The sequence below is a fragment of the Pantoea sp. EKM21T genome, from assembly GCF_011800405.1.
In the GTDB taxonomy this organism is placed as follows: domain Bacteria; phylum Pseudomonadota; class Gammaproteobacteria; order Enterobacterales; family Enterobacteriaceae; genus Pantoea; species Pantoea agglomerans.
The window spans coordinates 401,087-592,347 of the sequence record NZ_JAALFV010000002.1; the positions used below are offsets into that span (position 1 = coordinate 401,087).

Annotated in this window: 175 protein-coding genes, 2 tRNA genes, 2 pseudogenes and 1 other annotated feature (1 of these 180 cut by a window edge); of the genes and pseudogenes, 91 read left to right on the forward strand and 88 right to left on the reverse strand. The window is 54.7% G+C overall.

Features of this window, described 5'->3' with window-relative positions; genetic code table 11:
* The 4 genes from HFD87_RS05405 to HFD87_RS05420 all read left to right on the forward strand — a co-directional run.
* Positions 1–1,188, forward strand: the 3' portion of a protein-coding gene (locus HFD87_RS05405; protein ID WP_167423044.1) for an MFS transporter. 66 nt of this gene lie to the left of the window's left edge; 1,188 of the gene's 1,254 nt are visible here — the last part of the coding sequence; the start codon falls outside the window, past its left edge; it ends in the stop codon at positions 1,186–1,188.
* A gap of 167 nt (positions 1,189–1,355) precedes the next feature.
* Entirely contained in the window at positions 1,356–1,616 is a 261-nt protein-coding gene (locus tag HFD87_RS05410; RefSeq protein ID WP_031592383.1) for a hypothetical protein, read from the forward strand.
* Between the two features lie 112 nt (positions 1,617–1,728).
* Positions 1,729–2,271 (forward strand): cytochrome b561, encoded by a 543-nt coding sequence (cybB, locus tag HFD87_RS05415; protein ID WP_010244777.1) that lies wholly within the window; start codon positions 1,729–1,731, stop codon positions 2,269–2,271.
* Between the two features lie 174 nt (positions 2,272–2,445).
* On the forward strand, positions 2,446–3,630 hold the full coding sequence (locus HFD87_RS05420) for a sugar transporter (protein ID WP_167423045.1): 1,185 nt from the start codon (positions 2,446–2,448) through the stop codon (positions 3,628–3,630).
* 61 nt (positions 3,631–3,691) lie between these two features.
* On the opposite strand, the gene HFD87_RS05425 is transcribed toward HFD87_RS05420, so the two are convergent.
* Positions 3,692–3,949 (reverse strand): YdgH/BhsA/McbA-like domain containing protein, encoded by a 258-nt coding sequence (locus HFD87_RS05425; RefSeq protein ID WP_010670183.1) that lies wholly within the window; start codon positions 3,947–3,949, stop codon positions 3,692–3,694.
* A 39-nt stretch (positions 3,950–3,988) separates the two neighbouring features.
* Positions 3,989–4,246, reverse strand: coding sequence for a DUF1471 domain-containing protein (locus HFD87_RS05430; RefSeq protein ID WP_031592385.1), 258 nt, complete (start codon positions 4,244–4,246; stop codon positions 3,989–3,991).
* Positions 4,247–4,553: 307 nt separating this feature from the next.
* Between HFD87_RS05430 and HFD87_RS05435 the strand changes: the two genes are divergently transcribed.
* The gene (locus HFD87_RS05435) at positions 4,554–5,204 is read left to right on the forward strand and encodes a TetR/AcrR family transcriptional regulator (protein WP_167423046.1); all 651 of its coding nucleotides are present in this window, start codon (positions 4,554–4,556) and stop codon (positions 5,202–5,204) included.
* 47 nt (positions 5,205–5,251) lie between these two features.
* Here the strand turns inward: HFD87_RS05435 and rhaM are convergent, their stop codons facing one another.
* The 4 genes from rhaM to rhaB are packed head-to-tail and all read right to left on the reverse strand — an operon-like array spanning position 5,252 to position 9,130.
* Positions 5,252–5,566, reverse strand: a complete 315-nt coding sequence (gene rhaM / locus HFD87_RS05440; RefSeq protein ID WP_010670186.1) for an L-rhamnose mutarotase — start codon at positions 5,564–5,566, stop codon at positions 5,252–5,254.
* Positions 5,556–6,398, reverse strand: a complete 843-nt coding sequence (gene rhaD, locus HFD87_RS05445; RefSeq protein WP_167423047.1) for a rhamnulose-1-phosphate aldolase — start codon at positions 6,396–6,398, stop codon at positions 5,556–5,558. The genes rhaM and rhaD overlap by 11 nt, the downstream gene beginning before the upstream one ends.
* 10 nt (positions 6,399–6,408) lie before the next feature.
* Entirely contained in the window at positions 6,409–7,665 is a 1,257-nt protein-coding gene (locus tag HFD87_RS05450) for an L-rhamnose isomerase (RefSeq protein ID WP_167423048.1), read from the reverse strand.
* Entirely contained in the window at positions 7,658–9,130 is a 1,473-nt protein-coding gene (rhaB, locus tag HFD87_RS05455; protein WP_167423049.1) for a rhamnulokinase, read from the reverse strand. Before rhaB ends, HFD87_RS05450 begins: the two co-directional genes overlap by 8 nt.
* Positions 9,131–9,421: 291 nt before the next feature.
* Between rhaB and rhaS the strand changes: the two genes are divergently transcribed.
* Together rhaS and rhaR are read left to right on the forward strand one after the other, a co-directional pair.
* Positions 9,422–10,243: an HTH-type transcriptional activator RhaS gene (rhaS, locus tag HFD87_RS05460; RefSeq protein ID WP_029519526.1), complete on the forward strand. Its 822-nt coding sequence runs from the start codon at positions 9,422–9,424 to the stop codon at positions 10,241–10,243.
* An 11-nt stretch (positions 10,244–10,254) separates the two neighbouring features.
* Positions 10,255–11,118 (forward strand): HTH-type transcriptional activator RhaR, encoded by an 864-nt coding sequence (gene rhaR / locus HFD87_RS05465; RefSeq protein WP_167423050.1) that lies wholly within the window; start codon positions 10,255–10,257, stop codon positions 11,116–11,118.
* A gap of 173 nt (positions 11,119–11,291) precedes the next feature.
* On the opposite strand, the gene rhaT is transcribed toward rhaR, so the two are convergent.
* A complete protein-coding gene (gene rhaT / locus HFD87_RS05470) occupies positions 11,292–12,326 on the reverse strand; it encodes an L-rhamnose/proton symporter RhaT (RefSeq protein ID WP_033787799.1) in 1,035 nt (344 codons plus the stop codon).
* A gap of 359 nt (positions 12,327–12,685) precedes the next feature.
* On the opposite strand from rhaT, the gene HFD87_RS05475 reads away from it, so the two are divergent.
* Entirely contained in the window at positions 12,686–13,009 is a 324-nt protein-coding gene (locus HFD87_RS05475; protein WP_167423051.1) for a hypothetical protein, read from the forward strand.
* Between the two features lie 43 nt (positions 13,010–13,052).
* Entirely contained in the window at positions 13,053–13,151 is a 99-nt protein-coding gene (locus tag HFD87_RS05480) for a YoaK family small membrane protein (RefSeq protein ID WP_008925225.1), read from the forward strand.
* Positions 13,152–13,154: 3 nt separating this feature from the next.
* On the opposite strand, the gene HFD87_RS05485 is transcribed toward HFD87_RS05480, so the two are convergent.
* Positions 13,155–13,421: a DksA/TraR family C4-type zinc finger protein gene (locus HFD87_RS05485; protein ID WP_010244737.1), complete on the reverse strand. Its 267-nt coding sequence runs from the start codon at positions 13,419–13,421 to the stop codon at positions 13,155–13,157.
* Between the two features lie 196 nt (positions 13,422–13,617).
* Between HFD87_RS05485 and aldA the strand changes: the two genes are divergently transcribed.
* Entirely contained in the window at positions 13,618–15,054 is a 1,437-nt protein-coding gene (gene aldA / locus HFD87_RS05490; protein ID WP_167423052.1) for an aldehyde dehydrogenase, read from the forward strand.
* A gap of 75 nt (positions 15,055–15,129) precedes the next feature.
* On the opposite strand, the gene HFD87_RS05495 is transcribed toward aldA, so the two are convergent.
* A complete protein-coding gene (locus tag HFD87_RS05495; RefSeq protein WP_010244731.1) occupies positions 15,130–16,398 on the reverse strand; it encodes an MFS transporter in 1,269 nt (422 codons plus the stop codon).
* Positions 16,395–17,816, reverse strand: coding sequence for a M20 family metallopeptidase (locus HFD87_RS05500; RefSeq protein ID WP_167423053.1), 1,422 nt, complete (start codon positions 17,814–17,816; stop codon positions 16,395–16,397). Before HFD87_RS05500 ends, HFD87_RS05495 begins: the two co-directional genes overlap by 4 nt.
* A gap of 140 nt (positions 17,817–17,956) precedes the next feature.
* Between HFD87_RS05500 and HFD87_RS05505 the strand changes: the two genes are divergently transcribed.
* A complete protein-coding gene (locus HFD87_RS05505; protein WP_167423054.1) occupies positions 17,957–18,871 on the forward strand; it encodes a LysR family transcriptional regulator in 915 nt (304 codons plus the stop codon).
* Positions 18,872–19,220: 349 nt separating this feature from the next.
* Here HFD87_RS05505 and HFD87_RS05510 read toward each other — a convergent pair whose 3' ends face one another.
* Positions 19,221–20,816 carry an ABC transporter substrate-binding protein gene (locus HFD87_RS05510; RefSeq protein ID WP_167423055.1) on the reverse strand — a complete coding sequence of 532 codons (1,596 nt, stop codon included), beginning with the start codon at positions 20,814–20,816 and terminating at the stop codon, positions 19,221–19,223.
* Between the two features lie 127 nt (positions 20,817–20,943).
* Here HFD87_RS05510 and pepT point away from each other — a divergent pair, with 127 nt between their 5' ends.
* The gene (pepT, locus tag HFD87_RS05515; protein ID WP_111533828.1) at positions 20,944–22,170 is read left to right on the forward strand and encodes a peptidase T; all 1,227 of its coding nucleotides are present in this window, start codon (positions 20,944–20,946) and stop codon (positions 22,168–22,170) included.
* A gap of 36 nt (positions 22,171–22,206) precedes the next feature.
* Here pepT and HFD87_RS05520 read toward each other — a convergent pair whose 3' ends face one another.
* Both HFD87_RS05520 and HFD87_RS05525 read right to left on the reverse strand, forming a co-directional pair.
* Entirely contained in the window at positions 22,207–22,983 is a 777-nt protein-coding gene (locus HFD87_RS05520) for a transporter substrate-binding domain-containing protein (protein WP_010670199.1), read from the reverse strand.
* A gap of 65 nt (positions 22,984–23,048) precedes the next feature.
* Positions 23,049–24,215 carry a methionine aminotransferase gene (locus HFD87_RS05525; RefSeq protein WP_167423056.1) on the reverse strand — a complete coding sequence of 389 codons (1,167 nt, stop codon included), beginning with the start codon at positions 24,213–24,215 and terminating at the stop codon, positions 23,049–23,051.
* A gap of 125 nt (positions 24,216–24,340) precedes the next feature.
* On the opposite strand from HFD87_RS05525, the gene HFD87_RS05530 reads away from it, so the two are divergent.
* A complete protein-coding gene (locus HFD87_RS05530; protein WP_167423057.1) occupies positions 24,341–25,222 on the forward strand; it encodes a LysR substrate-binding domain-containing protein in 882 nt (293 codons plus the stop codon).
* On the opposite strand, the gene HFD87_RS05535 is transcribed toward HFD87_RS05530, so the two are convergent.
* From HFD87_RS05535 to HFD87_RS05550, 4 genes are all read right to left on the reverse strand, one after another.
* Positions 25,180–26,844, reverse strand: a complete 1,665-nt coding sequence (locus HFD87_RS05535; protein WP_167423058.1) for a methyl-accepting chemotaxis protein — start codon at positions 26,842–26,844, stop codon at positions 25,180–25,182. The genes HFD87_RS05530 and HFD87_RS05535 overlap by 43 nt on opposite strands.
* Before the next feature lie 217 nt (positions 26,845–27,061).
* Positions 27,062–28,582, reverse strand: coding sequence for a carboxylesterase/lipase family protein (locus HFD87_RS05540; RefSeq protein ID WP_163798505.1), 1,521 nt, complete (start codon positions 28,580–28,582; stop codon positions 27,062–27,064).
* A gap of 431 nt (positions 28,583–29,013) precedes the next feature.
* Positions 29,014–30,357, reverse strand: coding sequence for a VOC family protein (locus HFD87_RS05545; protein ID WP_167423059.1), 1,344 nt, complete (start codon positions 30,355–30,357; stop codon positions 29,014–29,016).
* 67 nt (positions 30,358–30,424) lie between these two features.
* On the reverse strand, positions 30,425–31,759 hold the full coding sequence (locus tag HFD87_RS05550; protein WP_159226449.1) for an aromatic acid/H+ symport family MFS transporter: 1,335 nt from the start codon (positions 31,757–31,759) through the stop codon (positions 30,425–30,427).
* 322 nt (positions 31,760–32,081) lie between these two features.
* Between HFD87_RS05550 and HFD87_RS05555 the strand changes: the two genes are divergently transcribed.
* Entirely contained in the window at positions 32,082–33,002 is a 921-nt protein-coding gene (locus HFD87_RS05555) for a LysR substrate-binding domain-containing protein (protein ID WP_010670205.1), read from the forward strand.
* Here the strand turns inward: HFD87_RS05555 and smrA are convergent.
* Positions 32,999–33,565: a DNA endonuclease SmrA gene (gene smrA / locus HFD87_RS05560; protein ID WP_045140320.1), complete on the reverse strand. Its 567-nt coding sequence runs from the start codon at positions 33,563–33,565 to the stop codon at positions 32,999–33,001. The genes HFD87_RS05555 and smrA overlap by 4 nt on opposite strands.
* Positions 33,566–33,882: 317 nt before the next feature.
* Between smrA and HFD87_RS05565 the strand changes: the two genes are divergently transcribed.
* The gene (locus HFD87_RS05565; protein WP_010244686.1) at positions 33,883–34,635 is read left to right on the forward strand and encodes an FNR family transcription factor; all 753 of its coding nucleotides are present in this window, start codon (positions 33,883–33,885) and stop codon (positions 34,633–34,635) included.
* Positions 34,636–34,752: 117 nt separating this feature from the next.
* A complete protein-coding gene (gene uspE, locus HFD87_RS05570; protein WP_167423060.1) occupies positions 34,753–35,709 on the forward strand; it encodes a universal stress protein UspE in 957 nt (318 codons plus the stop codon).
* Between the two features lie 46 nt (positions 35,710–35,755).
* Here the strand turns inward: uspE and pntB are convergent, their stop codons facing one another.
* Together pntB and pntA are read right to left on the reverse strand one after the other, a co-directional pair.
* Positions 35,756–37,144, reverse strand: a complete 1,389-nt coding sequence (gene pntB / locus HFD87_RS05575; protein ID WP_163798511.1) for a Re/Si-specific NAD(P)(+) transhydrogenase subunit beta — start codon at positions 37,142–37,144, stop codon at positions 35,756–35,758.
* 3 nt (positions 37,145–37,147) lie between these two features.
* Positions 37,148–38,680, reverse strand: a complete 1,533-nt coding sequence (gene pntA, locus HFD87_RS05580) for a Re/Si-specific NAD(P)(+) transhydrogenase subunit alpha (protein ID WP_167423061.1) — start codon at positions 38,678–38,680, stop codon at positions 37,148–37,150.
* Positions 38,681–39,220: 540 nt separating this feature from the next.
* Between pntA and ydgH the strand changes: the two genes are divergently transcribed.
* Together ydgH and HFD87_RS05590 are read left to right on the forward strand one after the other, a co-directional pair.
* Positions 39,221–40,174, forward strand: a complete 954-nt coding sequence (gene ydgH, locus HFD87_RS05585; RefSeq protein ID WP_010244673.1) for a DUF1471 family protein YdgH — start codon at positions 39,221–39,223, stop codon at positions 40,172–40,174.
* 206 nt (positions 40,175–40,380) lie between these two features.
* Positions 40,381–41,772, forward strand: coding sequence for a basic amino acid/polyamine antiporter (locus HFD87_RS05590; RefSeq protein WP_010244671.1), 1,392 nt, complete (start codon positions 40,381–40,383; stop codon positions 41,770–41,772).
* Between the two features lie 127 nt (positions 41,773–41,899).
* On the opposite strand, the gene HFD87_RS05595 is transcribed toward HFD87_RS05590, so the two are convergent.
* Entirely contained in the window at positions 41,900–42,313 is a 414-nt protein-coding gene (locus HFD87_RS05595; RefSeq protein WP_010244668.1) for a hypothetical protein, read from the reverse strand.
* Between the two features lie 178 nt (positions 42,314–42,491).
* Here HFD87_RS05595 and rstA point away from each other — a divergent pair, with 178 nt between their 5' ends.
* The 5 genes from rstA (at position 42,492) to HFD87_RS05620 (ending at position 47,739) form a co-directional block, all read left to right on the forward strand.
* A complete protein-coding gene (gene rstA, locus HFD87_RS05600; RefSeq protein ID WP_010244666.1) occupies positions 42,492–43,217 on the forward strand; it encodes a two-component system response regulator RstA in 726 nt (241 codons plus the stop codon).
* On the forward strand, positions 43,214–44,515 hold the full coding sequence (gene rstB / locus HFD87_RS05605) for a two-component system sensor histidine kinase RstB (RefSeq protein WP_064691342.1): 1,302 nt from the start codon (positions 43,214–43,216) through the stop codon (positions 44,513–44,515). Before rstA ends, rstB begins: the two co-directional genes overlap by 4 nt.
* A 19-nt stretch (positions 44,516–44,534) precedes the next feature.
* Positions 44,535–46,022, forward strand: a complete 1,488-nt coding sequence (locus HFD87_RS05610; RefSeq protein WP_039392257.1) for a carboxypeptidase M32 — start codon at positions 44,535–44,537, stop codon at positions 46,020–46,022.
* A 159-nt stretch (positions 46,023–46,181) separates the two neighbouring features.
* Entirely contained in the window at positions 46,182–46,652 is a 471-nt protein-coding gene (gene asr, locus HFD87_RS05615; protein WP_167423062.1) for an acid resistance repetitive basic protein Asr, read from the forward strand.
* A 277-nt stretch (positions 46,653–46,929) separates the two neighbouring features.
* Entirely contained in the window at positions 46,930–47,739 is an 810-nt protein-coding gene (locus HFD87_RS05620; RefSeq protein ID WP_010244655.1) for a serine protease, read from the forward strand.
* A 58-nt stretch (positions 47,740–47,797) separates the two neighbouring features.
* Here the strand turns inward: HFD87_RS05620 and hrpA are convergent, their stop codons facing one another.
* Positions 47,798–51,700 carry an ATP-dependent RNA helicase HrpA gene (gene hrpA / locus HFD87_RS05625; protein ID WP_167423063.1) on the reverse strand — a complete coding sequence of 1,301 codons (3,903 nt, stop codon included), beginning with the start codon at positions 51,698–51,700 and terminating at the stop codon, positions 47,798–47,800.
* Positions 51,701–51,958: 258 nt separating this feature from the next.
* Here hrpA and azoR point away from each other — a divergent pair, with 258 nt between their 5' ends.
* Complete coding sequence (gene azoR, locus HFD87_RS05630) at positions 51,959–52,558, forward strand: FMN-dependent NADH-azoreductase (RefSeq protein ID WP_010244651.1); 600 nt, start codon at positions 51,959–51,961, stop codon at positions 52,556–52,558.
* A 64-nt stretch (positions 52,559–52,622) separates the two neighbouring features.
* Here the strand turns inward: azoR and HFD87_RS05635 are convergent, their stop codons facing one another.
* From HFD87_RS05635 to HFD87_RS05645, 3 genes are read right to left on the reverse strand one after another with little or no spacing between them, the layout of a single operon-like run.
* On the reverse strand, positions 52,623–52,961 hold the full coding sequence (locus tag HFD87_RS05635) for a YdbL family protein (protein WP_010244649.1): 339 nt from the start codon (positions 52,959–52,961) through the stop codon (positions 52,623–52,625).
* 11 nt (positions 52,962–52,972) lie between these two features.
* On the reverse strand, positions 52,973–53,161 hold the full coding sequence (locus HFD87_RS05640; RefSeq protein ID WP_009090058.1) for a YnbE family lipoprotein: 189 nt from the start codon (positions 53,159–53,161) through the stop codon (positions 52,973–52,975).
* Entirely contained in the window at positions 53,158–55,788 is a 2,631-nt protein-coding gene (locus tag HFD87_RS05645; RefSeq protein ID WP_010670213.1) for a YdbH family protein, read from the reverse strand. The genes HFD87_RS05640 and HFD87_RS05645 overlap by 4 nt, the downstream gene beginning before the upstream one ends.
* Positions 55,789–55,934: 146 nt before the next feature.
* On the opposite strand from HFD87_RS05645, the gene HFD87_RS05650 reads away from it, so the two are divergent.
* Positions 55,935–56,927, forward strand: coding sequence for a 2-hydroxyacid dehydrogenase (locus HFD87_RS05650; RefSeq protein ID WP_167423064.1), 993 nt, complete (start codon positions 55,935–55,937; stop codon positions 56,925–56,927).
* A gap of 31 nt (positions 56,928–56,958) precedes the next feature.
* Here HFD87_RS05650 and HFD87_RS05655 read toward each other — a convergent pair whose 3' ends face one another.
* A complete protein-coding gene (locus HFD87_RS05655) occupies positions 56,959–57,234 on the reverse strand; it encodes a DUF333 domain-containing protein (protein ID WP_003853763.1) in 276 nt (91 codons plus the stop codon).
* Between the two features lie 184 nt (positions 57,235–57,418).
* Between HFD87_RS05655 and HFD87_RS05660 the strand changes: the two genes are divergently transcribed.
* The 4 genes from HFD87_RS05660 (at position 57,419) to ttcA (ending at position 60,640) form a co-directional block, all read left to right on the forward strand.
* Positions 57,419–58,075 (forward strand): MgtC/SapB family protein, encoded by a 657-nt coding sequence (locus tag HFD87_RS05660; protein WP_010244641.1) that lies wholly within the window; start codon positions 57,419–57,421, stop codon positions 58,073–58,075.
* A 213-nt stretch (positions 58,076–58,288) separates the two neighbouring features.
* A complete protein-coding gene (locus HFD87_RS05665) occupies positions 58,289–58,549 on the forward strand; it encodes a hypothetical protein (protein ID WP_163851597.1) in 261 nt (86 codons plus the stop codon).
* 690 nt (positions 58,550–59,239) lie between these two features.
* Complete coding sequence (locus tag HFD87_RS05670; RefSeq protein WP_167423065.1) at positions 59,240–59,398, forward strand: hypothetical protein; 159 nt, start codon at positions 59,240–59,242, stop codon at positions 59,396–59,398.
* 306 nt (positions 59,399–59,704) lie between these two features.
* Entirely contained in the window at positions 59,705–60,640 is a 936-nt protein-coding gene (gene ttcA, locus HFD87_RS05675; RefSeq protein ID WP_033779113.1) for a tRNA 2-thiocytidine(32) synthetase TtcA, read from the forward strand.
* Between the two features lie 486 nt (positions 60,641–61,126).
* On the opposite strand, the gene zntB is transcribed toward ttcA, so the two are convergent.
* Together zntB and HFD87_RS05685 are read right to left on the reverse strand one after the other, a co-directional pair.
* Positions 61,127–62,110 (reverse strand): zinc transporter ZntB, encoded by a 984-nt coding sequence (gene zntB / locus HFD87_RS05680; protein WP_033771851.1) that lies wholly within the window; start codon positions 62,108–62,110, stop codon positions 61,127–61,129.
* A gap of 117 nt (positions 62,111–62,227) precedes the next feature.
* Positions 62,228–63,847, reverse strand: a complete 1,620-nt coding sequence (locus tag HFD87_RS05685) for an ABC transporter substrate-binding protein (protein ID WP_010670219.1) — start codon at positions 63,845–63,847, stop codon at positions 62,228–62,230.
* A gap of 152 nt (positions 63,848–63,999) precedes the next feature.
* Here HFD87_RS05685 and mpaA point away from each other — a divergent pair, with 152 nt between their 5' ends.
* A complete protein-coding gene (gene mpaA / locus HFD87_RS05690; RefSeq protein ID WP_167423066.1) occupies positions 64,000–64,707 on the forward strand; it encodes a murein tripeptide amidase MpaA in 708 nt (235 codons plus the stop codon).
* Here mpaA and ycjG read toward each other — a convergent pair.
* Positions 64,682–65,665: an L-Ala-D/L-Glu epimerase gene (gene ycjG / locus HFD87_RS05695; protein ID WP_167423067.1), complete on the reverse strand. Its 984-nt coding sequence runs from the start codon at positions 65,663–65,665 to the stop codon at positions 64,682–64,684. The genes mpaA and ycjG overlap by 26 nt on opposite strands.
* A gap of 146 nt (positions 65,666–65,811) precedes the next feature.
* On the opposite strand from ycjG, the gene tpx reads away from it, so the two are divergent.
* Positions 65,812–66,315, forward strand: coding sequence for a thiol peroxidase (gene tpx / locus HFD87_RS05700; RefSeq protein WP_010244619.1), 504 nt, complete (start codon positions 65,812–65,814; stop codon positions 66,313–66,315).
* 367 nt (positions 66,316–66,682) lie between these two features.
* Here tpx and tyrR read toward each other — a convergent pair whose 3' ends face one another.
* Complete coding sequence (gene tyrR, locus HFD87_RS05705) at positions 66,683–68,248, reverse strand: transcriptional regulator TyrR (RefSeq protein ID WP_010244616.1); 1,566 nt, start codon at positions 68,246–68,248, stop codon at positions 66,683–66,685.
* Positions 68,249–68,477: 229 nt separating this feature from the next.
* On the opposite strand from tyrR, the gene HFD87_RS05710 reads away from it, so the two are divergent.
* The 3 genes from HFD87_RS05710 to HFD87_RS05720 are packed head-to-tail and all read left to right on the forward strand — an operon-like array spanning position 68,478 to position 71,252.
* Positions 68,478–68,834, forward strand: coding sequence for a GtrA family protein (locus HFD87_RS05710; RefSeq protein WP_033769136.1), 357 nt, complete (start codon positions 68,478–68,480; stop codon positions 68,832–68,834).
* Positions 68,834–69,784, forward strand: coding sequence for a glycosyltransferase family 2 protein (locus HFD87_RS05715; RefSeq protein ID WP_010244610.1), 951 nt, complete (start codon positions 68,834–68,836; stop codon positions 69,782–69,784). Before HFD87_RS05710 ends, HFD87_RS05715 begins: the two co-directional genes overlap by 1 nt.
* A gap of 49 nt (positions 69,785–69,833) precedes the next feature.
* A complete protein-coding gene (locus HFD87_RS05720; protein WP_167423068.1) occupies positions 69,834–71,252 on the forward strand; it encodes a hypothetical protein in 1,419 nt (472 codons plus the stop codon).
* Between the two features lie 43 nt (positions 71,253–71,295).
* Here the strand turns inward: HFD87_RS05720 and HFD87_RS05725 are convergent, their stop codons facing one another.
* From HFD87_RS05725 to pspA, 6 genes are all read right to left on the reverse strand, one after another.
* Entirely contained in the window at positions 71,296–72,357 is a 1,062-nt protein-coding gene (locus tag HFD87_RS05725) for a YcjF family protein (RefSeq protein WP_031591541.1), read from the reverse strand.
* On the reverse strand, positions 72,354–73,751 hold the full coding sequence (locus HFD87_RS05730; protein WP_010244602.1) for a YcjX family protein: 1,398 nt from the start codon (positions 73,749–73,751) through the stop codon (positions 72,354–72,356). Before HFD87_RS05730 ends, HFD87_RS05725 begins: the two co-directional genes overlap by 4 nt.
* Positions 73,732–73,980 carry a phage shock protein PspD gene (gene pspD / locus HFD87_RS05735; protein ID WP_010244599.1) on the reverse strand — a complete coding sequence of 83 codons (249 nt, stop codon included), beginning with the start codon at positions 73,978–73,980 and terminating at the stop codon, positions 73,732–73,734. Before pspD ends, HFD87_RS05730 begins: the two co-directional genes overlap by 20 nt.
* Positions 73,981–74,041: 61 nt before the next feature.
* Positions 74,042–74,392, reverse strand: a complete 351-nt coding sequence (gene pspC / locus HFD87_RS05740) for an envelope stress response membrane protein PspC (RefSeq protein ID WP_010244595.1) — start codon at positions 74,390–74,392, stop codon at positions 74,042–74,044.
* Complete coding sequence (gene pspB, locus HFD87_RS05745; protein ID WP_010244592.1) at positions 74,389–74,616, reverse strand: envelope stress response membrane protein PspB; 228 nt, start codon at positions 74,614–74,616, stop codon at positions 74,389–74,391. Before pspB ends, pspC begins: the two co-directional genes overlap by 4 nt.
* A gap of 35 nt (positions 74,617–74,651) precedes the next feature.
* A complete protein-coding gene (gene pspA, locus HFD87_RS05750; protein WP_010244588.1) occupies positions 74,652–75,317 on the reverse strand; it encodes a phage shock protein PspA in 666 nt (221 codons plus the stop codon).
* A gap of 164 nt (positions 75,318–75,481) precedes the next feature.
* Here pspA and pspF point away from each other — a divergent pair, with 164 nt between their 5' ends.
* On the forward strand, positions 75,482–76,483 hold the full coding sequence (gene pspF / locus HFD87_RS05755; protein ID WP_010244584.1) for a phage shock protein operon transcriptional activator: 1,002 nt from the start codon (positions 75,482–75,484) through the stop codon (positions 76,481–76,483).
* Positions 76,484–76,575: 92 nt separating this feature from the next.
* Here pspF and HFD87_RS05760 read toward each other — a convergent pair whose 3' ends face one another.
* Positions 76,576–77,811, reverse strand: a complete 1,236-nt coding sequence (locus HFD87_RS05760) for an MFS transporter (protein WP_045140314.1) — start codon at positions 77,809–77,811, stop codon at positions 76,576–76,578.
* Between the two features lie 151 nt (positions 77,812–77,962).
* Positions 77,963–78,148, reverse strand: coding sequence for a hypothetical protein (locus tag HFD87_RS05765; protein ID WP_033779101.1), 186 nt, complete (start codon positions 78,146–78,148; stop codon positions 77,963–77,965).
* A gap of 171 nt (positions 78,149–78,319) precedes the next feature.
* Here HFD87_RS05765 and sapA point away from each other — a divergent pair, with 171 nt between their 5' ends.
* The 4 genes from sapA to HFD87_RS05785 all read left to right on the forward strand — a co-directional run bounded on the left by sapA (position 78,320) and on the right by HFD87_RS05785 (position 82,453).
* Positions 78,320–79,942: an ABC transporter substrate-binding protein SapA gene (sapA, locus tag HFD87_RS05770; protein ID WP_031292936.1), complete on the forward strand. Its 1,623-nt coding sequence runs from the start codon at positions 78,320–78,322 to the stop codon at positions 79,940–79,942.
* Positions 79,943–80,908 carry a putrescine export ABC transporter permease SapB gene (sapB, locus tag HFD87_RS05775; protein ID WP_010244573.1) on the forward strand — a complete coding sequence of 322 codons (966 nt, stop codon included), beginning with the start codon at positions 79,943–79,945 and terminating at the stop codon, positions 80,906–80,908.
* A 152-nt stretch (positions 80,909–81,060) separates the two neighbouring features.
* A complete protein-coding gene (locus tag HFD87_RS05780; RefSeq protein ID WP_010244571.1) occupies positions 81,061–81,267 on the forward strand; it encodes a hypothetical protein in 207 nt (68 codons plus the stop codon).
* 295 nt (positions 81,268–81,562) lie between these two features.
* Positions 81,563–82,453, forward strand: a complete 891-nt coding sequence (locus HFD87_RS05785; RefSeq protein ID WP_167423069.1) for a hypothetical protein — start codon at positions 81,563–81,565, stop codon at positions 82,451–82,453.
* Between the two features lie 201 nt (positions 82,454–82,654).
* Here the strand turns inward: HFD87_RS05785 and HFD87_RS05790 are convergent, their stop codons facing one another.
* Together HFD87_RS05790 and HFD87_RS05795 are read right to left on the reverse strand one after the other, a co-directional pair.
* Entirely contained in the window at positions 82,655–83,065 is a 411-nt protein-coding gene (locus tag HFD87_RS05790; protein ID WP_061901409.1) for a helix-turn-helix domain-containing protein, read from the reverse strand.
* A 304-nt stretch (positions 83,066–83,369) separates the two neighbouring features.
* The gene (locus HFD87_RS05795) at positions 83,370–83,558 is read right to left on the reverse strand and encodes a hypothetical protein (RefSeq protein ID WP_167423070.1); all 189 of its coding nucleotides are present in this window, start codon (positions 83,556–83,558) and stop codon (positions 83,370–83,372) included.
* Between the two features lie 90 nt (positions 83,559–83,648).
* On the opposite strand from HFD87_RS05795, the gene HFD87_RS05800 reads away from it, so the two are divergent.
* A complete protein-coding gene (locus HFD87_RS05800) occupies positions 83,649–83,852 on the forward strand; it encodes a hypothetical protein (RefSeq protein ID WP_010244562.1) in 204 nt (67 codons plus the stop codon).
* A gap of 68 nt (positions 83,853–83,920) precedes the next feature.
* Here the strand turns inward: HFD87_RS05800 and HFD87_RS05805 are convergent.
* A pseudogene (locus HFD87_RS05805) lies at positions 83,921–84,210 on the reverse strand (Arm DNA-binding domain-containing protein); the annotation flags it as partial.
* A gap of 173 nt (positions 84,211–84,383) precedes the next feature.
* Between HFD87_RS05805 and sapC the strand changes: the two are divergent.
* The 5 genes from sapC (at position 84,384) to HFD87_RS05830 (ending at position 89,335) form a co-directional block, all read left to right on the forward strand.
* Positions 84,384–85,274 carry a putrescine export ABC transporter permease SapC gene (gene sapC / locus HFD87_RS05810; RefSeq protein ID WP_010244556.1) on the forward strand — a complete coding sequence of 297 codons (891 nt, stop codon included), beginning with the start codon at positions 84,384–84,386 and terminating at the stop codon, positions 85,272–85,274.
* Positions 85,275–86,270, forward strand: coding sequence for a putrescine export ABC transporter ATP-binding protein SapD (gene sapD, locus HFD87_RS05815; RefSeq protein WP_010244553.1), 996 nt, complete (start codon positions 85,275–85,277; stop codon positions 86,268–86,270). It abuts the gene before it with no gap.
* A 1-nt stretch (position 86,271) separates the two neighbouring features.
* Entirely contained in the window at positions 86,272–87,075 is an 804-nt protein-coding gene (gene sapF, locus HFD87_RS05820) for a putrescine export ABC transporter ATP-binding protein SapF (RefSeq protein ID WP_010244550.1), read from the forward strand.
* Between the two features lie 141 nt (positions 87,076–87,216).
* Positions 87,217–88,005, forward strand: a complete 789-nt coding sequence (fabI, locus tag HFD87_RS05825) for an enoyl-ACP reductase FabI (RefSeq protein WP_010244547.1) — start codon at positions 87,217–87,219, stop codon at positions 88,003–88,005.
* Between the two features lie 217 nt (positions 88,006–88,222).
* Entirely contained in the window at positions 88,223–89,335 is a 1,113-nt protein-coding gene (locus HFD87_RS05830) for a hypothetical protein (RefSeq protein ID WP_061703913.1), read from the forward strand.
* Between the two features lie 5 nt (positions 89,336–89,340).
* Here the strand turns inward: HFD87_RS05830 and HFD87_RS05835 are convergent, their stop codons facing one another.
* The 4 genes from HFD87_RS05835 to HFD87_RS05850 all read right to left on the reverse strand — a co-directional run bounded on the left by HFD87_RS05835 (position 89,341) and on the right by HFD87_RS05850 (position 94,629).
* Entirely contained in the window at positions 89,341–90,237 is an 897-nt protein-coding gene (locus tag HFD87_RS05835; protein ID WP_167423100.1) for a LysR family transcriptional regulator, read from the reverse strand.
* A 191-nt stretch (positions 90,238–90,428) separates the two neighbouring features.
* Positions 90,429–91,160: a YoaK family protein gene (locus HFD87_RS05840; RefSeq protein WP_167423071.1), complete on the reverse strand. Its 732-nt coding sequence runs from the start codon at positions 91,158–91,160 to the stop codon at positions 90,429–90,431.
* A 151-nt stretch (positions 91,161–91,311) separates the two neighbouring features.
* Positions 91,312–92,856, reverse strand: a complete 1,545-nt coding sequence (locus HFD87_RS05845) for a methyl-accepting chemotaxis protein (RefSeq protein WP_033757823.1) — start codon at positions 92,854–92,856, stop codon at positions 91,312–91,314.
* Positions 92,857–93,042: 186 nt separating this feature from the next.
* Positions 93,043–94,629 carry a PTS transporter subunit EIIC gene (locus tag HFD87_RS05850; RefSeq protein ID WP_163851713.1) on the reverse strand — a complete coding sequence of 529 codons (1,587 nt, stop codon included), beginning with the start codon at positions 94,627–94,629 and terminating at the stop codon, positions 93,043–93,045.
* Between the two features lie 261 nt (positions 94,630–94,890).
* Between HFD87_RS05850 and HFD87_RS05855 the strand changes: the two genes are divergently transcribed.
* The 5 genes from HFD87_RS05855 (at position 94,891) to pdeR (ending at position 103,940) form a co-directional block, all read left to right on the forward strand.
* Positions 94,891–97,194, forward strand: a complete 2,304-nt coding sequence (locus HFD87_RS05855) for an FdhF/YdeP family oxidoreductase (protein ID WP_167423072.1) — start codon at positions 94,891–94,893, stop codon at positions 97,192–97,194.
* A 112-nt stretch (positions 97,195–97,306) separates the two neighbouring features.
* On the forward strand, positions 97,307–99,241 hold the full coding sequence (locus HFD87_RS05860) for an exoribonuclease II (protein WP_064691362.1): 1,935 nt from the start codon (positions 97,307–97,309) through the stop codon (positions 99,239–99,241).
* 201 nt (positions 99,242–99,442) lie between these two features.
* Positions 99,443–101,512, forward strand: coding sequence for a carbon starvation CstA family protein (locus tag HFD87_RS05865; RefSeq protein WP_010244523.1), 2,070 nt, complete (start codon positions 99,443–99,445; stop codon positions 101,510–101,512).
* Complete coding sequence (locus tag HFD87_RS05870) at positions 101,505–101,795, forward strand: YbdD/YjiX family protein (protein ID WP_010670244.1); 291 nt, start codon at positions 101,505–101,507, stop codon at positions 101,793–101,795. The genes HFD87_RS05865 and HFD87_RS05870 overlap by 8 nt, the downstream gene beginning before the upstream one ends.
* Before the next feature lie 159 nt (positions 101,796–101,954).
* Positions 101,955–103,940: a cyclic di-GMP phosphodiesterase gene (gene pdeR, locus HFD87_RS05875; RefSeq protein WP_010244518.1), complete on the forward strand. Its 1,986-nt coding sequence runs from the start codon at positions 101,955–101,957 to the stop codon at positions 103,938–103,940.
* Between the two features lie 12 nt (positions 103,941–103,952).
* Here the strand turns inward: pdeR and HFD87_RS05880 are convergent, their stop codons facing one another.
* The 3 genes from HFD87_RS05880 to araD form a co-directional block, all read right to left on the reverse strand.
* Positions 103,953–104,819, reverse strand: coding sequence for a crotonase/enoyl-CoA hydratase family protein (locus HFD87_RS05880; protein WP_003853843.1), 867 nt, complete (start codon positions 104,817–104,819; stop codon positions 103,953–103,955).
* A gap of 144 nt (positions 104,820–104,963) precedes the next feature.
* The gene (gene kdgT / locus HFD87_RS05885; protein WP_010244511.1) at positions 104,964–105,947 is read right to left on the reverse strand and encodes a 2-keto-3-deoxygluconate transporter; all 984 of its coding nucleotides are present in this window, start codon (positions 105,945–105,947) and stop codon (positions 104,964–104,966) included.
* Positions 105,948–106,165: 218 nt separating this feature from the next.
* On the reverse strand, positions 106,166–106,864 hold the full coding sequence (araD, locus tag HFD87_RS05890; protein ID WP_167423073.1) for an L-ribulose-5-phosphate 4-epimerase: 699 nt from the start codon (positions 106,862–106,864) through the stop codon (positions 106,166–106,168).
* Positions 106,865–107,211: 347 nt separating this feature from the next.
* Here araD and osmB point away from each other — a divergent pair, with 347 nt between their 5' ends.
* Positions 107,212–107,427 (forward strand): osmotically-inducible lipoprotein OsmB, encoded by a 216-nt coding sequence (gene osmB, locus HFD87_RS05895; RefSeq protein ID WP_003853848.1) that lies wholly within the window; start codon positions 107,212–107,214, stop codon positions 107,425–107,427.
* Between the two features lie 77 nt (positions 107,428–107,504).
* On the opposite strand, the gene yciH is transcribed toward osmB, so the two are convergent.
* The 5 genes from yciH to pgpB form a co-directional block, all read right to left on the reverse strand.
* Positions 107,505–107,828 carry a stress response translation initiation inhibitor YciH gene (gene yciH / locus HFD87_RS05900; protein WP_010244495.1) on the reverse strand — a complete coding sequence of 108 codons (324 nt, stop codon included), beginning with the start codon at positions 107,826–107,828 and terminating at the stop codon, positions 107,505–107,507.
* Positions 107,828–108,547 (reverse strand): orotidine-5'-phosphate decarboxylase, encoded by a 720-nt coding sequence (gene pyrF, locus HFD87_RS05905; protein WP_022625580.1) that lies wholly within the window; start codon positions 108,545–108,547, stop codon positions 107,828–107,830. Before pyrF ends, yciH begins: the two co-directional genes overlap by 1 nt.
* A 198-nt stretch (positions 108,548–108,745) precedes the next feature.
* A complete protein-coding gene (gene lapB, locus HFD87_RS05910) occupies positions 108,746–109,915 on the reverse strand; it encodes a lipopolysaccharide assembly protein LapB (protein WP_010244490.1) in 1,170 nt (389 codons plus the stop codon).
* Between the two features lie 6 nt (positions 109,916–109,921).
* Complete coding sequence (locus tag HFD87_RS05915; protein WP_010670247.1) at positions 109,922–110,230, reverse strand: LapA family protein; 309 nt, start codon at positions 110,228–110,230, stop codon at positions 109,922–109,924.
* 134 nt (positions 110,231–110,364) lie between these two features.
* A complete protein-coding gene (gene pgpB / locus HFD87_RS05920) occupies positions 110,365–111,123 on the reverse strand; it encodes a phosphatidylglycerophosphatase B (RefSeq protein WP_033769163.1) in 759 nt (252 codons plus the stop codon).
* A gap of 227 nt (positions 111,124–111,350) precedes the next feature.
* On the opposite strand from pgpB, the gene ribA reads away from it, so the two are divergent.
* The gene (gene ribA, locus HFD87_RS05925) at positions 111,351–111,944 is read left to right on the forward strand and encodes a GTP cyclohydrolase II (protein WP_010244482.1); all 594 of its coding nucleotides are present in this window, start codon (positions 111,351–111,353) and stop codon (positions 111,942–111,944) included.
* A 343-nt stretch (positions 111,945–112,287) separates the two neighbouring features.
* Here the strand turns inward: ribA and acnA are convergent, their stop codons facing one another.
* From acnA to topA, 4 genes are all read right to left on the reverse strand, one after another.
* Positions 112,288–114,969, reverse strand: a complete 2,682-nt coding sequence (gene acnA, locus HFD87_RS05930; protein WP_010670248.1) for an aconitate hydratase AcnA — start codon at positions 114,967–114,969, stop codon at positions 112,288–112,290.
* A 601-nt stretch (positions 114,970–115,570) separates the two neighbouring features.
* Positions 115,571–115,729 (reverse strand): YmiA family putative membrane protein, encoded by a 159-nt coding sequence (locus HFD87_RS05935; protein WP_071778593.1) that lies wholly within the window; start codon positions 115,727–115,729, stop codon positions 115,571–115,573.
* Positions 115,730–116,225: 496 nt separating this feature from the next.
* A complete protein-coding gene (cysB, locus tag HFD87_RS05940) occupies positions 116,226–117,200 on the reverse strand; it encodes an HTH-type transcriptional regulator CysB (protein WP_003853865.1) in 975 nt (324 codons plus the stop codon).
* 184 nt (positions 117,201–117,384) lie between these two features.
* Positions 117,385–120,009 (reverse strand): type I DNA topoisomerase, encoded by a 2,625-nt coding sequence (gene topA, locus HFD87_RS05945; protein WP_010244475.1) that lies wholly within the window; start codon positions 120,007–120,009, stop codon positions 117,385–117,387.
* Between the two features lie 371 nt (positions 120,010–120,380).
* Between topA and HFD87_RS05950 the strand changes: the two genes are divergently transcribed.
* Positions 120,381–120,629 (forward strand): YciN family protein, encoded by a 249-nt coding sequence (locus tag HFD87_RS05950; RefSeq protein WP_167423074.1) that lies wholly within the window; start codon positions 120,381–120,383, stop codon positions 120,627–120,629.
* A gap of 31 nt (positions 120,630–120,660) precedes the next feature.
* Here HFD87_RS05950 and sohB read toward each other — a convergent pair whose 3' ends face one another.
* Positions 120,661–121,707 (reverse strand): protease SohB, encoded by a 1,047-nt coding sequence (gene sohB, locus HFD87_RS05955; RefSeq protein ID WP_010244469.1) that lies wholly within the window; start codon positions 121,705–121,707, stop codon positions 120,661–120,663.
* 173 nt (positions 121,708–121,880) lie between these two features.
* Between sohB and HFD87_RS05960 the strand changes: the two genes are divergently transcribed.
* Positions 121,881–122,642 carry a YciK family oxidoreductase gene (locus tag HFD87_RS05960; protein ID WP_010670249.1) on the forward strand — a complete coding sequence of 254 codons (762 nt, stop codon included), beginning with the start codon at positions 121,881–121,883 and terminating at the stop codon, positions 122,640–122,642.
* Positions 122,642–123,232, forward strand: coding sequence for a cob(I)yrinic acid a,c-diamide adenosyltransferase (cobO, locus tag HFD87_RS05965; RefSeq protein WP_010670250.1), 591 nt, complete (start codon positions 122,642–122,644; stop codon positions 123,230–123,232). The genes HFD87_RS05960 and cobO overlap by 1 nt, the downstream gene beginning before the upstream one ends.
* Before the next feature lie 54 nt (positions 123,233–123,286).
* Here cobO and rluB read toward each other — a convergent pair whose 3' ends face one another.
* Positions 123,287–124,177 (reverse strand): 23S rRNA pseudouridine(2605) synthase RluB, encoded by an 891-nt coding sequence (rluB, locus tag HFD87_RS05970; protein ID WP_010670251.1) that lies wholly within the window; start codon positions 124,175–124,177, stop codon positions 123,287–123,289.
* 779 nt (positions 124,178–124,956) lie between these two features.
* Between rluB and HFD87_RS05975 the strand changes: the two genes are divergently transcribed.
* Positions 124,957–125,604, forward strand: a complete 648-nt coding sequence (locus tag HFD87_RS05975) for a hypothetical protein (RefSeq protein WP_010244455.1) — start codon at positions 124,957–124,959, stop codon at positions 125,602–125,604.
* A gap of 10 nt (positions 125,605–125,614) precedes the next feature.
* On the opposite strand, the gene HFD87_RS05980 is transcribed toward HFD87_RS05975, so the two are convergent.
* Together HFD87_RS05980 and HFD87_RS05985 are read right to left on the reverse strand one after the other, a co-directional pair.
* Complete coding sequence (locus HFD87_RS05980; RefSeq protein ID WP_003853883.1) at positions 125,615–126,235, reverse strand: L-threonylcarbamoyladenylate synthase; 621 nt, start codon at positions 126,233–126,235, stop codon at positions 125,615–125,617.
* A 12-nt stretch (positions 126,236–126,247) separates the two neighbouring features.
* The gene (locus HFD87_RS05985) at positions 126,248–127,165 is read right to left on the reverse strand and encodes a PHP domain-containing protein (protein WP_167423101.1); all 918 of its coding nucleotides are present in this window, start codon (positions 127,163–127,165) and stop codon (positions 126,248–126,250) included.
* A gap of 120 nt (positions 127,166–127,285) precedes the next feature.
* Positions 127,286–127,387: a sequence feature (Trp leader region), on the forward strand.
* A 23-nt stretch (positions 127,388–127,410) separates the two neighbouring features.
* Between HFD87_RS05985 and HFD87_RS05990 the strand changes: the two genes are divergently transcribed.
* The 6 genes and pseudogenes from HFD87_RS05990 (at position 127,411) to HFD87_RS06020 (ending at position 134,438) form a co-directional block, all read left to right on the forward strand.
* Complete coding sequence (locus tag HFD87_RS05990) at positions 127,411–128,976, forward strand: anthranilate synthase component 1 (protein WP_010670253.1); 1,566 nt, start codon at positions 127,411–127,413, stop codon at positions 128,974–128,976.
* Positions 128,976–130,570: pseudogene (gene trpD / locus HFD87_RS22930) on the forward strand (bifunctional anthranilate synthase glutamate amidotransferase component TrpG/anthranilate phosphoribosyltransferase TrpD). Before HFD87_RS05990 ends, trpD begins: the two are co-directional and overlap by 1 nt.
* 2 nt (positions 130,571–130,572) lie before the next feature.
* Positions 130,573–131,934 (forward strand): bifunctional indole-3-glycerol-phosphate synthase TrpC/phosphoribosylanthranilate isomerase TrpF, encoded by a 1,362-nt coding sequence (trpCF, locus tag HFD87_RS06005; protein WP_122888824.1) that lies wholly within the window; start codon positions 130,573–130,575, stop codon positions 131,932–131,934.
* A gap of 46 nt (positions 131,935–131,980) precedes the next feature.
* Complete coding sequence (gene trpB, locus HFD87_RS06010) at positions 131,981–133,171, forward strand: tryptophan synthase subunit beta (RefSeq protein WP_010244436.1); 1,191 nt, start codon at positions 131,981–131,983, stop codon at positions 133,169–133,171.
* Complete coding sequence (gene trpA / locus HFD87_RS06015) at positions 133,171–133,974, forward strand: tryptophan synthase subunit alpha (protein WP_010670255.1); 804 nt, start codon at positions 133,171–133,173, stop codon at positions 133,972–133,974. The genes trpB and trpA overlap by 1 nt, the downstream gene beginning before the upstream one ends.
* Before the next feature lie 149 nt (positions 133,975–134,123).
* Positions 134,124–134,438 (forward strand): BON domain-containing protein, encoded by a 315-nt coding sequence (locus HFD87_RS06020; protein ID WP_010244430.1) that lies wholly within the window; start codon positions 134,124–134,126, stop codon positions 134,436–134,438.
* 56 nt (positions 134,439–134,494) lie between these two features.
* On the opposite strand, the gene ompW is transcribed toward HFD87_RS06020, so the two are convergent.
* Positions 134,495–135,130 (reverse strand): outer membrane protein OmpW, encoded by a 636-nt coding sequence (gene ompW, locus HFD87_RS06025; protein ID WP_029519099.1) that lies wholly within the window; start codon positions 135,128–135,130, stop codon positions 134,495–134,497.
* Between the two features lie 249 nt (positions 135,131–135,379).
* On the opposite strand from ompW, the gene HFD87_RS06030 reads away from it, so the two are divergent.
* Genes HFD87_RS06030 through yciA form a run of 4 tightly spaced genes read left to right on the forward strand, consistent with a single transcriptional unit; the run spans position 135,380 to position 137,630 of the window.
* The gene (locus HFD87_RS06030; RefSeq protein ID WP_167423075.1) at positions 135,380–135,796 is read left to right on the forward strand and encodes a YkgJ family cysteine cluster protein; all 417 of its coding nucleotides are present in this window, start codon (positions 135,380–135,382) and stop codon (positions 135,794–135,796) included.
* Positions 135,797–135,823: 27 nt separating this feature from the next.
* Complete coding sequence (locus HFD87_RS06035; protein WP_010244420.1) at positions 135,824–136,558, forward strand: YciC family protein; 735 nt, start codon at positions 135,824–135,826, stop codon at positions 136,556–136,558.
* 51 nt (positions 136,559–136,609) lie between these two features.
* Positions 136,610–137,149, forward strand: coding sequence for a septation protein A (locus tag HFD87_RS06040; protein ID WP_010244416.1), 540 nt, complete (start codon positions 136,610–136,612; stop codon positions 137,147–137,149).
* A 58-nt stretch (positions 137,150–137,207) separates the two neighbouring features.
* Positions 137,208–137,630 (forward strand): acyl-CoA thioester hydrolase YciA, encoded by a 423-nt coding sequence (gene yciA, locus HFD87_RS06045; protein ID WP_010244413.1) that lies wholly within the window; start codon positions 137,208–137,210, stop codon positions 137,628–137,630.
* Positions 137,631–137,666: 36 nt separating this feature from the next.
* On the opposite strand, the gene tonB is transcribed toward yciA, so the two are convergent.
* Positions 137,667–138,434, reverse strand: coding sequence for a TonB system transport protein TonB (tonB, locus tag HFD87_RS06050; RefSeq protein WP_167423076.1), 768 nt, complete (start codon positions 138,432–138,434; stop codon positions 137,667–137,669).
* Between the two features lie 197 nt (positions 138,435–138,631).
* On the opposite strand from tonB, the gene HFD87_RS06055 reads away from it, so the two are divergent.
* Positions 138,632–138,928, forward strand: a complete 297-nt coding sequence (locus HFD87_RS06055; protein WP_010244407.1) for a YciI family protein — start codon at positions 138,632–138,634, stop codon at positions 138,926–138,928.
* Between the two features lie 77 nt (positions 138,929–139,005).
* Entirely contained in the window at positions 139,006–139,191 is a 186-nt protein-coding gene (locus HFD87_RS06060; RefSeq protein WP_010670260.1) for a hypothetical protein, read from the forward strand.
* 226 nt (positions 139,192–139,417) lie between these two features.
* Here the strand turns inward: HFD87_RS06060 and ycgZ are convergent, their stop codons facing one another.
* A complete protein-coding gene (gene ycgZ, locus HFD87_RS06065; RefSeq protein ID WP_010244401.1) occupies positions 139,418–139,660 on the reverse strand; it encodes a regulatory protein YcgZ in 243 nt (80 codons plus the stop codon).
* A 448-nt stretch (positions 139,661–140,108) separates the two neighbouring features.
* Here ycgZ and HFD87_RS06070 point away from each other — a divergent pair, with 448 nt between their 5' ends.
* Positions 140,109–140,336 (forward strand): hypothetical protein, encoded by a 228-nt coding sequence (locus HFD87_RS06070; protein WP_223565405.1) that lies wholly within the window; start codon positions 140,109–140,111, stop codon positions 140,334–140,336.
* 54 nt (positions 140,337–140,390) lie between these two features.
* Here HFD87_RS06070 and HFD87_RS06075 read toward each other — a convergent pair whose 3' ends face one another.
* Positions 140,391–140,564 carry a YciY family protein gene (locus tag HFD87_RS06075; protein ID WP_003853917.1) on the reverse strand — a complete coding sequence of 58 codons (174 nt, stop codon included), beginning with the start codon at positions 140,562–140,564 and terminating at the stop codon, positions 140,391–140,393.
* Positions 140,565–140,734: 170 nt separating this feature from the next.
* On the opposite strand from HFD87_RS06075, the gene cls reads away from it, so the two are divergent.
* Both cls and HFD87_RS06085 read left to right on the forward strand, forming a co-directional pair.
* Positions 140,735–142,195: a cardiolipin synthase gene (gene cls, locus HFD87_RS06080; RefSeq protein ID WP_010244396.1), complete on the forward strand. Its 1,461-nt coding sequence runs from the start codon at positions 140,735–140,737 to the stop codon at positions 142,193–142,195.
* A gap of 45 nt (positions 142,196–142,240) precedes the next feature.
* On the forward strand, positions 142,241–142,564 hold the full coding sequence (locus HFD87_RS06085; protein ID WP_003853921.1) for an HI1450 family dsDNA-mimic protein: 324 nt from the start codon (positions 142,241–142,243) through the stop codon (positions 142,562–142,564).
* Positions 142,565–142,612: 48 nt separating this feature from the next.
* Here the strand turns inward: HFD87_RS06085 and oppF are convergent, their stop codons facing one another.
* From oppF to HFD87_RS06120, 7 genes are all read right to left on the reverse strand, one after another.
* Positions 142,613–143,614: a murein tripeptide/oligopeptide ABC transporter ATP binding protein OppF gene (gene oppF, locus HFD87_RS06090; protein WP_010244389.1), complete on the reverse strand. Its 1,002-nt coding sequence runs from the start codon at positions 143,612–143,614 to the stop codon at positions 142,613–142,615.
* A complete protein-coding gene (locus tag HFD87_RS06095; protein WP_010244386.1) occupies positions 143,611–144,624 on the reverse strand; it encodes an ABC transporter ATP-binding protein in 1,014 nt (337 codons plus the stop codon). Before HFD87_RS06095 ends, oppF begins: the two co-directional genes overlap by 4 nt.
* 11 nt (positions 144,625–144,635) lie before the next feature.
* The gene (gene oppC, locus HFD87_RS06100) at positions 144,636–145,544 is read right to left on the reverse strand and encodes an oligopeptide ABC transporter permease OppC (RefSeq protein ID WP_010244382.1); all 909 of its coding nucleotides are present in this window, start codon (positions 145,542–145,544) and stop codon (positions 144,636–144,638) included.
* Between the two features lie 14 nt (positions 145,545–145,558).
* Positions 145,559–146,479: an oligopeptide ABC transporter permease OppB gene (gene oppB / locus HFD87_RS06105; protein ID WP_010244379.1), complete on the reverse strand. Its 921-nt coding sequence runs from the start codon at positions 146,477–146,479 to the stop codon at positions 145,559–145,561.
* 92 nt (positions 146,480–146,571) lie between these two features.
* The gene (gene oppA / locus HFD87_RS06110; RefSeq protein ID WP_033757856.1) at positions 146,572–148,212 is read right to left on the reverse strand and encodes an oligopeptide ABC transporter substrate-binding protein OppA; all 1,641 of its coding nucleotides are present in this window, start codon (positions 148,210–148,212) and stop codon (positions 146,572–146,574) included.
* 156 nt (positions 148,213–148,368) lie between these two features.
* Complete coding sequence (locus HFD87_RS06115) at positions 148,369–149,994, reverse strand: ABC transporter substrate-binding protein (RefSeq protein ID WP_167423077.1); 1,626 nt, start codon at positions 149,992–149,994, stop codon at positions 148,369–148,371.
* Between the two features lie 582 nt (positions 149,995–150,576).
* On the reverse strand, positions 150,577–151,224 hold the full coding sequence (locus HFD87_RS06120; protein ID WP_167423078.1) for a YchE family NAAT transporter: 648 nt from the start codon (positions 151,222–151,224) through the stop codon (positions 150,577–150,579).
* Positions 151,225–151,684: 460 nt separating this feature from the next.
* Between HFD87_RS06120 and adhE the strand changes: the two genes are divergently transcribed.
* Entirely contained in the window at positions 151,685–154,372 is a 2,688-nt protein-coding gene (gene adhE / locus HFD87_RS06125; RefSeq protein WP_167423079.1) for a bifunctional acetaldehyde-CoA/alcohol dehydrogenase, read from the forward strand.
* A gap of 68 nt (positions 154,373–154,440) precedes the next feature.
* Here the strand turns inward: adhE and tdk are convergent, their stop codons facing one another.
* Positions 154,441–155,061 carry a thymidine kinase gene (gene tdk, locus HFD87_RS06130; protein ID WP_167423080.1) on the reverse strand — a complete coding sequence of 207 codons (621 nt, stop codon included), beginning with the start codon at positions 155,059–155,061 and terminating at the stop codon, positions 154,441–154,443.
* A gap of 409 nt (positions 155,062–155,470) precedes the next feature.
* Here tdk and hns point away from each other — a divergent pair, with 409 nt between their 5' ends.
* Positions 155,471–155,878: a histone-like nucleoid-structuring protein H-NS gene (hns, locus tag HFD87_RS06135; RefSeq protein WP_010244359.1), complete on the forward strand. Its 408-nt coding sequence runs from the start codon at positions 155,471–155,473 to the stop codon at positions 155,876–155,878.
* Between the two features lie 86 nt (positions 155,879–155,964).
* Here the strand turns inward: hns and HFD87_RS06140 are convergent, their stop codons facing one another.
* From HFD87_RS06140 to rssA, 5 genes are all read right to left on the reverse strand, one after another.
* Positions 155,965–156,972, reverse strand: coding sequence for an NAD-dependent epimerase (locus HFD87_RS06140; protein ID WP_010244357.1), 1,008 nt, complete (start codon positions 156,970–156,972; stop codon positions 155,965–155,967).
* A gap of 14 nt (positions 156,973–156,986) precedes the next feature.
* The gene (locus tag HFD87_RS06145; RefSeq protein WP_003852248.1) at positions 156,987–158,327 is read right to left on the reverse strand and encodes a UDP-glucose/GDP-mannose dehydrogenase family protein; all 1,341 of its coding nucleotides are present in this window, start codon (positions 158,325–158,327) and stop codon (positions 156,987–156,989) included.
* 22 nt (positions 158,328–158,349) lie between these two features.
* Positions 158,350–159,258 (reverse strand): UTP--glucose-1-phosphate uridylyltransferase GalU, encoded by a 909-nt coding sequence (galU, locus tag HFD87_RS06150; protein WP_008925296.1) that lies wholly within the window; start codon positions 159,256–159,258, stop codon positions 158,350–158,352.
* Positions 159,259–159,451: 193 nt separating this feature from the next.
* Positions 159,452–160,468 carry a two-component system response regulator RssB gene (gene rssB, locus HFD87_RS06155; protein ID WP_010244345.1) on the reverse strand — a complete coding sequence of 339 codons (1,017 nt, stop codon included), beginning with the start codon at positions 160,466–160,468 and terminating at the stop codon, positions 159,452–159,454.
* A 99-nt stretch (positions 160,469–160,567) separates the two neighbouring features.
* Positions 160,568–161,473 (reverse strand): patatin-like phospholipase RssA, encoded by a 906-nt coding sequence (gene rssA, locus HFD87_RS06160; protein WP_010244341.1) that lies wholly within the window; start codon positions 161,471–161,473, stop codon positions 160,568–160,570.
* A 96-nt stretch (positions 161,474–161,569) separates the two neighbouring features.
* Here rssA and HFD87_RS06165 point away from each other — a divergent pair, with 96 nt between their 5' ends.
* The 5 genes from HFD87_RS06165 (at position 161,570) to xthA (ending at position 164,247) form a co-directional block, all read left to right on the forward strand.
* Positions 161,570–162,025, forward strand: a complete 456-nt coding sequence (locus tag HFD87_RS06165) for a YchJ family protein (RefSeq protein ID WP_029519106.1) — start codon at positions 161,570–161,572, stop codon at positions 162,023–162,025.
* A 56-nt stretch (positions 162,026–162,081) separates the two neighbouring features.
* Complete coding sequence (gene purU / locus HFD87_RS06170; protein ID WP_003852258.1) at positions 162,082–162,930, forward strand: formyltetrahydrofolate deformylase; 849 nt, start codon at positions 162,082–162,084, stop codon at positions 162,928–162,930.
* Positions 162,931–163,074: 144 nt separating this feature from the next.
* A tRNA-Tyr gene (locus tag HFD87_RS06175) sits at positions 163,075–163,159 on the forward strand.
* 38 nt (positions 163,160–163,197) lie between these two features.
* Positions 163,198–163,282: transfer RNA gene (locus HFD87_RS06180), tRNA-Tyr, on the forward strand.
* 158 nt (positions 163,283–163,440) lie between these two features.
* Complete coding sequence (gene xthA, locus HFD87_RS06185) at positions 163,441–164,247, forward strand: exodeoxyribonuclease III (RefSeq protein ID WP_010260640.1); 807 nt, start codon at positions 163,441–163,443, stop codon at positions 164,245–164,247.
* Between the two features lie 33 nt (positions 164,248–164,280).
* Here the strand turns inward: xthA and HFD87_RS06190 are convergent, their stop codons facing one another.
* From HFD87_RS06190 to HFD87_RS06200, 3 genes are all read right to left on the reverse strand, one after another.
* A complete protein-coding gene (locus HFD87_RS06190; protein WP_010260638.1) occupies positions 164,281–164,592 on the reverse strand; it encodes a DUF1496 domain-containing protein in 312 nt (103 codons plus the stop codon).
* On the reverse strand, positions 164,589–166,505 hold the full coding sequence (locus tag HFD87_RS06195) for a DNA topoisomerase III (RefSeq protein ID WP_010260636.1): 1,917 nt from the start codon (positions 166,503–166,505) through the stop codon (positions 164,589–164,591). The genes HFD87_RS06190 and HFD87_RS06195 overlap by 4 nt, the downstream gene beginning before the upstream one ends.
* A gap of 196 nt (positions 166,506–166,701) precedes the next feature.
* Positions 166,702–167,253 carry an NAD(P)H nitroreductase gene (locus HFD87_RS06200; RefSeq protein WP_010260634.1) on the reverse strand — a complete coding sequence of 184 codons (552 nt, stop codon included), beginning with the start codon at positions 167,251–167,253 and terminating at the stop codon, positions 166,702–166,704.
* Between the two features lie 173 nt (positions 167,254–167,426).
* Between HFD87_RS06200 and sppA the strand changes: the two genes are divergently transcribed.
* From sppA to pncA, 3 genes are all read left to right on the forward strand, one after another.
* The gene (sppA, locus tag HFD87_RS06205) at positions 167,427–169,289 is read left to right on the forward strand and encodes a signal peptide peptidase SppA (RefSeq protein ID WP_010260631.1); all 1,863 of its coding nucleotides are present in this window, start codon (positions 167,427–167,429) and stop codon (positions 169,287–169,289) included.
* Positions 169,290–169,374: 85 nt separating this feature from the next.
* A complete protein-coding gene (ansA, locus tag HFD87_RS06210; RefSeq protein ID WP_167423081.1) occupies positions 169,375–170,388 on the forward strand; it encodes an asparaginase in 1,014 nt (337 codons plus the stop codon).
* A gap of 16 nt (positions 170,389–170,404) precedes the next feature.
* The gene (gene pncA / locus HFD87_RS06215) at positions 170,405–171,013 is read left to right on the forward strand and encodes a bifunctional nicotinamidase/pyrazinamidase (RefSeq protein WP_010260626.1); all 609 of its coding nucleotides are present in this window, start codon (positions 170,405–170,407) and stop codon (positions 171,011–171,013) included.
* A 29-nt stretch (positions 171,014–171,042) separates the two neighbouring features.
* Here the strand turns inward: pncA and HFD87_RS06220 are convergent, their stop codons facing one another.
* Positions 171,043–171,324: a YeaC family protein gene (locus tag HFD87_RS06220; protein WP_167423082.1), complete on the reverse strand. Its 282-nt coding sequence runs from the start codon at positions 171,322–171,324 to the stop codon at positions 171,043–171,045.
* Positions 171,325–171,329: 5 nt separating this feature from the next.
* A complete protein-coding gene (gene msrB, locus HFD87_RS06225) occupies positions 171,330–171,740 on the reverse strand; it encodes a peptide-methionine (R)-S-oxide reductase MsrB (RefSeq protein WP_010260618.1) in 411 nt (136 codons plus the stop codon).
* 341 nt (positions 171,741–172,081) lie between these two features.
* On the opposite strand from msrB, the gene gapA reads away from it, so the two are divergent.
* Both gapA and HFD87_RS06235 read left to right on the forward strand, forming a co-directional pair.
* A complete protein-coding gene (gapA, locus tag HFD87_RS06230) occupies positions 172,082–173,080 on the forward strand; it encodes a glyceraldehyde-3-phosphate dehydrogenase (protein WP_003852747.1) in 999 nt (332 codons plus the stop codon).
* Between the two features lie 74 nt (positions 173,081–173,154).
* A complete protein-coding gene (locus tag HFD87_RS06235) occupies positions 173,155–174,054 on the forward strand; it encodes a D-hexose-6-phosphate mutarotase (RefSeq protein ID WP_122888819.1) in 900 nt (299 codons plus the stop codon).
* Here the strand turns inward: HFD87_RS06235 and HFD87_RS06240 are convergent.
* Together HFD87_RS06240 and HFD87_RS06245 are read right to left on the reverse strand one after the other, a co-directional pair.
* Entirely contained in the window at positions 174,051–174,902 is an 852-nt protein-coding gene (locus HFD87_RS06240) for an aldo/keto reductase (RefSeq protein WP_022625560.1), read from the reverse strand. The two genes, HFD87_RS06235 and HFD87_RS06240, sit on opposite strands and share 4 nt — an antisense overlap.
* A 72-nt stretch (positions 174,903–174,974) precedes the next feature.
* Positions 174,975–175,724, reverse strand: a complete 750-nt coding sequence (locus HFD87_RS06245) for a MipA/OmpV family protein (protein WP_010260609.1) — start codon at positions 175,722–175,724, stop codon at positions 174,975–174,977.
* A 420-nt stretch (positions 175,725–176,144) separates the two neighbouring features.
* Between HFD87_RS06245 and yeaG the strand changes: the two genes are divergently transcribed.
* The 6 genes from yeaG to HFD87_RS06275 all read left to right on the forward strand — a co-directional run bounded on the left by yeaG (position 176,145) and on the right by HFD87_RS06275 (position 184,895).
* Positions 176,145–178,079 carry a protein kinase YeaG gene (yeaG, locus tag HFD87_RS06250; protein WP_010260606.1) on the forward strand — a complete coding sequence of 645 codons (1,935 nt, stop codon included), beginning with the start codon at positions 176,145–176,147 and terminating at the stop codon, positions 178,077–178,079.
* 89 nt (positions 178,080–178,168) lie between these two features.
* Positions 178,169–179,443: a YeaH/YhbH family protein gene (locus HFD87_RS06255; protein ID WP_167423083.1), complete on the forward strand. Its 1,275-nt coding sequence runs from the start codon at positions 178,169–178,171 to the stop codon at positions 179,441–179,443.
* Positions 179,444–179,691: 248 nt separating this feature from the next.
* Complete coding sequence (locus HFD87_RS06260) at positions 179,692–181,419, forward strand: potassium/proton antiporter (RefSeq protein WP_132498747.1); 1,728 nt, start codon at positions 179,692–179,694, stop codon at positions 181,417–181,419.
* Positions 181,420–181,497: 78 nt separating this feature from the next.
* A complete protein-coding gene (locus HFD87_RS06265; protein WP_010260598.1) occupies positions 181,498–181,731 on the forward strand; it encodes a DUF1480 family protein in 234 nt (77 codons plus the stop codon).
* Between the two features lie 376 nt (positions 181,732–182,107).
* Positions 182,108–183,574, forward strand: a complete 1,467-nt coding sequence (gene wbaP, locus HFD87_RS06270) for an undecaprenyl-phosphate galactose phosphotransferase WbaP (protein WP_029519111.1) — start codon at positions 182,108–182,110, stop codon at positions 183,572–183,574.
* A 127-nt stretch (positions 183,575–183,701) separates the two neighbouring features.
* Positions 183,702–184,895: a multidrug effflux MFS transporter gene (locus tag HFD87_RS06275; protein ID WP_167423084.1), complete on the forward strand. Its 1,194-nt coding sequence runs from the start codon at positions 183,702–183,704 to the stop codon at positions 184,893–184,895.
* On the opposite strand, the gene dadX is transcribed toward HFD87_RS06275, so the two are convergent.
* Together dadX and HFD87_RS06285 are read right to left on the reverse strand one after the other, a co-directional pair.
* Positions 184,888–185,958 (reverse strand): catabolic alanine racemase DadX, encoded by a 1,071-nt coding sequence (gene dadX, locus HFD87_RS06280; RefSeq protein WP_167423085.1) that lies wholly within the window; start codon positions 185,956–185,958, stop codon positions 184,888–184,890. The two genes, HFD87_RS06275 and dadX, sit on opposite strands and share 8 nt — an antisense overlap.
* A gap of 19 nt (positions 185,959–185,977) precedes the next feature.
* Entirely contained in the window at positions 185,978–187,279 is a 1,302-nt protein-coding gene (locus tag HFD87_RS06285; protein WP_167423086.1) for a D-amino acid dehydrogenase, read from the reverse strand.
* A gap of 504 nt (positions 187,280–187,783) precedes the next feature.
* On the opposite strand from HFD87_RS06285, the gene HFD87_RS06290 reads away from it, so the two are divergent.
* Positions 187,784–189,319, forward strand: a complete 1,536-nt coding sequence (locus HFD87_RS06290) for a SpoVR family protein (protein ID WP_022625556.1) — start codon at positions 187,784–187,786, stop codon at positions 189,317–189,319.
* Positions 189,320–189,360: 41 nt separating this feature from the next.
* Here the strand turns inward: HFD87_RS06290 and fadR are convergent, their stop codons facing one another.
* Positions 189,361–190,080 (reverse strand): fatty acid metabolism transcriptional regulator FadR, encoded by a 720-nt coding sequence (gene fadR / locus HFD87_RS06295; RefSeq protein ID WP_010670276.1) that lies wholly within the window; start codon positions 190,078–190,080, stop codon positions 189,361–189,363.
* Between the two features lie 483 nt (positions 190,081–190,563).
* Here fadR and dsbB point away from each other — a divergent pair, with 483 nt between their 5' ends.
* Complete coding sequence (dsbB, locus tag HFD87_RS06300; RefSeq protein WP_163636953.1) at positions 190,564–191,094, forward strand: disulfide bond formation protein DsbB; 531 nt, start codon at positions 190,564–190,566, stop codon at positions 191,092–191,094.
* The last annotated feature ends 167 nt before the right edge of the window (positions 191,095–191,261 follow it).

A 191,261-nucleotide genomic window follows, 5' to 3' on the forward strand; every position in this document is an offset into this window, starting at 1 on the left:
GCCGCTTCAGGTCATATCCGCCGGGATTCGCCACAGTTTATGCGCGTGACGCTGGCGCTTTTCTCCGCCGGGCTGGCGACCTTTGCCCTGCTCTACTGTGTGCAGCCGATTCTGCCGGTGCTGTCACAGCAGTTTGGTATCTCTCCGGCAACCAGCAGCCTGTCGCTCTCCATCTCGACCGGCCTGATGGCGTTGGGCCTGCTGGTCACCGGGCCGCTCTCTGATGCTATTGGTCGTAAATCGGTGATGGTCACAGCCCTGATGCTGGCCGCCATCTGCACGCTGGTCTCGGCCACCATGACCAGCTGGCACGGCATTCTGATTATGCGGGCGCTGATGGGGTTGTCGCTGAGTGGCGTGGCGGCGGTCGGCATGACCTACCTCAGCGAGGAGATGGATGCACGGGTCGTCGCCTTTTCCATGGGGTTATATATCAGCGGTAACTCGATAGGCGGGATGAGCGGTCGACTGCTGAGCGGCGTGCTGACTGACCTCTTCTCATGGCGACTCGCCGTGGCGGTAATCGGCTGTTTTTCGCTGGCCTCGGCGCTGATGTTCTGGAAGATTCTGCCTGCGTCGCGCCATTTCCGGCCCATTACGCTGCGTCCGCGTAATCTGCTGATTAACTTCCGGCTGCACTGGCGCGATCCGGGCCTGCCCTGGCTGTTTGCCGAAGGATTCCTGCTGATGGGAGCCTTTGTCACCCTGTTTAACTATATTGGCTACCGTTTACTGGATGCGCCCTGGCATCTCAGCCAGGCCGTGGTCGGACTGTTATCAGTGGTCTACCTCACCGGCTCATGGAGTTCGCCTAAAGCGGGCACGCTGACCAACCGGTTGGGTCGGGGTCCTGTGATGCTGGGTGCTACCGCCATCATGCTGCTGGGTTTGCTGATTACCGCCTTCAACTCCCTCTGGCTGATCCTGCCAGGGATGATGCTGTTCACCGCCGGTTTTTTTGCCGCCCATGCGGTTGCCAGCGGCTGGATTGGCCCCCGGGCGCGCCGGGCACGAGGCCAGGCCTCTTCGCTCTATCTGTTCAGCTACTACGTGGGTTCCAGCGTCGCGGGTACGCTGGGTGGCGTGTTCTGGCATAACTTTGGCTGGAGCGGGATTACGCTGTTTATCAGCGTGCTGCTGATCCTGGCGTTACTGGTTGCCTGGCGTCTGCACAGTAAAAAACTCTGAGAATGTCTTCTCATGCCAGGCCTGGCTTCTCCTGCGGGCCTGGCGGTTTATCACAATAAACGCGCTATTCAGAGCCACAGCAAACAAAATGCAGGTTTCCCGCTATAATCGTTTTTATTGTAATAATTCATCTGCTTTGCCTTTTAACACGGCAACAAGGAACGCCTGTGGCTCTCTACTACTACGTCAATAAACAATCAGGATATAACAATAATCATGTGGTTCATGCCGCAGGCTGCCCCCATCTTCCCGACATCGATAACCGTATGTTTCTGGGCAGTTTTTACCATGTGAATGCCGCCATCCTGCAGGCTAAAAAATATTATGCTGGCGCAATCGGCTGTGAAAACTGTTGTCCACTCAAAAATGTTGACCAGCAGGCCACCCAGCTCAGCGTGGCCCTGAAGCACACACCGTCTTCGCGTTAATCTGATCCACCTGGTAAGGTGGAAAAAATTTTTCCCGCTGCGCTAATTTGTTAAGAATTACCGCTGTTTTCCGTTATGTTAATCTTTCTGATTCTCTTTAATGGAATGCACAATGCGGGATAAGTTTGCGCGCGCTCAGATAGCCCTTCACTGGCTCACCTTTTTACTGGTGGTGACGGCCTACGCCACCATTGAACTGCGCGGTTTTGCACAGCGCGGATCCTGGCAGGGTTATGCCATGATCATTACCCATTTCAGCGCCGGCGCGACCATCCTGGTATTGATGCTTGCCCGCCTCTTTTTACGCACCCGGCATCGCACACCGCCCATTACTCCCGCTCCGCCGCGCTGGCAAACCGGGCTGGCACATCTGACTCATACCCTGCTCTATGCCCTGTTTATCACTCTGCCGATCCTCGGCCTGACATCGCGTTATCTTAAAGGTCGGGAATGGTGGCTGTTTGGCATCAGCATGCCGGTTGCGCCTGAACCTGACTTTGATATGGCGGATATGCTGATTGGCTGGCATGAAACCCTGGCACCGCTGGGTTACTGGCTGATCGGACTGCATGCTGCTGCCGCACTGTTCCATCACTATCTGCTTAAAGACAATACTCTGCTGCGAATGATGCCCGCCCGGCGTCGCGGTCAATAACCTCAGGCTATCGCCCTGTGATGGGGCGATAAAAAAATTTCAGCATTAAAAGGCGTTTATAAGGTTTCTCTTCCCGCTTTATTCACTACAATGGTCAGTAATTTGTGACGCAGGTCACTTTCGCTGGATGTTTCTGCCGCATCCGATTCGCTGTACTGACTGACTTGACTCCTCATGCAACCAACTACTGTTTCACGTAAAACTGCCTGGCTACGCGTGGTATTGCTGGCCATCGCCGCCTTTGTATTTAATACCACCGAATTTGTGCCGGTTGGCCTGTTATCTGACATCGCTGCTGACTTTTCAATGCAGACGGCTGACGTCGGGATCATGCTGACCATCTATGCCTGGGTGGTTGCACTGCTCTCACTGCCGCTGATGCTGCTGACCCGCAATATTGAGCGACGACTGCTGCTGGGTGTGCTGTTCCTGATCTTTATCGTCAGCCACGTTCTTTCTACCGTTGCCTGGGATTTCCGTTCGCTGATGGTGTCACGCGTGGGTATCGCCTTGTCTCACGCGGTGTTCTGGTCGATCACCGCCTCGCTGGCGATTCGCGTCGCTCCGGCCGGTAAGAAAACTCAGGCGCTAAGTATGCTGGCAACCGGTACCGCGCTGGCGATGGTGCTGGGCGTGCCGATTGGCCGTGTGGTGGGTCAGTATCTTGGCTGGCGTACGACCTTCGGCGCGATTGGCCTTTCGGCACTGGTGCTGATGATTATGCTGGTGCGCATCCTGCCGCGTCTGCCGAGTGAACATACCGGCTCGCTGAGCAGTGTGCCGATGCTGTTTCGCCGTCCGGCGCTGGTCAGCATGTATCTGCTGGTGACGCTGGTCGTTACCGCGCATTACACCGCTTACAGCTATATCGAGCCCTTTATGCAAACCGTGGCCCATTCCAGTGGCAACTTCACTACCCTGCTACTGCTGCTGTTTGGCTCTGCGGGCATTGTGGGTAGCGTACTGTTCAGCACACTCGGTAATAAGTTTCCCTCCGGACTGCTGATTGCGGCCATCGCCCTGATCACCCTGTGCATGGGCCTGCTGATTTTTGCTGCCGTTCGCCCTGCGGCTATCTCAACGCTATGCGTTGTCTGGGGAATGTCGATGATGATGATCGGACTGGGTATGCAGGTGCGGGTGCTGTCGCTGGCACCGGATGCCACGGATGTGGCGATGTCGCTGATGTCCGGTATCTACAATATCGGTATCGGCGCGGGTGCGCTGCTGGGTAATCAGGTCAGCCTGCATCTGAGCATGGCGGAAGTCGGCAATGTCGGCGGGATGATTGGCCTGGTGGCGTTACTCTGGTGTGTTTATATCTTCCGTCGTTATCCACAGTTACGCAGTAACGGATAATAAAAAAGGCTTCAGATAAGCGGGTTATCTGAAGCCTGTTCAGGGTTATTTACCGATCACTTTATCTATAAAGAACGGCTGTGCCATGCAGGTTGTTGCTGCCAGAGGTCGAAGTGATGCGGAAAGACTTTGCTCCTGCATCGCTGGCCTTTTCTGACAGCTGCTGCTCCAGCGAAAGCAGATTAGTACTGCCCGTTGCGCTGATAACACCGATTTTTTGCTGATCCAGCGGTGTGCTGCTGACCTGCTGGGCCGCTACGCTGGCAAATGACAGACCGCTTAGCACAGCCGCCACGACCATCATATTGATACTTTTCATAACGAACCCCTTCTCACTTATTCTGTTGAAAAACAAAAATTACTGATAAATCACAGCCGTGCCGTGCAGTTTGTTCTGGCCGCTGGTTGAGGTGATGCGGAACGATTTCGCACCCGCTTCATCCGCTTTAGCACTCAGCTGCGCTTCAACAGAAGACAGATTGGTGCCGCCCAGTACAGAGATGGTGCCAACTGGCTGCTGATTAACAGGTTCGCTGGTCACCAGGTCAGCGGCAGATGCGCCAAAAGTCAGAGTAGTCAGTGCCAGCGCTGCCAGGGTGGTTTTGATGTTTTTCATAATAATCTCTCTATTCAATATTGAAATTCGGTTGGTCTGAATGGGTTGTCACTATTTAATTAATGACCGTTAAACAAATGATAGACCCCGATACGGTTTGTCGTCAACATTTATTTAATGAGCGTTATTTTATTCGCGAAGTGGCGTGATTATGGGCTTCAGCCTCTTTTCTGACTTAACCTAAGGGGCTGTAATAATGCGCTGGCGCACAAAATGGCAACCCCTGCCGGCGACATCCACGCCAGGCCTTGCACATTTTTATAATGATCGGTAATTTAATAGGGTGTTTTACTGTCAGTGAGGGTGTATGAGTCAGGTTCAGGATTGCGATGTAAAGAAATGCCGCGGCCGACCAAAAGTGTTCGATCGCGAAGCAGCGCTCGATAAAGCTCTGACCCTGTTCTGGACGCACGGTTACGAGGGAACTTCTCTGGCCGATCTGGTGGCCGCAACCGGCGCGAAAGCGCCAACCCTCTACGCCGAGTTTGTTAATAAAGAGGGGTTGTTTCGCGCGGCGATGGAGCGCTATGTGGAGAAGTTCAGTGCATGGCGTGAAGCGGCATTGGGCGATGACCAGTTACCGGTGGATCGGGCTATTGAAGCCTATTTCCGCGCCACCGCGGCCTGTTTTACCGAACGCGACTCTCCCGGCGGCTGTTTCTTTATCTGCACCTCAACCGCCCTGTCTGCGGCTTCAGCAGAGATTGCCACCATGCTGCAACAGCAGCATCAGTCGCAGGAGCATGTGTTAAAGGATTTTCTGCTGGCGCGTCAGCAGCGTGGTGAACTGAGTGCGTCAGTAAACATTCCAGCGCTGTCACGTTATCTGAGTTGTATGCTGCAGGGCATGTCGGTGCGGGCGCGTGAAGGCGTTGAGCGTGACGATCTGGAGAGCATTATTGATACGCTGATGGCGATGTGGCCGACACTCACCGGCCTGTGTCAGGCTAAGCATTGAAAATATCAGGGCGGCGATGCCGCCCTTTTCATCTTTTATTCCCGATTTTATTCCAGAAAGAAAACCGGTTTTAACGGCTCACTGATCGGGCTGTTATCTGCATTCGACGGCATCAGATCTTTCATTGATGCCCACCAGCGCTGACAGACCTCCGTTTCTGCCACCGCGTTCCAGCGCTCCTCAGATTCAATCTCAACACTGGCGAACAGCAGATGCCGCTCGGCGTCCAGCCAGATGGCATAGTTGTGCGCGCCGTGCGCTTTCAGGGTTTCGGCCAGTTCAGGCCAGATCGGTGAGTGACGACGCTCATACTCTGCATGGCAATAAGGATTCACCTGCATCACAAAGGCTTTACGCAGCATTAGCAGGCCCTGCATCCAGCGCCGGTTGCCACGGCTTCACACCAAAGCGCTCACCCAATGCAACCAGCTGTTCTGTGGTGATACTCTGACGAATACCGCCCATCGACAGCACTTTGACGATCACTTCTGACGATTTCTCCGCCGTATCAATCAGACCAAAAGTCTCATCGAGTGTCGGGCCCGTGCCAAAGACACCGTGGAATGGCCACATCACCAGGGTATGTGACTGCATCTGTCCGGCGGTCGCGGTGCCGATTTCATCGGTGCCGGGTACCATCCAGGGTAAAACACCCACACCGTCCGGGAACACCACCAGACATTCGGTACTCCCTTCCCACAGCAGGCGGGTAAAGCGGGCGGAATCCATCTCAACCACATAGCTTAAGGCCATAAAGTTGGTGGCGTGACAGTGCATGATCACCCGGTCTGCACCCTTGCTGACCGCTTTACGCACCGCATGAGACTGAAAGTGTGACGCCAGTTCAGAGGTGGGCAAACCGCCATTCGACAGGCCCCAGTGAATTTTATAAGAGAGCCCTTTGTCATCGATCTGCAGCAGTGCCAGACAATCCGCCGGATCAAGCTGGACATTACGCATGAATTTTCCTGACCCGGTCACCAAAAACCAGTCGTTCGCCAGCGCCGGCGCGGGTTGTGTCAGCTCAATACAGCGCGGTTGCAGGCAGAAATCAGCGGCAAAAGGTTTAACCTCCTCTTCCAGCAGACGCAGGCTGACGTTGCCGCCGTTACGTTCGTCCCAGCCCTTCAGCCACATATCGCTGGTTGCTTTGACCATTCCCTTAACAAACCCGGAAGAAAGAATGCTTTGCATAGTGAAATCCTTAACGTTGGCTCAAAATCTGTTGTTCATAATGGCGGACGTCGCCTAACCAGCTGGCATCAGCCGGGACGTCATGGCGCAGGCACCAGGCTTCCCATACCGCCTGCCACGGCAATGATTTTTGCTCTTCCAGCAGCGTCAGCCGCGCGGTGTAATCACCCTCGTTCTCGGCCTGGCGCAGACGATCGGTTGGCTCCAGCAGAGCACGCAGCAGCGCTTTTTTAGTGTTACGGGTGCCGATAACCCAGGCGGCAATCCGGTTGATAGAGGCGTCGAAGAAATCGAGTCCGATATGCACTTTGTCGAACAGTTGATGGCGGACGATCTCGCTGGCGATCGCCTGAGTTTCATCATCCAGCAGCACCACATGGTCGCTGTCCCAGCGCACCGGGCGGCTGACGTGCAGCAGCAGACGCGGCACATAGAGCATCGCGGCAGAAATTTTGTCGGAGATCACTTCGGTGGGATGAAAATGTCCCGCATCCAGGCATAGTGCCGTCTGGCGGCTGGCGGCGTAACCAAGATAAAACTCATTGGAGCCCACGGTGTAGCTCTCTGCGCCAATGCCAAACAGCTTGCTCTCAACCGCGTCGATATGGTGCTGCGGGTTCAGTTTTTCTGAGATGACCTCATCCAGTGCGCTCATCAGACGCTGACGCGGGGCCAGGCGATCCACGGTAATATCTTTCATGCCGTCCGGCACCCAGATATTCATCACTGACGGCGTGCCAAGCTGCTCACCAAACGAAGCGGAGATGCGGCGACTCGCTTTGCAGTGATCGATCCAGAACTGACGCACGGTTTTATCACTGTGCGACAGCGTAAAACCGTCGGCACTCATCGGATGCGAGAAGCAGCTGGGGTTAAAATCCAGCCCTAAGTTGTGCTCTTTCGCCCAGGCGACCCAGTTGGTGAAATGGGCAGGTTCAATCGCATCCCGATCGACTGGCTTGTCACTTTCCAGATAGATAGCGTGCAGGTTCAGACGTTTTGCGCCTGGGATCAGAGACATCGCCTTGTCGATATCGCTGCGCAATTCACTGGCATTGCGTGCCCGCCCCGGATAGTTGCCGGTCGCCTGGATGCCGCCAGTCAATGCGCCCTGTGGGTTCTCAAAGCCCCGGACATCGTCCCCCTGCCAGCAGTGCATCGAGACAGGAATGCCGTCCAGCTGGCGAATGGCCTGTTCAACATCAACTCCATTGTCAGCGTAGCGTTGTTTAGCCAGTTCAAAAGCCTGTTCAATCTGCTTAGTCATAAGCGGGTTCCTTAGCGGGTTGACTCAGCGTCGCGAAGCGTGCCTGACTGGCACTGAAGACGCTGTGAGTTTGCGGTTCGAATTTTTCCAGTGGGAAGTTGTTGATGACGCTGCAGCGGAAATCAGCCACATCGATCAGTTCGCCAAGTGCAATCAGCTGGCAACCAACGTTACCCAGCGTGGAGGCTTCAACCGGACCTGCCAGCACCGGAATCTGGCAGGCATCGGCACAGAGCTGGTTAAGAAAACGGTTCTGACTGCCGCCCCCTACCACGTGAAGCTGGCTGAAAGGTTTGCCTCGCAGCTCTGCCAGCTCCTGGATCACCTCGCGATAGAGCAGTGCCAGGCTGTCAAATATGCAGCGGGCCAGCGCGGCGGCAGATTGTGGCACCGGCATTCCCTGCTCTGCGCAGGCGTTCTGAATTTCGTTAACCATGCTGTCGGGATTGATGAAGCGCGCATCGTTGGGACTAATCAGTGAAACACAGGCGGGCTGGCGGGCCGTCTGATCAATCAGTGCGCTGAGATCGTCAATCTGCAGTTCGCCGCAGATGCGCTGCAACAGCCATAAGCCCATAATATTTTTCAGTACGCGGTAGCCTTCTGCGCCGCCCTCATTGGTGATATTGGCGCGTAATGCGCCATCGCAGGCATAAGGCTGCAAACTTTCAAAGCCCATCAGCGACCAGGTTCCGGAACTGATATAGGCCGCATCGTCCTGCATCAGCGGCGTTGCCAGAACCGCGCTGGCGGTGTCGTGGGTGGCGACGGCAATCACCGGGACCGGGACACCCGCGCTATTGACCCAGTGGCCGACGGTGTTGCCCGATGCCTGCGGCTGACCGAACCATTCAGGAGCAACGCCCGCCCAGGCGAGCAGCTCACGATCCCATTCGCCGCTGTGAATATTGAGCATTTGCGTGGTGGTGGCGTTGGTGTATTCCCAGTTGAGATTACCGGTCAGGCGATAATGCAGGTAGTCCGGCATCATCAGCGCATGCGCCACGCGGGCCTGCCAGTCGGGCTGCTGCTGATGCAGGGCACGCATCTGATAGAGCGTATTGAATGGCAGAAACTGAATGCCGGTTCGGGCGTAGATGGCACTGCGGCTCAGTTCGTGCTGCGCCTGCTCCATCAGGCCGTGGGTGCGCGCATCGCGGTAGCTGACCGCCTCACCCACCGGCTCGCCCTCTGCATCCAGCAGCACCATATCAACGCCCCAGGTGTCGATACCGATACTGTCTGGCACGATCTTCTCTTCATCTAACTGAGCCAGCCCGGCGCGTATCTCCTGCTCAAGCATCGTCAGATCCCAGCAGTCATAACCGGCACGACGCTGGCGCTTATTTTTAAAGCGCCGGACCTCACGAAGCGCGAGCTGGCGCTGCGTAGCATCCCAGCTTGCGAGCATGACGCGCCCGCTGGATGCCCCGAGATCAATAGCAACAATGTTTCTCCTGGTCATGGCGACTTTTCCCTGTGATTGAGTGGTCACAGAGTAAAAACCTGGCCGGTTAAAGACCTTCCCCGGAGTGCCAGCGGCTGATAAGCCCTGGCAGACTTGCAAAGAACTTCGTGAGAGAGATCACAGAGGCGAAAGGCAGGAGGATGTGACCCCTGCCGCAAATCTGTTAACTGCTGAGGATTTCTTGAAAAATCAGCATGATTCCTGCTGAGTCAGGCTGAAAATTCAAGGTAAGGTTAGAGCGTGCTGATTAGACTGCGTTACGGTTTTGTTAAGCAGCGAGAGATGACCATGACCATATTGCACAGTGCGGATTTTTTCCCCGAAGGCGATTACGCCATTGCGATTGAACCCCGCGTACCCCAGGCCGCCTTCCCGGAACATCATCATGATTTCCATGAAATTGTGCTGGTTGAGCAAGGCTCTGGCATTCATGTGTTTAATGGTCAGCCACAAACGCTGTGCGCCGGTTGCGTCTGCTTTGTGCGCGATCACGATCGTCATCTTTATGAGCAGACCGACAACCTTTGTCTGACCAACGTGCTTTATCGCAGCCCCGGCGCGTTTCGCTTTCTCTCCGGGTTACAGGCTTTACTGCCCTGCGATCAGGACGGGCAATATGCTTCCCACTGGCGCATCAATCAAAAGGTGATGACGCAGGCGCTGAGTGTGGCGGCGCAGATGCAGCCGGATGATACCTGGTCGATGGAAAAACAGGCGCGTCAGGAACAGCTCTTTTTACAGTTGCTGGTGCTGTTGCGTGAGGCGTGCATTGACGGACAGAGTCAGGATCAGGAGGCGCGGCTGCATCGTCTGCTCGACTGGCTGGGTGAGCATTACAGTGATGAGATTATCTGGGATGAACTGGCTGACCGCTTCTCCCTGTCGCTGCGTACCCTGCATCGGCAAATGAAGCAGCAAACCGGTAGCACGCCGCAGCGCTACCTGAACCGTGTGCGGCTGTTGCAGGCCCGTCATCTGCTGCGTCACAGTGATATGCGAATTACCGATATCGCCTTCCAGTGTGGATTTGGGGACAGCAACCATTTCTCAACCCTGTTCAGGCGCGAATTTGGCTGCGCACCGCGAGCGGAGCGCCAGCAGATGATGTAAAGGAGCCAATCATGGCATTGATACTCAGTCGGGATGACTATTTTCCCGCCACTACTCTACCGGTGGCGGTCGCCGAAATGATGCCACAACCCTCTTTCCCGCCGCATCGACACGAGTTCAGTGAAATCGTGATTGTCTGGCGCGGCAATGGCCTGCACGTCCTCAACGATCGGCCCTGGCTGATTACCTGTGGCGACGTTTTTTATATCCGCGACAGTGACTGCCACAGCTACGACAGCGTTAACGATCTGGTGCTGGATAACATCCTCTACTGTCCTGACCGCTTTGGTCTTGCTCTTGACTGGAATCAGCTGCTGCCGCAACAGGGACCGGATGCGCCAGGCGGCTGGCGGCTGACCACGCGAGGGATGGCGCTGGCCCGGGGAGTGATCAGCCAGCTGGAGCGTGAAAGCCGCAAAAGCGACCCCCTTTCAGTTCAGCTCTCGGAGGCGCTGTTTTTACAGCTGGCGCTGATTCTGCGCCGCCACGGCTACGCGGCCGACCGCCCCTGGGCGTTGCCGGAGGGGGAACAGCTCGATCTGCTGATGTCAGCGTTACAGGGTGCGATTGCCCGCCCCTTTGATCTCGCGGAGTTTTGTCAGCAGAACCAGCTCAGCGAACGGGCGCTGAGGCAGCTTTTCCGTCAGCAGACCGGGATGACCATCGGTCATTACCTGCGTCAGCTGCAGCTCTGTCAGGCAAAATATCTGCTGCGCACCCAGGATTGTCTGATTAGTGAGGTTGCCGCCCGCTGCGGCTTTGATGACAGTAACTATTTTTCGGTGGTTTTCACCCGTGACACCGGTTTACCTCCCAGCGCCTGGCGACAGCAATTTATCGCGCCACGCCAGGCACTGAAAAGTGCCGAGTCTTAATAAAACGGGCCTGCATAGCAGGCCCGTTGAGGTAACAGAGAAAAGCTGTTCCACATTGCCGGGAAACAGTGCCTGCGAATTAAACTAATGTGTTGTTGTAAGTAAAACCCCGACGGAGTGAGCCATCAGTCTGGCAGGCCCCGCCTGCATAAAGACAGAGTCACTATTCGCGATCAGGCCGCCATGCCAAGTCCCACAATATTGGCGGCAATGATAATCACCACACAGCCGATTGATAACACGCTGACCGGGCGGCGTCCCGCAGACTTCCACTCCTTCATCAGCAGCCCCACAAGACCACCACACAGGACGTATAGACTCATGTGCAGCATCCAGCTGACATAGTCATACTGCGCCGGGATTCTGGCATGGCCCCAGGCATAGAAGAAGAACTGCAGATACCACATGGTGCCGCCGAGCACCGCAAACGCGGTATTAGCAATCAGCAGCGACTTCCCGACCGAGAAGTCTTTACGCACCGACAGCTCTGGCCGGGTGGCCAGCCGCCAGAAACAGAAGGCCAGATTAACCAGAGCGCCGCCGCCCATAATGATTACGTAGCTGGGCAGAGCTACATACAGCGGATCGATGCCCAGATTAGCGGCGGCCTGATGCATGGGTTTAGCCGCATCCATGGCAAAGGACATACCCGCCGAGAAGATGCCGCACATCACCGCCAGCACCAGTCCTTTTCTGAGATTAAACTCTTCTGCGTTAATCCCCAGCGCCCGCTCCTTTAACAGCCCGGCACGCGACACAATCCCGACGCCAATCAGTGCCACCAGTACGCCCAGCAAGGTTAACCGGCCACCCGCCGACGCGAAGAGCTCACCAAAGCGCCCCTGCAGAAGCGGTGTCATCAGCGTGCCGACCACCAGGGTAATGCCAATCGCGATACCGATTCCCATCGACATGCCGAGATAACGCATGGTCAGGCCGTAGTTGATATTGCCTATGCCCCACATCGCGCCAAACAGAAATACCGGCGTCAGTTGCGAAAGCGAGAAGCTGCTGTAATAGGCCATAAAATCTGGCAGTAAAATGGCACTTACCGCCCACGGCAGGATCAGCCACGACATCAGGCCACCGATCGACCACATGGTTTCCCATGACCATCTTTTCACCTGTTTAAAAGGCGCGTAGAAACACGCGGCGCTGGCAGCTCCGACAAAATGCCAGAAGATACCCGCAATAATGGCACTGTTCATTGTTATTCCCCGGTTAGGTTGAGGCCTGTCGGAAACCTGTCTGCTTCCGCTCAGCAGGCAGTCTACGTTCAGCAGGAATTCCTCAGCCTTTGGATAAATGCCGGAAGCCACAGTGAAGTGGCAATATTTACCCGTTGTGCCCATCAGGGATCACAATTTCACCGTTGTCAGAAAACCGGACGATTAGTTAAGTAAGTAACTTATTATTCAATGTTTTTTTCATTTTTGCTGTGTGGCGCAGCACAATTCTGATCTGACTGCCATTCACAAGGGAAGGTTGGCAAATGTGCAAAGAAGCCTTTCATTAACGCGGGCAAGGTCGTATAAACTGGGGAAAATTGATCGGATCAGGGAATGGGATGACGACAAAGTGGTTAACGCTGTTTCTTTCGCAGTCAGTCAGCCAGGTAATGCTGGATGATCTGCGCGCGATATTACCTGCAGATGCGATAAAGGTGTTTGTGAATGGCCTGGATGAAACCCACTATGCCACCCTTGAGTGTGTGCAGGCGGATCAGCATTGCGCCCTGATCTCCTCAGCGATAGTGGTCTGGCGTCAGCTCGGACATGTTCACCATATTCTCTATAAAAAAGGTGAGGTGTTGCGGGAGGAAAATGATGCAACGCAGTTCCAGCTGTTCACTCTGCTGAAAACCCACCGCGCCGTATTGCAGATCTCATGATAAGATCGCAGCCCCTGAAATCGCTGTTTGCAGCAGGTAAATTATGAGAATTGGAATTCTGTTTCCGATCGCCATCATTGTGGCGGGCGTGGGCTTTCTGGCGTGGTTTATTGGCAGTGGCCTGGCGATGCCAGGCTCCTGAAGGTCAGCGCAACTGACTGTCTTTACTGCCCCGACGGTTATATAAACTGCTGGTCTGCTGCTGCTTGTCGATTTTTTCCTGACACGCCACACAATAGTGCACGCCTTTAAGCGCCTGACGACGCGCTTCGGGAATCGGCTCGCCGCAGAGCTCACATTCGGTGGCGCTTTCGCCCTGTCCGATCGACTGTCTTACCCGCTCAATGCCGTCATTGACGGTGCTATCGATCTGTTCCTGTACTGCGCCTTCTGACGCCCATCCATTTGCCATGATTTAACCCCTTTATTACCACTTCACTCCTTTAAATCTACAACATATTGACGTTTTTGCCGCAGAACTCACCGATATCTGTGATTGGCTGCCAGCCGCTCCCGGCAGCTGGCAATCAGCTAAAGGTAGCCCTGAGCAATCTGTTTCACCCTGCTATCACATTACTGCAACGTATCGATAGCGGAGAGCTAAGCGAATGACAACACATCATCAACATTTCATTAATGGCGAATTTGTAGCCCATCAGGGTGACCGTTGGATTGAAGTGATCAATCCGTCCACGGAGGCGTTGCTGTCCCGTATTCCCCAGGGCAGTCGTCAGGATGCCAGCCTTGCCATCAGCGCCGCAGAAGTGGCTCAGCCTGGATGGGAAGAGCTGCCTGCAGTAGAGCGCGGCGTCTGGCTGCACAAAATTGCCACCGCCATCCGCCAGCGTGAGCCTGAACTGACGGCAACCATTGTGGCTGAGGGTGGAAAAACCCAGGGGCTGGCGAAGACCGAAGTGATGTTCACCGCCGACTACCTCGACTACATGGCGGAGTGGGCGCGTCGCTATGAAGGTGAGATCATCAACAGTGACCGCCCCAACGAAAATATCTTCCTGTTCAAAAAAGCGATCGGCGTCACTACCGGAATACTGCCGTGGAATTTCCCCTTCTTCCTCATTGCCCGCAAAGCGGCACCGGCCCTGATCACCGGAAACACCATCGTGATCAAACCCAGTGAGCTGACACCGAATAATGCGGCACTTTTTGCCGACATCATACAAAAGCTAGGCCTGCCTGCTGGCGTCATTAACTTTGTTTATGGTCTGGGACCGGAAGTGGGACAGGAGCTGGCAGCAAATCCTAAGGTCGGTCTGGTGAGTCTGACCGGAAGCGTCGGTGCGGGCATTGCCACCATGGAAGCCGCGGCTAAAAATGTCACCAAAGTGTCGCTGGAACTGGGTGGCAAAGCCCCTGCCATCGTGATGGATGATGCCGACCTCGAGCTGGCTGTGCGGGCGGTCGTCAGCTCGCGGATCATTAACAGCGGACAGGTCTGCAATTGCGTAGAGCGGCTCTATGTGCAGGAAGGCATTTACGATCGTTTTATCAGCGCACTGACCGCCGCGTTTCAGCAGGTGACATTTGGCGACCCGGCCGAACGCAGCGATATCGATATGGGTCCGCTGATTAATGCCGCAGCACGGGATCGGGTGGAGCAGAAGGTGGCAGAGGCCGTCGCCGCAGGGGCGAAAGTGGTTCTGGGCGGCAAGCGCGCCGGAGACAGAGGCTTCTTTTTCCAACCCACCTTGCTGACTGAGGTGCGCCAGGAGATGGCGATTATGCAGGAGGAGATTTTTGGCCCGGTTCTGCCGGTGATGAGTTTTAAAACGCTTGACGAGGCGATTACGCTGGCCAACGACTGCGAGTATGGGCTGACCTCCTCGATTTATACGCAGAATCTGAATACCACCATGACCGCGCTGCGAAAGCTGAAGTTCGGCGAAACCTATGTTAACCGTGAAAACTTCGAAGCAATGCAGGGATTTCATGCCGGGTGGCGTAAATCGGGTGTCGGCGGTGCCGATGGAAAACATGGTCTGGAGGAGTATCTGCAGACCCATGTTGCCTATTTACAGTTCAGTTAATCACCGGCTCGATCTTACCGCCTCCCGTACCTGACGTTGTCAGTACCAGATTGGGCCAGTAATCGGCCCACTCTTTTATGCCACCCGCTTACTGCAGCGCAGCAGCGCGATACCACTCAGCACCGCCACGGCCATCAGGTAGTATCCAGGCGCCAGACTGCTGCCGGTGGCGGCTATCAGCATGCTGCAAATCAGCGGTGCAAACCCGCCAAATACCGTCACGGCCACGTTGTAGCTGATCGCCATGCCGCTGGCGCGCGTGGTCGCCGGGAAGAGATCGGCCATCACCGACGGCACCGTGGAGAAATAGACCGACTTGAGTAGCGCCATCCACGCCACCAGCAGGATCAGCGTGGTGGGCGTAGTGTGATCGACCATCCATTTGAAGGCGGGATAGATGGTGACCATCAACAGCAGCAGCGATCCCCACATCAGCGGCAATCGGCCAATCCGCTCCGCCCACAATCCCATTATGGGCGTCACCACCGTCAGGATAATCCCTGCGACCAGCGTGGCGGTGAAGGCCACCGACCCCGGCAGATGCAGCGTTTTGGTGGCGTAGGTCGGAATGTAATTGAGCATGTAGTTGACCGCGGTCGAGATCACCATCACCCCAATCGCCAGGGTGATCAGCGCTTTCTGCCGCCCGAACAGCGTTTTCAGCGGTGCGGCTTCCTTCTCCTGCGTCGCAAAGCTGGCGGGCTCCTGCACGTGACGGCGAATGTAGATCCCCAGCGGTCCAATCAGTAAGCCGAAGGCAAACGGGATACGCCAGCCCCACGCCTGAATCTCGCTTTCGCTCAGCCAGTGTGTCAGCCCCAGGCCGAACGCCGATGCCATCAGAGTACTGGCGCCCTGTGTGGCGAACTGCCAGCTGGCGATAAAGGCTTTGCGCTCGGGAAAGTGCTCTACCAGGAAAGCGGTGGAACTGCCAAACTCGCCCCCGGCAGAGAAGCCCTGAATCAGGCGCGCCAGGATAATCAGCAGCGGCGCCGCCAGACCAATAGTGGCGTAACCCGGCATAAAGGTAATGATCGCCCCGCCCAGCATCATCAGATTGATTGAGAGCAGCAGCGCTTTTTTACGGCCATGACGGTCGGCATAGTTGCCCAGCACGATGGCACCCAGCGGACGGATCAGGAATGAGATGCCGAAGCTGCCGAATGTCAGCAGTAGCGACACCGACGGATCGCTGACCGGAAAGAAGACGTGCGCGATGTAGCTGGCGAAGAAGCCATACACCGCGATGTCGAACCACTCCAGCGCGTTACCAATGCAGGTAGCGAACAGCGTTTTGTGCAGGCTCGGTTTCACCTGCGGAGTACTCTGTGCGATGCTGCTCATTGTTCACCTCTCCGCCACTGATGGTGGCGCGACATCAGTTGTTCGCCCTCTTCACCCAGTTGCCAGAAAAGGCGGGTCATGATCGCCAGCCCTTCACGTGCAACAGAGGTGAGCATGTGTTCGTTAACGCCGTGCTGGCCGCAGGCCGGATAGGAATGGGGCACCCACAGCGTCGGGAGGCCGAGGATATCGGCAAATACCTCATTGGGCAGTGAACCGCCGAGATTGGGCAACAGCGCCGTTTTTTTACCGCTGCTGCGGGCCAGCGTGTCCAGCGCCCAGGCCACCAGCGGATCCTGCGGATCGAGTCGCGTTGCAGGTGAACCGCGCATAAACTCTACGCTGACGTTATCGAAGCCGTGCTGATGCAGGTGACTTTCGACATGCCGGACCAGATTTTCCCAGTCGGTGCCGACCACAAATCGCAGCTGACACACCGCCGTGGCGCTGCCGGGAATGGCGTTCATCGGGCGCGCCGGGTTACCGGTTTCAAACGCCAGCACCTCCAGCGTGTTCCAGCCATAAAGACGCTCCGCAGGCGTCAGACCCTGCTCGCCCCAGCCGTCGGCCAGCGCCGGATCGCCCGGCATTCCGCCCACCTCAATATCACTGAGGATGGCGCGCACCGCATCGGTCAGGGAGTCCGGTTTCAGCGCGGCGACCTGCAAAACACCCTTTGCATTCACCAGGCAGGCGAGCGCATTCGCCAGCTGGGTGCCGGGATTACTCAGCAGTCCGCCCCAGTTGCCGGAGTGATAGGCGTAGTCGCGCGCCCTGATAGTCAGACGAAAGTTCGCCGCGCCACGCGAACCCAGGAACAGTGTCGGCCGCACCGCGTTCAGTCGCGGGCCATCAGAGGCGATAAAGAGGTCGGCCTGTAACAGCGCCCGCTGCTGCTGACAAATCTCCGCCAGCCCCGGTGAACTGATCTCTTCACCCATTTCAAACAAAATTTTGCAGTTGAAGCCCAGTGCGCCACCGCGTGCCTGCCACACCTGCTCCAGCGCCGCGAGATTGATGCAGTGCTGGCCTTTGTTGTCCGCACTGCCGCGCCCATACAGGCGGTCATCTTCAGCCGTGAGTTGCCACGGTGATAAACCGTCGCGCCAGTTCTCATCGTCGCCGAACACCACATCGCCGTGGCCATAGCAGAGCAGCGTCGGTCTGGAGGGATCTTCAATGAGCGTGGCGATCAGAAACGGCGGGCTGCCGGGCTGCGGATTCTCAAACGGGTGCAGCGTAAAGCCCATCGCCGCCAGCTGCGGGCCGATCTCCTGCTGCAGATAGTTCTCAAGCTCCACCTGCCTGCTGGCGTGCTGGCTTTCGGTCACGCAGGAAATTCGTCGTGCCAGCAGCTGCTGAAACTCGCCACTGTCGAAATAGTGCATCGCCTGGTCAACGGTCTGTTGCTCTGTCATGTTTGCCCTGTCTGTTCTTTTTATCGTGCTTTATCTTTGACAAACTTCTCTCTTTGCCACAATTATTAATTTATCGAGTGAGCCTTGCTTTTAAAGCAAGCCACGCCTGCCCTTTTATGATGCGTTTTGCCGGAGTGACCATGTTAAGCAGTGAGATCCGCTATTTCCTGGCGGTCGTACAGTGCGGATCGCTCAGCGCCGCCAGCGAGCAACTCTTTGTGGCGGTGTCGGCGATTAGTCGCCAGATCCAGCGCCTGGAAACCCAGGTGGGTGTGCCGCTGTTTGAGCGGCATGCACGCGGCATGGTATTGAACGAAGCGGGTGAAATATTCGCGCATCATGTGCGCAAGAGTCAGCTCGATATGGAATATGCGCTGGCGGAGATTAAAGGGCTGAAAGCAATACGGCGCAGCCTGATCCGCATTGCCTGCACCGACGGAATGGCGTTCAGTCTGCTGCCGGGTCTGCTGGCGGAGTTTCGTCAGGCCAATCCCGGCGTGCTGTTTGCGCTTAATGTGACGCACTCGCAGGGCGTGGCGGCATGCGTCAGAGCTGGGGAATGCGATGTTGCGCTGCAGTTCAGTCTGCAACCGGAGCGCAGCGTTGAGGTGATCGGCTCGTGGCCGGCGCCGGTGTTACTGGCGATGCATCAGTCACATCCGCTGGCATCGCGTCAGGTGACGCTGGCCGATCTGCATGGCTGGCCGCTGGCGTTGCCAGGTCAGCATACTACCGTGCGGCAGTTGTTTGACCTCTCCTGTCAGATGAACGACTGCGTGGTCGAGCCGGTGCTGACCTGCGACTATTTCGCTACGCTCTACCACTTTTTGCTGCATACCCCGCAGGCAGTAACCATTTGCAGTGCGTTTACCCTGTTATTTGAGCGCGACACGCAAAATCTGGTGTTGCGTTCGATGGGGGTGGATCAGCTGAGTCAGCGTACGTTGCAGCTTCAGACGGTGTCCGGCCGCCAGCGGAATGCGGCGCTGACGCTGTTTCTGCAGTTTTTGCAACAGCGGCTGACGGAGATGGATCAGCAGGTGAGGATGGGATGAGTGATACAGGCTTAAAGGAGTTTGGTTGTTAAAGTCTGCGCTGGATGGCTGTCAGATAGTGCTGGCTTAGGGAACACGACCCGATCGGAAAGTCGCAACAGCCGCCATCCATGGCATGCCCGGCCCGCGCGATTACGCACCTCATCCCTGAGGTGCGCCCGTAGCCGGGCCAACGCGTTGCGTTGTTCAAAAACGCTCCCGGCGTTTTTATCCGGGCGGCGGGACGCTTTCCTCTTCTGCTCGTGTTCCCTTCGCGTTGAGCTTTATCATTGCGGTCATATAAACGCTGACTTTAGTGCATAAACTTAGCCCCACTCGGAAGTGGGGCTCTGGTTTTAGCGGCAATCACTTACTGCTTAATATCAACCTGATAGAAGATGTGTTTGCCGAACGGATCGACCTGATAGCCGCTGACCGACTTGCGCACCGGCTCAAAGATGGTGGAGTGCGCAATCATCACCGCAGGCATCTGGTCATGCATCATCTGCTGTGCCTGCAGATAAAGCGCGGTGCGTTTGCCCTGATCCGGCTCGGCGCGGGCTTCCGTGATTAACTTCTCGAACGGCTGATAGCACCATTTTGAGGAGTTGGAACCGCCCTGTGCAGAAGTACAGCTGTAAAGCGGGCCAAAGAAGTTGTCCGGATCGCCGGTGGCGGTGGTCCAGCCCATCAGCGCCGCCTGATGCTCGCCGCTGCGCACGCGTTTCAGGTATTCGCCCCACTCATAGCTGACGATATTGGCTTTGATGCCCACTTTAGCCCAGTCCGACTGAATCATCTCCGCCATGCGGCGCGCATTCGGGTTGTAAGGCCGCTGAACCGGCATCGCCCAGAGCGCAATTTCGGTACCCGGTTTCACACCCGCCTGTTGCAGCAGGGCTTTGGCCTTCTCTGGATCGTAGTCGTAATCTTTCAGATCTTTGTCGGCGCTCCAGACGCCCGGTGGCAGGATATTTTTCGCAACCGTGCCGGTGCCTTTAAAAATCGCCTCGATTATTGCCGATTTGTTGATCGCCATCGCCAGCGCCTGACGCACTTTAACGTTATCGGTTGGCGCTTTAGTGGTGTTAAACGCCAGGAAGCCGGTATTCAGACCCGCCTTTTTTTCCAGGGTGATATCCGGGTTAGCGCGCATCTTTTCAAGATCGGCGGGATTAGGGAAAGGCATTACCTGACACTCATTCTTCTCCAGCTTGGCATAACGCACGGAGGCATCCGGCGTGATGCTGAACACCAGCCGATCGAGTTTCGCCTTGCCCTGCCAGTAGTCCGGGAACGCTTTGTAGAGAATGCGGGAATCTTTCTGATACTGCACCAGCTCAAACGGTCCGGTGCCGATCGGGTTCATATCGACCTTCTCCGGCGTCCCCGCTTTCAGCATCGCGTCTGCATATTCCGCCGAGTGGATCGAGGCGAAGTACCAGGCGAGATCGGCAAGGAACGGCGCTTCCGGATGGGACAGCGTAAAACGTACTGTGTGGTCATCGACCCGGTCGATACTTTTAATCAGCGTGGAGAGCTCCAGGCTTTCGAAGTTGGAATAGGTGCCGCCAGAGACATTGTGGTAGGGATTTTTAGGGTCCATCTGGCGCATAAACGAGAAGATCACATCGTCGGCGTTGAAGTCGCGGCTGGGTTTGAAGGCTTTATTGCTCTGAAACTTCACGTTCTTGCGCAGATGGAAGGTGTAAACCGTGCCATCCGGGCTGATTTCCCAGCGTTCTGCCAGGCTGGGCACCAGGTTGGTGGTGCCAGGCGTGAAGTCCACCAGCCGGTTAAAGACCGGCACCGCACTGGCGTCAACGCTGGTCCCCGAGGTATAGAGCTGCGGGTTAAAGTTCTCTGGCGATCCCTCAGAACAGAAGACCAGCGTTTTGGCGTTAACGCTGCCAGCCAGCGCTATCCCAGCCGTAACAAGCGCTAAGGTGGCTATCTTGATTTTCATTATTATCCTCGCTTTGTATTGACTTCCGGTGATCACAATATCTAAATGAATCATTCAGATGCTTCATTGATAGCACGATTCGGCACCATAACGAACCCCGCCGGTGGCTGACTAATAAGGAATAGTGATGACAGACAAACTTGAGTCGCAGCTCACAGAACGTTTTTTCCGTTACCTCGCCATCAGCAGTCAGAGCGATGCCAAATCCACCACCCTGCCCAGCACGCCGAGCCAGCACGCCATGGCGGAACTGCTGGCGGATGAGCTGCGCGCGTCAGGGCTGGATGAGGTGGTGATTGATGAACATGCCACGGTGACGGCGGTGAAACGCGGCAACCGGCCTGACGCGCCGCGCATCGGGTTTATTACGCATATCGATACCGTTGATGTCGGTTTGTCGCCCGATATCCACCCGCAGATCCTCACCTGGCAGGGCGAAGATCTCTGTCTGAATGCAGAGCAGGATATCTGGCTGCGCCGCGATGAACATCCGGAGATCGCGCCCTACGTCGGTCAGCAGGTGATCTTCAGCGACGGCACCAGCGTGCTGGGCGCGGACAACAAAGCGGCGGTCACCGTGGTGATGACGCTGATGCAGAACCTTAACGGCGACCACGGCGACATCGTGGTGGCCTTTGTGCCGGACGAAGAGATTGGGCTGCGCGGCGCGAAAGCGCTGGATCTGGAAACGCGCTTTAATGTTGATTTCGCCTGGACCATCGACTGCTGCGAACTGGGCGAAGTGGTGTATGAAAACTTCAATGCTGCCGCTGCAGAAATTGTGTTTACCGGTGTACCCGCCCATCCGATGTCGGGCAAAGGGGTGCTGGTCAATCCGCTGCTGATGGCGCATGACTATATCAGCCTGTTTGATCGGCAGCAGACCCCGGAGCATACCGAAGGCCGTGAAGGCTATATCTGGTTCAATGAGATTCAGGCCAACGCCAGCAAGGCGACGCTGAAGGCCTCAATCCGTGATTTTGATCTGACCAGCTTTGCGGCACGTAAGCAGCAGTTGCAGCAGGCAGCAGAGGATCTGGCGGCGCGTTACCCCACCGGCAAGGTGAGCGTGGGTATCAGCGATACTTACAGCAATATCAGCAATGCCCTGGGTGAAGATCGTCGGGCGATTGACCTGATCTTCAGTGCCTTTGCCGCGCTGGAGATTGAGCCGAAGGTGATTCCGATGCGTGGCGGTACAGACGGTGCCGCGCTGTCAGCCAAAGGTCTGCTGACGCCGAACTTCTTTACCGGCGCGCACAACTTCCATTCACGCTTCGAGTTTCTGCCGGTAACGTCGTTTGTGAAGTCTTATCAGGTGGCGGAAAAACTCTGTTATCTGGCGGCGAAATAAGCGGAGGAATCGGGCGCAGAACGCGCCCGATTGCGATTATGGCTTCGCGCTGACATCAATGCCTGGGAAATATTTTTCAGCCAGCTTTTTGATGGTGCCATCACCCTGCACTTTAGCAATCGCCGCATCCAGTGACTGCTTCAGCTGCGCGTCATCTTTGCGCAGGCCGTAGCCGATGCCTGAACCAAGAATCGCGTCATCTTCGACTGGCTTGCCAACAAAACCAAAACCTTTGCCCTGCGGTTTATCGAGGAAGCCAGACTGACCGGCAGCGGACATCACCAGTGTGCCATCCAGGCGGCCCGCGACCATGTCGTTGTAAACCTGGTTTTGATCCTGATACGAGGTCACGGTCACACCCTGCGGCTCCCAGTGCTTCTTGGCATAGGTTTCCTGGATGGATCCCTGTAATACACCGATGTTCTTGCCCTTCAGACCTTCGGCGGTCGGTGCCAGATTTTCACCGGTCTTCGCCACTAACATGGTCGGAATACGGTAGATCGGCTGCGTAAACGCAATGCTTCTGGCGCGCGCTTCGGTGATGTTCATCGCCGAGTTAATGGCGTCGAACTTTTTCGCCTGCAGTGCCGGGATCAGCGCATCAAAACTGCTCTCAACCCAGTGGCAGCTGAAGTTGCCCGCCTTACAGATGGCATTGCCCAGCTCGATATCAAAGCCTTCCAGTTCCCCTTTAGCATTGCGGCTTTCAAAAGGCGGATATTGTGACTCCACGCCGTAGCGTAAATCCTGTGCCAGTGCCTGTACCGATGTCATCATGCCCAGAGCGAGAAAAAGCGCGTTCAGTTTCTTCATTATGTCATTTACCCCGAAAAGTCCTGGTTACCTGTTCCCCGAGCTGCCTCACGCGGTGGCGTGAATCAGCGAGAAAAAGCACATAGCGCAGCCGCGCCAGCCTCAAGTGTCGCCTCGTCTTTAGCAAAAGAGAGCCGAATCAGTTTGTTATCTGTGCCATCCATATAAAACGCCGACAGCGGTATGGTCGCCACACCGTGATCGACGATAAGACGTTTTACCATTTCACTGTCCGGTTCGTCACTGAAATGTCCATAGCTGGCGAGCATAAAGAACGAACCAGCACTCGGCAGCAGCCGGAACGGGGAGTTCTGCATAAGGGCAATCAGCCGATCGCGCTTCTGCTGATAGAAGGCACTGAGCGACAGATAGTTCTCTGGCGTCTGCAGATAGTGTGCGAAACCGACCTGCATCGGCGTATCGGCGGCGTACATCATAAACTGATGCACTTTCACCAGCTCAGTCATCAGCTCTGCCGGTGCCAGACAGTAGCCTACCCGCCAGCCGGTGACGTGGAAGGTTTTGCCAAACGAAGAGACAATGACGCTGCGGGCTGCCAGCTCCGGATTCGTCGCCATCCCACAATGCGGGCGGCCATCAAACAGAATATGCTCGTAAACCTCATCGGAGAGCACCACGATATCGGTGTTGCGGATTAAGGCTGCCAGCTGATTCAGGTCGTCGGAGGTCAGCACCTGCGCGCTGGGGTTGTGCGGCGTATTAATAATGATCATCCGGGTGCGCGGCGTGATTGCTGCCCGCAGCTGATCCCAGTCGATAGCAAACGACGGCACCTGCAACTTCAGGCCAATCGGTCTACCGCCCTGCAACCGCACCACCGGCGCGTAGCTGTCAAACGCCGGTTCAAAGAAGATCACCTCATCGCCCTGATGAACCAGCGCGGTGATCGCCATATAGAGCCCCTGGCTGGCGCTGCCGGTGATCAGCACTTCACTGGTGGCATCATATTGTTGTCCATAGAGCGCCTGTACTTTGCTGGCAAGCGCGTCGCGTAAGGCGGGCAAGCCCATCATAGCGGCATACTGATTATGTCCTTCCTGCATCGCGCGGCTGACTGAGTCGACCAGCGCCGGATCACAGGGGAAACTGGGCGCGCCCTGCGACAGGTTAATCGCCTGATGCTGCGCCGAAAGCTGGCCAATCACGCTGAAAATAGTGGTGCCGACGTCCGGCAATTTTGAGTGGATAGCGACAGGCGTTTTCAGGGACATACTCTCTCCGTCAGGGGCATAACCGCTCAGATGCGGTAAATAGCTATTCAACGGGCTGCGACTTGAGTCGGCAAGCGAAATGTCGTCATAATAGCCATGAAAAAAATGCATAGCTGAGGTTCACCGTGTCACGCTTATCGCTGCCGCTTAATGGCATTCACGCCTTTCTGGTGACCGCCCGACATCTCAATCTGACCCACGCTGCCCGCGAACTTTGCCTGACGCAGGGCGCCGTCAGTCGTAAGATTGCCGCCCTGGAGCAGTGGCTGGGCGTGACGCTGTTTGACCGCCACGCGCGCGGTCTGCGCCTGACCCCTCAGGGCGCGGCGCTGCTGCCTGACTTACAGCAGGGTTTTGAGCTGATGGTTCAGGCCAGCGAGAAGGTCCGCCGCAGTCAGGTCAGCATTCGCCTGAAGGCGCCAACCTGTGCGATGCGCTGGCTGGTGCCCCGGCTGATGGCGCTGGAACATCAGCGACCTGAACTGCATGTAGCTCTGACCACCACGCTGGATCATGCTGCGCAGCTTGAGAACTTCGATGTGGCGATTGTCTATGGTAAGCCGCACCCTGACGGAATTTGCCTGTTCAGTGAGTCGCTGACGCCAGTGATGGCAGCCGATCAACTCCGCCCGGACTCCCCGGCGGCACTGGCCACAATGACTTTCTTGCATCCCACGGCAGATACGCGTGACTGGCAGTGCTGGCTGCAGGCGCAGCAGGTGACGCTGCACATGAAGCGGAACCAGCATTTTGCCACCATGGACTTAGCGATCAGTGCAGCGATTCAGGGGTTTGGTGTGGCGATGGCCGACAGCAATCTGGTGGAGAGTGATATAGCCAGCGGCAGGCTGATTAAGCCGTTCGCTGGCGAGGTAGAAACCGGTGCGGTTTACAGTTTACTGCAACGGCCCGCGCAGGATGCGCCACCGTTCCTGGCGGAGCTGGTGGCGTGGCTGTGCAGGGATCAGAAGGTGACCCAGTCGCCGTTATCCGCCGGTTTAGCCTGAGGCGCATTCAGCACGGTTGCTTTCGGCGCGGCAGGTTTATTCGTGATGACCGGTGCGGTCTGGCGGTTGCTGGAGAGACGGAACTTCGACACAGAAGCCTGCAGCGCTTCCGTCTGCAATGCCAGTGCGCTCGCCGCGGCAGAAACCTCTTCAACCAGTGAGGCGTTCTGCTGGGTCACGCTATCCATTTCGGTAACCGCGGCACCGACCTGAGAGATGCCTTTGCTCTGCTCTTCCGAGGCGGAGGCAATCTGTTTCATGATCGCATCAACATCCTGCACCGATTTCAGAATATTGTTCATGGTGCCGCCGGTGGTGCTGACCAGCTCGGCGCCTTTACCTACACGCTGAACCGAATCTTCAATCAGCGTCGCAATCTCTTTCGCGGCGTTGGCGCTGCGCTGTGCAAGGTTACGCACTTCAGAGGCAACGACCGCAAAACCCCGACCCTGTTCGCCGGCACGTGCCGCTTCGACGGCGGCGTTCAGCGCCAGAATATTGGTCTGGAAAGCGATACCGTTTATCACGTTAGTGATTTCAGCGATTTTCTTCGAGCTGCCGGAGATGCCATCCATAGTGCTGACGACTTCACTGACCAGCTGACCGCCACGTTGTGCCGTAGTGGTGGCAGTTTCTGCCAGCAGGCTGGCCTGGCGGGCATTATCGGCGTTGAATTTTACCGTGGCCGTCAACTGCTCCATGCTGGCCGCAGTCTGTTCGAGCGCAGCGGCCTGCTCTTCGGTACGTGAAGAGAGGTCGTTGTTACCGGCAGAAATCTCTGCGGCACCGCGCGAGATATTCTCGGTGCCGCTGCGAATGGCGCTGACCGCTTCACGCAGGCTGTCCTGCATGGCGCTCAGCAGCGGCACCAGTTTACCGACGCAGTTGCGACCGAAATCGGATACCGGCTGACTCAGATCGCCCGTGGCAATGACCGCGAAGTGCGTACGAATGCTTTCCAGCGGACGGACCAGCATCGCCACCAGATAACGGTCGGTGAACAGCAGAATAAACAGTCCGATAATTACCGTGATGGTAATAATCGTTTTGGTCATCGCGGTAAGGTGATCCACTTCAACCCGGGTTGCATCCAGCTTTTCAGCTGCGCTCTGGCTGAATTTCTCTGCGCTGATGCCAAAGGCACGGCTGAGTGGCGGCGTGACGTTATTTGCCTGCTGGCGATAAACATCAGGTGTTGCCTGGCGGGCCAGCTGCAACTGTGGAGTCACGCCCTCATCCAGCAACTTTTGCCAGGTCTGAATTACGCCATCCACCACTTCCGGGTTCATCGGACCGGGTGCCAGCTGTTTAAAGCGAGCCAGTTGCTGGGTCATACCATCCAGCGCCTGCTGTACCGGAGCATAAGCCTCGTCGGTCAGCGCTTTACCCGCCGCTTTGCCTTCCATCACGCGGGATAAGCGCGTAATAACACGAAAATATTGATCGTTGCCTTTGCTCAGCACCGTCATTTGCTCAACCAGATGACGGTCCACATCATTCCCTTCGCTGAGCGCGCCCAGAGAGTGAATGCTATACAGCCCGACGCCGCTCCACAGTAAACAAAACAGTCCCAGAATCGTGAGCATCACTGCGCGAATGGTAAAATTTTTGAGCATTCCCATACCAAAATCCTATACACGTTGACCCGCAAGCGTCGGGCATAGGTTGTTTATCGGCATGCGATTGTGAAGATGTAACTGTTTTGTTACCTAATATTTTACAGCGTCCATATTACAGATTTGTGTTTATGATTTTTTAATTCAATAGCTTAGCCTTTAAAAAGCAGAGTAATTCCATTCGCGCAATTTGATGGTTAGCAGGCTAACCATGACCCATCGCTTAAAGCCTGACCATACGAGTCATTAATAGCCGGAAAAGCCGCATACGAGCGCGCATAAAGTTTCGCTTCAAAACCAGCCCGCTCTTCCGATCATCACCGAGTGACATTGTCACGTCAGAGCCTGGGTGCCAGGCTGGCCACACGACTTCCCCCTCCAGCTGATGCTTGTATTCCGTAGCATCACGGGCAAAGGTAAACCAGTACTCGCTGACCCGTGCCGCAAATGCCCGATCGGCCTCACTGAAGGGTCGTTCTTCGTTGGGATCCGGCATCTGACTCAGCGTGTTCAGCACATAAGGCACTTCGTTGCCGTGCCAGGTGCCGTGCGGATAGAGGTCACGGGCATGTTCAGAGACATAATCAAACCAGTAGCGCCAGCCTGGCATTCCGGCATTGTGCTGCGCCCGCATCACCAGCCACGGCACCAGGCTGAATGCCATATCGCGCGCCACGGCACGTCCCAGCCGCTGATCGTCATGAATGTCATACATCCATTTAAGCGTCCGGTAAGTGAGACGATTTTTATCGCGTAACTGATGCAACACCGCGGTGGCATCCACGCCAAAATATTCCAGCACGCTGGCTTCATCGCTGTTGCTGCCCGCCATCAGCGGCAGACGGTGCTGTTTTGCAGCCATAAAGGTTTTCAGCATCGGCTCAGGCAGAACAGCATCACCCGCAATCGGCACCGGCGGAATCGCCAGCGGCCCTTCCAGCGACCAGAAGGCATCGGCAGGCAGTGCGCGCAGGTCATCAGCGCTGGTATCGGGCGGCAGACCGAAATGGCGGGCCACCGCCATTCCCTGCTGACGCGCTTTTTTCAGCGGCGTATCAGGCAGGCTGTAGGCGCTCTGCACAATCCCTTTATGAAACAGCCCTTCGGCCAGTGGCGAACAGCAGAGTGACAGCACGCTGCGTGCGCCTGAGGATTCACCGAAAAGTGTCACATTGCGGCGGTCGCCGCCAAAGGCAGGAATGTTGCGCTGCACCCACTGCAGTGCGGCAATCTGATCCAGCAGGCCAAAATTGTTGACCGTGCTGGCAACAGGGTATTCAGCATCCAGGGCCGGATGAGAGAAGAAACCGAGATGGCCTAGCCGGTAGTTGAGCGTCACCACCACCGCGCCGCGTGAAGCCATCGGCTTGCCGTTGTAAGGTGCCAGCCCGCCAGCACCAATGGTGTAGCCACCACCGTGCAGCCATACCATCACCGGCAGGGGTTTCACGGGCGCGACATCGGGCGTCCAGACATTAAGGTAGAGGCAGTCTTCGCTGAACTCACCCGGATCGCCACCGCCCACGGCCTGGCAGTAAGTGCGATTTTGCCAGCCGGAAGCCCCAAACGCGGTGGCGTCGCGCACCTGCTGCCAGGGCGTAACCGGCTGTGGCGGACGCCAGCGCAGTGCGCCAAGCGGTGCCGCCGCATAAGGTATGCCTTTGAATACGAAAAGGTCATCGTCCATGCATCCACGCAACTCCCCCTCAGCAGTCATGATCCTCAGACCTGTTTCGTTTTTCATTCCTGTTTCCCTGTTCAAACGTCCCTCCATTATTTGCAGGCCCGCCAGCATTGTCCAGGTACGGAAGGGATTTGCAGAATATGCCGAAGCGTGAGGGGCAGGCGTGAACATGCTCATCAACAGGTTCAGAGAGTCAGTTAGGGTTATGATTCAACGTTGTTTATCTTTTCGCAATTGGTCAATGACGCTGCCAGCGCCGGAGTGGCGCGTCGTTGCTCTGTTATCACGTGCGGTTGTGCGGCTGTTAATCAGTCAGCCTGCTAATAGATTAAGATACTCACGCGGGTAAACCTGCGCTGAGCGGTAAAGCGTTGTTTTTCCCCAGTCCTGTCAGCATATTACCCGCGTTGCCCCACTTCAGGTCCACTGGCCTTAGCAGGGCGGGTGCGGAGAAAGCGTTGCGGGCAACGCGCCTGTTGCCTGCAGAGGCGTCAGTCTGGCCGTAAGCCACACTGTGCCAGCGAGCGCTGCTGGCGCTCTTCGTATAGCGCCATCTCATCCAGCACGACAGCGCCCAGCGCGGCTTCAAATGCCTGGCGGCTCGCCTGTCCCGCCGAACGAACCTGCGCCCGATCGCCGAGGTTGGACTGGAAAATGCCCGCCGCGCTGACGGGCAGAAAATCTTCGTAGATGATAGGGTCTGCCAGCACACGACCTTCTTCGATGAGGGTCTCCAGCGATTCACCCTGAGCCGGCGGCGTCGCGATGCCCTTTTCACTCAGGCGATAATGGAACCAGGCCAGCTCCTGCTGGCGCAGCGTGGTTTCGTCGTCGGGGAAGTCACGGAAAATTGCCGCCAGATGTTGCTGATGCTGCTGATTATCCTGACCGCTGCCCGCCTCGCTGAGTAGCCGATCGTAGAGCGCACGGCCCTGAGGCGTCAGCGCCACGCCGCGCTGCTCAATTTCACCGAAGCGTGCAGTATGGGTTCCCTGATGCCCATCCTGAAAGATGATCGGCTCTTCCAGCGCTTTAAAGCTGGTCTGACGTAACAGGATCGGTACCTGACGACGCGGCGGTCCCTCGATCAGGGTTTTCGGATCGATACCGCGCGACGGCATCAGTTGCTGTACGCGGTCAATATCGAGCGTGCGCGGCGTGAGATGGTTGATGTGGCAGCCGGGAAAGCAGACCACGTCAGCGATCAGCCGATGCTGCTGGTTCAGCGCCTGATAGGTCTGACTGTCCACGCTGCTGTGGGCATGCCAGCGGAAGGTTTCCAGTGCTTCGGTAACAAACTCAGTGGCCTGCTCGTCGGTTAATCCGCCCTGCTGCTGCTGCAGTTCCAAAAGCGCCCGGCAACGGGGGGTGAAAATGTCGCGCGCGGCAAGAATCTCCGACGCCTTTTCACGCAGCGCGTGGTCGTCGATCAGTTCAGGGCGTAACAGCGAGGTAAAGACCCGAAAGGGATTGCGGCGCAACGCCGCATCGGTGATCGGCCGGAACGCCGTGGAGTGCACCGGCACACCAGCCTGAGAGAGATCGTAATAGCCAACCGGGTGCATTCCCATCACCGCAAACAGCTGCCGCAGTGTGGCTAATTCGTCTGCCGTGCCCACACGGATCGCACCGTGACGTTCCAGGTTGAGTCGGTCGATCTCATCGGCTGCGGTGAGACGATCTTTCAGCGCGATATCCGCTTCCAGCGCGCGGTCGTTGACGGTCGCCACCAGTTGCATCAGCGTGCCATATTGTGGCACTTCCTGCTGATACATAGCTGACATCGCCTGAGAGAAACGGGTGCGGATGAGATCCGCACTGAGAAAGTTGTCCATCTTATCCACCTGACACCGTTAGCGTTGCTGCTAATGTAATGCAACACGCTGGCCTCAGCGGAAAAAATCACGAATCTGTGATCGGCTTAAAGCCGTAGCGGTTTTTTAACAGCAGCATCAGGGTGGTGATCACAGCCGGTATTGCCAGCAGCAGAAAGATAACGCTGAAAGACCATCCAAGAGACATCATCTCTGCGCCAACAAAGGCGCTTAAAATCGCGCCGATGCGGCCCACTCCATGCATCCAGCTGGAACCGGTAGCGCGGGCGTGGGTAGGATAATAGCTGGCGGATAAGGCATTCATACCAGTATTGGCCCCGTTGAAACAGAAGCCACTGCAAAAGGCGATCGCACTCATCATACCCACTTCCGCGGGTGAAAAGCCCAGTGCCACAATAAACAGCCCGCCGCAGCCGTAGATCGCCGCCAGGGCTAGGTTAGCGTTGAAGCGATCCATCATCCAGCCCGCAAACAGGGAGCCCAGCGTCCCGCCCGCCTGATACATCGCGGTGATAATCGCCGCTTCGGTCACTGACATGCCCAGGGTGTTGACCAGCGACGGCAGCCAGCTGCCAATCAGGTAAACCATGAACAGCCCCATAAAGTAGCCGCCCCACAGCATGGTGCTGCCAAACAGATAGCGGCGTGAAAGTACGGTGCCTATCGCGCCGCTCACCGGCACGGTGGCCTCAGGCGCGTGAAACGCACAGTCGGGCGCGGTTTTGCCCGGCATCATCCGGTCGAGGATGGCGTGAATGCGGGCAGCCGGTGCGCCACGGCTGATAAGAAATCGCACCGACTCCGGCAGGCCGCGGATCAGTAATGGCAACACCAGCAGCGGCAGAATACCGCCCAGCAGCAGCACGGAGTGCCAGTCATAGCGCGGTAGCAGCCAGGAGGCAGCAAATCCCCCGCTGGCGGCACCAAAGGTAAAGCCGCAGAACACCACCGTGATGATAAAAGCCCGCCGCCGCTCAGGTGCATATTCCGCCACCAGCGTGCCGATGTTGGGCATCGCCGCACCCAGTCCCAGTCCGGTAAGGAAACGGAACAGCATCATCTGCTCAATGTTTTGTGACAGCGCCGTTGCCAGCGTCCAGAGACCGAAAAAGAAGACGCTGAGGATAATCATCATGCGACGGCCATAGCGGTCAGCCAGCGGTCCTGCCACCATGGCACCCAGCGCCAGCCCGATTAACGCTGCGCTGATGACGACCCCGAGCTGATGATTACTCACCCCCCATGCGGCTTTCAGTGTCGGCGCAATAAATCCCATGATCGCAATGTCCATGCCATCGAGTGCCACCACGATAAAACAGAGCGCAATGAGCCGCTTTTGCCAGTGGCTCAGCCCCTGCTGGTTGATAAGCTGGCGGACATCTACCGCCTCGACGCTGGTCAATGAACACTCCTCTGGAGTAACGAAATCTGACATCAGTTTAAGTAAAAAAAACGGCGCTAATGATAGCCGATCGTTAACCTTAAGCGGTCAGATTTTTATATGATATTGAGAATTATTCAACTTTAAGCCGTTAAGTTATTGATATACCGTAGTCAGAGGATGGCGTATTTCAGCGGCATACCCGGCTGAGCGCTTTTTAATCAGAGAGTTAAAGGGTAGCACGGTCATTTCGACTCGTTTGTTAAAATAAATTTGCAGCAAAGTTAACAGAATTCATTTTAAACAGTTGCCTGAAGCCGGTCATTCTCATTAAGTTTAGGATATGGAAAAAAATATCCTTTTCAATCAGCGCATTCGCTTGCGCCATCTACATACCTTTGTTGCGGTTGCGCAGCAAGGCACACTGGGCCGGGCGGCAGAGACGCTTAGCCTCAGCCAGCCTGCCCTCTCCAAGACCCTGAATGAGCTGGAGGAGCTGACTGGCGTTCGTCTGTTTGAACGTGGCCGGCTGGGCGCGCAGCTGACCACCATGGGAGAGCAGTTTTTGACCCATGCGGTGCGGGTACTCGACGCGCTAAACCATGCCGGTCAGAGTTTTAATGAGCAGCCGGGCGATGCGCCGGTGATTATCCGGCTGGGGGCATTGACCACTGCTGCGATGGGGATGCTGCCACGCATCCTGGATCGTTTTCATCAATTGCAGCCCAACACCACCATTCAGGTGGCGACACTTCACAATAATGTGTTGCTGGCAGGCTTGCGCGGCGGTGAATTCGATATCGGCATTGGCCGGATGGCGGACAGCGCCATGATGACCGGGCTGACCTATGAATTGCTGTTTCTGGAATCGCTCAAGCTGGTGGTCAGGCCGGAACACCCGCTGTTAAGTGACAACGTCACGCTTTCGCGTGCTATGCAGTGGCCGGTGGTGATATCGCCCGAGGGCACGGCTCCGCGCCGGATTGCACAGCAGATGCTGGATGAACAGGGCTGCACCCTTCCGCCTCACTGCATTGAGACCTCTTCGACTTCACTGGCACGCCAGCTGGCTCTTCGCTACGACTACATCTGGTTCGTCCCTTCCGGGGCGATTAAAGAGGATCTGAGCCACAACGCGGTTTGTGCGCTGCCGATCGCCTCTTCCGGGCCGGGCGAACCGGTGGGCATCATTACCCGCACCGGCGCAGAATTGAGCCTGAGTGCTGAAGTGCTGATGTCTACCATCCGTAAGTTTCACAGTTAGCGGCTGCGTTTCGCATGCCGCTCGCGGTTTTCAAGCCGGGCTTTATCGGTTTTGCGCAATCCGACATAAAGCGCCCCGGCCCCGCCATGCCGGGTCTGGGCCACACAAAAGGTCTGTACGTCATCAAACTGCTTTAGCCAGCGCGCCAGATAGCTGCGCACAATGTTGGCATGCGATTCATCATCACGACCTTTGCCGTGGATGATCAGCAGATTGCGCATTCCCTGTTTGTGCGCCTGCATCATAAAGTTAAAGAGCGCCTGACGACAGGTTTCGACCGGTTGCCGCAACAGGTTGAGGCTGGCATCCAGCTGATACTCTCCTCTGCGCAGTTTATCCAGAATCCCCTGCTGAATGCCGTCGGCTTTGTATTCCAGCGGGGTATTGAGTGAAACGATCTCCAGATCGCCCCGGGTCAGGAAATTCTCCTCCTCCGATTCACCTGGCGGTTTTCGTGGCGCCTTCGTTGAGGGTGCTTTAAGCCACAAGGTAGTGGTGGTGTCTTTTAACGGCGTGACATCGCCCATGGCATCCCGAAAGAGATCATTATCATCAAGGTTCATGGTTTTCTCACACCTGGTTAAAATTGATGGAATGTGCAAATCACGCTTTACCCGTTAGCGTAGCAAAAGCTGGAATCACCGGCCCACCCCACTTTTTCGAAAGTCATTGCCAGTGCAGAAGCGTGTGACAGATCACATAAGCGGAAAGTTTTCTTGACAGTCGGCCCTGTCGGGATTCTGAGAAGCCCGTCACATCAGCGTTTGTCGTTGTGTGCTTAGTCCATAATATTTGTAAGTGTAAAACTGCTCGGATGAGTTCCCTTCAGCACAAAAAATGTTAAAATTGACCCCAGTCAATAATCGTCGAGCAAACCATTATGATCCCTGAAAAACGCAGCATTCGTCGTATTCAGTCGGGCGGTTGTGCCATTCACTGCCAGGATTGCAGCATCAGTCAGCTCTGCATCCCCTTTACGCTAAATGAACATGAGCTGGATCAGCTCGACAATATCATTGAGCGTAAAAAACCCATTCAGAAAGGGCAAACGCTTTTCAAAGCAGGCGATGAACTCAAGTCTCTGTATGCGATTCGCTCCGGCACCATTAAAAGCTACACCATCACTGAACAGGGTGATGAGCAGATCACCGGTTTCCATCTGGCGGGCGATTTAGTCGGCTTTGACGCGATTATGGGCTCCAGCCATCCCAGCTTTGCGCAGGCGCTGGAAACGGCAATGGTGTGTGAGATCCCTTTTGAAACGCTTGATGATTTGTCGGGCAAAATGCCGGCCCTGCGTCAGCAGATGATGCGTCTGATGAGCGGTGAAATCAAAGGCGATCAGGACATGATCCTGCTGCTGTCGAAGAAAAATGCTGAAGAGCGCCTGGCGGCGTTTATCTGGAATCTTTCCCGTCGCTTTGGCCAGCGCGGCTTTTCACAGCGCGAATTCCGCCTCACCATGACGCGTGGCGATATCGGTAATTACCTGGGCCTGACGGTTGAAACCATCAGCCGCCTGCTGGGGCGTTTTCAGAAGTCCGGTATGCTGGCGGTGAAAGGCAAGTACATCACGATTGAAAACCATGCCCTGCTGGAAGAGCTCGCGGGTCAGAGCCACCAGGCCGCCTGATCCTCAGCCGGATCAATAAATCTTATTTTGTTGATCCGGCAGTAACTTTTTCACTTCTTCCGCTGTGCAACATAGGCTATCTTTATTCCAGTCGCTCTGGTTTAAGGAGAACGCCTCATGTCCCAGTACCAAAATGTTCTGGTCGCCATTGATGCCCAGCAAGACGATCAGCCCGCGCTGCGACGTGCGGTCTATCTGAATCAACGTCTTGGCGGAAGAATCAAAGCCTTCCTGCCTATCTATGACTTCTCATATGAGATGACCACCCTGCTTTCGCCGGATGAGCGCGCGTCGATGCGCCAGGGCGTGATCAGCCAGCGTACCGAATGGATCCGCGAGCAGGCCCGCGCTTACCTTGATGCCGGTGTCGAAATTGACATCAAAGTGATCTGGCACAACCGTCCCTATGAAGCCATTATTCAGGAAGTGCTCGCCCATCAGCATGACCTGTTGCTGAAGATGGCGCATCAGCACGATCGCCTTGAGTCAGTAATTTTCACTCCAACCGACTGGCACCTGCTGCGTAAATGCCCGTGTCCGGTGTGGATGGTCAAAGATCAGCCGTGGCCGGAAGGCGGTAAAGCGATTGTCGCGGTCAATCTTGCCAGCGAAGAGCCGCATCACGATGGCCTGAATCAGAAGCTGATTCGTGAAACGGTGATACTGGCGGAAAAGGTGAATCAGACCGAAGTGCATCTGGTCGGCGCCTACCCGATTACCCCTATCAATATTGCTATCGAACTGCCCGATTTTGATCCCAGCGTCTATAACGACGCGATCCGTGGTCAGCATCTGGTGGCAATGAAAGCGCTACGGCAGAAGTTCTCGATTGGTGAAGAGTTCACCCATGTGGCTAAAGGCCTGCCGGAAGAGGTCATCCCCGATCTGGCGGCACATCTGGGAGCTGGTGTGGTGGTGCTGGGAACGATTGGACGCACCGGCCTGTCGGCAGCATTCCTCGGCAATACGGCGGAACAGGTGATTGATCATCTGCGTTGCGATCTGCTGGCGCTTAAGCCGGACGATTTCAAATCGCCGATTGACCTGGATGAGGAAGAGGATGAGGAAGATTAATCCTCCCCATAAACAGAGAGGGCGGCTGATTAGCCGCCCTTTTTTATTACAGCGCTTTAAGAATCGCTTCCACGCTGGCTTTGGCATCGCCAAACAGCATCTGGCTATTCTCTTTGAAGAACAGCGGATTCTGCACCCCGGCATAGCCGGTGTTCATTGAGCGTTTGAACACTATCACGTTGTGCGCCTTCCACACTTCCAGCACCGGCATGCCCGCAATCGGACTGCGGGGATCATCCTGCGCCGCCGGGTTGACCGTGTCGTTAGCGCCAATGACCAGCACCGTGTCGGTCTCACTGAAATCGTCATTGATTTCATCCATTTCCAGCACCACGTCATAAGGCACTTTCGCCTCTGCCAGCAGCACGTTCATGTGACCCGGCAGACGCCCCGCCACCGGATGGATACCGAAGCGCACTTTGATGCCAAGCGCACGCAGTCGGGCAGTCATTTCCGCGACCGGATACTGCGCCTGCGCTACCGCCATGCCGTAGCCTGGGGTGATAATCACCGAGCTGGATGCCTTGAGCATCTCGGCGGTCTCTTCAGCCGTAATCTCCCGATGCTCGCCCGCTTCCTGACTTTCATCGCCACTGCTGGCTTCAGTACCAAAGCCGCCCGCGATCACGCTGATAAACGAACGGTTCATCGCTTTACACATAATGTAGGAGAGGATCGCACCGGATGACCCCACCAGCGCACCGGTCACAATCAGCAGATCGTTGCTCAACATGAAACCAGCGGCGGCGGCGGCCCAGCCTGAATAGGAGTTAAGCATCGAGACCACGACCGGCATATCCGCGCCGCCAATCGACGCGACCAGATGCCAGCCAAACGCCAGCGCAATCACCGTCATCAGCAAGAGTGCAAACACCTGCACAGCCGTGCTGCTGGTGTTAACAAACCACAGCAGCAGCAGGAACGAAACCACCAGCGCCAGCAGATTCAGCTTGTGACGATGCGGTAACGCTAACGGCCGTGAAGAGATTTTGCCGCACAGTTTGCCAAACGCCACCAGCGAGCCGGTGAAGGTGACGGCACCGATAAAGATACCGATAAACACTTCGCTGAGATGGATATTCTCCATCACCGCTGGCAGGCCAGGCGCATGGTCGATATAGCTGTTGATGCCCACCAGCACTGCGGCCAGGCCAACAAAGCTGTGCAGAATCGCCACCAGCTCTGGCATTTCCGTCATTTCGACTTTCTTCGCCAGACGAATGCCGATAGCGCCGCCGATGACCATCGCCAGCAGGATCCAGACCACATTACCGCTGTCCGGGCCAAATATGGTGGCGATCAGCGCAATCGCCATACCGCTGATACCGAAAATATTACCCCGCTTAGAGGTCTCATGACGCGAAAGACCAGCAAGGCTACAGATGAACAGAATCGCAGCCACAATATAGGCTGCAGTGACTAATCCGCCAGACATGTGTTACCCCTTACGAAACATTTTCAGCATGCGCTGGGTGACGGTGAAGCCACCAAAGATATTGATGCTGGCAATCAGCACGGCAATAAAGGAGATAAAGGTGACCCAGCCACCGTGGCCCATCTGCAAGACCGCACCGATAACAATGATGCCGGAAATGGCATTGGTTACGGACATCAGCGGTGTATGCAGCGCATGACTGACGTTCCAGACCACGTAATACCCCACCACGCAGGCGAGCGCGAACACGGTAAAATGGGAGAGGAAGTCGGCCGGTGCCACGTTTGCCAGGCTGCCAAACAGCACGATAGCCAGGGCGATCAGCAGATATTTACGCCACGGTGAAACGGGCTTCGCCTCAATCTTTTCTGACGGCTTCGCGGCGGCAGCGGCAGCCTGTGGCGCGGCGGAGACCTGAATCGGCGGGGCTGGCCAGGTCACTTCGCCATCGCGTACCACGGTGACACCACGCACCACCACATCTTCGAAATCGACCTGGATTTCGCCATTTTTCTCTTTACACAGCAGCTTGATCAGATTGACCAGATTGGTGCCGTAGAGCTGGGAGGATTGTGTCGCCAGACGGCTGGGCAGATCGGTGTAACCGATGATTTTCACACCATTCGGCGTGACGGTAACCTGATCAGCGACGGTCAGCGCACAGTTGCCGCCGGTCTGCGCCGCCAGATCAACAATGACGCTGCCCGGCTTCATGCTGGCGACCATCTCTTCGGTGATCAGTTTCGGAGCCGGTTTGCCTGGGATCAGCGCCGTGGTGACAATGATGTCCACGTCTCTGGCCTGACTGGCAAACAGCGCCATCTCAGCTTTGATGAAAGCCTCGGACATGACCTTGGCATAGCCGTCGCCGCTGCCCGCTTCCTCTTCAAAGTCGAGCTCAAGGAATTCGGCGCCCATACTCTGCACCTGCTCTTTGACTTCGGGACGGGTATCAAACGCCCGGACAATCGCGCCCAGGCTGCCCGCTGCGCCAATCGCGGCCAGCCCGGCAACACCGGCCCCAATCACCATCACTTTTGCCGGTGGCACTTTACCGGCTGCCGTGATCTGACCGGTAAAGAAGCGACCAAATTCATGGGCGGCTTCGACAATGGCGCGATAACCGGCAATGTTCGCCATAGAGCTCAGGGCATCCAGCGACTGCGCTCGTGAGATACGCGGCACTGAATCCATTGCCATTACCGTGACCTGACGTGCGGCCAGCTTTGACAGCAGATCGGGATTCTGTGCGGGCCAGATAAAACTGACCAGCGTGCTGCCCGCACGCGTCAGCGCAATCTCTTCGTCATCCGGCGCATTCACCTTCAGCACGATATCGGACTGCCAGACCTGCTCTCTGTCGCTGAGTGTGGCACCGGCTGCGATATAGCTTTCATCATCGAAGCTGGCGCGTTTACCGGCGTCATGCTCAAGGGTGACGCTGAAACCCAGCTTGATGAGTTGTTCCACGGTCTTAGGCGTGGCGGCCACGCGCGACTCGTTTGGCAACCTTTCCTTGGGTATTCCAATTAACATAGTGTTTCCTTTCATCGGTTAAAGGATGATGGCCCGAACCTGCACCACGAGAGCGCGACTGAAACGCGATTTCAGCCGCTTTTGGACGAAACGCAGGTATTTCAAAGTGTTTATAACCTACTGAAAATGTGACGAGCGATCTACAGCGACCACGCAGAGTGATGACATTCACCCAATTATGCAGTGTTCTGTTAAGAAACCTGCGTTATCCCACTGCAAAATAGTCTCAAAGGCAGATAATCTGCCAGAGATAATTGTACCAGGACGAATTAATCAACAACAAAAACCTTTATTTAACAATGCATTAACTATTTTATCGCTAATAGTTACCGCTTTTAGTGGTAACTGTCACTAAAACTGGCCATAACTGCGTTTGATGACAAACAAATGAAAAAATCATGGTTGAATAACGCGATCTGACACAAAAAATCGCTGCGACAGTCTGTTTATAACATGCAATAATCAGCGGCTATTCTGTTATACATCAAGAGTCCAGCACGTTTTCGTACTCATTTTTGCGTAAGGCGAAGGATTATTTTTATGAAGCTGAAGAACACTATTCTGGCGACCACTCTGTTGTCCCTGCTGGCAGCCAACGCATTCGCTGCGCAGGAACTTACGCCAGAAAAAGCGGCCGCGTTGAAGCCATTCGAACGTATTAATATCACCGGCCGTTTCAACGCAATTGGCGACGCTGCCGATGCGGTATCAAAACGTGCAGATCAGATGGGCGCGGCCTCTTATTACATCCAGGCGATCAACGACAGCAACGGTAACAGCGGTAACTGGCGCGTTACGGCTGACCTCTATAAAGCCGATGCCCCGGCAGCCACAGAGTCAACGACTTACCGTCGTTTCAACGGCGTAAACGAACTGCCAAAAGCAGAAGCGTATAAACTCGAACCCTTCGATACCGTTTCGGTCAGCGGCTTCTTTGCCAGCCAGCCGGATGTAAACGACGCAATTTCGAAAGCCGCAAAACAGAAAGGCGCAGCCTCCTTCTTTATCGTTCGCCAGATCGATGCCAACAGCGGCGGCAATCAGTATGTCACCGCCTATGTCTATAAAGCGGATGCTAAAGAGCGCGCGGTGCAGACACCAAATGCGATTCCTGCCGATTCAGAAGCGGGTAAAGCCGCACTGGCAACCGGTGGCGCTGCGGCGGCTAACGTAGAAATTCCAGGCGTTGCCTCGTCTGAAACGCCAAGCAACAAAGTGGGTCGTTTCTTCGAAACCCAAAGCTCTACCGGCAAGCGCTATACCGTTAATCTGCCAAACGGCAAATCGGTGCAGGAAGTGAATGCCATTACTGCTGCGCAGATGCAGCCGTTCGATACCGTAACCTTCACCGGTCACTTCGGTACGCCAACTGAGATTTCAGAAGAAGTGGCGAAGCGTGCGGCGGACAAAGGTGCCAAGTTCTACCACGTTACCCGTCAGTGGCAGAACCAGAGTGGCGGTAACCTGACCGTCACGGCTGACCTGTTTAAGTAATCCTTCTCAGGGCGGCGCCTGCCGCCCTGCTGTTTGCATAATTCCTGCGCTGTTTTGCATAGTCACGCATTGCCATCCCCTGCCACACTCCGTAAAATCCTCCGCCTGTTTTACCGGATATTGTCCCTGTATTGTGCCTTTGGTGTGACATAACCCAGCGACAGAATTCGATTTACCCAGCCATATATGCTAGCGGGAAGGTTGTTTTGGAGAAAAAATTAGGTCTCGGTGCGCTGACGGCGCTGGTGCTCAGCTCTATGCTGGGCGCAGGCGTGTTCAGTCTGCCGCAAAATATGGCTGCAGTGGCCGGTCCGGCGGCGCTGCTGCTGGGCTGGCTGATTACCGGCGTCGGTATCATCTTTCTGTCGCTGGCGATGCTGCTGCTGACCCGCCTTAAACCCGAATTGGATGGCGGCATCTTTACCTATGCCCGTGCCGGTTTCGGCGAGCTGATGGGCTTCTGCTCCGCGTGGGGCTACTGGCTGTGCGCCGTGATCGCCAACGTCTCCTATCTGGTGATTGTCTTCTCTGCCCTGAGCTTCTTCACCGATACGCCGGACCGGATTATCTTTGGCGATGGCAACACCTGGCAGGCGATGCTGGGTGCCTCCGTGCTGTTGTGGCTGGTTCACTGGCTGGTGCTGCGCGGCGTTCAGACCGCTGCCAGCATTAATCTGATGGCGACGCTCGGCAAGCTGGTGCCGCTGCTGCTGTTTATTGTGCTGGCGGTGATGGCGTTCAACTATGATCGCTTCCGCTTTGACTTTTCCGGCATCACGCTGGGGCAACCGCTATGGGAGCAGGTCAAGCAGACCATGCTGATTACCCTGTGGGTCTTTATTGGCGTCGAGGGGGCGGTGGTGGTTTCTGCACGCGCGCGCCAGAAAAAGGATGTGGGCCGGGCTACACTATTCGCCGTGCTGGCAGCGTTGCTGGTCTATCTGCTGGTGACACTGCTGTCGCTTGGCGTGGTTCCACGTGCTGAACTGGCTCAGATGCGTAACCCCTCCATGGCGGGATTGATGACCCGACTGATGGGCAACTGGGGCGATGCGGTGATTGCGGTGGGTCTGGTTATCTCGGTGTGCGGTGCCTATTTGAGCTGGACGATTATGGCCGCTGAAGTGCCGCTGATTGCCGCGCAACAGGGTGCATTTCCACGCAGTATCGCCCGACAAAACCGCCATAACGCGCCAGCCGCCTCACTGTGGCTGACCAACGGCAGTATTCAGCTCTGCCTGATCCTGATTGCCCTGACTGGTGCAAATTACAACAACCTGCTGACCATCGCCTCTGAGATGATTCTGGTGCCCTATCTGCTGGTGGGGTTATATCTGATCAAAGTGGTACGCGGACAGCATAAACCGCTGGCGATGGCGACCGGTATCGGTGCCAGCCTTTATGGCATCTGGCTGCTTTACGCCTCGGGGCCATTGCACCTGATGATGTCTGTGGTGCTCTATACACCGGGCCTGCTGCTGTTTCTGTTTGCACGACGCGGTGGCCGCGCAGAGTTTGCGCTGACTTCGCTGGAGCGGATTGCAATGGGATTGCTGATTGCCGCGACGCTGCCCGCCGTGTGGCAGCTGACGACTTAGCGCCTGGCCCGGCAGGCGTAATGGCTGCAGGCAGTGCGAACCCGGCCAGCGCGGAGCAACCAGGCGTACAGACAGTACGTGAGGATGGTGAGCACTGCCCAGGTTCAGAGCCTGATGGGAGAGGCTATCAGTGCGACTGCACAGGTATTGAGACACACAGCAGGTCATCCTGCTGTGTCAGATTCAGCGGCCTGGAATATTCATGATGGATCGCATCCAGCTGCTCCGCCGAAAGCGGATAAGGAAGCTGAATATCGAAGCGACTAATCTGCTGTTGTTCCGCAAGGGTAATCAGGCGTGCGATATTAATTTCGTCGCTGACCTGAGTAGAAATGATTTGTAATGCTAATTCTTTTAACGGGTCGTCACTGCCCTGTAAGCGGTGTGCCGATTTACGTGTCACCATGCCAAATATCGGCATCACACCATAAATAGCATCGACGAAGCTCCAGCGTTTTTTGCAGGAAGCGGAGAGAAAGTCACTGTAATTGAAGCAGATGCGGTCGGGGTATATGGCTGATGCCAGCTCTTTATCAGACACACTAACGCTCCTCATGATAATCATCAATATCCCAAACCTGGCGCAAAAAGGCCGCGCTAATGATTGCACATTTTGCCGGTTATATACCAGCAAGCCACGGATATTTCGTGCGGTAACGTAGAGCTCAGGACCAGGAAAAGATATGCTTCCGTCCATCCCAGTCTCTGCTTTGTGAACTATGAACAAAATTGTTTATGTAGAAGATGAACCCGAAGTGGGCTCACTGATTGCGGCCTATCTGGGTCGTCATGATATTGAGGTGATTGTCGAGATGCGCGGCGACCGTGCTGAAGCGGTCATTGCCGAACAGCAGCCCGATCTGGTGATGCTGGATATCATGTTGCCAGGCAAAGATGGCATGACTATCTGCCGTGACCTGCGGGCAAACTGGCAGGGGCCGATCGTGCTGCTCACCTCACTGGACAGCGACATGAACCATATTCTGGCCCTGGAGATGGGTGCGCAGGATTACATTCTGAAAACCACGCCGCCGGCGGTACTGCTGGCCCGCCTGCGCCTTCATCTGCGTCAGTCGCAGCAGGGACAGCCGGACGATGCACCCAGCGCACCCGCCGCCAACCGTATGCTGCGTTTTGGCTCGCTGACCATCGATGCGCTGAACCGCCAGGTCACGCTGTTTGACGAGCAGATCGCCCTTTCCACCGCGGATTTCGATCTGCTGTGGGTACTCGCCAGCCATGCGGGCCAGACGCTTAACCGTGATGCGCTGCTGAAAACGTTGCGCGGGGTCAGCTATGACGGCCTTGACCGCAGCATCGACGTGGCCATCTCCCGGTTGCGCAAAAAGCTGCACGACAGCGCCACCGAGCCATTCCGCATTAAAACCATTCGTAACAAAGGCTATCTTTTTGCGCCCCAGGCCTGGGATACCCGCGGACTATGAGAAAGCTTTTTATTCAGTTTTATCTGCTGCTGTTTGTCTGCTTTCTGGTGATGGCGCTGCTGGTGGGACTGGTCTACAAGTTCACCGCTGAACGTGCGGGCCGCCAGTCGATGAATGACCTGATGGCCAGTTCGCTCTACCTGATCCGCAGCGAACTGCGCGAGATCCCGCCGCGTGACTGGAATAAAACCATCAAGAGTCTCGATCTCGGCCTGTCGTTCGATCTGCACATCGAGCCGATGAACAAATATCAGCTTGATGAAGGCAACATGCGTCGGTTGCGCGCCGGAGAGATCGTGGCGCTCGACGATCAATACACCTTTTTGCAGCACATTCCGCGCAGCCACTACGTGTTGTCAGTCGGGCCGATTCCCTATCTCTTCTATCTGCATCAGATGCGACTGCTGGATATTGCCCTGCTGATCTTTATAGGTATGTCACTGGCGCTGCCGGTGTTTATCTGGCTGCGCCCCCACTGGCAGGAGATGCAGCGACTGGAAAAAGCGGCTCAGCGCTTTGGCCGTGGCGAGCTGGACGTGCGCACCCATTTCGACAGCACCTCCAGCCTGTTCCGGCTCGGCATCGCCTTTAATCAGATGGCTGAGAACATCAATACGCTGGTTGCCAGTAAGAAGCAGTTGATTGACGGTATTGCGCATGAGCTGCGCACACCGCTGGTGCGCCTGCGTTACCGGCTGGAGATGAGCGACAACCTCACGGATGGCGAACGGGTGGCGCTGAATCGCGATATCGGCCAGCTTGAAAGCCTGATTGAGGAGCTGCTGACCTATGCGCGTCTTGACCGGCCGCGCGTCGATCTCAATCTGAAATCGCTGGATTTGGCCAACTGGCTGCGCGAGCGGCTTGACGATTTCCGCACTATCAATCCCGACGTGCGGCTCGACCTTGAGCTGCCGCAGCGTGAAAACATCGGCATTTCTGATACCCGCCTGATGGAGCGGGTACTGGATAACCTGGTCAACAATGCACTGCGTTATGCGCAACAGCGGCTGCGCGTCAGTTTGTGGTTCGACGGTCCGATAGGATGTCTGCAGGTGGAAGATGACGGTCCCGGCATTCCGCCTGAAGAGCGTGAACGGGTTTTCGAACCCTTTGTCCGGCTGGACCCCAGCCGCGATCGCGCTACAGGCGGCTGCGGACTGGGACTTGCGATTGTGCACTCTATTGCCCAGGCGCTGAGCGGCAATGTGACTATTGAATCCAGTCCGCTGGGCGGCGCCAGCGTTCGCTTTTGCTGGCCGGTTGATCTAACCTTGCGGGAAATTCCGCTGCGTTAAAAACCACAAGGAGTCTTACGTGACCTCAGCGTATCAACAACTTACCAAGACGTTCCAGCGCCTTTCCCGTTTCAGCCACGTCACGGCCATCGCCGGATGTGACATGCAAACCACCATGCCGCCGGGCGGCAGTCAGGCGCGTGGTGAAGCGCTGGCCGAAATGAGCGTGTTGCAGCACCAGATCCTCACTGCCCCTCAGGTTGGTGAGTGGCTCAGGGCCGCAGAGCAGCAGTCACTCAACGATGTTGAGCGGGCCAATCTTAACGAGATGCAGCGCGCTTACCAGCAGGCCACCCTGCTGCCTGATGATTTTGTTGAAGCCAAATCAATCGCCGGCTCGGTATGTGAACATGCATGGCGCACTCAGCGTCCCGCCAACGACTGGCAGGGCTTCGCCGCCAATCTCAAAGAGGTGGTGCGTCTGAGCCGCGAAGAGGCCCAGCGCCGCGCCGACGCCACTGGCTGCTCGCGTTACGATGCGCTGCTGGATCTTTATGAACCGGGGATGACCCGCGCCCGGCTGGATGAAACCTTTGGCGAACTGAAAACCTGGCTGCCCGATCTGTTACAGCAGGTCGTGGAAAAACAGGCGCAACAGACCGTTGTCACGCCGCAGGGACCGTTCGCCCTGCCTGCTCAGCGTCAGCTCGGCCTGAGCATCATGGAAACGCTGGGTTTCGACTTTAACCATGGCCGGCTGGATATCAGTGCGCATCCCTTCTGCGGTGGCGTGCCGGAAGATGTGCGCATTACCACCCGTTACAACGAGAATGAGTTTCTCAGCGCCCTGATGGGCGTGATCCACGAAACCGGCCACGCCCGCTATGAGCAAAATCTGCCGCAGCAGTGGCGCGGGCAGCCGGTGGCGCTGGCGCGCTCCACCGCTATCCACGAATCACAAAGCCTGTTTATGGAGATGCAACTCGGTCGCAGCCGCGAATTCCTGCAGCGCATTCTGCCGCAGGTGATCGCCACCTTTGGCGATCAGCCTGCCCTGCAGGCGGATAATTTTGTACGCCTGACCCAGCAGGTTAAGCCTGGCCTGATCCGGGTTGACGCCGATGAGCTCAGCTATCCGGCGCATGTTATTCTGCGTTATGAAATCGAGCAGGCCCTGATTGAAGGTGAGATTGAGGTTGAGGATATTCCGGCGCTGTGGGATGAGAAAATGATGCAGTCGCTGGGTCTGGATACCCGGGGTAACTACCGCGATGGCTGTATGCAGGATATCCACTGGACCGACGGCGCCTTTGGCTACTTCCCGACCTATACGCTGGGCGCGATGTACGCCGCACAGCTGTTCCGCTCGGTACATCTTGCGATTCCTCAGCTCAGCGAGCTGATTCAGCACGGTGAGCTGCAGCCGGTATTCGACTGGCTGCAACAGAACATCTGGCAGCACGGCAGCCGTTTCTCTACCGATCAGCTGCTGATCAACGCCACCGGCGAAGCGCTGAATCCGGCTTTCTTCCGCCAGCACCTTGAACAACGTTACCTGAATAGCTAAGCTCTCGGGCGGTCAGCTGACCGCCCTTTCCTGCCTTTGTACAATCGGTTACACGCCGATACCAAACACCCACGGACACCGTTCATTGATATCCCTATAGTCTCTTCACCGGCCCCGCAGTGGGCTACACATGAAAAAATAGTCTTCGAGGGATTTGCAATGAAAAAATTATTTGCACTGGTTGTCGCCGCTGCTATGGGTATGTCTTCTGTTGCTTTCGCTGCTGACACCACAGCTGCTCCAGCTGCTGCGCCAGCCGCAACAACCACTACTACCGCTGCAGCACCGGCTAAAACCGTTCACAAAACTGCGCACAAGAAACACCATAAAGCGGCTCAGAAAGCGCAGGCTGCTAAGAAACACCACAAAAAAGCCGTGAAAAAAGATGCCGCGCAGAAAGCGCAGGCTGCAAAAAAAGTTCACCACAAAAAAGTAGCTAAACCTGCTGCACAGAAAGCCCAGGCCGCTAAAAAAGTTCACCACAAAAAAGCCACTCAGCCAGCCGCTCAGAAAGCCCAGGCTGCTAAAAAAGTTCACCACAAAAAAGTAGCTAAACCAGCTGCACAGAAAGCTCAGGCTGCTAAAAAAGTTCACCACAAAAAAGTTGTGAAACCAGCAGCTAAAAACTAAGGTCGCCTTCAGCGCACGGCCACGAGATGATGATTAAAAACACCCGGTTCTGCCGGGTGTTTCTTTACTGGAGTGGATGATATGGTGCGTCGCTATCGCTTCGAAATTATTCTGCTGGTGATGATCCTGTGTGGCATTGTTGCAGCAAGCTTTTTTGTTTAACCGCTGTAGCGTACTGATTAACCAATAAAACTCCCTTTTTCAACGCTCACCGACTATAGTTACCGTACTTACGTAATAACAATAACGTTAATTTTTTCTCGCCATTGAGATTTCTATGCGCCTGGCTACCCTGTTAATGGTTGGACTCTTCAGCTTTGCCACCACGGTTCATGCCGATGATGACGATGACTCGCCTACTCCTGCTGAAATTAAGATGCTGTTTTTCGGTAAGGATCATCGCCAGGCAATCACCGATATTACCGCTGCCCCCTGGGATGCCATTGGTCAGCTGGAAACCGAAAGCGGCAACCTCTGTACTGCCACACTCATCTCTCCGCATCTGGCGCTGACCGCCGGACACTGTCTGCTTGCCCCGCCGGGTAATTTCGATAAGCCGGTTGCGCTGCGATTTATGGCCAGCGATAAAGGCTGGCGCTACGAGCTTCATGATATTGATGCGCGGGTTGAACCCTCGCTGGCGTCAAAGTTAAAAGCGGATGGTGAAGGCTGGATCGTGCCGAGCAGTGCAGCCCCCTATGATTACGGCATCGTGATTTTACGCAATCCGCCCTCAGCGATTACGCCTATTCCGCTGTTCGATGGCTCACGCAGCGAACTCACTGCGGCGCTGAAGCTGACCGGACGAAAAGTGACGCAGGCAGGCTATCCGGCTGATCATCTGGACACGCTTTACTCCCACAGCGATTGCCTGATCACCGGCTGGGCGCAGCGCGCCGTGTTGTCGCATCAGTGTGACACCCTGCCAGGTGACAGTGGTTCGCCACTGCTGCTCAATAGCGATAAAGGCTGGCAGTTAATCGCGGTACAAAGCTCAGCACCGGCAGCGAAAGATCGCTACCTGGCTGATAACCGTGCGATTTCGGTCACCTCGTTTAAAGATAAGCTGGAATCCCTGGCTCAGTAGCCCGCACTCTCACTCGCCATCATCGGATGCGCGCCGGTTACGGCGCGCATCCCGGCACTTAACCCGCTATCTGCTCCATCATCTGCAGAATACGCTTATCTGAGATGGGATAAGGCGTACCCAGCTGCTGAGCAAAGTAACTGATACGCAGCTCTTCGATCATCCAGCGGATATTTTGCACCTCTTCATCATCCTGACGCTGCGGCGGCAACTTGTTGCGCCACGCCTGATAAGCCTGTTCCACTGCCTGTACTTTTAACATCCGCGCACGATCGCTGTGCGGATCGGCAGGCAGTTTTTCCAGTCGGCGCTCAATCCCATGCAGATAACGCAGCGTATCGGCCAGTCGCTGCCAGCCGTTGCCGGTGACAAAGCCGCGATAAACCAGGCCACTTAACTGCGCTTTGATGTCAGATAACGCCAGCGCCATGGTCATATCGACCCGGCCCTTCAGACGCTTATTAATGTTGAAGACTGCCGTCAGGATCTGCTCGACCTGCTTCGCGATGGTCACCACGGTTTCATTGAGTTCGCCGCGCACTTTGTCACGCAACTGCTCAAACGAGGTTTGATCCCAGGCCGGACCGCCCGCTTCCCCCATCAGCTTGTCGATGCCACAGGCGATGCAGTCGTCAATCAGCTCCAGCACTTTGCCATAAGGGTTAAAGTAGAGTCCGAGCTTGGCTTTGTTCGGCAGCTTCTCGTGCAGATATTTAACCGGTGACGGCACATTCAGCAGCAGCAGGCGACGCTGACCGCGCCACATCATTTTTTGCTGCTCCTGCTCGCTGTCAAACAGACGAATGGCGACGCTCTCTTTCTCGTCGACCAGCGCAGGCCAGGCTTTAACCTGGTAGCTGCCGCGCTTCTGTTCATAACTGCGTGGCAGATCGCCAAAACTCCAGATATGCAGCCCACTCTGCTCCAGCCCGTCATCCGCCACTTTCGACAGCGTTTCCTGCACTTTGTCTTTCAGCTGTGCCTTAAGCGCAGTGAGATCTTTGCCTTCCAGTAGCTTACGATTGTGCTCGTCGACTACCCGGAACGTCATTTTCAGATGATCGGGCACCTGTTCCCACTGCCAGTTTTCCCGCTCCAGCGTGACGCCGGTCATGCGGCGGAATTCCCGCGCCAGCGCATCAGGCAGCGGCATCTCCATCGCTTTCACCCTTCCTAAAAACGCCTCGGCGTAGTTGGGCGCCGGCACCAGGTTACGGCGCAGCGGCTTGGGCAGAGACTTAATCAGTGCGATGATCAGTTCACGGCGCACACCGGGGATCTGCCACTCAAAACCGCTATCCTCTACCTGGTTCAGCAGCGGCAGCGGAATATGTACCGTCACGCCATCCGCATCTGCGCCCGGCTCAAACTGATAACTCAGCTTAAGTTTGAGGTTGCCCTGATGCCAGAAGTTGGGGTAGTCGAGCTGACTGACTTTATCCGCGCCCTCTTTGATCAGCATCTGCTTGTCGAAATTCAGCAGTTCTGCGTTTTCGCGACTGGCCTGTTTCCACCAGCTGTCGAAATGCTTCGCCGAGACCACCTCTTTGCCAATGCGCTGGTCATAAAAAGCAAACAGCGTTTCGTCATCGACCAGAATGTCGCGACGACGGGATTTGTGTTCCAGATCTTCCACTTCGCTGCGCAGCTTCTGGTTTGCGCGGAAGAAGGCGTGTCGGGTCTGCCAGTCGCCCTCCACCAGCGCGTGACGAATAAACAGTTCACGGCTCAGGGTGGGATCGATGCTGCCATAGTTAACTTTACGGGCGGCGACAATCGGCAGGCCATAGAGCGTGACTTTTTCGGTGGCCATCACCGCGCCCTGCGATTTCTCCCAGTGCGGTTCACTGTAGCTACGCTTGATCAGATGCTGTGCCAGCGGCTCAATCCACTCCGGTTCAATACGGCCCGCCGTGCGGCCCCACAGGCGGCTGGTCTCGACCAGTTCCGCCACCATGGTCCACTTCGGCGGCTTTTTAAACAGCCCGGAGCCAGGGAAGATCGCGAAACGGGTATTGCGCGCGCCGGTATACTCCTGCTTATCGGTGTCTTTCTGCCCGATATGCGACAGCAGACCGCTTAACAGCGCGCAGTGGACGGGCTGCAGCTCAGCCGGTTCACTGTTAACCGGAATGCCAAGTTCACGCACCACCTGCCGCAGCTGGGTGTAGATATCCTGCCATTCCCGCACGCGCAGATAGTTAAGGAAATCGCTTTTGCACTGGCGGCGGAAAACATTCCCGGACAGCGCTTTCTGCTGCTCCGCCAGGTAGTTCCAGAGATTCACATAGGCGAGGAAGTCGGAGTCTTTGTCGGCAAAGCGCCGGTGCTTCTCATCGGACGCCTGTTTTTTATCTGCCGGACGCTCACGCGGGTCCTGAATCGACAGGCCTGCGGTGATAATCATCACTTCGCGCACGCAGCCAAATTTCTGCGCTTCCAGCACCATCCGCGCCAGGCGGGGATCCACCGGCAGCTGCGCCAGCTGACGCCCGGAACCGGTAAGCTTATAGTGACCGGTCTCTTCGTTCAGGGTCAGCGCGCCCAGCTCTTCCAGCAGGCGGACGCCATCCTGGATATTGCGCTTATCGGGCGCTTCCACAAACGGGAAGGCGGCGATATCGCCGAGGCCCAGCGAGGTCATCTGCAGGATCACTGACGCCAGGTTGGTGCGCAGGATTTCAGGATCGGTAAAGGCCGGACGACTCAGGAAGTCATCTTCCGCGTAGAGACGGATACAGATACCGTCTGAAACGCGGCCGCAACGCCCTTTACGCTGGTTGGCAGACGCCTGTGATATCGGTTCAATCGGCAGGCGCTGCACTTTGGTACGGAAACTGTAACGACTGATACGCGCCGTACCGGGATCGATCACATATTTAATCCCAGGCACCGTCAGTGAGGTTTCCGCGACGTTGGTCGCCAGCACGATACGACGGCCACTGTGCGACTGAAACACCCGGTTCTGTTCGGCGTTCGACAGCCGTGCATAGAGCGGCAGCACTTCGGTGTGTGGCAGATCGCGTTTGTTCAGCGCGTCGGCGGTATCACGTATTTCACGCTCACCACTCATGAAGATCAGGATATCGCCCCGACTTTCCCGGCCCAGCTCATCTACGGCATCAAAAATCGCCTGCAGCTGGTCACGATCGCTGTCATCCGCCTCTTCGATCACCGGCCGATAGCGCACTTCAACCGGATAGGTCCGGCCTGAGACTTCAATCACCGGCGCATTATTGAAATGACGCGAGAAACGCTGTGGATCGATGGTGGCGGAAGTGATAATCACTTTCAGATCGGGGCGACGCGGCAGCAGCTCACGCAGATAACCGAGCAGGAAATCGATATTCAGGCTGCGTTCGTGCGCTTCATCAATAATGATGGTGTCATATTGCATCAGCAGACGATCCTGCTGGATCTCCGCCAGCAGAATCCCGTCGGTCATCAGCTTAATCTGCGTCAGGTCGCTGACCTGGTCGTTAAACCGTACTTTATAGCCGACGCAGCCGCCCAGCGAAGTGCTGAGCTCATCGGCAATGCGATTCGCCACGGTACGTGCGGCCAGACGGCGCGGCTGCGTATGACCAATCAGACCCGTCACACCACGCCCCAGCGCCAGACAGATTTTCGGCAGCTGCGTGGTTTTACCCGAGCCGGTTTCACCGGCGACAATCACTACCTGGTGATCGCGAATCGCCTCAGCAATATCCTGCTGCTTCTGACTGACCGGCAGATTGTCCGGGAAGGTAATGGCTGGCGTGGCCGCACGGCGCTGGGCCACGCGCTGTTCGGCTGCAATAAAGTCCTGCTCAAGCTCGCTGGCAATGCCCTGCTGTGCCTCAGGATTTTTAGCTTTTCTGGCACCCTGTAAACGGCGCTGTAACCGCTGGCGATCGCGCAGCATTACACCGTCGAGGCGTGACCAGAGCGCTGCCAGTGGGGAAGTATCGGGAGATGACATAATAGTGACGTACCTTACTCAGACGGTGTCGCTGCCTGAAGCAGCGCCCTGCAAGCCGGGATAACCAGCTGATTCAATAAAAAATAATTGCGCGCATCATAGCACATTCTGAACTGTTCCGGCGGCTGGCCCCGGTTACGCTTATTCAATAAATTCGAACATGGGTCTCGAAATATTGCGCTTTCACCGCGCCATCGATAACCGTAGAGTGTAAACCATTGAGCGGAAAGTCTTCCGCGTAACAGACAGGAAACCACCATGAGCAAAGTTTTAGTTCTGAAATCAAGCATTCTTGCAGGCTACTCACAATCAAGCCAGCTCGCTGACTTCTACATCGAACAGGCAAAGGCCCAGGGTAAAGAGGTTACCGTACGTGACCTGGCGGCTAACCCGATCCCGGTACTGGATGGCGAGTTAGTGGGTGCAATGCGTCCCTCTGATACCCCGCTGTCACCTCGTCAGCAGGAGGCTCTGGACCTGTCTGATGAACTGATTGCAGAACTGCAGGCTCATGATGAAGTGGTGATTGCCGCGCCAATGTACAACTTCAACATCCCTACGCAGCTGAAAAACTATTTCGACCTGATTGCCCGTGCTGGCGTGACGTTCCGCTACACAGAAGCAGGCCCGGAAGGTCTGGTTAAAGGCAAAACGGCAGTCGTTATCTCCAGCCGTGGCGGCATCCACAAAGATACCCCTACTGACCTGCTGACCCCTTACGTCAAGCTGTTCCTGGGCTTCATCGGCATCACTGACGTTGAGTTCGTGTTTGCTGAAGGCATCGCTTACGGTCCGGAAGTGGCCAGCAAAGCGACCGCTGAAGCGAAAGACGCTATCAAGCAGATCGTGACGGCATAAGTCTCACTCATCTCAGGATGACGCTGTAAAAGACCGGGCCATGCGCCCGGTTTTTTTTCGCCGGTTACTGACTGCTCTCTGCCGTTTTTCTCAGCCACTGACCGTTAATGCCGCGCACATATTCCCCCGCTGCCGCACGGCTCACCAGCTTCTGTCCGGCAATACTGGCGACATCGGCCGTGGAGAGATTATTCTGTTCTGCCAGTCGCTGATACTCCTGCTGACGTCCGGCATTAATACGCTGCACCAGTGCCAGCGTTTCACTATCCTGCGCACGTGCCGCCAGATAGCCGGAGAGCGTTTCACCTGCCCGCCCCGATTGCCGCGCCTGATCCAGCGTCAGTGCCCAGGCAGGCTGCGCCATCGTCAGGGCGAGGAACAGCACCGCGCTTATGCGTTTCATCGTTGCTCTCCTCAGAACAGACCGCTCTGGTTTTTCAATAGCGCTTCCACGTCTTTATCGACTTTGATGTGGATCTCATGTTCGATTTTCACGTTCATGTTGATGGTGATGGGATCTTTAGGTGCCGTGACTTCAATGCGCGGCACGCAGCCGATGCTCAGCAGTCCGGCTGCCAGAACCAGTAGTGCCCTCAGGCTCATGGTGAAGTGTCCTTGTTGGATGGCAAATTCGCATGTTGCTCTAACCAGGATTGCAAATTATCGCCAAAGCGCAGGCTGCGCCAGAGCTGAAACAGGTTTTCCTGATGATGATAGTTGAGATTAACTGTCTGACGACGGTTACTGAACTGGCTGACGCCCTGCACCTGCGCCTCCATGGTGAGGTCGCCAAGATTATCCAGATTGATCGTGGCCCAGCTGCGGGAGACTTCCATATAGCGTAACCAGTCCAGCGCGGCGCCCGTCGCCACGTTATTGCGGGTAATCGCATCCGCCATATCTTTATCCAGCCGGAAGGTCAGCGGACCGCTGTTGGCAATCCACCCTTTCTCCACCAGCCAGTGTGGATTATTGAGCCACAGCGGCAGCTCACCGTTGACCTTGCCCGACATGGCAAACTGTTTAGGTTTCAGCGCCGTCACCAGCTCGCTGAGGCTGATATTGCGCAGCGACACCCGGGCTGGCTCATGCTGTGGCATGCGCAAAGCGGGCAGCGTAATTTGTCCGCCCAGCAGATCAAGGCTGACATCCTGCAACGTCAGCGGCGCCTGTTCGGACCACGGCCAGTTACCCTGCAGGTCAGCGCGAATATTCTGCATCGCAAACTGGTTCTTAACCTCGGCAATGCGCAGTGATACCGGGCCATGCTGACCAAATTGCCATTGCTGCTCATGGAATCTGAACGGCAGCGAGAAGTCGATACCGTTAACCTGGCTGTCAGGCGTCCAGATGCTGCCCTGTTTTACCGTCCAGTGGCCTCCCGCCTGGAAACCCTGTTCACTTGCGGCGGAAAAAGCGACCTGTGCCTGCAAACGGCCGCCCTGGATCTGCATTTTCATGTCGGGGCTGAGCAACGGCTGAAACACCGTCAGCGACTGTGCCGGCCACCAGGCCTGGCCGCGCAGCCGTTCGCCATCCCAGCGGCCGTTAACCCGCAGCGGGCCAACCTTGCCCGCCTGTAAACTGCCTCGCCAGATAAAATAGCCTGGATCACGACCTTTAGCCTCAAAGTCGAGCGTGGAGTCTGCCAGATGTCCGCCATAGCTGAAGCGGGTCTCTCCTGCCTGCAGGCGGAAATGCCCATTGAACGCCGGATGCGCCGCATCACGCTGCCAGTTTACCGGTTTAGTTAGTGTCAGACGCGGTTTTGCAACGTTGACACTGCCATACGCCAGCTGATTAAAACCGGTGGACAAGGTATCCAGATGGATCAGGGTGTCGTGCCAGCCGCCCGTGCCTTTAACATCCCAGCGCGCCTGCAGCGGCAGCATCTCGCCACCTCCCCAGTAGCGCCAGTTCCATTCGCCCTTATCGGGCCAGAAATCATTGGCGCGGCCATCGAGATGCAACCGGAAGCGGCCAAAACTGGCATCGTGCGCATTCAGAATGGCCTGCAGGCGGCCATCAATACCCTGCGAGGAGAGTCGTACGCCCGCCAGCGGCCAGCGCGCTTCGTCCACTTCCAGCGTTGACAGCAACCGGCCCCGCAGGCGCAGCAGCGATTTAGGTTGCAGCACCAGTTGAGGATCGAGGATCGAGCCGCTGAGCACGCCCGGAATGGAGCCGTAAAGTTGCAGGTCGGCCAGCTTGCTTTCGCCGGTTAGCTGAAACGGCAGGTTGCTGTTGGTCAGGCTGAGGTTGCCGGGACCAACGCCGAGCACCACGTTACCCTTGCCGCCGCGTCCCTGGGTCAGCAGGTTAACGCGACCGCTAATCTGGCTACTTTCAAGGCCAGACTGCCAGTTATCCAGCGTCAGGTTAACAAACCCTGATAGCGGCTGAGCCTCCAGCGGCCAGAAGTATTCGCCCTTTTCAATCCGAATCTGATCGCGGCTGATCTGCCACGGCAGTCTGAGAAGCGGCCTGGTTACTTCGGCCATCGCCACGCGTAGCTCGCCCTGCTGCTGCTGCCAGTTAAGCGTCAGCTTCAGGGGATGCGGCAGCGCGTCCAGCGCCAGCTGTCCGGTCACCTCGCCGTTCACCGGCAGATCAGTGGCAAAGGTGGGTAACGCCAGATGACCACTCAGCGTGACGGGTTCAGGAAGTGCAGGATGGGTGAGCGTCAGGCGACTGATAGCGAGCTGCTGACCGGTCAGCGTTGCCGCCAGCTGCAGATTATCGCCCTGATAACTGAGTTGCTGACGATCTTTTTCCAGCGTCAGATCCAGCGCGCCCGCATACGTCTGCCACGGCGTAACGATTAATTTGCCCAGATGAACGTCGGCGCCAGGCAGCATTGCCTGCCATTCGGCCAGCGTTTTGGGGGCTGCCGTGCTGCCATCACTGGCCGGTAATTTTTGCAGGCAGGTGCTATCCAGCGTCAGCTCTGACGCATTCAGTTTCCAGCGCGACTGATGCCAGCCCAGCGATACCCCCTTTACCGTTGCCAGGGAGCAATCCCCTGCGAGATAACGAAGTTGTGGCAACCACAGGCCACCTTCCCGCCAGCGCGGTGCGCCCGACAGCTCAATGCGGGTATCTTCAGGTAGCCAGATGCCGACCAGCCGCGGCAGCCATTGCGTTACAGTCAAGATCAGGCCGAGCAGCAGCAGAATCAGCGCCAGAATGGCGGCCAGCCGTCGCCGGAACATCCGTGGCATAAAAGCCATAATCCTTTTCCTTACAGTATCCTGACAACGATGATGGCATGTAATCTGCCAGAGGTGAAGGTCTGCGCCGGACACAAGTCAGCTGTTTCAGCAAAGTCAGTCAGAAAACGTTATCCTTGCTCTATCACCTCTGCAGGAGCACAACGATGAAAATCGCGGTTTACAGCACCAAACATTACGATCAGAAATACCTTGAGCAGGTCAATCAGCAGTTCGGCTTTGAACTGGTGTTTTTTGACTTTTTACTCTCTGAAAGCACCGCCAAAACCGCTGTGGGTTGCGATGCCGTCTGTATCTTTGTAAACGATGACGGCAGTCGCCCGGTGCTGGAAGAGCTGGCCGGGCTGGGTGTGAAATATATCGCGCTGCGCTGTGCCGGTTTCAATAATGTTGATCTGGCTGCTGCAAAAGAGCTGGGTCTGGAAGTGGTGCGCGTGCCGGCCTACTCACCGGAAGCGGTCGCTGAACATACTATCGGCCTGATGATGACCCTGAATCGCCGTATTCATCGCGCTTATCAGCGTACCCGTGACGCAAACTTTTCGCTCGACGGCCTGACCGGTTTTAACATGCATAACAAAACCGCGGGTGTTATCGGTACCGGTAAAATCGGGATCGCGACGATGCGGATTCTGAAAGGTTTTGGTATGCGGCTGCTGGCGTATGATCCCTACCCGAGTGAGCAGGCGCTGGAACTGGGCGCGGAATATGTCGATCTGAAGACGCTGTTTGCTGAATCCCACGTCATTACCCTGCACTGTCCGCTGACGCCGGAGAATCATCATCTGCTCAACGCCGACGCGTTTAAACAGATGCGCGATGGGGTGATGGTTATCAATACCAGTCGGGGTGGTCTGATTGATTCACAGGCGGCGATTGACGCGCTGAAACAGCAGAAAATCGGCGCGCTCGGCATGGATGTTTATGAGAATGAACGTGATCTGTTCTTTGAAGATAAGTCGAATGATGTGATTCAGGACGATGTGTTCCGCCGTCTGTCGGCGTGCCATAACGTGTTGTTCACCGGCCATCAGGCGTTTTTAACCGCCGAAGCGCTGACCGCCATTTCTGAAACGACACTGAATAATCTCAGCCAGTTCGACCGGGGTGAAAACTGCCCGAACCGGCTCTCTGCCTGACTGTGCGGGCCGGAGCAATCCGGCCTGATCATCAGCGCGCGCAATTCCCGCCAATTAACGCCTGCTCATCACAGCGACGGCCATTGACTAACTGACACATCCCCACTCTTGAGCCATCCAGCTGATGCGAAAATGCCAGCGTTCCGCCCGCATTCGAACAGGTGCTTTCTGCAAGGGAAGACATCACCACCCGTGGCTGGATGTGGGCGGCGGTGGCTTGTTGCGGTGGCTCGTTATCATCACTGTTGCTGCTGCAGGCAGAGAGTAATAACGCGGCACCGGCCAGCAAAAAGGTGGCTGCTTTCATCAGTCGGACTCCGGGAAGTGGGGGAAAAGGCTGGCTCAGCATATGTCAGGCAGCACAACGGGTCGAGAGGTGAAACAGCTTTTTACAAAATTCTCCGGCGTCATTTGCAAGCAGAATTATCTTGTTTACCTGTTATCGCTGAACTGTCACCCTTTTTCGGCCCTTATTAATTCGGAGTAAAGCCATGTTAATGGATATGTTAATTCGCATAGCGCTGGCCGGTATTCTCGGCGGCCTGATCGGCATGGAGCGCCAGATGCGGGCCAAAGAAGCGGGACTGCGTACCCATATTCTGGTCGGTATCGGCAGTGCGATGTTTATGCTGGTATCGAAATATGGCTTCGCCGATATGCTCAATAGTGACCATGTGGCACTGGATCCCAGCCGTATTGCTGCCCAGGTAGTCAGCGGCATGGGTTTCCTTGGCGCAGGCACCATTATGATTCAGAAGCAGGTGGTGAAAGGCTTAACCACGGCGGCGGGATTATGGGTGACTGCGGCGATTGGTCTGGTGATTGGCAGCGGCATGTATGAGATCGGCATTTATGGCACGGTGCTGGCGCTGGTGGTGCTGGAAGTCTTCCGCCGCCTGAGCCATTTTCTCATCGGTAAACATCATACGCTGCTGGTTTTTCTTAAGCCCAAAAGTGTGCCGCTGGTGCTGCTGGTCATGCAGCGGGAAGGCATTCGCTACGGCAATGTGACGGTGATTAACCGGGATGAGGAGAGTGGTCTGTGTGAGCTCAGTGTTCAGGTGACGCTGTCCCGAAAGTCAAACGATGCTCACCTCTACGATAAGGTCATGGAGATCAAAGGAGTTCAGTCGCTGGAGATGATGTAAATCCCTCTACATAAAGATCATTCCTGCTGAACACAGGCCGTTCAGCGCCAGGACGTTGCAGAAGGGAGTTATCAGTATGCACTGCCTTCTGCCCTCTCCATCAGATTCATCTATTATCATCATCATGCAGCCTGACCTGAGATATAGAGCCCGCCGGGAATTAATGTCATAATCCGTGATTGTTTATTAAGGTAACCATTTATCCGGTGAAAAATGCGCCAGAACTCTGACCATCGTGACGAAACCCTGTCCGCTTCTGTACGTAAAAGTAGCTGGCCAGTACTGAGCATGCTTATCTTTACGCTGATTGCGGGCGCTATGGCCATCATGATGATCCTGGATCATCGTAATTCCGTAAATAATGCGCTTGAGACCGGACAGTGTCTGCTGGGGGAAGGCGCTGAAAGTTTGCTGGAAGTGCTCAGACATTTTTTACATCATGCTTATCGCTGGATTTTTAAAGCCTGTGGCTAGCAATAATAAATTCAGTGCAGCAGGAAATGCAGTAATCCATGTCGGTTTACCAGCAACAAAACGCCGCAATACATGACTGCAACATAGCAGAGTAAAAAGAGTATCAGCGTCAATATAAATCGGACACCATAATTTTTTATATCGTGAGTGTTTACCGGATGTCTCATCGAATTTAAAGTTTGCTCCGTCCTTATTCACATATATAGCCAGCAATTTAACGATTTGTTACGCTGCCCGCATTACCATGATGTGCGGAACGATGAAGTCACAGCTGGTCTCTCAGGAAAAACAGTTATGAGTGTAAAAATTAAAGCCGCCCTTTTTAACTTTCACATTCACTTTAATGGCTTTAATTTCACCCGTCTGCTTTGAAAAGCAACAGATTTGGACGTGGCGATATGTGCCAGTAAAATCGATTCAGATTTAATGGGATACAAAAAAACACTGATGCCTGTGCATCTTACGCATTCCCAATTATAACCCGGCAGTGTCAACGCATATTCAACAGCAGTGTTTTTCAGATTCAGGCGTTAATGAAATTAACAGTACATCAGGATATTTAACTCCCTGCGAATTTATAGCAACAATTCGAAGGAAAATTTCAAATCAGATAAGCATAAACAGGACTCCGTTTATGCATGATTGATTAATAGCGGTGCATGCTCTTTTTTTTGTTAACTGGTCGCTCTGATGAAATATCTGTTAATTATCTCAATCATTTTTATGACTGCGGGTTGTGCGGCAAAAAAAGAGAATGCGCGGGCTGATGCTTACCAGGCATTACTGCCATCCTGTTCTGCGCACAATGATGAAATCGATTGCCAGTGGAAAGATGTGCCAGCCAGCTGACATCGTATAGTTGAACGCTATCCGTGACACATCAGCCCGCAATTTTTGGGTAATGACCTGGTAAGGCCTGCCCTCATTTTTCACTGAGTACCGCCGCATCGATTTATGTCGCTGCCCCCTTAACGGGTAGTCTCTGCCGGACTCCCCGGGCGGCTATCCGCTGATTACTTCACTCCAGTACTGGCATTCGCGGCAACAATCCGTACCATACGCTGCATATTCGTGACACCGCAGTGAAGTGTCTGGCTGAACGCGCACGGCAATTTGCCCTTTAGCTACGCTTTCTGGATTTTGAGATAGGTAAAAATGCAATATAATCAAACGGTTGACAAGAAAGAACAGTACAACCTCAATAAACTGCAAAAACGTCTGCGTCGTAACGTCGGCGAAGCCATTGCAGATTTTAATATGATTGAAGAAGGCGACCGCATCATGGTCTGCCTGTCGGGCGGCAAAGACAGCTACACCATGCTGGAAATTTTGCGCAGTCTGCAAAAAAGTGCGCCGGTCAACTTCAGTCTTATTGCCGTTAACCTCGACCAGAAACAGCCGGGCTTCCCTGAGCATATCCTGCCGGAATATCTTGAGTCGCAGGGCGTTGAGTATCGGATTATCGAAGAAGATACCTACTCCATCGTCAAAGATAAGATCCCGGAAGGCAAAACCACCTGCTCACTCTGCTCGCGCCTGCGCCGTGGCATTCTCTATCGCGTCGCAACTGAGCTGGGCTGTACTAAAATTGCGCTGGGCCACCATCGCGATGACATTCTGCAGACGCTGTTCCTGAACATGTTTTACGGCGGAAAAATGAAAGGCATGCCGCCAAAGCTGATGAGCGACGATGGCAAGCAGATTGTGATCCGTCCGCTGGCTTACTGCCGCGAGAAAGATATCATCCGCTTCTCAGAAGCGCGTCAGTTCCCGATTATTCCGTGTAACCTCTGCGGTTCTCAGCCGAACCTGCAGCGTCAGGTGGTGGCCGATATGCTGCGAGACTGGGATAAGCGCTATCCTGGCCGTATCGAAACCATGTTCAGCGCGATGCAGAATGTGGTGCCGTCACATATGGCGGATATCAACCTGTTCGATTTTAAAGGCATTAAGCATGGCGATGCGGTGGTTGACGGCGGGGATCTCGCCTTTGACCGGGAATCTCTGCCGCTGCAGCCAATTGGCTGGCGGGCTGATGAAGAGGATGCCCCGGATACCAGCGCGCGTCTGGATGTGATTCAGATTAAATAAGTGCTGGAAAGGTTAAGGGCGTGCTGCTGGCAGCACGCCCTTTTTTTATATGTTGCGATGCGGTGGTGGATCCATTATCGGCGGAAATTCCGGATCTGTCGGCGGATCAGGCTGGGGTTGTGGTTGAGGAATAGGCTCAGGAATCGGGATCGGATCCGTGGGGATCGGCTCGCTGTTAAGAATCGCGCTCATGCCGTACTCCTTTTGTTGCGAATGGACTTTAAGCTTAGGTAAGGAACGGCGTTACAGCCAGGCGGGCAAAAAAAAAGCCGGCACACGGGCCGGCATGTTTCGAATTAAATGTGCTATGCATTAATTCTAAATTAGGAAGTAAGACAATATGGAGCGCAACGCCCATCGCTTGACGTTGCATTCACCTGCGGGAGAGAGTTTGCGTCAGCAGCGACAATGGGTTCTTGATGTCGATCAGCTTTTGCGTCCTTAACTGGATTTTCAGCGCAGATAACCGATACGCTACGCATAACGCTAGAGCCAGCGCCGCTTGCGCAGGTACCCCGCTACCCCCACGGCCAGTGCCACCAGCAGCAGACAGAAGATAGAGAAACCGTATCGCCATTCGCCGCCTGGAATACCGCCCAGGTTGACGCCAAACAGGCCGGTCAGGAAGGTGGCTGGCAGAAAAATCATCGCCATCAGTGACATGGTATAGGTACGTCGGTTCATCGACTCCGCCATCGCAGAAGCAACCTCATCAGCCAGAATCGCGGTACGCGCCACCCCCGCATCCAGATCATCCAGCCCGCGTCCCAGCCGATCGGCGATTTCCTGCATCCGGCGCCGTTCGCTGTCATCCATCCAGGCCAGTTTTTCACTGGCCAGCCGCGCATAGACATCCCGCTGCGGTGCCATATACCGCCGCATCACAATCAGCTGTTTACGCAGCAGGCCGAGTTCGCCTCGTGCCGGCATCCGCTGGTCAAGCAGCGCATCTTCCAGCTCAATGATTTTGTCATGTAAATCTTCGATAAACTCGCTGGTGTGATCGGTCAGGGCATCACAGATATCGACCAGCCAGCTGCCGCAGTCAATCGGGCCATTACCATTCTGCAAATCCGTGAGGACTTCATCGACGGCAGAAACTTTACGCCGCCGGGTCGAGACGATGAGCTTATCGTTGATAAATACCCGCATCACCACCAGCTGGTCGCGACGCGCATCGCTGTTGTGGTTGACGCTGCGCAGCACGATCATAAAGCCGTCGCCCAGCCGGCTGACGCGTGGACGCATACTGTCGCCCGCTAAGGCGTCACGCACGGCATCAGGGATCTGTGTCGTCGACTGCAGCCATTCCGCGCTCTTACGGTGGGTATAGTTCAGATGGAGCCAGCAGGGCTGCTCACACTGGATGACTTCATCTTCAGCAATCGGGATCATCCCGCCCTTGCCATCCAGCTGGCAGGAAATTATGGCATCTGAAACCTGTAACGCTTTTCCTTCAATTACGTCCACACCGTCGCCTCACCACTAAAATCAATACGATACAGTCTAGCGTGACGGTGTTGAGTTGCAATCTCCGGGCTGTGTAGAAAGATGTCAGAGGGTGGCCGGTTGACCGGCCACCTGCACTTAGTGCTTTTCAATCCACAGTTCGCGACTGTAGGCGACATCTTCAGGGTTAGTGATGGGATAGCCTTTGACCCAGGGTTTAATCAGGCGGCCATTGGTGTACTGATAGATGGGGGCGATCGGAGCCTGCTCAGCCAGGATCTGCTCAGCACGATTGTAATCGCTGTTACGTACCTGATCGCTGGTCTCCCGGCTGGCTTTGGCGATAACCGCATCATAATCCGCGTTGTTAAAGCGCGCGATGTTGCTGCTGTTGCCCGACGTCAGCAGATTCAGGAAAGTGGAGGGTTCATTGTAGTCACCGACCCACGAGGCGCGGATCACATCGAAGTTTCCGCTGTTACGGCTGTCGATATAGGTTTTCCACTCCTGGTTCTCCAGCGTGACATCCACACCGAGGTTCTTTTTCCACATCGAGGCCACTGCAATCGCAATCTTCTGGTGGCTCTCAGAGGTGTTGTAGAGCAGTTTGAGTTTCAGCGGCTTGCCGGGACCGTAACCGGCAGCAGCGAGCAGCGATTTGGCCTGTGCATTCAGGCTGTTCTGATCGTGCTGTTGCATGAACGTGGGCAGTGGCTTAAAGCCTGCTGTCACATCTGGCGTAAAGTGCCACGCCGGTTTCTCACCGGTTCCCAGCACTTTTTCAGCAATCACTTTCCGGTCGATAGACCAGGAGAGCGCTTTGCGAACCCGCACATCGGCCGTCGGCCCTTTCTGCGTGTTAAACGCGTAGTAATAGGTGCCTAACTGGTCAGGTGTGTAGACCTCTCCGGGCAGGGTTTTCTTCAGTAGTGCATACATGTTTTTCGGGAAGGATTCGGTGATATCAATATCGTTGGATCGATAACGTTTAGTGGCGCTCGACTCTTCATTAATCGGCACGAAAGTCACTTTCGTCAGCACCGAATGGGCATCATCCCAGTAGTGAGGATTACGTGTCAGTACGATTTTTTCGTTCACTACGCGTTCGCTAAGCTGATAGGCCCCGTTGCCCACCAGTTTGCCGGGTGACGTCCAGCTGTCACCCTGTTGCGCAATAATTTTCTGCGGCACCGGGAAAAGCGCCACGTTAGCCACCAGCGCCGGGAACCACGGCACCGGACGATCCAGCGTCACCTTCAGCTGGTTTTTACTCTGTGCGACCACACCCAGCTTGTCGGGCGTCATTTCGCCTTTGGTTATCGCTGCCGCATTTTGAATACCGCTTAAGCCCGCGAACCAGGCAAAGGCTGAACTGTTTTTCGGATCGACCAGGCGCTGCCAGCTGTAGACAAAATCCTGAGCCGTGACCGGATCACCGTTCGACCAGCGCGCGTTATTACGCAGCGTAAAGACCCAGGTTTTGTTATCACTGCTGCTCCAGCTCTGCGCAACACCCGGCACGATTTTGCCCTGCGCATCCTGATTGGTCAGCCCTTCAAACAGATCGCGTATCACCTGAATTTCAGGCAGTCCTACCGCTTTAAGCGGATCGAGCGAAGCGGGTTCATCTTTAATATGGCGAACGATCTGCTGCTGTTCAGCCAGCTGTGCGCCAGCGGGTGGATTCGCCGCGATGGCGGGTGTGATGATGCTGCTCAGGCTGATTGCTGCCAGCGTCATGCGAAAGGTCTTGACCATTATCACTCCTTTACCCCAAAGAAGCGCTGCATCAGTCTGTTGCCGATGCAACTTGTGCAGGGCACTTTAGCGCAAATGGCTGACAGATAAATAGCTATTTTCCGCGCACGGCTTTTCCGCTACTTTTAGTAAAACCCTTTGAGGAAATAACTATGTCGCCACTCCATCCACGTCCCCTGCGCGGCAAACTGGACGTCCCCTATCAGCAGTATGGCCGCTCAGTGCTGGGCGCGCCGCTGCTCTGGTTTCCGGCGCCGCTGGGCGATCCCGAGAGCGGGTTGATTCTGGCGGGCACTCACGGTGATGAGAATGCGGCCATCGCCACCCTCTCCGCCGCATTACGGACGCTGCCTGATGGAATCCGTCGGCACCACGTGGTGTTGGCGGTCAATCCTGATGGCTGTCAGCTCGGACTGCGCGCGAACGCAAACGGCGTCGATCTCAACCGCAACTTTCCGGCGGCGAACTGGCAGTCAGGCGAGACGGTGTATCGCTGGAACAGCGCTGCCGATGAGCGTGATGTGGCGCTCTCGAGCGGAACTCATCCGGCTTCTGAACCGGAAACCCAGGCGCTCTGTGCGCTGATTCATCAGCTGAAACCACGCTGGATCGTCTCATGGCATGAACCGCTGGGCTGTATCGACGACCCGCATCAGGCAGAGATTGGTGGCTGGCTGGCCAGCCACACCGGCCTTCCGCGAGTCAGCAGCGTTGGTTATGACACGCCAGGCTCATTCGGCAGCTGGTGTAAAGATCTCAGCCTGCCCTGCGTCACTGCTGAAATGCCGGTGATTTCAGTGGATGAAGCCACTGAAACCTACCTGGAGATGATGGTTAATCTGCTGCGCTGGCAGCAATGATCAGCTGACCGTTGCGCACTTTAATCGCCGGTTCTGCATCCACCGCCAGCCAGGTCGGCCCGTCGAGATCGGCAAAGCGAGTCTGCGGCACCAGTGGCAGTGCGGCGCGTATAGCCCGCGAGGTGCAGAGCATGCAGCCGAGCATGACCGCAAACCCCTGCTGCTGAGCCGCATCGGCCAGCGCCAGCGCCTCGGTCAGCCCGCCCGCTTTATCCAGCTTGATATTGACCATCTCATAACGGCCTCGCAGCGACGCCAGGCTGTCACGGGTGTGACAGCTCTCATCGGCGCAGATCGGTAATGGATGGATAAAGTTCTCCAGCGCCGCATCCTCACCCGCTGGCAGGGGCTGTTCCAGCATCGCCACATTGATGTCCGCCAGCAGCTGACAGCGCGCCGCCAGACCTTCGGCGTGCCAGGATTCATTGGCATCCACAATCAGGGTCGCGTCCGGCACGGCGGCGCGAATCGCCATCAGCCGTTCGGTAATGAAATTATTATCCAGCTTAATCTTCAGTAGTGTTGCCCCATGCTGCCACAGCGCCAGCGCGCTGCTGGCCATCGCCTCGGGAGTATCAATGCTGACGGTCTGCGCGGTCACCACATCCTCCGGTGCAGTCACGCCACTAAGCTGCCAGAGGCTGCTCTGCTGCTGATGTGCGGCGAGATCCCACAGAGCGCTGTCAATGGCGTTGCGCGCCGCCCCGGCGGGCAGCGCCTGTTGTAACGCCTCGCGCGTCATGCCCTGTTGCAGCGCGGGCAGCAGCGCGGCGATTTGCGCCAGTACCGACGCCTCGCTTTCACCATAGCGCGCATAAGGCGTCGCTTCGCCAACGCCTTTTACTCCGTCTTCCTCAATTTCAACCACCACCACTTTGACTTCAGTCCGGGTTCCACGGGCAATGACAAACGGCGTATGCAACGGCCAGGCTTCGGGATAACTTTTTACCGTTCTCATTTCCACTCCACAATGTGCGACGCAGTGGCAGACCGCCACGTTAAATTCCACAATTGAACTCGTAAACCCTTAACATTTATGTCATAAACAACGGCTATCTTTAGCCGTTTTGTGTCAGATCTTTTTTATCATTAAAAGGAATCACTATGTCTCAGACTGTTCATTTTCAGGGTAATGCCGTACCGGTTGCTGGTCAGTTTCCTCAGGCTGGCGATAAAGCCAAAGCTTTCACGCTGGTAGCGAAAAACCTGGTCAACGTCGCGCTCTCTGAGTATGCAGGAAAACGCAAAATTCTGAACATTTTCCCGAGTGTTGATACCGGTGTCTGTGCTTCATCGGTGCGCAAATTCAATCAGGCCGCGAGCGAACTGAATAACACCGTGGTATTATGCATCTCTGCCGATCTGCCGTTTGCCCAGTCGCGCTTCTGTGGCGCAGAAAACCTGAACAACGTGGTGACGTTGTCGACGCTGCGCGGCTCGGAGTTTAAATATGATTATGGCGTGGAAATTGCCGATGGTGCGCTGGAAGGTCTGACCGCACGTGCCGTAATTGTGCTGGATGAGAACGATAAAGTGATCTACAGCCAGCTGGTTGATGAAATCACTACTGAGCCAGATTATGACGCTGCGCTGACCGCGCTGAAGTAATAAAAAAACGGATAACCGAGTTATCCGCTTCAAACTGCTGGCAAACCCGTATCAGGGTGGTTCTGGCAGCAACGAAGAAGCTCAACGCACAGGGAACCGGGTCAGAAGAGGAAAGCGTCACGCGCCAGGGACAAAAACGCCGGGAGCGTTTTTGAACAACGTAAAGCGTTGGCCCGGTTACGGGCGCACCTCAGGGATGAGGTGCGTAATCGCGCGTGCCGAGCGTGTCAGGGATGACGCCTTTTGCGTCTTTCCGATCTGACCCGGTTCCCTGAGCAGGCTCAGCCTCAAAGCCAGATGGGCCAGACTCTATCGACCATATCCAACGGATAATCAGCTTACCCACTTCTCACCTGCAGTCCTTCACTTATTCGCTTTCGGTGCGCTTCTGCCCCAGACCATACTCCCGCAATTTATTCGCAATCGCCGTATGCGACACACCAAGCCGTTTTGCCAGTTTTCGGGTGCTGGGATAGGAGAGATAGAGTCGCGTCAGAATTGACCGTTCGAAACGGCTGGTGATCTGATCCAGCGTCCCTTCCAGCGCCTCATCACCCAGTGACACATCCAGTGCCTGTTCAGGCAACACGATATCCTGCGGACGCAGTTCGTAACCTTCCAGTTGGGTTAACGCCCGATAAAGCGCATTTTTCAGCTGACGCACGTTACCAGGCCAGGCGTAGCGAGTCAGAAAAGCGTTAAGCTGCGGCGAGAGTCGCGGACGCGCCATCCCCTGCTCATCCGCAAAGCGGGCAACAAACATCTCGGTCAGCGGCAGAATATCCTGCGGACGATCGCGCAGAGGCGGCAGTTGCAGCGTCAGCACATTGAGCCGGTAAAAGAGATCCTCGCGGAACTCCCCGCGCTGCACCAGCTCAATCAGGTTTTTCTGCGTAGCGCAGATTACCCGCACATTGACATGCACTTCATGCTCTTCACCGACGCGGCGGAAGGTGCCATCATTGAGAAAACGCAGCAGCTTGGTCTGCATTCTCGGCGACATCTCACCAATCTCATCCAGCAGCACTGAGCCGCCATTAGCCTGCTCAAAAAAGCCCTTCTTACCTTCCAGCGCATTCGGATAGGCTCCGGCGGCATGACCAAACAGCTCGCTTTCGGCGACGTCGTCGGGCAGAGAGGCACAGTTCAACGCCAGGAAGGGATTCTTGCCGCGGGCACTGCGCAGATGGCAGGCGCGTGCCAGCATATCTTTCCCGGTGCCGGTGTCGCCAACGATCAGTAAGGGCGCATCGAGCATCGCCAGTTTACGCGCCTGATCCACCACCTGACGCATCTTCGGCGTGACAGCAATGATATGGTCAAACTCCGATTCATCGGTGACCACCAGATTCTGCAACTGACGACCCATGCGGGCTGTCGACTTCAGCATCACCATCGCCCCCACTGGCCTGTTGATCTGGCCCTCTTCGCCCGGCAGATAAATAGGACGCGCTTCCATCAGAAAATCGCGGCCCTCAATGACCACATGCTGCGCCTGCGCTTCAACCCGATCGCTCTCCAGCCAGCGCATGAAGTTGAAGCCGTTAATCAGGTTACCGGCGCTGAAGTTGCGCATCTTCTCTTCATCGAGATTAAACAGGTTCTGTGCGGCCGGATTAGCCAGTTCAACCTTGCTTTTCAGATCGATGGAGAAAACCGGATCCGGCATCGCCACCAACAGGGCGCTCAGTGCACGATGCTCGCGTTCAGAGGGCATGTACGCTACCGTGCGCACATCTGTTACGCCCGGTGTACGCCGGATTTCCGCCATCAGATTGCTGAAGGCGTCAAATTCCAGTGCAGAAAAGTTCAGGTAGATGCGGCCCAGCGCCGTGATTTCGATACCGCGTAAATCAATGTTGCGTGCCACCAGCAGATCGAGCAGTTCACGCGTCAGACCGAGTCGGTCCTGACAGAACACTTCCAGACGCATTGCGTTCGCCTTAATCAGGTTCAGATAAGACAATAATACGCTAAGTCGCGCACCTGCAGAAAGGAATCTGTCAGGAAAAGTTGACAGCTCCGGCGCGTATGGCGGACTTTTGTACTGCCCTGCTGGATCAGCCGAGCCCTCACTGATTGTCAGCCTTTGTCAGCACCAGACTGTTGATTGCTGGCGGATTGCTGTATATTTTGCCCAACCGATTAGAAATGATTATAAAATGCTGACTTTCTTCGCAAAATATCTGACTGTGGGTCTGGTAAATACCCTGATTCATTGGGTGACCTTTTTTATTTGCCTCAGTCTGGGGCTGTTCCAGTCGACCGCGAACCTGATTGCTTTTTGCCTGGCCGTCACCTTCTCTTTCTTTGTTAATGCGCGCTGGACATTTAACCAGCAGGCGACAGCGTGGCGATATATTCTTTACGTCGTTTTTATGGGCGCGATGGCATTCAGCGTCGGTTATCTGGCTGATCGATTCGGCCTCTATCCGATTATTACGCTGATCACCTCATCGGCTATCAGTCTGGCGTGTGGCTTTCTTTTTTCCCGCTTTATCGTATTTAAAGGAGAATAATGAAAATCTCTCTGGTGGTACCGGTATTTAATGAAGAGGAGGTCATCCCTCTTTTTTATGACGCGGTCAGAAAATATGAAGCGCTGGCAGCCTGGCAGGTTGAGATTGTTTTTGTTGATGATGGCAGCACAGATGCAACGCATGCGCTGATTACCCAACTGAGTCAGAGCGATCCGCTGGTACTTAGCCTGTCGTTTATTCGTAATTTCGGCAAGGAACCCGCGCTGTTTGCCGGCCTGGAAGCCGCAACCGGCGATGCCGTTATCCCGATTGATGTGGATTTACAGGACCCCATCACTGTTATCCCTGAGATGATCAACAAGTGGCTGGCGGGTGCTGATATTGTTCTTGCCAAGCGGATGGACAGAAGTGCCGATGGCCACCTCAAACGCAAAACCGCCCGCTGGTTTTACAAACTGCATAACAGCATCAGCCATCCGCAGATAGAAGAGAATGTCGGTGATTTCCGGCTGATGTCGCGTGAAGTTGTCGAGAATATTAAGCTGCTGCCCGAGAAGAATCTCTTTATGAAGGGGATTCTGAGTTGGGTCGGCGGAAAGACTGATATCGTAGAATATGTGCGTACTGAGCGGATCGCGGGCCACAGTAAATTCGGCGGCTGGAAGCTGTGGAATCTTGCGCTGGAGGGACTGACCTCATTCTCTACGGTTCCACTTCGCATCTGGTCATATCTGGGTTTTCTGGTGGCCTCGCTAGCTTTTCTATATGGACTCTGGATGATCCTGGATAAGTTGCTGTTTGGTAACCCGGTGCCAGGCTACCCCTCTATTCTGGTTTCCGTGCTGTTTCTTGGTGGCGTTCAGCTTATTGGGATTGGCGTGCTGGGTGAATATATCGGCCGCATTTACATGGAAACCAAAAATCGTCCTCGCTATATTTTGCGAAAATCCGCGCCGAAAAAAATTAACTCCCCTCAGAATACCGACTAAATTGCCCACTCAGGGGCAGAGAAGATGGACAGATTAATAAGGATGACAGATGATCGCCACTGATACCGGCATAACCCGCCGTCAGGTCTTTTTGCTTTTTGTGATAGTTTTCCTGATTGCTTACAGTCCTGCTTATTTAACCCATTACGCCTACACCGATGACTGGACGAACCTCTACTGGGCTAATTTTGACAAGCTGAGTATTCTAAACTGGGACACGTTATCCGGCAGGCCGGTATATGGCATTATTCAGTACAGCGCCTCTTTTCTGGTGGAGAGCGTAGAACGCCTGGCACTGCTGCGTTCTGTCGCAATTGTTCTGCTCATTTTTACCGGATACTACATCTATACCCTGTGTCAGAAATATGCGCTGCTGGAAAATCAGGCTCAGCGGATCACCTTTGCGTTATTGCTTTGTCTGCTGCCCTCATTCCAGGTTTATATTGCATGGGCATCCTGCTTTCCCTATATCGCTGCAATTCTGCTGGCAGGTGCCAGCTACCGCTTCTCGATAAAACCGGGCATCACAGGTCGCATTATAGCGGTCTGCCTGCTGACCATGGCCTTCTGTCTTTATCAACCGGCTGCGATGAGCTTTACCTTCTTTGCCGCACTGGATTTGTGCCTTTCAGAACGGAAAATCGATAAGAAGCGTGCGGTAATCTCTCTGATGGTGCTGGGCGCAGGAATGTTCGCAGCGCTCATTGCCTCGAAGGTACTGCCCGTACAGATTTATGGCCATTCGCTGCCGCGTTCCGCATTCAGCTACGACGTCCCGGTTAAACTGAAATGGTTTTTCAGCGAATACCTTAAGAACGTTATCTGTAACTTTGACCTCGGCGCAAAAACAGTATCGGTGATCATCTCATCGATCATTATTGGCTTTGGACTGAAGAAAATTAAAGCAGCGGGCAATGACAAATTTTATCTGATGTTTATCTTATTGCTGATTGCCGCGCTGCCTAATCTGATTGTCAGTGAAAGTATGGCGGCCTACCGGACCCTGATTGCCGGTGCGCTGATCACCACCAGCGCGTTTATCCTGGGCCTGTTTGAAATCAGCAAAAAGTTAAAATGGAAAAAAACCTATTATGCACTGCTGGTGATAGCTGCCGCCTCGCTGTCGATAAGTCACCTGATTAATGGCTACTCGGTACCCGCCCGCAAAGAATTTGCCCTGCTTGAGCAGGCAATCACTCAGCAGGTACCTAAAGATTTTCAGGGTGCGCTCTATTATCGGCTGACCGGGGAGTATCTGCCCAAGGTTGCGACGCTACGGAAATATGACGACTTCGGCGGACTGGGGTTAAGCATGTCATGGACATTCGGCGGGATGGCGCATTTTATCAGGGAGAAAAATGGAATGGCCTACACGCTGCCAGCGGATCCGGTGATCACTGATGAGTCGGGCTGTCCGGGTGAGTGTCTGGTCATCGACTCCCGACAGGTGCTGCGCCAGCCACACTAAAGAATAAAGGCGGCAATGCCGCCTTTAATTTGTCACGAGAGCGTCAGGCTGACTTATTGCCGCCCTTCTGCAACGCCTCTTTCAACTGGCCCAGCAGCTCACGACGGAAATCGCCGAGCCGTGGTTTATCCTGCTCCAGCCACGGCAGTGGACGGCACAGCTCCATCGCTTTGATGCCCAGTCTTGCAGTCAGCAAACCCGCGCCAATGCCCTGCGCGGCGCGCGTGGAAAGACGGGCGGCAATATCCTGCGACATCCAGTCCATACCCACTTCCCGCACCAGTTCGGAAGCCCCGGCAAAGGCCATGTTGAGCAGCACCAGACGGAACAGCCGGATGCGGCTGAAGTAACCCAGCTCAATGCCGTAAATAGCCGCGATGCGATTGACCAGCCGCAGATTACGCCAGGCGATAAACGCCATATCCACCAGCGCCAGCGGGCTGACCGCAATCATCAGCGTGGCTTCAGCAGCATGACGGCTGATTTCGCGCCGCGCCTGCCGATCCAGCACCGGCTGCACCAGTTGCGCATATAAACGGACAATTTCACTGTCATTGTGGGTTTCGTGCAGCGAAGCATGCCAGCGCTGCAGGGCCGGATGCGCCTGATCCAGCTCTGCCTGCTGCGCCAGTTTTTCGCAGAAGGCCCGGCCTTTGCCGATGCCATGACTGTGCAGCAGCTCACGGCCCACATCCCGCTCCTCGGCGCGCTGACGCAGCTGATAGAGACGGCGCCACTCGGTGGTCAGCGCACCCACACCCGCCAGGACGATCAGACCACCCGCCACGCCACTGCCCAGTGAAAACCAGTCGCGGGCCAGCCAGGCGTCATGTGTCCACTGGACACCCTGCGCAATCACGCTGACGCCAAACAGCAGCACGCCAGCGGTCACCAGTTTGCGCCACAGGCTGCGCTTAGGTTTCAGCGCAGCCTCCACCGCCCGTTCACCTGCGCCCTCCTCTTCGACAGCGACTTCTTCATCCTGAACCGCCAGAAACGCCGCCTGCGCTTCCGCTTCAAAAGTCTGCGCCGGGCGCAGCGGCGTGGTGCTGCTCTCATCCAGCGGACGGGCAAAATCGATACGCGGCTTCAGCGGATCACTCATCGCAATTTATCTCCCAATAAAAATTCCAGCGCGGCATCCATGCGGATATGTGGCAGCGGGCGATCGACGTCAAGCTGCTGCGGCCGGAACTGTTCAAACTGAAAACCCTGCTGCTGCCAGAAGGCATTACCAGGCAGACGCGGCGGGACTTCACCCGGATAGACGGTGAGCGGCTCACCATCATCCAGCCGGTTTCCGCGCAGGGCCGGGATCTTCTCGCCCCGGTGATCGACCAGCCCGCTCTGCGTCGCCTGCACCGACGCCAGCCCGATGCAATCCATGCTAATCCCCTCAAACGCCGCGTTCTGCCAGGCATCCTGCACCAGCTGCTGCAACAGTGACACCATATTGCCGTGCTGATCGCTGGTGATGTGATCGGCCTTGGTGGCGGCAAACAGCAATTTGTCGATTACCGGTGAAAAGAGCCGACGAAACAGGGTTCGCTGACCGTAATGAAAACTCTGCATCAGCTGCGTCAGTGCCAGCCGCATGTCGTTAAACGCCTGGGGTCCGCTGTTAAGCGGTTGCAGGCAGTCAACCAGCACAATCTGGCGGTCAAAGCGCAGGAAATGGTTTTTATAGAAACCTTTCACCACATGCTGACAGTAGTAGTTAAACCGCTGCTGCAGCATGCTGAAGTTACTGCCCTTGTCCGCCTGTGCCAGCTTAGTGAGTTGCGCTTCATCAGCCGTCGGCCAGGGGAAGAACTGCAGTGCGGGGGCGCCTGCCATATCGCCAGGCAGCACGAAGCGACCGGGCTGAATAAAGTGTAAGCCTTCAGATTTACAGCGATGCAGATAGTCGGTCCAGGCAGCGGCAATCTCTGCCAGCTGGGTTTCATCGGCGGGTGCAAGCGGGTCGAGTTTTTCGCAGAGGGTTCGCCAGGGCTTTGCCCACTCAGCGCGATCGCCCTGCAGCAGACCGTTCATCTGCCGGGACCAGGCGAGATAATCCTGCGCCAGCATCGGCAGATCCAGCAGCCATTCGCCTGGATAGTCGACAATCTCCAGATAGAGTGTCGCGGTCTCTTTCAGGTGACGCAGCAGCGAATCATTGGGGCGGTAACGCAGCGCCAGTCGCATTTCGCTGACGCCGCGTGTGGGGGTGGGCCAGGCAGGCGGCGTGCTGTAGAGCTGTGCCAGCCCTTCGTCATAGGTGAAACGGGCCGTGCCCATGTCACGCTGGGGCACCCGCTTTACGCCTAACAGGCGCTCATCCCGCACCACGGAAAACAGCGGCAAACGCGCGCCGCTGTGAACGGTTAAAAGCTGATTAACCAGTGAGGTGATGAAGGCGGTTTTGCCGCTACGGCTTAATCCGGTTACCGCCAGCCGCAGGTGGCGATCAACGCCACGGTTCATCAACGCCATCAATTCAGTTTGCAGTCTTTTCATCTTTCTCCCTGATGAAGCGCGATGCCAGCCGGTTCATCACGCGTTTCAGCAATGGCTCAAGCGCCACAGCCAGCAGCAGACGTAACGGGCGTCGCGCTACCGATTTCACTGCCCAGCCAGTGACACCGGCGGGACCGTAGGTAACAGCATTAATAATGATGAATTTAGCGGCCGACTTCAATGCAGGTGCCGCGCGGTGACGAAAAGCAGTGGATCGCGAAAAAGACATCAACACCTCCATTGAGTGAGCGAACGGGCCTGAGACAGGCCCGGCAATAACAGTAGCAGAATCAAATCTGGCGGAAGCGGCTGCGCACGCTGAAGGTTTCAGACGTCACATAGCGTTCCAGGTCGCGCACGCTGCGCTCATCCCGTTGCAGGGTGCTCTCCAGCTGATCCAGCAGTTCACTGGCGCTGGGCTGGCGCTCAGTCTGGGAGGCAGAGGCGGGTTTCACATCCAGTACAAAACCCAGCACAAAGTAGGCGATCACCGTAAAGAGAAACAGGCCAAAGAACAGTGATAACACCACGATGACACGCAGCAGACGAACCGGAATATCGAGATACTCTGCCAGGCCTGCGCAGACACCCATAAATTTCCCTTCATCTGGCTTGCGCCACAACTTGCGTCCTTTAATCATGGCTGCCTCCAGTTTGGATGTTCAGCGTCCAGAATCGCTTCCAGCGCGTCAATACGTTCGCGCATCCGCTGCGCGTCCTGTGTCACGCGCTGCAGGCGCTGGATTTCGCTTTGCGACAGTTCCGAACCGCCGTTGCGTTTGTTGTTGTAATGCAGCCATAACCAGATCGGTGCGACAAACAACACGAAGATCGTTAACGGTATGGCGAAAAAAAGTGCGCTCATTGACTCTCCTTAATCACTTATCGCAACGTCGATGATTACTCACTGCGGTTCATTTTGGCTTTCAGCGCATTAAGCTGCTCGCTGATTTCATCGTCCGCTTTCAGGTCAGTAAACTCCTGGTTCAGCGTCTTTGGTTTACCAAAACCGTGGCTTTCTGCTTCCGCTTCCATATGGTCGATGCGACGTTCAAAAGATTCAAACCGGGCCATTGCTTCATCGATCTTACCGCTGTCCAGCTGACGACGAACATCGCGTGATGAAGAGGCCGCCTGATGACGCAGCGTCAACGCCTGCTGGCGGGCACGTGTCTCACTCAGTTTTTTCTCCAGCTCGCTGATTTCGCCTTTCATGCGCTCCAGCGTCTCTTCAACATGACCCACTTCCTGTTTCAGGGAGGCGATAAGATCGGTCAGTTTCTGTTTTTCAATCAGCGCCGAACGGGCCAGATCATCTTTATCTTTGCGCAGCGCCAGCTCCGCTTTTTCCTGCCACTCAGCCTGCTGAATCTCCGCCTGATCAATACGGCGTGACAACTGTTTCTTTTCAGCCAGTGCGCGTGCAGAGGTGGAGCGTACTTCAACTAAGGTGTCTTCCATTTCCTGAATCATCAGCCGGACCAGTTTCTGCGGATCTTCCGCACGCTCCAGCAAAGAATTAATGTTGGCATTAACGATGTCGGCGAAACGAGAAAAAATACCCATAATGATGTTCCTCTTTTAATGTTTTAAAACGTGAAGTCCTGCTGAGTTAATACAAAATGCGTGCCAATTTTATAATTTATTGATTATTATCATATTTTAAATTTTACAGCCTTTCCCGCTTGTTTTAAGATAGTCAAAATGATTAATGGGTGGCGAAATTCATCATGACAGGCACTAGCGATAATCTCCTGGGGGAGTCGAACAATTTTCTTGAGGTGCTGGAGCAGGTTTCCAAACTGGCTCCCCTTGAGAAACCGGTACTGGTGATTGGCGAGCGTGGAACGGGCAAAGAGTTGATCGCCAGCCGACTGCACTATCTCTCTGACCGCTGGCAGGGGCCGTTTATCTCGCTGAACTGTGCCGCGCTGAATGAAAATCTGCTCGATTCTGAACTGTTTGGTCATGAGGCTGGCGCCTTTACCGGGGCGCAGAAGCGCCATCTTGGCCGTTTTGAACGTGCTGACGGCGGCACGCTGTTTCTCGATGAGCTGGCAACGGCACCGATGCTGGTTCAGGAAAAGCTGCTCAGGGTAATTGAATATGGACAGCTGGAGCGGGTCGGCGGCAATCACTCCCTGCAGGTAAATGTGCGACTGGTCTGTGCGACCAACGAAGACCTGCCCGCGCTGGCGGCGGCGGGAAAATTCCGCGCCGATTTGCTGGATCGTCTGGCCTTTGATGTGGTGCAGTTACCGCCACTGCGCGAACGACGCAGCGATATACTGGTGATGGCCGACCATTTCGCTATCCAGATGTGTCGCGAGCTCGGCCTGTTACTTTTTCCCGGCTTTACCGCACGGGCACAGCAGGCTCTGCTTGATTACCACTGGCCCGGCAACGTTCGCGAACTTAAAAACGTGGTGGAGCGCTCGGTCTATCGTCATAACAGCAGCGAGCAGCCGCTGGATAATGTGATTATCAACCCGTTTGCTTCACGCCCTGAACCGATTGCTGTCATCCGGACCAGTCAGGAGGCGGATAGCAGCGCGCTGCCTGCCCTGCCGCTGGATCTGCGTCAATGGCAGAATCAGCAGGAGCGGGATCTGGTGGAAGCCAGCCTGCAACAGGCACGTTATAACCAACGCCGTGCGGCTGGCTTATTAGGCGTCACCTATCATCAGTTGCGCGCAATGATGAAGAAGCACGATATAAAAGCAGAGAGTTAATTAACGCCGCCCCAACCTATGATTTTTCTCTGCTTTGTGAATTAACAACCCGGTATAAACCGGGCTTTTTTTCACGTTGAGCCACCTATCCATTATGTGTTGTGCGACTTAGTCCCCATTTTTTCAGGTTGCCTGATGGCAGGAACCAGACCGACGCCAGCGGTAGCCATCACCACGGCCAGCGCTGACATCAGCAATACAGCACTCATACCAAAGTGTGTTGCCAGCGGCCCCGCGACCAGTTGTCCAAAGGGAATGGCGATAAAGGAACCCATCGCATCATAAGCGTACACGCGAGCCAGCTTATCCGGTGGGATATGAGTCTGTAATGAGTGCGCCCAGGTTACGCCGAACAGGCCCAATGACATGCCAGCAATGAAGAATCCCACTATCAGCAGTGCTGCTGACGCATTCTGGCTCAGCATAAATATTGGAAGTGCGCAAAGACCCGCCAGCATCGCGCCAATCAGAAGGTCACGACGTGGATGCCATTTCATGGCCAGAAATGAACCTGCAATTAAACCTACGCTATGAGCAGCCACAATAATTCCCCATCGCGCCCGCCCGAAAGAGGCGTCGGCAATCATCGGGCCAAATACCTCTACAATTCCATTGAACGCGACGTTGATAATGGCGAACTGAAGGACTATCGACCAAATCCAGCTTCGTCCGGCGAACTCTGCCCAGCCTTCTTTGATATCGCGCAGGATATTGCCTTGCGAATCCGCGGCTTTATTCGATTTCACACGGATCAGGAAATAGAGCGGCGCGGAAACAGCAAAACCCAGCGCATCAATTGCCAGCCCCCAGCCCGGCCCGACAGCGCTGGTGATAATTCCCCCCAGCGATGCCCCCATTACTGTACCGCCATAAATACCCAGCTGAATTAACGCGTTAGCCTGACGCAAATCCGTTGCAGGAACTACCTGCGGAACCAGCGCAGACGATGCAGGCAGTGCGATGCCTGCCGCCGCACCATTCAGGGCACCCAGCAAAGTCAGGCTAATGACAGTTGCTGAGCCATCGAGTACAGACCAGGCGACGATAGCCTGAGAAACAGCGGCAACTACTGCCGATGAAACTAATACCCGACTGCGTGAGTAGCGATCGGCGACAACACCGCCCACCAGCAGGAAAAGCACGTTACACAGTGAACGGGACGCAACCACTATCCCTAAATCAGAAGCAGACCCGCCAATATCCAGTACCGCGAAAGCCAGCGCAATGGGTGCAATCCCATTGCCCAGCACGGTGAACAGGCGTCCAAAAAAGAGATAGCGAAAGGATGTATGCTGAAAAGCCTGAACGTTTTTTTGGAATTTATTCATTGCCAGGAAGTGGGTGACCAGAAGATGAGCTTATAGTACCTGCGTTTTTGTAATAGTTAAGTGCGGTTTAATTCAGGACCCGCTTAGTTAAACGGGAGGCCAGCAGAGATAACATCAGCATTACCTCACTTTTCTCTCCCTTTTTTCATCGCTACACCGCATTCAAAGCGCCGGCTCTTTCAGCAGCTTTCCCTTCCCCGTCCAGGCAGGCATGCCACTCTGCAAAAGCCAAAAAAAAGCCCGCCAACAGGCGGGCAACGATACTGGAAGCAATGTGAGCAATGTCGTGCTCTTCTTCGGCAGAGCTACCGTCGAAGCGCAGATGAATAATAATCATTCTTATTATCATCTGTAAACAAGTTATTGAGAATTTTTCTCATTACCACACCTTCTGTACGCTCTTTTTACCGCCGCGATGATGAAAATCAGTCTGGCAGCGGTTGCAGGTTTTGGGACAATGCCCGCTTTGCGATACACTCTGTTTAATGCCTCAAAATCGTTGAGTTCTATGTCAAAACTAATATGTTCGCTGTTGCTAAGCCTCAGCGTGTTGAGTGCCCCTGCGTGGTCAGCGCCTGCGGGTGATATCCGCCAGACCGGCTTCGTCTATTGCGTCAGCGGCACGCTGAACACCTTTAATCCGCAGATGGCCAGCAGCGGGCTGACTGTCGATACGCTGGCGGCACAACTCTATGACCGCCTGCTGGATGTCGATCCTTACACCTATCGTCTCAAGCCCGATCTGGCGTCCAGCTGGGAAGTGCGCGATAACGGCGCAACGTATCGCTTTCATCTGCGCAGCGGCGTGCAGTTTCAGCAGACGAATCAGTTCCGCCCCACCCGGGCGCTGAACGCCGACGATGTCGTGTTCAGCTTCGCCCGGATGTTTGACCGCAATCACCCCTGGCACAACGTCAACGGCGGCAACTATCCCTACTTTGACAGTCTGCAATTCTCCGACTCCGTGCAGAGCGTGAAGAAAATCGATAACAGGACGGTTGAGTTCAGGTTAAACAGCCCGGATGCGTCGTTCCTGTGGCACATGGCGACCCACTATGCGCCAGTGCTGTCGAAAGAGTATGCCGACCAGCTCACCGCGCAGGGCCGGCAGGAAGAGATGGACAGACAACCGGTTGGCACCGGTCCTTATCAGCTCAGTGAATACCGTACCGGTCAGTACATCCGCCTGGCGCGCAATCCTCACTACTGGAAAGGGGTGCCGCGTCTGCAACAGGCGGTGATCGATCTCGGCTCGGGCGGCACCGGGCGGCTTTCCAAGCTTCTGACCGGTGAATGTGACGTGCTTGCCTATCCCGCGGCCAGCCAGCTCACCATCCTGCGCGATGACCCGCGCCTGCGGATGACGCTGCGTCCCGGCATGAACATCGCCTATCTGGCCTTTAATACCCGCAAGCCGCCGCTCGACCGCCCTGAGGTGCGTCACGCGCTGGCGCTGGCGATCAACAATGAGCGGTTGATGGAGTCAATCTATTACGGCACCGCCGAAACCGCCGCCTCGATATTACCTCGCGCCTCATGGGCATATGATAATGATGCGCGCATCACCAGCTATGATCCGGAGAAGTCCCGTGCCGCACTGGCGGCTCTGGGCATCAGCGATCTGCATCTGCGGCTGGTGGTGCCTGCCGCGTCGCAGTCGTGGAATCCCAGCCCGCTGAAAACCGCCGAACTGTTGCAGGCGGATCTGGCGCAGGTTGGCGTCCGGCTGACCATTGTGCCGGTAGAGGGCCGTTTTCAGGAGGCGCAGCTGATGGCGATGAATCATGATCTGACACTGTCAGGCTGGGCCACCGACAGTAACGATCCAGACAGTTTCTTCCGGCCGCTGCTCAGTTGTGCGGCGATTCGGTCGCAGACCAATTACGCGCACTGGTGCTCGCCGGCCTTTGACGAAACGCTGCAGAATGCGCTGTTATCACAACAACTCTCTGGCCGCATCGACAGTTATGACAAAGCGCAGCAGATTCTGGCGCAAGAGTTGCCGGTGCTGCCGCTGGCATCCTCTCTGCGACTGCAGGCGTTTCGTCATGATATTAAAGGGCTGGTCCTGAGTCCGTTTGGCAACGCCTCGTTTGCCGGGGTTTATCGTGAAAGCGATAAGGAAAAGTAAGTGATTATCTATATTTTGCGGCGCCTGCTGCTACTGATCATTACCCTGTTTCTGCTGTCGCTGGTGAGCTTCAGCCTGAGCTACTTTACGCCTGACGCCCCGCTGGAAGGCGCGGCGCTCTCGGACGCCTGGTGGTTCTGGTTTAAAGGGATGCTGCAGTTTGATTTCGGCGTCTCCAGCACCAACGGTCAGGAGATTGGCCTGCAACTGCGTGAGGTTTTCCCGGCCACCATGGAGTTGTGCATCCTGGCGTTTCTGTTCGCGCTGCTGGTCGGGATCCCGCTGGGGATCTGTGCCGGCGTGATGCGCAATAAATGGCAGGACAAAACCATCAGTGCGCTGGCGCTGATTGGCTTCTCTGCGCCAATTTTCTGGCTGGCGCTACTGCTGACGCTGTTCTTCTCGCTGACGCTGGGCTGGCTGCCGGTGTCCGGTCGTCACGACCTGCTCTATCCGGTGCAGAGTGTCACTGGCTTTGCGCTGATTGATGCCTGGATGAGTCCTTCGCCCTGGCGACATGAGATGATAATCAGCGTCCTGAACCACCTGATTTTACCGGTGCTGGTGCTGGCGATGGCGCCGACGACGGAAGTGATCCGCCTGCTGCGCAACAGCACCAGCGACGTGATGGACAAAAATTATGTCAAAGCGGCGGCCACGCGGGGTCTTTCGCCGTTTACCGTGATCCGCCGCCACGTGCTGCATAATGCGCTGCCGCCGGTGATCCCGCGTCTGGGTCTGCAATTTTCCACCATGCTGACGCTGGCGATGATCACCGAGATGGTCTTTAACTGGCCGGGTCTGGGGCGCTGGCTGATCAACGCGATTCGCCAGCAGGATTACGCGGCGATCTCCGCTGGCGTGATGGTGATTGGCGGGCTGGTGATTCTGGTCAATGTAATTTCTGACGTGATTGGTGCGGCCATGAACCCGCTGAAACATAAGGAATGGTATGCCCTGCGCTAACGCTCAGGGCGCTAAGGCAAAACATACAATAAACATATGAATTTTGTCGTTCAGAAGTCGTGCTGCAAGCAGGCATTGATGTACACGAATATTGTTCCTGCAGAAACCGATTTAAGTTCGAAGCGTAAAAATTAATGAGGAGATGAACATTTATGGATGAAGTTGATCTGGCACAGGAGCGTGAAGAAGCGCATCTCGCTGCCTCTCTGGCAGCTCGTAAGGCCAAACTTAAAAGCCCAAACGGCTTATGCATCTGGTGCAAAGATGAGCCCGTAGTGGCTGAAACTGCTTTCTGTTCAAGCGAGTGTGATGAGGATTATCATAAGCATCGCCGGGAGCAGAGCCAGCGGATTGTTTGAAAGAGAATGAAGTCACCCGGTCAGGCTATTACGCGGGTGACTCAGATAAACTTGATATAAATGTCAGGCAGCCCTCACAAATATAAAGCAATAAAACGACATCGCTTGATAGATTCTTGATATTTCCTTGCCTTTACGTTGATAAAAAAAATACATAATGCCCTGATTAAAATGTCACAGCAGAGACCATCTGTCCGGAGTTAGTGACAGGAAAAGATAGCATAGGGTGGCTGACATTCAGGAGCCATCTTTTTAACTCGATTTATCAGAACAACTATCAGGTTTAACATTTTATATGAGCCACTTCAAAAGAATGCTTTACGGCTGGGAAAAATCCGACGCTGGCATTTATGAGCACTGTTTTAACCGTTTTGGCGGGAGTGTTAATATGCATCCTGACGTGATCAGGTTTTTCTCATCTCGCACAGGTCATGAGGCAACGTATTTTCATAAAGTAAAGCAAGGTGGCTATATTGCCGCATATGCCCTGCTGGATCACTCACGGATAGGTGTCGATCAATGGAAAAAATTCCCGCTATCTTATGATGAGATCATGGTGCCGGCGGCTAAAAATGCCTCGATGCTTTTCCCTGAAAGAACCAATAAAATGTCACATTTCAACAAGCACAATTTCATAAATTTTAACTTTTCTTTTGCCCGAAAAAATAAAGTGTGCTTTGTAAAAGAGAGCTATTCAGTTAAAACAGAAAAGAATCGCCGCAACGAATACAACCGGTTCATACGTGCGGGTGGCCGCTGCTGTGACATGAATCAATTCAGCCCTGAAGAGCTGGCAGACTATTATATCTTCCTTTTTAAATCCCGTTTCTCTGACAGCATAACCTGTTATTCCAGAGAGAACCTGATCACGCTTATTATTGCCATGAAAAGGATGCTCTTCGGCTATATTCTTTTTGTTGGGAACGAGCCATGCGCGATGGATCTGCTCTTCATGGCTGAGAGTGAACACATTATCTATTTTGATGTGCCAAACGGCGGCGTTAACATGAAATATTCGGACCTTAGCCCGGGTAGTTTGCTTATGTGGAAAAACATTGGTGCGGCACGGGACTACTGTAAGCAGACGGGCAAGGAGATGAGGCTTTCAATCGGTTCACTTGATAAAGAATGGACGTATAAGCTTCGCTGGGCGGATGCGCATTCCACGGGGAAAACAATTTTTTAATCTTTCAGGAGAGGCTGGCTTATTTTCTGCATCGGAGCGGCTGGAAATAAGCACAAAACCGCCGAATCCTGAAATGCCAGGCATCAATGAAGGGTGTTAAAAAAAACGTTTAATCTCAGGGCCGGTTTTAATTTTTATGCATCACTGTCCTTCCCCGCCGTCCTGTACATAATAATTTTCTGCGGATGCAATCAGGTAAACCTATGGCATTACGTAAGCTCTCAATCGCTGCCTGAAAATGGTGTCATCGCTGGGGAAGCAGAGAGAGTCCTTATCTGATTTTTTTGCAGCATCAGTGATTCGCCAGATGCCGGGAGGCATACCAAAATGTCGTGAGAAGGCGCGAGTGAACGTTTGCTGTGAGTCGTAGTTGAACTGATCAGCCACCTCTGCAATAGTGGCTTCAGTAAACCTTAAACTCAGCGAGGCCGCCTGCATTCTGGTGTTATTAATATATTTCCCGAGGCTGACTCCGCAATGCTTTGTGAACATTCTTTTAAGGTACCATTTTGAATATCCACTTTTTTTAGCCACTTTATCCAGGCTTATTTTTTCATCCGTATGATCATCAATCCATTTTATTAATGCATTAAAGAAGTTTTTATCTGTCATGCCATCCCCCTTTTGCGTTTTTTGCGGTCTCTTTTAATTCAAATCCATTGTCACACAAAATTTAATTCTATATTGATCGTTTGCAATTCCCTTGTCTAAGCTCCTTTCATTTTATTCTCGCCACTGATTTATCTCCTTTAGTAAAGAGTTCCCTCTCAGGACCCGACTATCCCCTAAAGTCATCAATGAACAATCAGGAAATGATGAAGAATCTGTCAACGTTGCACAAAAAGTGATCTCTGTTGAGGCGAACGTCTTAGGTGTTGGATTATCCGTCTTCCGTGGAAGATTTACGGTGTATTACTCATGCAGCATCATGAAGGATTTCCTGTGCGGGTTCCGGCAGGGTTTCAGTAGTGAGCCATTCGCGCATAGCATCTGCACCTGAAATCGCCAGGCGGGCATGCTTCCACAGCGGTCTGAACACCGGGACACCTGAAGCCAGCCGGTAATCGCGCGTAATATCGGAATCAGGTAATTCACTGAGATGCATGATATTTTCAGGATAGGCTAAAATTCTTTATGTAAGCGTCAGCAACAAACCTCGCGGTAACGACGCGGTTTATCAGAAAGAGGACGAAAAATGAAATTCGCTGTAATTTTTGAAGATACTGGCGTTGAAGAGGAACATGAGTTTGACACCAAACCTGTTGCCGGAGATTTAGTGACGTTAACGCGCGATGGGATAGGTAAAGATTATATCGTGATCATTGAGCCGGATCCTGACCACACCCATGACGATGGGCCTGATGGACACCCGACAAAGGCCAGGGTCCGGCCAGCGTAGCATCCGCTAAGATCTAATCCGCCGCCCAACAGGGCGGTTTTTATTGCCTGTTATCCGAAGGTGAATATAACTTTTTTCAGGCTGTTCAGGATGATATGCCGACGCGGATCATAACCCTTTGCAATCCAGAGCCGAAATTGCTGACGCCGTTTCCTTGCCTGTAACAGGGATATCGACGGATAATCCCCTGTAGACAGCTGACGGGTTAACCCTGCCAGCGATAACGGTAGAAAAATGTCACGCCGCCTCGAATGGAGAGCCTGACATTCAGTCCGGACGAGTTGAAGATAACCTCTGCTTTGTCGCGGCGCTTACCCAGCGCTTTCCTGAGCTTAGTGTCTGTCTGCAATGTGTACATCTTCTTTGCTTCTTTGCGTCTACGCAGAGGCGTACACAAAACACATAAATTAACGCTACTCAGAGTCAGCCATGATAAAGAAACATAAAGCATGTCCTCAGGATAACCCTCTGATATGAGTAATTTTTATAAAGAAATGTTGTCCGAACTCAAGCACAATAAAGTGAAAGCGTATGCCCTCCGATAATATCTACGCCGAAAAACGCCTGCCCAGCGCGTTTCGTCAGAGCTGGCACCATTTCTATGGCAACCCGATTTCGATGGTCGGGCTGTATGGCTTTGGCGCACTGCTGCTGCTCTGTCTGTTTGGCGGGCTGATAGCGCCATACAATATCGATCAGCAGTTCCTGGGTTATCAATTGCTGCCGCCGTCCTGGTCACACTACGGCGATGTCTCCTTCTTTCTCGGCACTGACGATCTGGGTCGGGATGTGCTGAGCCGCCTGCTGAGCGGTGCGGGCCCGACGGTGGGTTCGGCGATTCTGGTGACGCTGTTCGCCACGCTCGGCGCGCTGGTGCTGGGCGTACTGGCGGGCATGACGCATGGCATACGCTCGGCGGTGATGAACCACGTACTGGATACCCTGCTCTCTATTCCGTCGCTGTTACTGGCGATTATCGTGGTGGCGTTTCTCGGACCGCGACTCGAGCATGCACTGCTGGCAGTCTGGCTGGCGCTGATTCCACGTCTGGTGCGCGAGATTTATAGTGCCGTGCATGATGAGCTGGAAAAAGAGTATGTGGTGGCGGCACGTCTGGACGGTGCCAGAGGCCGCAACATCCTGCGCTACGCCATTTTGCCTAACATTTTACCGTTGCTGATCACCGAAATTACCCGCGCGCTGTCGATGGCGATTCTGGATATAGCCGCACTCGGGTTTCTCGACCTGGGCGCGCAGCTGCCTTCGCCCGAATGGGGAGCGATGCTGGGTGATTCGCTGGAGCTGATCTACGTCGCCCCCTGGACCGTTATGCTGCCGGGTGTGGCACTGATGGTCAGCGTATTAATTGTTAACCTGCTCGGTGACGGCATCCGTCGCGCCGTCGAAGCGGGAGTGGAATAAATGCCGTTACTCGATATCCGTAATCTGACCATTGAATTTATGACCGCTGACGGACCGGTCAAAGCGGTCGATCGCGTCAATCTGACGCTGGGCGAAGGTGAAATCCGTGGCCTGGTCGGTGAGTCCGGCTCCGGTAAGAGTCTGGTTGCCAAGGCGATCTGCGGCGTAACTAACGATAACTGGCGTGTCACCGCCGATCGCATGGTATTTGATGATGTCGACCTGCTGCGCCTGTCGTCGCGCGAGCGCCGCCGCATTATCGGACATAACGTCTCGATGATTTTTCAGGAGCCGCAATCCTGTCTGGATCCCTCTGAAAGCATCGGTCGTCAGCTGATGCAGGTGATCCCGCGCTGGACGTATAAAGGTCCGTGGCTGAAACGCTTCTGGTTCTGGCGCAAAACCCGCGCCATCGAACTGCTGCATCGCGTCGGCATTAAAGATCACAAAGATATAATGCGCAGCTTCCCCTATGAGCTGACCGAAGGCGAATGCCAGAAAGTCATGATCGCGATTGCGCTGGCTAATCAGCCGCGTCTGCTGATTGCCGATGAGCCGACGAATGCCATGGAACCCACTACGCAGGCGCAGATTTTCCGCCTGCTGAGCCGTCTGAACCAGAACAACAACACCACCATTCTGCTGATCAGTCATGACCTGCGCACCATGAGCCAGTGGGCAGACCGTATCAACGTGATGTACTGTGGTCAGACGGTAGAAACCGCCCAGAGCGAAGATTTAATGAGTACGCCGCACCATCCTTATACTCAGGCGCTGATTCGGGCGATGCCCGATTTTGGACGATCCCTGCCGCACAAAAGCCGTCTCAATACTTTGTCAGGAGCGATCCCGTCGCTGGAGAGCCTGCCGATTGGCTGTCGTCTGGGGCCACGTTGCCCTTATGCGCAGCGCAAATGTATTGAAACGCCACGGCTCACCGGCAGCAAAACGCATCTCTACGCCTGTCATTTCCCGCTGAATATGGAGGGCCAGTAGCATGGAGACCCTGCTGGAAGTGCGCAACCTGAGTAAAACCTTTCGCTATCGCACGGGCCTGTTCCGCCGTCAGCACGTTGAGGCGGTGAAGTCGGTCAGTTTTACCCTACGCGAGAGGCAGACGCTGGCGATTATCGGCGAAAACGGCTCCGGCAAGTCCACGCTGGCGAAGATGCTCAGCGGCATGGTCGCCCCTACCGAAGGTGAGATTCTGATAGACGATCATCCGCTGACCTTTGGCGATTATGGCTATCGCAGTCAGCGCATCCGCATGATTTTCCAGGACCCCTCAACCTCGCTGAATCCGCGTCAGCGTATCAGCCAGATTCTGGAGTTCCCGCTGCGGCTCAATACCGATCTCAGCGCGGAGGATCGAGAGAAACGCATTATCGCCACCCTGCGTCAGGTGGGATTACTGCGCGATCACGCCGGCTATTATCCGCATATGCTGGCACCCGGTCAGAAGCAGCGTCTGGGGCTGGCCCGCGCGTTGATTTTGCAACCCAAAGTGATTGTGGCCGATGAAGCGCTGGCCTCGCTGGATATGACCATGCGTTCCCAGCTGGTGAATCTGATGCTGGAACTGCAGGAGAAGCATGGGATCGCTTACATTTATGTTACCCAGCATCTGGGGATGATGAAGCACATCAGCGATAAGGTGCTGGTGATGCATCAAGGCGAAGTGGTCGAGCGCGGCGGCACCGCTGATGTACTGGCCTCCCCGCTGCACGATCTGACCCGACGACTGATCAGCAGCCACTTTGGCGAAGCATTGAGTGCCGAAGCCTGGCGGCGAGAGCGTTGATTTTTGCTGCATATCGCGGAAATTGCGGGCCGATTTACCTGATTTATGAGAGACGTGCTAGAATCCGCACGTCGATTAACGTCGGTCGCTCACTTTTTAACCATGCGGCCGCCAACTACAATGACCATAAGGATTACAGCTATGGGTTTTCTTTCCGGTAAGCGCATTCTGATTACTGGCGTTGCCAGTAAACTTTCCATCGCCTACGGTATTGCACAGGCGATGCACAAACAGGGCGCAGAACTGGCTTTCACCTACCAGAACGACAAATTAAAAGGTCGTGTGGAAGAGTTTGCCAAAGATTTGGGTTCAGACATCGTGCTGCCATGTGACGTAGCCGAAGATGAAAGCATCAAATCTCTGTTCACTGAACTGGCAAAAACCTGGCCGAAATTTGACGGTTTCGTTCACTCTATCGGTTTCGCCCCTGGCGAGCAGCTGGTTGGCGACTACGTGAACGCCGTTACCCGCGAAGGCTTTAAAATCGCGCATGACATCAGTGCTTACAGCTTCGTCGCGATGGCCAAAGAGTGCCGCGAGATGCTGAATCCACACTCTGCGCTGCTGACTCTCTCTTACCTGGGTGCTGAGCGCGCGATCCCGAACTACAACGTGATGGGTCTGGCGAAAGCGTCGCTGGAAGCCAACGTGCGCTACATGGCAAACGCCATGGGCCCGGAAGGCGTGCGTGTTAACGCCGTTTCTGCCGGTCCAATCCGCACCCTGGCAGCATCAGGCATCAAAGATTTCCGTAAGATGCTGGCACACTGCGAAGCGGTCACCCCGATTCGCCGTACCGTTACCATCGAAGATGTCGGCAACTCAGCAGCATTCCTCTGCTCTGACCTGGCTGGCGGCATCACCGGTGAAGTAGTACACGTTGATGGCGGCTTCAGCATCGCCGCAATGAACGAACTGGAACTGAAATAAGTTCTGCAAGGGCGAGCCTCGCTCGCCCTTCTCTTTGCTCCCGCCTCGCCCTTCCTGCCTGATTTCGCTGCCGTTATACCGTAACGCTATTAATTATCACCGATCAATCTTTTGCCCCGGACTGGCCATCAGCGACGATAAGCCTGCCCTTCGGTTTATGCACATTTTCAGATTCTGCCGCCTGCATACCGAACCCGAATTTGCAAAAGGATTGATCATGGAACAACGCCGCTATCCGGGCCATAACCACTGGTTTTACGAGAGCCAGACCAGTCCACGTACCTCACAGGCCGCACCTCTGGTGCCCGAGGCCGCCCATATTGATGACCGTTTTTTGCTGGGATGTTACGCCGATGACAACGTGGTGCAGTCACTGCTGCGCACCAATCAGCCCGCCCTGCTGGCGGCGCGCGATCTGGCACAGCTGCTGTTCCCCGACCGTGTCGTCACCACGCTCACGCACACCTTAACGCTTTACGATCGCCTCAGCACGGCGCTGACGGTGGCGCAGGTGGCGGGTGTACAGCGGCTGTGTAATCACTACTCTGCCCGCCTCAATCCGTTGCCCGGGCCCGACTCCTCACGCGAGAGTAATAATCGCCTGACCCAGATTACGCAGTATGCACGCCAGCTGGCGATGCAGCCTGAGCTGATCAGCGCCAGCGCCATCACCGCCCTGGATGCGGTCGGCCTGACAGAGCCTGATATTGTGACGCTGAATCAGGTGATCGGCTTTGTCAGTTATCAGGCGCGGGTGGTCGCCGGTTTACAGGCGCTGCAGGCCCAGCCGGTACGCTGGCTGCCCGGCAGCACTGCACCACCGGATGCTGAGGCCGCAGGTTTTGATCAGCCTGCCCGCTGGCAGCCCGTGCTGAAACCGCTGGAGTTGCGGTATGCCAGTGCTGAGCAGCTCGCTGCCATTACCCGCTGTCAATCGCTGCCGGGAATGCAGGACGCGGTATGGCTGCTGGCACACGATCCCTCAGTGCTCTATGGCTGGGCACAACTGCGTCAGCATCTCACTCAGGACAATACTCTGGCAGAAGCGACGGCCGCCCGTATTCTGGGCAGTCGCTGGGCATTCCGGCTGCTGCCCGGAAATGAGATCTTAATTGAGGGCGTGGATGACGCGGCGGCAAAAGAGGAAGAGCAGCAGATTATTGCGCTGGCGGCGCAGCTGACCCGTTCGCCAGAGCGTTTCAGCGCGGCCCATCTGCAGCCGCTAATGGAGGCGGGCTGGGAGGCTGATGCGCTGTTCGCGCTGATACAGAGTGTCGCCATAGGCAACTGGAACAGCCGCCTGTTTTACGCCCTGGGCGAATCGCAGTAACCGCGTTAAACCGGCAGCAGACCGCGCGCTTCGTCGAAAAAGTGCTGTGCAAGCGGTGTGGCACGGCCAGGCTCAGCGATGACCAGCGCCCCCTGGCGCGCCATCGGCGGCAGCGTAATGGCGCGCTGCTGCAGCCCCTGTAATGAAGCGGACAGCAGATGACCGACCGGCGACACCAACAGCCCCAGGCCGACCTGCGCGCACTGCATCAGCTGCATGACAGAGGCGCTCTCCACAATCACCCGGGGCACCAGCGCCGCCTCGCGAAAAGCCATATCAAGGTAACGCCGGAAATAACGCGTCGGCTCCGCCAGGCAGAGCGGCTGTTGTGCCACTTCCTCAAGCGTCAGCGCGGTTTCCCCCACCAGCTCAGGAAAATGGTCGGGATGGAATATGGCTTCAACGCCCCGATCTGCCAGCATCTCGGTCTGAAAATGGAGTTCACGCAGTGTTGCCATCTCGAAAAAACCGATCCCGACATCCACGGTGTGGCTGTTGAGCGCTTCCAGCAACTGGTCAGCACTGAGTACCGCAATGCGATAGTCGAGCTGAGGATAACGCGCCTGCACCGCTTTCAGCAGCAGCGGCAGTGCCATGCTGCACTGCGGCACCACGCCAACCCGCAGCGTACCGTTCACCCCATGCTTCAGCGATTCCACTTCCAGCTTCAGCCCCTGATAAACCGAAACAATTTCCCGCGCCCACGCCAGCACACGGTCGCCCTCTGGGGTAAATCCGGCAAAGTTATTGCTGCGGTTAATCAGCGGCAGGCCCAGCTCGCGCTCAAGATTTTTCAGGCGCATAGAGAGGGTTGGCTGTGTAACAAAACTGGCTTCCGCGGCCCGCCCGAAATGGCGTTCACGCTCCAGGTTACACAAGTAAATGAGTTGTTTAATGTCGATGTTAATTATCCATCAGCAGGTTGAAGGCTGTTCGCATTACTTTCTCGTTCGCAGGATCAACCAGAGTATAAGGCTGAATGTTACCCCGCGCAGGCTCGGATGTTTTAACCGCACGGTTCATTTGCACAGGCGGATCGATGAAATCAACACTACGCGCCGCCCTGGTTTACGCATCAGTGAGGGTAGCGCACTTAAATCATCGCGCCCTGTTGTTTTGCTGGCTTAGTAAAGATGGCATTCAGCGCCAGACAGATTAACCCGAACCCTACTGGCAGCAGGAAATCGTAGCTAAGCAGCCGGTAAAGCCCGATTCCGGCTATCCCTCCTGCAAGGAAAGAAAGCAGGGTCAGACAGTGCAGTCGCAGCCGACTCAGATAGAGCGGTGCCTCTTTCGGTGACGCTTTACGCCGCAGCACCTCAAACAGCATTGCCAGCTCAATCCCGATATCGGTCGCCGTGCCGGAGATATGGGTAGTGCGAACGCGGGCATTGGAGATCCGCGTCACCACCGCATTCTGCAGCCCCATTAAAAAGCTCAGGCTCATTATCAACACGACACCGGGCGACTGCGGCGGAAAGTGATTTTCAATCACCCCCAGTGCAATCAGCGCTGCGCCCTCAATCAGGATAACAAAGGCATAGATGGTGCGGATATTTCTGCGGTGCCCGGCATTAATGATCAGCGTTGAAAACATGGAACCCGCAATAAACAGAAGAACGATCGACAGAAAAAACAGGCCAGGCCCCAGATTCGCTTTTGCCAGGTGATCGGACAGCAGCGAGACATTCCCGGTCATGTTGGCTGAAAAAAAACCGACGATCTCAAAGGCTGCGGTATTCAGTGCGCCTGCGGCAGCGGCAAGCGTACAGGCCAGTCGGGTATCCGCGCTGTTGCTGCGGGCACTTTCCGTGCTGATTAGCATGACCACCCCATATTTACTGGAAAGCCTTATAATCCGCTGATTAGCCCTGCGCCACAAGGCACTGAATCAAACTCTCCCTTCTCTGCCGGGCATTACTCAGCATCGGGGCTCCGGACTCCGCGCTGCATAAACTCAGCGCGGAAAGCCCTGATTAACTGTTTGCCAGACGGAAGGTGGAGACCGACTGCGTCAGATACTGCACCTGCTCTTCCAGCGAGGCAGATGCCGCGGCAGACTCCTGCACCAGCGCCGAGTTCTGCTGTGTGACGCTGTCCATCTCGGTAACCGCCTGCTCAATCTGACCGATACCGCGACTCTGTTCATCAGAAGCGGTTGAGATGTGCTCCATCAGCAGATTCACGCGGCTGACAGAGGAGATAATGGCGCTCATCGCCTCACCGGTCCGGCTGACCTGATCGGAACCGGCGTGGATGATCGAAACAGATTCCGCAATCAGCCCCTCAATCTCTTTGGCTGCGGTAGCGCTGCGCTGGGCCAGATTACGGACTTCCCCTGCCACCACCGCAAAACCGCGACCCTGTTCACCCGCCCTGGCGGCTTCGACTGCCGCGTTCAGCGCCAGAATATTGGTCTGGAAGGCGATGCTGTCGATCACGGTGGTGATCTCCTCGATCTTCTTCGAGCTGGCATTAATCAGCGCCATCGATGTCACCACTTCCTGCGAGACCTTTTCGCCGCTTTCCGCGTTTTTCACCGCTTCACTGGTCAGGCGGCAGGCTTCAAAGACGTTTTCAGTGTTCTGTTTCACCGTTGCGCCCAGCTGCTCCATGCTGGCAGCGGTTTCCGTCAGCGCGGCGGCCTGCTGTTCGGTTCGCGAGGCGAGATCGATGTTGCCCGCCGCAATCTCCTGAGAGGCGGTGGAGACTGAGCGGGTTGAATCGCGCACCTGGAGAATAATGGCGGTCAGCGCGCTGCGCATCTGCTCCAGCGAGCCCATCAGCAACTGAATTTCACTGCGCGAACCGGCTTTGACCGGCACCGTGGTATCCAGGACGCCCGCCGCAATCAGCTTGCAGTGTTCCTGCGCATCATTGATCGGCGAAAGCACATAGCGCTTCATGAAGATGTAAATGGCGACGATGATGGCGAAAAACAGCACCCCAAACAGCCCCAGCAGGGTAATGCCGGAGGTGAAGTGACTCTGTGCATCGCTGTTAAGTTTTTTGGCATAGGTTTCATGCTGGGCCAGCACCCGGTCCAGAATGATTTCATACTGACGGTCAAGGCGAACCACGGTGGCGATCTGATTTTTAAAGCGCACCTGATCGTGCGCCTCTGCCGCCTCAATCAACGGCTGTAAACCCTGCTGACGATAGGCCTGATAAGCCTGGCTATAGGCGTCGGCTTCCGCCTCTTCGCCCGGCAGACGCGGCGCGTTCATATAGGCCTGAAATGCAGCATCCGCTTTGCTGGCCACGGTCCGAACGCTGTCCAGCGTGGCGGGATTATTTGCGTCACTGCCCTCAATCTCCTTCATGTACTCCATCAGACGCACACGCAGCGTGCGGCTGTGGTTGATGGGGTCAATCACCGAGAGCACCACACGGATCTCTTTGTTAACCGCATTCAGCGAGTGATTGCTCTGGATCAGCAGCCAGGTACTGATTGCCACGCTGGTAAGAAACAGCGCCAGCAGGAAGGAGAAGATAATCAGGGAGGATTTTTTTAACGACATCGCGGTGTTCCGAAAAGTAAGAGGATTAGTCGCTATATCGGCAGAAAGGTACGCCCCATTAGGGCTGGGCTTTTTTTAGTTACAATAAGCGGGACAGCAGCGGGCGGAGCGCCTCCGGGAACAGGCGCTAACCGCCCACGGGCGTCGGGCGGTTAGGGTTGTGACGAAGAGTGAGACAGGCTGCCGTTAAGCGACGCCCAGCGCCATTTTTACCTCGTTGGCGATCTTCTCGACCTGCGGGCCGTAGATCACCTGAATGTCGTGCTCGCTGACGCGATTGACCCCGTTGGCACCGGTGCTCATCAGCGTCTGATCGACCACCTGATTCATCTCTTTGACCCGTACGCGCAGCCGGGTAAAGCAGCAATCGACATCCTCGATATTGGCCTGCCCGCCCAGCCCGCTGATAATGACCTGAGTTCGTTCATCCGCAGCGACCTGTTGCGGTTTCTCATCCTCCGATTCACGGCCCGGCGTTTCAACATTCATCCGGGTGATCACCAGCCGGAAAGCGTAGTAGTAGATCGGCGCATAGATCACGCCCAGCGCCAGCGTCCACCACCAGTGGGTTTTTGCTCCACCCAGCATGCCGAACACCACCAGGTCGATAACACCGCCCTGCACGTTGCCAATCATCAGATGCAGCATCGACATCAGCATAAACGACAGGCCGGTCAGGAAAGCGTGCAGCAGATAGAGCACCGGAGAGACAAAGATAAAGCAGAACTCCAGCGGTTCGGTGATGCCGGTGGTGAAGGAGGTCAGCGCCCCCGCCATGACCAGTGCTTTGACCCGCTGTTTATGCTCGGGTCGGGCGGTGTGATAGATCGCCAGCGCCGCGGCGGGCAGGCCGAACATCATCACCGGAATCTTGCCCTGCGCCAGAAACTGCGTGGCGGTGCGCAGCGTCTCATCGGGGATCGATCCCGGATGAGTCAGTGACGCGTTGAAGATGTTCAGTGCACCAACCACGGTCTGGCCATCGACCACCGCCATGCCGCCAATAGGCGTGAAACGCACGGTTTCGTTAAGGATGTGATGCAGGCCGGTGGGGATCAGGATGCGCTCAAAGGCCCCCAGCAGAAAAGCGCCATACTGCCCGCTTTTGCCAATCATCTGTCCAATCCAGGCGATACCGTCGCCAATGGTCGGCCAGATCAGCGCCAGCAATACTCCAATCAGTGGCAGACAGACCACGGTCACAATCGGCACAAAACGCCGTCCGCCAAAGAAGCTGATCGCGGTAGGCAATTGCTGGGTATAAAAGCGATTGTGCAGCGCCACCGTTACCAGTCCGGCAATCACCCCGCCCAGTACGCTCATGTTGTAGGTAAAGACGCCCAGCATGTTGATATATTCCGCCGAGGTCATCATGGCGGAGGTCTGGTCCATGCCCGCCTGCTGCAGGGCTGCAGGCGTGGTGGTGGCGGCGGTGATCCCTTTGGCCGCCAGCGTCGCGCTGATACCGACGTTCATCACGATATAGCCAATCACCGCGGCAAAGGCGGCGGTAGGTTTTTCCGCTTTCGCCAGTCCGATGGCACTCGCTACCGCAAAGAAGACCGGCAGATTAGCGAATAGCGCTCCGGCAACCTTGCGAATAAAGCCGATAATTAACTGCGGCACCTGCATCTGCGCAAAGGCATCGCCGGTGACCGCCGGGTTCTGCATGGCCGCCGCCAGCCCAAGGAAGATACCTGCGGCAGCGATGACCGAGATTGGCATCATCAACGCTTTGCCAAATGCATGAATCTGGCTGGTCAGCTGTTTCATGGAGTCGTGCCCTCTCTGATTGTGAACAGCAAGTATTAGCCTGTTGTCGGGAGAACTCCCGTTATCAGCAGGTTAAAGGCGGGTAAAATCTGACCAGCATCACATTTCTGGCTTATGCACGATAAACGCCAGCTATCGCACCATTAAGTCAATCAATTAGACAAGGTATGAGGATAGCTGCAGACTTCCTTTCACCATCAGGATATAACCTGATAACAAACACCAAACAATAATTCCTACTATAAAAAGCCTGCACTCAATATGAAATTTAAACGCCAAATCAAACCCTATCGCGCGGCAGCGGGCGGCTGGGGTTCACTGGAAGCCACCACGCGTTTCGTTCTTGACAGCAAAGCGGCCCTGAAAAATATGCGCAACCTGATGCGCATGAACAAAGCACGCGGTTTTGACTGTCCAGGCTGCGCCTGGGGTGATGACAATAAAAGTACCTTCAGCTTCTGCGAGAATGGCGCCAAAGCGGTGACCTGGGAAGCGACACGCCGGATGGTCGACACCGACTTTTTCGCCAAACACAGCGTAACCACGCTCTATACCCAGAGTGACTACTTCCTGGAGTATCAGGGACGTCTGACCCATCCGCTGCGCTACAACGCGGAAACCGACCACTACGAGCCCATCAGCTGGGATGATGCGTTTGCGCTGATCGCGCAGCACATCAAGGCGATGGATCATCCGGATCAGATGGAGCTCTACACCTCCGGTCGCGCCAGCAATGAAGCCTCCTGGCTCTATCAGCTGTTTGGTCGCCTGATGGGGACCAATAACTTCCCTGACTGCTCCAATATGTGCCACGAAGCCAGCGGCACCGGCCTGAAGCGCAGCATTGGCGTCGGTAAAGGCACCATTCGTCTGGATGATTTCGACCACGCAGATGCCATTTTTGTCTTCGGTCAGAATCCCGGCACTAACCATCCGCGTATGCTTCACAGCCTGCGTCACGCTGCCGATCACGGTGCGAAAATCGTCACCTTTAATACCCTGCGTGAACGCGGTCTGGAACGTTTTGCCGATCCGCAGAAACCGCTGGAAGTGGTGACTTCGAAAGCGGGCAACATCAGCTCCTCCTATTACCAGCCGAACCTGGGCGGTGATATGGCAGCGGTGCGCGGCATGGTGAAATCCCTGCTGGAAACCCATCGCGCGCGTCTGGCGGCTGGCGAAAGCGGCCTGTTCGATCAGACCTTTATCAATGCTAAAACCAACGGCATTGAGGCGTATCTCGACGCCGTGGATAACACCAACTGGATGCAGATTGTGGCGCAGTCGGGCCTGACGCAGGCGCAGATCCGTGAAGCCGCGGCGATCTACCAGAGCGCTGACCGGGTGATCTGTACCTGGGCGATGGGCATCACCCAGCACAAACACTCTGTCGACACGGTGCGCGAGATCACCAACCTGCAGTTGCTGTTTGGCCAGCTGGGTAAAAAAGGCGCAGGCCTCTGCCCGGTTCGTGGTCACAGTAATGTGCAGGGCAACCGCACCATGGGAATCGATGAGAAACCGGCGAAAGCCTTCCTGGATGCGCTGGGGAATCATTTCAATTTCGAGCCCCCGCGTGCGGCAGGCCACAACACCGTGGAAGCGCTGAACGCCATGCTGCGTGATGAAGTGAAAGTGCTGATCGCGCTGGGTGGCAACCTGGCGGCGGCCGCACCCGACTCACCGCGCACCGAAGAGGCGATGTCACGCTGTGGTCTGACCGTGCATATCAGCACCAAACTGAACCGCAGCCATCTGGTGCCGGGTCACGATGGGCTGATTCTGCCGACGCTGGGCCGCACCGAGCGCGATCTGCAGGCCACCGGCAATCAGTTTATTACCGTGGAAGACTCTTTCAGCATGGTGCACGCCTCTGAAGGGATCGGTATTCCGCTGGCGGAAACGCAGCGTTCAGAGACCTGGATTATTGCCGGTATCGCTGAGGCGGTGCTGGGTGATGAAAAAGTGAAATGGCGCGAGCTGGCGGGTGATTACAACCTGATCCGTGAGCACATAGCCGCGACGATTCCGGGCTTTGCCGACTTTAACGCCAAATGTGATATCCCGGGCGGTTTCTATCTGGGCAACGCAGCAGCCGAGTTGCGCTTCAATACGCCGAGCCAGAAAGCGGAGTTCAACGCCTCGGCGCTGCCGACCTCACTGTTCCCGAACCTTGATCAGGACGTGCCTTTTACCCTGCAGACACTGCGTTCGCACGACCAGTACAACACCACCATTTACGGCCTTGATGACCGTTACCGTGGCGTGTTTGGTCAGCGTGAAGTGGTGTTCATCAACCCGGACGATATGGCAGACCTGGGCTTTACCGAAGGCCAGAATGTCGATATCGAAACGCTGTGGAATGATGGCATTACCCGTCGCGTCAGCGGATTCAAACTGGTTCCCTACAATATTCCGCGCGGTAACCTGGCGGCCTATTATCCGGAAACCAACCCGCTGGTGCCGCTGAACAGCTTTGGTGATGACAGTGGTACACCGACCTCAAAATCGGTGCCGGTGAAGCTGGAACTCTCTGAGGCACTGGCCGATCAGCGCATCGCCTGACAGCCCTTTCACTCCCCCCTAAAAAGCCGGCTCGTCCGGCTTTTTGCCTTGCCGCGCGACGTCGATTCGCGTAAAACTGTCAGCCGCAATCAGCCAACGAAACGTAAAAATTATGTTCCAGGATAACCCGCTGCTCGCGCAGCTGAAAGAGAAGCTCCATTCGCAAACGCCTCGTGCTGAAGGCGTCGTAAAAGGCACTGAAAAAGGCTTCGGCTTTCTGGAAGTCGATGCGCAAAAAAGTTACTTCATTCCGCCACCGCAGATGAAGAAAGTGATGCACGGCGATCGCATCACCGCCGTGATCCACAGCGATAAAGATCGCGAAAGCGCTGAGCCGGAAACCCTGGTTGAGCCGTTCCTGAGCCGCTTTGTTGGCCGGGTACAGAAGAAAGACGATCGCCTGTCTATTGTGCCGGATCATCCCCTGCTGAAGGATGCGATCCAGTGTCGCCCTGCGCGCGATGTCAGCCATGAGTTTGAAAATGGTGACTGGGCCGTGGCGGAGATGCGTCGCCATCCGCTGAAAGGCGATCGCGGCTTTTATGCCGAACTCACCGATTTTATTGTCAAAGCTGATGACCATCTGGCGCCGTGGTGGGTGACGCTGTCGCGTCATAACCTTGAGCGTGAAGCGCCCGATGTCAGTTTTGGCGAGATGCTGGATGAAAATCTGACGCGTGAAGATCTGACCGCGCTGGATTTCGTTACCATCGACAGCGCCAGCACCCAGGATATGGATGATGCGCTCTTTGCGGAAGCCCTGGACGATGGCGCCCTGCGTCTGACCATCGCTATCGCCGACCCTACCGCCTATGTGCCGGAAGGCAGTCAGCTCGATAAGCTGGCGGCGCAGCGTGCGTTTACCAACTACCTGCCGGGCTTTAACATCCCGATGCTGCCGCGCGAACTCTCTGATGATGTCTGCTCGCTGCGTCCGAATGTGCGCCGTCCGGCCCTGGCCTGCCGCGTGACCGTGGCAGCCGATGGCAGCTTAGGTGATGACGTTGAGTTCTTTGCCGCCTGGATCGAATCCAAAGCCAAGCTGGCATATGACGACGTCTCTGACTGGCTGGAAAACAGCGGCGCATGGCAGCCGGAAAGTGAGGCGATTGCTGAACAGATTCGCCTGCTGCATCGCCTCTGCCTGGCGCGCAGCGAATGGCGTCAGACCCACGCGCTGGTGTTTAAAGATCGCCCGGATTACCGCTTCCTGCTGGGTGAAAAAGGTGAAGTGCTGGAGATTGTGGCTGAACCGCGCCGCATCGCTAACCGCATTGTTGAAGAGTCTATGATTCTGGCCAACGTCTGCGCGGCGAAAGTGCTGCGTGACCGTCTCGGTTTTGGTATCTACAACGTCCATGCCGGTTTCGATGCCACCAATGCTGAACAGGCCGCCGCCGTGCTGGCAAACCATGGTATTACCGTGGATGCGCAGGCGATCACCACGCTGGAAGGTTTCCGCGTGCTGCGTCGTGAGCTTGATGCCCAGCCAACCCAGTTCCTCGACAGCCGGATCCGTCGCTTCCAGACCTTCGCTGAGATCAGCACCGAGCCTGGCCCGCACTTTGGCCTGGGACTTGAGGCTTACGCCACATGGACCTCACCGATTCGTAAGTTCGGTGACATGGTCAACCATCGTCTGCTGAAAGCGATTATTCGCGGTGAGCAGATCGCTCGTCCGGATGATGCGCTGACGGTGACGATGAGTGAGCGCCGCCGCCTGAACCGCATGGCGGAACGTGATGTTGGCGACTGGCTCTACGCCCGTTATCTGGCGCCGTTTGCAGCAACCGACCGTCGCTTCAGCGCCGAGATTATCGATGTGTCACGTGGTGGCATGCGTGTTCGCCTCTTGGAGTTTGGCGCGGTGGCCTTTATCCCGGCGCCGTTCATTCACGCGGTGCGTGATGAGCTGGTCTGCAGCCAGGAAAATGGCAGTGTTCAGATCAAAGGCGAAGTGGTTTACCGTGTGACCGATGTGATTGATGTCACTATCGCCGAAGTCCGCATGGAAACCCGCAGCGTCGTGGCGCGTCCCGCCGTCTGAGTAGTGATGTTCTGAGCAGTCAATCGGGCGGGATAACTCCGGTTATCCCGCCTGTTTCCGCCCCGCCCGCATTGCAAAAAAGTTAAATTTGTACCCCGCTTCACACTTCTCCACTGATTAACTTTCACTTACATTCCATTACATTAAGTTTGACTCGTTGTTTTCGATCGCTTTCCTCTCGGTCCTCACAAGGAGTTAGTCATGAAAAACGTCAAAACCAGTGCGATCTGGTTAGTGGTGGCGTTAATCGGCGCGGGCGCTTTCGCCATGCTGGCCCTCAGCCGCGGCGAACACGTCAACGCAGTCTGGCTGGTGATAGCCGCTGTCGCCTGTTACAGCATCGCTTATCGCTTCTACAGCCTGTTTATCGCCCGCAATATTTTCGAACTGGACGACCGCCGGATGACGCCTGCCGAGCGGCTGAGCGACGGGCTCGATTATGTCCCGACCAATAAATGGGTGCTGTTTGGTCACCACTTTGCGGCTATCGCCGGTGCCGGCCCGCTGGTGGGTCCGATTCTGGCGGCGCAGATGGGCTTTCTGCCGGGCACCATCTGGATCCTGGTCGGGGTGATGCTGGCGGGTGCGGTACAGGATTTCCTGATCCTGTTTATCTCAACCCGTCGTGATGGCCGTTCACTGGGCGAGATGGCGCGGCAGGAGCTGGGTGCGTTTGCCGGTGTGGTGACCATGCTCGGCGCGCTGGGCGTCATGATCATTATCCTGTCGGCGCTGGCGCTGGTGGTGGTCAAGGCGCTGGCGAACAGTCCGTGGGGACTGTTTACCATCGCGGCCACCATTCCGATTGCGCTGTTTATGGGCGTCTACATGCGCTTTATCCGGCCCGGTAAAATCGCCGAAGTATCGTTAATTGGCTTTGTGCTGATGATGGCGGCGATTATCTATGGCGGTGACGTAGCCCAGCATCCTTACTGGGGGCCCTTCTTTACCCTGAAAGGCACCTCACTGACCTGGGTGCTGGTGATCTACGGCTTTATTGCCTCCGTGCTGCCGGTCTGGCTGCTGCTGGCTCCGCGTGACTACCTTTCGACCTTTCTTAAAATCGGCGTGATTGTCGGGCTGGCGGTGGGGATTGTCTTTGCCATGCCAGAGATGAAAATGCCGGCGGTCACCAAATTTATCGACGGCACCGGCCCGGTCTTCTCCGGCGCGATGTTCCCGTTCCTGTTTATTACGATTGCCTGCGGCGCCATCTCCGGCTTCCATGCGCTGGTCTCCAGCGGCACCACGCCAAAACTGGTGGAGCGGGAAAGTCATATCCGCTTTATTGGCTATGGCGCGATGCTGATGGAATCCTTTGTGGCGATCATGGCGCTGATTTGTGCCTCGGTGCTCGATCCGGGCGTCTACTTTGCCATGAACTCCCCGGCTGCGCTGATTGGTACCACCGTTGAAAGCGCCTCTCAGGTGATCAACGGCTGGGGCTTTGTCGTCACGCCGGAAATGCTGAGCGGCATCGCCCGTGACGTGGGTGAAGGCTCGATCCTGTCCCGTGCAGGCGGCGCGCCAACCTTCGCGGTGGGAATGGCCCACATCATTACCGAGATCTTTAACAGCCGGGCGATGATGGCGTTCTGGTATCACTTCGCCATCCTGTTTGAAGCGCTGTTCATTCTGACGGCGGTCGATGCCGGTACCCGCGCCTGCCGCTTTATGGTGCAGGATCTGGCAGGCACCGTGGTGCCTTCTATGGCGAATAACCGCTCCTGGCTGGGCAATATGGCCGGCACGACCGTGGCGGTGGCGGGCTGGGGCTTCTTTGTCTATCAGGGCGTGGTCGATCCGCTCGGCGGCATTAACACTCTGTGGCCACTGTTTGGTATCGGCAATCAGATGCTGGCGTCCATGGCGCTGATCCTCGGCACCGTGGTGCTGTTCAAAATGAAAAAGCAGCGTTACGCCTGGGTGACTATCCTGCCAACTGTCTGGCTGTTTATCACCTCGATGACTGCCGGCTGGCAGAAAATCTTCCATGAAAAACCGTCGATTGGCTTCCTGGCGCAGGCGAATAAGTTCCGTAAAGGGCTTGATGAAGGCGTGATCATCGCCCCGGCAAAAAGCGTGGCGGATATGCAGACCATCGTCTTCAGCAATCAGATTAACGCGGCCCTGTGCGCCTTCTTTATGCTGGTGGCGGTCACGATGCTCATCTCTGCGTTCTTTGTCATTCGCCGGGCGCTGCGCAGCGATCTTCCTACTACGCATGAGTCCGTTGTGACGCTGCGCAACAAGGAGGTGCGTCATGTCTGATGCTATTCATCAGTCCCGGCGTCCGCAGGGAGAGTGGCAGATTATCCGCTGCCAGCCTGCCGCCGCCCCACAGCCACAGACATTCAGCTGGCGGGGATTCTGGCGCGGCCTGCAACAGTGTTTTCGCTTAATGGTCGGGGTGCAGGATTATCAAAAATATCTGCAGCATATGCGACTCCATCATCCCGATCAGCCGCCGATGAATGAGCGCGATTTCCACCGTTACTGTCTGGATGCCCGCTTCCCCAGCCAGGCAGGCAAACTGGGTAAATGTCCCTGCTGACCGCACTAAACAGCCCCGCACCGTCGGGGCTTTTTTGTGCCATTCTTATCTGGATGGGAAAATATATTCGGTTTGCATCTTGTGCTGGCGTCAGATGATGAATACTGTTGCTAAAATAATGAGATAACGCCTGCAGAGCACTTCCCGGAGGAAGTTTCCATGACCGATGAACAAGGGCAAACGTTGTTGTACACCCTTTTCGGTACAACCAGCCCTCATTGGCGTCTGACCGCGGACAGCGATGCGTTGCATTTTGCCGAAGATGAGTCGTCACAAACTAATATCGCCCTGCCGTTAACCCCCGGCCAGGCAGCCATGATACGCGCGATGCCGGTCATCACTTCAAGCATCAATCTGACCATGACGCTGCAGGGCATTGATGTTCCGATGCATTTTGTCGGACGCAAAGTGAACCAGGCGACCTGGGCAGGAACCGCTTCTGCCTGGGGCGATACCTCAGCGGTCGCCCGCGACTTAACCCTGGGTCTTTCATTCGCCGAACAGGTGGTTTCTGAAGCCAACTCGGTGATTGTGATCCTCGATCAGCGCGGCAATATTCAGCGTTTTAATCGTCTTAGTGAAGAATATACCGGTCTGAATGAGCATGAGGTTATCGGCCGTAACGTCTTTCAGCTCTTTATGACCAAACAGGAGGCCTCTCAGTCACGACGCAACATTGCGGGCTTCTTCCGTGACGGTAACTCCTATGAGGTGGAGCGCTGGGTTAAAACCAAAAAAGGTCAGCGACTGTTTCTGTTTCGTAATAAGTTTGTTCACAGCGGCAGTGGCAAAAATGAAATTTTCCTCATCTGTTCTGGCACCGACATAACCGAGGAGCGACGCGCCCAGGAACGCCTCCGGGTGCTGGCAAACACCGATACGGTGACCGGTTTGCCTAATCGCAACGCAATTCATCAACAGATTAGCCTGGCGCTGGAGCGATCTGAGCGCGATGAGACCGGCGTGGTCTATCTCGATCTCGATAATTTCAAAAAAGTGAACGACGCATACGGTCATATGTTCGGCGATCAGTTACTGCAGGCGGTCTCACTGGCGATTCTTAGCTGTCTGGGTAAAGACCAGACTCTGGGCCGGCTGGGTGGCGATGAGTTTGTGGTGCTGGCTGAGCACACCAGCCAGGCTGCGCTGGAGGCGATGTCCTCCCGCATTCTTGAGCGCCTGCGTCAGCCTTTCCGTATCGGACTAATCGAAGTGTACAGCGGCTGCTCTATCGGGATCGCTTTCGCGCCGCTGCACGGTGAAGATCGCGAGAGCCTTATTCGTAATGCTGACACCGCGATGTATCACGCCAAAGAGAACGGTCGTGGCAAGTTCTGTGTCTTCGCGGCAGAGATGAACCAGCGGGTCTTTGAGTACCTGTGGCTGGACACCAATCTGCGTAAAGCGCTGGAGCTGGATCACCTGCTGGTGCATTACCAGCCGAAAATCGACAGTGATGGTGAAGTCCGCAGCGCCGAAGCGCTGGTACGCTGGAACTCACCCGAGCGCGGCCTGGTCTCCCCTGCTGATTTCATTCCCTATGCCGAAGAGTCGGGACTGATTGTGCCGCTGGGACGCTGGGTCATGCTCAATGTGCTGAAACAGATTATCGTCTGGCGCCAGCAGGGCATTTTTCTGCGCGTCGCCGTCAACGTGTCGGCACGTCAGCTGATTGATCAAAGCATCTATACTGACCTGAAACAGGCGCTGCATGAGGCGAATATCACCGACTGTCCTATCGATATTGAGCTCACAGAAAGCTGCCTGATTGAGAATGAAGCTGAAGCCCTGCGGCTGATGAAGCAGTTTCAGGAGCTGGGCGCACAGGTTCATCTGGATGACTTCGGCACCGGTTACTCATCGCTTTCTCAGCTCGCACGAGTGCCGATCAATGCCATCAAGCTCGACCAAAGCTTTATCCGCGATATTAATAAACAGCCCGTCTCACAATCGCTGGTACGAGCTATCGTCGCCGTCGCCAAGGCGCTCGATTTGCAGGTGATTGCAGAGGGTATAGAGACCCCGGATGAAGAGAAGTTTGTCCTTAACAGTGGTGTCGATGGGCGTCAGGGCTACTACTACGCAAAACCAATGCCCGCGGAACAGTTTGGGCATTGGCTGGCTAAGCATCCTGCCCGCGTTTAACGCTAATTCAGATTAACCCGCTTTACGCAGTGATGCGCTGTGGCGGTTTTGTAACTGAACCAGGCGTTCCATGTAAGCAATGTCTTTAGGTTCGATGGTAAAGGCGTAATCGACCCAATCTTCGGTAATATCCATCAGCTCAGCGCGTGACAATTGCAGCACGCGCTGACGCGCTTTCAGCATAGCCCGCACGCCATTGAGTTTAGGACGTAACGTATCGATAAAGGTGCGGGTGGCGCGGTAACTGTCGCCAGGCTGGAAGACTTTATCCACCAGTCCGCGCGTTTCATACCACTCTGCGCTGTGGGACTCCCCTTCACAAATTAACTCCTCTGCCAGTTTCATGCCGGAACGACGCGCGACCAGTGAGTAGCCGCCCATGCCGGGAAAGAGGTTAAAAGCAATTTCCGGAAAGCCCATCCGCGCGTTGTTCTGCGCCAGAATGAAGTGATGCGCCAGCGCCGCTTCGAATCCGCCGCCTAACGCACTGCCCTCAATCATCGCCAGCGTCACCGCGCCGGTATCAAATCCCCGTGCTGCCGAATGGATGCAGTCAACGCAGGCACGGGCATAGGCCCGCAGCGCCTCACGGCGGTTATTGCGAATGCACTCGACAAAGAAGCGCAGATCGCCACCGGCGTTGAACATCTGTGGCACCAGAGAGCCGGTAACCCAGAAGTCGATCGGCAGACCGGAACGCTGAGCGGCGTAGCTCAGATTCATGATCTCCTCAATCAGTTCATGGTTGAAGCTCGGACGGGGCTGTGCACGCAACATCATCCACATAGTACGACGTCCTTCTTCGTAATAGGCGACTAACTGCGTGGTGTTGCCGACTTCGGTAAATAATCTGCACGTTGCTTGGTTAATAACTGTCATTGTCTCATCCTCTGTTTATATTTGATGCGTTAAATACGCCACATCAGCGTAATGCAGAGTGAGGCCAGACCAAATGAGAGATTGATTTACAACACAAAATCCAGAGTGATCCCCGACTCGCGCGTCGGGGATTGATTAGGCGGGTTACTTAATAGCGGCACGCTGCTCCACGGCAACATGAAGACGCTTAACACGTTTTGAATAGATGGCCGTGATGATCGGCACCAGCACGGAGGTCACAATCACGGACGTTGCCACCAGCGCCGTGGCAGCAGGGGCAATCGGTTTAAACTGCGGCAGCATCTCGGCAATCAGCACCGGTGTCGCCACCGCTGCGCCTGCCGTACTGGATGCAGCTATGCCAGCCGTGCCATCCCCGCCTCCAATCAGCCGATCGGTCAGAATGAGTGGGATACCGGTAATAATGATCACCGACACGCCCAGCATGATGCCCAGCAGTCCGGTTTCCGCAATGACACCCAGGTTAATGGTGTTACCCAGAGCAAAGGCGAAGAAAGGAATCAGCGTATGGACCGCTTTTCCGAAGAAGTCGCGCAGCTCCGGATCAAGATTCCCTAATGCAAATCCCACAATAAACGGCAGGACCGCCCCCACAAACACGTGCGGCTCGAATGAGGCGATGCCGGCGGTGCCCAGGATAACCATGGTCATTAATGGCCCAGACTCCAGAGACATCAGCACAAACGCACCCGCCTCCTCTTTGGAACCATATTGCTGCATGATCGAGGCATAAAGGCCGCCATTGGTCATATCCATGGCAGCCACCAGCGCCAGCGTCGATAACCCGGCAAACATCCCTACTTCTACGCCATTCTCCGGCATCACCCGAGAGGCGATGGCAGCCACAACCCAGGCGACGGCAATCTTGGTAAGCACCAGCGTGCCCGATTTACGCAGTACCGTCCCGGTGGCGCTGAGTTTAATCGACGCGCCCATACAGAAAAACCAGACGGCCAGAATGGGCACCGTGCCGGTCATCAGACCGTTGGTGAAAGAACCGAAATATTTTCCGGCGCCTGGAGAAAACGTATGACAGAGTGCGCCGATAAAGAGCGGAATGAGCATCATACCGCCCGGAATTTTGTCTATTGCACGTTTGATATGCATATGGATGTCACCTTTGCTATGCCAGAGGGTGGAGCAGGAAGTGCCCGAAGGCGATGCAAGCAAAGTAGTGACTTGAGGTAATCAAAACAGTGATCGCTTCGATAAAATGAAACGCTGTTTTATTTTTAATGACCTGTTGTTTTGATAACTATGATAGAGATCGCCATACCAGTCTCAGATGAGACTAAAAAAAACGGGACGCCGTGGCGTCCCGCTCGCTATTTTTGCCCGTACCAGGCGTTCTCGCCATGCTTTCGCAGGTAGTGCAGCTCAAGCAGTGTCTGGTTAATCGGCGGCAGATTAGCGGTCAGCTGCTGGCTGAACAGGCCCATATACGCCACCTCCTCCAGCACAACCGCGCTGTGCACCGCAGCGTGGGCGTCTTTCCCCCAGGCAAACGGGCCATGAGAGTTGACCAGTACCGCCGGGATCGCAGAAGGAGACAACCCACGTTGCGCAAAAGTCTCGATAATCACCTCACCGGTGTTCCACTCGTAGTCGTGCTGAATCTCTTCATTGCGCATCGAGCGGGTACAGGGGATCTCACCATAGAAGTCATCGGCGTGGGTGGTTCCCCAGGCTGGAATCGGTCGTCCTGCCTGGGCCCAGATGGTCGCATGCCGCGAATGGGTATGGACAATGCCACCCACCTCCGGCCAGGCGAGGTAAAGCGCGCGGTGCGTCGCCGTGTCCGATGAGGGGCGTTTATCCCCTTCCACCACGTTGCCACTCGCCAGATCGACCACGACCATGTCGTCGCGCTTCATCACTTCATAGCGTACGCCGGAAGGTTTAATCACCAGCAAACCCTGTTCGCGATCAACAGCGCTGACATTGCCCCAGGTGAAGGTCACCAGGTTGTATTTGGGTAGATCCAGATTCGCTTCCAGAACCTGTTGTTTCAGGTGTTCCAGCATCTATTTTCTCCTGCTGACAATCGTCCCTGAATTTTGCGGAGTCGGACGCGAAAGGGTTATGGAGCAAATGGCTATAAACGCAGAAGGAATGGCTGTGAATGCAAAAATGTGTCGTGATTTCAGAATTTTCTATCTTCGGAATTTAACCAGAACGCTTAGAATCCTCTCAGGCAATGCGTGGCCCTGTCGGGTTTACATTGCGACTCTCCCGCTACAAACGGTTTGTCCATGGTGATCACATTTCCATGCCGACACGGATGCGGCAATGATGCGACACAAGCGGGCTGAGGAAATATCGGAGCTATACTAAGAGTGTTGCCTCTGTGAGCACATCAAAGGAGAAGTGTATGACAACAACAATGAAACGAATCACTGCCGTTGTACTGGCAACCACGTTAGCTGTTGCACTGAGCGGCTGTTCTAACTGGTCTAAACGTGACCGCAACACCGCTATTGGCGCGGGCGCGGGTGCGATTGGGGGTTCAGTATTGACCAATGGTAGCGCACTCGGCACAGTCGGTGGCGCCGCTGTCGGTGGTATTATCGGTCATCAGGTCCACTAAAGACCTTATTAAAAGAATAATCGGCTACGCTAAGCATCTACACGACAATCGGGCTACTTCGGTAGCCCGATTTTTTTTCAGCCACCCGCCAGTTTGACCTTCATGCCTTTGGCTTCCAGCAGGCTTTTCAGTAAATCGCGCTTATCCCCCTGAATCTCGATAACGCCCTCTTTCACCGAACCCCCGCAGCCGCACTTCTTTTTGAGTTCGGCCGCCAGCAGCGTCAATGCCGCGTCGTCCAGGTCGATACCGGTAATCAGGCAGACGCCTTTTCCCTTGCGACCACTGGTCTGACGCTGGATGCGCACAATGCCATCCCCTTTTGGCCGCTCCTTCGCCGGCTCCGGCTGGGTAATGCGCCCGCTGTCGGTTGAGTAAACCAGTGGATTATCCTTCGCCATTATTGTGTCTCCAGACTGTGCAGGATCGCCTGCAGAGTGGCGGCAGGATCAGCGGATTGGGTGATCGGACGCCCGATAACCATATAGTCCACACCCGCCTGCTTCGCCTGCTCAGGTGTCATGATGCGACGCTGATCGCCAGCATCACTGCCTGCCGGGCGAATCCCCGGCGTGACCAGCGCAAACTCCTGACCTAAAACCTGTTTGAAGCGGACAGCCTCATGGGCGGAACAGACCACACCATCCAGCCCGCACGACAGTGTCAGCTTCGCCAGTCGCTCTGCCTGTTCGGCAGGAGAAAGCGTAATGCCCAGCCCTTTGAGATCCTCTGCATCCATACTGGTCAGTACAGTCACCGCAATAAGCAGGGGCGCCTCTTTACCAAAGGGAAGCAGCGCTTCACGCGCCGCGTTCATCATCCGAGCCCCACCACTGGCATGGACGTTGACCATCCAGACCCCGAGATCGGCAGCGGCCGCCACGGCATGAGCGGTGGTGTTGGGAATATCGTGGAATTTAAGATCGAGGAAGATTTCAAAGCCGCGCTGCTGCAGAGTGTTAACCAGCGAGGGGCCAAATAGCGTAAACATCTCTTTGCCTACTTTAAGGCGGCAACTGCGGGGATCGATCTGGTCGACGAAACGCAGTGCGCTGTCGAGGTCATGATAATCCAGCGCTACCAGAATCGGCGAAGCGGTCACGTTGTGGGGTGAAGGCATGGCATTTCCTCTGCAACAGGCGCCCGCAGGCGCAATAGACAAACGGCAAGCATTCTACCTGCGGTGTCTGACCATCACAATCGCCATTGCCCTCCTGCCTGGCAAATTATGCACTGTCGCTGAGGTCTGTAAGCTAACCTGCTCTCTAGTATGTTGTAACTATAATGGGCTATTAACAGTGCAGCTGTAACGGCCGGTTTACTGGCCGTCGAGGCCACGGATGGGCTTAACTGAAGACCAGGTGCGGCAGGATGGGCAGTGCCAGTAGAGTGCGTGGGCGGTAAAGCCGCACTTCTGGCAGCGATAGCGCGGCTTGGTGCGGATCTGTTCGCCGACCATGTCACGCAACACCATCAGGCTCTCTTTCGCCCGGCCATCTTCCGCCTCATGCAGATTTAAATCCATCAGGCGGTGGAACACCCGCATGGTAGGATGACGCTGCAGCTGACGGCTGATGTAATTCTGGGCCGCTTCGGGCCCTTGCTGCTGCTCAAGGATGTCAGACAGATAGAGCTCTGCAGCTGCGCCGGTGTTCTCTTCAACACAGCGATGAAGAAACTCTGACCAGGCGTCTGGCTGATTGAGCTGCTGGAAACAGGTTTCAAGCATCCCCAGCGTTTCACTCACCAGCTCTTTATCCTGGTCCAGCACCCGCTGCAGATGGCCCACCGCTTTGGCGTAATCCCCTTTTTCCATCAGGATACGGCCCATCATGATCGAGATGCGTGCGCTGTTGCGATCGGCCGACTCCCCTTTCTTCAGCAGGCTCATGGCACGATCGAGATCGTCGCTGCTCATCGCCTGCAGAGCCAGCTCGCAGTAGAAGTGGGCTATTTCGCCTTTCTGCTTCTCTTTGCCAAGCTTAACCAGCCGCTCTGCGACTTCAATCGCCTGCTGCCAGTCGCTGGTTGCCTGGTGGATCAGCAGCAGTTGCTGCAGCGCACCCACCCGAAAGTCAGTTTCATCGGTGAGCTGCTTAAACATGTCTTCCGCGCGGTCATATAAGCCCGCCGCCATATAGTCGCGGCCCAGTTGCTGTACGGCGAGCAGTCGCTGCTCATAGCTCAGGGAGGCGCTTTCCATTAAAGCCTGATGGATGCGGATGGCGCGGTCGACTTCCCCGCGCGAACGGAACAGATTGCCCAGCGTCAGGTGTGCTTCAACCGTGCCGCTGTCCTCTTTCAGCATCTCAAGGAAGAGGTCGACCGCTTTGTCCTGCTGATTGGAGAGCAGGAAGTTTACGCCAGCGACATATTCACGTGACAGTCGGTTGGCTTCCTGTTGCTTATCCTGATGCGCGCTGCGACGGCCCATATACCAGCCATACGCTGCCGCCACCGGCAGTAACAGAAACAGCAATTCATGCATCAGGGATTATTCCCGGCCAGCCGGAGAAGATGGCGTGGTCGCCAGGGTAGTACTCTGCTCGATTTGGGTCTGCATACGCTTAATTTTCCGGTTGGCATTCGCCAGGGAGACGCGGGTCCGTAACCAGAACAGACCGCAGATGATCCAGCCAAGCACGAAACCTGCGCCAAACAGGGATGCCAGTAAGGTCGAGATGCTGAACTCACCCTGCGCCAGCAGATAGTTAAATGTAATGACCTGATCGTTATGCGCACCCAGGGTGACGGAAATAATGAAAATGACCAGTACCACTAAAAAAATCAGCAAATATTTCACAGTGCATCCTGTTGTGAGGTTGTCGGGTAGAATTATGCCAAAACTCCAGCAAAAATGCTGCTCCCAGCAGCATCGGGCGGGTCGCTTTTACGCAGGCCCGTCTAATAATATGGGGTCTTACGGGTGAATTACAATCAGGGCTCCCGCTGCGCCACCTCTTTTTGCTCTTCCGGCGGCAGCGTCAGCGGGCCACAGAATCGCTGCGCCAGCCAGGTGGCAATGGTGACCAGTAGCCAGGAGAGTATGGTTGCCATCGCCAGATCCCGTGGCCAGTGCATGCCCAGCAGCAGACGACTCGCCATTACGCCGGTGGCCCACAGAAAGATCACCACCACGGTTTTATAGTGCCGACGCGGCCAGAGCAGACCCAATGCCAGCAGCGCCCAGCTGGCGGCAAACATAGTATGTCCCGACGGGAACGCGAAACCGGTTTCAAACGCCCAGTGCCGTTTCAGCCAGCCTGGGAGCTGTGTCTCATCGGCAATCAGTGAGGTTACCATCTCGCCACGCTGTTTGCGCTTCAGCTCGTAGAAGGTCTTTTCATCCAGCCCGTGATGCTGTTCCAGCCAGATCACATAGGGACGCGGCTCCTGAATCTGCTCTTTGATATAGGATTTGGTGTATTGCCCGGCCAGAATGGTGGCGTTCATGATCAGCAGCAGTAAGATAGCTGGCTTCAGCCGAAAGCGCAGGCACCAGAGCATCCAGGCACTCAGCACGACGCTGGTAACAATGCCCCAGGGGTTGGTGACGGTCTCGGTCATCCAGAAGAGACCTTTCAGCAGCGCATTGCTTTCGCCTGGTTGCCAGCGCCAGCCGCTGAGCCAGACCGCAACCGGCATGATCAGCAGCAGCAGCATTCCAAAGGTGGTACGACGTGAAATCTTAAACATCCTCTTCCCTTATCCCGGCGTCAAAAGAGAGCAATTGCATAACTTTAGCTTAAAAAAGAATAACATAACCGTTGCCAATTGGATAATTGTGCTTTATCACTGCAATTGGTATCAGAGATTACCAGCCCGCTTGCGGGTTGTGGCACAATATTGCACGTTTGTCGGGCCACACTGGCCTGTGCACTATCATGATGATAGTGCATCCTCTGAAGGTTCTGGAGAGTCACATGCAGCTTAAACGGGTGGCAGAAGCCAAACTGCCCACGCCATGGGGAGATTTCCTGATGGTTGGTTTTGAAGAACTGGCAACCGGACATGACCACGTTGCACTGGTTTTTGGCGATATTAATGATAATGAGCCGGTACTGGCGCGCGTTCACTCTGAATGCCTGACCGGCGATGCACTCTTCAGCCTGCGTTGCGACTGTGGTTTTCAGCTGGAAGCCGCCCTCAATGCCATCGCAGAAGAAGGTCGCGGCGCACTGCTCTATCACCGTCAGGAAGGCCGTAACATCGGGCTGCTGAACAAAATCCGCGCCTATGCGTTGCAGGACAAAGGGTATGACACGGTAGAAGCGAACCATCAGCTGGGCTTTGCCGCCGATGAGCGCGACTTCACGCTGTGCGCCGATATGTTCAAACTGCTGGGCGTCAATGAAGTGCGTCTGCTGACCAATAACCCGCGTAAAGTGGAGATCCTCAGCGAAGCCGGGATCAACATTGTTGAACGCGTGCCGCTGGTCGTGGGACGTAATCCGAAGAATGCGCACTATCTGGATACGAAAGCGGAAAAGATGGGGCATCTGCTGCCGAAGTCATAACTAAGCTGGGACTCACTGGCATCTGACCCTTGAAGAAGCTAAATCTGAGAGAATCCTCAAGCAACGGATCAGCTCAACGCGCAGGGGGCACGGTCAGAAGAAGAAAGCGTCCCGCCGCCCGGATAAAAACGCCGGGAGCGTTTTTGAACAACGCAAAGCGTTGGCCCGGTACGGGCGCACCTCAGGGATGAGGTGCGTAATTGCGTGGGCCGGGCATGTCATGGATCACGGCTTTTGCGTCTTTCCGATCTGACCGTGTTCCCTGTGCAGCCACGGTCTCACAGCTTCTTATTACAGACGTTGTAAGCCACATAAAAAAGCCGGGTTTTCCCGGCTTTTTTTATCAGTCCAGCATATTACGGATAACGTAGTGCAGGATGCCGTCATTGCGGTAATAGGTCAGCTCATTACCGGTATCGATGCGACAGCGGGTGTCCAGCTCTTCCTTACTGCCGTCAGCACGGGTCAGCGTCACTTTAACGCTGCAGCCAGGCGTCAGTGCCTGAAGATTTTCCACGTCAATGCGCTCCTCACCGGTCAGCCCCAGGCTTTTGCGGGTCACACCCTGCGGAAACTCTAGTGGCAGGATGCCCATCCCAATCAGGTTTGAGCGGTGAATACGCTCAAAAGATTCCGCAATTACTACCCTGACCCCCTGCAGACGTGGTCCTTTCGCCGCCCAGTCGCGACTTGAACCAGAGCCATACTCAAGACCCGCGATGACCGCCAGCGGCACGCCTTCCGCCTGATATTTCATTGCCGCATCATAGATGGCCAGCTGTTCGCCACTTGGGTAGTGTCGGGTATAACCGCCCTCCACGCCGGGTACCATCTCATTGCGGATACGGATGTTGGCGAACGTGCCGCGCATCATCACTTCATGGTTACCGCGACGCGAACCATAGGAGTTAAAGTCTGTACGCTCCACGCCGTGTGACAGCAGATACCGTCCGGCCGGACTTTCCGCTTTGATGCTGCCCGCCGGTGAAATATGGTCAGTAGTGACCGAGTCGCCCAGCATGGCCAGCACCCGCGCACCGCGAATATCCTGCACCGGCTTAGGCTCTTTCTCCATATCGTCAAAGAAAGGCGACAGACGAATATAAGTCGATCCCTCATCCCAGTCGTAAGTCGCGGCTTCACTCACCTTAATCTCCTGCCACTCTGGCGTACCGTCGAAGACTTCAGCGTACTCTTTATGGAACATGTCGCTGGTGACCTGCTGCACGGCCGTAGCGATCTCTTCCGGCGAAGGCCAGATATCTTTCAGGTAGACAGGCTGGCCCTGACGATCGTGGCCCAGCGGCTCGGTCTGCAGGTTGATCTTCATGTTACCCGCCAGCGCATAGGCCACCACCAGCGGCGGCGACGCCAGCCAGTTGGTTTTAATCAGCGGATGAATACGGCCTTCAAAGTTGCGGTTGCCGGACAGCACAGCACCCACCGTAAGGTCGCCTGCTTTGATCGCAGACTCGATCTCATCTTTCAGCGGGCCGGAGTTACCGATACAGGTGGTGCAGCCATAACCAACCAGATTAAAGCCCAGCTCGTCGAGATAAGAGGTCAGTTGCGCGACGGCCAGGTAGTCTGAAACCACTTTAGAACCGGGTGCCAGCGAGGCTTTGACCCACGGCTGACGTTTCAGCCCCCGCTCGACCGCTTTCTTCGCCAGTAAACCGGCCGCCATTAAGACGCTGGGGTTGGAGGTGTTAGTACAGGAGGTAATCGCACTGATCACCACCGCTCCATCGGTCAGCTTATGCGTCAGCCCGGTATCACTGTCGGTATACTCAACGATTTTATGGGGTTTCTGCGCCTGATTCACTTCCAGCTCGTTGCTGGCATCAAACGCGGCGGGCACATCGCCCAGCGACACCCGATCCTGCGGACGTTTTGGTCCCGCGAGACTCGATTCCACCTCGTTCATATCCAGCGCCAGAGTGCTGGTAAAACGCGGCTCATCGCCAGGATTGCGCCACAGCCCCTGCGCTTTGGCATAGGCTTCCACTAACGCTACCTGTTCGGCATCGCGTCCGGTCAGGGTCATGTAGCTCAGCGTGACGTCATCAACCGGGAAGAATCCGCAGGTTGCGCCATATTCCGGTGCCATGTTGGCGATGGTCGCGCGGTCTGCCAGCGGCAGATCGGCCAGGCCATCACCGTAAAATTCAACGAATTTACCGACGACGCCGTGCTTACGCAGCATCTGGGTAACGGTCAACACGAGGTCGGTTGCCGTAATGCCCGCCCGCAGTTTGCCGGTGAGTTTGAAACCCACCACATCCGGGATAAGCATTGAGACAGGCTGACCGAGCATGGCGGCTTCGGCTTCGATTCCCCCTACTCCCCACCCCAGCACGCCAAGCGCGTTGATCATGGTGGTGTGAGAGTCCGTACCGACCAGGGTATCGGGCCAGGCGTACTCTTCACCATTCACGGTTTCATGCCAGATCGCCTTGCCGAGATATTCCAGGTTCACCTGATGGCAAATACCGGTGCCCGGCGGCACCACGCGGAATTTATCAAACGCCTTCTGGCCCCAGCGGAGAAAGACGTAGCGCTCATGGTTTCGCTCCATCTCCAGCCGGACGTTCTCTTCAAAGGCGTCATCATTGCCAAAATGGTCGACAGTCACCGAGTGGTCGATAACCAGATCAACCGGTGACAGCGGATTGACTTTCGCCACATCGCCGCCTAGCCGATTCACTGCTTCTCGCATCGCAGCAAGGTCGACTACCGCAGGCACGCCAGTAAAGTCCTGCATTAATACACGGGCTGGCCGGTAGGCAATTTCACGATCGGCGTGGGCATCTTTTTGCCAGTCAACCAGCGCCTGGATGTCCTCCGTCGTAACAGAGTCACCATCCTGATAGCGCAGTAAATTTTCCAGCAGGACTTTAAGGGATTTTGGCAGGCGATCGATATTGCCAAGGTGTTGAGCAGCATGGGGAAGACTGAAGATGTGATATTTTTTGGTGTCGACCTGCAGTACTTCCTGACTCTGCTCGCGTAGGGTAGACGACATAGCTCCTCCTTTCATTCATGGTCTTTAAACCTCAGAGAGACAAAGGTTTATGTTAAAGATAGACCACAATTTCGTTAACGTTTTGATTACAACACAAATTGCTACAATCGATCGCAAACGAAAATGCCCCGTGAAGTCACGAGGCATCATGAAAAGGTGATTTTAATTCAAATTACAGGGTTATCCACACCGCCGCAGACCAGAACGCAAAGGAGAATGCATACGCGCTGAGCCAGGACATTTTAATAATATTCATTTGGTTCACTCCTTCGCCGGAATCGGGCGTAAAAGTTTTTGCGGTCACCTTATAGAAAGAGGCGACACCCTTTGGTCGTACAGGATGTGGTAAGGGCATTTATAGGCCCACCGGAAATTCCGGTTTTAAAAGAACAGTGACGAAGAAATGGTCTGACAACGTTATTTGTTTTTAGGGTCCAGAAACGACTCAATAAAAAGTCTCTGGTTATCACTCAAATCCCATGAATCGGGGATAGACACTTTTTCGTCCTTTGCAAGGGGTTCTTTTCCTTTACAGGAGACCGTCTTGTGCTGACCCGAGGTCAGGGAACGTTTATGGCTGAGTGTATTTGCCCACATGGCTTTAGCCCCAGATACGCCAAATCATTAACGCGACAACTACCCAAAACAGCGCAGAGGCAGCGAATACGGTTAACCAGGCTTTGCGACGAGTGTTGCCGGTACGCTCAACCTTGGTGCTTTTTGCCGGGAAACCCGGTTGTACAGTCAGTCGTGTATTCATAGTTTTTGATAATCACTCTCAACAAAATGATTGATAACATCGATTAAGATTTAGGAGGAATCCTAAACGCGTTAAGGCCAAAAATCCAGTTATTTTTATTGAGTACAACGATTAACGGTATTAATCAATGAGTTCAGGTAACGTAAGAAATCATTAATACCGGAACTAATATTTAATTAAAAAACCCGCTAAAAAATTTGAGTTAATTTAAAAACAGATCCACTCAAAACTATAGATAACACTTAAGAACCTTATGTTTACTGGCTTCCCACGTTAGCTCTTAACTGGAGTATGGGAATATTCCTGGCAAGCCGCAAAGTGACATAGTTAAAAATGTGTTGTAATTCGCATTTAAGAAAGCCCGATGAGGAAACATGTGATCAATGTTTCATTTACAAAAAAATCATAAAAACTTTTGAGTCTCATTTGGCGCTAAAGCCTGGAGACAAAAAAGGCTGCACCAGGCAGCCTTATGTTTACGCGGGGAGGTTAAATTCTATTTAAACGGCAGTTTGATATCTTTAAACATCGCTTCAATGTCTTCATTGGAGCGCAACGCAACCGCAGTATCTACCACATCGCGCGTCAGGTGCGGCGCAAAACGTTGGATAAAATCATACATATAGCTGCGCAGGAAGGTGCTGCGGCGGAATCCAATCTTAGTAGTGCTGTTGGTAAAGATATCGGCGGCTTCAATGCGAATCAGGTCAGGATCGGCCACCGGATCTACTGCCATGCTGGCGATAACACCAACCCCCAGACCTAAGCGGACATAAGTTTTGATTACGTCGGCGTCGGTCGCGGTAAAGACGATGCGTGGCGTTAAACCTGCACGATTGAAAGCCGTATCCAGTTCTGAGCGCCCGGTAAAGCCAAAGGTGTAGGTCACCAGCGGATATTCGGCCAGCTCCTCAATGGTGACCTGCCCTTTTCCGGCCAGCGGATGATCGGCAGTCACCACAATTGCGCGATTCCAGTGGTAGCACGGCAGCATGATTAAATCGTCATAGAGATGCAGGGCTTCGGTGGCGATGGCAAAATCCGCATTACCTTTGGAGACGGCTTCGGCGATCTGGGTTGGAGAACCCTGATGCATGTGCAAAGAGACGCGAGGATAGCGCTCAATAAACCCTTTGATCACACCAGGCAGCGCGTAGCGAGCCTGAGTGTGCGTGGTTGCGACATAGAGCGAGCCTTTATCAGGCCAGGTGTGTTCACCGGCTACCGATTTAATCGCATCCACTTTGGAGAGTACTTCACGCGCTATACGGATGATCTCTTCCCCTGCAGGCGTGACCTGGGTGAGATGTTTACCGCTGCGGGCAAAGATTTGCACGCCCAGTTCATCTTCCAGCATACGCACCTGTTTACTGATGCCGGGTTGAGAGGTGTAGAGACCTTCCGCCGTCGAAGAGACGTTGAGATTGTGATTGACCACTTCAACGATATAGCGCAACTGCTGTAATTTCATATCTATTCCATCCCGGTAAGTTACAGAGTCGCATCCCCGGTTGACGTATAGTCGCGAGGGTAAAGAGATGCTATGCATCAGGAAAGGTCGGAAATGCTATAACAACTATATCAGTTTAAGTGAGAGAGTAGAACGGATTGATATAAGGCTCAGAAAAAGGCCAGCGAGCGCTGGCCTTCAGGGATTACTTTTTCGCTTCCTGCCATTTGCCATCTATATAGAAGGCGGACCAGCCGGTTGCCTTGCCCTCTTTTTCTGAGGAGACATACTGCTGTTTGGTCTTGCGGCTGAACCGCACCAGCGTTTTGTTGCCTTCCGGATCGGCTGCTGGCGCATCGGCCAGATATTTCAGCTTCTCAGGCAGACGATCTTTGAAGCGCTGAAGCTCTTCCACCAGCGGCGCACGCGTCTCGCGTGATTTCGGGAAGGTGTTGGCCGCGAGGAAAACGCCCGCCGCACCGTCACGCAACACGAAGTAAGCATCTGACTTCTCACACGCCAGCTCTGGCAGCGGAACCGGATCCTCTTTCGGCGGTGCAACTTCACCACTGCGCAGGATCTTGCGGGTGTTTTTGCACTCTTCATTGGTACACGCCATGTACTTACCAAAGCGTCCCATCTTCAGGTGCATCTCCGAACCACACTTCTCGCACTCCACTACCGGGCCGTCATAGCCTTTGATGCGGAATTCGCCCTTCTCAATCTCGTAACCATCACATTCCGGGTTATTACCGCAGACATGCAGTTTACGTTCGTTATCGATCAGGTAGCTGTCCATGGCCGTACCACACTTCTGGCAGCGACGACGTGCACGCAGGGCGTTGGTTTCAGCATCATCCCCTTCCAGAATATTGAGAACTTCATTTTCCGGGATCAGGTTGATGGTCTGTTTGCAGCGCTCTTTAGGCGGCAGCGCATAGCCGGAACAGCCCAGGAAGACGCCGGTACTGGCAGTTCGAATCCCCATCGGACGGCTACAGGTCGGGCAGTCAATCGAGGTCAGCACCATCTGGTTCGGCTGCATCCCGCCCTCTTCAGGATCTTTCTCAGCCAGTTCAAGCTGCTGGGTAAAATCGGTGAAGAAGTGGTCGAGTACCGCTTTCCATTGCGCCTGGTTATTGGCAACCTGGTCAAGGTTGCTCTCCATGCGGGCGGTGAAATCATAATTCATCAGTTCGCGGAAGTTCTCTTCCAGACGATCGGTGACGATTTCACCCATTTTTTCCGCATAAAAACGGCGGTTTTCAACCCGTACGTAGCCACGATCCTGAATCGTCGAGGTAATGGCGGCGTAGGTGGATGGACGACCAATTCCGCGCTTCTCCAACTCGCGCACCAGTGACGCTTCGCTGAAGCGCGCCGGTGGCTTGGTGAAGTGCTGACCGGGCAGCAGTTGCTGCAGGTCCAGAACATCACCCACGCTTACCGCAGGCAGCGTACGATCTTCATCATTCTTACGCAGCGCAGGCATCACTTTGGTCCAGCCGTCGAAACGCAGAATACGGCCTTTCGCTTTGAGCCGGAAATCACCGGCGGCGGCAGTAATGGTGCTGGAGTCATATTTCGCCGGTGTCATCTGACAGGCAACAAACTGACGCCAGATCAGCTGATAGAGTTTCTGCGCATCCGCTTCCATATCTTTCAGCTTTTCCGCCACCACTTCCACATCAGAAGGACGAATCGCTTCGTGCGCTTCCTGGGAGTTCTCTTTGCTGGCGTAAGTTATGGCGTTTTCAGGCAGATACTTTTTACCGAAATTGCTTTCGATATAGCCACGCGCCATGGCGACCGCATCCTGACTCAGGTTGGTCGAATCGGTACGCATATAAGTAATGTGGCCCGCTTCATACAGCCGCTGGGCCATCATCATGGTCTTCTTAACGCCAAAGCCGAGACGGGTGCTGGCAGCCTGCTGCAGTGTCGAGGTGATATAAGGCGCGCCCGGCTTGCTGCTGGTCGGCTTATCTTCACGATCCACGATCTCATAGCGCGCTTTTTCCAGCAGCGCGACGGCGGCATACGTCTCGTCGCGGTTGACCGGACGGAAGGCTTTATCGCCTTTGTGCGTCACGTCCATCGACAGCTCATCGCCTTTCGGCGTGGTCAGCGCGGCATTAACTTCCCAGTACTCTTCGGGAACAAAAGCTTTAATCTCACGTTCACGTTCCACCACCAGGCGAACGGCAACGGATTGCACACGTCCGGCAGAGAGACCACGAGCGATCTTTTTCCACAGCAGTGGCGAGACCATGTAGCCCACCACGCGGTCCATAAAGCGACGCGCCTGCTGAGCATTAACCCGATCAATATTCAGTTCGCCCGGCTTTTCAAACGCCTGACGAATCGCATTCTTGGTTATTTCGTTAAACACGACGCGGCTGAAGCGCGAGTCATCACCACCAATCACTTCCCGCAGGTGCCAGGCAATGGCTTCCCCTTCGCGGTCAAGGTCGGTTGCGAGATAGATGTGGTCAGCATTGGCGGCTAACGCCTTCAGTTCGGCGACCACTTTCTCTTTGCCGGGCAGAATCTGATAGTCCGCTTCCCAGCCGTGATAGGGGTCAACACCCATGCGGCTGACGAGTGCGGCCTTCTCATCTTTTTTAACTTTTTTGACTTTCTTGTCAGTCGAAGCGTCTTTGACTTTCTTATCTGTCGAGGCGTCAGCACTTTTCTTCGCGGTTGAACCACTGGTCGGCAGATCCCGGATATGACCCACGCTGGATTTAACCACGTAATCACTACCCAGGTATTTATTGATTGTTTTAGCCTTTGCCGGGGACTCAACAATAACGAGTGCTTTACCCATATTTACCTTTACCTAATGAAAACATCCTGCTTAACGGGAGAGGATTGGATGCCCAAAAACCCAATGGGTTCAATATTGCTGCGCCTGTTTAACATTTCAAGGCGGAGGGGTCAATCTCAGATCAGATGATGTGGCGTTATGCAACTGCATGATAAAGAGTGCTTTTTCTATCTGAACTCATCGCACATCCTGGTGCAAAATCCCTGAAATCGGAATCGCCCACACTCTACCTGATAAAATCTGTTACGCAACTTAATTAGCACTCAGCCCGGACTTACGCCAGGTTTTCATCGATTACACCGATTTGTCACACCCTGTGACTCGCCAGTAATATAGAAAGGATTGGAGTACTGTCAAACAGGAGTCAATAAATGCAGAGTTCAACTCAGGCTATTTCCCGCCAGGCGTTGCTGGAAAAGGCCAATGCGCTGATCAAAGAACATGATGATTATTTAGCGGGAATGCAGGCGGATGAGGTGATTCAGCAGGGAGAAGTGCTGGTATTTCGCGGACCGTTTTTTCTCGATGCCGATGGAGTGCCGACGGCTAAAACCACGGCGGTGTTTAACGTGTTCAAACACCTTGCCGTGGAGCTGTCGCCGCTCTACCACCTGGAATGAAAAAACCCGGCGCAGGCCGGGTTTCGCATCATCAGAGCAGTGGCTTTTCGCCGCGCTGCCAGAGTTTCAGCAGCAGGCGCTCTGCCACCGAGCCGGCGCTCTGCGTAAATCGATCCATCACCTTACGGCGGCGGGCATAATGCACGCCGAGCACGCTGAATTTATCCATCTGACGGATGATCAGATCATCGCTGGTGCCGATTTCGTCAACCAGTCCGAGGTCCAGCGCCTGGCGTCCATACCAGTGTTCACCGGTTGCCACCTGATCGATGTCGAGTGACGGGCGCATCTGGTGGACAAACTGCTTGAACAGCAGGTGCGTTTCGTCGAGATCTTCCTGGAATTTCTCACGTCCCTCTTCGGTGTTTTCACCAAACAGCGTCAGCGTGCGCTTGTACTGTCCGGCGGTATGCAGCTCAATATCAATATCGTTCCGTTTCAGCAGGCGGTTGAAATTGGGGATCTGCGCGACCACGCCGATGGAGCCAATAATCGAGAAAGGTGCCGCCACAATACGATCGGCTACGCAGGCCATCATGTAGCCGCCGCTGGCCGCCACTTTATCCACGGCCGCCGTGATGCGCAGACCCTGATCGCGCAGACGCTGCAGCTGCGAGGCTGCCAGGCCATAGCCATGAACCACGCCGCCAGGGCTTTCAAGACGCAGCAGCACTTCATCGCCAGGCTGCTTGACGGCCAGCACGGCTGAAATCTCTTCGCGCAGTGAAGTCACCTCATGGGCATCCATGCTGCCTTTGAAGTCGAGTACATAGAGCGTGGGCTTCGCACTGTCTGTCTGCCCCTGCTTCGCCGCCTGCTTTTCCGCTTTGGCTTTCAGCTTTTCACTTTTCTTATGATTTTTCAGCCAGACTTTTTGTGCCTGAGGCTTCATTTTTGCCAGCTGCAAATCCTCTTTCATCTGTTGATAGTCATCATCCAGATGTGTCAGTCGAAGCTGACCGTTTTGTGCCCGTTTGCGTAACGCGGCATTCATCACAATCATGACAATCACAGCGACGGCAACCACCAGTGTCACCACTTTCGCTAAAAACAGTCCATACGTTGAAATAAAATCCATAGGTCGCCTTAGTAAACTGAGAATCAAAAACAGTTCGCCAGTTTAGCCGTTTTGCCCCGCTTCGTCGCCTGAAATGCCAGCAGCTGGCACAGAATGCGTGGGTTGGCGATTGCGCCCATTCGTAAATTCAGGCATAAAGCGGAATCATGCTGTTTTCGCTGGAGGACCCCGCTGTGCATTATCAACCGAAAAGCGACCTGCTCAATCATCGCATTATCCTGGTCACTGGCGCTTCAGATGGCATTGGCCGGGAAGCGGCGCTGACTTATGCCCGCTATGGCGCAGAAGTGATCCTGATGGGCCGTAACCCTGAGAAGCTTCAGCAGGTCGAACAGGCGATCAATCAACTCAATCTCTGTCCTGCTCACACTGTGGTGTTCGATCTGGCCGAAGCGACACCGGAACGTTGTCAGCAGGTGGCAGAACAGCTGGCACAGCAGTTTCCGCGTCTTGACGGCGTGCTGCATAACGCCGGTATCCTCGGTGAGATTGTGCCGCTGGCTGAGCTCGACCCACAGGTCTGGCAGCAGGTGATGAACATCAACCTGGACGCCACCTTCTTCCTGACGCAGGCGCTGTTGCCGCTGCTGTTAAAATCTGATGCCGGTTCACTGGTGTTTACCACCTCCAGCGTGGGCCGTACCGGTCGCGCGGGCTGGGGGGCTTACGCCGTCTCTAAATTTGCTACCGAAGGCATGATGCAGGTACTGGCTGATGAGTATAAGAACCAGTCGCTGCGGGTGAACTGTATTAATCCGGGCGGGACGCGAACCAAAATGCGTGCCAGCGCGTTCCCGCAGGAAGATGCCAATAAGCTGAAAACCCCTGCCGATTTGATGCCGCTCTACCTTTATCTGATGGGTGATGACAGCCGTCGCAAAACCGGGATCAGCTTTGATGCCCAGCCAGGCAGAAAACCGGGAGCCGCTGAATAATGGCTGACGATCGTCATCAACAGCGTCAGCAACGGTTAAAAGAACAGGTAGATGCGCGTATTGCTGCAGCCACGGAGGTTCGTGGCATCCTGATGGTCTTTACCGGCAATGGCAAAGGCAAAACGACTGCGGCCTTTGGCACCGCACTCCGCGCCACCGGTCATGGCAAACGCGTGGCGGCTATCCAGTTCATTAAAGGTGACTGGCCGAATGGCGAGCGAAACCTGCTGGAACAGCACGGTGTTGAATTTCAGGTGATGGCAACCGGCTTTACCTGGGATACGCAGAACCGCGAAACGGATACCGCCGCCTGTCTGGCGGTGTGGCAGCATGCAAAACGGATGCTGGCCGATGAGCAGCTGGATCTGGTGGTGCTCGACGAAATCACCTATATGGTCAGCATGGATTATCTGCCACTGGAAGAGCTGATAGCGGCCCTGCAACAGCGCCCGGCGCATCAGAGCGTCATCATTACCGGACGTGGCTGTCATCGCAGCCTGACTGAGATGGCGGATACGGTGACTGAGATGCGGCCGGTTAAGCACGCTTTTGATGCCGGGATACAGGCTCAGCAGGGAATTGACTGGTAACAGAAAAAGAAAACGCAGCCCTGGGGCTGCGTTTTTAGCGATCGGGCAACGTGATTAACCGGAGTTACGTTTGCTGCCCGGATTGCGGCGTGGTGCACGTGGGGTGCTGCTCACTTTACTGTGACGTTTCACGGCACGACGAATCTGGTTCGCTTTGGTGCGACGACGATCTTTTTCGACCACCAGTTTGGTAACCGTTTCATCATCCATCTCCACCAGGTTACGCAGGTAGTTAACCGCAGGCAGATCCAGTTCGGTCCAGCCACCGCGTGGCAGGCCTTTTGGCAAGGTGATATCGCCGTAGCGAACACGCATCAGACGACTGACCTGCACGCCGACCGCTTCCCATAAACGACGCACTTCACGGTTACGTCCTTCGGTCAGAGTCACGTTGTACCACTGGTTGATCCCTTCTCCACCGCCAAATTTAAGGGTTTTAAAGGCAGCCGGGCCATCTTCCAGCTGAACGCCCTTGCTCAGCTGACGAATTTTATCATCGTCGACCTGACCAAAGACGCGCACCGCATATTCACGTTCCACTTCACGGCTCGGATGCATCAGGCGGTTCGCCAGTTCACCGTCAGTGGTGAAGAGCATCAGACCACAGGTGTTCACATCCAGACGGCCAACGGCAATCCAGCGTGAACCGCGCAGACGAGGCAGACGGTCAAATACCGTTGGGCGCCCTTCAGGATCGCTGCGGGTACAGAGTTCACCTTCTGGTTTGTAGTAAGCCAGCACGCGGCAAACTTCGGTTGCTGATTCAGCAATCGAGACCAGATGGCCATCAATACGGATTTTCAGAGATTTGCTGCTTTCAACGCGGTCGCCCAGGGTGGCGATCTTGCCGTCGACGCTGACACGGCCAGCGGCAATCATTGATTCGATTTCACGACGCGAGCCATGACCGGCACGCGCTAAGACTTTCTGTAACTTTTCGCTCATTGAGCTTCCTCTTTGTCGCCTTCCCAGGCGTCACGGTAGGGTGATAATTCTTTCTGAATCAACAGGTTAACCTATTAATTCGGCCCCATTATACAGGCATTTACCCCTGAAGTAACGCGCTTTATGAGTGGGTCTGAAGCGAATTAAGAAGGGTCAGCCTCTGATAGTTTTAGATCTGATAATATCTGACGCTGATTTAAATAATCCCCGTGCATCTGACAGGAGTAAGATTAATAAAATGCATGTATTAAAAACTTTATAGCTGATGACAATTAAATTTTCTAACCACTTTAGTTTCATCAACGTAATGTTCTGGTGATAAAAACCTTAACACTATCTTACACTTTCGCTGGTTTTCCCTTGCTTTTATTCTTCTTAAAAAAACATTAAAGTTAGCACAAACAACTGTTTTAATGACTTAATCCATTATAACCGCTCGGTAAATACAAAAAAGCCAGATTTTTCTTAACGCAGATTTATTTAAGGCCTTATTTTCAAGGACATTTGATTCTTATTAGCTTTAATAAATTGTACGACACTATTAAGCTGATATACTTTATTCCTGTAGCACAATAAAAAGCAGGACTCACGACAGAGGGGTCTTGCAACAATGAAGTCCGGCTTTTGTTATTCGTTTATAAAAATAGTCTTTTTAGATTAATCCAATAAACTGGCGCATCCGGAGTTGTTGCGTTAATACGGTTCAGTGATGAACCTTGCTTGCATGTCAAAAATCTTCACCAGGGATTTCCCGACATGCCTGAATAAAGAAACCCATCATGAAAAACCTGTTGCTGTGCCCGGTGCTTGCTGCACTGGTGCTGAGCGGGTGTTCTGTGGGCCATACTGAGTACAGTCGTACGGCGATGCAGCACGTAGATATGAGCGTGACTGGCATTCCGACGATCCTCGGTCTCGGCACACTGGGCACCAGCATTCCTCTGACGCCTGAATATAGCCTGACAGCTGCGCACGTTGCCAAAACTGCCGTGCAGCGCGTCAAGTCTTATCACCCTTATTGCGACCTTGCGATTATTTATCACAAGAATGACGCCAGCACGCTGACTAAGTTCCGCAGCAGCGACATCGGCGATCCGGTTAAAATGTATGGCTACAGTTTTATTTCAGCGATGCCGGTTGAATCGACCGGAGTTAATTTAGCCCGTACGGCTATTCGGAATAACTGGAATAAAAGTCCCTGTATAGCCATGGCCTCCAATGCAGGTGTTGTTCAGGGGATGTCGGGCGGCGGCGTTTATAACCGTGATGATACGCTGGGCGGCGTGATTGTTGGCTATTCTGACTCGATTAAAAATGGGCGTAATAACAAAGTGATCCTGAAAGATGTGTCACTTTATATTCCTTACGGCCAGTTTAAAAGCTGGTTAGAGTCGAATCTGGCCCAGACACCGACACGCGGTGCCTGAGCCTGAGGGCTTACAGGAACGGGCGGGTATCGCCCACCCCTTCACGCACAATTTCCGGCGCATCGGTGGTCAGATCGACCACCGTGGTCGGCTGCTGGCCCAGCGTGCCGCCGTCGATAATCAGATCGACCAGCTTGCCGATGCTGTGCTGGATCTCTTCCGGATCGGACTCGGTGAAATCGTTGCCCGGCAGAATTAATGAGGTCGACATCATCGGCTGATTCAGTGCTTCCAGCAGCGCCAGCGCCACGGGATTAGAGGGCACGCGCAGACCAATGGTCTTACGTTTTTCATTCATCAGGCGGCGCGGCACCTCTTTGGTCGCCTTGAGAATAAAGGTGTAGTTGCCTGGCGTGTTGTTTTTCAGCAGGCGAAACGCTGAGTTGCCCACCTGCGAATAGACCGACAGCTCAGAGAGATCCCGGCACATCAGGGTAAAGTTGTGGTGCCCGTCGAGCTGACGGATACGACAGATACGCTCCATCGCGCCCTTCTCCTCCAGCCGACAGCCCAGCGCATAGCCGGAATCGGTTGGATAAACAATGACGCTGCCTTTGTTCAGGTAGTCAACCGCCTGATTAATCAGGCGAGGCTGCGGGTTGTCCGGATGAATATGAAACAATTGACTCATAGAAACCTCGTGTCACCTTTCCGTGATTGCCAGGCTGGGAGCCAGATCCGGGAAGCGCTCCCAGACCGGCTCAACCGCCGCGGGCAGCCAGAGTTTGCGGCCCAGTTCAATCCACGGACAGGGTTGATGAAAATCAGAACCTTGTGATGCGGCCAGTTCATTATCTCTGGCGTATTGCGCCAGCGTCGTGCGCTCATTAGGTGGCTGCTGGCACTGCGCGACTTCCATCGCATCACCGCCCACTTCGCGGAAATGGGCGACCAGCCGTTTGAGCCACTTTGCCGATAAACCGTAACGGCCAGGATGCGCCAGCACGGCGCAGCCACCAGAATGATGAATAGCATCAATAGCTTGTTTAATTGTACACCATTGTGGCGGCACGTAACCGGTTTTGCCACGCGCCAGATAATTTTTGAACACCTGCGCCATATTCTCTGCTTTACCCTGCTCAATCAGGAAGCGGGCAAAGTGACCGCGGGTAATGATGCCGCCATCAGCCAGTCGCGTGGCTCCCGCCAGCGCATCCGGGATACGTGCCTTCGCCAGTCGCTCACCAATCTCTTCTGCACGTGCTTGCCGACAGGCATGTTGTCCGGCCAGAAACGCCACCATCGCCGGATGGCGGATATCAATGTTCAGTCCCACGATATGAATCTCATGGTTTTCCCACAGGGTGGAGATTTCTGCGCCCGCCAGCACTTTTATCGGTAAATCGTAATCGATTGCCGTTTGCTGCGCTTCATCAACCCCTGCAACGCTGTCGTGATCGGTGATCGCCAGTACGCCGACGCGCATCTCAACCGCTCGCTGCACCAGGGCGGCTGGCGTCAGTAAGCCATCGGAGGCACGCGTGTGGCTGTGTAAATCATAAACCGGGAAACGGGCGATATCGCTCAAGAGAACTCCTGCAAAAACTAAACCGGCCAGCATGATAACGATTTTCACGGTCAGTGAAAAAGTGTATTGACATTTCCGCTCTGAACCCGTTAACTAGTACACAAGTTCACACGTAACGGGTATTCAATCATGGCTGTTGTAATCACGCATTTAAACGGTTGGCGCAATGTTCCCGAAAACGGGCGACAGGGTCGTGCACACTTTGCGTAAACGCTGTGCTAATACCTGAGCCCGCCACCGAGCGGGCTTTTTTTTGAGCGAAATTCAGAGAAATCATCATGCCAAATGCGAAACCTACAGTGAAGTTGATTACCGGCACCGCACCCTACCGCGAAGATCCGGCCGCAGTGTTTCACCAGCTGTGCGGCGCACGTCCGGCAACCCTGCTGCTTGAATCCGCTGACATCGACAGCAAGCGCAACTTAAAAAGCCTGCTGATTGTCGACAGCGCGCTGCGCGTCAGCGCAATGGGCAACAATGTCACCGTTCAGGCGTTGTCAGAAAATGGCCGCGCCCTGCTGCCGCTGCTGGATGAGGCCCTGCCTGCGTCGGTCAGCAATCAGGTTCGTCCCGATGGACGCGAGCTGACTTTTCCGCAAAGCACCGACCATCAGCAGGATGAAGATTCCCGCCTCAAGGCCCTGTCGGTGTTTGATGCTTTGCGTCTGATTCCACAACTGGTCAACTCCCCTGCCGATGAGCGCGAAGCCGTACTGCTGGGTGGCCTGTTTGCTTATGATCTGGTTGCCGGTTTTGAAACCCTGCCGGAGCTGGATAACCAGCAACGTTGCCCCGACTACTGTTTTTACCTGGCAGAAACCTTACTGGTGATCGATCACCAGACCCGCAGTGCGCGTCTGCAGGCCAGCCTGTTCTGCCCGTCCACCAGCGAGTTCCAGCGCCTGCAGCGCCGCATCGAGCAGTTGCACGGCCAGATGCTGCAGCCGGCACCGGCTCTGCCGGTCCAGCCGGTTGAACAGATGACGCTGACCACCAGCCAGAGTGATGAAGAGTATTGCGACGTAGTACGCACACTTCAACAGGCGGTTCGCATCGGCGAAATTTTCCAGGTCGTGCCGTCACGTCGCTTCTCGCTGCCGTGCCCGTCGCCGCTGGCTGCTTATGAGACACTGAAAAACAGCAATCCCAGCCCCTACATGTTTTTCATGCAGGATCAGGATTTCTCCCTGTTTGGCGCGTCGCCGGAGAGTTCGCTGAAGTATGACGCCACCTCCCGTCAGATTGAGATCTACCCGATTGCCGGTACCCGCCCGCGTGGCCGCCATGCTGATGGCTCACTGGACCGCGATCTCGACAGCCGCATTGAGCTGGAGATGCGTACCGACCATAAAGAGCTGGCTGAGCATCTGATGCTGGTGGATCTGGCGCGTAACGATCTGGCGCGTATCTGCGTGCCCGGCAGCCGTTACGTGGCTGACCTGACCAAAGTCGACCGCTACTCGTTTGTGATGCATCTGGTTTCCCGCGTGGTGGGTACGCTGCGCGCGGATCTCGATGTGCTGCACGCTTATCGTGCCTGTATGAACATGGGCACGCTGAGCGGAGCACCAAAAGTTCGCGCCATGCAGTTGATTGCCGGGGCTGAACGCACCCGTCGCGGCAGCTACGGCGGCGCGGTGGGCTACTTCACCGCCCAGGGCGATCTCGATACCTGTATCGTTATCCGCTCCGCCTATGTAGAAGATGGCGTCGCCACCGTTCAGGCGGGCGCCGGTGTGGTGCTGGATTCTAATCCGCAGGCTGAAGCTGATGAAAGCCGCAACAAAGCGCGCGCCGTACTGCGCGCTATCGCGACTGCCCATCACTGCAAGGAGATCTTCTGATGGCCGATATTCTGCTGCTCGATAACATCGACTCTTTTACCTATAACCTGGTTGATCAGCTGCGGACCTTTGGTCACAACGTGGTGATTTACCGCAACAACCTGCCCGCCGAACTGCTTATTGAACAGCTGCAGCGGATGGAGAACCCGGTGCTGATGCTCTCTCCCGGTCCCGGCGCGCCAAAAGATGCTGGCTGTATGCCGGAGCTGCTGCGGGTGCTGCGTGGTCGTCTGCCAATTATCGGTATCTGTCTGGGTCACCAGGCGATTGTCGAAGCCTATGGCGGCCATGTGGGCCAGGCAGGCGAGATCCTGCACGGCAAAGCCTCTTCAATCGACCATGACGGCGAGGCGATGTTTGCCGGTCTGAGCAATCCGCTGCCGGTGGCGCGCTATCACTCGCTGGTGGGCAGCAACACGCCGGAAGAGCTGACGGTGAACGCCAGTTACAACGGGATGGTGATGGCCGTTCGCCATGAAACCGATCGCGTATGCGGGTTTCAGTTCCATCCTGAATCGATTTTGACTTCTCAGGGCGCGCGCCTGCTTGAGCAGACGCTGGCCTGGGCGCTGGCGAAGTAACAGGGAGAATAAACATGCAACAGACACTGGAAAAACTTTACCAGGCGCAGACGCTGAATCAGGCTGAGAGTCATCAGCTGTTCAGCGCCATCATTACCGGACAGCTGGAGCCAACGCAGCTCGCTGCCGCGCTGATCGCCATGAAAGTGCGCGGTGAAACGCCGGAAGAGATCGCCGGAGCCGCCACCGCACTGCTGGAAGATGCCAAACCTTTTCCCCGCCCTGATTATGCGTTTGCGGACATTGTGGGCACCGGCGGCGACGGCAGTAACAGCATTAATATCTCGACTGCCAGCGCCTTTGTCGCTGCGACCTGCGGTCTGAAAGTGGCGAAGCACGGCAACCGCAGCGTCTCCAGCAAATCGGGCTCCTCCGATCTGCTGGCCGCCTTTGGCATCAATCTCGATATGCCTGCTGACCGGGCGCGCCAGGCGCTGGACGATCTGAATGTCTGCTTCCTGTTTGCGCCGCAGTATCACACCGGTTTTCGCCACGCGATGCCGGTCCGCCAGCAGCTTAAGACCCGTACGCTGTTTAACGTGTTGGGTCCGCTGATCAATCCGGCACGCCCGCCACTGGCGGTGATTGGCGTCTACAGCCCGGAACTGGTGATGCCGATTGCTCAGACGCTGAAAGTGCTGGGTTATCAGCGCGCGGCGGTGGTTCACGGTGGCGGAATGGATGAGGTGGCGCTGCACGACGTGACCCATGTGGCCGAACTGCGTGAAGGTGAAATTACGCGCTATCAGCTCTCGCCAGAGGACTTTGGTTTTGGCTTCCATCCCAAAGAGGCGCTGGCGGGCGGCACGCCGGAAGAAAATCGTGACATTCTGACCTCTTTACTCCAGGGTAATGGCCAGCAGGCCCATGAGGAGGCCGTCGCCGTCAACGTGGCGATGTTGCTTAAAGTATTCGGTCAGGAAGATCTGCGTGAAAACGCACAGCAGGCGCTTAACGCCATCCGCAGCGGACAGGCTTATGAGCGTGTTGTCGCACTGGCAGCAAGAGGATAATCATGAAAGGCACCGTGTTAGAAAAAATTGTTCAGGACAAAGCGATTTGGGTTGAAGCCCGTCAGCAGCAGCAGCCTCTCTCTACCTTTCAGAACAGCATTGAACCTGCCAGCCGTCATTTCTACGACGCGCTGCAGGGTGCAAGAACCGCGTTTATCCTGGAGTGTAAAAAGGCCTCTCCCTCGAAAGGCATTATTCGTGAGGATTTCGATCCAGCCGCCATTGCCGGGGTCTACCGCCACTACGCTTCCGCGGTATCTGTGCTGACCGATGAGAAATATTTTCAGGGCGACTTCGCCTTTCTGCCGATTGTCAGCGCGGCCATCACCCAGCCGGTGCTGTGCAAAGATTTTATCATCGACCCCTATCAGATCTATCTGGCCCGTTACTACCAGGCGGATGCGATTCTGCTGATGCTGTCAGTGCTGGATGACGAGCAGTATCGTCAGCTGGCCGCTGTGGCGCACAGCCTGAAGATGGGCATTCTGACTGAAGTAAGCAATGAAGAGGAACTGGAGCGGGCTATCGCGCTGCAGGCCAAAGTCGTGGGTATCAACAACCGCGATCTGCGTGACCTCTCTATCGATCTTAACCGCACCCGTCAGCTGGCACCGCGCCTGTCACACGGCGTCACGGTAATCAGCGAATCAGGCATTAACAGCTATGCCGATATTCGCGAGCTGAGCCATTTTGCCAACGGCTTCCTGATTGGTTCTGCACTGATGGAAGAAGCCGATCTGACCGCAGCGGTGCGTCGGGTCACGCTGGGCAGCAATAAAGTGTGCGGCCTGACCCGTGCCGAAGATGCGCGCGCCGCCTATGAAGCCGGGGCAATCTATGGTGGTCTGATCTTCGCGGAAGGTTCCCCACGCCAGATTGACACCGCTAAGGCGCAGACCGTTATCGCTGCGGCCCCGCTGCGCTACGTCGGCGTGTTCCGCAATGCCGCTATAAGTGACATTGTCACGCAAGCCGGTGCGCTTTCACTCTCTGCGGTGCAGCTGCATGGCAACGAGACGCCGGCGTTTGTGGCTGAACTGCGTGCGGCTCTGCCAGCAGAGATTCAAATCTGGAAGGCGCTGCGCATTGAAGGCACCTTACCGGCGCGCGACTGGCCTCATGTTGACCGTTATGTGTTTGATAATGGCGACGGCGGAACCGGACAGCGTTTCGACTGGTCGCTGTTGCAGGGGCAGACGCTCAACAATGTGCTGCTGGCCGGTGGCCTGAGCGCGGATAACTGTGTTGAAGCCGCGCAGCTCGGCTGTGCCGGACTGGACTTCAACTCTGGCGTGGAAAGCGCGCCTGGCATCAAAGATGCCCGTAAAATTGCCGCTGTGTTTCAGACACTGCGAGCCTACTGATTTGCCTGGCCTGCTCAACGGTGGGCCCGAGAAAGGAAGATAAAAAATGACGTTACTTAATCCCTACTTTGGCGAATTTGGCGGAATGTATGTTCCGCAAATCCTGATGCCAGCCCTGCGCCAGCTGGAACAGGCGTTTGTCGACGCCCAGAAAGATCCTGAGTTTCAGGCCGAGTTTACCGACCTGCTGAAGAACTATGCGGGTCGCCCTACCGCCCTGACGCTGTGCAAAAACCTGACTAAAGGCACCAAAACCCGCCTCTATCTTAAGCGTGAAGATCTGCTGCACGGTGGCGCGCACAAGACCAACCAGGTGCTGGGTCAGGCGCTGTTAGCCAAACGCATGGGCAAAAACGAAATCATTGCCGAAACCGGTGCGGGTCAGCACGGCGTGGCCTCAGCGCTGGCCTGTGCGCTGCTGGGCATGAAATGCCGCATCTATATGGGCGCAAAAGATGTGGAGCGTCAGTCACCCAACGTCTTCCGTATGCGCCTGATGGGCGCAGAAGTGATCCCGGTGCACAGCGGCTCCGCCACGCTGAAAGATGCCTGTAATGAAGCACTGCGCGACTGGTCTGGCAGCTACGAGACATCACACTATATGCTCGGCACCGCCGCGGGTCCGCATCCCTTCCCGACGATTGTGCGTGAGTTCCAGCGCATGATTGGCGAAGAGACTAAAAAGCAGATTCTGGAAAGAGAGGGTCGCCTGCCCGATGCGATCCTCGCCTGTGTGGGCGGCGGCTCCAACGCCATCGGCATGTTTGCCGACTTTATCGATGAGACCAGCGTGAAGCTGATCGGCGTAGAGCCTGCGGGCCACGGCATTGAGACCGGCGAGCATGGCGCACCGCTCAAGCACGGTCGCGTCGGCATCTACTTCGGTATGAAATCGCCGATGATGCAGACCCATGATGGCCAGATTGAGGAGTCTTACTCCATCTCTGCCGGCCTCGACTTCCCGTCGGTAGGCCCGCAGCATGCTCACCTGAACAGCATTGGTCGTGCGGAATATGTCTCCATCACCGATAACGAAGCGCTGGCCGCCTTTAAACAGCTCTGTCGCGATGAAGGTATCATTCCGGCGCTGGAGTCATCCCACGCCCTGGCGCACGCTATGAAGATGATTCAGGCTGAGCCGGAAAAAGAGCAGTTGATTGTGGTCAACCTCTCTGGCCGCGGCGACAAAGATATTTTCACCGTTCATGACATTTTGACAGCGCAGGGAGAAATCTGATGGAACGTTACAATCAACTGTTTACGCGTCTGTCAGCGAATAACGAAGGGGCTTTCGTGCCTTTTGTTACGCTGGGCGATCCGTCACCGGAGCTTTCACTGCGCGTGATTGACGCCCTGGTTGAAGGAGGCGCGGATGCACTGGAGCTGGGTATTCCCTTCTCCGATCCCCTTGCAGATGGCCCGACCATCCAGAACGCGACGTTACGCGCCTTTGCGGCGGGCACTAACACCAGCCAATGCTTTGAAATGCTGGCCACGATCCGCCGTAAGTATCCGGATCTGCCGATTGGATTGCTGATGTACGCCAACCTGGTCTTCACCAACGGTGTGGATGAGTTCTATGCCCGTTGTGCAGAGGCGGGTGTGGATTCGGTTCTGGTGGCGGATGTGCCCGTTGAAGAGTCCGCGCCCTTCCGTCAGGCGGCGCTGCGTCATGGCGTGGCACCCATCTTCATCTGTCCGCCTAACGCCAGCGATGAGCTGCTGCGCGAGATCGCTTCACACGGACGGGGTTACACCTACCTGCTGTCACGCGCGGGCGTGACCGGTGCTGAAAACCGTGCCAGCCTGCCGTTGCAGCATCTGATCGACAAGCTGCGTGAATACCATGCAGCCCCGCCGCTGCAGGGCTTTGGTATCTCTGAGCCTGAACAGGTGAAGGAAGCGATCGCTGCGGGCGCTGCGGGTGCGATCTCCGGCTCTGCGATTGTCAGAATCATCGAAAAACATCATTCAGAGCCTGAGGTGATGCTGAGCGAGCTGAAGAACTTTGTCAGCCGTCTTAAAGCCGCCAGCCGTTAATCCTGCCAGCATGCCTTATCGCGCGATAAGGCATGATTTGTTTCCTTTTTTTTCATTCCCCCATTTGCCCTTTTTGCAAAATCTGCACCACAATGACAATGCGCCGTTACGGTAACGTCGCATCCATTTTGTGACAGGGAGAGAAAGCAATGAAATTCGTTAAACTGCTGACAGGTGCTGTACTGGCGGGCGTGGTTGCGCTGACACTGAGCGCCTGTGCGCCAACCGCAACCAAAGAGGGAACCGGTGGCTATATTGATGACACCGTGGTGACCACAAAAGTTAAAGGTGAACTGCTGAAAGATGACTCGCTGAAATCAACTGAAATCAACGTAGAAACCTTTAAAGGTAAAGTTCAGCTGAGCGGTTTTGTTTCATCACCACAGATGGCTAACCGTGCCGTTCAGGTTACGCGCAGCGTGGCGGGCGTGAAGTCCGTTGTTAACAATATGCAGATCAAATAACGTCTTAACAGACAAAAAAGGCCGCTGATTCAGCGGCCTTTTTATCATCTTTATCATCAGAAACGGTAACCCGCTCCGAAGAAGAAGACCCAGGGATCGATGCGCATATTGATATTCTGCTGCTCGCCACCCGCTTTAAACTTCACTTCCGTATCAATATCCATGTACCACACCGACGCATTCAGCATCCAGTCACGGTTAATCTGATAATCCAGACCGACCTGACCCGCCACACCCCAGGAATCCTTCACGCTGAGATCGGTCAGGCCCGCATCGCGGCCCGTTTGATTGAAATCGGCATCGTAAAAGGTGGTGTAGTTGATACCCACGCCAACGTAAGGACGCGCTTTGCTCTTGCTGTCAAAGAAGTAGTACTGCGCCATCAGCGTAGGCGGTAACTGGCGTACCGTTGCCAGTGTTCCGGTCGGGCCCAGGCCCACTTTGTGACGGAACGGTGTGGCGGCCAGTAATTCGACACCAATGTTGTCGGTTGCCATGTAAGTAAAGGTCAGGCCCAGCTGCGTGTCGTTGGATGCGCTGAACTCGCCCATCCCTAACACATTATCGGAACCTTCGGTGGGCCGGACGGTGGCACTACCGGCACGCATAAAGAAGTCGCCTGCTTCGTGGGCCATCGACAGTTGGGGAAAAGCCAGAGCCAGCAGCATCGCGCATTTTGCCAGTTTCATCATCACTCCTTTGCTTAATGTTAATGTCGCGAACGTCATCGCTTTTTGCTGGCAAATATTTAACGTGATTTACAGAAAATTGCACTCTGTACCCTTCAGATAAATTACTTAAAAAACAATGAATTGATTTAGATCAATTTCGGTTCAGGCTGTCGCAGCAAAATTCCCCTTGCTGAATAATTTCGCCAGGCCTATTTTGCTTATCTTCTCTGGTGATTTTGGTTCGATGCCCTGGGAGGGGCGGGTGATCAAATGAGTGAAATAACTAACCCTTGTGTCAGCTGTGGCGCCTGCTGCGCCCATTTCCGCGTCTCATTTTACTGGGCCGAAGCCGATGATGCAGGCGGCCCGGTGCCGACCGCATTAACCGAACCGCTCAGCCTGTTAATGCGCAATATGCGTGGAACGAACGATCGCGCGCCGCGCTGCGTTGCCCTTGAAGGCGACATTGGCGGCTGTGTCTCCTGCGGAATTTACGAACAACGTCCGACGCCCTGTCGGGAATTTTCGATGTCGGGCGAAGCGGGTATCCACAATGAAGCCTGCGATCGCGCCCGCGCCCGGTATGGTCTTCCCGCCCTTTTTTCTTCATCTTTACCTGTCATGACAGAAAGTTATGCCGCAGCGGGTGCCCGCGAGCTGTCAGAACATGTACAATCGCCGGGTTAATTAACCCGGTTCCTCAAAGGAGTGTACATGTCTATCACGGCAAGCTCGTTATACCGTGACACAGGAAATTTCGCGCGCCATCAACTGGCTACGGTGCTGTTGATGTCGCTGCTGGCCGCTTTTATCACCGTCATGCTGGTGCATGTGCTGACGCCAGGTGCCGATCAGATGGCCCTCCTGCAACAGGGTGACGATAGCGCCGGTTCGCTGTTTGAGATGGTGCAGAATATGTCACCGGAACAGCAGCAGGTGCTGCTGCGCGCCTCGGCGGCCAGCACCTTCGCTGCGCTGATGGGGAACACGCTGCTGCTTGGCGGAATGCTCTATCTGATCCCGATGGTCTCTTCCGGCCAGCGTGTCAGTGCGTTGCGGGCGATTGGTGCTTCAGCGCCGCTGCTGCCAAAGCTGCTGCTGCTCACCTTCCTGATGACGCTGGTGGCGCAACTGGGCTTTATGGTGCTGGTGGTGCCAGGCATTCTGCTGACGATTCTGCTGTCGCTGGCTCCGGTGATGGTGGCCAGTGAGAAGATGGGTGTCTTTGCCGCCATGCGGGCCAGCATGCGGATGGCGTGGAAGAATGTGAAGCTTATTGCCCCCGCTATTCTGCTCTGGCTGCTGGCCAAAGTGGTGGTGATGCTGTTCTTCTCTTCGCTGACGGTTTTACCGCTGAATGTCTCGTCGGTGATTTTCACCGCGGCAGGCAATGTGGTTTCGGCGATGTTGATTATCTATCTTTATCGGCTCTATATGCTGTTACGTTGATTGACGATGTGCCTTCGGGCACATTTGCAGCCAACTCTGAATGGAAAAACTATGAAGCAGCTACTCGACTTTCTTCCCCTGGTGGTCTTTTTCATCTTCTACAAGCTGTATGACATTTTTGTCGCCTCGGGCGCGCTGATTGTCGCGACCGGTCTGGCGCTGGTTGTCAGCTGGGTGCTCTATCGCAAGCTGGAAAAGATGACGATTTTCACCTTTGTGCTGGTGGCGGTTTTTGGCACCCTGACGCTGGTGTTCCACAACGATGAGTTCATTAAGTGGAAAGTCACGGTTATCTACAGCCTGTTTGCCGCCGCCCTGCTCTACAGCCAGTGGTTTATGGAGCAGACGCTGATTCAGCGCATGCTGGGCAAAGAGCTGCAGCTGCCCGACGCGGTCTGGCGCAGGCTCAACGTTGCCTGGGCGCTGTTCTTCTTTATCTGCGGCCTGGTAAACATCTATGTCGCCTTTTGGTTATCTCAGGCGTTTTGGGTTAACTTTAAAGTGTTCGGTCTCTCCGGTCTGACCTTACTGTTTACCCTGCTCAGCGGGCTTTACATCTGGCGACAGATGCCGCAGCAGGAACAAAAATAATCATCTGCCCGGTCCGCCGGGCATTTTTTTAGCATTCACCTGCATAGAAGTGGAAGCAATGGGCGAAAAACATACATTGCCGAAAGGCGAAATGGTGCTGCGTACGCTCGCCATGCCAGCAGACACCAACGCCAACGGCGATATTTTTGGTGGCTGGCTGATGTCACAGATGGATATGGGTGGCGCTATCCTGGCGAAAGAGATCGCTGAAGGACGCGTGGTGACGGTTCGCGTCGACGGCATGTCATTTATGAAGCCCGTCGCGGTGGGCGATGTGGTGAGCTGCCATGCGAGCTGTCTTCGTACCGGCAACAGTTCCATGACGATTAATGTGGAAGTGTGGATCAAAAAAGTGTCGTCTGAGCCGATTGGACAAACTTACATTGCGACGGAAGCGGTGTTTATTTATGTGGCGGTCGACAATGAGGGTAATTCCCGTCCTCTGCCAGCCGGTCGCGCCAACCAGCAACCCGGCGAATGAAAAACAGGTCAGGCTGTTTCAGCCTGACCTGACGCTTTATTCTATGCTGGCCCCACCATTAATCTTAAACACGATATTCATGGTCAGACCCTGCCCTGGCCGTCCGCTCTGATAGCGCCACTTTTTCATCGCCTGCTTAACTTCACGCTCAAACATATTGCGCGGCTCAGCAGAGAGGATCTGGATGTTATCCACCCGTCCCTCACTATCCACATCAAACTTCACCCGTACCCGCCCCTCTACACGCAGTGCAAATGCGCGTTGTGGATAGCCAGGCTTACTGACGTTCAGTGCTTTTGGGCCGGTTGAGGCCGATGAGGTGGGTGACGGCGTAGATTTTGGCGCCGTGGTCGGTTTGTTCTGCGTCGCCGGGGCTTCCTGCTTAAACGGATCGGCCTGCGGTTTGCTCTCCTGACGCGGCTTCACCTCGCGTTTAGGCTGCTCCCGCTTGTGCTCTGGTTTCAGTTTGGGCTTTGGCTTAGGCTCAGGTTTGGGAATCGGCACCGGCTCCGCTTTCGGCGGTTCGGGCACGGGCTGAGGTTCCGGCACCGGTTCAGGTTCTGGCTGAGGTTCTGGCTGAGGTTCTGGCTGTGGCGCAGGCGGCTCCACGATGGCCGGTGCAGGCTCAGGCTGAACTTCAGGGGCAACCATGGTAACGCTGATGGGCTGCGACGCTTTGGGCACCTCAATCACCTGCTGGAATGAAGCATACAGAATTCCGGCTATCACGGCCCCATGCAAAGCAACAGACAACAACATGGAGACAGGCGTGCGTTTAGGTAATGGCATAGTCAGCGTGGTCATAACAGTCGCAGTGATTGAATGAAGCAGCGATTTTAAATGCAAATAGCAATCAGTTTCAATAACTCCCGCCATCCCGCCTGAAGAAAAGCGCTTTTTAGCCCTTTATGCTGAGCCATTCACCACTCTGAGGTTTCGTTTGCACTCTGAGGGGCAATCCCTTAACGTGTTGCGAAATTCTGGTTAATGGGAGTTCCTTAGTGCTTTACGTCATTTATGCAGAAGATACTGCAGATTCACTGGAAAAACGTAACGCCGTGCGCCCTGCCCATCTGGCACGGCTCAAACTGCTGCAGGAAGAGGGACGCCTGATCATTGCAGGCCCGATGCCTGCTGTCGACAGCAACGATCCTGGTGTAGCGGGCTTTACCGGCTCAACCGTGATTGCTGAATTCCCGTCATTAGAAGAAGCACAATCCTGGGCACAGGATGATCCCTACTTCGCCGCGGGCGTCTATAAGCAGGTTTCGGTTAAGCCGTTTAAACGCGTCTTCTGATCGTGACTCAGCATTGAAAATGGCTTCTGTGCCTGGCACAGAAGCCATTTTTATTTTGATCGTTCAAGAGAGGAAAGATGCAGATAATCATTCTGGGGCTATTGGCCATTATCGCTTTACTGATCGGAAGCGCGGTTTATCTCTGGCGAACTCAGGGCTGGCGTAATAAAAAGCAGTGGATTGTCATGCTGATCGTGCTGGCGGCGGCACTGCAGCTGGTGAACGTAACGCTGATGATGACGACACAACGTCTCGCTGGTTAATCAGACCTGAGGTTTCATTGCGACAGAGCAGCACATCACTCTCTGTCGCAGCAACCGGCCGGTCTGAATATTCTGCCTCGCGAATAAACGCAGCGACCAATTGATCTTAATAAATTAAAGCGTTGTTCTGAACGACATTGATAATAAACCGGCAGTACACCGGCCTGGTCTTTCAGTAATACACGCTCTCTTTAATATCCCGCCACTGGCTATTTTCAGTGATGAGTTAACCGCGATCCAGAATCAGGCCAATCAGCGCATGATAGTGCTGTTCTTCTTCCGGGCTGGTGACATGCTGTAAACGGCCAATCAGTTTTGAGCAGATCGCTTTACGATTCAGACTACGACCCGAACTGATAATTTCCGTCACGACGGAGCCAAGAATGGCCTGTTGTGAGGGCTGCGCGGCGCTGTGTAAATACGCGGAGATGTCAGAGACTGAAGCGGGAATACGAACGTTAGTCTGCATGGTTGACCCTCATAAGATTCATTTAAGATTAATAACCGATGCGATAAAGTTATACAACAACGAGCTATCTGTACAGATATTTAGCTTAAAAAATCAGTTCGTTTTGTTTTGATGACAACAAACCCATAAATAACAGCACATTACAACATTGTAAAGTTGTACAACTTGTTAGCCTGCGGTTTTTATCCTGTTAATATTCCCTCTTTAGTCCGCGCCTGAATGACCTGTTTTACTATTAAAATATGATCTTTCCGTCCTTTTTTTAGTATTAAAGAGGAATTATCTCGCAGAGCTGTCTACATTTACCCCTTGTGAGTTGAACCTCTGAATGGATGCACAGCACAGTCGCGGGCACATTATGCATAAAACTTATTCTGGCCAGTCCCTTACATTGCTCGACCCGCTGTTATCCCGGCTCCTTTCTATTGTTGACCCCAAAATAGAAGTAATGAGTGGTTACCCTGCTAATTGCTCAGTGTGGCTCACTGTTTATTATCAGCGTAAATCGCGTAAGTGGTCTTACGAATGGTACGATCGTGTGGGTTACCACAGGCCGACTGAGCTGGGCAGCTCAATGGAATGTCTGATGCGCGAAGTCAGCGATCGTGGCGCGTCGCATCAGGAGCACCTGATAGCGCGACGGGCGATGGCAGAATCGGTTTTTTTTGAAGCCTGATTTGAAGTCTGAATAGCCTGCTTTGTCCGACAGGCTGAATTCACCGGGCTTTCGCTATATTATCTGCGTAATAAACAGAATCGAACGACGCTGCTGTTGTGCCAGCTGATGGCGAATGCAGTGGATACGCTTATACCGCCGCGACTGCCCTTCCAGCCAGCGTGAGCGGCGGCGATGCACCTGCCGTAACATTCTCCAGCGCGCCACTTCATTTCTGCTTCGTTTCATCACTTCCTCTCTGACGTCATACACACGAGATATACGCGAGGGCATTATAGAGATCTCTGCGGTAATGCCAAATCGGATCCTTCATCGAGGATGTCCGGGATAAAGGGTTCCGTTAGCCGTCATCTGCACGTAAACTTGCCGGACGAAAGCGCGAACGGGATGTCCACTTTATGACCACTTTTTATACCCTGATCAGCTGGTTGCTGGTGTTTGGTTACTGGCTGCTGATCGCCGGGGTTACGCTGCGCGTGTTGATGAAGCGACGGGCAGTGACATCCGCGATGGCCTGGCTACTGGTTATCTATATTCTGCCGCTGGTAGGGATTATCGCTTATCTCTCTTTTGGCGAACTCCATCTGGGTAAACGTCGTGCGGAGCGCGCCCGCACCATGTGGCCATCCACTGCCCGCTGGCTTACTGACCTTAAGCAGTGCCGTGAAATTTTTGCCACCGAACACAGCGACGTTGCGCGTTCGCTGTTTGAGCTTTGCTACCATCGTCAGGGCATCGCCGGGGTTAAGGGCAACCAGTTGCAGCTGCTCACCAGCGCCGACGACGTGATGCAGGCGCTGATTCGTGATATCCAGCTGGCCCGCCACAACATTGAGATGGTGTTCTATATATGGCATCCCGGCGGTCTGGCGGATGAAGTGGCGGAATCGCTGATGGCGGCATCACGCCGTGGCGTTCATTGCCGTCTGCTGCTGGACTCTGCGGGCAGTGTTACTTTCTTCCGCAGCCCCTGGGTCGGCATGATGCGTAATGCCGGAATCGATGTGGTGGAAGCGTTGCAGGTCAGCCTGCTGCGCGTCTTCCTGCGACGGATGGATCTGCGTCAGCACCGCAAAATCGTACTCATTGATAACTACATCGCTTATACCGGCAGCATGAACCTGGTCGATCCGCGCTTCTTTAAACAGAGCGCGGGTGTTGGTCAGTGGATTGACCTGATGGCGCGAATGGAAGGCCCGGTGGCGACGGCGATGGGGATTGTTTTCAGCTGCGACTGGGAGATAGAGACCGGCAAACGCATTTTACCGCCGCCGCCCGATCGCAACATTATGCCGTTTGAACAGGAGAGCGGCCACACCGTGCAGGTGATCGCCTCCGGCCCCGGCTTCCCGGAAGATATGATCCATCAGGCGCTGCTGACTGCGGTCTATTCGGCGCGTGAACAGTTGATCATGACCACGCCCTACTTAGTGCCGAGCGACGATCTGCTGCATGCTATCTGTACGGCGGCGCAGCGTGGCGTCAATGTCAGCGTGATTGTGCCTCGTCACAATGACTCGCTGCTGGTTGGCTGGGCCAGCCGCTCCTTCTTCAGTGAGTTGCTGGAAGCGGGCGTGAAAATTTATCAGTTTGAAGATGGCCTGCTGCACACCAAAAGCGTGCTGGTCGACGGACAACTGAGCCTGGTGGGAACCGTGAATCTCGATATGCGCAGTTTATGGCTGAATTTTGAAGTGACGCTGGTGGTTGATGATGCGGGTTTTGGCAGCGATCTCGCCTGTGTGCAGGATGACTATATCGCCCGTTCCCGCCTGCTGGATGGCAAGCGCTGGGCAAAACGTGCCTGGTGGCAACGCATCGTCGAACGACTGTTTTACTTCTTCAGTCCTTTACTGTAAAACGAGCCAGATTGTGTAAATGGCCGCAGGCCGACAGGACAGACTATGGATTTAAATAATCGCCTTACCGAAGATGAAACGCTGGAACAAGCCTACGATATTTTTCTCGAACTGGCAGTCGACAATCTTGATCCGGCAGACGTCATTCTCTTCAATCTGCAGTTCGAAGAGCGCGGTGGCGCAGAGCTGTTCGATCCCTCTGAAGACTGGAAAGATCATGTCGATTTCGATCTGAACCCGGACTTCTTCGCCGAGGTGGTGATTGGGCTGGGTGAAGCGGACGGTGAACCGATCACCGACGTCTTTGCTCGCGTGCTGCTGTGCCGCGAGAAAGACCACAAGCTTTGTCATATCCTGTGGCGTGAGTAAGCGTCAGATTTGATAAGAAAACGCCGGGCGATTGCCCGGCGTTTTGCATTATAGCGGGTCGACTTTCAGACAGGAGACCGCGTGATTGAAGCTGCCTTCCAGCAGCGGCCGGGTTTTCGCACACTCCGGACCGGCAATCGGACAACGGGTGCGGAACACGCAGCCTGATGGCGGATTGATCGGCGACGGCAGCTCCCCTTCCAGCAGCTGAATCTGCTTGTTCTTCTCCTTGTCCGGATCGGGAATCGGCACCGCGGACATCAGCGCACGGGTATAAGGATGCTGAGGATTGCTGTAGACCTCTTTGTAGGTGCCCAGCTCCACGGCATGCCCCAGATACATTACCAGCACCCGGTCAGAGATATGTTTCACCACCGCCAGATCGTGCGCAATGAAGATCAGCGATAAGCCCATTTCACGCTGCAGCTGCTGCAGCAGGTTAACCACCTGGGCCTGAATCGAGACGTCCAGTGCGGAGACAGGCTCATCACAGATAATCAGCTTTGGCTCAAGAATCAGCGCGCGGGCGATACCGATACGCTGACACTGACCGCCCGAGAACTCGTGCGGATAGCGGTTAATCAGGTTAGGCAGCAGCCCCACTTTCATCATCATATTTTTGACGCGGTCTTTCACTTCCTGACGCGCCATTTTTGGATGATAGGTACGCAGTGGCTCTGCGATGATATCGCCGATGGTCATACGCGGATTCAGCGACGCCAGCGGATCCTGGAATATCATCTGGATATCGCTTCGCGCCTTGCGCCACTCCTCTTCACTTTGCCCCAGCAGATCACGGCCTAACCAGGCGACCCGACCTTCGGTCGCCTTCACCAGCCCGATAATGGCGCGCGCCAGGGTCGATTTACCACAGCCAGACTCACCTACCACGCCCAGGGTTTCCCCCTCATACAGACGCAGGCTGACACCATCGACTGCTTTCAGGGTTTTTGATGGCTGCCAGAACCACTGCCTGCCATCTTTGATGTCGAAATGCACCTTGAGGTCGGCGATTTCCAGTAACACTCTTTTTTCAGCTACGGTGCTCATACTAACTCCTCCACCGGCTTAAAGCAGGCGCGCAGACGGCCTTCGCCAAAGGGTTCCAGCGGTGGTGCCTGGGTGCAGATATCCATAGCGTGCGGACAACGCGGCTGGAACGGGCAGCCCTGCGGCAGACGCAGCAGGTTGGGTGGATTACCCGGTATCGTCGTCAGACTTTCCCCTTCCGCATCCAGACGCGGCACCGCATTAAGCAGACCAATCGAGTAAGGATGTGACGGCTGATAAAAGACATCGCGGGCACGGCCATACTCCATGGTGCGTCCGGCATACATCACCAGCACTTTGTCGCAGATCCCCGCCACCACACCCAGATCGTGGGTGATCATGATAATGGCGGTGTTGAACTCGCGCTTGAGGTCGTTGAGCAGCGTCATAATCTGCGCCTGGACGGTAACATCCAGCGCAGTGGTCGGCTCGTCGGCAATCAGCAGTTTGGGACGGCACAGCAGCGCCATGGCGATCATGACGCGCTGACGCATACCGCCGGAGAACTCATGCGGATACATCTTCATCCGCTTGCGCGCTTCCGGCATTTTCACCGCATCCAGCATTCTCACCGACTCTTCAAACGCCTGCGCGTTGTTCATCCCTTTATGCAGCTTAAGCACTTCCATCAGCTGCTCGCCCACCCGCATATAGGGGTTCAGCGAGGTCATCGGGTCCTGGAAGATCATCGCAATCTGTTCGGCGCGCAGTTTATTGAGCTTGTTCTCGGGCAGATTCAGGATCTCTTTGCCATTGAACATCGCCGAACCGCCAATGCGGCCATTTTTCGCCAGCAGCCCCATCAGGGCAAAGGCGGTTTGTGATTTGCCGGAACCGGACTCACCGACAATGCCCAGCGTCTCACCGGCGCGCAGCGAGAAGTTCAGGTCGTTAACGGCGGTAACATCACCATCGTGCGTGCCAAAGGTGACGCGTAGATCTTTGACCGTAAGTAGCTGTTCGCTTCCCGCGCGGGCCGCCATTGCTGGCTGGAATTCATGAATAGTCATCGGGAAACTCCTTAACGATCTTTCGGGTCGAGGGCATCACGCAGGCCATCGCCGATAAAGTTGAAACAGAACAGCGTGACTACCAGGAAACCTGCCGGATAGAGCAGCAGCCACGGCGACACTTCCATCGAGTTTGCCCCGTCGCTGAGGAGTGCGCCCCAGCTACTCAGCGGCTCCTGCGTACCCAGGCCCAGGAAGCTCAGGAAGGATTCAAACAGGATCATGCTCGGCACCAGCAGCGAGGCGTAAACCACCACCACGCCCAGCACGTTCGGCACGATGTGGCGCACCACGATTTTCCAGGTCGATACTCCGCCCACATGGGCCGCTTCGATAAACTCTTTGCGCTTCAGGCTCAGCGTCTGGCCACGCACAATACGCGCCATATCGAGCCAAGAAACCATGCCGATAGCAGCAAAAATCAGCAGGATATTGCGACCAAAAAAGGTCACCAGCAGGATCACGAAGAACATAAACGGGAAGGAGTTAAGGATTTCCAGAATACGCATCATCACCGAGTCTGTTTTGCCGCCGAGATAGCCAGCAATCGAGCCATAGAGCGTCCCGACAATCACCGCGATCAGCGCAGAAGCCACGCCCACCATCAGCGAGATGCGGCCACCGATAGCCACTCGCACCAGCAGGTCACGACCCGAAGAATCAGTGCCGAACCAGTGACCAGAGGTGGTATCGGGCGGCGAGGACATCATGGCCCAGTCGGTATCGTCGTAGGTGAACTGCGCCAGCATCGGCGCAAAGATCACGAACAGGGTGATCAGGAACAGCACCAGCAGGCTGATGGAGGCAGCGCGGTTATGAATAAAACGACGACGCGCGTCCTGCCAGAGACTACGCCCTTCTACTTCCAGCTTCTCACTGAACGCATCAAGAGCTTCGCTGTTTTTCTTACTTAACATCATGGCGAACTCCGCAATCAGTAACGAATTTTGGGATCGATAACGGCATAGAGCACGTCAACAATCGCGTTGAATACGATGGTCAGCAAACCCACCAGAATGGTCAGGCTCATCACCAGTGAGTAGTCACGGTTCAGGGCGCCGTTCACAAACAGCTGACCGATGCCCGGCAGACCGTAGATCGACTCAATCACCATCGACCCGGTGATGATGCCGACAAATGCCGGTCCCATGTAGGAGATCACCGGCAGCAACGCCGGTTTCAGTGCATGACGCATTACAATGCGGCGCAGCGGTAAGCCTTTGGCGCGCGCGGTGCGGATAAAGTTGGAGTGCATCACTTCAATCATCGATCCACGGGTGATACGCGCGATACTGGCGATGTAAGCCAGCGACAGCGCCACCATCGGCAGCAGCATGTAGTTCCACTGCCCACCATTCCAGCCGCCGCCCGGCAGCCACTTCAGGGTGATGGCGAACAGCAGAACCAGCAACGGCGCGACCACGAAGCTGGGTATCACCACGCCGGTCATTGCCACCCCCATCACCGCAAAATCCCACAAGCTGTTCTGTTTGAGCGCAGCGATAACTCCGGCCGTGACGCCAAGTACCACCGCCAGCAGAAACGCGGCCAGCCCAAGTTTGGCCGAGACCGGGAACGCATGCGCGACCAGGTAGTTGACCGAATAATCTTTGTATTTAAAGGATGGGCCGAAGTCGCCGTGCGCCAGCTGCACCAGGTAATCGACATACTGCTTACCGATAGGATCGTTGAGGTGATATTTCGCCTCAATGTTGGCCATCACTTCCGGTGCCAGGGTGCGCTCGCCAGTAAACGGGCTGCCGGGTGCCAGTCGCATCATAAAGAAGGAGATGGTAATCAGGACGAACAGCGTCGGGAGCGCTTCAAGCAAGCGACGCAGGATGAATTTTAACATTGCCGTACCTACCAGGCTGTTGCTTCACAACATATAAAAAAAATTAAAAGGCGGCGCCAGACGCGCCGCCACTGCTGATAGCCTGAATGCTATTAGTGTTTGATGATGTAGAAGTTTTTATCCAGGGTTTTATCCAGTGGATCTTTACCGGTATAGCCGCCGACATAAGGTTTCACCAGACGGGTATTCACGTAGTAGTAAACCGGGACGATGGTACTGTCTTTATCCATGATCTGCTCGGCCTGCTGATAGTCAGCTGCACGGGCTTTAGCATCCGGGGCCTTAATCGCGTCGCGAATCACTTTGTCAAACGCATCGCTCTTATAGTGCGAGGTGTTACTGCTGCTGTTGGACAGCATGGTGTTCAGGAAGGAAGTCGGTTCATTGTAGTCCGCACACCATGCCGCACGGGAAACATCGTAGTTACCCTGATGACGGGTATCCAGGAAGGTTTTCCACTCCTGGTTTTCCAGCTTGATGTTCACGCCGATATTTTTCTTCCAGATCGAGGAGGCAGCAATCGCCAGCTTTTTGTGCAGATCGGAGGTGTTATAGAGCAGGTTAAAGGTCAGCGGTTTGTCGGCGGTGTAGCCCGCTTCGGCCAGCAGCTTTTTCGCCTCGGCATTACGCTTGTCCTGTGACCATTTGAACCAGTCTGGCGGCAGAATGTCCATGCCGTCGGTCGCTGGTGGCGTGTAGCTATAGGCAGGTTTCTGGCCCTGCGCCAGCACTTTATTCACCATGATGTCACGATCCAGACCCAGCTTCAGGGCAGCGCGCACGCGCGGATCGGTGAATGGCGCTTTCTGGTTGTTGATTTCGTAGTAATAGGTGCAGAGATATGGATCGACGTGCAGCTCTTTACCGTTGTCACGCTGCAGCTTTTTAAACAGCTCAATCGGCAGGTTGTTATAGGTCATGTCGCTGCCGTTCTCGGAGAAGTAGCGGTTAACGTCACTGACTTCTGAACTGATCGGCAGGAAGGTGACTTTGTTCAGCACCGTATGCTCATTGTCCCAGTAGTTCGGGTTACGCACCAGGGTGATACGTTCGTTAATCACGTGCGCTTCAAGCTTAAAGGCACCGTTGCCGACCCAGTTCTGCGGCTGCGTCCACTGATCGCCAAATTTCTCAATCGCCGGTTTGTAAACCGGTGACATGACGGAGTTAATCAGCAGCTTATCAAAATAGGGAACCGGCTCACTCAGGGTGACTTCCAGCGTGTGATCATCAATGGCTTTGACGCCCAGATCGGTAATGGGCTTTTTACCGGCGATGATGTCATCGACGTTCAGGATATGACCATATTGCGGATAGCTGGCGTAAGGTGACGCGGTTTTAGGATCGACCAGACGCTCCCAGCTGTAGACGAAGTCCTGCGCGGTGACCGGCTCGCCATTGGACCATTTGGCATTTTTGCGCAGGTGGAAAGTCCACACTTTGAAATCTTTATTTTCATAACTTTCCGCTACGGCCGGGATCGGTTTACCGTTGCTGTCATTGACCAGCAGACCTTCGTAAAGATCACGCGCCACGTTATCTTCCGGCACACCTTCAATTTTGTGCGGATCGAGCGACTGCACTTCATCGCCATTGCCGCGAACCAGCTCCTGTTTTGCGGCCAGCTCAACGCCCGCAGGCACCGTTGCTGCGAAAGCCGCATTCCCTGCCAGCGCACTCACTGCGGCGAAAACGCCCGCTGCAATCAGGCTTTTTTTCGTGATGTTGTTCATTATTACACTCCAGTTTTATTATCGTCACCGTGGCGATGCTCTGCCCCGGCGTCCCCCGTCTGCGGGCTCCCTGGCCTGTTACCAGGGAGATTGACCCCAAAAAAAGGTCTGTTTGCTGATGCGCTTTCCGACTGTCTCGCCGAACGGGCGATCAGATCAGTGTTTTTTGATGAAATAGTACTTCAGGTCTGTCATGTCCTGCGGGTCTTTGCCCGTGAAGCCGCCAACCCAGGGCTTCACCAGGCGCACACTTACGCGGTAGTAAACTGGCACAATTGGTGAGTCTTTGTCGAGTTGTGTTTCAGCCTGCTGATACAGGCTGGCGCGCTGCGCCTCGCTGCCCGCCGTCAGCGTCTCCGCCATCAGACGATCAAAGGTCGCGCTGCTGTAAAACGCGGTGTTGATCGAGGCGTTGCTGATCAGCATGTTCAGGAAGGTTGAGGGTTCATTGTAGTCAGCACACCAGGTGGCGCGCACCACGTCATACTGCGCCTGATGACGGGTCTCCAGCATGGTTTTCCACTCCTGATTCTGCAGCGTCACCTTAGCACCCAGGTTTTTCTGCCACATCGACGCGGCCGCAATCGCCTGCCGTTTGTTCTGATCGGAAGTGTTGTAGAGCAGCGTAAAGGTCAGCGGATGGGCAGCATCAAAGCCGGCCTCTGTCAGCAGCTTCTTCGCGGCTTCATTACGCTGCGCCTGCGTCCAGGTGAACCAGGCAGGTGGCGTGAGTTTGATACCGGCGGTAAAAGGCGGCGTCAGGCTATAAGCCGGAATCTGCCCCTGGGCCATGATCTTATTGGCAATGACCTCGCGATCGAGGGTCATCTTCAGCGCGGCACGCACCCGCGCATCGGTAAACGGCGGCTTTTTGTTATTAATCTCGTAGTAGAAGGTGCAGAGCAGCGGGCTGACCTTCACTTCATCGCCCAGCTCTTTGCGCAGCTTGCCAAACATCTCTGGTGGCACCGCACTGTTGGTAATATCCGTGCCGCCGCTGCGGTAGCGATTAATATCGCTGTTTTCAGAGGCGATCGGCAGGAAGGTCCCCTGTTCAATCACGGTGTGCGCATTATCCCAGTAGCGAGGATTGCGCTTCACGACAATTTTTTCATTCACTACCCAGTCGCTCAGCGTGTAGGCGCCGTTGCCGATGTAGTGACCCGGGCGGGTCCAGGCTTCGCCCCACTGCTTAATGGCTGGCGCATAAACCGGCTTCATCGCCGTATGCGCTAACATCGCCACCAGGTAAGGCACCGGCTCACTCAGGGTAATTTGCAGCCGATGGGCATCCAGCGCCTTCACGCCCAGCTGATCGGGTGACGCTTTACCGGCAAGGATGGCATCGATATTGGCAAAATGGGCTGCCTGCAGATAGCTGGAGTAAGGCGACGCGGTTGTCGGGTCCACCAGACGGCGCCAGCTGTAGACGAAATCAGTGGCGGTAACCGGCTCACCGTTGCTCCACTTCGCATCCTCCCGCAGATTAAAAATCCAGACGGTGGGTTGCGGGTTTTCCCAGCTTTTAGCGACGCCAGGAACGACCTGCCCGCTGTTATCGGTATTGACCAGGCCGTCCAGCAGGTTGTGAATTGTATTGGATTCCGGCACGCCTTCGGTTTTATGCGGATCCAGCGAGGAGACTTCACTGCCGTTATTGATCACAATCTGTTGCTGCGCGGCCAGTGTTGTACCCGGCGGCACCGTGGCGGCATAGGCCGGCGAAAAAGCCATTAACAAAACGGCTGCGAGTGTTGACCGCTGCTGCTGCAAATTCTTCATCCCAATCATGCGAAACGCCAACCTTAAATTAAGTATCCCGACAGGCTTAAGCAAAAAGCGTTCTCACTTTGGGCTTTCGGAGAAAAAATTTTACGCTGGGCCAAAAATTATCAGAAGCCGTGAAGGCGCGCCAAAGCAAAATAGCTAAAATGTTAACTAATTCTCTTTTATCATGAGAAGTCAGGCAGCGGAAGTGTTAATTTTCGTCCTGAAAATATCATATCGATATGAAAAATAGACTATTTAGCTGAAAACCCCTCTTAAGAGCGGAAAGCAGCGACAAACAGCCTCTTTTTTGGCACTTATATTGGGGAATGTGGCTTCAGCGTGATGAAATTTAAGATAGCGTGATTATTCTGGCAGTTTGTGAGGCTTACACGAAAATAGAGAGCAGAATATCGTGTGAAAATAGTGACATTATTTCGCAGAAAAAAGTCTGTGAGCCAGCGCGCAGTAATGAAATTTATAATTGCCTGATTCTGTTAAGCACAACGAATAATTGCATCGTAATGGTGCATAAAATGCCCCTCCTGCACCATTACGGATCATTATTTCACTTCACTCTCTGAAATAAGTGAGCGTTTAATTGAGTAAGCCGGGAAAAATGGACTTCATGCCGGTGACAACAAATTCGATGCCCAGTGCCATCAGTAACAGACCCATAATACGCGTAATGACGTTGATACCGGTCTGGCCAAGAATACGCACCATTAACGGCGCGGCCCGAAAGAGTAACCAGCAGCAGAATGCAAAAATGGCAATCGCCAGGGTGAACCCCAGCAGATTTATCCAGCTGTGGTAGCGGGTGCTCCAGACAATGGTCGAGCTGATAGCACCCGGCCCCGCCATCAGCGGCAACGCCAGCGGCACAACCCCCACACTTTCACGAATCGTCGTTTCTGACTTCTCCTGCTTATTCTGCTTATCTTCGCCCAGCTTGCCGCTGATCATCGACATCGCAATGGTGACGACCAGGATCCCACCCGCGATGCGGAAGGAGTCAATCGAGATACCAAACACATGCAGAATCGCATCACCAAGGAACAGTGACGTCCAGAGAATAATAGCAACCGCCAGATTGGCAGTGAGGTTGGTTTTGTTACGCTCAGCCACCCCCTGATAACGGGTCATGCTGATGAAGACCGGAATAATTCCCACCGGATTGACCAGCGCAAAGAGCCCGACAAAAAATTTTATATAGCCTGATAAATCTAACAGCGCAGGGTTCACGACTTTACTCCGTACCACAGGGGGGGAAAACGCGCCTAATGTATGTGAAAACAGGCACGGACGCCAGATGCTGACTCAGCTATTTATACTGTTGAATGACGGCGCATCCAGCGCGTTACCCCAGAGTTTAAAAAGTGACTGGATTTAGCCGCTACCAGGCAGATGACGTGAAGAGGTAACCAATTTGATAAACAAAGGGCGTAAAGGGGAGCTGAAAGGTGTCAGCTTGCGGTTAAATTGATCTGCATCAAAATTGCCCTACCCCAAACCAGGTAATCTTTTCGCAACGGAAGTATTAGCGGCAGCGAAGAAAATCTCACTGACTGCAACAGAAGACTAGTTCAGTAAACAGTTGAAAATCCGGGCGTTCTGACCCAGTCCAACGCCTTATGGCAACGTGACTATACTCAGGGCGCAGGATTGTTTACTAAAAAAGTTTAACTTCCTTCAGGAGAACACCATGGCCGTAACCAATGTCGCCGAACTTAATGCACTGGTTGAACGTGTAAAAAAAGCCCAGCGTGAATATGCCAACTTTTCTCAACAACAGGTCGACGCCATCTTCCGTGCCGCCGCCCTCGCCGCCGCAGACGCCCGAATCCCGCTTGCCAAGATGGCCGTTGCCGAATCCGGTATGGGCATCGTCGAAGACAAAGTGATCAAAAACCATTTTGCTTCAGAATATATCTACAACGCTTATAAAGATGAAAAAACCTGTGGTGTGTTAGCCACGGATGATACTTTCGGCACCATTACCATCGCCGAACCTATTGGCCTGATTTGCGGTATCGTCCCGACGACCAACCCCACTTCAACCGCCATCTTCAAAGCATTAATCAGCCTTAAAACCCGTAACGGCATCATTTTCTCTCCCCATCCACGCGCCAAAGATGCGACCAACAAAGCTGCAGACATCGTATTGCAGGCGGCGGTGGCTGCCGGTGCGCCAAAAGATATTATCGGCTGGATCGACGCACCTTCCGTTGAGCTGTCAAATCAACTGATGCATCACCCTGACATCAACCTGATTCTCGCCACTGGCGGTCCGGGCATGGTGAAAGCGGCTTACAGCTCCGGTAAACCTGCGATTGGTGTCGGTGCGGGTAATACGCCGGTCGTGATTGATGAAACCGCCGATCTGAAACGTGCGGTTGCGTCGATTCTGATGTCGAAAACCTTTGATAACGGGGTTATCTGCGCCTCTGAACAATCGGTGATTGTGGTTGATTCAGTCTATGACGCGGTGCGTGAACGTTTCGCCAGCCACGGCGGTTATATGCTGCAGGGTGCCGAACTGAGTGCGGTGCAGAATATTATTCTGAAAAACGGCGGCCTGAATGCGGCTATCGTAGGCCAGCCAGCGTTCAAAATTGCGGAGATGGCCGGTATCAGCGTGCCACCGAGCACTAAGATTCTGATTGGCGAAGTGAAGCTGGTGGATGAGTCTGAGCCGTTCGCCCATGAAAAACTCTCACCAACCCTTGCGATGTATCGGGCGAAAGATTTCCAGGATGCGGTCGCGAAAGCAGAAAAACTGGTCGCCATGGGCGGTATCGGCCACACCTCCTGTCTCTATACCGATCAGGACAACCAGACCGAACGCGTTCACTACTTCGGCGACAAAATGAAAACCGCGCGTATTCTGATCAACACCCCCGCCTCGCAGGGTGGTATCGGCGACCTCTACAACTTTAAACTGGCGCCGTCTCTGACGCTGGGTTGTGGTTCGTGGGGCGGAAACTCTATTTCAGAGAACGTCGGTCCAAAACATCTGATCAATACCAAAACTGTCGCCAAGCGAGCTGAGAATATGTTGTGGCATAAACTTCCAAAATCCATCTACTTCCGTCGGGGTTCACTGCCAATTGCGCTGGAAGAAGTGGCAACGGATGGCGCGAAACGTGCCTTTATCGTCACTGACCGCTTCCTGTTCAATAACGGCTATGCCGATCAGGTGACCCGCGTGCTGAAATCACACGGCATTGAAACGGAAGTGTTCTTCGAAGTTGAAGCTGACCCGACGCTGAGCATCGTGCGTAAAGGTGCTGAGCAGATGAACAGCTTCAAACCGGATGTCATCATCGCGCTGGGCGGTGGCTCACCGATGGATGCCGCGAAAATCATGTGGGTGATGTACGAACATCCGGAAACTCACTTCGAGGAGCTGGCGTTACGTTTCATGGATATCCGTAAACGTATCTACAAGTTCCCGAAAATGGGTGTCAAAGCGCGCATGATTGCCATCACCACCACGTCCGGTACCGGTTCTGAAGTCACGCCGTTTGCTGTAGTGACCGATGATGCGACGGGTCAGAAATATCCGCTCGCTGACTACGCACTGACGCCTGATATGGCGATTGTCGATGCCAACCTGGTGATGGATATGCCGCGTTCACTCTGCGCCTTCGGCGGTCTGGATGCCGTGACCCACGCGCTGGAAGCTTATGTTTCAGTACTGGCGAATGAATACTCTGACGGACAGGCGCTGCAGGCGCTGAAACTGCTGAAAGAGAATCTGCCAGCCAGCTATGCCGAAGGCGCCAAAAATCCGGTGGCGCGTGAGCGCGTACACAATGCCGCCACTATCGCCGGTATTGCGTTTGCCAACGCCTTCCTCGGGGTTTGTCACTCAATGGCGCATAAGCTGGGTTCAGAGTTCCATATCCCACACGGCCTGGCCAACGCCCTGTTAATCTCTAACGTTATTCGCTACAACGCGAATGACAACCCGACTAAACAGACCGCTTTCAGCCAGTACGATCGCCCTCAGGCACGCCGTCGCTACGCCGAGATTGCTGACCATCTGGGTCTGAGCGCACCAGGCGACCGCACCGCGCAGAAAATTGAGAAGCTGCTCGCCTGGCTGGATGAGATTAAAACTGAACTTGGTATTCCAACCTCTATCCGTGAGGCGGGTGTGCAGGAAGCGGACTTCCTGGCGAAAGTCGATAAACTGGCCGATGATGCGTTTGATGACCAGTGTACCGGCGCTAACCCACGTTATCCGCTGATTGCTGAACTGAAACAGATTATGCTTGATACCTACTACGGTCGTGAATTTGTCGAACCGTTCTCAAGCGTAGCCGAAGCCATTGCTGAGCAGCCGGTAAAAGGTATTAAGCTTGAGAAGAAACCCAAAAAAGTCTGATAGTGCCGTTCTGACTGTCTGATAAAAAAACCCGCCCCGGCGGGTTTTTTATTGCCTGAACAATAGGGTTAATTCAGCGGAGTCTGAGCGCCATGGATCGCCTGCAACGATCCCTGCTCTATCGCCTGTTTATAATGCTTACGGCAGACTGAGATATAACGTTCGTTACCGCCAATCACCACCTGCTCACCCTCACTGAAAGGTTTGCCCTCGCTATCCAGTCGCAGAACCATACTGGCCTTGCGCCCACAGTGACAAATAGTTTTGAGTTCAACCAGCTTATCTGCCCACGCCAGCAGATACTGACTGCCAACAAACAGTTCACCGCGAAAATCCGTTCGCAGACCATAACAGAGCACCGGAATATCAAGGTCGTCTACGACATCTGACAGCGCTTTAACCTGCTCACGGGTCAGGAACTGACTCTCATCAACCAGCACGCAATGGACAGGCTGAACGGCATGTTCATCAGCGATGTCGCTGTAGAGTGATGTCTCTGCGTTGTATAGCAAGGCCGGTGACGATAGTCCGATACGGGAACTCACCTGCCCGGCACCAAAGCGATTATCGATTTCAGCGGTGTAAACCAGTGAACGCATGCCGCGCTCATGATAGTTATATGAGGATTGTAGCAGTGCGGTTGATTTCCCTGCATTCATGGCAGAGTAATAGAAATAGAGTTGAGCCATCGGCGCGTATCTTCATCAGGACTGAATGGAATGGCGCGCATATTACCACAAAGCGGCGGCAATACGTTGCGGTTGATGAGTGAATAAAGTGTAACGGCTGGCCGTTTATTCCTCTGCATGCCGTTTCCAGCGCCTGTTATGTGCAGTGCCGAACGGGATAAGTTTTGCTTATTTTACCCGCAACAAAATCAATGACATTTTTGTTGCTGACCTGAATACATTAAATTTATTTGATATCGGACTAAAGGAAAATATTTTTATTCTGCACTACTGTGCAATTTTCTGGTGAAAATTATTTTTAGTCACCTGGGTAATTAGTGATATACATATTTTTATGATTGCAGTTATTTTATGTCGCCACTACTATTAGCGGGCAACACAACTTTTCCCTTATTCAGAGACCAGGACAATGAGCGAAGCACTAAAAGTTCTTAATAATATCCGTACGCTGCGCGCCCAGGCCAGAGAGTATTCCGTTGAAATACTGGAAGAGATGCTGGAAAAGCTGGACGTAGTAGTAAAAGAGCGCCGCGAAGAAGAGTCTCATTTTCAGGCAGAAAATGAAGAACGCACGCGTAAACTTAATCAGTATCGTGAAATGCTACTGGCTGATGGTATTGACCCGAATGAACTGATTAACACGCTGACCGACACACGGACTGCGGCAAAAGGTAAACGCTCAGTACGTCCGGCTAAATATGGTTACACCGATGAAAAAGGCGAGTCCAGAACCTGGACCGGTCAGGGCCGCACACCGGCCGTGATTAAAAAAGCGCTGGAAGAACAGGGTAAAAAGCTGGACGATTTTTTACTGTAAAAACCCGCAGTGTGACTGCCTTCCTGGCAGCCTGATGCGCAATAAAAAAGGAAGCCGGAGCTTCCTTTTTTCTTTTAATCAGATACTCAGACGCGGTAAAAGTCGCGGTACCAGTCCACAAAGTTTTTAACGCCCTCTTCGACCCCGGTCTGCGGTTTGAATCCAATTGCCTTAAACAAGGCTTCGGTATCCGCACTGGTTTCCAGTACATCTCCAGGCTGCATTGGCATCAGATTTTTCTTCGCAGTAATGCCCAGGGCTTTTTCAATCGCTTCGATATAGTTCATCAACGTGACAGGCTGACTGTTTCCAATATTATAAACACGATAAGGCGCTGAACTGGTTGCCGGCGATCCGGTTTCAACTGTCCAGTTGTCGTCCTGTTGTGGAATAACATCCTGCAGGCGAACAATGGCTTCAGCAATATCGTCAATATAGGTAAAGTCGCGTTTCATCTGGCCCTGGTTATAAACGTCAATCGCCTCACCGGCAATCATTGCTCGGGTGAATTTGAATAACGCCATATCCGGACGGCCCCACGGGCCATAGACCGTAAAGAAGCGCAATCCAGTGGTCGGCAGCTGATAGAGATGCGAGTAAGTGTGTGACATTAACTCGTTGGCTTTTTTGGTCGCTGCATATAAAGAAACCGGATGATCAACGCTATCTTCGGTTGAGAACGGCATCTTGCGATTCAGACCATAGACTGAACTGGATGAGGCGTAGAGCAGATGTTCAATTTTATGATGACGGCAACCTTCAAGGATATTGAGGTGACCCGTCAGATTGGAGTCTGCGTAGGCATGAGGATTTTCAATGGAATACCGGACACCAGCCTGAGCACCAAGATGGATAACGCGCTGGAATTTTTGCTGATCGAACAGTGACGCCATTGCGTCACGGTCCGCCAGGTCCATCTCAATAAAAGTAAAACCAGGATCGGCCTTAATTAAATTGAGACGGGCATGCTTGAGATTTACGTCGTAATAATCATTCAGATTGTCGATACCGACAACCTGGTGACCGGCGGCCAGCAGACGCTGGCTGACATGAAAACCAATAAAACCTGCGGCGCCGGTGACCAGAAAGTTCATAAATCCCTCGTTAATTATGCAGTTTGAATAGACGCTCCGCGGCCGATTGCATAATAAACGAAACCGCGTTTGCTGATACGCTCTGGATCATACAGGTTACGACCATCAAAAATCACGGCTTCTTTCAGTGCATTTTTGATGATGTCGAAGTCAGGCGCACGGAAGTTTTGCCACTCCGTACAGATGACCAGACCGTCAGCGCCCTGCAGTGCGGCTTCTTTGGTACCCATCAGCTTAAGATCGCTGCGGTGACCGTAGATACGCTGTGCTTCATCCATCGCTTCAGGGTCAAACGCCTGAACAGATGCGCCAGCTTCCCACAGCGTTTCCATCAGCACACGGCTGGAGGCTTCACGCATGTCGTCAGTGTTCGGCTTAAATGACAGGCCCCAGAGCGCAAACGTTTTACCTTTCAGATCGTCACCAAAATGACGTTTGATAAAGGTTGGCAGTTTGTTTTTCTGGTTGTCATTCACATCTTCCACGGCCTGCAACAGACGTGGCTGATAGCCAATTGACTCAGCGGTACGGATTAACGCCTGCACATCTTTCGGGAAGCAGGAGCCGCCATAACCGCAGCCAGGATAGATAAAGTGGTAGCCAATGCGGGGATCGGAACCGATGCCCTGGCGTACTTTTTCAATATCCGCGCCTAAACGTTCAGCCAGGTTAGACATCTCATTCATAAAGCTGATTTTGGTGGCCAGCATGCAGTTTGCTGCATACTTGGTCAGCTCTGCGCTGCGGATATCCATCATGATCATACGATCGTGGTTACGGTTAAACGGCTCATAGAGCTCGCGTAACAGTTCTACCACGTCGTCGTTGTCAGTACCGACAACGATACGTTCTGGACGCATACAGTCATTAACTGCAGCACCTTCTTTGAGGAATTCCGGGTTAGATACCACATCAAAGGTGATGTTGGCGTCACGCGCTTTCAGCGCTTCCGTCATTACCGCACGAACTTTGTCTGCTGTGCCAACCGGAACGGTTGATTTGTCGATAACCACTTTGTGATCGTTCATATGCTGCGCAATGGTGCGCGCTACGGCGGTCACATATTTCAGATCGGCAGAGCCGTCTTCATCTGGTGGAGTACCAACTGCAATAAACTGCATAACACCATGGTTTACGCCCAGCTCAGCATCAGTGCTGAACTTCAGACGACCCGCTTCGTAATTGGACATTACCAGCGGCGTTAAACCTGGTTCGAAAATAGGAATGATGCCTTTTTTCAGATTTTCGACTTTGTTTTCGTCGACATCAATGCAGAGAACGTCATGTCCGACTTCGGCTAACACCGCAGCCTGAACCAGACCGACATAGCCGATACCAAATACAGTGACTTTCATCGAGTTATCCTGTGTTTATGAATTACTTTTTGTTGCCAACTGCGCCATCGAGCCATTCAGAAAAATCTTTGCCCAATACCGGATGACGAACACCGTACTCAACGAAAGCCTGCATGTAGCCCAGTTTGTTACCACAGTCATGGCTGACGCCTTTCAGGTGATATGCTTCAACTGTCTCTTTTTCCATCAGCATTGCAATGGAGTCAGTCAGCTGAACTTCGCCGCCTGCACCTGGAGGCGTTTTAGCCAGCAGTGGCCAGATCTCTGAAGAGAGAACATAACGACCTACAACGGCCAGGTTTGATGGGGATTCTGACGCTTTAGGCTTCTCAACCACACCGACCATTGGTGCGCTGTCGCCTGGGTTCAGTTCTGCGCCCTGGCAATCGACAACACCGTATGCCGTCACATCGGCAACCGGCTCAACCATGATCTGGCTGCGGCCAGACTCTTCATAACGGCTCAGCATCTCTGCCAGGTTATCTTTGGTTGGGTTAGATTCATATTCGTCGATGATGACGTCTGGCAGGATAACCGCAAACGGCTCATCACCGATCAGTGGGTGTGCACACATTACAGCGTGACCCAGACCTTTAGCGATGCCCTGACGAACCTGCATGATGGTGACGTGTGGCGGGCAAATTGACTGGATTTCATCCAGCAGCTGACGCTTAACGCGTTTTTCCAGCATTGATTCCAGTTCGAAGCTGGTATCAAAGTGGTTTTCGATGGCATTTTTTGATGAATGCGTTACCAGCACAATTTCGTTGATGCCAGCAGCGATACACTCGTTAACGACATACTGGATTAACGGCTTATCAACCAGCGGTAACATTTCTTTAGGAATCGCTTTGGTAGCCGGGAGCATACGCGTACCCAAACCCGCTACCGGGATTACCGCTTTTTTTACTTTGGTATTATTGGCAGACATTAAGATACCTCTCTTATAGGCCGTTCAAGTTAATACTTGATATGTCGGTTTAAAATCGGAAATGAGTATATCAGTTAGTATCGAACGGATTTATCCTGGAAGGCACCAAACCGTCGAAATTAAGACTATTACCCAACTGTAAAGCTAAACTCTGGCCCTGTCCTCAGCGCCAGAATTCCTCTGTTTTTACGGCTTATTCTTCCGTCGATAGCATCAGCCGAATGCGCCCGCCCGCGCCCCAGACGTGGCATTGCCAGTTTTCTGCGCGCTGACTGATCTGGTTAAGATGGGTGCTGCCCATAGTGCCAAGGGGGACACCATTGCTGAGCTGAATCTGATGGGCATGAACATGGAGTGTGGCGTTCAATCCGGCCGAAACCAGAATTAAGTTCTTTAATCCGCGATGATAGTACCCAACCAGTAACGGGAACTGGCCGCTCAGGTTCGCCTGGCGCAGTAAAAGATTGACCTGTCTGAGCAGCCCATTGAGTTCCGGCAGACGCTGTTTCTGCCCGGTCAGTTGCTCCTGCAGCAGGCCATTGAACAGCGCCCGCAGCAGCAACGCTGCCAGCACGCCATTATCACCGGCACGGGTCACGTCCAGACAGTAGAACGCCAGATCTTTATCGGAGAGCGCCGCGATATCAAGCACCAGGCCAGGCTGCTCGGCCATCGTCAGCTGACGATAGTTAACCCGGCAGTTGGCAATAGTCTGCTGCACCGGTGGCTGGAGTTGCTTGAGCAGCTTGGCAGCCGCTTTAGGATCACGAACCAGCGCATCCCAGTCCTGGAACAGTTGTTCATCCTCTTCCACTTTCGAAGTGAACATAGAGGGATAGAGACACTCATAGACCGCTTCACGGAAGCGCTCAAAGTTTTTAAGTGGTTTAAGCAGCACATCCTGCACCCCAAGACGCAATACATGCGCAATATCCGACATGTTCTCGGTAGCTGAGATGATTAAAATCGGCACGATGTTGCCGCGGGTACGAATGTGCTCAACGAACTGGATGCCGCTCATGCGGGGCATTTCCAGATCGCAGATAATCAGGTCGACAGTATGCTGTTGTAGTTGTGCAATTGCTTCCAGACCATCTTCCGCTTGTAACGTCACAGCACCCATCGATAACAAAAATTGGTCCAGCAACGAACGGAAAACAGCCTCATCTTCGACAATGAGTATCTTTTTGCCGAGTAGTGGTTTTTCCATTCTTTCCCCCTGCGTACCAGATATTTCAATAGTGGTTCATAAAACGCAGTTGCGCCTTTAAGAATTGGCTGAAGTCACCGCTTTGAATGAACAACCTGATTATCTGCCACGGACCAGTGGTAATAGTTCATCCATTTTCTTCTCTACGGCGGCCTTGCCTGCTTCAATGGCTTCCTCAGCACGATGAAAGTCCAGCGTCGAAATTTGCGGACAGACCGGCTGAATCAAAACATCGGGCGGATCGCCTGCCATGCGATTCCGCTTCAGGCGATTTTCCAGCACCTGGATAGAGGTGGACATAATCTCCATCGCGCCAGGTGACTGAGACGCACGGCGCTGGCTGAAATTCACCAGACGCTGACGCAGCTTCCCACCCCAACTCAATGCCGCTGCGGCGGCTTCTTCTTCGCTATTCTGTGGTGTCACGGAAAAGAGATCCTGCTGCATTAAATGCGCGTCATGCTGCAAGTCAACGGCGATAACAATGTCTGCCCCCAGGGCACGGGTAAGTGAAATCGGCACCGGGTTGACTACGGCACCATCCACCAGCCAATACCCATTGTAGCCCACCGGCGGTAATAAACCTGGCATACTGCATGAAGCGCGTACTGCCTGATGCAGATCGCCCTCTGTCAGCCAGAGTTCACGACCGGTACTGAGGTTAGTCGCCACCACGCCAAAGGGTTTATGACAGTGCTCTATCGTGTCATTGGGGATCAGCTGACGAACATGGCTAAAGACCCGCTCACCGCGCAGCAGTCCGCCACGCTGCCAGGAGACATCCATCAGGCGAATAACATCCCAGTAGCGAAATGCACTGACCCATTTTTCCATCAGCGGCAGGCGGTTATTCACATAGGCAGATCCGACTAATGCCCCGACAGAGCAGCCCGCAACGACGTCGATCTCAATACCTGCACGCTCCAGCGCGTTGATCACGCCGATATGCGCCCATCCTTTGGCCGCTCCAGAACCCAGAGCCAATCCAATTTTTACCTTTCTCATTTCTGTCTGGTCCTGCCGTCAATACGTAGCATCACAACACGGGGTCAGCTAACATAGCGCGCTTGTAAAACCGACCCATCATTCCCGGGAGATAATGTGTCAGAAACCTGCCCATGTTGTAGCGGAGAGCAGTATAGCGTATGTTGCGAGCCCTTTCTTCAGGGTAACCAGATTCCTGTTACAGCTGAACAACTTATGCGATCCCGTTATTGCGCTTATGTTCAGCATAATGCGGACTATCTGGTTGCGACCTGGCATCCTGAGAAGCGTCATCCGGCGCTGTCAGGGCTTTTATCTGAAAGTTTTCCAGGAACCGACTGGCTCAGCCTGAATGTAACCCGTTGTAATCATGGAAGCCATGAGAACGAAGCTTTCGTTACCTTTTTTGCGCGATACCGCGAGAAAACCAACATTCAGGCCATTCATGAATGTTCACGCTTTCTTCGCGAGGATCAACGCTGGTACTATGTTGACGGTACAGCACCGCCCGTGGGGCGTAACGATCGCTGCCCGTGTGGCAGTGAAAAAAAATACAAAAAATGTTGTGGTTAAGCTGACGGCTACCCCAGCGGTTTTACCCCTAATGCTTTGACAGGACTCTGATTGAGATGCAAGCGCAAACCATGCAAAGAAAAGTTTTACGAACCATTTGTCCCGATGCAAAAGGTCTGATCGCCAAAATCACCAATATTTGTTACAAGCACGAACTTAATATCGTGCAGAACAATGAGTTTGTTGATCATCGCACCGGGCGTTTTTTCATGCGTACCGAACTGGAAGGGATCTTCAACGACAATACACTGCTCGCCGACCTCGACAGCGCCCTGCCCCAGGGTTCAGTACGGGAACTGCACAGCGCCGGTCGTCGCCGCGTGGTGATTCTGGTCACTAAAGAGGCGCATTGTCTGGGCGATCTGTTAATGAAGAGCGCGTTTGGCGGCCTGGATATGGAAATTGCGGCGGTAGTGGGTAACCACGACACCCTGCGTTCGCTGGTTGAGCGTTTTGACATTCCCTTTGTGCTGGTGAGCCATGAGGGACTGACGCGGGAAGAGCACGATAACCGCATGGTGGAAGAGATTGACCGCTATCAGCCCGATTACGTGGTGCTGGCAAAATATATGCGCGTCCTGACGCCTGCTTTTGTGCAGCGTTATCCGAACCAGATTATCAATATTCACCACTCCTTCCTGCCCGCCTTTATCGGTGCCCGTCCCTATCATCAGGCTTATGAACGTGGCGTGAAGATCATCGGTGCCACCGCGCACTATGTGAATGACAATCTCGATGAAGGCCCAATCATCATGCAGGATGTGATAAACGTTGATCACAGCTACACCGCCGATGAGATGATGCGCGCCGGTCGCGACGTAGAAAAGAATGTCCTGAGCAATGCACTGTATAAAGTGCTGGGGCAACGCGTGTTTGTTTACGGCAACCGCACGATTATTCTTTAATCAGCCAGTGCGCTGAATTGTCTGCAGATTCAGCGCTACGCGTAAAAAGTGGGCAAACAGTTGCGGTTTTGCCAGTGGGCGCTTTACACCCTTATCGCATTTGGTATGATGCGCCCCGCTTTAAGAGAGAAAGATTCAGGCCATGGTGGGATTCCCGAGCGGCCAAAGGGAGCAGACTGTAAATCTGCCGTCACAGACTTCGAAGGTTCGAATCCTTCTCCCACCACCATCTGAATCTGAATCATCTTAAGCCACATCACTATCCCAGGTGGGATTCCCGAGCGGCCAAAGGGAGCAGACTGTAAATCTGCCGTCACAGACTTCGAAGGTTCGAATCCTTCTCCCACCACCATCTCGCATGTTGCACTCAATCCCAGACCAATACCTAAGCTTCCTGTTCGCCCCCACATTCCTGCCCGCTTTCACACAATCTCAGCCTGTTCCGCCATGACTTTTTCAGCAAAAATCGCTACCATCTCCGCCTGACATTTCTGAACAACGGTCGATCTCATGAAATTTGTTTCATTTAACATCAATGGGTTGCGTGCCCGCCCGCATCAGCTTCAGGCACTTGTCGAACAGCATCAGCCCGATGTTATCGGTCTGCAGGAAACCAAGGTCCATGACGACATGTTCCCGCTGGAAGAGGTGTCAAAGCTCGGCTATCACGTCTTCTATCATGGACAGAAAGGTCACTACGGTGTTGCCCTGTTAACCAAAGCTGAGCCAGTGTCAGTGAGCCGGGGTTTCCCGGGTGATGACGAAGAATCCCAGCGCCGCCTGATCATCGCGGAACTTCCCAGCCCGATTGGCGATATCACGGTAATTAACGGCTATTTTCCGCAGGGCGAAAGCCGCGACCATCCCACCAAGTTTCCGGCTAAAGAGAAATTCTATCGGGATCTGCAACGTCTGCTGACCGAAGATCTGCCTGCTGATAAGCCGGTTCTGATTATGGGCGACATGAATATCAGCAGCACCGATCGGGATATTGGTATTGGTGAAGAGAGCCGCAAGCGCTGGCTGCGCACCGGCAAATGCTCCTTCCTGCCGGAAGAGCGCGAGTGGATGGACCGCCTGCTGGGCTGGGGACTGGTTGATACCTGGCGTGAGCACAATCCGGAGGTGGCGGATCGCTTTTCCTGGTTCGATTACCGTTCGAAAGGGTTTGATGATAATCGCGGGTTACGCATCGATCTGGTGCTGGCGAGCAAAACCCTGGCGTCGCACTGCGTTGAGACCGGCATTGATTATGAGATCCGGGGCATGGAAAAACCGTCTGACCACGCGCCCATCTGGTCAACCTTCCGCTTTTAACTGACGGTCGCGTGGCAGAGCGCCACGCGACGGCTATTTCACTATTTTCCAGATCAGGTTATTGGTGCCGATGGAGTGTTCATCACGGGTACATTGCAGCAACACCCCCTCTGATTTCACCACCGCCCCTTCCGTGTAGTTACGGTTCTCAAAGATACAGCAGCGGAGACAGTCTGGCTGACGTCTCTCTGCCTGTGTCCATGCCTCGGGTGGCATATCCACCACGACATCGGTGTTGCCACCGTTGCTGCCCTGCTGTGGCATTGACTGATAACGACTGTTGGCCTGCGCCACGCTGGTCGCCAGCGACAGGGCCACGACCAGTAATACTGAATAACGCCTCATTCCGTCTCCTTTACTTTACGCCTGGTTTTGCGCACCGGACGTTTCTGTCCGGTGGACGGTAATCCCCGAAATGCATGCGCCGCAGGCTGCTGTCGCGCCTGCTGGATCAGACCGGTTAAGGTCTGCACCAGCGGCTGCATGAATTCATCATAGCGGCAGGCCTTTTCGCTGATACGCGTCAGTGTCGATTCCCACTGCGCCGTCATATCCGGGCGTGCTGCCAGATCGGGCAGGGAGTGAATCAGGGCGCGTCCGGCATCCGTAGAATTGATATAGCGGCCCTTCTTCACCAGGAAGCCACGACGAAACAGTAATTCGATAATGCCGGCGCGTGTGGCTTCCGTTCCTAAACCATCGGTCGCACGCAGTACTTTCTTTAATTCTTTATCCTGAACGAAACGGGCAATGCCGGTCATTGCAGAAAGAATGGTGGCATCGGTAAACGGGCGTGGCGGCTGGGTTTGCTTCGCCAGCACCTCTCCGCGCTCACACAGCAGCTCATCCCCTTTCGCTACCACCGGCAACGGCATGCCGTCGTTCTCTTCATCACGCTCTTTGTTGCCCAGCAGCGCACGCCAGCCCGCTTCCGCCAGGAAGCGTGCTTTCGCCACGAATTTTCCGCCAGCAATATCAAGATCGATGACACATTTGCGGAATACCGCATCCGGGCAGAACTGCATCAGATACTGGCGCGCCACCAGTTCATAGATATGCTGCTCGTTTTCACTGAGCTTCACCGCGCTGGCACGGGCCGTTGGAATAATGGCGTGGTGGGCATCCACTTTTTTATCATCCCAGCAGCGATTTCTGCGATCGGCATCGAAATCTGCCGGTGGGGTCAGCTGTGACTGATGCGCCTGTATCGCCTTTAACACCGCATGACGACCGGCAAAATGCTCTTCAGGCAGATAGCGGCTGTCCGAACGGGGATAGGTAATCAGTTTGTGGGTTTCGTAAAGCCGCTGGCAGGTATCCAGCACCGTCTGCGCACTCAGCCCGTAACGTTTAGCGGCCTCAATCTGCAGGCTGGATAAGGAAAAGGGCAGCGGCGCCACCTCATTTTCGCGCTTATCGCTGTAAGCAGTGACGATCGCTGGCTGGCCCGTAATACGCGCCACCACATGCTCCGCCAGGGCGCGTTTGAGCAGGCGGCCCTCTTCATCCTGCCACGGTTCACAGGCTTCACTGGGGATCCAGCTGGCGATAAATCGGGCGCCGTCAGGCGTGAGGATGTGCGCTTTCACTTCGAAGTAATCTTTCGGCACGAAGTTCTCGATCTCTTCATCGCGCCGGACCACCAGCCCAAGCACCGGCGTCTGCACCCGGCCCACCGACAGTACGCCATCATAGCCTGCATTGCGTCCCAGCAGCGTCCAGGCGCGGGTCATGTTAATGCCATAGAGCCAGTCCGCCCGGGCGCGGGCCAGCGCCGAGACGCACAACGGAATAAACTCGCGATTTTCACGCAGGCGGTTTACTGCCCGGTCCACCGCCTGAGGATTGAGATCGTTAATCAGACAGCGCTGCACCTTGCTGCGTTTTTCAGCCGGCAGGTTCAGGTAGTCGAGCACCTCATCCACCAGCAACTGCCCTTCCCGATCCGGGTCACCGGCGTGCACCACTTCATTCGCCTGCGCCAGCAAGCCCTCAACCACTTTCAGTTGCTTAGCGACCGAGGGACGCGGTTTTAGCTGCCATTTTTCCGGAATGATGGGTAAATCCGCCAGCGACCAGCGCGCATAACGGCTGTCATAACTGTCGGGTTGCGCCTGCTCCAGAAGATGGCCTACGCACCAGGTGACGATCTGATCGTTGCCGCAGGCAATGAATCCATCACCGCGTCGATGCGGTTTCGGCAGCACATCTGCGATAGCACGCCCCAGGCTCGGTTTTTCCGCAATAAACAAACGCATTGAATCAGGTAATCCTTAACATCAGGGGGAACGCAGTGATAACCGGTTGTCCGCTGTCGGTTTGAATACTGGGCTATGTTAGCCTGGCAGGCCCGCTGGCGTAAGTGTGATGCGCGGCGTTAGCGATCGTTCGCACAGGAACCGTGCAAAAAGCAGGGCTGAAATGCACCCTGCCGGAACCGGACAAGCATTGTAGTCAGAAGTAACGGACGAAAGGCGCCGTGTCAGGTGGGAGCACCGTGGTGCTGGATTTCAGTTGCGGGGTGCCCAGATAGAGAAAGCCGACGATGGCATCCTGTTCGCGGCAGCCAAACCCCTGGCGTACCTGCTCGTCATCGGTCCAGGGACCACTGCGCCAGATACCATTGTAACCCTGAGCGACGGCCGCCATCTGCATGGCCATCACTGCACAGCTTGCCGAGGCGATCTGCTCCCAGCGCGGCACTTTGTGGTGCGCTTCACAATGTGCCACCACCGTAATGATCATCGGTGCCCGAAAAGGTGACTGGCTCGCTTTGTTAATCGCCTTTTCATCCAGCTGTTTATCGCGTGCTGCCTGCTCCAGCAGCTGGCTCAGACGGTCGCGCCCCTCATTTTCCACAATGATAAAGCGCCAGGGTTGCAGCGTGCCGTGATCCGGGGCGCGCATACCAGCCCGCAGGATATTTTCCAGTGCGTCACCCGCAGGTGCCGGCTCAGTCAGGCGTGAGGCCGAACGTCGGTTGACCAGTAACTCCAGTGCGTCCATGTTTCTCTCCCGATCTCTGTAATGTTGCAGTTATCCTGGCACAGGCAGATTTTTTGTAACAGTGCGCAGTGATTTCCTGCTGACTTTTAACACGCCGCTCTTTAGGATGAGCTCGTCGGGGAAGTCTGGTCCGCGCGGCGGCCACTTCCTGCTACATATTTATGGAGAGTCTGATGCGCACATTGTGGCGAATAATTGCAGGTCTGTTCCGCTGGAGCTGGCGGGTACTGAATTTTATCAGGGAATTTATTCTGAATATTTTCCTGATTTTGTTGATTGTGGTGGGTGTAGGGATCTGGCTGCAGGTCAGCGGGTCGGGCGGCAGTTCAGCGCCGATTCAGCAAGGCGCACTGAAAGTGGATCTCAGCGGCGTGCTGGTGGATAAACCGTCGGTAAGCAATCGTCTGAGCAAAATTGGCCGCCAGCTGCTGGGTGCCAGCAGTGACCGCTTACAGGAAAATTCGCTGTTTGATGTGGTCGACGCTATTCGTCAGGCAAAAGATGACAGCAACATTAAAGGCATGGTGCTCGATTTACGCGAATTTGCCGGTGGCGATCAGCCTTCACTGCAATATGTGGGTAAAGCGCTGCGCGAATTCCGCGACAGCGGCAAGCCGATTTATGCACTCGGCGACAGCTACAGCCAGGCGCAGTATTACCTTGCCAGCTACGCCACCAAAATCTATCTGTCACCACAGGGCACCGTAGATCTGCATGGTTTCGCTACTAACGGACTCTATTACAAAACCTTGCTGGAGAAGCTGAAAGTCACCTCACACGTCTTCCGTGTCGGGACCTACAAATCAGCGGTTGAGCCGTTCCTGCGTGACGACATGTCCCCTGCCGCACGGGATGCTGACAGCCGCTGGGTCGGTCAGCTGTGGCAGAACTACCTGAATACCGTGGCAGCGAATCGCCAGATTACGCCGGAGCAACTCTTCCCCGGTGCTGCTGCGATTATTGCCGGGTTAAACGCCGTTAAAGGCGATACCGCGCAATATGCGCTGGATAACAAGCTGGTCGATGCCCTGGGTTCACGTGCGGCAGCCGATCAGGAGCTGGTAAAAACCTTTGGTCTGGATAAGCAGAGCAACGATTACCGTAGCGTCAGCATCTATGACTACAGCGTGAAAACCACCTCCACGCAGCAGGATGGCAACATCGCGGTAGTCATGGCCAGCGGTGCCATCATGGATGGTGAAGAGACGCCGGGCAACGTCGGTGGCGACACGACGGCGGCGCAGATCCGCGATGCGCGTCTCGATCCGAAAATCAAAGCGATTATTCTGCGGGTGAACAGCCCGGGTGGCAGCGTCACCGCCTCGGAAGCGATTCGTGAAGAGCTGGCGGCAGCGCAGGCGGCCGGTAAGCCGATTGTGGTCTCGATGGGAGGCATGGCGGCGTCCGGCGGTTACTGGATCTCAACGCCTGCCAGCTACATTGTGGCGAACCCCAGCACGCTGACTGGCTCGATTGGCATCTTCGGCGTGATCAATACGCTGGAGAACAGCCTGGACAGTATTGGCGTGCACACCGACGGTGTTGCGACCTCACCGCTGGCGGATATCTCAACCACCAAAGCGCTGCCAACAGAAGTTCAGCAGCTGATGCAGCTGACCATCGAAAATGGCTACCGCAACTTTGTCGGTCTGGTGGCGAAGTCACGTCATAAAACGCCAGAGCAGATTGATGCCATTGCACAGGGCCACGTCTGGACCGGCAGCGATGCGAAAGCCAATGGTCTGGTTGATGCACTGGGTGACTTCGATGATGCCGTGAAGAAGGCGGGCGAGCTGGCGAAAGTCAGTAATCCGCAGCTGAGCTGGTATCAGGATGACCCAAGCTTCCTGGATATGATGCTGAGCCAGATGAACGCGTCGGTGCAGGCTGTCCTGCCTGATACGCTGAAAGCCTGGCTACCAGCACCGATGCTGGATGTGATGAGTGCTATGAAAGCCCAGCCTGGTCTGTTCGACAAGCAGAACGATCCTCAGAACCGTTATGCATTCTGCCTGAACTGCGGCGAAGTGCGATAAACCTCGCAGCCCGGCCGCTGGTCGGGCTGCTTTTCCCCGCTATTCCCCTTATACTGCGCGTTTTATGGCGAGTCTGAGTTCTCTAATGCAAAAGAAAAACATCTACGTAGCCTACACCGGCGGGACGATCGGTATGCAGCGTTCGGCGCAGGGTTATATTCCGGTCTCCGGACACCTGCAGCAACAGCTGGCTAACATGCCGGAGTTCCACCGCCCTGAGATGCCTGATTTCACTATTCATGAGTATCAGCCGCTGATCGACTCTTCCGACATGACCCCGCAGGACTGGCAGTCTATCGCAGAAGATATCCGTCAGAACTACGATCGCTATGATGGTTTTGTGATCCTGCATGGCACTGACACCATGGCATTTACCGCCTCAGCACTCTCCTTTATGCTGGAAAATCTGGCCAAGCCGGTTATCGTCACGGGCTCGCAGATTCCGTTAGCGGAATTACGTTCAGATGGTCAGCAGAATCTCTTAAATTCGCTCTATGTGGCGGCCAACTATCCGATTAGCGAAGTGTCGCTGTTTTTCAATAACACGCTCTATCGCGGTAACCGGACCACCAAGGCACATGCAGACGGCTTCAACGCCTTTGCTTCGCCCAACCTCTCTGCGCTGCTGGAAGCGGGCATTCATATTCGTCGCCTCAATACACCGCCTGCCCCAGCCGGTCAGGGTGAACTGAAGGTCCACAACATTACGCCTCAGCCGATTGGTGTGGTTACCATTTATCCCGGGATTTCAGCCGACGTTGTACGTAACTTTCTGCGCCAGCCAGTCAAAGCATTGATCCTGCGCTCCTATGGTGTGGGTAATGCACCGCAGAACAAGGAATTTCTGGCAGAATTGCAGCAGGCCAGCGAGCGTGGCATCGTGGTGGTAAATCTCACCCAGTGTATTTCCGGCAAAGTGAATATGGGCGGATACGCTACCGGCAATGCGCTGGAACATGCTGGTGTCATCAGCGGATTTGACCTCACCGTGGAAGCGGCGCTGACAAAGCTACACTTTTTACTCAGCCAGGATCTTTCGGCCGATCAAATCCGAGCCAGAATGCAGCAGAATTTGCGCGGCGAACTGACTGAAGACTGAAACGGAGCGATATGTAATGAAGCGGGCACTCATCATTATTGATATTCAGAACGATTTTTGCCCCGGCGGCCCGATGGCAGTCCATGAGGGTGACCATACGGTCGAGGTGGCGAATCGTTATGCGCGACTGTTCCGTGAAAACGGTGAATGCGTACTGGCGCTGCAGGACTGGCATCCGGCCGATCACGGCAGCTTTGCCTCGGTTTCCGGCGAGCCGGTCTACACGCTGGGCGAGTTAAATGGTCTGGCCCAGATCTGGTGGCCCGATCACGGCATTCAGGGCTCGACTGGCGCTGATTTTCATCCGGGTCTCGATCGCTCACTGTTCGATGCGACGTTCCATAAGGGCCAGGATCAGGATGTCGACAGCTACAGCGCCTTTTTTGACAATGGCCATCGCCGTAAGACCGAGCTGGACAGCTGGCTGCGTGAGCGTGGGATCACCCATCTGGTGATGCTGGGGCTGGCGACGGATTACTGCGTAAAATATAGCGTGCTGGATGCGCTGGAGCTGGGATACCACGTTGAGGTGGTTAAAGAGGGCTGCCGCGGCGTCAATCTGAATCCCGAAGACAGTGAAATTGCCTTTGCCCAGATGACGGCTCAGGGCGCAATTCTGATTTAAAATGGAGCTGGCATGACGCCAGCTTTTTTTTAATGCAGATGGATGCGGGTCACATCAGGATCAATTCCAAACTCTTCCTTGAGCTCTTTTTTCGACTTCATCACCATTTCGCCACCTTTACCGATGGTCATGTGCTGCGGCGCGTCGTTGTGCCGTGCCTGCCACATCATGACCAGCTGCAGGCAATTGTCGCGCTGCTCCTGGGTCAGTGCCACGCCATCCGGCCATTTACCAATCTCAACCGCCGTGGCAAGACGCTGATAGACTTCAGGCGTCATGGATGCAAGCATTGCTTCAAGCTGTTCATTCATCGCCATTACCCTTTGGTCTGTTCGCCCTGCTCGTCGGTGAAATTCAGCGAGGCGGAGTTAACACAATAGCGTTCGCCGGTCGGCTGCGGGCCGTCAGGGAAGACATGTCCCAGGTGCGCATCGCAGCTGCCACAGCGGATCTCAACACGCTGCATGCCGTGTGAATCATCTTCAATATAGCGAATCGCATCATCACTGACCGGCTGGTAGAAACTGGGCCAGCCACAGCCCGAGTCATACTTCGTCTCAGAGAGAAAAAGTGGCGCCTCACAGATCAGACAGTGGTAGATCCCTTCCTGCTTGTTGTGCAGCAGTGCGCCGCTGTAAGGCGGTTCCGTTCCGCGTTGCTGAGTGACGTAGCGTTGCATTTCGGTCAACTGTGCAATTTTTGCTTCGGGTGCGGTGTCTTTAGCCATTTTAGGATTCCGGGGAAGTGCCATTCTGAAAAATTCGACTATTATTCTAACAAATGATCAACATTACCGGGTCTTTTTTTGTGCTCACCCTTTCATGCCGTCCATCGCGAAGCGTATTTGTGACTTCGATCACCTTTTATCCCGGGCATCCCTATATATTCGGCGATTGATTAGACGAAACGCGATATCATTGGCGGCACGCAAGCGGTTGCGCATCGAATTATTCCTATCAGGCGAATTGACCTGTCGCAACAATTGACACGATTCCGCTTGACGCCTGGTAAGGTTTTTGTAATTTTACAGGCAACCTTTTATTCACTAACCAATAGCTGGTGGAATATATGACTATCAAAGTAGGTATCAATGGTTTCGGCCGTATCGGTCGCATCGTTTTCCGTGCTGCTCAAAAGCGTTCTGACATCGAAATCGTTGCTATCAACGACCTGCTGGACGCGGATTACATGGCGTACATGCTGAAGTATGACTCTACTCACGGTCGTTTCGACGGCACCGTAGAAGTTCAGGATGGCGCACTGGTGGTTAACGGTAAAAAAATCCGTGTTACCGCTGAACGTGATCCGGCCAACCTGAAGTGGGATGAAGTAGGCGTTGACGTTGTTGCTGAAGCAACCGGTATCTTCCTGACCGACGAAACCGCGCGTAAACACATCACTGCAGGCGCTAAGAAAGTCGTTCTGACCGGTCCATCTAAAGATGACACCCCAATGTTTGTTCGTGGTGCAAACTTCGACAAATATGATGGCCAGGATATCGTGTCTAACGCATCCTGTACCACTAACTGCCTGGCACCGCTGGCAAAAGTGATCAACGACAAGTTTGGCATCGTTGAAGGTCTGATGACGACCGTTCACGCCACCACTGCTACTCAGAAAACCGTTGATGGCCCGTCTCATAAAGACTGGCGCGGCGGCCGCGGCGCATCGCAGAACATCATTCCTTCATCAACTGGCGCAGCTAAAGCCGTTGGTAAAGTTCTGCCAGAGCTGAACGGCAAACTGACCGGTATGGCATTCCGCGTACCAACCCCTAACGTTTCCGTTGTTGACCTGACCGTGCGTCTGGAAAAAGCGGCTTCTTACAAAGAAATCTGTGCTGCAATTAAAGCGGCTGCAGAAGGTGAGATGAAAGACGTTCTGGGCTACGTTGAAGATGACGTGGTTTCTACCGACTTCAACGGCGAAATCCTGACTTCAGTGTTTGACGCTAAAGCCGGTATCGCGCTGAACGACAACTTTGTGAAACTGGTTTCCTGGTACGACAACGAAACTGGCTACTCAAACAAAGTTCTCGACCTGATTGCACTGGTTTCTGCTAAATAAGGCAGCCAGACATCATTGAGAATAAGGGCGACTTCGGTCGCCCTTTTTTTGATCCGCACAGGAAGGAATCGAACATGCAAGATAAACTGTTTTCTCTGCCGGTGGTCACGCAGATCTCCCCTTACCTCACCCAGCGCCAGATAGGTGAACTCCCCGCCATTGTTGTGAGTCACCCTAAAGTGCGGGCAGCCATTACGCTTCAGGGCGCGCACCTCATCGCCTGGCAACCCAGCGGCGAAAAGCCGGTACTCTGGCTGAGTGATAAGAGTCTCTTTGCACCGGGTAAGGCGATTCGTGGCGGCGTTCCGATCTGCTGGCCGTGGTTCGGCCCGGCGGGCGAACCGGCACACGGCTTTGCGCGGGTTCAGCCGTGGAAACTCACGGCGCATGATGAAAATGAAGATGGCGTCATGCTGACGCTGGTGCTGGAGAGCAACCCTCAGACGCTGAAGCTCTGGCCGCATGAATTCACCCTGATTGCCCGCTTCCGGCTGGGCCAGCATTGTGAGATTGAGCTGGAAGCCTATGGTGACTTTGAAGCGACGGCGGCTCTGCACAGCTACTTTACCGTCAGCGACATCAACGGTGTGGAAGTCTCGGGTCTGGGCAATAGCTATATCGACAAAGTGAATAACGGCGAGGTGGCCAGCAGCGACGGCAAACAGCGTTATCCTGGACGCATCGACCGTATCTTTACCGCAGCAGAAGATTGCTCAGTGATTAATGATACTGCGGGCGAGCGGCAGATCGAGGTGTACCACCATCATCACAGTGACGTTGTCACGTGGAATCCGGGTGTGGAACTCTCCTGCAGCATGACGGATATGGCGAATGAGGGCTATAAGACCATGGTCTGTGTGGAGACGGCGCGTATCAGCAAACCGTTACGCAGCGCGGGTGAAAAACCGGCACGACTGGCCACGACGTTCCGCCTCAAAAAGAAAGCCGCAGCCAGCGATAACGTTAACGGCTAAACAATATCCAGCGGCGACTTATGCTGTGGCGCTGGCCAGGCGCGATCGATGAGCTGCAAATCCTCATCGGTCAGTTCCACCTCCAGCGCCGCCGCATTTTCCTGAACGTGGGCCACTGAACTGGCTTTAGGAATGGCAATCACCCCTGGCTGACGAATCACCCAGGCCAGCAGTAATTGCGCCACGCTGATGCCCTTCTGCTGTGCAATCTGAGTCAGCTGAGGATCGGTAAAGAGTGAGTCACGTAGCCGTCCGGCCTGGGCCAGCGGACAGTAGGCCATGACCGGTACGCCACGCTGCTGACATGCCGGCAGCAGATCAAATTCAATGCCGCGTGAAGCCAGATGATAGAGCACCTGATTGGTCGCGCAGGCCTCACCCTTCTCTTCATCCCACAGTTCGGCCATATCATCGGTGTCAAAATTCGATACGCCCCAGTGACGAATTTTGCCCTGCTGCTGCAGGCGTTCCATCGCGCGCAGTGTCTCTTCCAGCGGAATATTGCCGCGCCAGTGCAACAGGTAGAGATCGAGATAATCGGTTTGCAGACGTTGCAGGCTGCGCTCACAGGCTGCAATGGCATCCACTTCGCCCGCATTCCACGGATAAACTTTGGAGACCAGCAGCGCCCGGTCGCGACGGCCCAGCAGTGCCTGCCCGACCACCTCTTCGGCTCCGCCATCTGCATACATTTCGGCGGTATCGATAAGCTTCAAGCCGCACTCAAGACCCGCCTGCAATGCAGCGACTTCATCAGCACGCTGCGCCGGGTTTTCACCCATATACCAGGTGCCCTGACCGATCACCGGCAGATCGCCAAAACCGGCAAAGTTAATCGTGTTACGCATTCTGCTCTCCCGCCCCATTCTGAGGCCCTGTAAAAGAACAGAGGGCAATAAATGCCCTCTTTTGGTGCGTTATCAGAAGGTATAGCTGACACCCGTCCAGATTAACGCCTGCCCGCTTTTATCAATCATCGGGCTGTCTTTGATTTCGCTGTCGAAACGGATATAACGCCCCATAACGCTGGCATTCCACTGCGGCGCAATCTGATAGCTGGCGCTCAGTTCCACATAAGGTGACCAGCTGTCATCCGGGTTGTAACGGCTGATGCCGGTACGGGCGCTTTCATGCCCGGATACCCCATAGTAATAACGGTTTTGATTGGCGCTGTTCCATGTGGCCCCGATGCCCGGCGTCAGGCTGAAGTCACCCATCTGGAAGCGATAGAGGTATGTCAGGTCCCAGATCATCCCATTGCTGTTATTGAGCACATCCCCCAGCAATGAGGTACGGACAATCCCCCAGTCAGCGGTGTGACGATAGGTTGCGCCACCCATCAGCGTCATGCGGCGTTTATCCAGCCCTTTCATGTCGCCCAGGTCGTTGTCGCTGGGTTTGTACTCCTGCGGTGACCCCAGCAGCGTCAGTGACAGCTGGTTCTGAGGATCTTTCCACAGGTAGTAGCCGCCCTGCAGGCTGCGGAACCAGAAGTCTTCACCCTCGTAATTGATAACCGGAAGCGGGATATACCGGTCCTGGCCGCCGCGATAAGGTGAATCGGCATAGATGACCGATGCGCCAATGGAAAGCGGTGCGGCATTCGCGTGCGTGGCCAGTAAATAACAGGGCAGAAGTGCAACAAGCGTCTTAAATTTGAATTGGTTCACAATTTATTCATTCCATAAATATAACAATCAAACAGGAAGTCTAACGTTTTTTCACGGCTGGATTAACTTATATCGAAATCCTTTAAGTGACTGATCGATGAAAGTGGCATTAAAGGTTAAAAACACGTTAAGTTAAAGCATCACCCATAAGAACGCATCTCACAACAGACCCGCTGTACAGTTGATCTTCCCCTCATTAACCCAAACCCGTGGAGGAAATTTCCTAGAAGCCATCTACAGTTAGAAGTAACAGCAGACATTTTGTACGAGCAGAGTAACCATAAAAGTTGTGTATCCCGATAAGAAAGATCAGGTTGGCATAAGGGTTGCTGTACTCAACAGAGAATATCTTCCGGGAGCTGCTATAAGCCTCTAATTACGCTCCTTACCTGTGCTAAAAACGAAAGGACGGGCATCGCTATGAATATATTCGATCACTATCGTCAGCGTTATGAAGCTGCCAAGGACGAAGAGTTCACACTGCAGGAATTTCTTGCTATCTGTAAGCAGGATCGCAGTGCATACGCCAACGCTGCAGAGCGACTGTTAATGGCTATCGGAGAGCCGGTAATGGTCGATACTGCTCAGGAGCCACGCCTTTCCAGAATATTCTCCAACCGTGTGATGGGACGCTATCCGGCGTTCGAGGAGTTTTACGGCATGGAGGAAGCGATTGAACAGATCGTCTCCTACCTGAAACATGCCGCTCAGGGACTGGAAGAGAAGAAACAGATCCTCTATTTACTGGGACCGGTAGGTGGCGGTAAATCCTCACTGGCGGAACGGCTTAAGTCGCTGATGCAGCGGGTACCCATCTATGTACTGAGCGCCGACGGGGAACGCAGCCCGGTTAATGACCACCCTCTCTGCCTGTTTAATCCGCAGGAAGATGCGCATATTCTCGAAAAAGAGTATGGCGTGCCGCGCCGTTATCTCGGCACGATTATGTCGCCGTGGGCCGCTAAGCGACTGCACGACTTTGGCGGCGATATCTCGCGTTTCAAAGTGGTGAAAGTCTGGCCGTCAATCCTGGAACAACTGGCGATTGCCAAAACTGAACCGGGTGATGAGAACAACCAGGATATCTCCGCGCTGGTCGGTAAAGTGGATATCCGTAAACTGGAAAACCATGCGCAAAACGATCCTGATGCTTACGGTTACTCCGGCGCACTCTGCCGTGCCAACCAGGGGATCATGGAATTCGTTGAGATGTTCAAAGCGCCTATCAAGGTGCTGCACCCCTTACTGACGGCGACGCAGGAAGGGAACTACAACGGCACCGAGGGGATTTCGGCGCTGCCGTTTAACGGCATTATTCTGGCGCACTCCAACGAATCAGAGTGGGTGACGTTCCGTAATAACAAGAATAATGAGGCGTTCCTTGACCGTGTCTATATCGTCAAGGTGCCCTACTGCCTGCGGGTCTCTGAAGAGATCAAAATCTACGACAAGTTACTTAATCACAGTGAGCTGGCGACCTCGCCCTGCGCACCGGGTACGCTGGAAACGCTGGCACGCTTCTCTATCCTGTCACGTCTCAAGGATCCGGATAACTCCAGCATCTATTCCAAAATGCGGGTCTACGATGGTGAAAGCCTGAAAGATACCGACCCTAAGGCGAAGTCATGGCAGGAGTATCATGATTACGCCGGTGTGGATGAGGGGATGAACGGCCTTTCAACCCGCTTTGCCTTTAAGATTCTGTCGCGGGTATTTAACTTTGACCACGCCGAAGTGGCGGCCAACCCGGTGCACCTGTTCTATGTACTGGAGCAGCAGATTGAGCGCGAACAGTTCCCACAGGATCAGGCCGAGAAATACCTTGAGCACCTCAAAGGCTATCTGATCCCCAAATATGCTGAGTTTATCGGCAAAGAGATTCAGACCGCCTATCTGGAATCTTACTCTGAGTATGGTCAGAACATCTTTGACCGCTATGTGACCTATGCCGACTTCTGGATTCAGGATCAGGAGTATCGCGATCCCGATACCGGACAGCTGTTTGATCGTGAATCGCTCAACGCGGAACTGGAGAAAATCGAGAAACCCGCTGGCATCAGTAACCCGAAAGATTTCCGTAATGAGATCGTCAACTTCGTGCTGCGCGCCAGGGCACACAATAACGGTCGCAACCCGAACTGGACCAGTTACGAGAAATTACGCACCGTGATCGAGAAGAAAATGTTCTCGAATACGGAAGAGTTGCTGCCGGTGATCTCGTTTAATACCAAGACCTCTACCGATGAGCAGAAAAAGCATGATGATTTTGTCGATCGCATGATGGAAAAAGGCTATACCCGCAAACAGGTTCGCCTGCTGTGTGAATGGTATTTGCGTGTGCGTAAATCGTCCTGATAAGAGTCTGTAAGCTTGCCGGTAAGTGATACCGGTCTGACAAGGTCGGGTTCGCCCGGCCTGCTTACAATGTAGTTTGGGGGAATACCATGGCCTATTTCATCGATCGCCGACTCAACGGCAAAAACAAGAGCGCGGTAAACCGCCAGCGCTTCTTGCGCCGTTATAAGTCGCAAATTAAGCAGTCGATCTCCGAGGCCATCAATAAACGCTCGGTGACCGATGTAAGCAGCGGTGAGTCTGTCTCTATCCCGATTGACGACATCAATGAGCCAATTTTCCATCAGGGACGCGGCGGCAACCGCCATCGGGTCCATCCGGGCAACGACCATTTTGTGCAGAATGACCGGGTCGAGCGACCGCAGGGTGGTGGCGGCAGCGGCAGTGGCCAGGGCAATGCCAGTCAGGATGGTGAAGGTCAGGATGAGTTTGTCTTTCAGATATCGAAAGATGAGTATCTGGACCTGCTGTTTGAAGATCTCGCCCTGCCTAACCTGCGCCGGAACCAGCATCGCCAGTTGAATGAGTATAAGACCCACCGTGCCGGTTTCACCTCTAACGGTGTGCCTGCCAATATCAGCGTCGTACGTTCGCTGCAGAACTCGCTGGCGCGTCGTACGGCGATGACGGCGGGCAAACGCCGGATGCTGCACGAACTGGAAGAAACGCTGCTGGAGATTGAGAACTCTGAACCGGCTCAGCTTCTGGAGGAGGAGCGGCTGCGCAAAGAGATCGCCGAGTTGCGGGCGCGTATCGATCGGGTGCCTTTTATCGACACCTTCGACCTGCGCTACAAAAACTTTGAGAAACGGCCGGAGCCTTCCAGCCAGGCAGTGATGTTCTGTCTGATGGATGTATCCGGATCCATGGATCAGGCCACCAAGGATATGGCGAAACGCTTCTATATCCTGCTTTACCTGTTCCTGAGCCGCACCTACAAGAATGTTGATGTGGTTTACATTCGTCATCACACGCAGGCCAAAGAGGTGGATGAACAGGAGTTCTTCTACTCCCAGGAGACCGGTGGCACCATCGTTTCGAGTGCACTGAAACTCATGGATGAGGTGGTGAAAGAGCGCTATGACCCGGCGCAGTGGAACATCTATGCTGCGCAGGCGTCGGATGGCGATAACTGGGCCGACGATTCACCGCTCTGTCACGAGATCCTGGCGAAGCATATTCTGCCGGTGGTGCGTTATTACAGTTATATCGAGATTACCCGCCGTGCACATCAGACGCTGTGGCGAGAGTATGAGCATCTGCAGTCGACGTTCGATAACTTTGCTATCGAACACATTCGTGAGCCGGAAGATATCTACCCGGTGTTCCGATCGCTGTTCCATAAACAGGCAACGGAAGCCTGATGCACTAAGCCGGCTCATCGCCGGCTTTTTTTATCTTCAGAATAACCTGCTAAAACAGTCTGTTTTCTGCCGCTTGCCTGCCAACCCCCTCATTCTTCACATTAATCTGATTCCATATGCTGTTAAGCAATTCGTATAATGATCATTTTCACAATGACAACTCCTTGATAAAACATTATCTTTCAGAGATAGCATGGATATTTGTCACCAGTCGCTGCACCGCACTGTCATATCTCAGGAGATCGGGTTTGAACCACACTATTGTCTACAGTCTGTTTATCATCGGTTCCGTGCTGGTCGCATCGAGCATTCTGCTCAGCTCTTTCTCATCCAGACTGGGCATCCCCATTCTGGTGATCTTCCTTGCCCTGGGCATGCTGACCGGGGTTGATGGTATCGGCGGCATCGCCTTTGATAACTATCCGGCGGCTTACTTAATCTCGAACCTGGCGCTGGCGATTATCCTGCTGGATGGCGGCATGCGGACCAAAGCCAGCTCATTTAAAGTTGCCCTGGGGCCAGCGCTGTCGCTGGCGACCGTCGGGGTCATGATTACCGCAGGCTTAACCGGTGTGGTCGCCGCCTGGTTGTTTAACCTGGATATGATGCAGGGCTTCCTGATTGGCGCGATCATCGGCTCCACGGATGCCGCCGCCGTCTTCTCCCTGCTGGGTGACAAAGGTCTGAATGAGCGCGTCAGCTCCACGCTGGAGATTGAATCGGGCAGTAACGATCCGATGGCGGTGTTCCTGACCATTACGCTGATTGAGATGATCGAACAGGGCCGCAGCGGCCTTGACTGGATGTTCCTGGTGCATCTGGTGCAGCAGTTTGGTCTGGGTATCGTGCTGGGCCTGGGCGGCGGCTGGGCGCTGCAGCAGCTGATTAACCGTATCAGTCTGGCCGGTGGGCTCTATCCGCTGCTGGCGTTGAGTGGCGGCATTCTGGTGTTCGCCCTGACCACGGTATTAGAGGGCAGCGGCATCCTGGCGGTCTATCTTTGCGGCTTTTTACTGGGCAACAGGCCGATTCGCAACCGTCACGGCATTCTGCAGACCTTTGACGGCATGGCGTGGCTAAGTCAGATTGGCATGTTCATCGTGCTGGGACTGCTGGTAACCCCGTCTGATTTGTGGCATATCGCGGTTCCGGCGATGATCCTCTCACTGTGGCTGATTCTGGTGGCGCGTCCACTGTCGGTCTTTATTGGTCTGCTGCCGTTTCGCAGTTTTACTACACGCGAACGCGTCTTTATCAGCTGGGTCGGTTTACGCGGCGCGGTACCGATTATCCTTGCGGTCTTCCCGATGATGGCCGGATTAGAAAACGCGTCGCTCTATTTTAATATCGCCTTCTTTGTGGTGCTGGTCTCCCTGATGTTGCAGGGCACCTCGCTGGGCTTTGCAGCGAAAAAAGCCAAAGTGGTGGTACCGCCTACCGCATCGCCTATCAGCCGTATCGGTCTGGATATCCATCCCGAAAATCCATGGGAGCAGTTTGTCTACCAGCTCAGCGCTGACAAGTGGTGCGTCGGTGCCGCTCTGCGTGACCTGCAGATGCCGCGTGAGACCCGCATCGCCGCCCTGTTCCGTGATAATGTGCTGATGCATCCGAATGATGGAACGAGGCTCAGGGAGAACGACGTTATCTGCGTGATTGGCCGTGAGCGCGATCTGCCGGCGCTGGGTAAGATGTTCAGCCAGTCGCCGCCGGTTTCCCTCGACCAGCGTTTCTTTGGTGACTTTATTCTGGATGCTGAAGCTCGCCTGCGCGATATTGCGCAGATTTACGGACTGGAACTGGATGAGAACACCAACGATCAGCAGTCGCTGGGACAACTGGTGCTGAGTATGCTGGGCGGCGCGCCGGTGGTTGGCGATCAGGTTGAGTGGAATCAGCTGACGTGGACTGTGGCGGAGAAAGAGGATAACCGTATTGTGAAGATTGGTGTCCGTCCGGCTGAAGAGAAGGAATAATCCTAATCATTCAGTCACGTTATTTTCTGTCGATACGCTAAGCTTAAAAGTCTATGCCAGCAAAAACGGGAGAAATGAATGGGACACGTGGTTAAAATTGGTCGTTATGAGATTGTTGATGCCGATCTTGACAGTGAGAACCTCGACACCGTCAGCATCCCCTGTCACACCAATCCCGGCTTAATTACCCAACTTGATGGCTGGGATCGCGATACCAGCGTCCCGGCATGGATTGACGGAGAACCGGTGGATCTGCAGATTGGTCATTACGATAAACAGCAGGACCGCTGGATTTTAAAAAAACCTGCCTGAGTCCGTTATCACTACCGCCAGTCGTAAGATTTGGCGGTAATTCCTAAAAAGCGTCTTAAACAGTTTGGTTATAACCAACCCCGCCTTATTTTATCCAGTAAAAACCATGAGTTAGCCATTTAAAACTTTAATCACTTTTGATGTTTTCAGATTTTTTCCGTATTAACTCTGTCAAATAACTCCTGCATACTCATTCTCAATGCTGCAACATTTCGTGAGTACTATCACGCTTTAGCCGTTATCTTTTTTGCAGCTGCACTGGCTTTACTGACTGCAACAGACTGAAAATTATTTTTTAATTTTTCAGAAGCCCACCCCTGAGCGCGTACATGATTCTGGTCAGGCCATCTTTTACTTGAGAAAGAGAGCAGGTTTTATGGCAAGTACATTGATAATGAATAGCCCGAGCCGCTCGTGGAGCGGCACGCGTAAAAATATCATCGTGAAATTCGCCCTGAGCTTTTCCGATCTGATTGCACTTAACCTCGCACTGTTTTTATCTGCCGCGACGATACAGGGTATTTGGGGCGAGCTGGATACCTTTATTCCACCTCATCAAATTGAATATCGTTTTGTGGCACAGTTTATTATGTCAGTCATGTGTACCGGCTGGTTCTGGGTACGCCTGCGTCACTACACCTATCGCAAACCCTTCTGGTTTGAACTGAAAGAGATCATTAAAACATTATTTGTTTTCTCGCTGCTCGACCTCGCGTTGATCGCCTTCTCTAAATGGGATTTCTCCCGCATGGTGTGGGTCTTCAGCTGGACATATGCCCTGCTGCTGCTGCCGCTGATGCGTGCTCTGGTTAAACGCGCCATTCACAAGGCGGGTCAGTGGCAGAAAGAGACCATCATCATTGGCTCCGGCAGAAACGCCACCGAAGCTTACGCGGCGCTGCAGAGTGAAGAGATTCTGGGCTACAACGTACAGGCCTTTATCTCGGTCGATGATGTCCCGGCTCAGCAGAGCGTGAATGGCGTGCCGGTGATCACCTGGAAAGATATCAACTGGCAGACCATTGACCGCGACAACGTGCAGTTTATTGTGGCTATGGAGTATGAGCAGCAGCCGATGCGCGATCGCTGGCTGAAATTCCTGTCGAAAATGAACTGCCGTTCAGTTTCAGTGATCCCGACGCTGCGCGGCGTGCCGCTTTACGGCACGGACATGTCCTTTATCTTCAGCCATGAAGTGATGATTCTGCGCGTCAGCAACAACCTGGCGAAACACTCCTCCCGTTTCATGAAGCGCGCCTTTGATATCGTGGTGGCGTCGATGTTGCTGCTGTTCCTCGGCCCAATCTTCGCCCTGCTCTGTTATATGGTAAAACGTGATGGCGGCAATGCCATTTATGGTCACGAGCGTGTGGGCCAGAATGGCAAAAAATTCAAATGTCTGAAATTCCGTTCCATGGTGACCAATTCCAAAGAGGTGCTGGAGAAATTACTGGCAACCAGCGAAGAGGCACGAATTGAGTGGGACAAAGATTTCAAACTGAAGAATGACCCGCGCGTGACCCGGATTGGTAGTTTCCTGCGTAAAACCAGCCTGGACGAGTTGCCGCAGCTGTGGAACGTGATTCGTGGCGAGATGAGCCTGGTTGGCCCGCGTCCGGTGATTGAAGCTGAGCTGGAGCGTTATGCCGGTGATGTCGACTACTACCTGATGGCCAAGCCGGGTATGACCGGTCTGTGGCAGGTCAGCGGACGTAACGATATCGACTATGATACCCGCGTCTATTTTGACTCCTGGTATGTCAAAAACTGGGCGCTCTGGACCGATATTGCGATCCTGTTCAAAACCGCAGGCGTGGTGTTACGCCGCGACGGCGCTTACTAATCAGACCTCTGCGATGCCTGTTTACAGCAGGCATTGCATTTTCCGCACGACTTCCTCTATCTTTTTTGCCGCTGAATCATTACCCTCTGCGATCGTTTTTAAACAGAACGCTTACCCTCTGGTTGTTATGCAAAAATTTACTCTGCTGTTATTAAGCCTGGTGCTGCTGGCACCCTTAGGCATCGATCTTTATTTGCCCACGCTGCCACAAATCGCAGAAGGGCTGGATACGCCGGTTAATCTGGTGCAAACCACCATTCCCCTGTTTCTGCTGATTATGGGGCTGGGACAACTGGTGACCGGCCCGCTGGTGGACAACTATGGCCGTAAGCCGATTGCCCTGCTGGGCCTGGCGCTTTACATCACGGGGAGTGCCATCGCCGCCACCGCCACCTCATTCCCGCTGTTCGTCCTTGCCCGCCTGGTGCAGGGCTGTGGCGTCTGCTGCAGCGCGGTCGTGGCCTTTAGCGGCGTGCGTGACCGCCTGAGCGGTGATGATGCCGCCCGTGCATATGGCTTCCTGAATGGCGCATTAAACATCGTTCCGGCCCTGGCTCCGCTGCTGGGCGGTTTGCTGGCCAGCGCCTTTGACTGGCGCGCACCCTTCTGGTTTCTCTGCGCCTACGGCGTGCTGATTACGCTGCTGGTGATTATCTGGCTGCCAGAGACGCGCCCGGCGGATACCCTGCGGGTGAAAGGATTACCGATTAAACAGTATGCCGCGATCCTGCGCCAGCCGCGCTTTCTGGCGTTCGCGTTCGCCAATGCCGGTGCGCTGGGCATGGTGCTGACCTACGTGTCGCTGGCACCGCAGGTATTAATGACCGAAGGCGGGCTGACGCCAATCCAGTTCTCTTTTGCTTTTGGCGCCAACGGTTTCTGGATCATGTTTGTCAGCATGTTCGTGAATAAAGCGATTCGCAAAGCGGGTCGCCCTTTCTGCCTGGCGATGGGATTCTTCACTATGCTGATGGGCGCGATGCTGCTGGTAGCGGGGATGCAGATCTTCCCGGCGGAGATGCAGACGCACTGGGCGCTTTACATGTTCCCGGTGGCCGTTTCAGTTGCCGGGCTGGCCTTTACGGTGGGACCGGCCACCAGCTATGCGCTGGAGCCCTATCAGCAACAGGCGGGCGTAGCGTCCGCCTTGCAGGGATTCATTCAGATGGCCGGTGGCGCGTCAGGCAGCCTGGTCATTGTGGCGCTGCCGGTGGCGGAGAAGCTGTCGCTGAGTCTGATGATGCTGCTGGGTGCAGCGCTGGCCTTTATCGCCTGGCGCTGCAGCAGAAAGATGCGCGGCAGCCTGACCGCGCTTAAATAACCGTGACCGGAACGCGGGGGGCCAGCGCACACATCAGCTCGTACCCTACCGTTCCGGCCGCTTTTGCCACCTGATCGATTTTCACCTGCTCCCCCCACAGCTCCACGGCTGAGCCAATACCGGCCTGGGGACAAGGGGTTAAATCCACGGTGATCATATCCATCGAAACCGCGCCAACCACCTGAGTCATCACGCCATCGACACAGACGGGCGTACCTGTAGGAGCATGCCGTGGATAGCCATCCGCGTAGCCACAGGCCACCACGCCAATTCGTTGCGCTGCACTGGCGTGATAGCGGTAGCCGTAACCCACTCCATCGCCCGGCTGTAGCTGCTGGACCGCAATAATCTCACTGCTTAAGGTCATCACCGGTTTCAGGCCACTACCTGCAATGTCCTGCCAGTCACCGCTGGGCGACGCGCCATACAGAATGATGCCGGGACGAACCCAGTCAAAGTGCGCTTCAGGATGCCACAGGGTGCAGGCGGAGTTGGAGAGCGATCGCGGACAGTTCAGCCCCTCAGCCGCCTGCTCTACGCGCTGCAGTGGCGCAATCAGACCCTGCGGATTTTCCGCATCGGCAAAATGGGCCATCAGCGTCATCTCACCTACCGTACTGAGCGCCCGCAGCTTTTGCCATGCGCCGTTGACCTGTTCCGGGCGAAATCCCAGCCGGTTCATCCCGCTGTTCATTTTGAGATAGATATCCACCGGTGCTGCAAGTCTGGCACTGGCCAGCGCGTTGATTTGCCAGTTACTGTGTACGCTGGTGGTGAGACGATAACGGTCAATCAGCTGCAAATCCTCTGGCTGGAAGAAACCTTCCAGCAGCAGAATCGGCTTTTTCCAGCCCTGCTCACGCAGCTGGATCGCCTCTTGAATATTAAGAAGCGCGAAGCCGTCAGTGGCAGATAACGCCTCGCGCACGCGATCAATGCCATGGCCATAAGCATTAGCTTTCACCACTGACCAGACGCGGGAGGCGGGTGCCGCCTGGCGAACAACAGTCAGGTTATGACGTAACGCCTGCTGGTTGATGGTAGCGACAATCGGACGTGACATCCTCTCTCTCCCTGAATACTTAACGAGTTGCGTTGGCGTTACGCAGCGGCGATGAGGTCGCCGCGAAACCGGGTAAGTAGCGGAACACCGCTAAGTCATCCGCCGCAATGGCCGGCTTTTTACCGGAGATGAGATCGGCCAGCAGCTGACCAGAACCACACGCCATCGTCCAGCCCAGCGTACCGTGACCGGTATTGAGCCAGAGATTAGAGATCGGTGTGGCACCCACAATCGGCGTACCGTCTGGCGTCATCGGACGCAGACCGGTCCAGAAACTCGCCTGCGCGAGATGACCGCCTTCAGGATAGAGATCACTGACCACCATCTCCAGCGTTTCCCGCCGCGCTTCGGTGAGTTTGGTGTTAAAACCAACAATTTCCGCCATACCGCCGACACGAATACGATCGTCAAACCGCGTCACCGCCACTTTGTAGGTCTCATCCAGGATAGTTGAAACCGGTGCGGCGTCAGGATTTTTAATCGGAATAGTGAGTGAATAGCCTTTCAGCGGATAGACCGGAATATCGATGACATTTTTTAACAGCGCGGTCGAGTAGGAACCAAACGCCACCACATAGCTGTCCGCCTTGATGATCTCATCACCGCACTTCACGCCATAGATGCGATTGCCATCGCGCAGCAGGTGGTCGACCGGAGTGTTAAAGCGGAAGACCACGCCCGCCTCTTCGGCCATTTTTGCCAGCCGCTGAGTAAAGAGCTGACAGTCGCCGGTTTCATCATTGGGCAGGCGTAATCCGCCGGTGAGTTTATGCTGGGTTGCCGCCAGTGCCGGTTCAACGCGAGACAGTTCATGCGCCTGCAGCAGCTCATAGGGCACACCCGCGTCGCGCAGCACCGCAATATCTTTGCTGGCGCTGTCGAACTGCTGCTGGGTACGGAACAGTTGCAGCGTCCCGCCCTGACGGCCCTCATAGGCGATGCCGGTTTCACTGCGCAGCGCTTTCAGACAGTCACGGCTATATTCGGCAATGCGCACCATGCGGCTTTTGTTCTGCTGATAGTGATTGATGTCGCAGTTGCGCAGCATGTGCCACATCCACTCCAGCTGAAAACTACTGCCATCCAGCCGGATAGCCAGCGGCGCGTGGCGCTGAAACATCCACTTCACCGCTTTCAATGGCACGCCGGGCGCTGCCCAGGGTGCGGCATAACCCGGAGAGATCTGACCGGCATTCCCTGCACTGGTCTCCATCGCTGCGGCGGGCTGACGATCAATGACCGTCACCTGATGTCCGGCACGCGCCAGATACCAGGCACTTGCCACCCCGATCACACCACTTCCAAGAATTACAACGTGCATAGCTCCCCCACCCGACCTGTAAAAGCATAATTCACTGTTCAACTGATGATAGTCAGCGGATTTACACAGCAGACACCACCACAGAATTTCACCATCCATTTCACATCTTTTTTACTTTTCAGGTAACTAAAATCTTGTCGCACGGCCAATTTCAGCGCTTTATGCGTCTTAATCCTTAAACACAGAAATAAATGACAACGAAGGCAGTTAAATCTGCCTGTTGCAGGAGATTCATTCAACCCCATACATTCCGCTTATAAACAGGATTAGATTCCGCAATTTATAATAAGAACAGTATGAAAGGCTGTTAAATTCTCTGCCGCACCGCTCTTAATGATTTTGTGCCAAAGAATTCGTTTGAGTTCGCATTTCGGATAAGCGACAGTGGGCTATCATTGTTGTGTTCGCTCAGTTTTTTTCGGGTTCCCTTTTTCAGGATGAAGCCTTAAATAACCAGAACGGGTTGTCTTTCGGGTCAGCCGGTTTGCAAAAAAGAGGTGCGCTATGACGACAATCTTTGACGAAGCCATCAGAGACAGCAAACGACTCAATGACGGACCAGACTGGACATTCGAACTGCTTGATGTCTACTTAGCCGAGATCGACCGGGTGGCTAAACTCTACCGGCTTGATACCTACCCGCACCAAATCGAAGTGATTACCTCTGAACAGATGATGGATGCCTACTCCAGCGTCGGCATGCCAATCAACTATTCACACTGGTCATTCGGCAAAAAGTTTATCGAGACCGAGCAGCGCTATAAGCATGGTCAGCAGGGTCTGGCCTATGAGATTGTCATCAACTCTAATCCCTGCATCGCCTACCTGATGGAAGAGAACACCATGACCATGCAGGCGCTGGTGATGGCGCATGCCTGCTATGGCCACAACTCTTTCTTTAAAAATAACTATCTGTTCCGCAGCTGGACGGATGCCGGGTCGATTGTCGATTACCTGTTATTTGCCAAAAACTATATCAGTGACTGCGAAGAGCGCTATGGCGTCGAAGAGGTAGAGCGGTTGCTCGACTCCTGCCATGCCTTAATGAATTATGGCGTCGATCGCTATAAGCGCCCGCAGAAGATCTCTCTGCAGGAGGAGAAGGCGCGGCAGAAAAGCCGTGAGGAGTATCTGCAAAGTCAGGTGAACACCCTGTGGCGAACGCTGCCACGGCGTGAGAAAGAGGCCGTGACCTTTGAAGCCGCGCGCTACCCCTCTGAGCCGCAGGAAAACCTGCTCTATTTTATGGAGAAAAACGCCCCGCTGCTGGAGTCATGGCAGCGTGAGATCCTGCGCATTGTGCGCAAGGTAAGCCAGTATTTCTATCCGCAGAAACAGACCCAGGTAATGAATGAAGGCTGGGCGACATTCTGGCACTACACCATCCTCAATCACCTCTATGATGAAGGCAAAGTGTCGGAACGCTTTATGATGGAGTTCCTGCACAGCCACACCAACGTCGTGTTTCAGCCGCCCTATAACAGTCAGTGGTATAACGGCATCAACCCCTATGCGTTAGGGTTCGCGATGATGCAGGATATCAAGCGTATCTGTCAGTCGCCGACCGAGGAGGATCGCTACTGGTTCCCGGATATCGCCGGTTCCGACTGGCTGGAAACGCTGCATTTTGCGATGCGCGAGTTCAAGGATGAGAGTTTTATCAGCCAGTTCCTGTCGCCGAAAGTCATGCGTGATTTCCGTCTGTTTACCGTACTGGATGATGACCGCAACAATTATCTCGAAATCGCCGCGATCCACGATGAGGCGGGCTACCGGGCAATTCGCCAGCAGCTCTCTGCGCAGTACAACCTGAGTAATCTCGAACCGAATATTCAGGTCTATAACGTCGATCTGCGCGGTGACCGTTCGCTGACCCTGCGTTATGTGCCGCAGAGCCGCACGCCACTGGATAAGAGCCGTCGCGAGGTGCTGAAACATGTGCATCGTCTGTGGGGATTTGATGTGATTCTGGAACAGCAGAACGAGGATGGCAGCGTAGAGCTGCTGGATCGTAATCCACCACGCGGTTCATCACTCTGATGGGATAAAAACAAAAAACCGGACGCGATGTCCGGTTTTTTTTAACGCTTACTGCCGAGATCGTCGGGCAGATTCTTCTGCATACTGTGCCAGATTTCACCGCTGCGGCGGCCGTAGTTGCGCACCACGTCCACAATCTCATCCTGTCCGGGCTCTTTGTCGCACAGTTCCAGCAGTTTCAGATAGAAATCGCGCGCGACCTGACGGGCTTCCGGATTAGAGAAGTAGTGGCGGCCAACGCGGGTATAGAGCCCTTTCAGGCCATTCAGGATCAGACCGTAAATCGGGTTACCTGACGCAAACGCCAGACCGCGGAACACCCGGTAGTCGAGCTCGGTATAGGCATCAGCCTGATCGGCAGCCGCGCTGACCGTTTCCAGCACTTCGCGTGCTTTGTCCGGATGATGGCGCAGCGCCCGGCTGATAAAGATCGATGAAATGTTGCTGCGTACCGACAGCAGGTTGTCGATCAGCACCGGAACGCTGTCGTGATCGAGACGGGCCAGCGTTTCCAGAATATTCAGGCCGGACGTCTCCCAGAAATCGTTCACCCGCGTCGGTTTACCGTGCTGAATAGTCAGCCAGCCATCGCGCGCCAGGCGCTGCAGCACTTCACGCAAGGTGGTGCGCGTCACCCCAATCAATTCAGAAAGCTCACGCTCAGCAGGAAGAATCGACCCTGGCGGAAAGCGACTGTTCCAGATGCTTTCAATAATATACTCTTCAGCAAATCCCGCTGGACTCTGAGCCTTTATAACCATAGCAATGTGTTCTCGTTGCTTTTCTAATCATGATGGGCACTCATCATACCAGACGCCCTATAGCGGATATAGCCTGCGTAACCATTAAAACCGGGCGCAGGCGCATATTTCAGCATGGCTGACCGCAGTATCAGCGGCTTCGGGATCACGGGCGGGCTGAATGGCTTTCTGCGCTGAAATGGCGCGTGCCACAGCACCGCTGAGTGTCAGCGTTCAGCCACCCTGAAAGCGCAGGACTTTGACAGCATATAACCCGCGCCTGCCGTTTCGCCTCCTGCCGCATGCGATCGCCTCTGTCGCCACTGCGGCTCTCCCCGCTCTTCACTGACCGGCGTTCTGCCGATAAGGTCTGGCTTATCCTCATTTAACCTGCTCTGGATCAGAATCAGGTCATGTTTGCACACGATTTTTCCCTGTCCCTGGCTGGTTTGCAAACGCTTTTGGTTTACACTGCGTGGCATTAACGTTTACAGGGAATGCAATATGTTGCGATATCTGAATCAATGCTCACGTGGTCGCGGAGCCTGGTTACTACTGGCACTGACTGCACTTGCACTGGAATTAACAGCACTCTTTTTTCAGCACGTAATGGGCCTGAAGCCCTGCGTGATGTGTATTTATGAGCGCAATGCGCTGTTTGGTGTGCTGGGCGCGGGTCTGATTGGTGCGATTGCGCCAAAATCGCCGTTGCGTCTGGCGGCGCTGGCGTTGTGGATCTACAGTGCCTGGGAAGGTCTGCGTCTCTCTTATGAACATACCATGATTCAGCTGCACCCTAACCCCTTCACCACCTGTGATTTTGCTGCTCGCTTCCCCAGCGGCTTACCGCTGGATAAGTGGCTGCCGTCGGTGTTTCTTGCCAGCGGTGACTGTGCAGAACGCAGCTGGACTTTCCTGACGCTCAGCATGCCGCAGTGGATGATTGTGGTGTTCGCCGGTTATCTGCTGGTCGCGGCGCTGGTGCTGATAGCCCAGCCGCTGAAACCTAAACGCCGCGATCTCTTTGGTCGCTGAGATCAAAAAAGGCTGCCACTGGCATAATGCTGGTCAGTTAAGATCAGAGTTGTAAAGGCTGTCACGGTCAAACGTGGCAGCTTTTTTTCCGGGCGAGCGAGCCGCAGTGCGGGCCAGCGCACCTCTGCTGCTGCCGGGCCGTCCTCGCGCCGCTCACGCGGTACCTT

Coding starts and splice junctions, on each gene's coding strand:
- HFD87_RS05475 (WP_167423051.1), top strand. CDS start 12,686: ATGACGACAAAGTGGTTAACGCTGTTTCTTTCGCAGTCAGTCAGCCAG.
- HFD87_RS05785 (WP_167423069.1), top strand. CDS start 81,563: ATGAGCCACTTCAAAAGAATGCTTTACGGCTGGGAAAAATCCGACGCT.
- rstA (WP_010244666.1), top strand. CDS start 42,492: ATGAACAAAATTGTTTATGTAGAAGATGAACCCGAAGTGGGCTCACTG.
- rssA (WP_010244341.1), bottom strand. CDS start 161,473: ATGAGAAAGGTAAAAATTGGATTGGCTCTGGGTTCTGGAGCGGCCAAA.
- hrpA (WP_167423063.1), bottom strand. CDS start 51,700: ATGTCATCTCCCGATACTTCCCCACTGGCAGCGCTCTGGTCACGCCTC.
- HFD87_RS05685 (WP_010670219.1), bottom strand. CDS start 63,847: ATGGTCAAGACCTTTCGCATGACGCTGGCAGCAATCAGCCTGAGCAGC.
- pncA (WP_010260626.1), top strand. CDS start 170,405: ATGAAGCGGGCACTCATCATTATTGATATTCAGAACGATTTTTGCCCC.
- wbaP (WP_029519111.1), top strand. CDS start 182,108: ATGGCAAGTACATTGATAATGAATAGCCCGAGCCGCTCGTGGAGCGGC.
- msrB (WP_010260618.1), bottom strand. CDS start 171,740: ATGGCTAAAGACACCGCACCCGAAGCAAAAATTGCACAGTTGACCGAA.
- HFD87_RS05425 (WP_010670183.1), bottom strand. CDS start 3,949: ATGAAAAGTATCAATATGATGGTCGTGGCGGCTGTGCTAAGCGGTCTG.
- asr (WP_167423062.1), top strand. CDS start 46,182: ATGAAAAAATTATTTGCACTGGTTGTCGCCGCTGCTATGGGTATGTCT.
- ompW (WP_029519099.1), bottom strand. CDS start 135,130: ATGATGAAACTGGCAAAATGCGCGATGCTGCTGGCTCTGGCTTTTCCC.
- oppC (WP_010244382.1), bottom strand. CDS start 145,544: ATGATGTTAAGTAAGAAAAACAGCGAAGCTCTTGATGCGTTCAGTGAG.
- HFD87_RS05830 (WP_061703913.1), top strand. CDS start 88,223: ATGGAACAACGCCGCTATCCGGGCCATAACCACTGGTTTTACGAGAGC.
- HFD87_RS06220 (WP_167423082.1), bottom strand. CDS start 171,324: ATGAATGAACAGCTTGAAGCAATGCTTGCATCCATGACGCCTGAAGTC.
- rhaD (WP_167423047.1), bottom strand. CDS start 6,398: ATGCAAAGCATTCTTTCTTCCGGGTTTGTTAAGGGAATGGTCAAAGCA.
- pspB (WP_010244592.1), bottom strand. CDS start 74,616: ATGAGCGCACTTTTTTTCGCCATACCGTTAACGATCTTCGTGTTGTTT.
- topA (WP_010244475.1), bottom strand. CDS start 120,009: ATGGGTAAAGCACTCGTTATTGTTGAGTCCCCGGCAAAGGCTAAAACA.
- ribA (WP_010244482.1), top strand. CDS start 111,351: ATGCAGCTTAAACGGGTGGCAGAAGCCAAACTGCCCACGCCATGGGGA.
- HFD87_RS05540 (WP_163798505.1), bottom strand. CDS start 28,582: ATGAAAAACGAAACAGGTCTGAGGATCATGACTGCTGAGGGGGAGTTG.
- HFD87_RS05780 (WP_010244571.1), top strand. CDS start 81,061: ATGGATGAAGTTGATCTGGCACAGGAGCGTGAAGAAGCGCATCTCGCT.
- dadX (WP_167423085.1), bottom strand. CDS start 185,958: ATGTCACGTCCGATTGTCGCTACCATCAACCAGCAGGCGTTACGTCAT.
- HFD87_RS05860 (WP_064691362.1), top strand. CDS start 97,307: ATGTTCCAGGATAACCCGCTGCTCGCGCAGCTGAAAGAGAAGCTCCAT.
- HFD87_RS05715 (WP_010244610.1), top strand. CDS start 68,834: ATGAAAATCTCTCTGGTGGTACCGGTATTTAATGAAGAGGAGGTCATC.
- HFD87_RS05535 (WP_167423058.1), bottom strand. CDS start 26,844: ATGGGAATGCTCAAAAATTTTACCATTCGCGCAGTGATGCTCACGATT.
- pyrF (WP_022625580.1), bottom strand. CDS start 108,547: ATGCCTTCACCCCACAACGTGACCGCTTCGCCGATTCTGGTAGCGCTG.
- HFD87_RS05645 (WP_010670213.1), bottom strand. CDS start 55,788: ATGGCTTTTATGCCACGGATGTTCCGGCGACGGCTGGCCGCCATTCTG.
- HFD87_RS06040 (WP_010244416.1), top strand. CDS start 136,610: ATGAAGCAGCTACTCGACTTTCTTCCCCTGGTGGTCTTTTTCATCTTC.
- aldA (WP_167423052.1), top strand. CDS start 13,618: ATGACAACACATCATCAACATTTCATTAATGGCGAATTTGTAGCCCAT.
- smrA (WP_045140320.1), bottom strand. CDS start 33,565: ATGAACCTTGATGATAATGATCTCTTTCGGGATGCCATGGGCGATGTC.
- pspC (WP_010244595.1), bottom strand. CDS start 74,392: ATGATTAAAGGACGCAAGTTGTGGCGCAAGCCAGATGAAGGGAAATTT.
- cobO (WP_010670250.1), top strand. CDS start 122,642: ATGGCTGACGATCGTCATCAACAGCGTCAGCAACGGTTAAAAGAACAG.
- pdeR (WP_010244518.1), top strand. CDS start 101,955: ATGACCGATGAACAAGGGCAAACGTTGTTGTACACCCTTTTCGGTACA.
- kdgT (WP_010244511.1), bottom strand. CDS start 105,947: ATGCATATCAAACGTGCAATAGACAAAATTCCGGGCGGTATGATGCTC.
- HFD87_RS05520 (WP_010670199.1), bottom strand. CDS start 22,983: ATGAAGAAACTGAACGCGCTTTTTCTCGCTCTGGGCATGATGACATCG.
- pntA (WP_167423061.1), bottom strand. CDS start 38,680: ATGTTAATTGGAATACCCAAGGAAAGGTTGCCAAACGAGTCGCGCGTG.
- acnA (WP_010670248.1), bottom strand. CDS start 114,969: ATGTCGTCTACCCTACGCGAGCAGAGTCAGGAAGTACTGCAGGTCGAC.
- azoR (WP_010244651.1), top strand. CDS start 51,959: ATGAGCAAAGTTTTAGTTCTGAAATCAAGCATTCTTGCAGGCTACTCA.
- purU (WP_003852258.1), top strand. CDS start 162,082: ATGCAAGCGCAAACCATGCAAAGAAAAGTTTTACGAACCATTTGTCCC.
- HFD87_RS05855 (WP_167423072.1), top strand. CDS start 94,891: ATGAAATTTAAACGCCAAATCAAACCCTATCGCGCGGCAGCGGGCGGC.
- HFD87_RS05975 (WP_010244455.1), top strand. CDS start 124,957: ATGAAAAACCTGTTGCTGTGCCCGGTGCTTGCTGCACTGGTGCTGAGC.
- galU (WP_008925296.1), bottom strand. CDS start 159,258: ATGTCTGCCAATAATACCAAAGTAAAAAAAGCGGTAATCCCGGTAGCG.
- HFD87_RS05730 (WP_010244602.1), bottom strand. CDS start 73,751: ATGAAAAGACTGCAAACTGAATTGATGGCGTTGATGAACCGTGGCGTT.
- rssB (WP_010244345.1), bottom strand. CDS start 160,468: ATGGAAAAACCACTACTCGGCAAAAAGATACTCATTGTCGAAGATGAG.
- fadR (WP_010670276.1), bottom strand. CDS start 190,080: ATGGTTATAAAGGCTCAGAGTCCAGCGGGATTTGCTGAAGAGTATATT.
- tyrR (WP_010244616.1), bottom strand. CDS start 68,248: ATGCGTCTGGAAGTGTTCTGTCAGGACCGACTCGGTCTGACGCGTGAA.
- rstB (WP_064691342.1), top strand. CDS start 43,214: ATGAGAAAGCTTTTTATTCAGTTTTATCTGCTGCTGTTTGTCTGCTTT.
- HFD87_RS05990 (WP_010670253.1), top strand. CDS start 127,411: ATGCCAAATGCGAAACCTACAGTGAAGTTGATTACCGGCACCGCACCC.
- pgpB (WP_033769163.1), bottom strand. CDS start 111,123: ATGTTTAAGATTTCACGTCGTACCACCTTTGGAATGCTGCTGCTGCTG.
- HFD87_RS05880 (WP_003853843.1), bottom strand. CDS start 104,819: ATGACAGTTATTAACCAAGCAACGTGCAGATTATTTACCGAAGTCGGC.
- HFD87_RS06285 (WP_167423086.1), bottom strand. CDS start 187,279: ATGCACGTTGTAATTCTTGGAAGTGGTGTGATCGGGGTGGCAAGTGCC.
- cybB (WP_010244777.1), top strand. CDS start 1,729: ATGCGGGATAAGTTTGCGCGCGCTCAGATAGCCCTTCACTGGCTCACC.
- HFD87_RS05480 (WP_008925225.1), top strand. CDS start 13,053: ATGAGAATTGGAATTCTGTTTCCGATCGCCATCATTGTGGCGGGCGTG.
- cls (WP_010244396.1), top strand. CDS start 140,735: ATGACCACTTTTTATACCCTGATCAGCTGGTTGCTGGTGTTTGGTTAC.
- hns (WP_010244359.1), top strand. CDS start 155,471: ATGAGCGAAGCACTAAAAGTTCTTAATAATATCCGTACGCTGCGCGCC.
- fabI (WP_010244547.1), top strand. CDS start 87,217: ATGGGTTTTCTTTCCGGTAAGCGCATTCTGATTACTGGCGTTGCCAGT.
- sapC (WP_010244556.1), top strand. CDS start 84,384: ATGCCCTCCGATAATATCTACGCCGAAAAACGCCTGCCCAGCGCGTTT.
- HFD87_RS05650 (WP_167423064.1), top strand. CDS start 55,935: ATGAAAATCGCGGTTTACAGCACCAAACATTACGATCAGAAATACCTT.
- sapF (WP_010244550.1), top strand. CDS start 86,272: ATGGAGACCCTGCTGGAAGTGCGCAACCTGAGTAAAACCTTTCGCTAT.
- oppA (WP_033757856.1), bottom strand. CDS start 148,212: ATGAACAACATCACGAAAAAAAGCCTGATTGCAGCGGGCGTTTTCGCC.
- HFD87_RS05950 (WP_167423074.1), top strand. CDS start 120,381: ATGCAGAGTTCAACTCAGGCTATTTCCCGCCAGGCGTTGCTGGAAAAG.
- HFD87_RS05670 (WP_167423065.1), top strand. CDS start 59,240: ATGAAATATCTGTTAATTATCTCAATCATTTTTATGACTGCGGGTTGT.
- HFD87_RS05985 (WP_167423101.1), bottom strand. CDS start 127,165: ATGCTGGCCGGTTTAGTTTTTGCAGGAGTTCTCTTGAGCGATATCGCC.
- HFD87_RS06060 (WP_010670260.1), top strand. CDS start 139,006: ATGCAGATAATCATTCTGGGGCTATTGGCCATTATCGCTTTACTGATC.
- HFD87_RS06275 (WP_167423084.1), top strand. CDS start 183,702: ATGCAAAAATTTACTCTGCTGTTATTAAGCCTGGTGCTGCTGGCACCC.
- HFD87_RS05760 (WP_045140314.1), bottom strand. CDS start 77,811: ATGAATAAATTCCAAAAAAACGTTCAGGCTTTTCAGCATACATCCTTT.
- HFD87_RS06075 (WP_003853917.1), bottom strand. CDS start 140,564: ATGAAACGAAGCAGAAATGAAGTGGCGCGCTGGAGAATGTTACGGCAG.
- sohB (WP_010244469.1), bottom strand. CDS start 121,707: ATGGATTTTATTTCAACGTATGGACTGTTTTTAGCGAAAGTGGTGACA.
- lapB (WP_010244490.1), bottom strand. CDS start 109,915: ATGCATGAATTGCTGTTTCTGTTACTGCCGGTGGCGGCAGCGTATGGC.
- HFD87_RS05435 (WP_167423046.1), top strand. CDS start 4,554: ATGAGTCAGGTTCAGGATTGCGATGTAAAGAAATGCCGCGGCCGACCA.
- tpx (WP_010244619.1), top strand. CDS start 65,812: ATGTCTCAGACTGTTCATTTTCAGGGTAATGCCGTACCGGTTGCTGGT.
- sapA (WP_031292936.1), top strand. CDS start 78,320: ATGTCAAAACTAATATGTTCGCTGTTGCTAAGCCTCAGCGTGTTGAGT.
- rhaR (WP_167423050.1), top strand. CDS start 10,255: ATGGCATTGATACTCAGTCGGGATGACTATTTTCCCGCCACTACTCTA.
- HFD87_RS06235 (WP_122888819.1), top strand. CDS start 173,155: ATGCAAGATAAACTGTTTTCTCTGCCGGTGGTCACGCAGATCTCCCCT.
- rhaM (WP_010670186.1), bottom strand. CDS start 5,566: ATGCTGCGTAAAGCCTTTGTGATGCAGGTGAATCCTTATTGCCATGCA.
- HFD87_RS05635 (WP_010244649.1), bottom strand. CDS start 52,961: ATGAAACGCATAAGCGCGGTGCTGTTCCTCGCCCTGACGATGGCGCAG.
- HFD87_RS05545 (WP_167423059.1), bottom strand. CDS start 30,357: ATGGACAACTTTCTCAGTGCGGATCTCATCCGCACCCGTTTCTCTCAG.
- ttcA (WP_033779113.1), top strand. CDS start 59,705: ATGCAATATAATCAAACGGTTGACAAGAAAGAACAGTACAACCTCAAT.
- rhaS (WP_029519526.1), top strand. CDS start 9,422: ATGACCATATTGCACAGTGCGGATTTTTTCCCCGAAGGCGATTACGCC.
- HFD87_RS05640 (WP_009090058.1), bottom strand. CDS start 53,161: ATGAGCCTGAGGGCACTACTGGTTCTGGCAGCCGGACTGCTGAGCATC.
- HFD87_RS06115 (WP_167423077.1), bottom strand. CDS start 149,994: ATGAAGAATTTGCAGCAGCAGCGGTCAACACTCGCAGCCGTTTTGTTA.
- HFD87_RS05450 (WP_167423048.1), bottom strand. CDS start 7,665: ATGACTAAGCAGATTGAACAGGCTTTTGAACTGGCTAAACAACGCTAC.
- tdk (WP_167423080.1), bottom strand. CDS start 155,061: ATGGCTCAACTCTATTTCTATTACTCTGCCATGAATGCAGGGAAATCA.
- rluB (WP_010670251.1), bottom strand. CDS start 124,177: ATGAGCGAAAAGTTACAGAAAGTCTTAGCGCGTGCCGGTCATGGCTCG.
- osmB (WP_003853848.1), top strand. CDS start 107,212: ATGACAACAACAATGAAACGAATCACTGCCGTTGTACTGGCAACCACG.
- trpCF (WP_122888824.1), top strand. CDS start 130,573: ATGAAAGGCACCGTGTTAGAAAAAATTGTTCAGGACAAAGCGATTTGG.
- araD (WP_167423073.1), bottom strand. CDS start 106,864: ATGCTGGAACACCTGAAACAACAGGTTCTGGAAGCGAATCTGGATCTA.
- oppF (WP_010244389.1), bottom strand. CDS start 143,614: ATGAGCACCGTAGCTGAAAAAAGAGTGTTACTGGAAATCGCCGACCTC.
- HFD87_RS05870 (WP_010670244.1), top strand. CDS start 101,505: ATGTCTGATGCTATTCATCAGTCCCGGCGTCCGCAGGGAGAGTGGCAG.
- HFD87_RS06265 (WP_010260598.1), top strand. CDS start 181,498: ATGGGACACGTGGTTAAAATTGGTCGTTATGAGATTGTTGATGCCGAT.
- HFD87_RS06145 (WP_003852248.1), bottom strand. CDS start 158,327: ATGAAAGTCACTGTATTTGGTATCGGCTATGTCGGTCTGGTTCAGGCT.
- HFD87_RS05720 (WP_167423068.1), top strand. CDS start 69,834: ATGATCGCCACTGATACCGGCATAACCCGCCGTCAGGTCTTTTTGCTT.
- HFD87_RS06195 (WP_010260636.1), bottom strand. CDS start 166,505: ATGCGTTTGTTTATTGCGGAAAAACCGAGCCTGGGGCGTGCTATCGCA.
- rhaT (WP_033787799.1), bottom strand. CDS start 12,326: ATGAACAGTGCCATTATTGCGGGTATCTTCTGGCATTTTGTCGGAGCT.
- HFD87_RS05485 (WP_010244737.1), bottom strand. CDS start 13,421: ATGGCAAATGGATGGGCGTCAGAAGGCGCAGTACAGGAACAGATCGAT.
- HFD87_RS06030 (WP_167423075.1), top strand. CDS start 135,380: ATGAGTGAAATAACTAACCCTTGTGTCAGCTGTGGCGCCTGCTGCGCC.
- HFD87_RS05565 (WP_010244686.1), top strand. CDS start 33,883: ATGATCCCTGAAAAACGCAGCATTCGTCGTATTCAGTCGGGCGGTTGT.
- HFD87_RS05660 (WP_010244641.1), top strand. CDS start 57,419: ATGTTAATGGATATGTTAATTCGCATAGCGCTGGCCGGTATTCTCGGC.
- HFD87_RS05725 (WP_031591541.1), bottom strand. CDS start 72,357: ATGAGTGATCCGCTGAAGCCGCGTATCGATTTTGCCCGTCCGCTGGAT.
- adhE (WP_167423079.1), top strand. CDS start 151,685: ATGGCCGTAACCAATGTCGCCGAACTTAATGCACTGGTTGAACGTGTA.
- pntB (WP_163798511.1), bottom strand. CDS start 37,144: ATGTCTGGCGGATTAGTCACTGCAGCCTATATTGTGGCTGCGATTCTG.
- HFD87_RS05795 (WP_167423070.1), bottom strand. CDS start 83,558: ATGCATCTCAGTGAATTACCTGATTCCGATATTACGCGCGATTACCGG.
- trpB (WP_010244436.1), top strand. CDS start 131,981: ATGACGTTACTTAATCCCTACTTTGGCGAATTTGGCGGAATGTATGTT.
- HFD87_RS05510 (WP_167423055.1), bottom strand. CDS start 20,816: ATGAAAATCAAGATAGCCACCTTAGCGCTTGTTACGGCTGGGATAGCG.
- sapD (WP_010244553.1), top strand. CDS start 85,275: ATGCCGTTACTCGATATCCGTAATCTGACCATTGAATTTATGACCGCT.
- HFD87_RS06035 (WP_010244420.1), top strand. CDS start 135,824: ATGTCTATCACGGCAAGCTCGTTATACCGTGACACAGGAAATTTCGCG.
- HFD87_RS06070 (WP_223565405.1), top strand. CDS start 140,109: ATGAGTGGTTACCCTGCTAATTGCTCAGTGTGGCTCACTGTTTATTAT.
- HFD87_RS06290 (WP_022625556.1), top strand. CDS start 187,784: ATGACGACAATCTTTGACGAAGCCATCAGAGACAGCAAACGACTCAAT.
- oppB (WP_010244379.1), bottom strand. CDS start 146,479: ATGTTAAAATTCATCCTGCGTCGCTTGCTTGAAGCGCTCCCGACGCTG.
- HFD87_RS05840 (WP_167423071.1), bottom strand. CDS start 91,160: ATGCTAATCAGCACGGAAAGTGCCCGCAGCAACAGCGCGGATACCCGA.
- pspA (WP_010244588.1), bottom strand. CDS start 75,317: ATGGGTATTTTTTCTCGTTTCGCCGACATCGTTAATGCCAACATTAAT.
- HFD87_RS05620 (WP_010244655.1), top strand. CDS start 46,930: ATGCGCCTGGCTACCCTGTTAATGGTTGGACTCTTCAGCTTTGCCACC.
- HFD87_RS05525 (WP_167423056.1), bottom strand. CDS start 24,215: ATGTCCCTGAAAACGCCTGTCGCTATCCACTCAAAATTGCCGGACGTC.
- HFD87_RS06255 (WP_167423083.1), top strand. CDS start 178,169: ATGGCCTATTTCATCGATCGCCGACTCAACGGCAAAAACAAGAGCGCG.
- HFD87_RS06085 (WP_003853921.1), top strand. CDS start 142,241: ATGGATTTAAATAATCGCCTTACCGAAGATGAAACGCTGGAACAAGCC.
- ansA (WP_167423081.1), top strand. CDS start 169,375: ATGCAAAAGAAAAACATCTACGTAGCCTACACCGGCGGGACGATCGGT.
- HFD87_RS05765 (WP_033779101.1), bottom strand. CDS start 78,148: ATGATTATTATTCATCTGCGCTTCGACGGTAGCTCTGCCGAAGAAGAG.
- sppA (WP_010260631.1), top strand. CDS start 167,427: ATGCGCACATTGTGGCGAATAATTGCAGGTCTGTTCCGCTGGAGCTGG.
- HFD87_RS06095 (WP_010244386.1), bottom strand. CDS start 144,624: ATGACTATTCATGAATTCCAGCCAGCAATGGCGGCCCGCGCGGGAAGC.
- pspF (WP_010244584.1), top strand. CDS start 75,482: ATGACAGGCACTAGCGATAATCTCCTGGGGGAGTCGAACAATTTTCTT.
- HFD87_RS05865 (WP_010244523.1), top strand. CDS start 99,443: ATGAAAAACGTCAAAACCAGTGCGATCTGGTTAGTGGTGGCGTTAATC.
- HFD87_RS05555 (WP_010670205.1), top strand. CDS start 32,082: ATGGAAAAAAATATCCTTTTCAATCAGCGCATTCGCTTGCGCCATCTA.
- yeaG (WP_010260606.1), top strand. CDS start 176,145: ATGAATATATTCGATCACTATCGTCAGCGTTATGAAGCTGCCAAGGAC.
- yciA (WP_010244413.1), top strand. CDS start 137,208: ATGGGCGAAAAACATACATTGCCGAAAGGCGAAATGGTGCTGCGTACG.
- HFD87_RS05505 (WP_167423054.1), top strand. CDS start 17,957: ATGTTAAGCAGTGAGATCCGCTATTTCCTGGCGGTCGTACAGTGCGGA.
- HFD87_RS05850 (WP_163851713.1), bottom strand. CDS start 94,629: ATGAAACAGCTGACCAGCCAGATTCATGCATTTGGCAAAGCGTTGATG.
- ycjG (WP_167423067.1), bottom strand. CDS start 65,665: ATGAGAACGGTAAAAAGTTATCCCGAAGCCTGGCCGTTGCATACGCCG.
- HFD87_RS05980 (WP_003853883.1), bottom strand. CDS start 126,235: ATGAGTCAATTGTTTCATATTCATCCGGACAACCCGCAGCCTCGCCTG.
- HFD87_RS05790 (WP_061901409.1), bottom strand. CDS start 83,065: ATGACAGATAAAAACTTCTTTAATGCATTAATAAAATGGATTGATGAT.
- gapA (WP_003852747.1), top strand. CDS start 172,082: ATGACTATCAAAGTAGGTATCAATGGTTTCGGCCGTATCGGTCGCATC.
- HFD87_RS05665 (WP_163851597.1), top strand. CDS start 58,289: ATGCGCCAGAACTCTGACCATCGTGACGAAACCCTGTCCGCTTCTGTA.
- HFD87_RS06190 (WP_010260638.1), bottom strand. CDS start 164,592: ATGAGGCGTTATTCAGTATTACTGGTCGTGGCCCTGTCGCTGGCGACC.
- ycgZ (WP_010244401.1), bottom strand. CDS start 139,660: ATGCAGACTAACGTTCGTATTCCCGCTTCAGTCTCTGACATCTCCGCG.
- cysB (WP_003853865.1), bottom strand. CDS start 117,200: ATGAAATTACAGCAGTTGCGCTATATCGTTGAAGTGGTCAATCACAAT.
- trpA (WP_010670255.1), top strand. CDS start 133,171: ATGGAACGTTACAATCAACTGTTTACGCGTCTGTCAGCGAATAACGAA.
- mpaA (WP_167423066.1), top strand. CDS start 64,000: ATGTCGCCACTCCATCCACGTCCCCTGCGCGGCAAACTGGACGTCCCC.
- HFD87_RS05495 (WP_010244731.1), bottom strand. CDS start 16,398: ATGAGCAGCATCGCACAGAGTACTCCGCAGGTGAAACCGAGCCTGCAC.
- HFD87_RS05420 (WP_167423045.1), top strand. CDS start 2,446: ATGCAACCAACTACTGTTTCACGTAAAACTGCCTGGCTACGCGTGGTA.
- HFD87_RS05935 (WP_071778593.1), bottom strand. CDS start 115,729: ATGAATACACGACTGACTGTACAACCGGGTTTCCCGGCAAAAAGCACC.
- HFD87_RS05845 (WP_033757823.1), bottom strand. CDS start 92,856: ATGTCGTTAAAAAAATCCTCCCTGATTATCTTCTCCTTCCTGCTGGCG.
- xthA (WP_010260640.1), top strand. CDS start 163,441: ATGAAATTTGTTTCATTTAACATCAATGGGTTGCGTGCCCGCCCGCAT.
- uspE (WP_167423060.1), top strand. CDS start 34,753: ATGTCCCAGTACCAAAATGTTCTGGTCGCCATTGATGCCCAGCAAGAC.
- HFD87_RS05710 (WP_033769136.1), top strand. CDS start 68,478: ATGCTGACTTTCTTCGCAAAATATCTGACTGTGGGTCTGGTAAATACC.
- ydgH (WP_010244673.1), top strand. CDS start 39,221: ATGAAGCTGAAGAACACTATTCTGGCGACCACTCTGTTGTCCCTGCTG.
- HFD87_RS06020 (WP_010244430.1), top strand. CDS start 134,124: ATGAAATTCGTTAAACTGCTGACAGGTGCTGTACTGGCGGGCGTGGTT.
- HFD87_RS05800 (WP_010244562.1), top strand. CDS start 83,649: ATGAAATTCGCTGTAATTTTTGAAGATACTGGCGTTGAAGAGGAACAT.
- HFD87_RS06140 (WP_010244357.1), bottom strand. CDS start 156,972: ATGAACTTTCTGGTCACCGGCGCCGCAGGTTTTATTGGTTTTCATGTC.
- yciH (WP_010244495.1), bottom strand. CDS start 107,828: ATGGCGAAGGATAATCCACTGGTTTACTCAACCGACAGCGGGCGCATT.
- HFD87_RS05655 (WP_003853763.1), bottom strand. CDS start 57,234: ATGAAAGCAGCCACCTTTTTGCTGGCCGGTGCCGCGTTATTACTCTCT.
- dsbB (WP_163636953.1), top strand. CDS start 190,564: ATGTTGCGATATCTGAATCAATGCTCACGTGGTCGCGGAGCCTGGTTA.
- pepT (WP_111533828.1), top strand. CDS start 20,944: ATGACAGACAAACTTGAGTCGCAGCTCACAGAACGTTTTTTCCGTTAC.
- HFD87_RS06240 (WP_022625560.1), bottom strand. CDS start 174,902: ATGCGTAACACGATTAACTTTGCCGGTTTTGGCGATCTGCCGGTGATC.
- pspD (WP_010244599.1), bottom strand. CDS start 73,980: ATGTCTTTTTCGCGATCCACTGCTTTTCGTCACCGCGCGGCACCTGCA.
- HFD87_RS06200 (WP_010260634.1), bottom strand. CDS start 167,253: ATGGACGCACTGGAGTTACTGGTCAACCGACGTTCGGCCTCACGCCTG.
- HFD87_RS05430 (WP_031592385.1), bottom strand. CDS start 4,246: ATGAAAAACATCAAAACCACCCTGGCAGCGCTGGCACTGACTACTCTG.
- tonB (WP_167423076.1), bottom strand. CDS start 138,434: ATGACCACGCTGACTATGCCATTACCTAAACGCACGCCTGTCTCCATG.
- HFD87_RS05500 (WP_167423053.1), bottom strand. CDS start 17,816: ATGACAGAGCAACAGACCGTTGACCAGGCGATGCACTATTTCGACAGT.
- rhaB (WP_167423049.1), bottom strand. CDS start 9,130: ATGACCAGGAGAAACATTGTTGCTATTGATCTCGGGGCATCCAGCGGG.